This window comes from Streptomyces sp. NPDC041200 (assembly GCF_055591805.1).
The window spans coordinates 170,370-367,414 of sequence record NZ_JBVIZF010000005.1 but is presented as its reverse complement, the minus strand read 5'-3'; the positions used below and the strand labels follow the sequence as shown (position 1 = coordinate 367,414).

Below are 197,045 nucleotides of genomic sequence, written 5' to 3'. Positions count from 1 at the left end.
GGCACGCGCCGCGCGGGCCATGCCGGCGAGGGGCTCGACCGCACTTGCCGTTCCAGGGCTGAGGCCCGACCGACACCTGATGCAAACGAAGAGACTGGGGTGCCCCGAGGTTTCCGGACAGGTACTACAGCCGGAGATCTTGAGGGTCGGCGATCGGCGGGATCGGTCGGTGGTGCGCCCAGGGCTGTAGGCGGAGCGGAAGTGGGTCGCCGCGTCGTCGGTAGTGGCTGACCTGGGCTCGGGTCTGGTGTCGAAGCCGAGTTCCACGGCCCACTCGGCGAGGGTGTCTGCCCACCGCCGCACCTTGCCGACGAGCCCCGGTCCGTCCCCGCGGTCGCCGATCACGCCGGTCACGTTGTAGACGCCGGAGCGTCCTCGGGTCGCGGCCTGCGCCGGCGGCCGCCTCGCCGATGATCCGCTCTTAGCTAAGCCGAGAAAACAGCCAACTTCATCGCCTCATCTGACCTGAACAACACAACCGAGGAAACACTCATGCCAATGTTTCACGCCCACCTTCCGGCTCAAAAGTTCTCTAGCGAAGAGAAGCGGGCTCTGGCGGATGCCTTGAATCTCGCTCTTCATGAAGCCATGGATACACCTATGGATGACCGTTTCGTCATCATCAGTGAGCACAAGGACGATGAATTCTTCATCCATCCGACTTTTCCTGACGTGAAGAGATCCGACAAGCGCATGATCGTAACGGTGACGACCGGTACGAGCAGGACGGTGGAGCAGAAACGCAAGCTCGCGGAGTTGGTCACCCGATACGCCGTAGAAAAGGTTGGCGTCAGCCAGGACGATGTCACCCTGATGATGTATGCCATTCCCTTGGAGAACATGAGCTTCGGCGGTGGAAAGCTGGTCTCTGACATCGACCTCTCTATGCCTTGGGTAAACAAGTAAGAAGGAAGAAGCTGCCCTGTTCTTTGGATCGGGGCAGCGAAAATGACTTGAAACGGACGTCCCGATTGTTTCTCAGGTGTGGGGCTCATTAGCGGAAAAGGATTCAGGCCCCGTTCGCGACGGAGCAGCTCAAGGGCGGCGACCTGTGCGATGTCACGCGCATCGATTATCGTGAGCCCCTTGTCACGGCCTGACATCGAATAGACGTCATAACCAGTAATCGGCGCTATTTAATGCCAGCAGCGGTCATTACGCCCTTCGGTTCATTATCGCGAGCGGAGCCTGTGGGGCTCGAAAAGTCGTCGCTGCAGGTGACGTCAGGTATTCGGCCTCGGCTGAGAGCATGTCCGCGTGACCGTCTCACTGGTGTACAAGGTCGTGCGCAAGCTACTGTCCATCCCCCGGGTACTGCTGCGCAGCCAGGCCACGAAGGACGCGGAGTTGCTCGTGTTGCGGCACGAGAACGCGGTGTTGAGGCGTCAGATCCACGGCCGAGTCCGGTATGAGCCCTTTGACCGGTTCTGGCTGGCTGCGCTGTCCGGGCTGATACCCCGCTGCCGGTGGCGTGGGGTCTTCCCGATCACGCCCGGCACCCTGCTGGCGTGGCATCGCAGGTTCATCGCGGCGAAATGGGGCCGGGAGACCACCGACCAGGGCGGCGCTCAGGAAGCTCATACTGCGACTGGCCCGGGAAAATACGAGGTGGGGCCACAGGCGGATCCAGGGCGAGCTGGCTCGCCTGGGGCACCCGATCGCCGCATCCACCGTATGGAACATCCTGACAGCCGCGGGCATCGATCCAGCCCCACGCCGTACCGGCCCAACCTGGCGCGAGTTCCTCACGAACCAGGCCGAGGGCATCATCGCGGCAGACTTCTTCCATCTCGACACCGTGTTCGGACGCAGACTGTACGCGCTCGCCTTCCTCGAACACGGCACCCGGCGCCTCCATATCTCCAACGTCACGGCACATCCCTCCCGGGAATGGGCCGTGCAGCAGGCCCGGAACGTAGCCGCCGACCTGAACACGCGTATGGAGTCCCTGCGATTCCTGCTCCGTGACCGCGATGGCAAGTACGGACAGTCCTTCGACGCCGTCTTCGAAGCCGATGGCATGGAGGTGATCAAGAGCGCGCCACGAACGCCGCGGATGAACGCCCACTGTGAACGGGTGATCGGCAGCATCCGGCGCGAGGCCCTCGACCACATCCTGATCACGAACGAGGCACACGCCCGACAGGTCCTGGCCGCCTACCAGCGGCACTACAACACACATCGCCCTCATCGAAGCCGAGACCAGCTACCTCCTGACGCCGGGCAGCAGCCCATCACCGTGCACAACCTCAACGCACGCAGACTCCTGCGCACACGCGTCCTCGGCGGCCTCATCAACGAGTACCACTACGCCGCTTGACCAGTAGCGATGACTTTTCGAGCCCGACACGGTCACCGGCCGCACTCACCAGGCCGCCCGCGTGCTGGTGCCGTAGGTGTGCGGGTCGACGGGCTGCTCGGCCTTGGGCAGGTGGGCGACCACGAGTCGGTAGGAGTCGGTGACGAGCTCTCTGACGAGTTCCTTGTCGACGCCTTCTCCGCTCTCCAAGGTGATCCAGTGCTTCTTGTTCATGTGGTAGCCGGGGGTGATGTGGCTGTACTGCTCCCGCAGGGCGTGGGCCTCACCGGGGTCCGCCTTGAGGATCACGACGGGGCGCCCCGGGACTTCGGTCATCAGCATGAACACCTTGCCGCGCACCTTGAAGACCTCCCAGTCGTCGCCGAAGGGATGCTCCAGCTGGGCTCCGGGAAGCTCCTCGGCGCAGTCGGCGGCGGTCTGGTGCAGGGTCGTTCCGTTCATGGGGCGTTGCCTTCCTCACGGGGTGGTCGCGGCGGCACACCCCATCCTTCCTTCGAAGCCGACAAATAGGGCAGTAGGCTGCGGACACGTGATGGTCGACAAGCGACACCCCAGCCCGAGCGGACAGGCCGGACCGGCCGCGGTCCCGTTGTACGGTTTCCAGCCCCCGGTCGGCACCCCGTACGGCCTTGAGGTGAGCACCGTCGAGGACTTCTTCGCCCAGCACGACGACTGGCCGTGGAACCCGCCCCGTCCGGGCCGCGCCACCTTCCACTACCTCATCGCCGTCACCGAGGGCGAGTTGCGGCACGACGTCGACCACCTCACGCGGACCGTCGCCCCCGGCCAGTGGCTGTGGGTGCGCCCGGGGCACGCGCAGTGCTGGCATCCGCCCGGCGCCGCCCGCGGCCCGTTCATCCTGTTCGAACCGGATGTACTGCGGCCCGACCTCGCCCGCCTGCTGGCCCCGCTCACCGCACACGAGGCTCCTGCCGTACTGAGCCCGCACCCCGGCGATGCCGCCTGGCTCCAGCAGACGGCACTCCAGCTTCTGGACGAACACCGCGCACTCGGGCGCCGCCCCCTCGATGTCCATCACGCCTTGCGGCGCAGCCTGCTCGAATCGTTGCTGCTGCGCCTCACCGACGCCCCCGGGATCACCCCCGCCGACACGGGTGCCGGCAGAAGCCGTGGTGACGCCTACGGACGGTTCACAGACGCCCTGGAGCTGCACTTCCGCGAACTGCACCAAGCCGCGGACTACGCCGAGTTGCTCGGCTGCTCGGTCCGCACCCTCAGCCGCGCCGCCCGGGACGCCACCGGCAAGGGAGTGCGTGAGCTCATCGACGAGCGGCGCCTGCTCGAAGCCCGGCGCCTGCTGGGAAGCGCCCGATGGGATGCCCGGTCCGTGGCCGACCACCTTGGCTTCACCGATCCCGCGAACTTCGGCCGCTTCTTCCGCGACCGCACCGGTCTCACCCCGGCCGCCTTCGCGGCCCGCGCAGTGAGGACCGACGCGTGACGGAAACGCGGCGCAGGCCCCTTGCCCGTCAGGAGGCGATGGCTCGGCGCGGTCAGTCCGTGGTGAAGCTGGACAGCATCGCAGCGGGGTAGCGGCTGCCTGCCGAGCCGTGGGGGAGGATCTCCGTGATACGGGCCAGATCGGCGGCGGAGAGCTGGACGTCGGTGGCGCCGGCGTTCTCCTCAAGGCGCTTGGTGCTGCGGGTGCCGGGAATGGGCGCGACGTCCTCGCCCTGGGCGAGCAGCCAGGCCAGCGCGAGTTGGGCGGTAGTGATGCCCCTGGTGCCGGCCAGATCATTGAGCTGTTCGATGGCGTGCACGTTGTACGTGTAGTTCTCGCCCTGCCAGCGCTCGTCCCAGCTGCGCATGTCGTCCGCGGGGTACTCGCTGGCGGGCTTGACCTGACCGGCGAGGAAGCCGCGGCCGAGCGGGGAGTAGGGCACCAGACCGATGCCGAGTTCCCGCAGAGCGGGAAGGATGTTCTGCTCGACCTCCCGCTCGAAGAGCGAGTACTCGTACTGGAGCACGGAGACCGGGGTGACGGCGTGGGCGCGGCGGATGTACTGGGGGCCGACGTTGCTCAGGCCGAAGTACTTCACCTTGCCTTCGGTGATCAGTTCGCCGACCACGCCGGCGACCTCCTCGACCGGAACGGCGGGGTCGGAGATGTGCTGGTAGAAGAGGTCGATGTGGTCGCTCTGCAGGTAGCGCAGGCTGTTCTCGGCGACCTTGCGGATGTTCTCCGGGCGGCTGTTGAAGCCGGGGCTGTGCAGCGGGGCGGTCATGTCGAAGCCGAACTTGGTGGCGAGGACTACCTCGTCGCGGAAGTCCTTGACCGCCTCGCCCAGGAGGGTCTCGTTGCTGCCGGTACCGGCGCCGTACAGCTCGGCGGTGTCGAAGAAGTCGATCCCGAGTTCGTGGGCGCGGCGGATGGTCGCGATGCCCTCGTCGTCGTTCGAGGCGCCGTACCCCATGGACATGCCCATGATTCCCAGGCCGAGCGCCGAGACGCGCAGACCCTGAGAGCCCAGATTGCGGTGCTGCATGAGTTCACTCCCTCGGTGTTTCGCCGGCTTCACCCGCAGGTCAAACCGAACTGTTCTGTTTGACTCTACGCGCCGATCACCCGGATGCCAAACCGAACGGTTCGGTGCTTTATCCTGGGGCCATGTCCCAGTCCCGCGACTCCGGCCAGACCGCAGCGCCCGCCGCCGCCGGCGGCGGCGACACCACGCGCGAGCGCATCCTTACCGCTGCCATGGAGGAGTTCGCCCGGCACGGCATCGCCGGCGCGCGCGTGGACCGCATCGCCAAGCTCGCCAAGACCAGCAAAGAACGCGTCTACGCCTACTTCCGTGGCAAAGACGCGCTCTATGCCGCTGTCGCTGCACGGGAGTATGTCGTCATCGCTGAGGCCACCCATATAGACCCGTCCGACCTCCCTGGCTACGCGGGCCGCCTGTTCGACTACTTCGTCGCCCGTCCAGACCACCACCGCCTGATCACCTGGGGCCGCCTCGAACTGCCGGGCACCGCGACCGATACCGACGATCCCACCCAGGCAGCGATCACCCGCAAAATCGACCTCCTCCGCCAGGTGCAGCAGGCTGGACAGCTCGACCCCACCTGGGACCCGGCCGACGTCCTCGCCCTGGTCAACCAGATCGCCACGACCTGGGCGTCGCAACCCGAACTCAGCGAGGCCGCCGCCGCACACGCCGTGGACCCCACCACCGCCGCCCGCCGCGCCGCGGTGGTGACCGCAGTCGAGCGGCTTTTCCCTCGAGCACGCTGAGGTCGCCCGGACCGGCGGCAGCCTGCTCGAACATTCCCGAAACGGTGCCGGCCGCCCTTGCCGCTCACCAATGGGCGCATCCTGCCGACGAATCAGCGCTCCTGGGCCAGGGGAACAGGTGCCGGGTGGCAGGCACGGGCGCCCCTTGCGCCTCACGCGGTGTCAGGATTTCGTGCTCACCGGCGCTTACGTTGTCGGCCCTCGCGTATTGGGGGTGGTTGGTTGTCGTTTCTCAGTTGCCCAGGTCTCAGTCGTCCAGGACGACGACGTGCTTGCCCGGCGTGGTGCCGGACTCGACACCGGCATGGGCGTCACGGACCTGTTCCAGGCCGTGGTAGACCTTCGCGACCGGGACTTCGAGGCTCCCCGCGGCGATGGCCTGGAGCTGGCGGGCGAAGACTTCGGCCGGCAGGTCGGCGGCCTGACCGCCGTAGGACGTCAGCCGCACCCCGTTGGGGATCATGAACGGGTTGAAATCGGGGATCGCCCACTGGCCCGCCAGGGCTCCGGTGAAGCAGACCGTGCCGTGCCGGCGGACGGTGCGGAGGGTGTCGGCGAGGACCGAGCAGCCCACCAGCTCCAGTACGGCGTCGACGCCCTCCGGCATCAGCTCGCGCACCTCGTCGGCGATCGTGCCGCTGTCGAGGAGGGGGTGGTCGACGCCCGCGGCCCGCAGTTGCCCGGCCCTGGCCGGGCTGCGGGTGGTGGACAGCACGGTGGCTCCGATGTCCTTCGCGATCGTGGCCGCGCTCAGCCCGACGGTGGAGGTGCCGCCGCGGATCAGCAGCATCTGCCCCGCCTGCAGGCCGAGGCCGGTGGCGAGGGAGCCGTACGCGGTCTGGAACATCTCCGGCAGCGCACCGACGACCTCCCACGGCAGACTGGTCTCGAACGGGATGACCTGCTCCGCAGGGACGGTCACGTACTGGGCGTACGCGCCGTCGTATGAGCGGCCCATGCCGCCCATCATGGTCGCCACCCGCTGTCCCGGCCTCAGTTCGCTGTCCTCGTCGACCTCGTCGACCACCCCGACGCCCTCGATGCCGGGCACGCGCGGGTAGGTGACCACCGCGTCCGACTCGCCCTTGCGGGTGGTGACCTCGGACTCGTTGACGCCGAACGCCTTCACCTTGATCCGCACCCAGCCTGGCTTGCGGACGGGCACCGGCACGTCCTTGATCTCCAGTGCGTCGAGGCCGCCGGGCCGGGTGACGACGACGGCCCGCATCGTCGCCGGTGCAGCGTCGCCGACTGCTGACGGTTGGCTCATGCCGAGTTCCTTACCGTTTGTCCCCTGCGCTGTTCCCGTATCGCCCGCCGACTGTCAGGCGCGGTCGATGCCCTCCCACAGGTCGAGGGCCTGCTGGTAGTGGGCGGTGGCCTCGAAGGGAGGGATGCCGACGCTTTCCGAGGCGGGCCGGTCCGTGACGGCGGGCCACAGGCCGGTCTGCTCGCCGGTGGCGAAGTCGAGGACGATGTCGCGGATACGCGTGTCACGCTCGGCCTGTTCTGCGCTGCGGCCCGGCTGTTCCTGGCCGACCAGGGCGTACATCTCGGTGCCGTGCACGGCGGGAGCGCCCTCGGCGGGCCCGATCAGAAGGAGATGGGCGTTGCCGCCGCCGGCGGCGTGGGTCAGAGCGCCGCGGGCTGCGGGGAGCCCGAAGACGTAGTCCGTCAGGAGCGCGGCGCGGACCTCGGCAGGGGTGCGGCCGCCCTGGTCGTAAGCGTCGACGATCTTCTTGGCGCGGGAGCGGGGAATGCGCCACCCCGCGACCTCATCGACGATGCGGTCGACGGTGTGCGGGTCGAAACGGTCGAGGTCGTTCGCCACCCACCAGCCCATGTCGTCACTGGCCATGCTCAGCAGCACGTCGACATCACGGTGTGCGCCCGAGGCGAGTTCGTCCATGGGGTGGGCGTGCAGCACCGCACCGGGCTGTCCGGTGTCCAGGACGACGCCGAGACTCTTGCTGTCCATCCCGCCACGGACTCCGAGGTCCGTCGGGGTGACCTTGTGCAGAGCGGCCACCAGGGAAGCCGTGTCGAGGTCGATCAGCTTGTCGGGGTTGTCCGCGACGCCGAGTTCGGTGACGAACCGGTGGGCAAGTTCCTCGGCCCACCAGACCGGCTGGAGACGCGAGGGCCCGGCGGAGAACCCGGCCAGTCGCCGGTACAGGCCATTGGCGGAGGCGGCGCCGAGCAGGCCGAAGGTGGCATAGGCGCCGCCGCTGTGGCCGTAGACGGTGACGTTGTCGGGGTCGCCGCCGAAGTGGGCGATGTTCCGCTTGATCCAGGTCAGCGCGGCGATGACGTCCTGCAGGCAGAGGTTGCTGGCCTCGGCGAGTCGCCCGCCGTACTGCGAGAGCGAGAGGGCACCCAGCGCGCCGAGCCGGTAGTTGACCGACACGCCCACCACGCGCCCCGTCGCGGCGAGACCGGAGGCGTTCGAGGTGATCTGTGTGTTCGCGCCGTACTCGAATCCGCCGCCGTGGATGTACACGGTCACCGGCAGCGCCTTGTCGGTTGGCTGTTCGGGGGCCCACGCGTTCAGGTTCAGGCAGTCCTCGCCCGTCCCGCTGTCCGCTTCGAGCCAGTCGCCGGTGTCGGGCTGGACGGAGGCGACGCCCTTGCGGTCGTAAGGGAGGTCCGGATCGAAGTCCGCGACCACGGGACGGCGGTACCGTTCGGCGGTGGCGTACGGGATCCCCCACCAGGACCGTACCCCTGGTGCAGTCGGGGCCTTGGGCGCGGTGGAGGTCATGACATGTCCTTCCGGGGCGGTTCGGATGCTTCGCGCGGTGAGTCGGCGGCTGGTCGCTCGTGGTGACGCGTTCCCATCGTTCCCTGAGAACTGACAAAACGCCCGCCGGGCAGCGGTCACCAGATGGTCACCAAGTGACAGTTAGAAGCTGACGCTGTCGGGGATCTTGGCTTCCGCTCTGTACGTGCACTGCGCGTAGTGGGAAGTTGGAGGGCCCGCGGCGGCCGGACTGGTCCTCGGCCCCAGGTGTTCCACTCGCCCTAGATGATCAATTCCAAGGGATGCCTGCGGAGGGTGTGGGGTGGGCGGCGGCCGAAGCCACCGCGAGACGGTCAGGCGGCGGGCTGCCGGCCCTGGTTGTCGAGGTGGCAGCGGGCGGTCAGGCGCCAGGGTCGACTTCGGGGTGCGTGAACCGCACGGGCTTGCCCAGCGACCGGGCGTAGGCGATTTCGGCTCGGGTGCTGTCTCCGATGTAGTCGCCGACTAAAGCGCCTGAGTTCGCAATTTCTGAGCGCTCGGTGACTCGAACTCGGGCGGGACTTGCGTGAAGGCCAGCCCTCGTCGTCGTCCCTTCATCCAGCAAGCGGGGCGTATGTCGTGGCCGTCGCAGGCCCGATGCCATCCCTGGGTTCCCAGCTGCGGCCGTGCGTCGGCCTCGGTGCGCGGGTTCCCGAGCGTCTGCCCTCGGTACAACAGCATTCGTCGTGAACATCGCAGGCGCCACCGACGAGAGACACGTAGGGGTGTTTCCGAGAGGTCCTGACCTGCCCTGCTTCTCTGTAGATGGTGATCGTTGCCCGGTGCGGCGGTGATCGTTGCCCGATGGGTCAAGCTGGGTACACGGCGGCGATGCGGGGCAGTCGGGCGGCGATGCGTTCGTGGTCGTCGAAGTCGAAGTTCCACTCGGGGTCGAGGTGGGGGTAGCGGATCGTGAAGGTGTCGCGGGGTGGTTCGTTGCCAGTGGCGCTCTGGTAGGCGTTCCAGACGATGGTGAGGATTGCCTCGCCATCGAGGTCTCTGCCCTCGGCGGCGGCCAGTTGGATGGCGGGGAGGTCAGCCAGGCTGTCCGGGTCGTTGATGACCTGTTCGAAGGTGGTACGGCCCTGGGCGATGTCTCCGGCGGCCCCGAAAGCGGCGCCAACCGGCCAACCACGACCCTCGGCTGACCGCTGGCGCAGTTCCTGTCCCGCCTGTGCCGTTCAGCAATGCGTCGTTGCAGGTCGTAGGGGGGTCTGGTGATACTCGGGGCCGCCTGGGACGATGCCGAGGATGATCGTCTCGCTGGTGTATCAGCTAACGCGGAAGCTGCTGTCCGTCCCAGTGGTATTGCTCCGCCAACAGGCAGCCAAGGACGCAAAACTACTGGTACTCCGACACGAGAACGCGGTGCTGCGCAGACAGCTCGAGCGTCCGGTGCGCTACGAGCCGGTGGACCGAGTGTGGTTCGCCACGCTGTCCTCCCTGATACCCCGGTGGCGATGGGCGCAGGTGTTCCCAGTGACTCCAAGGACTTTGCTGGCGTGGCCCCGAAGGCTTGTCGCACGCGGCTGGGACTACAGCAAGCGTCGGAGCAAACCTGGCCGACCACGGACGGCGAAGGTGATCAGGGAGCTCGTGCTGCGGATGGCCCGAGAGAATCCGCGATGGGAGTGCCGCCGAATCCAAGGCGAACTGGCGCAGCTCGGGCATCGGATCGGTGCTTCCACGGTATGGGCGATCTTGACCGCTGCCGGCATAGGCCCTGCGCCTCGCAGAGCCGGGCCGACATGGCGTGAGTTCCTCACGATGCAGGCCGACAGCATCATCGCCTGCGACTTCCTGCACATCGATCTGGTGGATCTCCGCCGGGTCTACGCGCTGGTCTTCCTTGGGCACAGCAATCGCCGCCTGCACATTGCCGGCGTCACCGCCCACCCGACTGCGCAGTGGACGGTACAGCAAGCCCGCAACCTAGCCGTCGAGTTGGGCGTGCACTTTGAGTCGCTTCGCTTCTTGGTCCGCGACCGGGACAGCAAGTACATTGACTCGTTCGACGCGGTCTTCGAGTCCGAGAGCATCAAGGTCTTGAGGACTGCGCCGAGGTCCCCACGGATAAATGCGCATTGCGAGCGGGTCATTGGGACACTGCGACGCGAGGTCCTCGATCACGTCCTGATCTGGAACGAGACCCACGCCCGGCACATCCTCGATGTCTACACCCGGCACTATAACGGCCATCGCCCCCATCAAGCTCGAGAGCAACTGCCGCCTGACGCCAACGACCTGGTCACACCGCGGGCTGACCCGAGCACCCCGCCACGACTACTGCAGACTCGCATCCTTGGCGGCCTGATCAACGAGTACAGATATGCGGCCTGACCAGCCGCGATGAGTTTCTGAACGGCACAGGCCTTCGGCTACTGCCTGGGTTGTGAGATGTACCTGCTCATCCGCCACGGCCGAAGCGCCTGACCACGCGCGCCGGAGACCACCACCCCGCCGGGGCGATGAGGCCCGCCCGAAGCACGAGGTCACCGGGCGTCGGATCACACCGCGGTGTCCGCCTCGCGGGAGGTGAGCAGTGCGCGTACGGCCTCAATGGTGGCGCGGGTCAGGGAGGGGTCGCAGCCGCTGCGGGCCCGGGCGCTGAGGCGGACCGGGGGGACGGCGGGGAGGTCGTGGCGTGGTGTGAGGCCGTCAGGGTACGGGCTGCCGGGGATGGCGAGCAGCGCGGCGCCGAGTCCGGCGCGGGCCGCGTCCAGGACCCCGGCGAGGTATCCGGCCTCGGCGACCACGATGGCGGGTGTGTGATGGGAGGCGAGCGCGGTCAGGGCACGGCTGCGGATCACGCACGGGTCGCTGATGGCGACCAGAGGGAAGGGGGCAGGGGCGGCGGGGGGTGTCCAGCCGGGGGCGGCGTACCAGCGCAGGGGCAGTTCGCCCACAGAGGTGCCCGGGGCGTGTGCCGCCTCGGTGACGTAGACGGCGAGATCGAGTTCGCCGCGTGCGACGGCGTCCGACAGCCGTGCCGAGCGGTCTATGCGCACGCGGACCTCGGCGCCGGGCCGGGTGTCGCGTACGGCCGCGGTGAGTACGGGAAGGATCTGGTCGGCGCCGTGTTCGGTGGCGCCGATGGCGACCGGTGCCTCGTCGGGCTGATCCTCCCCCATGAGCCGGCGGAGGGCAGCGTCGTGTGCGCCGACGATCTGCTGGGCCTCTTCCAGCAGCCGGGCCCCATGGGCGGTGAACCGGGTCTTCCTGCCGTCGCGTTCGACGATGGGGCGTCCGAGTGACTTCTCCAGCCGCCGAATGTGCTGGCTGACGGTGGATTGGCTGAGGGCGAGTGCGCCGGCGGCGCGGTGGAAGCCTTCGTAGTCGGCGACGGCGATGAGGCTGCGCAACGCCACGATGTCCAGTACCGGCCGCATGTGCGCAGGCTAGCACCGATCGATCGCTGATCACGATCGATTTTGATGGCAAATCATCGTTGGACGCCCGACTCCGGGTTCGTGCATCCTGAGGTCATGCCATGCACACCGCTCGTGGCGGCCCACCGGCCGCGCACGCACCGCACCGGATCCGGGCCTTCGGCCGCCGGACCGGCGGTGTGCCGCGCCAGGTGCGCCTGGCTGACCCGGCGGCGCGTGGTCGACTTCGGCCGCACCGGCGCCATGCGCTGTCGCTGACCAACAGCTCTCCCCGGCCCTCGCCGCCGGTCTTCGTGCTCGTCAGCCGTCTCAGCCGTCGCCTGTTCGTGTCCTGGCTTCCGCGTCGGCAACGGCTTCCTGCCTTCGTCTCACCCCGTCCCGTCCGCGCCTGCGCGTCTCCGCGCCCGCGCGGCTGCTCCGCCTCGCTCGTGCGGGCGGGCGTCACTGTCGATGAATCGAGTTCTCATGTCCTCTGCTCAGCCTGTCCACTCCTGGGACGAACCAGCGGGAATCGCCCCGCGCGGCACGCTCGTGCTCCTCCCCGGGCGGGGTGAACACGGCGGTGTGTACGAGCGGTTCGGCCGCCGGATCTCCGCCGACGGCTATCGCGTCCGCGCCCTGGGGGATGCCTCGTCCGATCCGGAGGCCATCACCGAGGCGGCCACCAAGCTGTTGCGCGACGAGACGCACCCGGGCCCCCACGTACTGGTCGGCTCCGACACCGGGGCGGCCCACGCGGCGCGGCTCGCCGCCCTCGGCACCCCCGGGCTGGACGCGCTGATCCTCGCCGGACTGCCGACCGGTCCGCACCCCACCGAGGTCGCCGCCGCGGACTGGGAGGACGAGCTGGAGCAGCGCACCGCCTGCCCCACCCACCGTGGCAGGCTGACCGACGACGAGGCGTTCCGGCGCGGCGCCCTGGCGGGTCCGTCGGCGCTGGAGTCGCCGGCGCTGGACGGGATCTCCGTTCCGGTGCTCGGGCTGCACGGGGCCGAGGACACCGTCAGCCCGCTCGGTGAGGTCCGCCGCGTGTTCCGCGGCCTGCCCGGCGCGGAGCTGGTGAGCCTGGTCGGCACGCGGCACGACGTCCTCAACGACGTGACCCACCGCACCGCCGCAGCCACGGTGGTCCTCTTCCTGGAGCGGCTGCGGCTGGATTCCGGTCTCGCACCCATCGCCGTCACGGAGGGCCTCGTATGACCGCCCCCGTCCTCACCACTCCGGCCGAGCTGTACTCCCGGCTGTCCCACGGTGATCCGGCGCCCGTCGTCCTGGACGTACGGTGGCGGCTCGGCGATCCGCACGGCCGTGACCACTACCGCGCCGGACACATCCCCGGTGCGGTGTACGTCGACCTGGACACCGAACTCGCCGCTCCTCTCGCCCCGGAGAGCGGCCGCCATCCGCTGCCGGACCTTGCCGTGCTGCAGCGGGCCGCGCGCCGCTGGGGACTTGCCACCGGCCAGCCGGTAGTGGTGTACGACGACAATGGCAACACCGCAGCCGCCCGCGCCTGGTGGCTGCTGCGCTGGGCCGGGGTCGAGCGGGTCTCACTGTTGGACGGGGCGCTGGCCGCATGGCGCGCGGCCGGACTGCCGGTCGAAACGGGCGAGCCCACCCCGCCGGCCGAGGGAGATGTCGTGCTCGCCGCAGGGCGACTGCCGGTGCTGGACGCCGACGCGGCGGCCGAGGTGGCCCGTACCGGCGTCCTGCTGGACGCGCGGGCGGCCGAGCGGTACCGGGGCGAGACCGAACCGGTCGATCCGCGCGCCGGGCACATACCCGGCGCCCGGTCCGCCCCGACGGGCGACAACCTGACGCCGGATGGCACGTTCCACAGCGTGGAGGAGCTCACGCGGCGCTTCGCCGCGCTGGGCGTCGACGGCACGACCAGGGTCGGTGTCTACTGCGGCTCCGGCGTCACGGCGGCTCACACGGCCGTGGCCCTGGCCCGCGTCGGCGTCACGGCCGCGCTCTACCCCGGCTCCTGGTCCGCCTGGTCCGCCGACACCGCGCGCCCCGCGGCTGTGGGTTCGGCGCCGGGCTGATCCGCCGCCCGAACACCTCCCTGAACGCTTCCCGACCGAGAGGCCGCATCATGCCCTCCGCGCACTCCTCCGTATCCGGGGCCTCACCGCCACCGGGCACCTCCGCACCACCACCCCCCGGTGCGGCGAAGGACTCGACGCCGCCCGCCAAGCCCACCGCCGCGCGCACCCGGCCTCTGCCTCGCCTCCGGGTCCCGCGCGGGGTCCGGCGAGCCTCCGGGCCCGTCGGGCTGCTGCTGATCTGGTACCTGGCCGCCGCTACGGGCCTGCTCCCGGAGACCGTGCTGGCCTCCCCCGTCGACGTCGTACAGCGTGGGGCGGACCTCATCGGCACGGGTGAACTGACGCAGGCCATCGCCGCCTCCGGCCGCCGCGCCGCCCTCGGCTTCCTCATCGGCGCGGCCGTCGCGCTCACCCTGTCGCTCACGGCCGGGCTGTTCCGGCTGGGCGAGGACGTGATCGACGCGTCGATGGGCATGTTCCGGGCCATTCCCTGGGTGGGTCTGATCCCGCTGTTCATCGTGTGGTTCGGCATCGACGAGACCCCGAAGATCGCGCTGGTGGCGCTCGGCGTCACCTACCCGCTGTACTTCAACATCTACGGTGGCATCCGCTCCGCCGATGCCCAGCTCATCGAGGCCGGGCGGATGGTGGGCCTCGGCCGCATCGGACTGATCCGGTACGTGATCCTGCCGTCCGCGCTGCCCGGCGCGCTGGTGGGACTCCGGTACGCGCTGTCCACCGCCTGGCTGGCGCTGGTCTTCGCCGAGCAGGTCAACGCGGACGCCGGCATCGGCTATCTCATGAGCAATGCCCAGCAGTACTTCCAGACCGACGTCATCGTCCTGTGCCTCGTCGTGTACGCGGTGCTGGGGCTGCTGTGCGACTTCGCCGTGCGGCTGCTGTCCCGGCGGCTCCTGGACTGGCGGGCCTCGTTCCAAGGAGAGGGAGCATGACCGCGGTGAACGGCACGAACAGCGTGGAGGTCCGCGGGCTGACTCGCGCCTTCGGCGACAAGACGGTGCTCGACCGGCTCGATCTCACCATCCGCGGGGGCGAGTTCGTGGCCCTGCTCGGCCAGAGCGGCTGCGGAAAGTCGACGCTGCTGAGGATCCTCGCCGGGCTGGACAGCGAGACCGAGGGCGAAATGGCCGTCCCGCGGCGGCGGTCGGTGGCCTTCCAGTCGCCCCGGCTGATGCCATGGCTGCGAGTGTGGCACAACGTCGTGCTCGGTCTGGCGGGCGGGGACCGCGCGCTCGCCGAACGCTATCTGGCCGAGGTCGGCATCAAGGAGTACGCGGGCGCCTGGCCGCGGACCCTTTCCGGCGGTCAGGCCCAGCGCGTCTCCCTGGCCCGCGCACTGGTGCACGAACCCGAACTGCTGCTGCTGGACGAGCCGTTCGGCGCGCTCGACGCCCTCACCCGCGGCAAGGCGCAGCGGCTGGTGGCCGACCTGTGGCAGCGGCACGGCTGCTCGATCCTGCTGGTCACGCACGACGTCGAGGAGGCGCTCCTGCTGGCCGACCGGGTGCTGGTGATGGACGACGGGCGCATCGCCTACGAGGCGGAGGTGGGCCTCGACCGCCCGCGCGAGCTCGGCTCCCCCGACTTCGTGGATTTGCGCGGCGAACTCCTGCGACGGCTGGGGGTCGACGACGCCTCGGCGCTTTCGCACCACCGAGAAGAGGTAACCGCATGAACCGCAGGACCACGGTCGCGGCGCGCGCGATCGGCGCCGCGCTGTCGCTCACCGCCCTCCTCGCCACCAGCGCGTGCGCGGGCGGCAGCCGGGCGGCGTCCGAGACCGATCCGTCGAAGGTGACGCTGACCCTGGGCGACCAGGCCAAGAACCTGAAGACGCTGTTCGACGCCTCCGGTGCCCTCAAGGGAACGCCGTACAAGGTGAAGTGGGCCGAGTTCGAGGGTGCCGCGCCGCTGTTCCAGGCCGTGCAGGCCGGGGCCGCCGACACCTCGTACGCCGCCGATCTGCCCACGCTCCAGGCGCTCGCCGGCGGGGTACGCGTCAAGGCCGTGGGAGCGCTGCACAACGACGGCACCCACACCGGGATCGTGGTCCGTAAGAACTCGCCGGTGAAGAGCGTCAAGGACCTCAAGGGGAAGAAAGTCGTCGTGTCCTCGGCCAAGGGGTCCATCGCCGAATATCTTTTGGCGCACGCGCTACAGCAGGCGGGGTTGAGCTACTCGGACGTCCATGTGCAGTATCTGCTGCCCACCGACGCCCAGGCCGCCTTCACCTCCGGCAAGATCGAGGCCTGGGCCACGTTCGGCGTGTACAAGACGGTGGCCGAGCAGCACGGGGGCCGTCTCCTGGTCAACGGCGCGAACGGGCGGGTGAGCGGCTACGGCTTCATCGGGGCCTCCGAGAAGGCCCTTGACGTCCCGGCGAAGAAGAAGGCCATCACCGACTATCTGCGCCGCCTCGACAAGGCGCTGGCCTGGTCCCGCCGGCACCCCGCCGAGTATGCCAAGGCCATCCAACACAACAACGGAGCCTCGGCCACGGTTGCCAAGGATTTGGTCGACCAGGCCAACAGCGAACTGCTGCCGGTGGCCAAGCCGGTGATCCGGTCCGTGCAGAAGGTCGGCGACACCATGCACGACATCGGGGTGCTCACCCCCAGCCCGACCCTCGCCGACCACGTCGACACCAGCCTCGTCAAGGAGTGACCGCAGCCATGCCCGTCGAGTTCATCAGCGCCGTGCACCCCAACCCCGCCACCGAGGGCGACCCCACCGCGGGTTCCGGAATCGATGTGGACTACGCCCGCCGCTACGCCCGCGCCCTGGACGACTCAGGCTTCGACTACACCCTGGTCACCTACCACTCGGCCGCGCCGGACGCGCTCCAGCTGGCCCAGTTCGTCACCCATCACACCGAGCGCATCAAACCGGTCCTCGCCCACCGCCCCGGGGTGGTGTTCCCCACCCACGCGGCCCGCGCACTGGCCACGCTGGACCAGATCAGCGCCGGACGGCTGGTGGTGCACATCATCTCCGGCGGCAACGACGAGGAGCAGCACCGCGAAGGCGACTATCTGGGCAAGAGCGAGCGGTACGCCCGCTCGGACGAGTACATCCGGATCCTGCGCAGGGTATGGGAGGCCGACGGGCCGATCTCCCACGAGGGCCCGTACTACCGCTTCGAGGGCTTCCGCTCCGATGTCGCCCCGTACAACGGCACCATCCCCATCTCGGTGGGCGGTTCGTCGAGCGACGCGTACCGGGTGGGCGGGCAGCTAGGCGACATCTTCGGGCTGTGGGGCGAGCCGCTGAAGGAGACCGCCGAGCAGATCGCCTCGGTGAACGCGTACGCGGACGCCGCGGGCCGGCCCCGGCCGCGCATCTGGGTGTCCTTCCGGCCGATCATCGCCCCCACCGACGAGCTGGCCTGGGAGAAGGCCCACCGCACCCTGGGCTCGGTCAAGGCCAACCACGCCGAGCGGGCCAAGCGCCGGCACTACCCGGCGGTCGGCCAGGCCACCCCGTCCAACGTCGGATCGCAGCGGCTGCTGGCCGTCGCCGAGCGCGGCGAGGTGCACGACCGCTGCCTGTGGACCGCACCCGCCGCGGCCACCAACGCCGCCGGTGCCTCCACGGCCCTGGTCGGCTCCCCGGAGACGGTCGCCAAGGCGTTGCTCGACTACGTCGACATCGGCTGCGAGCTGCTGTCCATCCGCGGCTACGACCCGCTCAACGACGCCATCGACTACGGGCGCCACGTACTGCCGCTGGTCCGTCAGGAGCTGGCCCACCGCGCCGCCACCTCGGCCGCCTGACATCCCCTCCCCCTCCGTTCCCCTCATGAAAGGCATCACCCGCATGCCCAGGCCACCGGCCCGCTCCCGTCCCCGGCGCGCCCGCGCCCGTACCGCTCTCGCCGTCGTCGTGGCGCTGGCCGCTGGTGCGCTGAGCGCCTGTGGCGGCTCCGCGGGAGCGGACGGGGGCGGGAAGGGGCACTCCGTCACCCTCCGGGTCGGTGCGACCGGCTGGAAGGAGGAGGAGGCGCTGCTGAAGTTCGCGCATCTGGACGACACTCCGTACGAGGTGAAGTGGAGCCTGTTCCAGGGCGGCGACCGGCAACTGGAGGCGGTGCGCGCCGGTGCGCTGGACGTGGCGAGTTCCAGCGAGATCCCGCCGGTCTTCGCGGCGGCCGACGGAAAGCCGAACTTCAAGGTCGTCGCCGTGCGGCGGGGCAACACCCTCAACCAGGAGGTCGTGGCCCCCAAGGGGTCCACGATCACCTCGATGTCGCAACTGCGGGGCAAGAAGGTCGGCTACGTCAAGAACACCACCGCCCACTACTTCCTCTACGAACTCCTGAAGCGTGCCGGACTCGGCTGGGACGACATCGAGGCCGCCCCGCTGGATCCCGACAAGGGGATCGCCGCGTTGAACGGCGGTTCCATCGACGCGTTCGCCGGATACGGCAACGCGGTCATCACCGCCCATCAGCGGGGCGCCCACACCATCGGTTCCGGCAAGGACATCCTCTCCGGCAACTTCCTGTGGACGGCCTCGGACGACACCCTCGGCGGCGCGGCCGAGCGCAAGGCGCTGACGGACCTGCTGGCCCGTATCGACAAGGCGTACGCCTATGTGCGCGCCGGGCGCCAGAAGGAGTACGCGAAGCTCATGGCCGCCGCCACCCACCAGCCAGTGGATCAGGCGCTGGAGGAGTTCACGGCCGGAGAGGCCCAGCGCAGGACTGGGATCCAGCCGGTGAGTGCCGGGGCCACCGCCTCCGAGCAGAAGGTCGCCGACGCCTTCGGTGACCTCGGGGCGGTGAAGCGCAAGCTGATGGTGAGCGAATTCTGGAGCGACCGGCTGAGCGCGCGGCTTCGGAAGGACCTCGCCTCATGATCACTGACCTATCGCTGCCCATTCCGAATCTCTCCTCGCTCTCCTCCGTGACGCGACAGCTCGCCACGACCGCGGCCGCGTACGACCGCGACGGCACGTTCCCGGCCGAGGGGATCCGCGCCGCGCACGAGGCCGGGCTACTCACCGCCACCGTCGGCGAGCGGTACGGGGGTCCCGCCCTCGGGGTGGCGGACACCGCGCGCATCCTGCACGCGCTCGGCGAAGGCGATCCGTCGGTGGCACTGATCGCCGCCATGAGCCTCTCCGTCCACCGCCGCCAAGCCGTGCGGCCACACTGGCCGGAAGAGCTCTACGGGCAGGTGCTGGCCGAGGCCGCTTCGCGGCCGGTGCTGCTCAACCACATCCGTGTCGAGCCCGAACTCGGCTCGCCCGCGCGAGGAGGGCTGCCCTCGACGGTGGCCCGGCGCACATCGGACGGCTGGTCGCTCAGCGGCCACAAGCGCTTCGCGACCGGTGTGGAAGGGCTGGACTGGCTGCTGGTGTGGGCCACCACCGACGAGCCCACGCCACGGGTTGGCACCTTCGTGGTGCCCGGCACCGCCCCCGGAATCGAGATCACCCACCGCTGGAACCATCTGGGGCTGCGCGCCAGCGGAAGCCATGACATCGCGCTGCACGACGTCGAGATCCCCGAGGGCAATGTCATCGACCTCACCGGGCACGGCGCCGCGGCGGAACAGGACAACCGCGCGGGCGCGGCCCTCCACCTGCCGCTCGCCGCCCTCTACCTGGGCGTGGCGCGCGCCGCCCAGGGTTACGTCCACCGCTTCGCCCACGAACGGACCCCCGCCAACCTCGGCCATCCGGTGGCCCGTACCGAGCGCTTCCGGCGCGTGGCCGGTGAGATCGCGCTGCGGCTGGACTCCGCCGAACAGCTGGTGTTCGCCGGTGCGGAGCGGGTCGACGGCGCCGACGGCTCGTACACCCCCGAACACGCGCTGGGCGCCCGAGTCCTGGCCGACCGGCACGCCACCGAGGCGGTCGCCCTGGGGCTACGGCTGCTGGGAAATCCGGGGCTGTCCCGCGACAACCCCCTGGAGCGCCACTTCCGGGACGTCCAGTGCGCCCCGGTGCACGCCCCGCAGGAAGACACGGCGCTGCTCGCCATCGGCGCGGCCGCGCTCGGCACACGAAGTGAGAGGCCGACATGACCGTCCCACTGTCCGGTCCGGATACGGCCGACCGCACGGGCTCCGCACCCGCGCACGCCACCGGTACGGATGCCGCCGCCGCACTGCTGACGGCCCTGCGCCGCGACCTGCCCGACGGGACGCTCGGCACCGGTCCCGAGGCCACCGGCCCGTACGCCATCGACCGCTCCGGCAGCACGCCGGACGGCGTCCCGCTCGCGGTCGTCCACGCCACGCACACCGAACACGTCCAGACGGCACTGCGGCACGCCCACGACCTGCGGATACCGGTCGTGCCACGCGGGGCGGGAACCGGGCTGTCCGGAGGGGCGAGCGCGGGCGCGGGCAGTGTCGTCCTCGACCTGTCCCGCATGAACCGCGTCCTGGAGCTGACCCCCGAGGAACAGATCGCCGTCGTCGAGCCGGGTGTCATCACCGCCGAACTGGACCGCGCGGCGGGCGAGTTCGGGCTGCGCTACGCGCCCGACCCGGCGAGCGCGGCGATCTCGACCATCGGCGGGAACATCGCGACCAACGCGGGCGGGCTCCGCTGCGCCAAGTACGGAGTCACCAGGGATGCGCTCCTGGGCCTGGACGCGGTGCTCGCGGACGGGACGCTCGTACGGACCGGGCGGCGCACGGTCAAGGGCGTGACCGGCTACGACCTGACCGGCCTGCTCACCGGCTCCGAAGGCACCCTCGGGGTGATCACCTCGGCCACCCTGCGGCTGCGCCCGGTACCGGAGGAGACCGTCACGGTCGCCGCGTACTTCGCCACGTTCGCCCAGGGCGCCGAGGCCGTCTCCGCGCTCACCGCCGCCCGGGTCGAACCCGCCATGGCCGAGCTGCTCGACGGCCCGGTCCTGGGCGCGGTGGACGACGCCCAGGGCACGGACCTGCGGTCGCGCGGGGGCGCCCTGCTGCTCCTGCAGTGCGATGGGCGGGGCGCGGCCGCCGAAGCCGACGCGGCCGTACGGTGCTTGCGCGGACACGCGACGTCGGTCGAGGTCACCGGGGACCCCGCCGAGGCGGATCGGCTGCTCGCCGCACGGCGGCTCGCGCTGCCCTCGCTGGAGCGGCTGGGCCGGGTCCTGATCGAGGACATCGCCGTACCCCGGAGCCGACTGGCCGCCGCCGTACGCGAGATCGACGCAGCGGCCGACCGCCACGGGGTGCGGATCTTCACCTTCGCCCATGCCGCCGACGGCAACCTCCACCCCATTCTCGTCCTCGACCCGGCCCTCACCGGCATCCCGGACGCCGCCTGGCAGGCCGCGGGCGACATCTTCAGCGCCGCCCTCCGCCTCGGCGGCACGCTCACCGGCGAACACGGCGTGGGCACCCTCAAACAACGCTGGCTCGCCGACGAGCTCGGACCGGCTCAGCACCGACTCCAGCGGCGCATCAAGGCGGCCTTCGATCCACACGGCATCCTCAACCCGGGCAAGGCGCTCTGACGTCGTCCCGCGGCCACCGGCCGCCGTGCCCCGTACCGACGATTTCGAGGTGACCCTCCATGTCCACCGTCCTGTCCGTCTCCGGAAGCCCATCCCCCACCTCCCGCACCGCCCGTCTCCTGCGCAAGCTGGACGCCCGGCTCGCCGCACAGGGACACCAGGTGATCCCGCTGGACATCCGCACGCTCCCGGCTGAGGCCCTGCTGCACGCGGACTTCGGACACCCGGAGATCGTCCGCGCCACGCAGCTCGTCGCGCGGGCCGACGCCCTCGTCATCGGCACCCCGGTCTACAAGGCCGCGTACTCGGGGCTGCTGAAGGCGCTGCTCGACCTGCTGCCGCAGTACGCACTGGAGGGCAAGACCGTGCTGCCACTGGCAACCGGCGGCAGCACCGCTCATGTGCTGGCCATCGACTACGGGCTGCGTCCAGTGCTCGCCTCCATGGGGGCCGCACACATCACACCGGGCTGGTTCGTGCTGGACAAGCACATCGAAGCGCGGGACGACGAGGATCTCGTGGTGGATCCCGCCGCACGGGAAGGGCTCGAACGGGTCGTCGACCAGTTCTCAGCAGTGCTGAGCAGCCCGGGTTCCGCCGACGCGGTCGCCGCGTGACCGACTCGGATCAGTCGCGTTGCCACTCCTCGGCGAGCAGTTTTACTGGTAAGCCGGGGCTCTTACTCGTTGTCGGAGGGGTTGGCAGCATAGGGGTGGGCGGGGCAGTCAGGGCTGAAGGGTCGAGGGTGGCCTCGGTGGTCTGATTCTGTGACCCCCTTGGCCAAGTCATCAAGGTTCGATCCAGGGAACCCACCCGCCTCGTGAACGGGTACGTACAGCTCGCCACAGAGCAGGATCGGGGCGTATCGCGACCGCTGAGGCGCAAAAAGCCATCGCCAACAACTCTCGTACTGTTCTGTTTACGTGGAACCAACGGGAGACATACGCCGCTTACCTGGCGGCGGCCACCGCCGGAATCCAAGCGCAAGGTGACAATTCCTTCGGGCAAGAAGCTGCTCCGTCGCGCAGAACACACCTACAGGCTGTCTCACGTGGTGGTGCTTCAGCTACTCGACCGCGCTCGTGAGAAACGTGTGGGGCTCGGCGGCGAGGTTTCGCATCTCCTCGCCGGCCGCGTGCACAGTGGTGGTCTCGAAATGACTGCCCTGCCGGAAACCTCATCCGTCCTGGTGGGAGCCAGTGCATCGGGCTTCCCCGAAATCTGGCCGCGGTCACTTGAGTCGGCGCTCTCGCGCAGCTGCCGTCAGCGCGTCATGATGATCGATCGTGCTGCTGCGACTGGCTTACCTGGGTGTGACGAACGCGTTCGCGATGCTTCGCCTGCTGCCGATGACCGACCGGGACAAGGACACGGAGATCCTCGCCCTGTGCCACCAGATCACCGTGCTGGAACGCCAACTCGGCAAGGGCAAGGTCCGGTTCACGCCCAGCGACCGGGCGTACCTGTCGGCGCTGCTGCACCGGCTGCCACTGCACGTCCTGCGAACACTACGGCTACTCGCCCGCCCCGACACGGTACTGCGTTGGCACCGCAACCTCGTCGCACACCGCCATGCCGCCTCCTGCCGCCCCAAACGCCCAGGACGACCACGCACCGTGCGCTGCATCCTGTGCCGCTCGAAAAGTCCTCGCGGCTGATCAGGCGGCATAACGGTACTCGTTGATGAGACCGCCGAAGATCCGGGTACGCACGACTTTGTGAGTATTGAGGTCATGCACCGCAGCAGGTTGTTCAGGGGCGTCGGGTGGTAACTGATTGCGCCCTTGATGAGGGCGGTGCTCGTTGTAGTGCCGCTCGTAGGCCGCGAGGACGTGGCGGGCGTGGGCCTCGTTCATGATGAGGACGTGGTCAAGGGCTTCGCGTCGGATGCTGCCGATGATGCGTTCGCAGTGCGCGTTCATACGGGGAGCCTGTGGCGCACTCTTGAGGATCTTCATCTCCTCGGCCCGAAAGACGGCGTCGAAAGCCTCGCCGTACTTGCCATCGCGGTCGCACAGCAGGAAGCGCAGAGTCTGGATGTGTATGCCCAGGTCGGTGGTGAGATTCCGCGCCTGCTGCACCGTCCAGTCCCGTGTGAGGCGGGCGGTGACCCCGGTGATGTGCAGTCGCCGGGTGGCGTGCTCGAGGAACACCAGTGCGTACAACCGCCTGCCGAGGGCGGTGTCGATGTGGAAGAAGTCTGCCGCGATGATGCCCTCGGCTTGCGCGGTCAGAAACGCGCGCCAAGTGGGGCCTGAGCAACGTGGCGCGGGGTCGATGCCGGCCGCGTTGAGGATCTCCCAGACCGTCGAAGCAGCGATCCGATGCCCAAGTCGGGTCAGCTCCCCTTGGACCCGCGGTGTCCCCAACTCGGATTCTCCCTGGCCAACCGCAGGACGAGCTTCTTGACCGCTGCGGGGGTGGGCGGACGGCCGGGGCACCGGCACGCGGTGTACTCCCACTTCGCGGCGATGAACCTGCGGCGCCAGGCAAGCAGGGTGCCGGGGGTGACAGGGAAGACCTCGCGCCAGTGGCGCCGGGGTATCAGCCCGGACAGGGCGGCGAACCAGAACCGGTCGGCAGGCTCGTAGCGGACCGGTCCGGTCAACTGGCGGCGCAGGACCGCGTTCTCGTGCCGCAGCACCAGCAGTTCCGCGTCCTTTACCGTCCCGCGACGGAGGAGTATCGACGGAACAGTGAGCAGCTTCCGGGTCACCTTGTACAGCAAGGACACGATCACGGAAGGCATCATCCCAGCGAACTGCCCCGCTCACCTGCGGCGATGACTTTTCGAGCGGCACAGGCCTGAAACTGCACCTGGTGTGCACCCTGGCCGGGCTGCCCGTCACCTGAGCCCTGGCCGACCCCAAAATCGACGAACGACAGGTACTGGCAACCCTCATCGACAACGAACCACACCTGGCCGCCGCCCGGCCCGAACTGCTGATCCTGGCCGACAAGGGCTACATCGCCGCCGAACTCGACAGCTTCCTCGCTGCTCGCGGTATCCAGATGCTACGGCCTTCCTACCGCAACCGCGGCACGCCCAGGCCGGGAGAAGCCCTGCTCAAGACGGTGCGACAGCTGATCGAGTCCGTCAACGACACCCTCAAGGGTCAGCTCGACCTCGAACAGCACAGCGGCCGCACCATCGAGGGCGTCGGCGTCCGCGTGGCCCAGCGGATCCTGGCCATGACCTGCGCGATCTGGCGCAACCGCACCATCAGCGCACCCATCACCAGGTCGCTCATCGCCTACGACCACTGAGCCACATCGGAACTACTCGTCTAATGCGCACCGAGGGACAGAGCAATGCCCGTGCAACGACAGGGAGTTGAGGGACCGCACAACAGACCCCCGAAACGCAACCCGAACCCGACCCGGAGTCGGCCCGAAACTCAGACAGTCCCGGGTATCACAAGCCCCGACTCGTACGCCACGATCACCAGCTGTGCCCGGTCCCGCGCCCCCAACTTGCCCATGATCCGGCTGACATGGGTCTTCGCGGTCAGCGGGCTGAGTCCCAACGCGTCGGCGATCTCGGAGTTGTTGAGACCGCGGGCGACCAGCGCGAGCACCTGCCGTTCCCGTTCGGACAGCCCGCTCGGCCCGCCCACCGCGGATGTCGTCGCGGTGTCCGGCGCGCGCAGAAAGCGGGCGATCAGCCGCGAGGTAGGACCGGGCGAGAGGAGGGACTCCCCCGCGGCCACCGTCCGGATGGCGTCGAGGAGTTCGGCCGGCCTGATGTCCTTCACGAGGAAGCCGGACGCCCCGGCCCGCAGTGCCTCGACGATGTGCTCGTCGGTCTCGTACGTCGTCAGGACGAGCACCTTCACCCCCGCGAGATCCTCGTCGGCGGCGATGAGCCGGGTCGCCTCGATCCCATCGAGGTCGGGCATGCGGATGTCCATCACGATGAGCTCGGCCCGCGCTGACCGGGCCAGCGCCACGGCCTCCCGCCCGGTGCCCGCCTCGGCGACGACCTCCATGTCCCCGGCCGACGAAACGAGCATCGCGAAGGAAGCCCGTACGAGGTTCTGGTCGTCGGCCAGCAGTACGCGGATGGTCATCGAACCTCGTCCTCCCGGGACAGCGGCAGTGTGGCGGTCACCTCGTAGCCCTCGGCGGGCGCCGGACCGGCGTCCAGTGTGCCGCCCACGCTACGGGCCCGCTCCCGCATTCCGACGAGCCCGAACCCCGGCGTGCCGTCGGACGGGCCCACCCCGACGCCCGAGCCGGCGTCCCCGCCCGTCCCGTCGTCCCTGACACTCACCCGCAGTGCGCCGTCCGCGGTCCACAGACCCACCCGCACGGTGAGGTCCTCGCGGCCACCGTGCCGTACGGCGTTGGTGAGCGCCTCCTGCACGATCCGGTAGGCGGCGGCGCCCACGGAGGGCGGTATGCCGTCCGCGCGGACGGACAGTTCGACCTTGGCCCCGGCCACCCGGCCGGACTCCGCGAGACCGGCCAGTCCGTCGATCCCGGGCAGCGGCCCCCGCATGTCCTCGGCCCCGGAAACAGCACCGGACACGGAACCGGCCCCCGCTCCCAGATCCGCGCCCACTCCCATGACCGTGTCATGCGCCCGCAGCACCTCCAGCGTCGTACGCAGTTCCCCCCGGGCGGTCCGGCAGGTCCCCGCGATGTCGTCCAGTGCCTGGGCGACGGCTTTGCGGTCGAGGCGCTCGGGGTCGGCGGTGAGGACGTGGGCCGCCACGGACGTCTGCACGCCGATGAGCGTGATGCTGTGGGCGAGCAGGTCGTGCAGGTCACGGGCGATCCGCAGCCGTTCCTCGGCGACGCGGCGCCTGGCCTCCTCCTCCCGGGTGCGTTCGGCCCGTTCGGCCCGCTCGACGATGGAGGCGACGTACCGGCGGTAGTAGCGGACGTCGATACCGATGAACAGGACCGCGATGATCCAGCCGGAGATCTCCAGGGACTCCAGCGCCCCCTTCGGGTTGGTGAGGCCGTCGATGATCACTGTCGGGCCGAGGACGGCGACACCGGTGAGCAGCGTGCGGCGTACGGCGCCGGTCGCCGCGACGGTGTAGAGCGCCAGGATGGTCGCGGGGATGGGCAGGGTGGGGTTGTAATCGAGGGCGTAGTACGGAGCCACGCAGGCCACCACCCCGAGCAGGGCCACCACCGGACGGCGGCGCCGCCATACGAGGGGCACGTGCCCGGCGAGCAGCAGCTTCCAGCCGAGATGGTCGGGCCGGATCCCTTCGCCGCCCATCAGGGCGATGGCTACGGCGAGCACGGCGACGCCCAGCGCGAGGACCGCGTCGTTGCGGGTGCGGCGCGGCGCGGTCAGCGGTTCGCGGTTGATGGCGGACATGATGCGCTCGACGCGACGGGACCGCCCGCCGCCACCGGCCGCCGTCTCCGCCGCCGACCGGTCGCGTACCCCTGTGGTCGTTCCCCGTTCTTCCACGGCTCCATCTTCCGGTACTCGTGCGGGAACCCGGGCGCCCCTCCGGAAGGAGAGGCACCCGGGCGGGCCCGCCGGATCAAGGTGCACGATCAGCGTGCTCGATCGAGACGTTCGATCAGCGTGCTCAGGGTGCTCAGGGTGCGCCGACGGTTTCCGGCTGCCGTGGCGGCTCGGTCGGTCCGGCCGGTCCGGTCCGTTCGGCCGGCTCGGGCTCCCGTGAGAGCCCTCCCGGCCACCACACCTTCCGGCGCAGGGCGACGCTGGCGCTGGTCACCAGGTACGTCCGTACGAGGAAGGTGTCGAGCAGGACGCCGACGGCGATCACGAAGCCGAGCTGGACCAGCTGCACCAGGCCCATGTTCATCAGCACGGCGAAGGTCGCGGCGAGGACCAGTCCGGCGGAGGCGATGACGCCGCCGGTGGTGCGCAGTGCGGTGAGTGCCGCCGCGGCCGGTTCCGCTCCCGCCAGGGACTCCTCCCTCATCCGGTGCATGAGGAAGATGCCGTAATCGACGCCGAGGGCGACCAGGAACACGAAGGACAGCAGTCCGAGCCCCGGATCGGTGCCCTCGAAGCCGAGGATCGATTCGAAGACCAGTCCGCCGATCCCGAGGGAGGCGCCCCACACCGCGACGACCGCGACCACCAGGAGCAGCGGTGCGACCAGACTCCGCAGCAGCCCGATCAGGATGAGCATCACGGAGACGAGGACGAGCGGCACGATGATCTTCGTGTCCCGGGCGCTGGTGTCCTCCAGGTCGATCTGCTGGGCGCTGTCCCCGCCGACGTAGGAGCCCTTCAGTTCGTCCCGCAGGGACTTGATGGTGGCGGTCTCCCCCGCCGACTGGGGTGCGCTCTTCGCGAAGACGGAGATCTCGGTCCAGCCGTCTCCCGTACGCCCCTTCTCCGCGCTGCCGACTCCCGGGGTGCCGCGGACGGCCGCGAGAGTCTCGTCGGCGCGGCCCTGCGGGGTGATCACGTCGATGGGCTGGCTGCCGTGCTCGGGATAGGCCTTGGCAAGGGTCTTCATCGCGACGACGGACTCCGGCTTTTCGACGAAGGAGTCCTCCTGCTTGACCGGTCCCGGCAGGTTGAGCGAGCCCAGGGCGAGGGCGCCGAGCAGTACGGCACCGCTCGCGAGTACGGTCAGCGGCCTGCGTCCGGCAGAGCTGCCCATCGCCGAGAACAGGCTCCGCCGCTGCTTGGGCGTGCTCCCGAAGGCGGGCACGAGCGGCCAGAACACACGCCGTCCGAGCAGTACGAGGATGGCGGGGAGCAGGGTGATCATCGCGATCAGCGCGCACAGCACGCCGACGGTGCCGAGCGGGCCCATGCCCCGGCTGCTGTTGAGGTCGGCGGCGAGCAGGCACAGCAGTCCGGCCGCGACGGTGCCGGAGGAGGCGAGCACGGCGGGCCCGCAGCCGCGCAGGGCGGCGACCATGGCCTCGTACGGTCGCTCGATGCGCCGCAGCTCCTCCCGGTAGCGCGAGACGAGCAGCAGCGCGTAGTCCGTGCCCGCCCCGAACACGAGGATCGTCATCACAGCCGAACTCTGCCCCGAGACGGTCGTGCCGAAGGCCTGGTTGAGGCCGTAGGCGACACCCATCGACATGTAGTCGGCGATCCCGGCGACGACGAGGGGCACGAGCCACAGCACGGGGCTGCGGTAGATCAGGATCAGCAGCACGGCGACGACGGCGATGGTGGTGTAGAGCAGTGGTCCGCCGAGCGAGTCGTAGACCGCGCCGGAGTCGGTGGCCAGCGCGCCGGTGCCGCCCACGTCGACGCTCAACCCGCCTTCGCCCTGGGCGACTTCGCGGACGTCGTTGACGAGCTTGTCCCGCTGCTCCTCGTTCGCCCCGGGCTCGTTGCTGGCGACCGGGTACATCAGGGTCGTGCCGTCCTTGGACGGAATCCCCTTGGGAGCACCGCCGATCAGCTCGTGCTGCCGGGTGATCTCCGCGACCTGCCCGGCCGCGGTCTCCCGGTCGGCGGCGCTGAGCCCGCCGTCCCGGTGGTAGACGAGCACCATCTCCGTGGTCTCGCCCCCGGGCAACTTCTCCTGGATCTTCGCCGCTTGCGTCGAGTCCGCGCTCGCCGGCAGGTAGTCGGTGACCCGGTCCTGCTGCACGTCGGCGAGCTTCAACGCGAACGGCCCGACGAGCGCGAGCACGGCAATCCACAGCCCGAGCACCGCCCATGGAACGGCTCGCCCGCGTCCCGTCCTCGTCGTGGTTGTCTCTTCGGCCCCCATTGGCCGATCTCCCTCCGGGTGACGTCTGCTTCGGTCCCCAGACTTCCGGTGAGAACCACGGCTTTCGTCGGGCGGGAGGGCGAGGTGACGCGTACTGCCGGGGGCGACGGCGGGTGCGGATTACTCCCCGGGGAGTAGTCGGCGGACGGCGCGCCGCCCCGGACGAGGCGCGGGGAAGTTGCGACCAGCCCTCACCGACCCGCAGCAGAAATCAATCCCCCGCCGGGAGGGCACGAGGGGCCCGGGCCCACCCGGGGCTCACGACGGCGTCCGCGCCGCCGTGAGCAATCGCGTCACATCATCCGCACAGATCGTCAGCGCAGCGCCCACCGTAGCGAGGGTCTCCCGTTCGGCAGGCGTGTACGGCGCGTCGGCGAGAGCGATACGGGCGCCCTGGAGGAGGATGGCCTCCCGGCCGGCGGGGGCCAGGTGGGGCGCCAGCGGGTCCAGGGCTCGTGGAGCTCTATGGCCAGCCCGGCCCGCAGGGTTCGCCGATGTCCATCTCGACGAACAGGTTGCCCTTGCCGGAAACCTCATCCGCCCTGGTGGGGGCGGTTCTTCGGGTGTCCCGAAATCTTGGCCGCGTCCGCTCGAGCTGACGCTCTCGCACAGTTGCCATCACGGCGTCATGATGATCGATCGTGCTGCTGCGACTGGCTTACCTGGGTGTGACGAACGCGTTCGCGATGCTTCGCCTGCTGCCGATGACCGACCGGGACAAGGACACGGAGATCCTCGCCCTGCGCCATCAGATCACCGTGCTGGAACGCCAACTCGGCAAGGACAAGATTCGGTTCACGCCGAGCGATCGGGCGTTCCTTGCGGCGCTGTTGCACCGGCTGCCACTGCGCGTCCTGCGAAGATTACGGCTGCTCGTACGCCCCGACACGGTGCTGCATTGGCACCGCGACCTCGTCGCTCGCCGCCATGCCGCCTCTTGCCGGCCCAAACGCCCGGGACGACCGCGTACCGTGCGCTCGATCCGCATCCTGGTGCTGCGCCTGGCGAAGGAGAACCCCAGCTGGGGGTACAGGCGCCTGCACGGCGAGCTGCTTGTGCTGGGGGTGAAGGTGGGCGCGTCCACCGTCTGGGAGATCCTGGAGGAGGCAGGCATTGACCCAGCGCCCGAGTCGTGCTCAGCGGCATCCAGATGCCAAGAATGAACTCGATCATGGAGCGCTGGATACAGACCTGTCGCCGCGAGCTCCTGGATCGGACATTGATCTGGAACCAGCGACATCTCCTCCACACCCTGCGCGAATTCGAACAGTTCTACAACGGACACCGGCCACACCAGGGCATCACAAACGCCAGACCGCTGCACCCCTTGCCCCCACCGATCGACGATCCCGACACGATAGCCCGCCTCGACATACACCGACACGATCGCCTCGGCGGCATCCTCCACGAATACCAACATGCGGCATGACCTGCACGGATGAGGTTTCCGGCAAGGGCAGTGCGCGGGCGTCGGCGACGTCTGTTGCTGGACCCGGCTGATGACGGTCTTCTCGTAACCCGGGCCGCTAATGGCCGGGCCGACGCGGCCGGCTGGCCGACGCTGCCCGTGTTGTTCCACCTGTTGTGGAGGCGGGAGTTGACCGCCGAGGTGATGGCGGTCGAGCTGCTGGGGTAGCGCACGGTCGTGCGCCTGGCCGGTGGGGGGTATCGGATGACGGAGGACCGGCGACGGGCGACGGGTTCCACCGACTGCCCGGATCGCAGAGTCCCCAAGAAGGCCGCTGGCCAGGCTCGTTGGCCGACGGGCCATATCCGGGAGGTGCTGCCGGGCTTTCCGCCGGATACTCCCTCGACCTCGCCCTCAGCGTCCTCGGTGAGCTACTGGGCGGACGGCGTGAGGATCAGGCAGACATCCCAGCCGTGCAGTTGGGCCGCACGCATCGCTTCCCGGAAGAGGCCCTGGCGCACCGCCCTACGTACCCGTGGACCGCAACAGGGGGCAGGGCCGTCGTGCATCACCCCCGTAACAGAATGATCCACTTCCTTGTGCGACCCGCGTCCACGCCTGTGAAGTGGGCTAATGCGCTTTCCGACGGCAGGCGGTCCTTTCTTCCGCCACCTGCGCGTGTGGCACGCCGTGGTGGCCTCTCTCGTCGTGGTGGCGGTTGTGGCGTTCCTTGTCCATCTCCCGTCCGACGACGGCGTGCGCCCGGTACCCGGCAGTCCCTGCCGACCGGTCGATTCCGCGCGTGAGGACACGCCCGCGACCCCCGACCTCGATGGGGACGGCTCCGTCGATTTGGTGCACGAGATCTCCCGGTCGTTGAAGGTCGACGTGGTCGTCGTGCCCGGCTCCGAGCGCGGTCCGGATCACGACCGCACGACCGTTCTCACCCAGGACGACCTCGGTGTGCCGGACGACATCCAGGTGGGCGACGACCCGTTCCAGCCCACGGTTGCCGACCTGGATGAGGACGGCCACGCCGACCTCGTCGTCAGCGGCGCCGCCCAGGTCCTGTGGGGAGGCCGCAAGGGCCCGCGGGCCGACGGGCCGCACGGGCGCGTCCCGCTGCCGGGCAGCGGCTACCACACCGCGCCGATCGCCGGCGACTTCGACGGGGACGGCCACACCGACCTCGCGGTCTTCAAGGACTCGGGCGAGGAGCAGGGCGAACTCGTCGTCCTCAAAGGACCGTTCAAGCGCTCGGGTGCCCCCGCCCGGACCGTGAAGATCCCCAGCCCCGTCCACAAGGGCGCGACTCCCGTGCTGGTCGCCGGGGACGCGAACGACGACCGCGCCACCGATCTCGCGCTCTACGACTCCCCGTGGGATCCGCCCCTGCTGTTCATCGGCGGCGCCCATACCGCCGACGGCCTGAGCAAGGAGCCCGAGCGGCTACCGGAGGGCGAGAACGTCGTCTTCGGCGACTTCGACGGCGACGGCCGGCAGGACGTCGCCGTCGGCCGGAGCTTCGTCGCCAGCTACGACGAGGACGACACGCCTCACCGGCGCGGTCAGGTCAGCGTCCGCTACGGGAAGGAGCCGGGGAAGTGGATCACCATGGAAGGCGGCGACTTCAAGGAGGGCTTCGGCAGCAAGCTCGCCGCCGCAGACTTCAACGGAGATGGCTGCGACGACCTGGCCGTCCAGCTCACCAAGAAGAAAGAGAAGGGGGACGCTCGGATCGAGGTGCTGCGGGGCGGCTCTGAGCACGGGCTCGGGTCGAAGCCCTGGCGCGCCACCAAGCGCTCCGTGCCGGGTGACGACGGCTCCAGCGACGGCATGCTCTTCGACGCCCACGACTGGGACGGCGACGGCCGCGCAGAACTGGCACTCTTCGGCGGGGACAGATGGTGGATCACCGACGGCACGGACCGCGACGAGGCATCCTTCCCGCTCACCCCCAGCAAGAACCAAGGTTCGTAGACACCTGCTTGTTGTCCCAGACCGTGAAACAGCTGGCCCTGGGGTGCCGGCCGGGACCTGCACTTGGACGGAGGTTCAGGGGGCTGGCGCTCCTGCCAGTGCCGCCCGCACGCGATCACCCTGACCGCCGGACAGGACTCCGGCAGTCCTCCGTTCATCCCCGTCCTGGAGAAGATCCGGGACCGCGACCCGATCGGACGCCCACGTTCTCACCCCGACGCGGTCGCCGACGACAAGTCCTACCCCTCCCACGGCAATCGCGCCTACCCCAGGACGCGGCCCGCGCCGGGGGCGCTCAGCCGACTGCGAACTGGTCTCCGGCGGTGCCGATCAGCCAAGTTGGGGTGCGGCCCAGGCCGCACCCTAACAGCAATTCCGCAGAACGTGCGGCCATCGCGGGTCCAGCCCCGAGTGGCGTGCATCGTGAAGTTGCAGGTCGCGGGTCTGGTATGAATGAAGAGTGGGTACTCACGCCGGTCGGCGGCCGATGGCCTTGGTGTAGATCATCGGGCGGGTCCGGTTCCGGCGGGATGCCGGGTTGAGGCGGGCGACGACTCCCCCGGTGATCCCGCGGCGATCGCCCGGCACCGTGGAGCCGAGCCAGATCGTTACCCATGCGCATCACGCGCCGGTGATCGTCGGGGCAGCGGTGAACTGGACGGGCGGGTCCAGATACTGCCGTCCCCTGCGGTGGCACGAGACTTCCCCGAGGCGTGCGAAAGCCCGACCACAGGGACGAAGGCGGCCGGGCTGGTTCGCGCTGGCGATCAGCCCTGCTTGACGACCGCCTTCTTCAGCGCGACGACCAGCTCGGTGCGCCGCTCTTTGCTCGTGAACTTCTGAGCGCGCGCGGTCCAGGCGAGCGTGAACCTGTCGACCTGCCGGCAATCCCCGTTGGCCTTCATGGTCTTGACCCAGTGCGCCGCCGTCTGCGGCGTCTTGTACTCGTAGATGTGGAACTCCCCAGCGAGCCGCACCGCCCCCTCGACCGGGTCTGGCCCCCTTCGCGAGCAGACCACGACATGCCGACGACCGTGTTCCACGAATTCACTTCGGATGTCTGTGGCAATGTGGGAGGCATGATCACTGCACACCACCCGATACGTCCAACTCGAGTCAACGGGGGCGCCATATGAGCTATGCAGGACCTCCCGGCCCCATGAAGCCCTTTCAGACGGACGACGCCGACAAAGCGAGGCGCGGCGCGAGCGGCTGTGTCGTCATCATGTTCGCCTCCGTGATCGCGATTGCCGCTATGGGCGTCGCGAACTGGCTGTGGCACATGCCTTTGCTGACCATCACGGTCGGGCTCGCAGCACTGGTCGGCAGCTACCGGCTCGGCGGCCGGCTCCGGCCGCTCATAGCGCGCCACATGCCCGACCCGTACCCCGAGGACAACAAGGACGACGACCAGGCGTGAGACCTGTGCCGTTCAGAAATGCGTCGCTGCAGGTCGTAGGCGGTCTGGCGGGATCAGCGGGCGTGCTGGGCCCATGTCCAGGTGATCGTGTCACTGGTGTATCAGGTCACGAGGAAGCTTCTCTCAGTCCCTGCGGTGCTGCTGCATCGGCAGACGTCCAGAGACGCTGCGTTGCTCGTGCTCCGGCATGAGAACGCGGTGCTGCGCAGGCAACTTGCGAGGCCGGTGCGGTATCAGTGGCCGGACCGGTTGTGGTTCGCGGCATTGTCTTCGCTGATACCTCGGCGTCGCTGGGCGCAGGTGTTCCCTGTGACACCGGGAACCTTGCTCGGCTGGCATTGGCGGCTTGTTGCACGCAGGTGGGACTATAGCGAGTGTCGGAGCAGTGCGGGTGCCGATAAATCATCCACGCGGGTCGGCAGACTGATCACGGATCTTCGGTTCTCCTCGGCGTTCACCCCGGGGTCTTCACCTGCGCGGGCGCCGGCGGCATCATGCTCTGTCGTGCTGCTGCGTCTGGCCTACCTCGCCGCGACCAACGCCCTGGCGTTCCTACGGCTCCTGCCGATGAGCGACAGAGAAAAGGACGTCGAGATTCTGGTACTCCGGCACCAACTGCTGGTCCTGCAACGCCGGGTCGGCAAGCCGACCTTCACCGACACAGACCGCGCCATCCTCGTCAGCCTGCTCCACCACCTCCCCAAAGACAGACTGCGGCACCTTCTGCTGCTGGTCCGGCCCGACACGGTCCTGCGCTGGCATCGTGACCTGCTCAGGCGGCGCCACGCCGCGACCTGCGTACCCAGACGACGCGGACGCCCACGCACGATCCGATCGATCCGCGCCCTGGTCCTGCGTCTGGCCAAGGAGAACACCTCATGGGGCTTGAAGGGTGTCAATATTCCGATCAGGCTGCTGAGCTGGGCGTTCCCTGTCGATGGTGAGGCAATCGGAGTGGCGTGGTGTGGTACTCGTTGAGCAGTCCACCGAGTACCTGGCGGCACCTGATTGTGCCAGCAGCAGGTAGGGGGATGACGTTCGGGTCGTCGTCAGGGGCTCGTAGGTCCAGGCTGCGGTGGGGCCGTCCCACGTTGTAGTGCTCGGCATACGTGGTGAGGACGGTGCGCAGATGTTCGCCGGTGATCAGGAGTCGGTCAGTGCACTCGGTGCGGGCTGTGCGTATCCATCGTTCGGCGAACGCGTTTGACCGTGGGCTCTGAGGCGGTGTCGGGATGACGGCTGTGCCGTTGCCGGCGAAGACGGCGTCGAACGCGGCGGTGAACTTGCTGTCCCGGTCACGGACGAGGAACCGGAAACACCCAGCCCTGTCGCCGAGGTCCATGAGCACGTTGCGGGCGAGTTGGGTGACCCATGCGCCGGTCGGGCGTGCGCTGACGCCCAGGACATGGACACGCCGGGTGGTGATCTCCACGACGAAGAAGACGTAGAGACGCTTGAGGAAGACGGTCTCCACGTGCATGAAATCGCAGGCGAGCAGCGTGTGGGCCTGTGAGCGCAGGAACGAGCGCCAAGTCTGCTGGGAGGCGCGCTGCGGTGCGGGCGGTAGGCCGGAGCGGCGCAGGACGCGCCGGATCGTGGCGGCGGCGACCCGATGCCCGAGCCGTCGGAGCACGCCTTGGATTCTGACGTACCCCCAGGTCGGGTTCTCCCTTGCCAGGCGCTGGATGAGCGCAACTGTCTCTTTCGGCAATGGTGGACGACCGGGGCCGACCGCCGTCTGGCGCCACTTCCAGCGCACCAGACGGCGGTGCCAGGCCAGCAGCGTGCCCGGGGTGACCAGCCGATGGCGGCGTAATGCGGGTGGCAGGCGCCGTGCGAGAGCGGAGAGCACGGCACGATCAGTCCATGAGAGCCGCGGGCGCTCGATCTGCCGGCGCAGCACAACGACCTCATGACGAAGCACGAGGATCTCAGCATTGTTCGCGGCGGTCGATCGGCCCAGCAAGAGTAAGCAGCCCAGTAGTCGAGAGAAGATCAGGTAGAGCAGTCGCAGACCCACAATCATTGATCACGCCCACACGTAGACGACTGCAAAGCCGTAGGTCAACCACCGTACGGCAATAAAGACACCCTTCAGGCACGCAGGGCATCGATGATGAGCGCGTACTGCTCTGCTGCCTTCGGGAACCGCTGCGCGCGGTGGTGTGCCTCCTCCAGCGCCTTCCCCGTCGGCGTTGCGCCGCGAGCGAGCAGATGCTGCACCATCTGCACCTGTCCGAAGGCGGCCGCCCACTCCAGTGCCGTCCTGTTCTTCATCACCGCATCGATGTCCGCCCCATGATTCAAGAGCAGGTCTACAGTCTGCGGGTGTCCGTGGTCTTCGGAGGTCGCTGCCAGCACTATCGGTACGTAACCCATTCTGCCCTGGGCACAGATCGGGGCACCGCCACCTAGAAGAACCCTCACCGCCTCTGTGTGCCCGTGCATCGCTGCCTGGCACAGAGGCGTCGTCTCGTCGTACTCGCCTGTTTGCTGTTGCGGGTCCGCCCCCGCCGCGAGCAGCAACCGGACGGTCCCGGCATGTCCCTGCCTCGCCGCGAGATCCAGTGCGGTGCGCCGAGCCGCGTTCGGTGTGTCCACCCCGGCACCCTCGCTCAACAATCGTGCCACCACAGCCGCGTCGCCATCCTTGGCCGCCCGCACCAACTGCTCCGCTTGGTTCATGTCGTGATCATGCCTGGCCGTCCAACTTCACTGGCAAACGGTCCAGGTTCGATGTCAGAGGACACCGGGTGCCGCAGGGCCACCGCGGCGCGGCTGGGGAGCTGGCCCTTCCTGCGCAGGGTATGGCTGCGGACGCCGCACCAGAGGAGCACGGTACGCAGTGAGTGGCCACCGGCTCGGGCTGGTGACTCCGCCGCGGCCAAGCGGCAGGTCACCAGCCCGTTTTGTGCGGGGTCACGCGCCAATCGTGCCCCGGGATGTCCCCGGATTGAGTGTCATCAGCAATTCAGGGCTCGAACTCAGGAGTGCCGTTGCACAGCGCTCCATGAGCTACGGGTTCCATCGTGGGCTGATTTAGCTAAATCCGTGCGCCACGAAGCTGGACAGTATGCGAGCCAATCCCGGCCCCGCTACAGAAGCCACAGGTCAAGGCATCGAGACGGCGGCCTAGGCCAATTTGGACGGATCCTGAGCCAATGGTTCGGCCGTTCGGGGCGCTGGCCGCATTCCTGGGATCGTTATACGTGGCGGTCCCCAGGTCGTCCCTAACGGACTGTACGCCAGCAGCCCGTGACCACAAGGACCACCGGAACCCACGGTCGCATTCCAGGTCGGCACGCCAAGCCGTACTGCGGTCCCCCGGGTTCGACTCCATGTCATCAGCATGGGGGCGACGGACCTCGACGGCCCGTCGCCCCCGGAATCAGGGGTTCTCATGACCCTGTAGGTGCCAGAAACTCTATCCGTCCTGGTCATGACGGTGAGCGCTGCGGTGGGCCCGCCGGTCAACTGACGGCAGAGGACGCCCTTGATTGCCGACTCAGCCTTTCCCACGCCAGCATGGTGGTACCTGACCTTGACGAGCATGTTCACCCTGATGCGGCTCCTGCCGAAGAGTGAGCGCGACAAAGAGACCGAGATCCTGGCGCTACGCCACCAACTCGCCGTGCTGCAGCGACAGACCGACAAACCGAAGCTCACCTGGCCAGACCGCGCGCTGCTGGCCGCCCTCCTACATCGCCTCCCCCGGGTACGCCTTCGCCAACTACCGCTGATCGTCACACCCGACACGGTGCTCCGATGGCACCGTGACCTGCTACGCCGCCGCCACGCGAAAGCATCACGCCCCAAGCGCCCGGGACGACCCCGCACGGTTCGTTCCATCCGCGCCCTGGTGTTACGGCTGGCACGAGAAAACTCCAGCTGGGGCTACCGGCGTATCCACGGCGAACTCGCCTCCCTCGGCATCAAGGTCGCCGCCGGCACCGTGTGGAACATCCTCAAGGAGCACGGCATAGACCCAGCACCCGAACGCGACCACACCACATGGGCAACCTTTCTGCGCTCCCAGGCCCAGGCCATCCTCGCCGCCGACTTCTTCGAGACCAAAACTCTGAACGGAGCGACGCTATACGTCCTCGCGGTGATCGAGCACGCCACCCGCCACGTGCGCATCCTCGGCGCGACCGCACATCCCACCGCCGCCTGGGTCACCCAACTCGCCCGCAACATGGTCATGGACCTCCACAACGCAGGCATCAATGCGAAGTTCCTGATCCGGGACCGAGACGGCCGGTACCCGGCATCCTTCGACACCGTCCTGCAAGCCGAAGGCGTCAAAGTCGTCCAGACCGGCGTCCGCATGCCACGCATGAACGCGATCATGGAACGCTGGGTGCGCTCATGCCGAGCTGAACTCCTCGACCGCACGCTCATCTGGAACCAGAACCATCTCCTCCACGCGCTGCGCGAGTACGAGGCGTTCTACAACGAGCACAGACCCCACCGCACTCTCGCAAGCGCTGCACCACTCCGCCCACTACCCGACCCGATCACCGACCCCGACCAGCTTGCCCATCTCGGCATCCATCGACGCGATCACCTCGGCGGCCTCCTGCACGAGTACCAGCATGCCGCGTGACCAGCATGGACGCAGTTCTTGGCACCTACAACCACCTGGGCGGACTTCCTCCGCAGCCAGGCCCAAGCTCTACTCGCCTGCGATCTCTTCGAAGTCCGCACTCTGACGGGGGCGCGCCTGTACGCCTTCGCTGTCATTGAGCACACCACCAGGCGCATCCGGATCCTCGGCGCCACCGCACACCCCAGCGCGGAGTGGATCGTGCAGCTCGGTCGCAACCTCCTCATGGACCTCGAGGATGCGGGCAGCAAGGCGAAGTTCCTGATCCGAGACCGCGACTCGAAGTTCACAGCCGCCTTCGACGCCCTGATGACCGATGCCAGCGTGAAGGTCGTCACCACCGGCATTCGAGTACCGCGGATGAACTCGCTCATGGAGCGCTGGATACAGACCTGCCGCGTCGAACTCCTGGACCGGACCTTGATCTGGAACCAGAGCCACCTCCTCCACTCCCTGCGCGAGTACGAGTCCTTCTACAACGAACACCGCCCGCACAGGGCACTCGAGCAAGCCGCCCCATGCCGCCCGCTACCCGCACCCATCGCCAAACAAGCCCAGCTCGCCCACATGGAAATCGACCGACGAGACCGACTCGGCGGAGCGCTCCACGAGTACCAGCACGCAGCCTGAGCTGCGTGGATGATTTATCGGCACCCGCAACGCTGCACGACGACCTGGCCCTGCTGTACCCGGCCCTCGAGGCGCAGTTCGCCGCGCAACTGGCCGGCTGAACCACCGCAATGCCAGCCGCTCTGACGCCCCGCCACCAACAACCTCAAGGAACCACGCATGCTCGACACCCTGTGGACCCCGACCGTCGCCGGAAAGATCTCCCTGCCGCACCGTCTGGCGATGTCCCCCCTGACCCGCAGCAGGGCGACCCCGGACAGCGCACCGATCTCAACGCCGAGTACTACGCCCAGCGCGCCTCGCACGCCCTCATCATCACCGAGGGCACCCAGCCGCCGACCGCACCGGCATCCGGCTCTCCCCCGGCACCCCCTTCCAGCTCGGCGACCTCGCGGAGGACGACCCCCACGAGCTCTACCCCCACCTCGTGCGCGCCCTCGCCCCCCTCGACCTCGCCTACCTGCACCTCGCTCACGGTGGCGACGAGGAACTCCTGGGCACGCTGCGCGAGCTGTGGCCCAACACGCTGATCCTCAACCGCGCCGGCACCGACATCGCCACCCGGGCCAAGGACATCGAGAACGGCATCGCCGACGTCATCACGGTGGGCTCGATGGCACTCGCCAACCCCGACCTGGTCAAGCGCGTACGTGCAGGCGCACCCCTGAACACCCCCGACCCCACCACCTTCTACGGCGGCGGCGCGGCCGGCTACACCGACTACCCCACCCTCACCGCCTGACCGGAACGCCCGACGCCCGCGGCAATCGCCTTCCTCGGGCGCTTCGGCGTACGCGTGGCGCGGCCAGGCAGCGGTGCACATACCGCTCGCTCCCGCCCCCCGCGGGCCGGACCGTGGGGCAGGCGCGCCAGCTGGGGCGCAGGCGGCGGGTGATTCCCCGCCGTTCAGCAGCTCCCCCGACGCGACGGGCCCCTCACGGTTCGCGGCCGCACAGCCCCATCACCTTGCGCCACGTCCGAATGGATGATCGACATATAACCCGGCCGGCAGTCGATGGTCAGCAGATGCGCCGCGCTTGCCTTCACTGCGCAACGATTCTGGCCAGCCACCCCGATCGAACCAGGTCGCCGAGTGCCCCGGGCCGGCAAGCAGAGGACGTGGGCCACCAGCCGGTGCCGAAGCTCCCGCAGGAATCCGGGCCTGCGTGGTCAGGGCTGATCACCGATGGCTCGGTAGGCCGCGATGAACAGGGTATGGCACACGTCGATCAGTTCCTCGACGGTGGCGTTCTGGTGGCCGAGCGTCCAGTCCACGAGGAGTTCGTTGACTCCGCCGACCAGACTCATCGCGGTCATGGTGAGCCTCCTGGAGGCTTCCGGGCCAGGCAGCGGTCCGACGACGGCGGCGACCATCGCGGCGAATTCGTGCAGGACCTCACGGCGGCGCACTTCGAGGCGGGGGCTGGCGCCCACGACCTCGATGAGCACCAGGCGGGCCATGCGGGCGTCGCCGGCCAGTGCGCGGATGAACACCTCGAGGGCGGCGCGCAGTTGGGCGTCGACATCGGGTGCTGCAGCGGCTGCTGCCTGCGCGGTTTCGGCGCTGATCGTAGTGATCAGGTCGTTGTAGACCCCGGCGAGAAGGTCTTCGCGGTCGCGGAAGGACTCGTAGAAGTAGCGCTCGGTCAGTCCGGCGTGCGAGCACACCTGCTTGACGGAGGCTGAGGCATATCCGGCCGTGCCGAACAGGTCGAGGCCCGCCTGGATGAGGCGGGTGCGGCGCTCCTGCTGCCGTTGCGCCGCGTCGCGTCCGCCGTAGCGCCGCCCGGCGGTCTGTGTGCCGGTCATGTTTTCCCTTCGCAGGGATGTTGACATCGGTGTGGTCTGAACTGACACTCTAGCTTGTCAGTTCATCTGACATGGAATCGTGTCAGATATGCCGCCGATTGCCGCTCGGGGTTCCGCTTCTGCTCAGGGCAAGAAAGGGGCTAGACCGTGGCAGCACCGCCCAAGGACCCGTACACGTTCAGCCGAAGAGACCGCGACAGGCTCCCCCGCACACAACCGCTGACCGGCCAAGTGATTGCGGTCACCGGGGCGGGCCGCGGAATCGGGCGTGCCGTCGCGGCCCGGCTCGCCGCAGCCGGAGCCGCCGTGGCGATCGGCGATCTCGACGCGGAGCTTGCCGTGGAGGCGGCTGGTGCCATCGGCGCGCATCACGGTGGCCCGCTGCTCGGGCTGTCTCTCGACGTCGCCGACACACCTTCCTTCGAAGGCTTCCTGCACTCCGTGGAGACCCAGCTGGGGCCGATCGACGTACTGATCAACAACGCCGGAATCATGTGGGTGGGCCCCTTCGAGGAGGAACCGGAGGCATCTGCCCTGCGCCAGTTCGACGTCAACGTCCACGGCGTACTGCGTGGGATGAAACTCGTGATCCCGCAGATGCGGAAACGCGGTCGCGGCCACGTCGTGAACATCGCCTCCGCCGCCAGCAAGGTCGCCCCGGCCGGCGAGGCGACCTACGCGGCGACGAAGCACGCCGTCCACGGCTACAGCACCGCCGTCCGCGCCGAACTGCGCGGCACCGGCGTGCACGTGTCCTTGGTGATGCCCGGCGTCGTGGACACCGAGCTGGCCGTGGGCACCGCGACCGGCCCCACCCGACGCCTGACGACAGATCAGGTCGCCGACGCGGTGCTCGACGTCGTGCTGCGCCCGCGGTTCGAGGTCTTCGTTCCGCGCCGGGTAGCCGCCCTGACCCGGTTGGCCGCGCTGCTGCCGGGCCGTGCCCGCGACGCCCTGCATCACTTCCTTGTCCCCGACCAGCTCGCCGCCCTGTCCGACCGGTCGGCCCGCGCGGCCTACGAGCAGCGCACCCGGACCGCCCGCCATCGCGAAAGTTGAGCCCGTGACCACCACGCCCAAGCCGGCGCCCGGCGCGGAGAAGGCCCAGGACGCCACCGCTCCGCGTCCCATCCCCGAATTCGAAGGTGTCCACGACGCATGGCCCCGCGGTGAACGGCTGCGCGCCGTGCGCCGCGCCGCGGCCGCCTACCGTGAGCGGTTCGTCCAGCAGGGCCGCATCCACGCCGTCCGCAGTTTCGACATTGCCGCCGCCCCGTACCCGACCCGGTTCGGCTTCCACGGTGCCGCGCTCGCCGTCAACCCGTTCGTGAGCATCGTCAACCGAATGCTCGTCGTGCAGTTCGACGGCTTCGACGGTGAGCTGAAAACACTGGTGTGGGAGCCGACCGTCGCCGCCGGAACGGCTCAAGCGCCGTTCTACGCCCAGCTCAAGCGTCTGGCGGGGGACTTTCTCACCGAGCACGTCTTCGCCCGCTACTACCAGGACCCGGACACCGTCCTGCCCTCCTGCGGTCTGCGACCCGAGGACGTGGACTTCGTCAGCTTCGACCACCTGCACGTCCAGGACGTGCGCATGATCATGGGAAGTACCAGCACGATTCCCGGTGAACGGGCGCCCCGTGAAGCGCTGTTCCCGCGCGCCCGGTTGCTGGTGCACCGCAGGGAGCTAAGTACTTTCGCATCGACGCATCCGATGCAGTGGGCCTGGTACGTCGACGGAGGCATGGACGGGGTACCGCCCGAGCGCGTCACCGCCTTCGACGGCGATGTCGAACTCGGCGGCGGCGTCAGCCTGCTGTGGACCCCCGGCCATACGGACGGCAACCACTCCCTGGTGCTGAACACCCCCGATGGGGTGTGGGTCTCCTCCGAGAACGGCATTTCGGCCGACAACTGGCAGCCCGAGCTCTCCCGCATCCCCGGGGTGCGCCGCCACGCCGCGTTTTACGGCCATGAGGTGGTGCCCAACGCCAACACCCTGGAGGACTCTCTCGACCAGTACGACTCCATGGTCAAGGAGAAGACCCTCGCCGACCCCAGCCGACGCGATCCACGCTGGTTGCAGATCCTGCCCTCCTCGGAGCTGGCTCCCTTCAAGCGGCACTGGCCGGTGCTGCCCAGCTTCGTCCACGGCGGTCTGAACTACGGCGAACTGACCCCTGCCGGTGGTGGCCGATGACCGGCCCGACCGCCCGCCGGATCGCCACGAACGGCGTGGAGTTGGCCGCCTACCAATGGGGAGCGTCCACGGCTCCTGCGGTGGTGCTGGTCCACGGCTATCCGGACAGCAGCGCCGTGTGGCGCCCGGTCGCCGAGCGCCTTGCCGACCGCTTCCACGTCACCGCTTTCGACGTGCGGGGAGCCGGTGCCTCCCACCGGCCCAGGGGTCTGCGCGCCTACCGGATGTCCCGCCTGGAAGCCGACCTGGAGGCGGTTCTCGACGCGGTGAGCCCCGACCGTCCGGTGCACCTGGTCGGACACGACTGGGGATCGATCCACTCCTGGGAGTCGGTCACCGGCACCCGCCTGGCCGGGCGGATCGCCTCGTTCACCTCCATCTCCGGACCCTGCCTGGACCACGTTGGACACTTGATCCGTGCCCGCCTTCGGCCGCGGCATCCGGATCTGCCGAAAATGCTGCGGCAGGCCGCACGGTCCTGGTACGTCGCCTACTTCCACCTTCCGCTCCTGCCCGCCCTGACCTGGAGGGCACTCGGACACCGCTGGCACGCCTTCCTCACCGGCTCCCAAGGCGTGCCCGGAGACACCCCCTACCCCGCGCCGACGCTGGCCCGCGACGCCGTGTCCGGCACCGCGCTCTACCGCGCCAACATGTTCCCCCGCCTGCTGCGTCCCCGGGACCGGCCGACCACCGTCCCGGTTCAGCTCATCATCCCCACGCGCGACTTCTGCGTCACGCCGGTGCTGTCGTACGGAGTGGAGCACTGGACGCGCCAGATACAACGGCGCCCGATCGACGCCGGGCACTGGGTACAGCTCAGCCACCCCGAGGAGATCGCGTCCCGGATCGCGGAATTCGCCCACCGCATCGAAGACGGCTCCCGCCGCAGTCCGGACCACACCGCACACCCGAACTGACAGACCAGCAGTACTGGACGACTGCCTGACCGCCCATTCCCACACACCCATCGCTGACGGAGGAGGAACCTGTCATGTTCCGAGCCGCACATGCCCACTGGGAGCGTCCGTCCGAGCCCATCGACCACCACGACCTGGTGCTGCACCCCCGGGACGTCACCTTCGACTGGAGCACCACCCCGCTGCAATGGCTGCCGGGTGAGCCCTTCGCGACCCACACCATCGACGTGCTCCACCTCATGCTCCCCGAACTCGAACGCTGGTTCGTGCGCACCTTCGAGCAGGCACTGCCGCTGATCACCGACGACAGGCTGCGCGAGGACGTACGCGGCTTCATCGGCCAGGAAGCGATGCACGCCGAGGCGCACCAAGAGGTCCTGGAGCACCTGCTCACCAAGGGACTGGACCCGGCTCCGTACACCCTGCAGTCCGAATGGATCTTCCGAAGGGTGCTCGGAGACCGGCCGGAGCTGACGCCGGCCGCCACACACGCGCACCTCCTCCAACGGCTCGCCCTCATAGCAGCCTTCGAGCACTTCACCGCGTACATGGGTCACTGGATTCTCAACAACGGGCACCTGGACCAAGCCGGCGCGGACGCCACGATGCTCGATCTGTTCCGCTGGCACGGCGCGGAGGAGGTCGAACACCGTTCGGTCGCGTTCGACCTGCTGGTGCACCTCGATCCCCGGTACCGGCGCCGCGTGGTCGGCATGCTCGTCACCGCTCCGGTACTGACCCGGCTGTGGATCCGCGGAGTCCGCTTCCTGATGAGCGCCGACCCCGAACTCGACGATCGGGTCAAGGTCCGCTTCCGCGACTACCAGGCCGCGGCCCGCAAGGACCTGTTGCCCAGGCCAGGCGCGTTCGCCCGCTCGGTGCTGCGCTACTTCCGCCCCGGCTACCACCCGACCCAGGAGGGCTCGACTCAGCAGGCGGTCGCCTACCTGGCGGCGTCCCCTGCAGCCCGAGCGGCTGCCCGATGACCCAGCAACCAGTGAGGCATCCCATGAACATCAGCACACCCGTCACCCGGCCGCCGGACCTGTACGGCAGACCGCGCAGCGACTCCTTCATGCGGAAGCTGGCGGCTTTCAGCGACAACGCGGTCAGGGGCCTCGCGCGGCGCGGCACTCCTCCTGGGCGCCCGCCGGCCACCGAGGTGCCCGTGATCCGGGAACTGGTGGTCGCCGCCAAGCGCCAAGAGGCGGAGGATGTCGTCTCCCTGCAGCTGGCAGCACCTGACGGGGGAATACTCCCGCCCTGGCAGCCCGGCGCCCACATCGGACTGCACCTGCCCTCCGGCCGCAAGCGGCAGTACTCTCTGTGCGGCGACCCTGCCGACCGGTACCGGTACCGCATCGCGGTGCGCCGCATCGCCAACGGCGGAGGCGGTTCGGCCGAGGTACACGACGCCCTCGGAGACGGTATGCGGGTCGCCATCACCGGGCCCCGGAACGCCTTCCCCTTCGCCGCCGAAGCGTTCATCCTGCTCATCGCGGGCGGCATCGGAATCACCCCGCTCCTGCCCATGGCTCGGGAAGCCGCCCGACGCGGGCTGGACTGGAGGCTCGTGCACACCGGCCGCAGCCGCGGCTCGATGCCCTTCGCGGCAGAGCTGGCCGAACTCGCAGCCGCAGCCCCCGGCCGGGTCTCCATCCGTCCTGACGACGAGTCCGGCGTTCCCGAAGCAGCCGATCTCTTGAGCTTGAGCCCGGCGGCGGGTGCGGTGTACTGCTGCGGGCCCGCGCCCATGATCGACGGAGTTCGGCGCGCGTTCGGTGGTAGCCGCGCGTCAGCCCTGCACTTCGAGCGTTTCGCCCCGGCCCCGATCACGGACGGCCGTCCCTTCGAAGTTCAGCTGGGCGACCCCGGACGGGTTCTGCCGGTGCCGTACGACCGCTCCGCCCTGGATGTTCTCCACGATGCCCTGCCGGACATGCCGTTCTCCTGCCGTCAGGGGTTTTGCGGCACCTGCCGGGTACGGGTGGCGCATGGCCGTGTCGATCATCGTGACCGTCGGCTCACGGCCACCGAACGTGCGGAGGGCGCCATGCTGCCCTGCGTCTCGCGTGCACCGGAAGGAGAGCGGTTGGTGCTGGAGGTCTGAGCGATGGCCGAGCGCTCGTAGAGCGCGGCCGTCTTCGCGAGGAACCGAAGCGGCAGCGTGGGGAGTCCAGGACGTCGAAGGGGCCCCCGGGTTCGCGCGCGCTGGAGGATTTCGTCGATCACTTGTCGATGCTCGCGCCACCGAGCGCAACGCCGGGGGTGCTGTAGCGGTTGAGCATGAGGGCGACGGCTTCGTCCACGATCGCGGTGTCGGTGGGGTTGGGCGGGACGAAGTCGGTCCGTACGAGTTGGGGCCACAGGAACTGGCTGCAGATCATGCCGAGGAACTGTTCGGCCACCGCGGATGCCGACTGCGGCTGTCCGTCGGCCGAACGGAAGTCGAGTGTGCCGGCCTGTGCTTCGGCGTCCAGGTAGTCGCGGAGCCGGTCGAAGAAGGGTCCGCGGTCGATGGCGAAGCCGGTGCCGACGATGTCGGCTAGTTCCGGCATCTGGGGTAGTTCGGTGATGATGAGGCGGCACAGCGCCGCCGTGCCGGGCCGCGAGACCAGGCAGGCGTAGTCGCGGCCGATGTGGTCCAGACCGTATCGGGGATCACCGGGTGGGGGCGGTGCGGCGTACTCCACGTCCAGCTGCCACTGTTCGGAGGTGACGGCCGCGAACAGCGCGGCCTTGGACGGGTACCGCTTGAAGAGGGTGCCGGTGGAGACGCGGGCCTCCCTGGCGATCTGGGCGAGGGAGGTCTTGTCGTATCCCCGGGCGAGGAAGAGGTCACGGGCGGCGCGGATGATGCGCGCGCGGTTCTCCTCTTTGATCTGCGCGTGATACCCGGTCTGGCACGTGTCGCCATCGGTTGCCGCTCGGTCCTCCACCGACATACCTACGCCCCTCGCCCGTCTCCCGGCCGCGTCCTCGCTGTCAGAGGACGGTCTGGCCTCCGTCCAGGATAAGGTCCTGGCCCACGGCGAAGGCGGAGACATCGGAGGCCAGGTACACGACGGCTTCCGCGACCTCCTCGGGCAGACCCATGCGGCCCAGCGGGATGGCGGAGCTGATCGCCTCCAGGACCGCCGCCTGCTGCGCGGGGTCCTCGATCCCGAGCTTGGAGTACAGCGGGGTGTCCACCGGGCCGGGGCTGACCGCGTTGAACCGGATGCCGCGCGATGTGAGCAGGTCCGCGTTCCACGACCGCATCAGGGAGCTGAGAGCCGCCTTCGTGGCGGCGTAGGCGTTCGACTGCCCGTAGCCGCCGTGCACGCTGGCGGACGCGTTGAGGATGACCGAGGACGGGTTGGCCAGCACGGGCACCAGGGCCTGAGTGAGGAAGAAGACGCTCTTGACGTTGATGTCGAAGAGCCGGTCGTAGCTGTCCTCCGTGTGGTCCTCGAACGGCCGCCAGTCCGAGACGCCGGCGTTCAGGAACGCCACGTCCAGCTCCCCGAAGTGCTCACGCACCTGCTTGGCCAGGCCGCGCTGTGCATCGAGATCGCGTGCGTCGGCCCGCACCACCGGCACCTCGTCCCCGAGGATCTGCCGCGCCTTGTCGATGCTGGCCGGGGTTACGCCGGTGACCAGCACGTCGGCCCCCTCCGCGATGAAGCGCTGCGCGGTCGCCAGACCGATCCCGCTCGTGCCGCCGGTGATGAGGGCGCGCTTGCCCGCAAGACGATTCATGTTCATTGTTCCTTGCCGAGTCGTTAGGTAAGTCAATGGACTCACCTTGTGAAGCTAACTCCCGCACCACCCTGATGGCAAGTCGATCCACTTACCTTTTGCCTGGAGTGGCTCGACAACGCCGGAGAAGGTGACCCGCACCGACTCAAGAATCATGTCCTTCTTGCGGTCGACGACGAAGAGGTAGCCGTCCTCGTCCTCGCGTACCAGGTCGTCGGTCCGCAGCCGCCGTCCGGGATGGCCTCCGCCGTGCGATCCCCGGCTTCCGCAAGCCACCTCCCAGAGCGATCACAGACGTGCACCGTCGCACGTGCAGTGGTGACGGCCTTGCGGCAACAGGTCCGCTGGGGCGTCCATCTGGCCGCCTACGCCGGTGGGCACCTGACGGTCACCGATCCCGGCACGAACTCATCACTGTCCCCGACAAAGGGGTCCCCCACCAGCTCGGCGAGCTGTGCCCGGACCGGGACTGCCTCGCCGTGCCCATCCGTAACCCTGTGCCGCTCGAAAAGTCATCGCCGCAGGTGAGCGGGGTGCGTCAGTCTGCTGGGATCATGTCTCCGTGATCGTGTCCTTGCTGTACAACGTGACCCGGAAGCTGCTGAGCGTTCCATCAGTTCTCCTCCGTCGCGGGACGGCGAAGGACGCGGAACTGCTGGTGCTGCGGCACGAGAACGCGGTCCTGCGTCGCCAGTTGGCCGGGCCGGTCTGCTATGAGCCTGCCGACCGGTTCTGGTTCGCCGCCCTGTCCGGACTCATACCCCGACGCCACTGGCGCGAGGTCTTCCCTGTCGCCCCCGGCACTCTGCTGGCCTGGCATCGCAGGTTCATCGCCGCGAAGTGGGATTACACCGCGCGCCGACGTACCGGACGCCCACCCACCCGGACAGAGATCAAGCAGCTCGTCCTACGGCTGGCCAGGGAGAACCCGAGGTGGGGACACCGGCGGATCCAAGGGGAGTTGACCCGACTCGGGTATCGGATCACCGCCTCGACGGTGTGGGAGATCCTCAACGCGGCCGGCATCGGCCCCGCGCCACGTCGCTCAGGCCCCACCTGGCGCGAGTTCCTGACCGCGCAAGCCGAGGGCATCATCGCGGCAGACTTCTTCCACATCGACACCGCCCTCGGCAGGCGGTTGTACGCGCTGGCGTTCCTCGAGCACGGCACCCGGCGGCTGCACACCACCGGGGTCACCGCCCACCCGACCCGGCACTGGGCGGTGCAGCAGGCGCGGAATCTCACCGCCGACCTGGGCATACGCATCGAGACCCTGCACTTCTTGTTACGCGACCGCGATGGCAAGTACGGCGAGGTGTTCGACGCCGTCTTCCAGGCCGAGGAGATGGAGATCCTCAACAGTGCGCCACAGGCTCCCCGTATGAACGCGCACTGCGAACGCATCATGGGCAGCATCCGACGCGAAGCCCTCGACCACATCCTCATCATGAACGAGGCCCACGCCCGCCACATCCTCGCGGCCTACGAGCGGCACTACAACGAACACCGACCCCACCAGGCCCGCAACCAGCTACCCCCCGACGCCCACGAACAACCCGCCGCGACGCCTGGCCTCAGCACCGGCAAAGTCCTGCGCACCCGGATCCTCGGCGGCCTCATCAACGAGTACAGACATGCAGCGATGACTTTTCGAGCGGCACACCTTGGCGGCCTGATCAACGAGTACAGATATGCGGCCTAACCAGCCGCGATGGGTTTCTGAACGGCACAGGCTACATCGACGGCGTGCACATCCGGAACTTCACCGGGCAGGGCGTGGAGCGCGACATCGCGTTCGTGAACATGAACTACAACGGTGGCGAGGGCGGGACACTGCCGGTGTCCGTGCGGAACATCACCATGAACCGCATGGAGATCGACGGCGCCCGCGCCGTGCTGCAACTGGTCGGCCTGGAGGCCGACCAGTTGCGGGGCGTCCGCCTCTCCCGCTCCACGTTCACCGGCATTCTCAACCCCGACAGCATCGCCTACACCGACGCACTGACCTTCCGACGGGTCTTTGTCAACGGCCAAGAAGTGTTCTACCCCTGATCGACGCGCGGACGAGGAGCGTCAGCCGACGTGGACCGCGGCGACGCCTTCGGGGGGCAGGGTGAGGGTGAACCGGGCGACACCGGTCCCGCGGTCGGACTTGAGCTCCAGGGGCCGGTCCTCGACCTCGCTCGCTTTCTCGATGTCGTGCAGCTGCCGACGGGTCGGATACTCCGGCGAGCCGAGCTCCACCCACTCCCGGTAGGGGTTGGTGTGGTCCTCGTCGATCCGCCGGACTCGTGCCCGGGCCCCGGCCCGCACGCCGCGCAGGGTGACGGTGAGGGTCGCGGGCCGCGCCGGGACGGAGGCGCTGCCGTCGCCGGTGGCGAGGGCGTGGTTGTACAGCAGGACGTCGACACCGCCGCGCACGCCGCCGGTGACCGCGAGCCCGCCCACCGTGTCCGGGGCGCCCGCCAGGGTCAGTGGCACGCGGTGCTCGCCCACCGTGTGCAGGATCTGCAGCAGGCGGTAGGCGGGCTTCTTGACGCCGTGGATGGTCCGCAGACCGAACCCACCGTGGAACGGCTTGTCGGCCTGACCCATCTCCTCGTAGATGTCGGTGAACGACCAGTAGGCCAGCGCGTCGACGACTCCGACGGTCTCGGCGATCGTGCGCAGGAAGCTCGCCGCCGCGTCGGACCGGTCCAGGACGGGGTTTCCGATGTCGGAGGTGACATTGGTCTCGGAGATGTAGAGCGGAAGGCCGGACGGCGTGTCGGCGCGGTTCTGCTTGAAGAACGACGCCGGGCCCTGGGGCCCCGTTCCCGTGTCGCTCTCGTAGCCGTGGGCGCTACCGAAGTCGACCGGGACATCCTTGGCGGTGGCCCACTGCATGAACTCCCGGTAGTACCGCACACCCGGCGAACGGGGCGGCCCGAAGCTCAGCTGTCCGGCCGAGGTGGCCGGGCCACCGACCCGGAGGCTCGCGTCGACGTTCTTGATGGCCTCCGCGGCGTACTGGTAGAGCCTGAAATAGGCTTGCTGGTCCCCGTTGAAGAACACGGACAGGTTCGGCTCGTTCCACACCTCGAACGGCCACTTGCGGACCTCACGGAGGCCGTACCGGTCCACCATGTGCCGCGCGAAGTCGCCGACGACCTTGCCCCAGAGCGCGTAGTCCTTCGGCTCCATCTGGTTGAAGTCGTACAGCATGAGGCTGAACGGCGGGGCGGACGCCTGAAGACTGGCAGGCATGCTACTCAGCTCGACGAACGGGTGCATGCCGCGATCCACGAGAGCGTCGTAGATCTGGTCGACGTTGAAGAACGAGTAGTCGTCGTTCGAGAACGCCGGATTCCTCGGCCGTCCGTTCACGGTCGGGAAGTAGGTGCTCATCGAAGTGTTGAGGACACCGTGGAAGCGGAGTGACTCGAAGCCCAGCTCGTCGTGGCAGTCGAACAGCTGGTCCTGGTAGTCGCGTCTCAGCGCCTGCTTGGCCCAGTCACCGCTGACGACGCGCTCCCACACGTGAGGGAACGGCGACGTCGGCCGCGTGAGGTCCACGGCGGCCGAAGCGGCGGTGGACGAGGTGTCGGCCGCCGCCGCGGGGCCGGCGTCGAGCAGTTCCGAGCCCAGGGCCGTACCGGCCGCGGCCGCACCGGTGAGGAGGATCTGGCGCCGCGTGGGCCCAGTTGAGCGGGCGTGGGGTTCGGTCATGGCTCTCCTCGACGTGCACGGGGGAACGGACAGGCGGGCTCGCACTGTTCACCGGGTCTTTGGCGGCGCGTGGTCACACGGAGGAAAAGTAGACGTCTCCCCGGGGCTCCGATACAACGAGTCGGCCATTGCGGTTCGGATTAATATTCGCGGAATCGGCTGTAAAGCCATACGGTGCGACCGTGACGGTGAATCACGGCCCGGCGGGCCCACGCGGTGCCGAGCGGAGTGTCGTCGAGCTGCTCGGCCAGCACGAGGCTCTCACCCGCTCCCAGCTCGCCCGGCTCGCACAACTGCCGCTCTCCACTGTCGTCGGGGCAACGGCCCGGCTCCTGGCGCGCGGACTGCTTCAGGAGGCACCCGGCCCTGCGGCAAAGGAGGCGCGCGGGCGAGGCCGCCCCGCCGCCAGGCTACGGCTGGCCAGGCACGCCTCCCTCGTCGGCGCGGTCGTCATCACGCACCGCGTCGCCCGCGCCGGGCTCGTGTCCACCGAAGGCCAGGTGCTCGGGCGGGTCGAGACGCCGTACGACTGGATGCAGTGCCCCGACATCGTCGCCGAATCCGTCCGATTGCTGGCCAGGGCCCGCGACGACGCACGCAGTACGGCGCCCATGAGTGGCGTGGTGCTCGGTCTGCCGGTGCCCTACCGGCAGGGGGCCGGACTGTCGATGCTCGCGCCGGCATCCGACCCGGTACCCGCGGACCGCCCGCCCATGTCCGCGTGGCTGTTCAGGGATGTGGCACCGGATCTGACCAGGGCCTTCGGCGTACCCGCGAGCGTCGACAACGTGTGCAACCTCGCCGCCCTCGGCGAGCTGGCGTTCGGCGCGGCACGAGGGCGTCGGCACGTGATCCACCTGCATCTGGTCACCGGAATGGGCGCGGGGCTCATCGTCAACGGGCAGCTCGTGCGCGGAGCGAACGGCCTGGCCGGCGAACTGTCCCATCTCCACGTCGACTCCGTCGGCCCCATGTGCCGCTGCGGTGCCCGCGGATGCCTCGGTGTGGTCGCCACCACCGATCACCTCCTCGAAGCCGCCCGCCCGCTGTTCGGCCCCGACGTGAGCATCTACGACGTCCTCGGGCTCGCCGCACAGGGCGAGGCGACCGTCCGCCGTGTCCTTGACGACTTCGGCCGCCTCGTCGGAAGTCACCTCGCCCCCGCCTGCGTGATGCTCAACCCCGAGATGATCGTCGTGGACGGCACGCTCGGACCCGCCGCCGCTCCCGTCATCGAGGGTCTCCACGACGGGCTGCGCAGACACATGCCCGCCGGCGCCTACCGCGCACTGACCCTCACCCTCGGCCGGCTCGCCGACGACGCCGAGCTCCTCGGAGCCGCGCACCTGGCACGAACCACGAATGCGGCCGCCCGCGGGCTCATGCTCCCGTAGCGCCGGCCCCCAGCGGGAAGTGGCACAGGCCCGGCAACCGGGCCAGCCGTCACCCGGACTCCGGAGGCCCGCCTGTACTGGGTGCAGGCAGATGAAGATCACGAGGTGACCGAGGAAGCGCTGCCATGCCGGTTGCTTCACGGAGCGACGTGATGCGCGGTTCACCCCCTTTGGGCTGGCTGGCGGGTGGCGAGGTAGTCGGACCAGTTGTCGCCCGCGAGCCTGGCCCAGCGGGCGGCAGTGACGGGGCTGATGCCGACGAGATCTGAGATAACGATGGGTGGAAGGTCGGTGAGCGCTTCCATCATGGCGGTGTTGCGCGCTGCCCGGGCCGGCAGGCTGTGGCGCTTCATCGTGTCTCCGAGGCTCACAGGATTGCGGGGCCGACCAGGGATCTGCCCGGGGAGGAGGAACCTCTCCGTGTCCTGTGGTTGTCGATGCAGTGTGGTGGTTTCGCGGAGGCGGACTTCGATGAGGCGGGCCAGTTTCGGTGGGAGCACCACCGGGTGCCGGTTGATCGTCAGGTAAGCGTTCTCGTCGTCAGCGCGATGGAATTGGTCTGCGGTGAGTTCGACGATCCGGGTGAGGGGGAGGGCGTAGAGACGGATCAGGGCGCCGGTGATGCGCACCTCCAGGGGAAGCGAGGTGTCGTTGAAGCATCGGCGGAGTTCCTCCTGGTGGACGTCCTCCACTTGGAAAGAGCCCGGGAGCTGGCTGGATGGGTGGTCGGTGATCAGGTCGGCGATCAGACGTCGCGCGGTTGCCCAGCGGATGAAGGGGATGGAGCGGGTGCGCACCCCGGGCCTGTTGATCGACCAGGTGTCGAGGTGGCCCTGTTCGAGCGTTGCAAGCGTCAGCCGGCGGGTGTCCAGCCAGGCCAGGAACTGGATGGCGGCGCGGATGTTGCCGCAGTCGCCCTTGTAAGCGTTGAAGGAGTAGCGGCCCCGTGCGGAGCGCCGTCGGGCATCGCGGATTACGTGCCATTCGGCGAATGGGCGGATGAGTGTGACGTGGTGGGAAGGGATGCCGGTAAGGGTCCGTGCAAGCCAGTTCGTGAGGAGGGCGAGGTTTTCGTCGCGCTTCGGAAGGATGCCCGCGGTTACTCAGGTTGAAGTCGTGATGTCCGGCTGTCTGAGCGGGTGGTGATCCATGATCAGGCCGGTGGGCGGGAGGCAGCCGTCGACCAGATGGGGCCTGTACTGGATCTTCTTCAGTTTCCGTTTGATGACGCGGGTCAGGTGGGCGAGGTCTGCGGCGGCGAAGTAGCACGCGGGAAGGGCCCCCGGACCCATGCAGCTCACCTTCTCCCGCTCCATCGACCCCATCAGCCCGCTCGAGGCCGGCATCACCCGTGTCACCCCGAACAAGCCCGAGGACCTGGCCAAGGGCAAGGTCACCGAGATGGGCAACAAACGCTACGTCCCCTACGGGCTCTACCGCGGCCACGGCTTCTACTCCGGAGCCCTCGGCGCCAAGGCCAAAGTCACCCCGGAAGACCTCGCCGCCTACTGGCAGGCCCTGACCATGATGTTCGACCACGACCGGGCATCCTCCCGCGGCGAAATGGCCATCCGCGGCCTGTACGTCTTCTCCCACGACGACGCCTACGGACGAGCCCCCGCCCACAAGCTCTTCGACCTGATCCGCATCAAGCAGCTCGGCCACAGCGAGGCACGCTCCTGGGACGACTACGCCAACCGCATCACCATCGACGAAGACAGCGTGCCCGCCGGGGTGACCCTGACCCGGCTCATCGACTGAACGCCTTCCGGGACAGTCGAGGATCGCAACTGGTCGTACTGGTCCCGGCAGTACACGATCGCGTCGTGTGGCGGTTGCCCTCTGCAGCGGCCGGGGGCGCAACACCCACGGGGTGCCCGCCTCGGTCGGGCTATCCTGGGGTGGTGGTCGCCCTCCGGGGCGGCCGGGAATCGCAACCGCGTCCGGCCCACCATCGCCACCACCAAGGGACCCTTGGTGGTCGCCGAGGAGCGCAATACATCTCTCCTTCCCGGAGGCGGGGGTATTCGTGTGCGAGGACACCCAGAGAGCGTGCAGCGGATAGATACCCCGCAGGGGGATACAGATCCTCTTTGAGACCGCTCGCGGCGCTAGCCGAGTCACCACGTCGATCAATCGTCGGTTCTCATGATCAAGGCCATCTGCGGGCCAGTTCACCGCCATCCGGTCCCACGCCCGAGCCGAGCGCCACCCTGCCGATGACAGCCTGACGTCGTGGCCTCTCAGCGCACGGCGCGACTTGGTCTCGGTGCGCATGGTCGCCGAGGCCGAACAGGCTGCGGCTTGTAGCAGGAGCGTCTACTCACCGACTGGCCGGACTTTGGCGCGCTTGGCACACTATTTCCCGCTCACTACACCTGCGGCAGATCTCCGCACTTGTCGCCACGACAAGGGGAATCTCCAGGTCAGCCCCCTGTAGGGCATGAGGTGGTCGCATGGTGTGTCCCTGGGCGGAGACTGGGGGTGTCGGCACCTCGGACCACTCCCAGGAGGCGATCACCATGCGCTTCTCCGCCGACCGTGGACGCGTCTACCGCCGTTGCGGCTGCCGCGACGCCCACCGCCATCAGCTCGGGACCCACTGCCTGCGACTGACCACCGACAGTGACCACGGGAGTTGGGCCTTCGCCGTCGACCTCCCCTCCCCCGACCACCACCGCACCACCATCCGTCGCGGCGGCTTCCCTACCCAGGACGCCGCCCGGTCCGCTCTACGGCGCATGCTCGAAGGCGAAGCCGGCGGGTTCACCGCCGACCCCAACCAGACCGTCGCCGACTATTTGACCACCTGGCTGGAGGCGAAGGCGTACGTACTCAAGCCGACGACCGTGGCCCGGTACCGCGACTATGTCACCCACGACCTGATCCCCGCGCTCGGTGCACTCAAGCTGGACGAGCTCGGTCACCGTCACATCGCCGCATACGCCCACACCCAACTGGAGTCCGGCCGCGGCCCGGTCACGGTCCACCGCTGTCTGGCGACCCTGTCCAGCGCCCTGGGCGACGCCGTTCGGCAACACCGCCTGGCTCACAACCCCGCACGGCCCGCTGTCATCTCCCGCCCCGCCGCACCCGAACGACGCGTCTGGACACCCCAGGAAGCGGTCCGCTTCCTGGATTACTGCCACGACGCCGACCCGCTCATCGCCGACCTGTGCGAACTCCTCATCGGTACCGGCATGCGCAAAGGAGAAGCGCTCGGCCTGCACTGGGCCGACGTCCATCTTCCGGAGCAGGTGCTCTACGTCCGCTACGCCCTCTCGCCGTCAACAACACCCGCCTGGTCATCACCGCGCCCAAAACCCGCGCCAGCAAAAACTGGGTCGCCCTCTCACCCCGCGTCATCAAAGCCCTCGAACACCATGCGGCAACTACTCGCATCCATGCCGGCGACCCGTCAGGCGTGTTCACCGGTCTGGTCTTCTGCCGACCCGACGGACAACCGCTCCGGCCCCAGACCGTCCTGGACCGATTCCGCAAACGCGCCAAAGAAGCTGGAGTCCCACGCATCACCCTGCACGACCTGCGTCACCTCGCCGCCACCCTCACCCTTACCGCAGGCATCCCCCTCACCATCGTCTCCAAGACCCTGCGCCACTCCACCCTCTCCACCACCGCCAACATCTACAGCCACCTCACCCACCAAGCCGCACGCGACGCCGTCAACGCCATCGACACCACCCTCACCCAAGCCGACGCCCGCAGCAGCCGTCATCCACACTGGCCCGCCTGGCTGCGACCACACCGCGACCACACCAACCAGCACCACAGCCCGTTCAAAGCGCTCTACTCCCCCACCCTGGCACCCACTTCACCCTCCGCGTCCCAGCCCCAGGGAACGCATGCGACCACCATGCGACCACCACGCCGAAACACACGGAAAAAGGCCGCCTCCGCTACCCGCGGAAACGGCCTCCGACCTGCGAAAACGCTGGTCGGGACGACAGGATTTGAACCTGCGACCCCTTGACCCCCACGCCGGCGGCCGGGCAGTCAGTCCAGAGTGGTTGCCTCTGGAGAGGGGACTCGAGAGGGGAAGCGATAGATTCGGCAGCGAGAGATCCCCGAGTGGTCACTATGGGCGGGGATGGGGAATGGGCTGGCGGAGGCTTGCCCGGACTGCGGATGCAGCCAGGCGGTACCTCCCGCAGTCTCGTCGCCGTTGAGGCGGCGCTCCGCTGTCCAGCCCTCCGGACCGTAGCGCCCCTCGGTGACGGATTCGAGACCGATCTGCCATCCTGGATCCGTGGTCGTGAAGCGGATGCGGAAACCTCGGCCGACCGCGAGAAGGACGTCCTCCTCTTCCGCCACGATGATGCCGTAACCGTGTGTGCCCGCGGGGTCGATACCGATGGGGGCCGACCGGGTCACCGTCAGGACGATCTGGCCAATGGTCAGCTCGACGCGCGGAGTAGTGTCGTCGAGGTGGAAACCTCTGGTGACGGCTGGTGCGCCGTCAGCGCGGGTCAGCGCGGACTCGGCCTGGTGGATCAGGTCGTAGACGTCGGAAAGTGCGGCGAGCTCGGGGAGGTCGGCCGAGTCCGTGCCGAACGGGGAGACACCCAGGGCGTGGTACTCGCCGATCGCGAGTAGCCCATGCCCGACACCCGCTGCGTCACGGCGCATCTCGGGTATGAACAGACCGTCCGACATGGTCAGGAAGTCGCCGAAGACCGTGTCGGGGTGGCCGAAGTAGAAGTCGGGGGCGAACAGATCGACCGTGGGCGCGGTCGTTCGCCAGACGCCGGCCACGCGCGGGAGCGGCCCTCCGCTGGGATAGGTGCCCGGGACCTGGCCCCCGGCGACAGCGAAGCCCGGGATGTCGAGGTCGATCTCGCTGTCCAGCCAGGCGTTGGTGAAGAAGGGTACGGGGGAGACAGCCCGGCCCGCCCGCGCCAGCTTCTCGATGTGGCTCGCGAATGCCCAGGCCATGAACGCCTCGTCGCGTGCTGAGGGATCGCCTGGCAGGTCGCTCCAGCACAGGTCCGCGGGTGCGGTGGCCGCGTCCTGCGAGGACAGCACAACATTGCGGAGGTTCTCGGGGACGGGCTGAGCGAAGGCCTTCTGCGCCTCCCGGGACCGGTCGCGAGAGGCGCCGAGCAGTCCGACCTCGTTCTCGATCTGGACCATGAGCACGGTGCGGTGTTCGGCGTCGATCTCCTCGATGTACTCCATCAGGCGGCGGAACGCGGCCAGGTCGAGGTCGCTGTGTGCGAACGGGGTCAGGGTTTCGGTCACGCTCCCGTCGTCGAGGACACAGCGGGGAAACCGGTCCCAGTCGCGCTTCACCCACGCCGGTGCGTAGCTGGACGAAGCGTTCTTCCATACGCCGAACCACAGCAGGATCACCCGCAATCCGGCAGCCCGAGCCTCCTCGATGACGGATCGGACCGAGTCGAGGACGAAGCGCCCCTCCACGGGTTCGGTCTCTTCCCAAGTGACGCTTGCCAGCACGGTGTTGGCGTTCGCAGCGGTCGCGGACCGCAGACCCGTGGCCAGCGAGCCGGGTGCTGAAGGGGAGGAGTTGTGCAGTTCGACGCCGCGCACGAGAAACGGGTTTCCGTCGACGAGGAGCCGGGCCGGTCCGTGCGATCTGTCGAGCCGCGGCGGCGGGCAGCCACCTGCCCGCCGCATGCCGATCGCCGAAGTGGTCACTGCGCGATTCACGGAGCCTCCTGGTCAAGAATGTCTGCGAAACTGTAGCGGTTGAGCTGTTTTCGTGGCTAGCATCTCGCGCACCCTCTCTCACAGCGCTGCAAAGGAGCAGGCCAGTGACGCCAGTGCCCCCTTCCGCGAAACCGGAGACGCCACCGAGAGACCACGTTCCGAGTTGGGCTCCCGCCCGGCTCGGCAGGCTCGGGCCGTTGCTGTTCCTCGCTCACGCGGGCTGGATGCTCCCGTTCTCCGCTGCCGGCACGCTCGTCCCGGCGATCATGACGGAGATCGATCCCGACCGGAAAGTGGCGCTTTACGGCACCCTCGCCACCATCGGCTCGCTGGCGAGCATGATCGCCACGATCGTCATCGGCGCACTGTCCGATCGCACCCGTTCACGCCTGGGCAAGCGCAACCCGTGGATCGCCAGTGGTGGCGTCGTCCTCGCCATCGCGGCCACCGCCATGTCGTTCACCAGCGACTTCCTCTTGCTCGTCGCGCTCTGGATCATCCTCCAGGTCGGCCTGGCAGTGGTCCTCGCCCCGTTGTTCGCCGTATTGCCGGACCGGGTGGCCCCCGGCAACCTGGGGAAGGCCTCCGCTGTCGTCGGGTTCGGCCAGCTGGTCGCTCAGAGCCTGGGCGGCGTCGTGGCCGGCGCTCTCATCACGGTCCCCCGGGAGGGCCTGCGCTGGCTGCCCTGGCTGATCGCCGTCACCGCGATACTCTTCGTTCTCCTGGCCCCGGAGCCGGACAATCGGGACGAGCCGCGCGAGGCAGGGTCCGCGCGAGCACTGCTGCGCAGCTTCGTGCCCCCGGGTGACCGTGACTTCCTTCTCGCGCTCGTCGGCCGCTTCCTGCTGCTGATGTCCTTCATGAGTGTGCTGCTCTACCAGCTCTTTGTGCTCACCGACTACATCGGGCTCGGCGTCGAGGAAGCGGGCCGTGTCATCGCCACCGGTGGCGTCGTCATGGCGGTCAGCTCGGGTGCGGCAACGGTGCTCTCCGGTCCCCTCTCCGACCGCCTGGGCAGGCGCAAGCCCATCGTGATCAGCGCCTCGCTTATCTTTGCCGCGGCCGAGGTGCCACTGGCCCTGTCCGATTCACTGGCGGCGTTCTACACATTCCTGGGCGTCGGCGGGTTCGCCTACGGGATCTACATCGCCGTCGACCAGGCACTCTTGGCGGAGGTCCTGCCCAACAGCGACGACCGTGCGAAGGACATGGGGATCCTCAACATAGCCAACACCGGACCTCAGATACTCGCACCGATCGTCTCTGGTCTCGTGGTGACCGTCATCGGCTACCGCAGTGTCTTCGTCATCGCGATCGCGCTGGCGATGGTGTCAGCCCTGGTGCTCCTGCCCCTGCGGCGCGTGCGGTGAAACGCGCCGCAGGCCGTCGTTGCGCAGTGCCTATACTCGAATCATGGGTGACCTTGCAGCGACAGCCGGGCGGCGTGGCCCGTACGCGAACACTGCACGGCGCAAGGCCGAGATCGTCGACGCCGCCGAGCGGGCCTTCGCCGTCACCGGCTACCACGGAGGGTCACTGAGGGAGATCGCCCGCGACCTCGATCTGAGCTTCACCAGCCTGCGGCATCACTTTCCCAAAAAGGAGGAGCTGCTGATCGCGGTGCTCGAGAACGCGGACAACCGCGAACGAGCAACCTTCGAAAGGGACTTGCTGCACGACGGTCTTATCGAGGCAGTCGTCGCCCTGGCCGAGCGCAATCTCGCGAAACCGGAGTCGCTGCGACTGCTGGCGGTCATGTCGGCCGAGGCGTCGTCCACCTCTCATCCTGCCCATGTCTGGTTCGTCGAACGGTATGACCGAGTCCGGGCCCTCGTTGAGACGGGCATCCGATCCGACATTGCCCAGGGGCGCCTTCCGGCAGACATCAAGGCTGCCGAGGCTGCCTACGCATTCGTCGCGCTCTGGGACGGACTGCAGCTGCAGTGGCTGATCGATCCGAATTTCGACCTCGTCACCGCCTTGAGGAAGGGCCTCCGTGCTCAGCTCACACAAACCCCGTGAACGCCGTACTTCAGCGTGATCTTGCAGGAACCCAACCTTTACTGATCTTTTCGTAAGTTCAGTGGGTGTGGTGGGTGGATGGTCAGGCCGGTGTGGGCGAGGAATGACCATGGCAGTCGGGGGGTGGCGTTGATGCGGTGGATGCCTTGTTCGGTGGCGTCGGCGACATCGGCGAAGTGGTCGCCGGCGAGGTTGGCGAGTTCACGCTTCTTGAGCGAGGACCACAGCAGTTCCACCGGGTTCAGCTCGGGAGCGTAGGCGGGTAATCGCTCCAGAGTGAGCCAGTCCTGTTCGGCGCCCCAGGCCCGCATCGCCCGGCTCCAGTGGGCAGACAGGCCTGAAGGGTTATTGCCGTACGGTGGTTGACCTGGGGCTTTGCGATCGCCCGAGTATGGGCATGATCAGTGATCGTGGGTCTGCGACTGCTCTACCTGATCTTCTGCCGACTACTGAGCTGCCTCCTCCTGGTGGGCCGCTCGACCGCCGCGAAGAACGCCGAGATCCTTGCCCTTCGTCATGAGGTCGCTGTGCTGCGCCGGCAGGTCCAGCGGCCGCGGCTCTCATGGGCTGATCGTGCCGTGCTCACCGCTCTCGCCAAGCACCTGCCACCCGTCTTACGTCGCCATCGCCTGGTCACCCCGGGCACCCTGCTGACCTGGCACCGCCGTCTCGTGCGCTGGAAGTGGCGGCAGACGGCGGTCAGATCCGGTCGGCCACCGTTACCGGAAGAGACAGTCGCGCTCATCCAGCGCCTGGCGAGAGAGAACCCCACCTGGGGATACGTCAGAATCCAAGGCGAACTGCGACGCTTGGCCATCGGGTCGCCGCCGCCACCATCCGGCGCGTCCTGCGCCGCTCCGGCCTGCCGCCCGCACCGCAACGCGCATCCCAGCAGACCTGGCGCTCCTTCCTTCGCTCCCAGGCCCACACGCTGCTGGCCTGCGACTTCATGCACGTGGAAACTGTCTTCCTCAAGCGTCTCTACGTGTTCTTCGTCATGGAGATTGCCACCCGGCGCGTCCATGTCCTGGGCGTCACCGCCCACCCGACCGGTGCATGGGTCACGCAACTCGCCCGCAACCTGCTCATGGACCTCGGCGACAGGGCTGGGTGCTTCCGGTTCCTCATCCGTGACCGGGACAGCAAGTTCACCGCCGCATTCGACGCCGTCTTCGCCGGCAACGGCACAGCCGTCATCCCGACTCCGCCACAAAGCCCACGGTCCAACGCGTTCGCCGAACGTTGGATACGCACAGCCCGCGCCGAATGCACCAACCGACTCCTCATCACCGGTGAACAACACCTGCGTACGGTCCTCGACCAGTACGCCGAGCACTACAACGCCGGACGAGCCCACCGCAGCCTCGACCTACGTGCCCCAGACGACGACCCGAACGTCATCCCCCTGCCCGCAGCCACGGTCAGCCGCCGCCAAGTGCTCGGCGGACTGCTCAACGAGTACCACCCGACGCCACCCCGGCCGCCTTACCGTCCGCAGGAAACACCCAGCTCAGCGGCCTGATCGGAATATTGACACCCTTCAGGGGCCACCGTCGTCGATGTTCTTGAGCACGGTGCCCTCACCTCGGACAGCCGCCGACCTGCACGGTCGGGGCGTCCAGGCGCTGCTGCACGCCCTGGACGAGGAGGACACGGGCATCGACACGTCCACGATGATGACCGGATACGCGCGCGTCACAGGGCTCCTTCAGAGTGCCGACACCACGTCCCCGTGCTTGTGGCGAGCCCGCTCGTTGTGGAGTATGCGGCGGCCATCGCTGAGCAGCGTCTTGCGTAAGGGCGTGGCGACGCCGCTAGGTGGGCTGTCCTGGCACGTTGGTGACGGGCGACGCGCCCTGAGGGGCACTTGAACGAGGCGAGCGCCTCTGTGTTCGGTGGGACATCGTGGAAAGTTCCTTCGCCGCGGGCATCGGCCGCAGTCTCATCGACGAGGGGTTCTCGATGGACTGGGCGACGCTACAGCTCACGGACAAGCGCCGTCGCCGCTCGGTCACCGGAGTCACCGACGCACTGATCGGATTCCAGCACGGCCGCTGCCTCATCTGCGCTCAACCCATCACGTCAGGTGACAGCACCGCTGTCGACCATGTCTTCCCCTACTCCCTGATGCAGCGCTTCGGCGGCGTATCCGGCTGGGACGGACCGGACTTGGACGTCATCTGGAACCTCGCGCCCGCACACCAAGCGTGCAACAGCGCGAAGAGCGACCGGCTCCCCACCCCCGAAGAACTCCACCGGCTCGCCCAGCGCAACGAGGCGATCATGCACTCCCCCCACCCGCTCAGGAAAACCCTCCAGCTCAGCCTCCGCAGCATGCGGCACAGCGCCAACCCACCGGAGCACTGGCCGCACTTCCTGCGCCAGGTCCAAACCGCCTGCTGAGCACCGCCAGTGCCCGTCAAACCAACCCACGGGTCAGATGCCGCCCAGGCTGTCCGGCCTCCCGTGCCACCCAGGCCGGATACATCAACGACAAGAGCACCGCACTCGAGCGGCACGCAGGTAAGCCGTGCTCGTCGACCACCACGCCAAGCGCACACACAGCGGGGACATTATTCTCGCTCGCTTGGCACACTTTTTCCTCCGGCCAGGCCTCCGCAAACAGTCTTCCTACGGAGCTCCAGAGCCGGATACAGCGCTCACGCCCTGGGAGTGCCCTATCTGCCGGCAGACGCCAAGGGGCTTTACCGCCCCTTGGCGCAGGCCCCTGCGGCAGCCAAAGGCCCCACGTACGGACTGCCTGCGGAAACCTGCCCACAAGGATCACCGACAGCCTCTCTGCGCCTGTCGCATGGGGAGCACGACGCCGTGCTCCCACCCCGAAAGGGGGTCGGGAGCCGACAAGGGGTCCTTATGCCTCTCGATGCAGAGAGCATCCGGATCGATGGGGTGATCTCAGAGGCCTACGGTTGACGACGGCGCACAGTGGCGCCGCACCGCGCGGCAGATCGACCGGATCGGGTGACGGACGAATCGGACACCATTGACACGTCTGCGAGTTGGGAGCACGAGGGCTCCCAGAGGGCTCCCACTTGCTCCCAGCCCGGAAATGGTTAAGGCCGTCTCCGCTACCCGCGGAAACGGCCTCCGACCTGCGAAAACGCTGGTCGGGACGACAGGATTTGAACCTGCGACCCCTTGACCCCCAGCCGTGCGACCACTCTCCGCACATATCCGTAGCGCACCGTAGCTACCCACTCAGAGCCGTACACGTCGATTCGCGGCTTCACCAGACCGCAACACGCCCCTCGTCGCCGCTCCCCCACCGGGCAGGCTCAGGCGTCCGCACAAGTTGTCGCTGACACAATCCTCCACTCGGCGGGAAGCAAACAGCGATACTCCGCCCTTCCAGAGACCAACGCGACCACGCCTCCCCGCTCGGCAGTGCACGTATACACGAGTCAGTACCGTGGAGTGAAGCCAGTGCCGACGCTCGCCACAACACCGTATGCTGACCACCAGGATTCCACGACACCACCGGCGGAGGTAACAGTGACCACACCTGACGCAGGTCTTCCTGCCTACCCCCCGGCCCGCCCTCGCCTGTCCGTCGAGGAGCTCCTGGCGGCCAAGAACACCCAGCCGATCCGTTCCCTGGACGACCTCGTGGCGGACACCTTCGAGTCCGATCAGGAACTGGATGAGTTCCTTGCCTTCACCCACGCCGAGCGCCACCGCGACGTCGCCTGACAGCCACCACAATGCAACCAGTCATCCTCGACACCGATGTCGCGTCCCTGAGCCACAAGCGCAAGCTGAGTGGGCCATTGGCCACCCGGCTGATCGGCCGCAAGCCGCTGATCACCTTCGTCACTTTGGGGGAACTGACCAAGTGGACCGAAGTCCGGCACTGGGGCGCCCGCAGCCGCCAGGCACTGGCTGACTGGCTCTCCGACATCCCCGTCCTCCCTGGCGATGAACCTGTAGCCGCGACCTGGGGCCGCCTGTCAGCCGCCGGCATCCAGCGGGGGCGCCCACGCCCGGTCAATGACATGTGGATCGCGGCCTGCTGCCTCACCTACGACCTGCCACTCGCCACGTTGAACCTCAAGGACTACGAAGACTTCAAAGAGCACCACGGCCTGCGAATCCTTGGCGCCGAATAACGGACTCTGCCGGGCCGAGGCTGCTGGCCGGTGCTGCACGTGGCGGTGAGCCGAGTGACCCTGTCAGCCCTGGTGATGGCTTTGTCCTTGCCAGAAACCTCACGCCTTGGCGGCATCCTCCACGAATACAGACACGCCGCGTGACCTGCACGGATGAGGTATTCGGCAAGCACAGGGCCACCCAGCCTTCGAAGATGGCGAGCCCTCGATGACCGAGCATCTGCTGGTGGTCAATGGGATGACAGGGCTGCGGCGTGAGCGGCCCGCAACGAGGGCTTGTCGATCTTGCCGACAGCGTTCTTGGGGATGGCGTCGACCACGAGGAACGACGTCGGCCGCTTGTAGCCGCTGAGGTGTTGCGCAGTCAGCGCTTCCAGAGCCGCGGGGTGGACAGTCATACCAGGTCGCGGCTGGACGTAGGCGACTACCACCTCTCCCCACTTGTCGTCAGGCACACCGATGACGGCGGCCTCGAGGACAGACGGGTCAGCCGTGAGGACGTCCTCGATCTCCTTGGGGTAGATGTTTTCGCCACCACGGATGATCATGTCTTTCGATCGCCCGACCAGGGTCAGGTAGCCGTCCGCGTCCAGGTGGCCTACGTCGCCTGTGTACAGCCAGCCGTCCACGATCGTCTTCGCCGTGTCTTCCGGCCGACCGAGATAACCACGCATGACGTTGGGGCCGCGCACGATGAGCTCACCATTCATGCCGGTCGCCAGCTCGTTACCCTGCTCGTCGACGATCCGGAGCTCCTGCCCCGGGACGGCAACCCCCACGGTGCCTGCGCGGCGCGGACCCGCGACGGGGTTGACGGTGGAGAAGCAGGTTCCTTCGGACAGCCCGTAACCCTCGATGATGGGGAAGCCGTACCGAGCCTCGAATCGGATCGGCAACTCGGCGGAGGCGGGTGCTGCGCCGCACGTGCCGTAACGCAGCGAGGACGTGTCGGGTCGAACGTCGGCCGGCAGCGCCTCGAGCATGTTGTAGATCGTGGGCACGGCACTGAAGTAGGTGGGTCGCTCCCGCTCGACGAGATCGAAGAAGGTCTTGGGGTCGAACCGGTCGGTGATGAAGACACTGCCGCCTGCGACCAGCGGCATGAGCACGCTGATCACGATGGCGTTGACATGGAAGAGCGGCAGGATCAGCAAGCAGCGGTCGGTCGACCCGGACTCGATCGCCTGGCACCCCATCGTCGCCATCGCGTCGATGTTGGAGTGGTCGAGCATCACGCCCTTCGGTACGCCCGTCGTTCCGCTGGTGTAGATCAGGAGTGCCGGCGCGGTCGAGTCCAGTTGCGGCGTCGGACCCGACCCCATCGCCTCTCCGTACAGGTCGTCGACGGCCAGCGTGGCGACGCCTGCGGCGGTCGTGCCGTCCTCGACAACCAGCACGCGTGCGCCCGAGTCGTGGAGCTGCCGTGCGACCTCACCCTCGGTCAGGCTCGGATTGACCGGGGTGACAGTCGCCCCGAGCCGCCAGGCCGCGAACAGCAGAAGCACGAACTCGACGCGGTTCGTCAGCTTGAGCGCCACGACATCGCCAGTACCGATCCCAAGGTCCTGAAGGTGACGAGCAGCAGCCCGGACACGGGTCAGGAACTGGGCATTGGTGAGCGACTGACGCCCGTCGGCAACCGCGGGCCCATCCGGAGTGGATGCGGCGCGACGGTCGGGCAGAGAGGCGAAATTCATGGTGAGGTCACCTATCGTGGTGTGGCGCGTTTCAACGCGAAGGCAACAGCGCGGGCTTCGGGTGACAGGCTCGGTCACTCAGCAGCATCGCGCTTCGCGATCGCCTCGCCGGCGGAGAACTGGAGCGTCCAGACGTTGCCGTGGTGCGGGTACTTCGCCACCATGGTGGCCACCAGCTCTTCGACGTCCTTCGCGACCTCGGAGGCAGCCGCGAAGTCCTGGATGTAGGCGCGGGTCTGGGCGATCATGGTCTCGACCGCGTAGTCGTCGCCGTCGGGCCTGCGGTGTCCGGACACGATCATGCGCGGGCGGAGGCTCTCCACGGTGTCGACGGTCTCGAGCCAGTCCTGCCACTCATCGGGCGTCGACAGGCCGAGCATCGGGTGGATCTCGTTGTAGATGGAGTCACCGGCCACGACGACGTCGATCTCGGGGATGTGCACGATGCTGGTGGGGTGGATGTCGGCCTGCTTCACCTCGATGATGTGCAGGGGAGATCCGTCGACGTACAGCGTGCCGCCTTCGAGCGGCTCCGGAAGCGGCCCCGCCATGATGCAGGTGTCGCCGAACAGCATGCGCCACTGCTCGATCTGATGCTGCATGCTCTGCTTCATGGACTCGACCACGTGGGGCAGCGCCACGGCCTTCGCCTCCGGGAACCGCTCCAGGAGCGGTCCGAAGCCCAGGTAGTGATCAGCGTGATCGTGGGTGATGTAGATCGTCGTGAGCTTCTTGCCGGTGCGCTCGATCAGGTCACCGAGGTCGCGGACGTCGTCCTTGAGGTAGAGCGCGTCGATCAGGACCACCTCGGTGGCGCCGCTCACGAGCGTGGCCGTGGTGGGCGAGAAGGTGCCGTTCGGTACGCCGGGAAACTCCTCGGCGGGGACATTCGGCCAGCGACCGACGAAGACCGTGGCGCGGATGGGTGCGGCCGGCGAGGAGTGGGTGTCAGTGGTCACGAGGTACCTCCGGTTGCGGTGTTGTCGGCCGACGCGGCATTGCGCGCGTCGGCGGGCGAAGTCAGGTTATGAACGCACGCTCGGTGACTCATAGAACGAGTGCGCCGAGCGCTGGTATGCGAGCGCCACGTTGCTCTGAAGCACCACCGTGGCTGCTGGAGCGGTTGATACGGCTCACTGCAGGACAAGCAACCCCGCGGAGACAGCGGCAGCGCAGAGTGCCAGAGTGATCGCGACGGTCGGCGCGACGCGCCGTTCGCTCGGCAGGGAGCGGAAAAGTCTGGACAGCGTGATCATCGCTGCGACCGGTGGTGCGGCTCGCCAGAAATCGCGCAGGGCCCCGCGACCGGCAGCGGCGAGCGCGGTATCCGCATACGCCGTCATCCGCGTCAGTGCGCGTGTCGTCTGCCCCACATTCGTAGGCGAGGGTGCTCGGCCCGCGACGACGGCACGCAGCGCCTCCTCGAGCGGCTCCAGTCTGTTCGACCAATGTGCCCGGAACACGATGGTGCCTGAGGGGTCGATGATGTACGCCGAGCTGGGGCGCGTGCCGAACGCGCGGTGCACCGTGCCGTCGATGCCGTCGACGGCGATCTCGAAGCCGAAGCCGTGGTGGCCCTTGAGAGCGCGCGTTACGCATCTTCTCGTCGATCATGCGTGGCTGCGGAGTGTCGGCGCCAGGGTGTGCCTCACGAACGTTCACCACCACGAATCGGATCGCGTCACCGTACGTGCGATACAGGTCGAGCAGCCCCCGCCCCGCGCTCTCGGTTACCGGGCAGGTCAGTGAACCGAAGACGAGCAGGACGGGACGGCCGTCCGCGGCGATACTTTCGCTGCTGAAGCGGCCTGCGTCAGTTGTCGGCAGGTCGATGTGGGGAATCCTGTCCCCGGCTCCTAGGTCGCCCCCGGGATCCGCAGATCGCGCATGATGTCCGCGAAGGTCGGCCGGTCGATGCGGTAGCGGGTGCCCTCGCCGCGGGTGGTACGCGCTGTGGTCATCATGGGCTCCTCAGACGGATCCTCCGGAGATGGATGAGGTCCCGGGGCCCGCACGGTGGACAGGACCCCCACGGTGCCTCGGGACCTCGGTCAGGGGATCAGCCGGCCAGCTGCTCGTAGGGGACGGGCCGGTTCTCCTTGGCCCAGAGCTTCTCCATGTCCGACTCCGGCGGCGGAGGCACGAGACCCTGCGTGCGCCAGAGGTCCATGGGGGTCTCGTCGATGTGGACCTCCCAGTCGTAGCCGCGCTCCTTGACGAAGGGCGCGAGCTTCTCCTCGGCCACCGTCATCATCAGTGCGCGAACCTCTGCGGTGTCCATCTGCCGGGCGATGTGGTCCACGCGGATCCGTATGAAGTTGTTGTTCGCCTTACCACCGACGTACATGGTGTTCGCCGGCATTTCCTTGAACAGGACGACCACGTAGAACCGAGGCAGGTTCACGTAGTCCACGTATATCGAGGTGATCCTCTCGGACAGTTGTTCCTTGTCCTCCGGGGTGAAGGCGCTCTCGGGGGTGAAGATCTCCCAATACGGCATTGCGGCTCCTTGATGGATGGATCGGTGACGGAAGGTGCGGCTCGTCGATGCGGCTCAGGAGAGGGGGCTCAGCCCCGGAGGTGCTTGACGAAGTGGTCCCGTGCGGCTGCGGAGAGCTCGTCGAAGCCGGGGCCGCTGTAGAAGTCGAAGTGGCCGCCCTGCTTGACGATGATCTGCTTCGGCTCCCGGGCCTCCTCGTACGCGTCGAGGGCCAACTCGAACGGTGCCACCCTGTCGTTGTCAGCCACGATCATCAGGAGCGGGGTCGGCGCGATGCGGCTGATGAAGGTACCCGGGGCGTACTCGGTCACCATTTCCATGCTTCGAGCCGTCAGTTCGTTCTTCCAGTTGGGCGCCCGGTTCGCCGACGTCTTGCTGAACCACTCGTAGGCGTCGGCCGCGGGCATCACGGCCTGCGCCGTAGGGTCGGCCGCGACGACCGGGACCACAGCGGGCTCTCCGCCGGTGAACCGGTTGAGTCGGTCGCCCTCCTGGATCGCACGGAAGACTGGGATGAAGTCCGGCCGGATCGCCCGGCTCAGGGTGCGCGGACCCGTGATGAACGGCACCTGGGAGACGACGGCCTTCACCCTCTTGTCGATCGCCGCGACCATGAGGACGTGTCCACCGGAGAAGCTGGAGCCCCAGATGCCGATCTTCGACGCGTCCACCTCGGGGCGGGTGGTGGCGTAGGTGATCGCGTTCCGGAAATCCCGGTACTGCAGGACCGGGTCGACCTCCTGGCGGGGAGTTCCCTCACTGTCGCCGAAGTTCCGGTGATCGTAGGCAAGCACGTTGAGGCCGGCTTCGGAGAAGACCACGGCATAGTCGTCGAGGTGCATCTCCTTGACGCATGACAGCCCGTGCGCCAGTACCACGACCGGTGCCGGCGTGCTGGTGTTCCTGGCCGGATAGAACCAGCCCCGGAGGGTGACGCCGCCCTCGCCCTTGAACTCGATGTCTTCTCGATTCATGTGATCTTCCGATTCGCTTGCGATGGTCCGTCGGTCGTGTGGAGGTTCACTCGGAGTGATCCGACACTCGCGAGTAGTGGTGTCGGGCCCAGAATCCACGAATGCCTGTGAGGGCTCATAGAACGATCGCGCCGCGGGGTGGTACGCATGTGTCACGGCCTACGAGGAGACGGTCAGGCGCATCCGTGGGCTTCCCGGTAGTCGCCGGGCGACAGCGAGAACTCTCGACGGAACTCCCGTCCGAAGTGGCTGGCATCGCAGAAGCCCCACCGGTGCGCGATCGCGGCAATGCAGAGGTTCGTGTTCACCAGGTCGCCTCTGGCCGCTGCCAGGCGGTGCATGCGGATGACCGCCCCGACGGTGTCCCCAGTCGACGCGAAGGCCCGGTGGACCGTCCTCGGAGAAACGCTGTGGGCGGCAGCGAGGTCGGCGACTCTGATCGGTCCACCGGCGAGATGGTCGATGATCCAGTCTTCCAGCCGCCGTCGGAACAACTGCAGGAACTCGTCGTCGCCGACGTGGGGTCGACTCGCACGGATCATGCCGGCGATGAGGACCAGGAGGGCGTTGCGCGCTCCCTCGACCTCCGCCGCGGACATCTGCCCGATGTGACGGTCCATGCTCATGAGGAAGCCGTGGAGGAGGTTGGCCAAAGGGTTCTGAGCCGTGTCCAGGAGCAGGCAACCGGGTGCACCGCCCCCCGCGTCGAACGGGGACAGGGCGCTCATGGGCACCCGGACCGTTCGTTTGGCCAGGTGATCCGGGATGACGAACCGCCCGGTGGTGCGGGTGCTCATGATGAGAACCGTTCCTGGTCGCAGGATGACGGTTTCGTCAGAAGTCTCAATGATCTGTTGGCCGGCGTTGGCGGCGAGGAGCAGCAGCGCGTCATCGTCCTGACGCACTGTGTTTCTGCCTCGGGTCCCTTCGACCTGCGGGCACACCCAGTCGGTGATGCGAAGGTCTCCGAGGTCCAGCTCCTCAGCAGATCCGAAGCGCTTGCCCGGGCCTGTGAGCCGCAGGTCCATGGAGGCAAGGCGGTCGCGGACGGCGAGCCTCCAGCGCACGTCCAACTCTTCGGGTGTCAGCAGGCCGGCGGGGCCTAGCATGGATGGGGCGACAGTCACTTCGGCTCCAGCTCGATAGAAGCTGTCCTCTCGGTCGTGACTCGTAGTTTGCTTCGTCGAAACATTCCGGTACTTGCCCTGAGGCGACAAGGATTTGTCCTTGCGTGACACCGATCTTCCTGTCCGGTGCTCTGCCCTGCAGGGGCTGTCCGCGCTCGTCACCGAGATCGGCGGCTCGGGCCCCGAACTCCTCGCGGCATATGGCTTCGACGGGGCGAGGATCGCCGAGGGCAACTCGTTCGTCAGTCTCCGACTGGCCGAGCGCGTTCTCGAGGAAACGGCCGGCCGCTTCGCGCTTCCGGACCTCGGGTTGAGGATGGCGGCGCAGCAGGATCTGCATGTGCTGGGACCGCTGGCGATCGCCATGGAGAACTCACGCACGATCGGCGAGGCCGTCGAGTGCGCGAGCCGGTACCTGTTCGTCTACAGCCCGGCCCTCTCACTCGAGGAAACCGACGATCCGCTGGGGTGTCCCGGTGTGGTCGGCCTTCGCTACACAACCACGGGCATCAACGCATCACCACAGGCGATCGACTACGGCATCGGGATCGTCCACCGAGTCCTGACGCTGATCCACGGCGACGCACCCTACGGACTTCGTTCGGTCCTGCTTCCACACGCTCGCCTGGCACAGGAAAGCTCCTACCGGAAGTACTTCGGGGCCGAGGTCAGATTCGACTGTCCGAGCGCGGTCCTGCGCATCCCGAGCCAACTGTTCTCGACACCGGTCAGCGGCGGCGATGACCTGCTTCACGACATCGCGATGGACCATCTCGAAACGCACTTCGGCCACCAGCACCTGCCGATGTCGGACCTGGTCGCATCGATTCTCAGCGAACAGCTCGGATCCAGCGGTCCGGACCTGTCGAAAGTCGCGCGCCTGCTGAGTCTCCACCCGCGTTCACTGCAGCGGTCCCTGTCCAAGGAGGGCACGACCTTCTCCGGCGTCGTCGATCGTGTACGCAGGAGTCAGGCCCTGGACTTGATCACGACGACCGACCTGTCCTTCTCGCAGATCGCGGCCAGCCTGGGGATGCAGGAACAGTCCAGCCTCACTCGTGCGGTACGTCGGTGGTTCGACACGTCACCTTCCAGACTGCGACGCGAAGGACAGGAGCCGAAAGGTCAGTCCGCCCTCATCGACTGAGCGTGCTCCGCGAGCCCCGAGCCGTGCGGGTGCCGAAAAGTCCATCCGCGCAGGTGAAAGAACGGATCACGTTGTCTTGCCGATGGCGGGTGGGCGGTGTTCCGGCGCGTCGGCGTTGACCGACATAATGATCAGTTGTGTTACTGCGCCTGGCCTATCTGACGGTAACGAACGCCTTCGCCGCGCTACGGCTGCTGCCGCTGAGCGACCGGGACAAGGACGTGGAGATCCTGGCGCTGCGGCACCAACTCGCCGTGCTGGAGCGGCAGCTCGGCCCCCGGTTCGCGCCCGAGGACCGCACTTTCCTCGCTGCCTTGCTCCATCGCCTTCCCAAGCAGCGCCTCCGTCGGCTTCGACTGCTGGTGACGCCGGACACCGTACTTCGCTGGCACCGTGACCTGCTGCGCCGCAGGCACGCCGTGCGTTCACGCCCAAATCGCACGGGTCGGCCGCGAACGGTCCGGTCCATCCGGCTACTCGTGATCCGGCTGGCGAAGGAGAACCCGACCTGGGGGTATCGCCGGATACACGGCGAGCTCACAGGGCTCGGGATCAAGGTCGCAGCCTCGACGGTCTGGGAGATCCTGCGCGCCGCAGGAATCGACCCGGCGCCGCAGCGCACGGACGCGACATGGGCCGCTTTCTTGCGCTCACAGGCCGATGCCCTGCTGGCGTGCGACTTCTTCGAGACCGTCACCCTCACCGGCGCGAGACTATATGTGCTGACGGTGATCGAGCAGGCCAGCCGTCGCATCAGGGTCCTGGGCGCGACCGCGCACCCGACTGCGGCATGGGTTGCCCAGGCGGCGCGCAATGTGGTCATGGACCTGGAGGACGCCAGGTGCCGGGCACGGTTCCTGATCCGCGATCGGGACGGGAAGTACCCGCAGGTGTTCGACGCTATCCTCGCCGACGCGGGGATCCAGACCGTGCTCACCGGCGTAATGATGCCGCGGATGAACGCGGTGATGGAACGCTGGGTAGCGACCTGCCGACGCGAACTCCTCGACCGGACGCTGATCTGGAACCAGCGCCATCTCATCAACGTGCTACGCGAGTTCGAGATTCATTACAACACCCATCGCCCGCACCGCGCTCTCGGCCAGAGCTCACCTCTGGGATCACGGCCCACGCCGATCAACGATCCGGACCGGATCGTCCGACTGGACGTACGCCGACGCGACCGACTCCGCGGAACCCTCCACGAGTACCGACATGCAGCCTGACCAGCGTGGACATACTTTCCGGCACCCACAGGGTTTCTGAACGGCACAGGGTGCAGACCTGCAGACACGAGCTCCTGGACCGGACATTGATCTGGAACCAGCGCCACCTCCTCCATGCACTCCGGGAGTTCGAGCAGTTCTACAACACTCATCGGCCCCACCAGGGCATCGCGAACGCCCGGCCACTCCACCCGCTGCCCGCACCGATCACCGATCCGGGCCAAATCGCCGACCTCAACATACGAAGGCACGATCGCCTCGGCGGCATCCCACATGAATACCGACATGCCGCATGACCTGCATGGATGAAGTTCTCAGCAAGGACAGGGGCGGCCGATGGCCGCGGAGTCGGCCCGGTTCAGGGGCAGGGTCGGCCAGGCACGCCGTTCCTTGCGTGTCCGAAGCGCCATGCGCAGCAGCGGGAACGACCGTTCCTGCTCGGCGACGAGCAGGCCCCAGACCAGCGTGGCCTCCAGGGAGAAGGACTCCTTGCGCAGGAGCTCCAGGGTGAACGCGGATTCCGAGACCCCCGGGATGATCGCCTTCACCTGAGGCGGGAGGACGTCGCCCACCGGGTCGCGGCGCGGTGCCGGAAGGTTGTTGCTGCGCGCGTGAAGATGTACAGGAATCCTGTACATCTCGGTTGCTGGTGTGTCAGGGTGGCCGCGGTCTCATTGGCTCGCGGGTCGTGTCCGGCGGCTCGTCGGAAGGGAGTTGTCCATGCGGCGGTTAGGTTCGCGTTTGGCGAGGGCGGCGTTCGTCACGGCTGTCGTCGGGGGCCTGGTGTCTCCGGCCGGACCAGCTCAGGCCGACACGGGGTCGCAGAGCTTCAGCGGCACGCTGGCCGACGGCGCGACTTGGGTGGCCGATGTGCCGGCGAACTGGAACGGCACCATGATTCTGTACAGCCACGGATACTCCTCGATGGTGGCGCAGAACGCCCCGAACGCAGCGACCAAGAAGGACCTTCTCGCCGCGGGCTACGCGATGGTCGGGTCTTCCTACTCGGGCCCGTCGCTGTGGGCCCTGTCCTCCGCGGTGGACGACCAGTTCGGGTCCCTGGAGGCCATCGGGAAGATCGTCGGCGAGCCGCGTCGCACGATCGCGTGGGGGCAGTCGATGGGCGGCCTGGTCAGCGCGCTGGAGGCCCAGAAGGGCCACGGCCGGATCGACGGCACGCTGACCACCTGCGGCCTGGTGGCGGGAGCGCTGAACCTCAACAACTACCAACTCGCCGGCGAGTACGCGGCATCGCGTCTGTTGTCCTCGCAGCCGATCAAGCTGGTGAACTTCAAGAACGCCGACGAGGCGGGCGCAACGGTCGCTGCTCTCAACCAGGTCACCACCGACGCGCAGAAGACCGCGCAGGGGCGTGCCAGAGTCGCTCTTGCCGCCGCCCTCGTCAACATGCCGACCTGGTACACCGGCGCAGCCGCTCCCGGTCCCCGCGAATACGAGGCGCAGGAGGTTCAGCAGCAGCAGGCCCTCGTCGGCCCTGGCTGGAGCCGCTACGAGGGTGCTCGGCCGCAGATCGAGTTGGCCGCCGGCGGCAACAGCTCCTGGACCGCCGGCGTGGACTTCACCGCGGCCCTGGCGAGCAGCACGCACGCCGATCAGGTACGGGCTCTGTACCGGGCGGCGGGACTTGACCTGCGCGCGGACCTGGCGACCCTGACCCGGGACGCAGACATCCACGCCGAACCGAAGGCGGTGGCCACGCTGGCCCGCACGTCGATGGTGACAGGACACCTGGCCGTGCCCGAGCTGAACATCCACACCATCCATGACCAGTTGGTGCCGGTGGAGCAGGAGAACTGGTACGCCGGGCAGGTCAAGCGGGCCGGAAGCGGGAGTCTCCTCCGACAGGCGTACATCAACGGTACCGGCCACTGCGCGTTCCAGCCGGCCGAGACCATCGCGGCCCTGCACGCGCTGGAGCGCCGTCTGGACACCGGCCGTTGGGGCGACGTGGCGAGCCCGGCGAAACTGAACGCCGCGGCCGCCTCGCTGCACCTGGCCGACAGCACCGCCGCCCGCTACGTGCGCTTCACCGCGCCGCGTCTGGTCGGCGGACTGGGCGAGCCCGGGCGGTGACACTCCTTCCGAACCGGCCGCGGGTGGCGGGCGGACGCCAGCCCGCCCGCCACCCGTCCAGGGGCGGTCACTGCGGCGGCGTGCTGGACAGCGCGGAGCGACAGAGGGTGACGTAGCGGCGCAGATCCGTGTGTTGGTCCGTAGTGAGCGGGGAGAGCATCGCCGCCTCGACGGCCTCCACCTGCTCGCGCACCCGGTCGAGCAGCCCCTGCCCCGCGTCGGTCAGGCGCAGGACACGGCGGCGGCGGTCCTGCGGGTCGGGCACGCGGGAGACGAGGCCGCGTTCCTCGATCACGGCGACCATGTCCGCCGCGCTCTGATCGGTGACGAAGGAGTTGCGGGCGAGTTCCGCGGTGCTCAGATCCGAACGGCGCTCGAGGACGGTCAGGGCCGCGTACTGCGGCGGCGTGATCGACACCGGCCGCAGCACCTCGTCCAGCCGCGCTCGTACGGCCAGTTCCAACTGCTTGACCAGATACAGCATGGTCGGCCCCGCGGGGCCGCGGACCTCATCGGACACGGCAGACCTGTTCATGCGTCCCATCTTCCCCGAGGGAGAATCCGCCGTCGAAGTACGACGACGTTCGTAACCGCCGGTCAGGTCCACCCCGGAACAACTGCGGCCAGTCTTCACCTCAAGGAGACAGGCGCTTGGCTTGGCGCCTATCCTCGCTGAGTTCGAGGCTCCTCGATCGGTTCGGCGCGTTTGGCTGTCTTGCCGACGTCGTGGTGCCTGGCCCGCTGCTTGTTCTTCCAGCCGGCAGGCGGTCCTGACCTGGACGGTTTCGGTGCGGATGCCGGACGAGCAGGAGGCTGTCGCACAACCTCACCCTGACGGCGGTCAAGAGCGATTCCTTGTTCGGTTCCAACAGTTGTAAACGGCTTTTGCATCTTGGTTTGTGGGGCGGAACTTCCTGGTGTGCGACCTTGACCTCGATCTTGAGATGCCGCAGAACATACGGGAGTGGCTGCCACCCGTGCACTTGTGCTGGAAGGTGCTCGACGTCGTCGGAGCGCTCGATCTTTCGGCGGTCGAGGACAGTTACCGCGCCGACGGGCAAAGAGGGGCGGCCTATCCGCCGACAAGCCGCAGGTTTGCTGGGACGACGTGGGCTGCAGGGTCGTCACCGCGAACCGCCGAGTGGATCACTCCACCATCGCGCGATTCGTCCGACGTCACCGTGACGCCTTGAAGTCGCTGTTCGTGCAGGTGCTGGCGCTGTGCGGTCAGCGGAGCCTGGTTGATCTCTCGGCCGTGGCCGTGGACGGTTCGCCGATGGACGCCAACGCGTCCCGCGAAGGCAACCAGCGCCTGCACCGGCTTGAGGAGATCATCTCCTGGTGTGAAAACGAGATCAACGCGCTGATGGATGATGCGCTTGCTCACGAACGGCCCTGCAGCCAGTCGGCGAAGGTGTCCGCGGTGTGGTCGGGCAGGACGTCCACCGGACGGCGGGTGACCATGTCGATCAGGATCGTGCCGAATCGACGGCCCCGCCTGAATGCGAAATCGTTGACGCCCAGGACCTCCACCTCGGGGACCGGGGGCAGTTGCAGACGCCGGATCAGACGCAGGAGCGTGGAGCCGCTGATCGGCATGGACAAGCGGGTGGCGAGGCGTTCGCCGGCCTTCCCTCCCAGCGTCAATGGCACCTGTTCCAGGGCTTGTTAGAGTAAAATGGTCCGACGTCCGTAGCGGAAGGTGAGCCCTCTACTTGCTCGGCGAACGTCTTCTTGCCGCAGCCGCCGTTGTCGCAGAAGAAGCGACGGACTTCCAGATCAATCGCCGTCATCTGCCCGCCGATCGCCGCGTCGGCGAGTCTTCGTACGTACCGGCTGTGCACCCGTCCCGAGGACGTTCCGTACTCGGGACACCGAGTCCTCAGCGTTGTGCACCTGGCAGTGATGCGCAGTGTGCTGCTGACCCTGACCAATCGGTCGACGACCACGGTGGAGATCAACGACTTCAGAGGCCTTCCAGCAACCGGATCCGGCGGGCATAGACAGCGTCGACCGCGGCCAACGTGGCCACCGGTCGGCACCGCTCGAACATTGTGCTTGCCGAGAATGTCATCCGCCCTGGTGGGGGCGGTGCGCGCGGGGTACCGGAGGCGACCGGCGAAGTCACCAGAATAGGCGCTCTCGCGAGGCTGGCGCTCCCCGCGGCAAGATGATCGACCGTGCTGCTGCGACTGGCTTACCTCGGCGTGGCGAACGCGTTCGCGATGCTTCGCCTGCTGCCGATGACCGACCGGGGCAAGGACGCTGAGATCCTTGCCCTTCGCCACCAGATCACCCTGTTGGAACGTCAACTTGGCAAGAAACGGGTCCAGTTCAGGCCGAGCGATCGGGCGTTCCTGGCGGCGCTGTTGCACCGGCTGCCGCTGCCCGTCCTGCGACGGTTACGGCTGCTCGTACGCCCCGACACGGTGCTGCGTTGGCACCGTGACCTCGTCGCACGCCGCCATGCCGCCTCTTGCCGGCCCAAACGCCCGGGAAGACCGCGTACCGTGCGCTCGATCCGCATGCTGGTGCTGCGCCTGGCGAAGGAGAACCCGAGCTGGGGGTACAGGCGCCTGCACGGCGAGCTGCTCGTGCTGGGGTTGAAGGTTGGCGCGTCTACCGTCTGGGAGATCTTGAAGGAGGCCGGCATCAACCCGGCGCCCGAGCGGAACTCCAATACCTGGGCCGACTTCCTTCGCTCCCAGGCTGATGCGCTGCTGGCCTGCGACTTCATGGAGACAGTCACCCTGTCGGGGTTCGGATGTACGTGCTCGTGGCGATCGAACACGGCAGCCGCCGGATCCGCGTCCTGGGCACCACCGCACATCCGACCGCAAGCTGGGTAGCGCAAGCGGCGAAGAACCTCGCCATGGACCTCGAAGACCTCCGCTGCCGGGCACGATTCATGATCCGGGACCGGGACGGGAAGTTCCCCACCCTCTTCGACGCCATCCTCAAGGACGCAGGGATCGACGTCGTCCTCAGCGGCATCCAGATCCCAAGAATGAACTCGATCATCGAAAGGTGGATACAGACCTGCCGCCGCGAACTCCTGGACCGGACCTTGATCTGGAACCAGCAACATCTCCTCCACACCCTGCGCGAGTTCGAGGAGTTCTACAACGGACACCGACCACACCAAGGAATCGCCAACGCCAGACCGCTGCGCCCCCTGCCCCGCCGATCGACGATCCCGACGCGTTAGCCCGCCTCGACATACACCGACGCGATCGCCTCGGCGGCATCCTCCACGAGTACCGGAATGCGGCGTGACCTGCACGGATGAGGTTTTCGGCAAGGGCAGTGCTCTACGTCCGTTACACCCTCTCGGCCATCAACAACGCCCGCCTGGTCATCACCTCACCCAAGACCCGCAGCAGCAAGAACTGGGTCGCCATCTCCCCGCGCGTGGCAGCCGCTCTCACACGCCGTGCAGCCGAAGCCCCGCAGTCAGCATTGGCTGACCGCTCCGACGACCCGTTCACCGGACTGGTCTTCTGCCGGCCCGACGGCCGCCCGCTACGGCCTCAGACCGTCCTGGACCGCTTCCGCCGACGCGCCAAGGAAGCAGGGGTCCCCCGCATCACCCTGCACGACCTGCGACACCTCGCCGCCACCCTCTCCATCACCGCGGGCACTCCCCTCACCGTCGTCTCCAAAACCCTGCGGCACTGCACGCTCTCCACCACCGCGAACCTCTACAGCCACCTCACCCAGCAAGCCGCCCACGACGCCGTGGACGCCATCGACACCGCACTCGCCCAAGCCGACCCGGCCGCCGATTGCCATCCGCACTGGCCAGCCTGGCTGCGACCACGCCGCGACCACCCGAACAGGCCCCGGGCGCGTCTCACGCTGCCCTACTTCGCCGCCCCGACCGCCAGTTCACCGAGCGCCTCCACGCCTCAAGGCGTGCGTGCGACCACCATGCGACCACCACGCCGCACAACACGAAGAAGGCCGCCTTCCCATCTCTGGAAAAACGGCCTCCGACCTGCGAAAACGCTGGTCGGGACGACAGGATTTGAACCTGCGACCCCTTGACCCCCAGCCGCGTGGCAACTCTCCGCGACGATCCGTACCACTCTGCAGCAGTCCGTCGGGGGCCGTAAACGGCCGTACCAAGCAGGAGCGCGACGTCGTCAGTCACCACCCCCAGAGAACTCCCATACCGCCAGCACACTCCTATATTCTGGCCACTGCCGACCCTGGTACCCGAGATCACGAAGGAGGATGAGCTATGAGGCCAGCCACTGCCGCGAAGCTCCGCGCCAATGCCGCGACCATCCACCAGCTCGGGCGTCAGCACGGCTTGCACTCCTTCGCGCTCAGCACCGAACCGGGGGAACTCGTGGCAACCCTGGACGCCAACCGCTCCTATTTCGACATCACAAGCTTCGAAACAGACCTGTCCACCATCCTCGGCGCCCTCGTGCAAGTCGTCCCCCGAGGCCCCGGCGTGGACATCGACGAAACCGAACCTCTGAACGATCTGCGCGGGGCAGCGTGACCACACGCACCGATCGAGAGCGCCAGGAACTGCTACGCCTGACCGACGCAACGGCAGCGCTCGACCAGGCCCGCTCAATCATCCGCAACGGAACACCGAAGCCAGGCGACCAGAGCCTCCTCGCCCTGGCCTATTGCATGCTCACCTTCGGCGAAATGCTGAAACAGGCATCTCACGGCCTTGTCACACAGGCATACAGCGGCCCCATCGCACTGCGCGACAAACTCGCTCACCTACCGCACCGCAAGCTCAACGCAGAAGTACTCGCCGCCTCCGTCGAACGAGCCACCGCCGAGATCCTCCCCCTGATACAAGCCCGCATCCAGGACCTCAACAACACCAGCGCCTGAGAGAACCTCAGTTCACAGCTGAGCATTCAGCCGCGGGTCCCCCGTGGGCGACTCGCCACTCCTGCCGAAGCTGCCTGACCTGCGCGGATGAGGTTTTCGGCAAGGGCAGGGCGCCTCCACTGTCTGGGAGATCTTGAAGGACGCAGGCATCGACCCGGCGCCCGAGCGGAACTCCAGTACCTGGGCCAACTTCCTTCGCAACCAGGCTGATGCCCTGCTGGCCTGTGACTTCATGGAAACAGTCACCCTGTCGGGGATACAGATATACGTGCTCGTGGCGATCGAACACGGCAGTCGCCGGATCCGCGTCCTGGGCGCCACCGCGCACCCGAGCGCATCCTGGGTAGCGCAAGCGGCGAAGAACCTCGTCATGGACCTCGAAGACCTCCGCTGCCGCGCACGGTTCACGAGCCGGGACCGGGACGGCAAGTTCCCCGACCTCTTCGATGCCGTCCTCAAGGACGCAGGAATCGACGTCGTCCTCAGCGGCATCCAGATGCCACGAATGAACTCGATCACGGAGCGCTGGATACAGACCTGTCGCCGCGAGCTCCTGGACCGGACATTGATCTGGAACCAGCGACATCTCCTCAACACCCTGCGCGAGTTCGAGCAGTTCTACAACACACACCGCCCACACCAGGGCATCGCAAACGCCAGACCGCTCCACCCCTTGCCCCCACCGATCAACGATCCCGACACAATAGCCCGCCTCGACATACGCCGACGCGATCGCCTCGGCGGCACCCTCCACGCATACCAACATGCGGCGTGACCTGCACGGATGAGGTTCCCGGCAAGGGCACACCCCCGCTGGCCCGCCTGGCTGCGACCACACCGCGACCACCCGAACAGGCCCCGGGCACGCCTCACGTTGCCCTACTCGGCCGCCCCGGCCGCCAGTTCACCCGGCACCTCCAAACCCCAAGGCGTGCGTGCGAACACCATGCGACCACCACGCCGCAAAACACGAAGAAGGCCGCCTCTCCATCTCTGGAAAAACGGCCTCCGACCTGCGAAAACGCTGGTCGGGACGACAGGATTTGAACCTGCGACCCCTTGACCCAGAGCGCGGACTCTCCGCAGTGCTTCGTGCCACGCTGCAGCCGCCAGTACGATCCAGCACGGAGCGGTATACCTCCATCCGCGAGGGAAGTACCGACATCCGCGAGGGAGTACCGAACGGACGTGACAGTCACCGGCAGTAAGCCCAATAGCCAGCCGCCGTGCCCGTGTCGCCGCGAATCTGTACGGCTTCCGGTGAGGACAAGCCGGTCAGTACCCCGTGCTGAGCGGGTGGGGAAACTGCTCCGCTCGTCGGCCAGGGCCATCGCGCCACCCAGCTACATCGAGGAGCAAGTCCGCCACGCCGCTCGGTACGAGATTCCCTCCGCACAGGCTGAGGCCGCCGCCCGCGCAGCCGTACACGCGTTGCTCGACGGCAAGTGGCAGGCGCTGCCGAAGCGGGGGCGGTGGCATAGGATATGAAGACCAACCGGCTGTGGGCAGTCGTCCACAGCCTCGGCTGATCGGGCGCTGCATCTCTCCATCGAAGATCATCAGCCACACGGCATGGCAGTGGATTACCCTGCGGGATGCAACGACGACCTTCCCTTTGTGGAAAGGACGGTCGATACCCGTGGCACACATTCGTCCCGTCACGGTGGACCGGGAAGTCGTCACCACCGTACTGCGTCCCTCGTACGACTTCATCATCTGCGGCGGGGGCACCTCGGGGTCTGTCGTCGCCCGACGGCTGGCCGATGACCCCACGGTGAAGGTCCTGCTGTTGGAGGCAGGCGGCAGCGACCGGGTGCCCTCCGTCATCGACTCCACCCTCTGGCTCTCCAACATCGGCAGCGAACGCGAGTGGGGTTACCGCGCCCAGGCTTCCCCCCATCTCAACGGTCGTACGCCTCGGCTGCCGATGGGCAAGGTGCTGGGCGGCGGTTCCAGTATCAACGCTTCCGTCTGGGCGCATGGCCACCGCAACGACTTCGACTCCTGGGCCGAGGACAGTGGCGATCCCGGCTGGTCCTATGCGTCCGTCCTCGACATCTACCGCCGTATCGAGGACTGGACCGGCTCTGCCGATCCCCGGCGTGGTACTGGCGGCCCTCTGCGGATCGCCCTCCCCGAGGACCCGGTTCCGCTCGCGCCGAAGCTGGTCGAGGCGGCGTCCGCGCTCGGCATCCCGGCCGTCGCCGACATCAACGGTGACCCCATGGAATCCGACGGCGGCTGCGGCTTTCCCAATCTCCTGGTCGATCAGGGCAACGCCCGGGTCTCGATGGCCGCGACCTACCTTCATCCGGCCATGGGACGCCCCAACCTCGACATCGTGCTGTGTGCCGAGGTGACGCGGCTCGGGCTGTCCGGAAACCGGGTGACCAGCGTGGAGTTCGTCCAGCGGGGCCGCCTTCACAGCGTCTCCGCGGGTGAGGAGGTGATCGTCTCTCTCGGCGCGATCAACACACCGAAGCTGCTGATGCTCTCCGGCATCGGTGACCTGGCCGAAGTCTCAGCCCTCGGCATACCCCGCGTCGTGCATCTGCCCGGCGTCGGGAAGAACCTCCAGGACCACATCTTGCTCGGCGGCTGTATCTGGGAGTACCGGGTCCCCGAAGCCCCGCGGAGCAACGCCGCCGAGTTCGCCTTCTTCGCCAAGAGCGACCCGTCACTGCCCGGTCCCGACCTCATGCCGACGCTGGACGAATTCCCGTGCGCCAGCGAGGTGACGGCCACCCAGTACGACGTTCCCGTCGGAGTCGACTCCGCCTGGACACTGGCCCCCGGGCTCGCCCGGCCCGTCAGCCGTGGATCAGTACGGCTGGCCGACGCGGACCCTCTGGCGGCCCCGGTGATCAACGCCAATTTCCTGAGTGCCGAGGAGGACCTGAAGGCTCTCGAGTACTGCGTGGCACTGTGCCGGGAAATCGGGAACTCGTCAGTGGTGAAACCGCTTGCCAAACGCGAGGTCATGCCCGGCCCGCTCAGCGGCAACGACCTCAGGAATTTCGTCCGCAACGCGGCCGGCTCGTACTTCCACGAAACCTGCACCGCGAAGATGGGGCGCGACGAGATGTCTGTCGTCGACAGCTCCCTGCGCGTCTACGGCATTGACGGCCTGCGCATCGCGGACGGCTCGGTCATGCCGAGCATCACGAGTGGCAACACCATGGCACCATGCGTAGTCATCGCCGAACGGGCAGCGGAGCTGATCAAGACCCGCCACGGTTTGAGGTGACTTTCCACTATCGGGTCCCGAAACCGATCCTGCGCATTTCGCCGGTCGACACATGCTCCGAGACACCGGCTATATTCGGCTAAGAGGAGACGGTCGGTGTTCTGCGGTCCGTAGGGCGCCATTTCGGGAGACGGCAGGTAGCTCCATGGGTGTCCATGAACAGCACCCAAAAACCGCGAACACCGGGATCACTCGATCAGCGCGGACACGGCTTCGGCTGCTGGACTGCGCGGTCGACGACCGAAGCGGCATCGAGCCACTGCCACTCGCCCTCGCCCACGTGGTCGCCGAACTCGGCGCCCTGGGGGGCATGATCCATCTGCGTGATCCGAACTACGGCTGCCTCCGTCTGGTAGCCAGCATCGGGCTCCCCAGCTCCCTGACCATGGGGTGGGAGACGCTCACGGAAGATGACAGCGCGGCTCCCGTGGCCTGCCTGCAGTACGGAATCCATGCCCGGACACCCCCTCCGCCCGTCGCCCTGCACCAGATGTCCTCACCGTCGTCCGGCCATCCCTCCCCCGGCGCCTCCGGCGTCGGTGCCATCCCTCGTGGAAGCGGTGTGACCTCCGTACCGGTGGTCACACCCGAACGACAACCGGTGGGCTCGCTGTCCGTCCTGACGGACACAGATGGTGACCTCAGCGACGCTCAGCGCCACTTCCTTCGGACGGTCGCCGGGTGGATCGCTGAGCGCGGACAGCCCGCCCCGGCCACCGCCACGGACGCCGGACACGAAGGCGAGCCCCCCTGCGGTGACACCATCGGCAAGGCCATGTGGCGGATGAACGACGGTCTTCTCCTGCTCGACCGTCACTCACGGATCACGTTCGCCAACGTGGCGGTCCTGCATCTACTCGGTTCTTCCGCGACAGGGGAGCTGGGAACAGTGCTATGGGACCACCCGGTGATCCGTGAGACCGGGATGGCCGCCTGCCACGGGCAGGTGGCGGCCACCCGCACACCGGTCGGCTTCGACACCCAGTGGCCCGGGAGAACAGAGTGGTATCACGTACGACTCGACCCTATTCCCGACGGCCTGGTCATCCACATCTCCGACATCACCGAACGCCGGACGCAGGAAGCCGAGCGCACTGCGGCCGAGCGCACCGCGGCCGAGCGCGTCACCCTCATGGGGGAGCTCACGTCGGCGCTCGCCAAGGCACTGACCGTCCAGGACGTCGTGAAGGCCGTCGCCAACCGCATGCTTCCCCCTTTCGGCGCAACCGGCCTGATCTGCCAGCTGATCGAGAACGGGCGCGTGCGCATGGTCGGCTCTTCCGGGTATCCGGAGGAGTTCCTCAAGATCGTCCAGAAGATTCCCTTCTCGGAAATGTCCGCCATCGTCCGTGTGCTCACCACCCGCTCCCCAAGCTTCCTGTCCACTCCGCAGGAGTACGCCGAACAACACCCTGACGCTGTCGACTACCTTCACCAAAGCGGGATGAACGCCTGGGCATTTCTCCCGCTGATCGCCTCCGACCAGCAGATCGGCTACTGCGTGGTGGCCTTCAGCCGACCCCGCCACTTCTCGGAGGAGGACCGTTCCCTGCTCATCGCTCTCAGCGGGCTGGTCGCCCAGGCACTGGAGAGGGCTCGCCTCTACGACGCCGAGCACACTCGCGCCCAAGAACTGCAGCGCGGTCTTCTGCCCCGTACCCTGCCTTCCTTGATGGCCGTCACGGCCGCCGCCCGCTACCTACCCGCCAGTGGCGGCATACAGGTCGGTGGGGACTGGTACGACATCATCCCGCTGTCCGGGGAGCGGGTGGCTCTCGTCATCGGCGACGTCATGGGCCATGGACTGTCCGAGGCCGCCACGATGGGCCAGCTGCGTACGGCCGTCCACACCCTCGCGGACCTCGACCTCCCGCCCGGCGAACTCCTCACCCACCTCAATGACCTCGTCGGAGGCCTCGGAGACGATTTCTACGCCACCTGCTCGTACACGATCTACGACCCCACCACCAACATCTGCACCGTCGCCAGCGCCGGACACCCACCGCTCGCCATCGTCCGCCCCGACGGCGCGGTCCACTTCCCGCACGACGTCGCCGACCCACCGCTCGGCGCCGCCATCCCGCCCTTCGAGACCCATGAGGTCCACGTTCCCGAGGGCAGCCTCCTTGTGCTCTACACGGACGGCCTGGTCGAATCCTCCACCGTCACCATGGACGACGGCATGGCCTCCCTCGCCCGGACTCTCACCCACGCCGTTCCCGCCTCGGGCCCGCCCGGGCAGACTGCCGGATCCGGCACCACGGCCCTCCAAGATCCTGGCCCCCTGTGCGATGCCGTCATCAGCGCGCTCCTGCCGGAGCAGACCGAGACCCAGGACGACACCGCTCTGCTGATCGCCCGTACGCGGTCACTGGCCCCCGGAAGGGTCGTCTCCTGGACACTCCCGGACGGCCCCATCGCCGCCGGTGAAGCCCGCCACCTGGTCACGGAACAGCTGTCCGCGTGGCATCTCGATGAGCTCTCGATGACGACAGAACTCCTGGTCAGTGAGCTGGTCGGCAATGTCGTCCGACATGCCAAGGGGCCCATACAGCTGCGTTTGCTGCACGGCCGGGCACTGATCTGCGAGGTCTCGGACGGCAGCCTCACCACCCCTCGCATACGCCGCGCCGCCGACACCGACGAGAGCGGCCGCGGGCTGCAGCTGGTCGCGGCGCTGTCCCAACGGTGGGGCACCCGTTTCACACCGACGGGCAAGTGCATCTGGACGGAGCAGGCGCTGCCCTCGCACCTGGTGGCAGCATCGCCCTGAAGGTTTGTCAATATTCCGATCAGGCCGCTGAGCTGGGCGATTCCTGTTCATCGCTGGGTGTCTGATGGGCGTGGCCTGGTACTCGTTGAGTAGTCCTGAAGGGTTTCAATATTCCGATCAGGCTGCTGAGCTGGGTGTTTCCTGCGGACGGTGAGGCAGCCAGGGTGGCCTCGGGTAGTACTCGTTGAGCAGTCCACCGAGTACCTGGCGGCGCCTGACCGTGGCTGCCGGCAGGGGGATGACGTTCGGGGCATCGTCTGGGCCACGTAGGTCCAGGCCGCGGTGGGCTCGTCCGGCGTTGTAGTGCTCGGCGTACTGGTCGAGGACCGTACGCAGGTGTCGTTCACCGGTGATGAGGAGTCGGTCGGTGCACTCGGCGCTGGCTGTGCGTATCCATCGTTCCGCGTAGGCGTTGGACCGTGGGCTTTGTTGCGGAGTCGGGATGACGGCTGTGCCGTTGCCGACGAAGACGGCGTCGAACGGGGCGGTGAACTTTGCCCTTGCCGGAAACCTCGTCCGCCCTGGTGGGGGCGGTTCTTCGGGTGTCCCGAAATCTTGGCCGCGTCCGCTCGAGCAGGCGCTCTCGCACAGTTGCCATCACGGCGTCATGATGATCGATCGTGCTGCTGCGACTGGCTTTCCCGGGCGTGACGAACGCGTTCGCGATGCTTCGCCTGCTGCCGATGACCGACCGGGACAAGGACGCCGAGATCCTCACCCTGCGCCACCAGATCACCGTGCTGGAACGTCAACTGGGCGAGTAAAAAGTCCGGTTCATGCCGAGTGATCGAGCGTTCCTGGTGGCGCTGTTGCACCGGCTGCCGCTGCACGTTCTGCGAAGATTACGGCTGCTCGTACGCCCCGACACGGTGCTGCGTTGGCACCGCAACCTCATCGCGCGCCGCCATGCCGCCTCCTGCCGTCCCAAACGCCCGGGACGACCGCGCACAGTGCACTCGATCCGCCTCCTGGTGCTGCGGCTGGCGAAGGAGAACCCGAGCTGGGGGTACAGGCGTCTGCACGGCGAGCTGCTTGTGCTGGGGGTGAAGGTGGGCGCGTCCACCGTCTGGGAGATCTTGAAAGAGGCTGGCATCGACCCAGCACCCGAGCGTAACTCCAGTACTTGGGCCACCTTTCTTCGCTCTCAGGCTGATGCCCTGCTGGCCTGCGACTTCATGGAAACAGTCACCTTGTCGGGGGTACGGATGTACGTGCTCGTGGTGATCGAACACGGCAGTCGCCGGATCCGCGTCCTGGGCGCCACCGCGCACCCAAGCGCATCCTGGGTAGCACAAGCGGCGAAGAACCCCGTCATGGACCTCGAAGACCTCGACTGCCGCGCACGGTTCATGATCCGGGACCGGGACGGGAAATTCTCCGACCTCTTCGACGCCGTCCTCAAGGACGCGGGGATCGACGTCGTGCTCAGCGGCGTCCAGATACCGAGGATGAACTCGATCATGGAGCGCTGGATACAGACCTGTCGCCGCGAGCTGCTAGACCGGACGTTGATCTGGAACGAGCGACATCTCCTCCACGCCCTGCGCGAGTTCGAGCAGTTCTACAACGGACACCGACCACACCAGGGCATCGCGAACACCAGGGCATCGCGAACGCCAGGCCGCTGCACCCCTTGCCCTCACCGATCGACGATCCCGACACGATAGCCCGCCTCGACATACGCCGACACGATCGCCTCGGCGGCATCCTCCACGCATACCAACATGCGGCGTGACCTGCACGGATGAGGTTTCCGGCAAGGGCAGTATCCCCAGGTCGGGTTCTCTCTCGCCAGGCGCTGGATGAGCGCGACTGTCTCTTCCGGCAACGGCGGCCGGCCGGGCCTGGCTGGCGCCTGTCGCCATTTCCAGCGCACCAGACGGCGGTGCCAGGTCAGCAGGGTGCCCGGAGTGACCAGGCGATGGCGACGTAAGGCAGGTGGCAGGTGCCGGGCGAGAGCGGAGAGCACGGCACGGTCAGCCCATGAAAGCCGCGGCCGCTCGACCTGCCGACGCAGTACAGCGGCCTCATGCCGAAGGGCAAGGATCTCGGCGTTCTTCGCGGCGGCCGACCGGCCCAACAAGAGGAAGCAGCCCAGTAGTCGGCAGAAGATCAGGTAGAGCAGTCGCAGACCCACGATCACCGATCATGCCCATACTGGGACGATCGCAATGCCCCAGGTCAACGGCTGTACAGCAATAAAGACACCCTTCAGGCGCGCAATCTGGTCATGGACCTGGAGGACGCCAGGTGCCGGGCACGGTTCCTGATCCGCGATCGGGACCGGAAGTACCCGCAGGCGTTCGACGCTATCCTCGCCGACGCCGGGATCCAGACCGTGCTCACCGGCGTCATGATGCCCCGGATGAACGCGGTGATGGAACGCTGGGCAGCGACCTGCCGACGCGAACTCCTCGACCGGACGCTGATCTGGAACCAGCGCCATCTCATCAACGCGCTACGCGAGTTCGAGATTCATTACAACACCCATCGCCCGCACCGCGCCCTCGGCCAGGGCTCACCTCTGGGATCACGGCCCACGCCGATCAACGATCCGGACCAGATCGTCCAACTGGATGTACGCGACGCGACCGACTCCGCGGAACCATCCACGAGTACCGACATGCCGCCTGACCAGCGTGGACATACTTTCCGGCACCCACACCCTCCCGACCACGCAACGGCCCCCGCGGAGACCGCCACCGCCTACCAGCGCATCGTGACCACGTTCAACGAGCACCCCGGGAAGGTGTTCCGCGTCCGCGATCTGCACGAGCACCTCGGCCTGCCCACCGACGAGCCCTCGATCAACGTCACCCGCTCCCGCCTGGGACGACTCGTCCGCCAGGGACTCCTCGAACAACCCGGACGCGGCCGCTACCAGAAACGGACTTAGCGCCCTCTGACAGGCTGATCGCCCCGGACTCCAACAGACTCCGGAAGCGCCGCAATTCCAACCAACGATGCGGATCCAGGACCACCGTCGACCGCCTCCTGCCGCCTCTCACCGACCAAGCAGCAGAGTGCCGAGCAGCAGGTCTCAACGCATCAGCAACTGTCCCTTTTCATCCGTACGCGGGTGGGGACGTTCACGTGTACGCCGACACCTCGCCGAACGCCATGTTCAGCGCCATGACGTTCTCCATGCCGAGCTCCTGGAACAGAGGCTCTTTGCCCAGACGCCGGGCGGCGTCACCGGTGCACTTCTCGTCGCCGCCCAAGATCGCGAACTCACACATCGGCATGACCGTGCTTGACCGGGCAGCCGTCCGATCACCCGTGGCGGTGCTCACCATGATCAAGACCTTCCGGCGATGTGCGTGAGAGCGCTCATCAGGGCGTCCCGATGTTCCTGGGGCAGGTCGCCAAGCACGGCTTCATCCAAAGACGCCGAGCTCTTACTGATGAAGTCGACCAGCTCGGCACCCTCCTGCGTGAGCTGGAGAACCTTGCGGCGCCGGTTGTCCGGAGCGGTAAGGCGCGTGAGCTGGCCCCGTTCCTCGAGGCCACGAAGGAGGGGGGTGAGGGTGGCCAGGTCGATACCTGTCAGATCGCCCATCTGGGATTGAGTGAGGCCGGGGTTCTCGCGCAGGGTGAGCAGGACCGCGCCCTGGGCCGGAGTGAGCGCCCCGTAGAGGCGGTGCCACTCGGCCGTGTAGACCCTCAGCGCCCGCCTGAGCACGTAGAGCGGCGATTCGGCAAGGACCCGGGGAATTCTGAGCTCGCTGTTCATGACGTCGTTCGCCTCCATGAGCGTGACCGTGGCTTGCGTTCCTAGCGCAGCAGTGTATCTTCGTGTACGAAACTTCGTGTACGAAAGGTTGCTTCTCATGCGGTTGATCGTGGGTATGACCGGGGCAACGGGCGCGATCTTGGGGATCCGGCTGCTGGAGGAGTTGCGCACCCAGCCGGACGTGGAGACACACCTGGTGATGAGCCAGTGGGCCCGGGCGACTATCGAGATGGAGACCGGCTGGTCGGGCCGGGAAGTCGCCGAACTCGCCGATGTGGTGCACGGTCCGCGGGACCAGGCCGCATCCATTTCCAGCGGCTCGTTCCGTACTGACGGCATGGTGATCCTGCCGTGCAGCGCCAAGACCCTGGCCGCCATCCGGGCCGGCTACGGCAGCGACCTCGTCTCGCGCGCCGCGGACGTGGTCCTGAAGGAGCAGCGCCGCCTAGTGCTGGGAGTGCGCGAGACGCCGCTGTCGGCGATTCATCTGGAGAACATGCTCGCCATGGCACGCATGGGCGTCACGATCCTGCCGCCCATGCCGGCCTTCTACAGCAAGCCCGAAACGGTCGACGACATCGTGGATCACCTCGTCGCGAGGGTGATGGACCAGTTCGGGCTGGACAGCGGGAGGGCTGTGCGCTGGGACGGCCCGGCCACTGCGCGCGGCAACGGCCGGCGCACCGCTCCGCGGGTTCCCGGCACCCCCCTGGGCACGGCCAAAGCTGTCGGTTGACGTTGGCAAACCCAGTCACCCACTGATCGGCCTTCACGGGCGGACAATATCTACCAGAAAGGACAAATGCACCGTCATGACATATCTGAAGGATCTGCGCGAATACCTGGATGCTCTGGACAAGCTCGGAGATCTCCGGGTCATCGACCGGGAGGTCGATCCCCACCTCGAGGTCGGCGCCATCATCCGCCGCGTGTATGAGACCAAGGCGCCGGCGCCGCTGTTCAACAACCTGAAGGGCTCTGATCCCGGTTACCGACTTTTCGGCGCCCCCGGCGGTCTGAGTTCGGCACCGGGGCAACCGCTGGCCCGCATCGCGCTCTCGATCGGCCTGGAACCCGACGCGGATGCCCGGAAGGTCATCGACACTCTGGCGGAGGCCCGCACCCGCAAGCCCATCGATCCGGTCCTGGTCGGAACCGGACCGGTGAAGCAGAACATCCTGCTCGGCGACGACGCCTCACTCGACCGCTTCCCCACCCCGTTGCTCCACGACGGCGATGGCGGCCCCTACGTGAACACCTGGGGCACCATCGTCGCACGCACCCCTGACGGGAAGTTCACCAACTGGTCGATCGCCCGAATCATGATGATCGACGGAAAGACCATGACCGGCCTCGTACTGCCCGGGCAGCACATCAATCACGTATGGCAGCAGTGGGTCGACATTGGACAGCCGATGCCGTTCGCCCTGGTCCAGGGCGGCCCGCCGGTCCTGCCGATCATCTCCGGCATGCCGCTGGCCACGGGAGTGGAGGAAGCCGGCTACATCGGCGGCCTGCTCGGCGAGCCCATCGAGTTGGTCCAGTGCGAGACCGTGGACCTCCAGGTCCCGGCCACCGCGGAGATCGTGATCGAGGGGCACCTGTCGATCGAGCGGACCGCTGTCGAGGGTCCGATGGGCGAGTTCGCCGGCTACGTCCCCAGCCACACGACCATGTGTCCGGTTTACAGCATCGAAGCCATCACTCACCGCGACGACCCGATCTGGCCGACCTGTGTCGAGGGTGAGCCGGTGGACGAATTCCACACCGTCACCGGACTCGCAGCGGCCGCGGAGGGGCTTGCCGCACTGCGCGCCGCCGGACTGCCCGTCACCACCGCCTGGATGCCATTCGAAGCCGCAACTCACCTCATGGTCGTCAGTGTCGCACCGGACTGGCGCAAGCAGCTGCCTGGGGTCAGCACCGGCGAGCTGACCCAGCGCATTCACGACGTGATCTACGCCCAGCGCTTCACCGTCACCGTCCCGCGCCTCGTCGTGCTCGATGACGACGTGGACACCTCAAATGTCGCCGAGTTGATGTGGGCCCTGGCCACCCGTGTCCACCCCACCAAGCGGCGCATTCTGCAGACCGCAAACATTCTTCCGCTGCTGGCCTGCTACACCCCCGAGGAACGGCACGCCGCCAGCGCCGAGCACGTCACCTACGACGCGCTGTTCCCTGCCATCGACGAAGGCCGCGAGCCGCGCGCTTCCTTCCAGTACAACTACCCCGCCGAAATCCAGGAACGAGTCATCGCTCACTGGAACGACTGACAGATCCCTCCACCCACGACTCCTAACCGCCCGACCGCTTCCCAGAGTGATCCGCCGCAGCGCTGTTGTTGGACCGCTGTGCGGTTTCACGCCAGATACCAGTTCGAAAGGAATGCCATGCCGATTTACCAGTGCCATGTGCCGGCCGGATCGCTCAACGCCGAGCTTCGTGCCGACCTGGCGGAAGCAATCACGACCGTGCACACCTCGGTGACGGGCGCGCCCCGGGGATTCGTTAACGTCGTGTTCACTGAATACGAGCCGTCGATGTTCTTCACCGCCGGTAAGCCCAGGGAGGCGTCATATATCAGTGGAACGATCCGGGTCGGCCGGGATCGGGCGGCGCGAGCCGAACTTCTGACCCGGCTGTCCGAAGCATGGACCGCGATCACCGGCCAGGACGCCCGAAGCCTGCTGCTCGGCCTCAACGAGGCCGATCCCACGTCCTTGATGGAGGCTGGGCTGATCATGCCCGCGCCTGGTGAAGAGGCGGCCTGGATGCATCGCCACAGGCACGTTCTCGGAGACGTGCTGTCGGCCGACTAACAGCATCGGGTGGAGCCCGCCTTGCACAGGGCGGGCTCTCCCGCGGACCAGCTGATCAGCACCTCCCGCACGCCGGGGGAACCTCAGACGGCCTGCTTGAAGCAGCCCAGGGCGCGGCGCCCGCGCCGGGTGCCGACCTCGACTCGATGGCTTCTCAGGAGCCGGGCCAGGTGCTCGGCGGTAGACCGCCGGACATCGAGAACGGCGGTGTATGTAACACTGGTCGGCACGTGAGGCCCCTCGGTCGGATCTTTCTGTCGCAAGATCGTTCTTACCAGGGGTCTTAGAGGGCACTAAGTCCGTTTCTGGTAGCGTGTGCCGCTCGAAAAGTCATCGCCGCAGCTGAGCGGGGTGCGGTCAGTTCGCTGGGATCATGCCTTGCATGATCGTGTCCTTGTTGGACAAGGTGACCCGGAAGCTGCTGACGGTTCCATCGGTACTCCTTCGCCGTGGGACGGCGAAGGACGCGGAACTGTTGGTGCTGCGGCACGAGAACGCGGTCCTGCGCCGCGAGTTGACCGGACCGGTCCGCTATGAGCCCGCCGAACGGTTCTGGTTCGCCGTCCTGTCCGGGCTGATACCCCGGCGTCACTGGCATGAGGTCTTCCCTGTCACTTCCGGCACTCTGCTGGCCTGGCATCGTCGGTTCGTCGCCGCGAAGTGGGACTACACCGCGCGCCGTGGCACCGGACGCCCGCCCACCCCGGCAGCGGTCAAGAAGCAGGTCCTGCGGTTGGCCAGGGACAATCCGAGGTGGGGGCACCGGCGGATCCATGGTGAGTTGACCCGACTCGGGCATCGGATCGCCGCTTCGACGGTCTGGGAGATCCTTAACGCGGCCGGCATCGACCCTGCGCCACGTCGCTCAGGCCCCACCTGGCGCGAGTTCCTGACCGCGCAAGCCAAGGGGATCATCGCGGCAGACTTCTTCCACATCGACACCGTCCTCGGCAGGCGGTTGTACGCGCTGGTGTTCCTCGCGCACGGCACCCGGCGGCTGCACATTACCGGGGTCACCGCCTGCCCGACGCGGGACTGGGCGGTTCAGCAGGCGCGGAATCTCACCGCCGACCTGGGCATACGCCTCGAGACCCTGCGCTTCCTGCTGCGCGACCGCGATGGCAAGTACGGCGAGGCGTTCGATGCCGTCTTTCAAGCCGAGGAGATGGAGATTCTCAACAGTGCGCCACAGGCTCCCCGTATGAACGCGCACTGCGAACCCATCATCGGCAGCATCCGACGCGAAGCCCTCGACCACGTCCTCATCATGAACGAGGCCCACGCCCGCCACGTCCTCGCCGCCTACGAGCGGCACTACAACGAACACCGCCCCCACCAAGCGCGCAACCAGCTACCACCCGACGCTCACGAACAACCCGCCGCGACACATGACCTCCACATCCAAAAGGTCCTGCGTACCCGGATCCTCGGCGGCCTCAACAGCGAATACAGACATGCAGCATGACGTGCAACGATGACTTTTCGAGCGGCACAGGGCGTTCACGGACATACAAGGCCGTGAACCGCGCGGTGCGGTCACGGTCGCTCCGGGTCTTCAAGGTCCCCACACCCCCTATATGTCGTGAACCCGGTGCATCCTTACGGATCGGTGCAAAGATTCTCGGTACCCGACGTGTCGTGATCGCGACCGCCCGCCGGGGAGAGGCGGGGCCGGACGGCCCCGGCCTGCTTGCGTGTCCTGGCGGAGGCCGGGCAGACCCGTCCCGAATGCACCGACCAGCTGATTCCTGACGAGCTGGTAACGCTGCTGACCGCCGGAGGTGGCCCTGTCCGCAGGCGACCACGAGATCGTCGTCACGTACGCGGGCGACGACGAACACCGCCCGTGCCAAGCCGTCCTACGCCGTCGGGCGGTTGATCACCGCCCAGATGCACGACGGGGGCCTTCGTGAGAATCTGGTGAATAGGTGATGCGGACGGTCCAGGGCCACCCCGCCGACGGCCGACCGGCCGTCACAACAGGCCGTCGGTAAGTGCGCACCCTCAAGGTACCGGCGTGTGCCCTCAGGGAACGCCCGCTGCCCGACGGCAGCGACTCTGCATCCCGTCAGTTCCTCTACAGGCCCGCTCTACAGCGGCTCGCTGCGCCGGCCGGAAGGCCGCTCGACGCACCGTCTCACGAGGTGCAAAGGATGAATAACTTCCCGGTGACTTCTTTGGCAGCCTGCTCGTCCGAACCGGGCCGGCTCGATCTCTTCCTCGGTCTCCAGGACCGCAGCGTCTGGCACAACGTGTTCGACGGCTCGTGGAGAACCCGGCAGTTGCTCGGCCGTCCCTGGCTGACCTCGGCGTCCCCCCGCGGCGATTGGCTGTCCGCGGTGTCCCCGGCCGACGGCCGGATTGAATTGTTCGCCCTCGACGGCGGACGTCATGTGTGGCGCCAGCGCCTGGCGGACGGCTGCTGGGAGGACGAGTGGTCCTATCTGGGGCCGCTCGCCGGAGACACATCGGTCGACGGCTTCACGGTGGTGGCGGCCGAACCGGAGGATCTGCGCCTGGTCTTCGGCCGGAACGAGCGCGGCGAGGAGACGGCCGGTCTCCGGGTGACCGGCGAGGGGGCCGCGTGGCACTCGGGGCTGGGGAGCGCGCAGCGGTTGCAGGCCGTCGCCGTGGCGCCCGGCGAGTTCGACCTCTACCTGGCTGATGTCCCCGGTCAGCGGTTCCTGCGGCAGCGCTTCTCCGGCGGCCGGCCCACGGAGCGGGAGGCTCTGGGCCGGCCGCCCGAGGACGGAACCGTCTCACCCGGTTTCGCGGTGGCGGGCCGGGACTTCTTCGCCGCGGGCCAGGAGGGACTGTGGCACCGGGGGCTGGAGGAGCCGCCGGTGTGGGAGAACCTGGGCGGCGACCTCACGGCGGGCGCCGGCGCCTACCCCCAGGTCGCCGCGGTGTCCCGGGGTGACGTCACCGACGTGTTCGCCCTCTGGGCGGGTACGGCGGTGCTGCACCGTTCCCTCGGCCGTGCCCGTTCGGGGTGGCGGCTCGTCGACGTGTGGGACGCGGGCACGGACGGACACCGGGTCCTGCGCCCGCAGGACCTGGTGACCCTGACGGTGCGCGGTGTCGGCCTGGGCAAGCGCGTACGTCCGGACGGTGATGTCGAGTTGGTGGCCGGTGGCACCGGGGGGCTGCTGATCGTGGACTTCCCTCCGCAGCACATCGCCGAGTCCGCCCTCGACGCGGGGACGTCGAGCGCGGCTTTCCTGGCCGGCCCCTCGCGCCTGTGTTACGCCCTCCGCCAGGGGACGGTCGTCCTCTCCGCCGAGGGACTGCTCGACGCGATGAGGCGGCTGCCGCTGATCACCGAACCGACCTCCACCGGCCAGGAGGTGAGCAGGATCGAGCTGCCGTGGCGGCTGCTCTCGGCGCTTCAGCAAGGCACCAGGTGCGAGCACCGGACGAAGCCGGCCACGGGTGCCGGTGGTGCCACCGAACTGTGGCACAGCAGACTCACCGCGGGAGAGAGCGCCGGACGCCTGGGCCTTCGGCCCCGCGCGGCGGTCGCCGAGCCATCCGGAGGCGCCGCGGACACCCCGCTGCACGGATGGGTGGAGCAGATCGTGGCCGCCGGGGCCAGGACCCCCGGCCGGCCGGTCGAGGTCGATCAGCTGATGCTGAGCGCGTACGGCGCCTGGTTCGCCGCGTCCGGGCGCTGGCCGGAGCTGTCGTGGAGTCACGGCGCGGCGATGGGCCGGGACTACCACGTCGAGGTGGTCAAGCAAGGCACGCTGTTTCCTTTCGGGCACCGTGCCGCGTACGTGCGGCTGGTGGAACGGCGCTTCGAGCAGGGCCAGGAGCCCGTCGCGGCCCTGCGCAAACGGGAACTCCTGGTGGTCACCGAGCCGGGCCGGCCGTACGGCATCGGGGCGGGCGGCAGCCACGAGCGGGCGTTTCCGTTCCAGTACGTCACGCTCCACCCCACGCGGGTCACCGAGCTGGACACGCCGTCCTGGATCGGGGGGTGGGGCTTCTGGCCGACCCAGGAGGGCACCGAGGTCCGCTTCACGGCCATGGCCGACGCGGGGGAAGAGACCGTCTCGCTGCGGCTGCCGCTGCTGTTCGTCGGGGCCACCGGGAGCGGTGGGCCCAGCGCCGCGACGCTGGACGCCGAGTACGCGGCGGGCCCGCGGGGGGCCGGACTGCGCGCCATGGGACGTCCGACGGCGGAGGTCGGCCGGTGCATACCCCTCGCCATGCGGTCGGCGACCGAAGCGTTGCCGGGCGCGGTGCAGGAGGTGCAGTCCATGGCCTTCGGAGGCGTCGGAGTGCCGCCTGGCCCGGACGGGGTGGGCTTCCACCCGAAGGTGACACAGCTGGCAGTCGGACTGCCGGCGGTGCGGCAGCTGATCGGTCCCATGCCACCGGTTCCGGCGAAGTTCGCCGGCCCGTTCCTGGAGGCGCCGCCCGGCGCCACGCCGCCCGACGCCATGCTCGACCTGTTGGAAGCCAAGAGGCTGGACTTCGGCTCAGCGGGCGAACGCGCGGGGCTCCTGGCAGCACCGAAGATGACGGTCGATCAGGTGTCCCGGGAGCTGGGCCCCATTGTCGGCGGTCCGATCGCCGACCCGCGGGATCTGTTCGATCAGGACGCCACGCTGTTCGGGATCGTCCCGCTGCGCGAGGTCATCGCCCGGGTCACGGGCAAACCGAAGATCGTGTGGAGCCGGTCGGGCGGCACGGCGTCCGCGACGCTGACCTGGACCGAGCGACTGCGCCAGAATGCCGCGCCGTTCTACTACGGCCCGACGTCCTCGATCCTGCTGACGGTGCAGTCCCAGCTCGTCTCCGGCCGTCCTGTAGCGCACGCCACCGGGGAGATCAGCGACTTCTCCCTGGAGATTCCCTCGAGACAGTCGGCGTTGGTGAAGCTGACCTTCCGGAAGGTGCAGTTCCGGGCCGACTCCGGTGAGCGGCCGCGCCTGACGTGCGATCTCGCCGCGGCCGAACTCGGCGGGGACCTGGGGTTCCTCCAGACCATCGCGAAGGACATCCTGAAGGCCCTGGGCGGCGGCCCCAGGGTCGAGGCGTCCAGCACTCAGATCACGTCGACGTACTCCGTCTGCGTCCCGAAGGTCCCGCTGCTCGTCTTCACGGCCCAGAACCTCCTGCTCCAGTCCGGCGTCACCCTGTCGCTGACCGACAAGCCGGTGACCATCGACTTCGCGTTCGGCACCCGGGAACGTCCGTTCCTGGTGACGGTCGCCGGATTCGGCGGTGGCGGCTATCTGGAGCTCGGGGTGAGCGCCGGAGGAAGCGGCGCGGGCCTCCGGCGGTTCGTCGGCGGCATCGAGTTCGGCGCCGCCCTGGCCATGGACTTCGGCATCGCGTCGGGGGAGGTGCATGCCTTCGGCGGCGTCGTCTGCGCCATGCGGGGCGGCGCCGCGCCGGACATCACCGGCTATCTGCGGGTCGGCGGCAGCGTGCGGGTGCTCGGGCTCATCGGCGTCTCGATCGAACTGACGATGGCCCTCACCTACCACGCGGACACCAAGGAACTGAGCGGATCGGCACGGCTGGTCATCACCGTGGACCTCACCTTCTGGTCCACGTCGGTGACCCTGTCGTGCCACAAGAGCTTCAAGGCGGACCTGCTCGGTGCCGTGGCGGATACCGGCCTGTCCGGGACCGCGGACGCGCTCCCGGCCGCGGCGACCCCGGCGTCGTCGGTCGAGGCGGCGCTCGGACCGCAGGGACCGGACTACCCCTGGCGGAAGTACTGCCGGGCCTTTACAGGGGCGTGAGTCATGGCGGAGACCCTTCGGCGACAGTTCACCTGGACCGTGCTTCCGGCCGGGCGCATCAGCCCGGTCCCCGGCCAGCCGACACCGATGGCGATCTTCACGGTGTTGCTGACCCCGCGACTGCTGGGACCGTCGGGACAACGGCTCACCGTCGGGGACTTCGGCCTGCAGAGCTGGCCCGAACGCCTGGCGATCCTGGGCTTCAAGGCATTCCGCGCCGCACAGCCACTGCCCGCCGCACCACTCCGGGTGCCCCACACCACCCTCGACGGACAGCAGATCCAGTTCACGCCCGCCGACCAGCAACGTGCCTGGCAGGCACTGTTCCCGGCCGGCACCTTGGTGAAGCCCTACCGGTCCCAGTCCTACCAGGACCGCTCCCGCGTGGAGTTCCCGGCCTCCGAGGCGGGCAGCGAGATCCGCACCGTCTACACGGCGACCGCCCGCGCCCGCCTCACCTTCGGCGAGGCATCACCGGAGGCCGATGCGGAGCTCCGGCGTGCCCTGCGGCAGATCACCCAGCGATGGCAGACCGGACTGCGGTCGCCCGCCGACCTTCCGGAGACCGAACAGACCGCGCTGGAACGCGCGTACGCCTTCTACCGCCGCGACGCCTCCACGTTCACCCCCCTCAGCCCGGAACCCGCCGAAGCCGTGGAGCCCGAGTTCCACGACACCGTGGCACGGCTCGCCGACCACCCGTTCCTGCTCCGGACGCTCGGCCTGCTGATCGACATGGCGGTGCCCGAGTCCGCGCTGGCCGGCACGGCGGCCGCCGCCGAACTGAGCGTCGTACCGCAGTGGCCCGCGAACGATCCCCACCCACCTGCCCACTGGCGGGACGCCGAGCACCGGGACCTCGCGCCCAGAACGGCCTACACCATCACTGGCACGCGCTTCCTCCCGGCGTCCGGCACCGGCCCGGCATCGACCCCGTTCGCCAAGGGGCTGCTCCCGCTGGCCGGCACGAGCGTGGCACCGTCCGGCAACCCGCGGTTCGAGCTGATGTCCTTCGACGTCGACGGAGCCGCGCTGCGACTGGTCGCCGCAGCCGGAGCGGACAGTGGTGGCGACTTCGGCGACGCGGCGCCGCCCGGCGCCCTGCCCGCGCTGCGCACAGCCGGAATCACCCTCGTCGAGCGCGACCGCAAGCAGGAACACGAGAGGCAACTCCAGCGGGCGGCCCGGCGCGCGACCCCCGAGGGCCTCCTCTCGGCTCCGCTGACGGCCGACTCCCTCCTCGGCGGATACCGGGTGGAGGTCTGGGACGAGACGGCCGGACAGTGGTTCTCGCTCTGCCGGCGCAGGGTCAGCTACACGATCGGCGGAGTGCCCGTCGGGCGCGGAACCTCCGGAGACGGACCGGACGGACTGCTGGAGGAGGGCTGGGTCCGCGCCGACCCGGTCGCGACGGGCGCCGGCGCCACGGACGCCCTGTACCTGCACCAGACGGTCGCACGGTGCGACAACTGGAGCCTGGTGGCGGAACGCCCCGACAGGGTCGTCGACACCGGTGACGCGGCCCTGACCACGTCGGCCCCGCCACCGTTCAAGGCGGTCGTCGAGTGCGATCCGGGTTCGTTGCCCCGGCTGCGCTTCGGGCGTGTCTACCGGCTGCGGGTGCGGATCGCCGACCTCGCCGGCGGAGGGCTGCGCGCAGAGGAGGCCGGACCCGGCGAGCAGCGCACCGAACGCGTCACCTATCACCGGTACGAGCCGCTGCTGCCGCCCGAGATCCTGCCCACGCGCGCCTTCGCCCGCGGCGAGGGCCAGGACCGCCTGGTCATCCGCAGTGACCGGGGCATCTCGGTGGCGGACTACGCGGCCGCCCACGGCTACCGTGCCTTCGACCTCCGGCACCTCCTGGCCCCGAAGTGCTCGCTCGAACTGGCGATCCGGCATGACGGCCTGTTCGACCCGGCCATGGGCCCCGACGCCCCCGCGTCCGAGGTCGACCGGCTCTTCGGGATCGCCAAGCGGACCGACCGTGGTCTCCTGGACATTCCCCGAGCGGAGGTTGAGGGCGCCGAGGGCGGAGCCGAGCCCCCTTATGTCGTGCTCCCCGAGGCCGTACCCGTCCTCCCGTGGGCCGCGGACCCGGCAGCGGACCACATCGTCCTCAACACGCACCCCCGTCCCGTCGACCCGTACACCGGCAACCCCGGAACCGTGGACGGCGAGAACCTCCCCATCTTCGCCGAGTGGCAGGATTCCTGGCCCGCGCTCCGGCCGATCAGCCTGCGCCTGGTGGCCGCGTCGGCGGGATGCACCCTCAGCAAGTCTGCCGATGAACGCACCTTCACCGTGGCGCTGGGACCGGCCCAGCAGGTGACGATCGACGTCCCATCGTGCCCGAGGGACCGCGACGTCCGTCTGTTCGGCATCGCACGCTGGATGGACATCGATCCGGAGAACAAGGAGGACCCCGGGTTCCAGCAGATCATCAACGGGAAGAACCGCCTGATCACACCGCCGCGGACCATCACGCTCGTGCATGCCGTGCAACGGCCCCTGTCCGACCCCAGGGGCCGGCTGACGGCACAGCGGCAGCCGGGCAGCACCAACGCCCTGCTGAGGACCGGCGACCTGAAGATCGACATTCCGAGCACCGGCCGTATCGACATCAACGCCGAGTGGTCCGACCGGGGCGATGTGCCACCGGACAGCCCCGCGACCCGGCACGCCGCGCATGTGGGCTCCTACACCGTCGAGCACACCATCCCCTCCGAGGCGATTCCCCCGGTCCGGCAGGAGTTCGGGGACACGCGGCACCATCGGGTCACCTACTCCGTGACGGCCGTCTCCCGCTTCCAGGACTGCTTCCCGCGCCCCGAGGAATGCCTGGCCTCCGGCATCCTCCAGCAGCCCACCGACGTCCCCAGCACCGTGCGGCCGCCGGTACCGAAGCTGCTCTACACCGTTCCGGCCTTCCGCTGGACGGAGAGCACCGACGGGCCGTCGGTCGTCCGCTGGCGGCAGGGCGGTGTCCTGCGGGTCTTCCTCGATCCTCCCTGGTTCGACACCGGGGACGAGGAGGCACTCGCCGTGCTGACCTGGCCCACCCCCGAGCTCCCGCCTCCCGGCCTGCGCCAGCTCAGCGTGGCCGGGCGCGACCCGATCCGCGAGACCGGCGCGCCACCCGGTGTCCTCGGCGAGAACCACGTCGTCGCCCCGGTCCGTACGCGGGCGCCGCTGCCCGAACTGGGCCGCACTGTGGGTGTGGCCGCGCATCCGATCCGCTTCGACGACCAGGGCGACCGCCGGTACGCCGACATCGACCTGTCCCCAGTGGTCTCCTCCTCCTACTTCCCCTTCGTCCAGCTCGCCCTGGCCCGCTACCAGCCGTTCACCACGGCCGGTGTGCCCTCCCTGTCCCCGGTCGTCCGGACGGAACCGGTCCAGCTCCCTCCGCACCGGCGCCTGGTCGTCACCCGGACGGGTGGCCAAGCGGCCGTCCTCGTCGAAGGTCTCGGGCCGGGGGACTCCGCGCCCAATGTCATCAAGACCGAGCTGCAAATCCTCGACTCCGCCGGATCCACCGGCTGGACCACCCTGTTCCGGGCCACCTCCCGGCTCGGCCGGCAGCACGTCCTGGACATTCCCGCGGGCGTGCAGAGAAAGGCACGCGTCGTCATCCAGGAATTCGAGACGCATCCTTCCGCGGCGAACACTTCGGGCACGACGGCCGACGGTACGGGGAGGCTGGTCTACGCCGACATCGTTCCGCTGGATCAGGGATGAATTCCCGGCATCGCGCACAGGACTGATAGGACGAACGAGCCATGGCATTCGGAATGTTCCCCAAGGACCAGGAACAGATCAGGCTGTCACCGGGGGCGACGACCGGTCTTGTGGAGTTCACCGTTCCCCAGACGGCGGGCAAGATGTTCCTCCGTATCGTCGCCGTCGGGTCCGGCTCCGAACCCCTGGGCGGTACGGCGCCGACCATCCAGCTCCGGGCGGGGTCGGGCATCATCGCGACGGTTCCGGCGGCACCGGCCGAAGGAGTGTCCATCCACGACGAGAACACCGAGGCCGTCGCCCGGGCGTCCTGGGCGCGCGAGGCCAACGACATCTTCAAGGTGAGCATCGTCATCAGCAAGAAGGCGAAACGCACATGGAGGGTCAGAATAAGGAACGACGACCCCGAGGAAATGGGCTTCGTCTGGGTGACGTCGACCGACGAGGCGGAGACTCTTCAGCCGCGCATCTCGCCTGCGGGAAAGCGGAGATCGTTCGGGACGCGGGCCGCCTTCAACAAGCCGCTCCCGGTCATCACCGTGGTCGTCGCCAACATCGGCACCGGGGCACTGAGAATCACTGATCCGCCCGACATGGACATCGGGGGCGGCTTCACCCTGAAGGCGCGGCCCGACAGGATTCAGCCCAACCATACCGACTCCCTCGTCTTCAAGGCGGAACCCGTCGCACCCGGAACGCCGGAGGGAGGGCTGCGAACCCAGTACGTCATCGGCACCGCCAGCGACAGCACGGCAGCAGAGAGAACGATCGCCCTCAACCGTTCCGGGGAATCGCCGCCTCCGCCGCCTCCGCCGCCGAACCCGAAACCCGGCAAGGACACCAAGGACAGGAAGGACGCCAAGGACGACGAGATCGAGAAGGGGCCGCACTCTCCCCCGGAATACACCGGTGTCGCCGGACCGGTCGACGTGGACTCCCTGTTCGGGGACGGCGAAGAAAGCATGACACGCCAAATCGTCGAGCTGGAGAAGACGTTCACGACACTCGCCCACTTCATCCCGCCCGAACTGCGCCCGGACCTGGCCGCGAACTTCCTCGCCCGGGAGACGGAACCCGAGGCGGGACCGGGCGCAGGCGAGGCCGAGGGCAGGCAGGAGGGCCGGTGACCGCCATGTGGCTGGTACTCGGCGATCCCGCGGATCGTGCCGCGGTCTGGGCCTACGAGGGACTGCGGGAGCGCGGCCTGGCGCCGCTGGAACTCCTCACACCGGACGCGCTGATCCGCTGGGCACGGCAGGAACACCGCGTCGGGCCGGACGGCGCGAGCTTCCACATCCGCCTCGCCGACGGGCGGCCACTGCAAAGCGGTGACATACGAGGCGTACTCAACCGGATCGTTCGCGCCCCGGTCCGCCCCCCGGTGCTCGCCACGCGGGCCGACAGCGACTACGCCGTGGACGAATTGAACGCGCTGATGCTCAGCTGGCTCCTGTGTGTCGCCCCGGTCACCGTCAACCGGCCCTCGCCCGTGGGCTTCTGCGGGGCATGGCGCTCGGCGGCGGAGTGGGCGGTGCTCGCGGCGCGGGCCGGCCTGCCCGTGCCGGTCCTCGCCCTGTCCAGCCGCACCGGTGCGGCGCCGCAGGACCGACCGGCGACCCACACGGTCGTGGTGTTCAAAGAGCAGGTCTTCGGAGGTGAGCGCCTGCCGGATGCGCGGAGCCTGCCCGACGTCGTACCGGCCTGCGTCCAGCTGGCCCGGCTCGCCGGTACGCAACTGCTGGGCGTCGGCCTGCGCCACGACGGGAAGTCGGTGAGCTTCGCCGGGGCGACTCCCGTGCCCGACCTGCGGATCGGGGGCGGTGCACTCGTCGACGGGCTGCACCGGCACTTCGCCGGTGAGCCGGGGACGGCCGAATGATCGCCGTCTGTGGGATCCCCAGCGATCCACCTACCGCGCTGGTGATCGCCGCCCTCGAACGCACGAGATTCGCCCATGTCGTGCTGGACCAGCGGCGGTTCGAGGAGATGTCTGTCGACATCGAGATCTCCGGCGGAGAGATCCGGGGACTGCTGTCCGGCGACCACGGGCATCCGCACGTCGACTGCTCCGAGGTGACCGGTGTCTACACACGGCTCATGGACTGGCGCCTGCTGCCGGAGGTGCGCGACGGCTCCGACGAGACGGCACGGCGGTGTCAGGCCTGGCACGAGGTGTTGAGCAACTGGACCGAGATCGCGCCTGGTTGCGTGATGAACCGCGCCGCCGCCTCGGCCTCCAACCGGTCGAAGCCCTACCAGTCCCAGCTGATCCGCCGGGCCGGGTTCTCGGTGCCGGACACCCTGGTCACCAACGACCCGGATGTGGTGCGCGACTTCAGGGCACGGCACGGCCGGTTGATCTACAAGTCGATCAGCTCGGTGAGGTCCGTCGTCCGCGAACTCGACGACGAAGCGGCCCAAAGACTCCTCCTCATACGCGGCTGCCCGGTCCAGTTCCAGCGTTATGTCCCCGGCACCAACGTACGGGTGCACGTGGTCGCCCAGAACGTGTTCGCCACCCGGGTCGACACCGACCAGGTGGATTACCGCTACATCCAGGAGCAGGGCGGCCGAACGGAGTTCTCTGCCTGGGAGTTGCCCGGCGACTTGGCGGAGCGGTGCCGGAAGCTGGTGAGTGATCTCGGCCTTGTCCTCGCCGGTGTCGACCTGATCCTCACCGACGACGGAGAGGCGTACTGTCTGGAGGTCAACACCAGCCCCGGCTTCAGCTGCTACGAGACCCGCACCGCCCAGCCGATCTCTCACGCCGTCGCGCTGGCCCTGCGACGGGGTGGTTGATTCGGTGTGGACTACTTCTCCGCTTCATATTCGCCGAGTGGCGAATCGGCGAACTCCAGGTGCCGCCGCGCCGGGCCCTCCAAGAGGTCCAGCAACTCGTCCTCGCGGTAGATGCGTCCTGCTTCGAGGAAGCCGGGTGCGGGCGAGAGCACGATGAAGTGGTGGGCGTCTCCGTCGAGTCGACGTAGCCACAGCAGGAACGCGCTGAGCGCCCGGGATCTTCAGCATGTGTGGCTCGTACCGGCCTGACCGCACCTCGGGGACCTTGTAGGTGCCGGATATTACGTCCGTGCAGGTCGCGCTGTCGGTGAGCTTGGAGAAAGGTCAACGAGATCGCTTCTCTCCTCCCCTGGGCCAAGACCGGGTGTAGCCCATCCGCACCGACCGCGAGATGCTTGACTGTGCTGCTGCGACTCCTCTACCTCACCGTGTCGACCGTGTTCACGTTCGTACGGCTCGTGCCGATGAGCGATCACGAGAAAGATCTGGAGATCCTGGCGCTGCGACACCAAGTCGCCGTGCTGCAGCGCACGGTAGACCGCCCGCAGCTGACCTGGCCCGACCGGGCACTCCTCGCGGCCCTACTACACCGCTTCCCACGAGCACGGCTCCGCCGCCGCCACGCAAAGGCCTCCCGTCCCAAACGCCGTGGCCGACCACGTACCGTCCGCTCCATCCGGATCCTGGTTCTGCGCCTCGTACGGGAGAATCCGAGCTGGGGCTACCGGCGCGTGCACGGCGAACTCTCCGCCCTCGGCATCCCGCCCGCACCCGAGCGGGAACACACCACCTGGGCGGCCTTCTTACGCTCGCAGGCCGACGCCATCCTCGCCGCCGACTTCTTCGAAACCAAGACCCTGACCGGGGCGACGCTGTACGTCCTCGCCGTCATCGAACACGCCAGCCGACGCATCCGCATCCTCGGCGCAACCGCCCACCCGACCGCGGCATGGGTGACCCAACTCGCCCGGAACATGGTCATGGACCTCCACGACGCAAACGCCAGGGCGAAATACCTCATCCGGGACCGGGACGTCCGCTACCCAGCTGCCTTCGACGCAGTCCTGCAGGCCGAGGGCATCAAGGTCATCCAGACCGGCGTCCGGATACCCCGCATGAACGCCATCACAGAACGGTGGGTGCGGTCATGCCGGGCCGAGCTCCTCGACCGCACCCTCATAGGGAACGAAACCCACCTGCTTCACGCACTACGCGAGTACGAGCGGTTCTACAACGATCACAGACCCCACCGCACTCTCAACGGCGCCGCGCCTCTCCGCCCGCTGCCCGCGCCGGTCGTCCAACCGGACAGGCTCGCCCACCTCGACGTCCACCGACGCGACCGCCTCAGCGGCGTCCTCCACGAGTACCACCACATCGCATGACCTGCACGGACGTACTTCTCGGCACCTACAAGGTCAGCAGCGTGCCCGGGGTGACCAGCCGATGGCGGCGCAAGGCGGGTGGCAGGTTCCGGGCGAGAGCGGAGAGCACGGCACGATCAGCCCATGAAAGCCGCGGCCGCACTACTTGCCGACGCAGCACAGCGACCTCATGGCGAAGCGCGGGGATCTCGGCGTTGTTCGCGGCGGTCGACCGGCCCAGCAAAAGAAGGCAGCCCAGTAGTCGGCAGAAGATCAAATAGAGCAGTCGCAGACCCACAATCAGTGATCATGCCCACACGTGGACGATCACAAAGCCCCAGGTCAACGACCGTACGGCAATAAAGACATCTTTCAGGTCTCCCTGGACCACCTCTTCGCCCCGTACAGGCGGCGTCTGCGGTGGATGCGCAGGACCTGGCGGGCGTGTGGGAAGAGCAGGCCGTTGACGGTGACAACCTGTACGTGACGTTGCTCGTGGCGGCCGTGGGCGAGGGCGTCGTCACGGTGGATCACGGGGACCTCTTTCCAGGGCAGCCGGTGGAGTTGGCGGGCCTGGTCGCGCTGGTTGTTCTTGATCGTGAGGAGGTAGTGCGCGCCGCGTTCGCGCAGGCAGGCGGCGTGGGAGTGCTGGGCGTGGAGAGCGTCGGCGGTGATGACCGCCCCGGCGAGGTCGGCATCGTCGACTGGGCACAATGACCAACGAACCGAGTAGAAGGGCCCCACACCGTGGACCTGGACGAGATGTTCGGCGAAGGCTGGTGCGTCACCCTCGCCCCCACCCACTCACGAAAACCCTCCACCTCATGGGCGTCGCCAACCCCGTCCCCTGCCCCGAGGGCCTGAACCAAGCCGCACCCTTCCTCCAAGAGCACCAGGACGAAGGCGCCTTCATCCTCGGCCGCGAAATGCCCGGCGGCTGGACCCTCACCATCGAATTCGAAAGCTCGATCGGCGACGATGTCCTGCGCACCCTCGCCGCCGACGGCCGCACTGCACCGCCATCAGCGCCTACCGCGGCCCCGACACGAAGACGGCTAGCATCGCCCACGACGGCGCCATCCTCGGCCTCCTCGAACTGTCCGGCGGCTACTTCGGCGGCCCCTCCGGCAGCGTAGACACCACCCACCCCGTCGTCGGCTCCCTCACTGCGGCCGGCTTCGACGCCTCCGACGACTGCGAACCCACCGGCGAAGCCGACACCGAAGAGCCCGAAGGCTGCCTCATCCTCGCCGTACGCGTCCTGACCGGCATCACCCTCACCGCAGCCGACTTCGAGAACCCCTGGACCGGCGGCCTCTCCCGCACCGCCTTCTAACCCGGGGCCTAAAACCATCTTGGAATCAAGATAGAGATCGGGCAAGCTCAGCGCGTCTGTTAGCCCTCTGGCAGGGCCTGGAAAACTTCCTGCTCGAGCACGCCGAGAACTTCGACCGCAAGCTGACCGTCTTCACCGGGCCGGTGCTCGAGGACTCCGACCCGCCCTACCGGGGCATCCAGGTACCGGTCCAGTTCTGGAAGGTCGCAGCTTTCATGCAGGACGGAGACTTGGCTGCCACCGCCTACGTGCTCGGCCAGAGCCCCGACCTCACCAAAGGCGCCGCAGCCCAAGCCATGGCGGAAGCCGCGCGAGCAGGCACCCCTCCCCCGCTCGGCGCCTTCCGCACCTTCCAGGTGCCTGTGTCCGATATCGCCCAGCTCACCGGCCTGGACCTGGGACCGCTGCCGGCCGCCGACCAGCTGCCCACCGGAGTGCGCGCAGCACGGCCCTGGCCCCTCCTGAAGTCCTACGACGAGACGGCGGCTGCCGAGTCCGTCAGCTTGCGCACCGGCGCCTGCGCGGCGACTGAATGCACCAGCCACGCGCCAGAGGCCGCTTCCTGCGGATCGAGCGGACCTAGCCCTGGGCAACGGCAGCACCACCAGCTGGGCCAGGATCACCAGTCTCCCGGCCCGCTGACGAATCGAGGTCAGATGTGGATGCTGGCGTGGAAGGGCCCCCCAGTCAACGGACAGGGGGATGAAGCGACCGGGCGGCACGATGAAGTGCAGGCTGGACGGCCCTGCCGGTCGCCCTTGTATCGAGGGCGAGCCGACTACGCTCTCCGCGATGTGTTGCGGCTGCAGGTCGACCATCAGGCGGCCTTCGCCTGTGGCGACCCATTGACGCTCGCGGGCTCCGGGACTTGCGAGCGATGCAGCACGCCGAGCCGCGCCAGGCGCCAGACTGGCTCCGGCGGCGAGCCGTCCTGCCAGAACTGGACCGGGACGGCCGTGTCCGGGTCCGACGCCTCCAGGGCCAGGAAGAACTGATAGAGATCAACCCCTTGGTACTGCCCACCGGGCGCCCCGCCGATAATCTCGACCAGGGCCATGTGCAGGTGGGGGGGCACCCCCGTGCGCTGGTACACGGTACCCAGGAAGTCGCCGCGCGAGACCCGTGCCCCGACGAAGACCGAGCCTGGCACGTCGGTCAGGTGGGTATAGAAGGCACCCATCATGTCGTTCTCGGAACGCATGAAGATCTCGGCTCCGTACACCTTCTGCGTGTCCTGCGCCGGATCGTGCGGCTTGAGCTTGGTGACGTGGCCGTCGAACGAGGCGTACACCGGCGTGCCCTGGGTGCCGCCGATGTCCATCCCATAGCGGATGTACCAGTTCGAGCCGACATGGCCGCCCTGGCCGGGGCCGCCGTGGCCCTGGGTGAACCCCGAGGGGTCGACCGGGGCCGAGATATCGATCGTGAAGGCGCCGCCAGCCTGCACGAGGGCGCGAGGGCGACCGACGTTCCACCCCCCTCCCGGCAGCAGGTCCGAGATCTCGACAGGGATCTCGTCGGAGTTCCACGTCAGGCTCGCGCCGGGGATGGCGCCCTCGACCTCCTGGATCTTGTTCTGCATGACGGCCATCTGGGAGTCGTCGAGGTCGCCGACCCTGGTCGACACCGAGATGCCCAGGGCTGCCGCCACGGAGTTCGCATAGGCGACGGGATTGTTTCCGTCTGACTCGGGCGCGTACTTCTTGAACGCGTCGAGAATAGACAGGCTCTTGTAGAGATTGCTCCGCAGGAGCTTGGCAATCGCGTACCAGCCGTCGGCCCACGTCGGGAAGATCAGGAAGTTGTGCCAGTTGAACTTGCCTGGATACTGTCCGAAATCAGGACCGCCGGGTCGCCCGGTGATATTACCGGGATTGTTGTTCAGCCAGGCGAAGCTGCCCTCGTAGTTGCGCATGTGCGGTCGTCCGCGGGCGATCTCATCCGCATGGACGACGAAGTTGTAGATCTCCTTGCCGTGCCCTTGATAGTCGTTCGGGTCGCTCGGATTCGAGCCTGGGAACCAATCCGTTCGCGGGATGTTCAGGTCGAAGGAGATCTTGTGGTTCCAGTACCACACGTGGTCGCCGAGTTCGAGTGCCATCCTTGTCTCCAGTGTCGAGATGCAAAATGCTTGTTGAATTGCAGAAAGCCAACAAAACTTTAGCGGTTCATACCTCGACAACTGTGCGCCCGATACAGCCTCGATTCTCCTCCGCTCTGCTCTCAGCGGCAAGTTGGACTACCTGAGGGTCGGCACACCTCAGGATGAACGTACAGAGGAAAAGCCTCTAGAAGCGGCGCGGTTGGCACCCTCGAAACGAGAACTCTCTGGTGGCCTCGCTCATTGCTTGATGTCAGTTACCCCCAGTTACCGCCAGGCTAAGTTCCGAACTCGCACAGCACCGTGCCTGAAGGGTGTCAATATTCGATCAGGCGGCTGAGCTGGGCGTTTCCTGTGGATGATGAGGCACTCGGGGTGACATGGCGTGGTACTCGTTGAGCAGTCCGCCAAGTACCTGGCGGCGCCTGACCGTGGCAGCGGGAAGAGGAATGACGTTCGGGTCGTCGTCAGGTGCACGTAGGCCGAGGCTGCGGTGGGCCCGCCCCGCGTTGTAGTGCTCGGCGTACTGGTTGAGGACAGTACGCAGGTGCCGTTCACCGGTGATCAGGATGCGGTCGGTGCACTCGGTACGGACTGTGCGTATCCATCGTTCGGCGAACGCGTTTGGCCGGGGATTTTCCGGCGGAGTCGGGATGACGGCTGTGCCGTTGTCAGCGAAGACGGCGTCGAATGCGGCGGTGAACTTGCTGTCCCGGTCGCGGATGAGGAACCAGAAGCGCCCGGCTCTGTCCTCGAGGTCCATGAGCAGGTTGCGGGCGAGTTGGGTGACCCCTGTGCCGGTCGGGTGGGCGGTGACGCCCAGGACATGGACGCGCCGGGTGGCGATCTCCACGACGAAGAAGACATAGAGGCGCTTGAGGAAGACGGTCTCTACGTGCATGAAGTCGCAGGCGAGCAGCGTGTGGGCCTGTGAGCGCAGGAAAGAACGCCAGGTCTGCTGGGAGGCGCGCTGCGGTGCGGGCGGTAGACCGAGGCGGCGCAGGACGCGCCGGATCGTGGCGGCCGCAGCCCGATGGCCGAGCCGCCGCAGCTCACCTTGAATCCTGACGTACCCCCAGGTCGGGTTCTCTCGCGCCAAGCGCTGGATGAGCGCGACCGTCTCTTCCGGCAACGGTGGCCGACCGGGTCCGACCGCCGCCTGGCGCCACTTCCAGCGCGCCAAACGCCGGTGCCAGGTCAGCAGCGTGCCCAGGGTGACCAGCCGATGGCGACGTAAGACGGAGGGAAGGTGCCGCGCGAGAGCGGAGAGCACGGCACGATCAGCCCACGAAAACCGCGGCCGCTCGACCTGCCGGCGAAGCACAGCGACCTCATGACAAAGCACGAGGATCTCAGCATTGTTCGCGGCGGTCGATCGGGCCGGCGGAGATGGCCGTGATGCGTTTGCCCGCGCACTTGTGCACCAAATCCGAGGCATGAGGGTGCCCCGATTTGTCTTTGCCGGCACCGACGACTGCGGATCTCCTCCGCATTGGCGGGGGGCTCAAGGCGCCCTGGCGTCATTTCGCGATTGACTTCACCCGTCCGGCCCAGCTCCTTCCGGCCCTGGGCCAGGCTGGCGACCGGGCGACCCCTCCGCTGAAGCGTCCGGCCGCATCCCGTCTCCTCGTGGGTGGGGCGTTTCGCGAGAGGTCTTCCCCTCCCCGGAGCGGTGATGGTTTACAGCGGGCCGTACAGCCAGTTGCCGCGGGCTTCGACGTCCTCGCTCGTGAAGTACTCGGTTACGGCGGTGCGGATCTCCTCCGGGCCAAGGGTGCCGTCGCCGTCGAGGTCGAGTTTGGCGAAGGCGGTCGCCATGTCCTCGGTGGTACCGCCGCTTACGGCCTGGCCGAGCAGGGTGTACTCGTCGAGGGTGATCAGGCCGTCGTTGTCCGTGTCACAGATGTCCAGGCAGGCGGAGACCACGTGGTGGAGTGCGGAGATCAGCGCGGACTCGTGGGAGGCAATGGCTCCACGGACGCCGCGCTCGTACTCGGCAGAGCTGATCAGCCCGTTGCCGTCGTCGTCCATGTGCCGCAGGTGCTGGTCCCAGATGACAGCGAGGGCGTCCCTCAGCCGCTGGACCTTCTCCGGCTGGGTGGGGACGGAGTCGGCCAGGCGATCGGCGATGGCCGTCAGGTCCTGCTCGGTGAGGGAACCGTCCTGGTCGGTGTCGAGGAAGGTGAACATCCGGTGGAGCTTGGTGCTCAGTACTGGGCTGTCGACGGTGGTCATGGCTTGCTGTCTCCGCTCTTCGAAAGCGTTGGGCCCGGCATACGCCGGGCAAGTGCAAAGAAGTTGACGGATCGTCAGCGTCATCGGCTCCAGGCAGCTGCCTACCCATCGGCAGGGAGGAGTCTGTCGCCCGAATGAAGATTCATCCGTATGAGTGAATCGCTGGTACGTGTGGCGTAGCGGTGGGCATCGCCGGGGCACGGTCCGGGGGAACCGGCGGCTTCGTGCCAGGGCCGCCCCACCAGTGCGAGCACGCGCCGGAAACCCTGGTCGAGCATGCTCCAGCGTGTGTGAGGAATATCCATGACGCCCATACCGCCGGTCTGCGATCCGGCCTCCGTGTTCGTCGTCCCCTCGATCGCTTTGCCGTTCGAGCCGCCGCCATCCCGTCCGGACGCGGGCACCTTGCGGGGCGCCGCCATCGGCTGGGCCGAGCGACACGGCCTGATCGGGTTGAGAGGCCGGGCCAGACTGGAGGAGTCGGCCCTGCTGGGCCTGGGGGTGGCCCTGGCCGGTCCGGCGCCACTGCCCGGTGCGGCGGTGCTGATGGACTGGTTCCTGTGGGCGCTGGTGCTCGACGACCGGGTCGACGACGGCCCCTGGGGCGAGGGTGGGGCGTTGGAGCGTTTCTCCGCCGAGGTCGAATCGATCGTGGGTCCGGGCGGCGACACGGGCAGCCGCGATCCGATGCTGCACGTTCTGGCCACCGACCTGTGGCCACGCACCCGGAGCCTCGGCGACACGGCGTGGCAGGCGCGATTGCGCCGCAATCTCCTCCACCATTTGCGCGCGCAGCAGGCATTGGTGCGGATGCGAGAGCGCGGCGCGACCTTCACCGTGGCCGAATACACCGAGCTGCGGCGCGACGCGTTCGGCGCGTTGCTGTTCTTCGACCTGATCGAAGCCGCGGACGGCGCCGTCCAGTCCACTGACCCGTGCGGCGAGGGGTGTTGGCGCGACCTGCGCGCTCTCGCAGCGGATGTAATTGCCTGGACCAACGACATTCACTCCGTCGCGAAGGACCTCGTCCACGACGAGCCCTTCAACCTGGTCATGCTTCTCGCTGGGGAACATCGCACCCCTTGGCAGGAAACCCTGGACGCGACTCGCGACATGATCGTCGCGACCGCGGACGGCTTCACCGCCCGCAAACTCCGCCACCTCGCCCACCTGCCACCGTCCGGTCCTCGTGCTGCGGCGCAGGCAGCGCAGATCGGACGGCTCGAACAGGCGATGCGTGCCTCCGCCGACTGGCACGCGGACGTTTCCCGCTACCACCTGCAAGCCACTGCCGGCCCGCACGCCCGCGCCGGCGCGGGCGCCGTGGACACCTCGCTGACGCCACCCACACTGAAGTCACGGGCTTTTGAGACCGACCCCTACCCGCTGTACCGGCGGCTGCGCGACACCATGCCGATCGCCTACGACGAACCCACCGATACCTGGTTGCTGAGTCGGCACGCGGATGTACGCGCAGCCTTGATCGATCCGAGGTTCAGCAACGAGAACTACACCTGGCAGATCGCCCCGCTGCTCGGCCACAGCATCGTGTCCATGGACGGCCAGGAGCATGCCGTGCACCGCGCGCTGCTCACGCCCGCCTTCCGCGGCCGGGCCCTGGCCATCCTCCAGAACTCCATCACCGAAGTCACCAGAGACCTGGTGGCACGGCTCCGCGACCGTGACCAGGTTGACCTGGTGTCCGAGTTCACCGCCCCCCTGCCGATTCAGGTGATGGCCCGCGCGCTGGGCCTGCCCGCCGACACACCCGAGCAGGTCGCCCGGTTGAAACGCTGGTGCACCGTGGGCTTCTCCTACATGGGCAACTACCGTCAGGACCCGGGGCTGTTGACACACGGCCTCGCCAACCGGGACGACTTCTACGACTATCTCCAGCCCCACCTGGACGCCCGGCGCGCTCGCCCCGGCAACGACCTGATCTCCGCCCTGCTGACCTCCACAGTCGACGGCCGACCGCTTTCGGAGCAGTACGTCCGCGGGTGCTGCGCGGTCCTGATGACCGCGGGCAGCGAGACCAGCCACGGCACCCTCGCCAACCTGATAGCCAACGTCCTGGAGGTCCCGGGCCTGCTGAACGCGATACGTACCGACCCGGCGGCGATCGACCTCGCGCTCGCCGAGACCCTGCGCCGCGACCCCGCCCTGCAGTTGGTGCTCCGCCAGACCCGCGAAGCGATCGACCTGCCCTCTGGGGCCGTACCGGCGGGTGTCACCGTCGCCTGCCTTATCGGCTCGGCCAACCGCGACCCTCGCCGCTTCCCGGACCCGGACGCCTTCGCACTGCACCGCGCCGACGACGGTCTCGACCGGGAGTACGGCGGCGCGGCCAGCCACTTCGCATTCGGCGCGGGCCGGCATTTCTGTCTCGGATCGCACCTGGCCCGTGCCGAGATCACCACCGGCCTGCGGTTACTGGTCGGCGAGTACCCCCGCCTTCGCTGGGCGCGCGGTTTCCGGCCCGTACCGACCGGTTTCCTCAACCGCTGCCCCGGCCGACTGGAGGTCACCCTGTGACCGGCGCTGAGCAGGCGGCGACCGAGGGCTACGCGAGCAGCTACGTCGCCCACCACGTCCCTGGCGAACATGCCCGGCTGCGCACCTTGGAGGTCGCGTTCGACCCGGCGACCTTCCGCGTGCTCGGCCGTCTCGACCTGCCCGCGGATGCGCACTGTCTCGACTTGGGTGCCGGAGCCGGGTCGGTCGCCGCCTGGCTGGCCGCTCACCATCCGCTCGGGCAGGTCACCGCCACCGACACGGAGACCCGGTTCCTGCGCTTCCCGCCCTCCACGCGGGTTCGTGTGCTCCAGCACGACGCCGTACGCGAAGACTTCCCGCCCGAGACGTTCGACCTCGTTCACGCCCGCGCCCTGCTGTGCCACCTGCCCCAGCGTGAGGAGCTGCTTCAGCGGGTCGCCGGCTGGGTGCGTCCCGGCGGCTGGCTGGTCGTCGAGGACCTCTCCGTCCGCCCCGCGGATGCCTCCCCGCACCCTCTGTTCAGGAAGATCACACGCGCTGGCGAAAACCTTCTCGCCACGACGGTCGGATCCGACCTGCGCTGGGCCGACACGCTTGCCGACCGATTCATCGAGCTCGGCCTGGACAAGGTCGAGTCCTCCATCACCCCGGGCACCGTAGGCAATCGGAGTGCGACCGATGCCTTCTGGACGGCGACATTCGACCAAGCCGTCCCCGCCTTACTGGACAAGGGGTTTCTCACCCGCCCGGACATCGAGAACATGCGTGCGCTCCATCGCACCCCCTCCTTCACCGACACCGGCATCAGTCTGATCTCGGTCCGTGGCCGCAGGGGCACGCGGGGCCGGGTTCGTCAGTGACCTGCGACCCCAGCAGCGGCGCCCACCGCTCCAAAAAGGTTCGGGCCTGGCTCACTGACGTTTGCCTTCGTGCAGGTAGCGGTAGCCGGTGGCCTGGGAGACGCCCTCTCAATTCGCTTTCGTCCAGCGACATCGAAGACTGTAGAGGCAAGCACTGACAACGGCCTCTGGCCTGTACATTCATGCCCTGTGCCAGCTTCCGGCCGGGGCTTGTCGCTTCGCGCGGATCCGCTTGAAGCTCCCCACTATCCGAAGGACCTCGGCCTCCTGCCCACCGATTCGGGGTGTGGATCGGCGGGGGTTTTGCCGATAGACAGTGCGCTTGCCGAAAATGTCATCCGCCCTGGTGGGAGGCGGTGCGCGCGGTGTACCGGAGGTCGACCGGCGAAGTTGCCAGAACTGGCGCTCTCGTGAGGCTGGCGCTCACCGCGGCAAGATGATCGACCGTGCTGCTGCGACTGGCTTACCTGGGTGTGACGAACGCGTTCGCGATGCTTCGCCTGCTGCCGATGACCGACCGGGACAAGGACGCGGAGATCCTCGCCCTGCGCCACCAGATCACCGTTTTGGAACGTCAACTCGGCAAGGGCAAAGTCCGGTTCACGCCCAGCGATCGGGCATTCCTGGCGGCGCTGCTGCACCGGCTGCCAGCGCACGTCCTGCGAAGATTACGGCTGCTTGTACGCCCTGACACGGTGCTGCGTTGGCACCGCACCTCATCGCGCGCCGCCATGCCGCCTCCTGCCGCCCAAGCGTCCGGGACGGCCACGCACGGTGCGCTCGATCCGCGTCCTGGTCTGCGGCTGGCGAAGGAGAACCCGAGCTGGGGGTACAGGCGTCTACACGGCGAGCTGCGTGTGCTGGGGGTGAAAGTAGGCGCGTCCACCGTCTGGGAAATCCTGAAGGAGGCCGGTATCGACCCAGCACCCGAGCAGAACTCCAGTACCTGGGCCACCTTCCTCCGCGCTCAGGCTGATGCCCTGCTGGCCTGCGACTTCATGGAAACAGTCACCCTGTCGGGGATACGGATGTACGTGCTCGTGGTGATCGAGCACGGCAGTCGCCGGATCCGCGTCCTGGGCTGAAGGGTGTCAATATTCCGATCAGGCTGCTGAGCTGGGCTTTCCCTGCGGATGATGAGGCAACCGGGGTGACGTGGTGCGGTACTCGTTGAGCAGCCCGCCGAGTACCTGGCGGCGCCTGACCATGGCAGCCGGAAGAGGAATGACGTTCGGGTCGTCGTCAGGGGCACGCAGGCCGAGGCTGCGGTGAGCCCGCCCCGAGTTGTAATGCTCGGCGTACTGGTTGAGGACAGTACGCAGGTGCCGTTCACCGGTGATCAGGAGTCGGTCGGTGCACTCGGTACGGACTGTGCGTATCCATCGTTCGGCGAACGCGTTTGACCGGGGACTTTGCGGCGGAGTCAGGACGACGGCTGTGCCGTTGTCAGCCAAGACGGCATCGAATGCGGCGGTAAACTTACTGTCTCGGTCACGGATGAGGAACCGGAAGCGCCCGGCTCTGTCCTCGAGGTCCATGAGCAGATTGCGGGCGAGTTGGGTGACCCATGTGCCGGTCGGGTGGGCGGTGACGCCAAGGACATGGACGCGCCGAGTGGCAATCTCCATGACGAAGAAGACATAGAGACGCTTAAGGAAGACGGTCTCCACGTGCATGAAATCGCAAGCCAGCAGCGTGTGGGCCTGGGAGCGCAGGAAGGAGCGCCAAGTCTGCCGGGAGGCGCGCTGCGGTGCGGGCGGTAGACCGGAGCGGCGCAGAACGCGCCGGATCGTGGCGGCGGCAATCCTATGCCCGAGCCGTCGGAGCTCGCCTTGGATTCTGACGTATCCCCAGGCTGGATTCTCTCGCGCCAGGCGCTGGATGAGCGCGACCGTCTCCTCCGCCAGTGGTGGCCGGCCGGGTCCGGCTGGAGTTTGGCGCCATTTCCAGCGCACCAGACGGCGGTGCCAGGTCAGCAGTGTGCCTGGGGTGACGAGCCGATGGCGGCGTAATGCGGGTGGCAGGTGCCGTGCGAGAGCGGAGAGCACGGCGCGATCAGCCCATGAGACCTGCGGGCGCTCGATCTGCCGGCGCAGCACAGTGACCTCATGGCGGAGAGCGAGGATCTCGGCGTTGTTCGCGGCGGCCGACCGGCCCAGCAAGAGGAGACAGCCCAGCAGTCGGCAGAAGATCAGGTAGAGCAGTCGCATACCCACGATCACCGATCATGCCCACACTCGAGCGGTCGCAAAGCCCCTGGTCAGTCGCCGTACGGCAATAAAGACACCCTTCAGGCGGTAGCCGTCGGCGGTGACGAGTCCGCGCTACCCATGGCCAATAAGGAGGAACCATCACAGAGAGTCCCGTAACACCTAAACCGCACTGGATGGTGAAAATCACTATCGATGCCGGATCGGCGGGCGGACTTCTCCCAGGTCAACGAGTACCGGCGCAGCACCTGTCGGCGAACGAGCTTGGGACCCGCCCGTGGGGTTGCGGTGGGAGCATCATCGAGACCGGAACCGACGCCCACCGGCTCGCACAGACCCGGGCCCAGCAGCAAGCCTCCGGCTGACGCGCGCCCGGGATCAGTTGCAGGTTCAGTCCTTGCGCCCGGTCACGGCGATGGTGACACCGAGACCGATCATGGTCAGCCCGCCGACACCGCCGACCAGGGAGAGCCGCTGCGGTGAGCGGGCGAACCAGTCCCGCGCGGTGGAGGCGGCCAGCCCCCACACGGTGTCAGAGGCAACGGCGATGATGTTGAAGACCAGACCGAGCACCAGCATCTGACCCACGACATGCCCCTGCTCACGGTCCACGAACTGCGGCAGCACGGCGGCGAAGAATACGATGGTCTTCGGATTGGTCACGCCGACCGCGAACCCCTCCCCAAACGTCCGCAGACCGCTCTGCGCATCCCCCACCCCTGTCACCGCGGCATGCAGCGAACCACGTTCCCTCCATGCCTTGACACCGAGAAACACCAGATATGCGGCCCCCGCCAGCTTCAGCACGGTGAAGACGAGAATCGAACGTTCCACGACCGCCCCGATCCCGAACGCCACGGCCACGATGAGCACATAGGCGCCGACGGTGTTCCCCACGACCGTGGTCAGCGCAGCCCGGCGTCCTTGCGCCAACGCCCGCCCGATCACAAACAGCACACTGGGCCCTGGGACCACGATCAACAGGAACGACATCGCTGCGAAGGCGAGCAAACGGTCGGCAGACACCATGACGCTCATGCAAGCACGAGGACAGCTCCCGGTTCCAGCCCAATGGGGGCCACTTCACATGCCTGCGGCCACCGTGGGGAGTCCTGATCGCGGGGTTGGGGAATTACGTGACGCTGATCATGCAGATCGTGGGGAATTACGTGACCGCCGACAGCCGGAGAGCTACTCGAATCGGCGGACGCTGACCTGCTACGCCACACCGGTTACGGGAAGCGGTCATGCTTTGCCTCCGGCCCTGCCTTGTGATGCCCTAACGTGCAGGTAGACGAAGGTACTGGTGTGGTTGGGATGGGAAGGGCGTACGGGGATGCAGCCGCGAGTGCCGAGTGCTGCAGGCTACGGGGTGGACGCTGAGGAGATTGCCCGCCGGTACGAGGGGGTGGCGTTCGAGGTCGTGCATGAGGAGTTCCTGCCGTGGTTGCCGCCCGTTCCGGGGAGGGTCGTTGACATCGGTGCTGGCAGCGGGCGTGACGCTGCCGCACTGGCTGCCCGTGGGCATCAGGTCGTGGCCGTGGAGCCCACACCGCAGCTGCGGCGGATCGGGCAGCGCCTTCACGCGGACGCGGCGATCGACTGGATCGACGATGCCCTTCCCTCGCTGACCGGGCTCCGCGGGACTTTCGACTTCGTGCTGCTCTCCGCGGTGTGGATGCACCTGGACGAGCCAGAGCGTGTCGATGCCATGCGGCGGCTGGCCGAGCTGGTGGCACCGGGAGGGCACGTGGCTCTGTCGCTTCGGCACGGTCCGGTTCCCACGGGACGCCGTATGTTCGCGGTCTCCGCGGGCGAGACCGTGGCGCTGGCAGAGCGGTTCGGGCTGTCCGCAGTACACCGCGGGCAGGGATCAGATTGCCTCAGCCGGGAGGACGTGGGCTGGAGCACGCTGGTCTTCCGCCCGGAGCCGCCCACGATCGCGGGGGTGAGCCGATGACCGTGGACTTCTACCGGAGCGAGCCGAGCGCCCGTACGTCCTGGCGGCTGGCCATCTTGCTGGGCGCCAACTCCCGTACCTACAAATTCGCCCTCGGAGCAGCGCTGCTGGAGTTCGCCGCGCAGGACAGGACTGAGGTGACGCTGGAGGAACTCGCCGTTCCGTACGCCATGGGCCTGGTGGCGCACCTGGCCGAAGCCCCTCAGGCACCGTCAGGGCTCCAGGTCCAGGAGTCGGACTTCCTGGCCGTGGCTGAGCGTGAGGCCAAGGAGTCCTCCGCGCTCGGCCACCCCACCGACCGGCTCCTGCACGCCGCGGTGCGGTCCATGCCAGGAATGGTGATGCAGAAGTTCCACAACTTGCGCGGTAACACCCGGACAGCGCACCGCTTCTACGAGCTGACCGGCAACTCGCACCAGCGGATCGTGCGCCTGACTGCCGAGCTGCGCACCGTTGCCCAGGGCGAGCAGGCTCCGGGGCTGCGTGCCGAGTTGGGCGCTCGGTGGGACATCGTGGAAAGCTCCTTCGCCGCGGGCATCGGCCGCAGCCTCATCGACGAGGGATTCTCGCTGGACTGGACGACGCTGCAGCTCACGGACAAGCGTCGCCGCCGCTCGGTCACCGGAGTCACCGACGCACTGATCGGATTCCAGCACGGCCGCTGCCTCATCTGCGCTCAACCCATCGCGCCAGGTGACAGCACCGCCGTCGACCACGTCTTCCCCTACTCCCTGATGCAGCGCTTCGGCGGCGTATCCGGCTGGGACGGACCGGACTTGGACCTCATCTGGAACCTCGCGCCCGCACACCAAGCGTGCAACAGCGCGAAGAGCGACCGGCTCCCCACCCCCGAAGAACTCCACCGGCTCGCCCAGCGCAACGAGGCGATCATGCACTCCCCCCACCCGCTCAGGAAAACCCTCCAGCTCAGCCTCCGCAGCATGCGGCACAGCGCCAACCCACCGGAGCACTGGCCGCACTTCCTGCGCCAGGTCCAAACCGCCTGCGATTGAGCACCGCCAGTGCCCGTCAAACCAACTCACGGGCCAGATGCCGCCCAGGCCGTCCGGCCTCCCGTGCCACCCAGGCCGGATACATCAACGACAAGAGCGCCGCACTCGTGCGACACGCAGGTAAGCAGCGCTCGTCGCTCCCACGCCAAGCGACACACACAGCGGGGGCATCATTCTTGCTCGCTTGGCACACTTTTTCTTCCGGCCAGGCCTCCGCAAACAGTCTCCCTACGGCGCTTCAGAGCCGGGTACAGCGCTCACGCCCTGGGAGTGCCCTATCTGCCGGCAGACGCCAAGGGGCTTTACCGCCTCTTGACGCAGGCCCCTACGGTAACCAAAAGCCCCCACGTACGGACTGCCTGCGGAAACCTGCCCATAAGGATGGCCCACAGCCTCTCTGCTCCTGTCGCATGGGGAGCGCGGGACCGCGCTCCCACCCGAAAAGGAGGTCGGGAGCCGACAAGGGGTCCTTATGCCTCTCGATGCACAGAGCATCCGAATCGATGGGGTGACCCCCGGGGCCTATTGGTTGACGACGGCGCGCAGGGGCGCGGTACGGCACTGTAGGTGTACCGGATCGGGTGACGGACGAATCGGACGTCGTTGACAGGTCTGCGAGTTGGGAGCACGAGGGCTCCCAGAGGGCTCCCACTTGCTCCCAGCCCGGAAACGGTTAAGGCCGCCTCCGCTACTCGCGGAAACGGCCTCCGACCTGCGAAAACGCTGGTCGGGACGACAGGATTTGAACCTGCGACCCCTTGACCCCCAGTCAAGTGCGCTACCAAACTGCGCCACGTCCCGGTGCTTGTCCGGCTCGGGGTTTCCCCCTTGCCGGGCGCGCATGAAGAACAATACCGCACTTCAGGGGGTGCTCGCCTCCACCCCTGGGCAGGGCTTCGGGGCGAGCCGGGGTTACAGGGTGTTCGCGGGCTGTCGCGGTTTGTCGTTGAGGAGGGGGCGGGCGCCGGGGCACTGGCCGAGGGGAGCGATCGCGTACGGGGCGACGTCGAGCTGGAGCGGCCGCATGCGGCCGCTCCAGCTCGACGATCCCCGGCTGGGCGTCGTCGTGGGGTAGATCGGTAAGGCCCGGTGCGCCCGCCCTGGCCGGGTGATCAACGTCGGCGTCGGCGGTGGGCTGGCGCTGACCGGGACGCGGCCGGTCCCGCGAATGTTCTACGGCGTGCTCTCGGCCGTCCGGGGGGGTGGACGTGACCGTGCTGTGAGCCATGATCGTGCGCCCCCTCGGCGGGGGGGCGCCGTGGCCGCCGCCGGGGCGCGTGGCGCCGGTGTGGATGGGGTGCTCGTGGAGCCGGATCTGGCGGGTACGCCGACGGCGGCCTCGTCGGCGTTCCGCGCCGTGCGCTGGGGCCCTGCGGCCGCGCCCAGGGAGAGGTGGGCGCGGCCCGTGCGGTCGCTCAGCGACAGGTCCAGACGGTCGGCTCGTCGCGGCCTCCGGGAATCTTCCAGCTCCGGCCGGCGATCGTGCCGTCGTCGCTGGATACAGAGAGTTCAAGCCCGCGGTCGGGGGCGTAGCTCAGTGTGGAACCGAGCGTCGTCAGCTTCCATACGCCGAATTCGTGCCAGCTGGAATCATCGGTGCGGCCGACGATCTGGCCGTCGCGGTTGATGTCCTCGACATCTCCGCCCCGCGCCACAACGCGCGGCTTGCCGTCGCGGTCCCACAGCACGCTTCGGGTCTCGTTGTCCGCCTCGTAGGAGACCTGGCCGATGACGCGGCCGTTCGATATTCCGCGCACGATGACGTCATAGGCCCCATCGGGGAGGGGAAGTTGGCGCGCCTCGCCGTCCGTCCACAGATAGGGCACCCGGCTGTAGCCATCGTCCACCTCGACCAGCACGGTGCCGTCCTGGTCGACACCGGTGGCGGTAGCCGACATCTCGGGCAAGCCGGTCATTTCCATCACTGTGCCGGGCTTGTCGGCGGGCCAGATGACCGGGTGCCAGCGCGGCTCGTCGTCGACCGCCAGCTCGACGGCACCGACGATGTCTCCGTGGTCGTTGATGCCCTCCGCCGTCGAAGCGTAGGTACCGGGCAGTTCGGGCAGGCGCTCCATCGTGCCGTTGCGCGAGCGGATGGCGGCGGGGAATCCGTCGTCTCGCCGGTAGGCGCTTCCGACGACCGTCCCGGCGTCGTTCACGCCTGAGACGCTGAGCCAGTTCTGGTATTCGGGATCGGCCAGGTTGCCGTAGTCGGTGACCTTTCCGTTCTTCCACAGCGCAGCGCGGCCGCCCTGTTCGGAATTCGCGCCATAGGAAATTGTGCCCGCGTAGCCACCACTGCCGTCGGCCGCGATCACGTCGCCGGTCAGCGCGCCGGTGGGCAGCGGCAGGGTGGCCGGTGTCCACGCGCAGGCAGCTGACTCGGCGGCAGTGGCGGTGGGTGCCACGGCGCCGACCATCATCGCCGTCATCACCGTTGACACCAGGACGCGAGCGACACCATGCGTACGTCTCATAATTCTCCCCAGTTTGTGTCGATCCAGTTCGTGTCGATGTGCGGAGTGCGGAATCGCGGTCGCAATGTGTTTCGCTCCCGTCTGGACAGCTCAGGGGATGTGCTTCTCCAGCCACTCCAGGAGGTCCTGCTGGACCTCGTCGCGGTTGGTTTCGTTGAGGATCTCGTGCCGGGCGCCCTGGTAGCCCTTCCAGCTCAGGTTCCGGGTGCCGCCGTAGCGGAAGTCTTCGAGGAGTTCGTAGACCAGGGTCATCCGCTGGTTGCAGGGGTCCTCGGTGCCCACCGCCAGGAGGACCGGCAGCTCGGCCGGGATACGGGCCTGGTGGCGCGGGTCGTTGATCTTGCGGACGGCGCGCAGCCAGGCCAGGGAGAGGCCGGTGCTGAAGGGGAAGCCGCAGTGGTCGTCGGCCGCGTAGGCGGCGACCTCGGCCTGGTCCCGGGAGAGCCATTCGAAGCCCGTCCCGAACTCGTACGGGTCGTTGAAGGAGGCGAAGAGCGTGGGGACGAAGGTGGACAGCGCGGTGGGGCCGCGCTCCGCGATCTCCCGTTCGATGGCCGCCACCGCGCCCTCGATCTCCGCCCCCGGGAGGGAGCGGAAGGTGCCGGAGAGGATCAACCCGGCCAGTTCCCCGCCGTACTCCTGAGCGCAGTCGCGGGCCAGCATGGAGCCCATGCTGTGGCCGAGCAGGACCAGCGGCGCTCCGGGGTGGTCGGCGCGGGCCCGGTCGCCGATGGCGCGCAGGTCCGCGACGATGGCCCGCCAGGCGTCGCCCTCATCGCCAACGGAAGCGATGACCCCGAGGCCGCCGGTGTACTCCGCGGTCGCCCCGTGGCCGCGGTGGTCCGAGGCGACGACCGCGTAGCCGTGCCCGGCCAGGAAGCGGGCGAACCGGTCGTAGCGGCGGGCGTGTTCGGCGGCGCCATGGGCGATCTGGACGACCGCGCGCACGGGGCCCGCCTCCGGCTGCCACGTGTACGTCGCGACGCGCGCGCCGTCCGGGGCGGTGAGGTGGTCCGTGCGGTGGGTGATGCCGCCAGCTGGCATGCGTATCCGTCTCCTGGGCCGATGGGATGAGGCGGAGACCCACTCTTCCCTCGCCGGGCCGCCAAGCCAAGGGCATGGACACGGGTTGCTTGAGGCACGGGTTGTCTGAGGCACGGGTTGCTTGAGGCACGTGTGGCTGGAGGGATGACGGAGTGTCGATGGAGTGCTGACGGGGTGTTGACCGGGGACGCGGGCGGTGTGTCACGATCAAGCGCTTCCGTACCACGTGCGACTCCTGAAACGTGCAACTCCCCGCCCCAGGAGGACTGTTGGCAACATTCGAAGCATCTGACGTGTCGCCGGAAAGTTCTGTCCCCTCCGCTCTCTCCCGGCGGCGCCTTCTGCGGGCCGCCGCCGCGGGCACCGCCGTCGCCGCCACAGTCGCGCTGCCCGCCGACGCGGTGGCCCGGGCCACGGCCCGGGCGCAGGCGGAGGCGCGGCGGGTCTCGCTCTCCTTCACCGCCGCCACCAACGGCGCCGCGTCCCTCTCCCCCTCCGGCGACCGGCTGATCGCCGAGGTCCAGAACGTGCTGTGGTCCGTCCCCCGCAAGGGTGGTGACGCCCTCGCGCTCACCCCGCCCGATCTGGAGCCGACCCGTCCGGTCCACTCCCCCGACGGCAAGCTGCTGGCCGTATGCGCGTACCGGGGCGGCGGCTTCCACATCTGGACGCTGCGCCCGGACGGCTCCGGTCTGCGGCAGCGCACCGACGGGCCGTGGGACGACCGCGGTCCGGCCTGGTCCCCCGACGGCACCCGGATCGCCTTCGCCTCCGAGCGCGGCGGCGACCCGGTGGCGGGCAGCCCGTACCGGGTGTGGGTGCTGGACGTGGCCAGCGGCGAGCTGACCCGGCTGACCGGGCTGACCGGCCAGGACGGGCCACTCCAGGACGGCGCCTGGGAGGACTTCGACCCCGCCTGGTCCCCGGACGGCGAGCGCGTGGTGTTCGTCCGCGGCGCACGCGCCGGGAGCGCGCTGGACGCCCGTACGGTGGCCTCCGTACGGGCGGACGGCACCGGGCCGGTGACCGCCTGGCGCGCCGACGCGACCACCGGCGCCCAGGTGATGACGCCGTCCGTGTCGGCGGGCGGCAGGCTCGCCTATCTGCGCACCACGCCCGCACCGGCGGCATCCTGCACGCTGGTCGTGGACGGCGCGCCGGTCGCGGTCGAGGGCGATGTGCAGCCGGTGCCGCCGCGGTGGGTCTCGCGCGAGGAGCTGCTGCTGACGGTGGACGGGCAGTTCCGGCTGGTGCGCCCGGACGCCCCGGCGAAGGGCGAGCGGATCCCGTTCGCCGCCACCCTGCCGGTCGACCGTCCCCGGTACACCGTCAAGCGGTACGACTTCGAGGGCGGCGGGGCGCGTCCGGTGCGCGGACTGCATCTGCCCGCGCTGTCGCCGGACGGCCGCAGGGTGGCCTTCGCCGCCCTCAACTCGCTCTGGGTCGCGGACGTTTCCGGCGGCCGGGCCCCGCGCCGGATCGTACGGGCGGACGCCACCCGGTATCTGCTCGCCCCCTCCTGGACGCGCGACGGGCGTGCTCTGGTGTACGCCGACGACCGGGACGGACTCCTCGCCGTGCGCCGCCGGGACCTCGCCTCCGGCAAGGAGACGGTGCTCGCGTCGGGCGGCCGGGTGCACCCCGCCCTCTCCCCCGACGGCGAACGGCTCGCCTGTGTCGACATGTCGGGAAACCTCGTCGTACGGGACCTCGGCGCCGGTACGGAACGGGTGCTGGCCGCGCCGCTCGGGGCGGGCGGGCTGCCCGGGCGGCCGACGTGGTCGCCGGACGGCCGGTACGTCGCCCTGTGCGACCGCAACCGGCTGAACCAGAGATTCCGCGAGGGCTACAACCTCATCCGGGTCATCGACACGAAAAGCGGCGCCGCGAGACCGCACGCCGTCGCGGAGCACGCCTCGCTGACCGACCGCTATGACTCCGGCCCGGTCTGGTCCCCGGACGGCCGTCACATGGCGGTCATCGTCGAGTCCGCCCTGTGGCTGCTGCCGGTCCGGCCGGACGGCAGCCCGGACGGCGCCCCGCGCCGGGTGACCGACGAGGCGGCCGACCATCCGTCCTGGTCGGCGGACTCGGGCAGCGTCCTGTACCTGTCGGCGGGCAAGCTGCGGCTGCTGGACGTCGCGAGCGGCGACGCCCGTACGGTACGGATCTCCCTCGACCACCGGCGGCCGCGCCCGGCCGACACCGTGGTGCACGCCGGGAGGTTCTGGGACGGCACGGGCGGCGGGGGCACGGTCCGCGAGGACGTCGACATCGTGGTGCGCGGCGGCCGGATCGCCGCCGTCGAGGCGCACCGCGGCGGGCGGCCCGCGAAGCGCCGGATCGACGCCTCGGCCCGTACCGTCGTCCCCGGGCTGTGGGACGCGCACACCCATCCCTGGCAGTACACGTACGGCGGCCGCCAGACCGCGCTGCAGCTCGCGTACGGCATCACCACCGCCGTCTCGTTCGGCGGCTTCGCGTACGAGCAGGCGCGGCTGCGGGAGGCCGTCGCGGCGGGCGCGCTGGCCGGGCCGCGGCTGCTGGCCACCGGCGAGCTGCTGGACGGGCCGCGGGTGGCGTACAGCATGGGCCGGGCGCACCGCACCCGCGAGGGTCTGCGGCGCTCACTGGACCGCGCCGCGGCGCTCGACTGGGACTTCGTCAAGACGTACGTCCGCGCCCCGGGCTGGATCATGGAGGAGGCCGCCCGCTTCGCACACGAGCAGCTCGGGGTGCGCTCCGGCAGCCATCTGTGTACGCCCGGCTTCCAGCTCGGACAGGACCTGACGACCCATCTCCAGGCCACCCAGCGGCTGGAGTTCGGGCATGCGACGACGGCGACCGGGCGGGCCTTCCAAGACCTGGAGGAGATCTACACGGCCTCCGACTTCCGCTTGGTCGCCACCCCGTTCACCGCCCAGCCGCTGGTCGGCGCGGACCCCGCGCTCGCCGAGGACGAGCGGGTCACCCGGCTGATGCCGCCGTGGGACACCGCCCTGGTGCGGCAGCTCGCCGGGGCGCCGCCGACCGGCGCGCAGCTGGCGACCCTGCGCACCGAGATCGGCATATACCGGCGGATCCTGGCCGGTGGCGGGGTGGTCGCCCTGGGGACGGACCAGCCGCTGGTGCCGGTGGGGCTCCATCTGCACGTGGCGCTGCGGGCGCTGCACCGGTTCGGGCTGTCGCCCGCGGAGGCGCTGCGCACGGTGACCGTCCTCCCGGCGCGGGCGTTCGGCGCCGAACGGGATCTGGGCACCCTGGAGGTCGGCAAGCTGGCGGACCTGACGGTCGTGGACGGCGATCCCTTCGCCGACTTCGACGCGATGGTCCGGACGGTCTCGGTGCTGCGGGGCGGGGTGCCGTACGAGCAGCGGCGGCTGGTCGAGGCGTTCCCCGCACCCGCCGGTGCCAGGGCGGCGCACGGGCGGTCGGCGGACCACTGGCTGGAGGTGGGACGGCAGCTGCGGCGCGACGGGTGCTGCGAGCAGCACCTCTGAACGCCTCGCTCAGGGCCCCGGCTCAGCCGGTGGGGGCGGGGCCGGGCCCGGCCGGGCCCGGCTCAGGCGGCGGGGGCCGGGTCAGGCCGAGCAGGTCGCGGGCCGGTCCGGTGGGGTGGGGGCCGGACGGCCAGACGGCGCGCAGATCGCGGCGCAGGGGGATGTCCGGGACCGCGATCTCCACCAGGCGGCGGGCCGCCACTTCCTCGCGGACGGCCAGCCGGCTGAGCACCGCGGGCCCCGCGCCGCTCACCGCCGCCGCCTTGACGGCGGTCGTGGAGGCCAGTTCCAGCAGCGGCGCGGCCAGGCCGCCGTGGGCGGCGAGGGCGGCGTCCAGCACCTGCCGGGTGCCGGAGCCGCGCTCCCGGAGGATGAGCGGGGTGGTGGCCAGTTCGGCGGCGGCCGGTGGGGTACGGCGGCGGGCCCAGGGGTGGCCGGGGGCGGTGACCACCGTGAGGCGGTCATGACCGATGACCGCGCCGTCCAGCCCGCTCGGGACCTCCAGGCCCTCGACGAAACCGATGTCCGCCTCGCCGTCCAGCAGCCGCCCGGCGACGGCCGCCGTGTTCCCGGCCAGGAGCGAGACGGCGGTGTCGGGACGCAGGGCGCGCAGCGCGATCAGCCAGCCGGGCAGCAGATACTCGGCGATCGTCATGCTGGCGGCGACCCGCAGCCGGGAGTCGCGGCGGTCGCGCAGCGCGTGGACGCCCGCGTCGAACGCCTCGGCCGCCTCCACCACGCGCCGCGCCCAGTCCGTGACGAGCGCCCCGGGCGCGGTGAGCCGGGAGCCGCGCGGCGAGCGGTCCACGAGCGCGACGCCCAGCCGCCGTTCCATCGCCCGGATCCGGCTGCTCGCGGCGGGCTGGGTGATGCCCAGTTCCCGGGCGGCCCGGCCGAGGCTGCCGAGCCGGGCGACGGCGAGCAGCAGCTCCAGCGCGCCGAGGTCGGGAACGCGGTGAGCGAGCGGGGTCGGCGTCAGAGCGCCGTCGCCGCCCGGCGTAATGCCCTTCCGCTCACTCATAAAGTCAGCTTATGCCCTCATAGGAGAAAGGGGCCTGGTGGGGGACGCGGCGGCGGGCGAGGGTGCGTTCATGGTCACCGCCGCACCCGCCTCACCCGCACCCGCCGCAGCCCCTGCCCTCCCCGCTGCCTCCGCCGTCCCGGGCCGCCCCCGGCCGTCCGTACGCCGCCTCGGCCCCAACTGGTACGCCACGGTGATGGGCACCGCGATCGTGGCGACCGCGGGCGCCGGGCTGCCGGTGCACATCCCGGGGCTGCGCGGCGTCTGCCGGGTGGTGTGGGTGCTGTCGGCGCTGCTGCTCGCCGCCGTGCTGACCGCCCGCGCGGCGCACTGGGCGCGCCATCGCGACCGGGCGCGCGCCGATCTCCTCGACCCGGCGGTCGCGCCCTTCCACGGCTGCCTCCCCATGGCGCTGTCGGCGGTCGGCGCGGCGACGCTGTCCGTGGGCGCGGAGCTGATCGGCGTACGGGCGGCGGTGGCCGTGGACGCGGTCCTGTGGACGGCCGGAACGCTCACCGCGCTGCTCACGGCGGCCGGGATCCCGGTGCTGATGGTCGTACGGCACCGGATCGGCACCGGGGACGCCTCCCCGGTGTGGCTGCTGCCGGTGGTGGCGCCGATGGTGTCGGCGGCGACCGGTCCGGCGCTGGTGCCGCATCTGCCGCCCGGGCAGGTGCGGGAGGCGCTGCTGCTGGGGTGCGTGGCACTGGCCGGGGCGAGCCTGCTGGGGACGTTCCTGATGCTGCCGCTGATCTTCGACCGGCTGGTCCGCCACGGTCCGCTCCCGGCCGCGCTGACGCCCGCGCTCTTCCTGGTGCTGGGTCCCCTCGGGCAGTCCACCACGGCCGCGGGCGGGATGGCCGACGCCGCGGCCTACACGGCGGGGGTGCCGGAGGCCGCCGCCCGGTTCGCCTCGGTGGTGTACGGGGTGCCGGTGATGGGGTTCGCGCTGCTGTGGCTGGCGTCGGCGGGGGCGCTGGTGGTGCGGGCGGCGCTGCGCGGAATGCCGTTCGCGATGACCTGGTGGGGGTTCACCTTCCCCGTGGGCACGTGCGTCACGGCGGCGGCGGCGCTGTCCCGGCACACCGGTCTGCACGCGTTCGGCTGGCTGGCGGTGGTGCTGTACAGCGCCCTGGTGGCGGCGTGGGCGCTGGTCGCGGCGCGCACGGCGCTCGGTCTGGCGCGCGGCACGCTGCTCACGCCCTAACAGCGCTGCTCACGCCCGAGCGGTGCTCCCCCGGCACGCTGCTCACGCCCTCACCGTGTCAGCGCGCCGCCGCCAGCGCCGCGCCGAGGACCGCGGGCGCCTCCGCCAGTGAGGGGCCGTACCAGGTCAGATGGCGGCCGCTGACCAGCGCGGCGGGCAGCCCGGGGAACGCCTCGGGACCGTCGTCGGCCGTGAAGCGGTACGGCTCGTCCGGCAGCACCACCAGCTCCGCGCCGCACCCCGTCAGCTCGTCGAGGGGGACGCGCGGGTAGCGCTCGGGGTGCTCCGCGTACAGGTGCCGTACGCCCAGCCGGGCCAGCAGATCCCCGGCGAACGTGTTCCGGCCCAGCACCATCCACGGCCGCCGCCACACCGGCACCACCGCGCGCCGCCGCGCCCCGGCGGCCCGTACGTCCGCCCAGGCGGCCTCGGCCTCGTCCAGCCAGCCGGGCCGCGGCAGCCCGCAGCCGCGCACCAGGACCCGCTCCAGCTCGGCGAACGCCTGCTCCAGCGTCCGTACCTCGGTCACCATCACCTCGAGCCCGGCGGCGCGCAGCGCGGCGAGGTCGGGGGCGCGGTTCTCCTCCTCGTTGGCGAGGACGAGGTCCGGGGCGAGGGCCGCGATCCGGGCGGTGTCCGGGTTCTTGGTGCCGCCGACGCGCTCCGCGCGCAGCCCGGGCGGATGGCTGCACCAGTCGGTCACCCCGGTCAGCAGACCGGGCGCGGTGGCGGCGACGGACTCGGTGAGCGAGGGCACCAGGGACACCACGCTCCGTACGGGGGCGGAAGGCCTCATCGCCCCACCCTACGGCCACTCTCGCCCGCACAAACGGCCGCCGCCGCGGTCCGGTTCCGGACCGCGGCGGCGGGTGTCACCACTCTGGGGCTGAGGTCAGGGGTTGACCGGCGCCATCTTGTCGACGATGCCGGGGTTGGCGTCGATCCACTTCTGGACGCCCTCCTCCTCGTTGCCCTTGCCCGCGTCCTGCACGGCCTGTTCGAGTGTCGCCAGCTCCTTCTCGGTCATGTGCCACTTCTTCAGCCACCCGTTGAACTCCGGGTACTTGCTGGGGAAGGACTTGTTGGCGAGCGTGTGGAGCTGGTTGTTGGCCCCGAAGGCCTTGTCCGGATCCGCCAGCTTGGTGAGCTTGTACTTGCTGTACGCCCAGTGCGGGGTCCACAGGACGACGGCCACCGGTTCCTTCTTGGCGTAGCTGCGCTCCAGCTGCGCCAGCATCGCCGGGGAGGAGCCGTCGGAGACCGTGTACTCCTTGTCCAGGCCGTACTGCTTCAGCACCTTGCTCTTGAGGATCTTCATCTCGCCGGTGCCCGGTTCGATGCCGACGATCTTGCCCTTGAAGAGGTCGGCCTTCCCCTTGAGGTCGGCCAGGGACTTCACGTCCTTGACGTACGACGGGACGGCGATCTCAAGCGAGGTCTTGTCGTACCACGGACCGACGTCGACCAGGTTCTTCTTGTATCTGTCCCAGTACTGCTTCTGGGCGACCGGCAGCCAGCCGTCGAACTCGACGTCGATCTGCCCGGTGCTCATCCCGGTGAACATGGAGCCGACGTCGTACTGCTTGATCGACGGCTTGTAGCCGCGCTTCTCCAGGACGTTCTTCCACAGGTACGTGGTGGCGATGTCCTCGTCCCACGGGAAGTAGCCGATCTTCGGCGCGGCGCCCGCGTCCTTGCCCTTCTGGTCGGCGCCGCCGGGCGCCGGGGCGAGCTTGTTCGCGATGCCCGGGTTGTCCTTCAGCCAGGCGCGCACACCCTGCTGCTCCTTGCCCTTACCGGCGTCCTGGATGGCCGCCTCCAGGCTGGTGAGCTGCTTCTCGCTCAGCTTGAAGTTCTTCATCCACTTGGCGATCTGCGGGTTCTTCTTCGAGAAGCCCTTGCGCGCGATCGTGTCGATGTGGTCGCCCTCGCCGAAGGCGCCCTTGGGGTCCTTCAGCTTGGTGAGCTTGTACTTGTCGTACGCCCAGTGCGGGGACCACAGGGTGACCGCGATCGGCTCCTTCTTGGCGTAGGAGCGCTCCAGCTGGGAGAGCATCGCCGCGGTGGAGCCCTTGACCAGCTGGTAGTCCTTGTCCAGGCCGTAGCCCGGCATGACCTTGTCCTGCATCAGCTTCATCTCACCGGCGCCGGGCTCGATGCCGATGATCTTCTTCTGGAAGGTGCCGGACTTGGACTTGAGGTCGTCGAGGGACTTCACGCCCTTGACGTACGAGGGGACCGCGACCTCCAGGGAGGTCTTGTCGTACCAGGAGCCGAGGTTCTCCAGCTTGTCCTTGTACTTCGCCCAGTACGAGGCGTGGGTGGCCGGGAGCCAGGCGTCGGTCTGCAGGTCGATGTTGCCCGAGGCCATGCCGGTCCACAGGGCGCCGACGTCGTACGACTGCACCTTGGGCTTGAAGCCGCGCTCCTCCAGCAGCTCCTTCCACAGGAAGGTGGAGGCGATGCCCTCGTCCCAGTTGATGTAGCCGAGGTTGACCGACTGGCCCTTGCCGACGTTGGCGGAGACGGTGGGGCCGGTGTCGTCGCTGGCGAACATCTTCATGCCACCGGCGACCAGGGCCAGGACGACCACGCCGACCATGGCGACCGAGGTCGCGGGCCGCCAGTGGAGCACCCGCGAACCGCTGAGCGCCTTGGCCCGCTCCTTGGCCAGCGCGCGGCGGGCGAGCGGGGAGACGCGCTGATTGAGCGCGCTGGTCATCCGGTCCAGGTACATGGCCAGGATGACGACCGCGATACCGCCTTCGAAGCCCATGGCCACGTCGACGGAGCTGATCGCCTGGAAGACCGTGGACCCCAGGCCCTCGGCGCCGACCATACCGGCGATGACCACCATGGACAGCGCCAGCATGATCACCTGGTTGATGCCCGCCATGATGGTGGGCAGGGCCAGCGGCAGCTGGACGCGCATCAGGGTGCGGCGCGGATGGGTGCCGAAGGCGTCGGCCGCCTCGACCAGCTCCGCGTCGACCTGGCGGATGCCCAGCTCCGTCATGCGGACGCCCGGGGGCATCGAGAAGATGACGGTCGCGACGACACCGGGGACGACCCCGAGGCCGAAGAAGAAGATGCCGGGGATCAGGTAGACGAAGGCGGGCATCGTCTGCATGAAGTCCAGCACCGGGCGGATCGCCGCGCTCACGGCGCGGTTGCGGGACGCCCAGATGCCGAGCGGCACCGCGAACACGATGGTGATCACACCGGCGACCAGCACGAGCGCGAGGGTGTTCATCGCCTCGCCCCACAGCTCGATCGAATCGATGAGCGCGAAGCCGAGGAACGCGAGGACGGCGGGCAGCAGCCCGCGCAGCCACCAGGCGAGCACCGCGAGGATGCCCGCGAACAGCAGCGGCTCGGGCGCGCTGAGCACCGAGTTCACCCCGTCGTACATGCCCTGCACGACGGAGGAGATGAAGTCGAAGAGCCAGCTCAGGTTGTCACGGAGCCAGTTGACGCCGGAATTGATCCAGTCGCCGAGTTCGAGCCTAGGCACCGGTGATCACCTTCTTCGCGGACTCGGGTGCGTCCGGAGTACCCGGGGACGGCGGTGTCGCGCCGTCGCCACCGGTATCCCCGTCGCCGAGGACGGCGAGCAGCCGCCCTCGCGCGACGACGCCGACGAGGGCGCCGTCACCGTTGGTCACCGCGACCGCGGTGCCGCTGCGCGAGCAGGGGGTGAACAGCTCGGCGATCGGGGTGTTGGTGCCGACGGTGGCGGGGGCGGCGTCCAGCACGTCCTGCTCGGTGCGCAGCGGCGTGCCGTCGTCGGCGGTGGTGCCCAGCACCTCGGCCGGATCGGACATGATCGCCCCGGCGGTGAGCACCCGGGACCGGTCGACGTCCTGGGTGAACGAGGCGACGTAGTCATTGGCCGGGGTGACCAGGATGTCCTCGGCGGTGCCGATCTGGACGATCCGGCCGTCGCGCATGACGGCGATGCGGTCGCCGAGGCGCATGGCCTCGTTGAGGTCGTGGGTGATGAAGACGATGGTCTTCTTGAGCCGCTTCTGCAGCTGGACCAGCTGGTCCTGCATATCGCGGCGGATCAGCGGGTCGAGCGCGCTGAAGGACTCGTCCATCAGCAGCACGTCGGCGTCGGTGGCCAGGGCGCGGGCGAGGCCGACGCGCTGCTGCATACCGCCGGACAGCTCGTCGGGCCAGGACTTCTCCCAGCCGGCCAGCCCGACCATCTCCAGCGCCTCGGTGGCGCGCTTCACGCGCTCCTCGGCCGGTATGCCCTGGACCTCCAGGCCGTACCCGGCGTTCTCCAGCACAGTGCGGTGCGGGAAGAGGGCGAAGTGCTGGAAGACCATGCTGATCTTGTGGGAGCGCACCTGGCGCAGATCGCGCGGACTGAGCGCGGTGAGGTCGTCGTCGTCGAAGAGGACGCGTCCGGCGGTCGGCTCCAGCAGCCCGTTCAGCATGCGCAGCAGCGTGGACTTCCCGGATCCGGACAGACCCATGACAACGAAGGTCTGGCCCGCCTCGACCGCGAAGGAGGCGTCGACGACCGCGGCCGTCGTACCCTCCGCACGCAGTTTCTCGCGGTCCGCACCGCCCTCGAGATCGGCTACCGCCTCATCGGGTCTTCTGCCGAACACCTTGTACAGATGCTCGACTCGCAGTTTGGACACATATACCTCTCAGATCGCACCAAAAAACGACCCGCCACCCCCGCCGGCAGGTCGTGGAACAGCACGGCACCGGACCGCATGCCCCACGCAATAGTTGACTGCGCAAGTGCTTCGCTCCGGCTGCGCGCCTGCCCCGCTCCTTATGGCGTAAACCATACGGTGATCCAGCTCACATTCCCAGTCCGGCGGTGTCACTGGAGTGCGGCATCATCGAGGCGTGACCCGACGCCTGATGCTTCTCGATACCGCTTCTCTGTACTTCCGCGCCTATTTCGGGGTGCCTGATTCGGTCAGGGCTCCGGACGGCACTCCGGTGAATGCCGTACGCGGGCTGCTCGACTTCATCGCCCGGCTCGTCCAGGACCACCGCCCGGACGATCTGGTGGCCTGTATGGACTTCGACTGGCGCCCCGCCTGGCGCGTGGAGCTGATCCCCACGTACAAGGCACACCGGGTCGCCGAGGAGGCCCCGGCGGGGGCCGAGGTGGACCAGGAGGAGGTTCCGGACACCCTCTCCCCGCAGATCCCGGTGATCGACGCGGTGCTGGACGCGATCGGTATCGCCCGGGTGGGCGCGGCGGGCTACGAGGCGGACGACGTGATCGGCACGCTCGCCGGGCGCGCGGCCGGGCCGGTCGACATCGTCACCGGCGACCGCGATCTCTTCCAGCTGGTCAGCGACGAGCGCCGGGCGCGGGTGCTCTACCCGGTCAAGGGCGTCGGCACGCTGCAGCTGGTGGACGAGGCCCTGCTGCGCGAGAAGTACGGAGTGGACGGCGGCGGGTACGCGGACCTGGCGCTGCTGCGCGGCGACCCGAGCGACGGCCTGCCGGGGGTCCCCGGGGTCGGCGAGAAGACCGCCGCCAAGCTACTGGCCGCCCACGGCGACCTGGCCGGGATCATGGCCGCGGTCGACGACCCCGGCTCCAAGCTGACCCCGACCCAGCGCAAACGGCTGGACGAGGCGCGGCCGTATCTCGCGGTCGCCCCTAAGGTGGTCCGCGTCGCCTCGGACGTCCCGCTGCCCCCGTTCGACGCCGCCGTACCGCGGGCGCCGCGCGATCCGCGCGCGGTGGACGCGCTCGCGGAGCGCTGGGGACTAGGGGGATCCTTGAGGCGACTGCTCTCCACCCTTGAGGAATAAAGTGTTAGGTTAGCTTAACCTAACTATTGTCGATCAAGGAGACCGCCATGGCGGAACGTCCGGCCCGTAAGCGTCCGCGGCCGCACCGAGCACAGGTGGTGCGCACCGACCGGCTGACCCCTCACATGGTGCGGGTCGTGCTCGGTGGTGGCGGTCTCGCCGATTTCAGCGCCGGTGAGTGGACCGATCACTACGTCAAGCTGCTGTTCCCCGCCGAGGGCGTGGCCTATCCCGAGCCGTTCGACATGGAGCGGATCCGCGAGGAGTTCCCGCGCGAGCAGTGGCCGGTCAGCCGTACGTACACGGTGCGCGCCTGGGACCCGGAGGCCCGCGAGCTGACTCTCGACTTCGTGGTCCACGGCGACGAGGGCCTGGCCGGGCCGTGGGCGGCGCGGGTGCGACCCGGCGAGGAGATCTACTTCCAGGGGCCCGGCGGCGCGTACGCCCCGCGCGAGGACGCCGACTGGCATCTGCTCGCCGGTGACGAGAGCGCGCTGCCCGCGATCGCCGCCGCGCTGGAGCGGCTGACCCACCGGCCGCAAGGCGCGGGCGGCGCTCCGGTGCACGCCTTCATCGAGGTCGAGGGCCCGGAGGAGGAGCACAAGCTGGCCGTGCCCGACGGGGCCGAGGTGGTGTGGCTGCACCGTGGTACCGCGCCGGTCGGCGAGGCGCTGGTGGCGGCCGTCCGGGGGCTGGAGTTCCCGGCCGGTCAGGTGCACGCGTTCGTGCACGGCGAGGCGGGCTTCGTGAAGGAGATCCGCCGCTATCTGCGGATGGAGCGCGAGGTGCCGCGCGAGTGGATGTCCATCTCCGGCTACTGGCGGCGCGGCCACAACGAGGACGGCTGGCAGGCGTCGAAGCGGGAGTGGAACCAGCAGGTGGAGGCCGAGCAGGAGGGCGCGCGGTCCGAGGAGGCCGCGGCGTAGGGCACCGCACAGGCACGCGTACGGCGGGTGGGTGGACGGCAGGGACGTCCACCCACCCGCCTTCGCTTCGGTGGGGGCGCACAACGGCAGAAAAAGTCTATTAACAGGCTTTAACCCTACTTACACATGAATTCCTGGTTGCTCCAGTTCCACCTTCCGCCCCCTTCACCCGATGGCTTAAATCGGAAGCAGCGAGATTGACGGCGCCCCTCGAACGCGGCGCCGAGTCGCTTCATCCCGACGGGTCTTTCACCCGCCCTTCCCGCCCACCGGGACGTCCTCCGCGGCCGCGGAGCGCGTCCGCCGTCGGCCTGCTCTCCGCGCCCCCGGCGAGGCGGCACATCGAAGGAGAAGGATCATGGCAACCATCACTTCGCTGGTGGACACGACGACCACCACCAACCAAGGCAAACCCGGGGACACCGTCCAGATCAACGGCACCGCGATGGCCACCACCACCCGCGTGAACTTCGGGTCGACGGCGGTCGCCCCGACCGGCGTCACCGCCACCCAGGTCACCTTCGTCGTGCCCTCCACGGCGCCGTGCTCCGGCCAGGTCGCCGTCAGCGTGGCCAGCAACACCGGCGCCACCAGCAACGCGCTGCCGTTCTTCGTCATCGCCACGCCCACGACCACCGGGATGAGCGTCACCTGTCTCCCGGCCGCCACGGGTGGCGCGGCGACGCTGTTCGGCACCAACTTCCTGACCGGGACGCAGGTCGCCGTGGGCACCGTCGGCAACGTCGCGGTCACCCCCACCCAGACCAACCAGGTCACGTTCACCGCACCGGCCAACCCGGGGCAGGTCGCCGATGTGTCGACCCAGGCGGTGACCATCACCACCGCGGGCGGCAGCAGCACCTCGGGCACCACCATGGTCGACTACTACCTCGCGCCGGTCATCACCTCCGTGGCACCCACGTCGGGCACGGCCGGCGACAGCGTCGTCGTCAACGGAACGTCCTTCGTCGGCGTCGACACCGTCACGTTCACCGACAGCGCCGCCGCCACCGCCCTCGCGGTCTTCACTCCCATCAGCGACGACCAGCTCGTGGCCACCGTGCCCGGCGGACTCGCCACCGGCGCCGGGACCATCACGGTCCACACCTGCGGCGGAAACTCCAACGCCCAGGCCTTCACCATCACCTGACGGCCGGGGACAACCTCGCGCGGACAGCGTCACCGCACAGTCGCCCCCGCGCCCTGGCCGACAGCTGCCGGCCAGGGCGCTGCCGTGGAGGTACGGAGAGGAGAAACAGCGTCATGGCCCCCATCGTGACCAGCGTCAGCCCCGTCCAAGGTGTCCCGGCGGGAGGAACACCCGTCACCGTCACCGGCTCCGGCTTCACCGGCGCCACCGCGGTCAGGTTCGGCCCCAGCCTGGCCACGAACGTGGTCGTCGTGAACAGCACGCAGATCACGGCCAGGACGCCCGCGGGGACCGGCACGGTCAAGGTCACGGTCACCGGGCCGTCGGGGACCAGCACCCAGAACGTGTTCTTCACCTACACCACCGTCGCGGTCCCCGTCCTCACCAGCCTCAGCCCGGCCTCGGGACCGACCTCCGGCGGCAACACCGTCACCCTCGTCGGCACCAACCTCACCGGCGCGACCACGGTCATGTTCGGCCCCAGCCCCGCCGCCATCCTCACCAACACCGCCACCCAGATCACCGTCACCGCCCCACCGGGCACCGGCAGCGTCGGAGTCACCGTCACCACCCCCGGCGGCACCAGCAACGCCCTCGGCTACACCTACGCCGCCACCCCCGCTCCCACCCTCACCAGCCTCAGCCCGACCTCAGGACCGACCTCCGGCGGCAACACCGTCACCCTCGTCGGCACCAACCTCACCGGCGCGACCACGGTCATGTTCGGGATCAACGCGGCGGCCATCCTCACCAACACCGCCACCCAGATCACCGTCACCGCGCCCGCCGGGCCGCCGTCCGTGGTCAACGTCAGCGTCACCACGCCGGGCGGCACCAGCAATCCGCTGCCGTACTTCTACATCACCGCGCCGGTCGTCACCGATCTGTCCGCCCACCTCGGCCCGGCCACCGGCGGCAACACCGTCACCGTCTTCGGCAGCAGTCTGACCCTCACCACCGCCGTCGACTTCGGGGGGACCCCGGCCACCGCCGTCAACGTGATCTCCGACAGCCAGCTGACCGTCACCGCCCCGGCCGGGACCGGTACGGTCCAGGTCACCGTCACCACGCCCGGCGGCACCAGCTCGCCGGGGACCGGGAACCCGCACTACACGTATCTCGGCGCCCCGGTCCTCACCAGCCTCAACCCGGCGAACGGCCTGGACACCGGGGGCGAGTCGGTGGTGCTCGTCGGCGCCAACCTCACGTACACCGACTCGGTGACCTTCGGCGGCGTCCCCGCCTCGTTCTTCGCGGTCTCGGACACCCAGGTCGTCGCCACCACCCCGGGCGGGCCGCCCGGGGTGGTGAGCGTCGTGGCCCACACCCCGGCCGGAGACAGCAACGCCCTGCCGTTCACCTACGATCCGTCGTGATGCGCTGGCTGAGGCGGACCGGATCCGCCTCAGCCCACGGAGGAGTACGCCACGACCCCGCGCAGCAGCCCGTCGACCGCCTTGCGGGCGTTGCGCGCCACGGCGCCGTCCGGGGCCGCCGCCGCGATCTGGCCCAGCACGTCGATCAGCTGCTTGCACCAGCGCACGAAGTCACCGGCGGGCATGTCCACTTCCCGCAGCAGCTCGTCCAGCCCGTGGCCGGAGGCCCAGCGGTAGGCGGCCCAGGCGAAGCCCAGGTCCGGCTCGCGCTGGCCGACCCCCTCCGCCTGGTTGATCTTGTGCTCCTCCTCCAGGGCGTCCAGTCGGCCCCAGATACGGACCATCTCGCCCAGCGCCTCCTTGGCGGCGCCGGTGGGCAGCTTGGGCGGCAGCGCGTCGTCCGCCGACCGGGACTCGTACACCAGCGCCGAGGCGCACGCCGCCAGCTCGGCGGGCTTCAGCCCCTCCCACACTCCGTCCCGCAGGCATTCGCTGGCCAGCAGGTCCAGCTCGCCGTAGAGCCGGGCCAGCCGCTTGCCGACGTCCGTGACCTCGTCACCGCGCAGATAGTCCAGCTCGGTCAGCAGGGCGCAGATCCGGTCGAAGGTGCGGGCGATGGTGTTCGTCCGCCCCTCGATGCGCCGCTCCAGCTGGCGGGTGTCGCGCAGCAGGCGGTGGTAGCGCTCGCCCCAGCGGGCGTGGTCCTCGCGGTCGGAGCAGCCGTGGCAGGGGTGGGCGCGGATGGCGGTGCGCAGCCGGGCGATCTCGGTGTCGTCGGCCGCGCGCGAGCGCTCCTTGCGGTGCCGCCGCGCCTCGTGGTGCCCGGCCTTGGTGCGCAGCGCGGAGGCGAGGTCCCGGCGGGACTGCGGGCTGCGCGGGTTGAACGACTTGGGGATCCGCATCCGGTCCAGCGGCTCGACCGGCACCGGAAAGTCGATCGAGGCGAGCCGCTTGACCTGGCGCTCGGCGGTGAGCACCAGCGGGCGCGGCCCGTCCTGGTGCTCGAAGCCGCGGTGGCCGTTGGAACGCCCGGCGGCCAGCCCCGGGTCCAGCACCAGGGCGAGCCCGGCGAACTTGCCGGTGGGCACATGGATGACATCGCCCGGGCGCAGCTTCTCCAGCGCCACCGCGGCGGCCGCTCGGCGCTGCGCGGCGCCCTGCCGGGCGATCTCGGTCTCGCGGTCCTTCAGATCGCGGCGCAGCCGCGCGTACTCGTCGAAGTCGCCGAGGTGGCAGGTCATGGAGGCGCGGTAGCCCTCCAACCCCTCCTCGTTGCGCTGCACCTGACGGGAGATCCCGACAACCGCCTTGTCCGCCTGGAACTGGGCGAACGAGGTCTCCAGCAGCTCGCGCGAGCGGTGCCGCCCGAACTGGGAGACCAGGTTGACGGCCATGTTGTACGAGGGCTTGAAGGACGAGCGCAGCGGATACGTGCGCGTCCCGGCCAGGCCCGCGAGGGCGGCCGGGTCCATGGCGCGCTGCCACAGCACCACCGCGTGGCCCTCGACGTCGATGCCGCGCCGCCCGGCGCGCCCGGTCAGCTGGGTGTACTCGCCGGGGGTGATGTCGGCGTGCTGCTCCCCGTTCCACTTGACGAGCTTCTCCAACACCACCGAGCGGGCGGGCATGTTGATGCCCAGCGCCAGGGTCTCGGTGGCGAAGACCGCCTTGACCAGGCCGCGGACGAACAGCTCCTCGACGACCTCCTTGAAGGTGGGCAGCATCCCGGCGTGATGGGCCGCGATGCCCCGCTCCAGCCCCTCCAGCCACTCGAAATACCCGAGCACGTGCAGGTCTTCGTCGGGGATGCCCGCGGTGCGCTCCTCGACTATCGACCGCACCTGGGCGCGCGCCGCGTCGTCGTTGAGCCGCAGCCCCGCGTACAGGCACTGCTGGACGGCCGATTCGCACCCGGCCCGGCTGAAGATGAAGGTGATGGCGGGCAACAGGCCCTCGGCGTCGAGCCGGTCGATGACCTCGGCTCTGCCCGGGGTCCAGATCCGGCTGCGCTGGCGGCGCTCGCGCTCCCGGTCGGCCTCCCGCATGTTGTTCCGCCCCCGGCGCTTGTCGCGGCCGAAGGCGGGGCGGCTGTTCTCCATCCGGGCCAGCCGGACCAGATCGGGATTGACCTCGCGGCGACCGGCCTGGTCACCGTCACGCCCGGTCTTCTCCTCGAAGAGGTCGTACATCCGGCGCCCCGCCAGCACGTGCTGCCACAGCGGCACCGGGCGGTGCTCGGAGACGATCACCTCGGTGTCGCCGCGCACGGTGTCCAGCCAGTCGCCGAACTCCTCGGCGTTGGAGACCGTCGCGGACAGTGATACGAGCGTCACCGACTCGGGGAGGTGGATGATGACCTCTTCCCAGACGGCGCCGCGGAAGCGGTCGGAGAGGTAGTGCACCTCGTCCATCACCACATAGCCGAGGCCGAGCAGCGACTGGGAGCCCGCGTAGAGCATGTTGCGCAGCACCTCGGTGGTCATGACGACCACCGGGGCTTCGGAATTGACGCTGTTGTCGCCGGTGAGCAGGCCGACCTTGTCGGCGCCGTAACGCTTGACGAGGTCGGCGTACTTCTGGTTCGACAGCGCCTTGATGGGCGTGGTGTAGAAGCACTTGCGGCCCTGGGTGAGCGCCAGGTGGACGGCGAACTCGCCCACGATGGTCTTGCCCGAACCGGTGGGGGCGGCGACCAGCACGCCCTTGCCTGCTTCGAGGGCCTGGCACGCCTCGATCTGGAACGGGTCCAGCGCGAAGGCGTACATCTCGCGGAAGGGGGCCAGCGCGGTGGCCTGCTCGGCGGCCCGGACTCGGGCGGCCGCATAGCGCTCGGCGGGAGTCAGCTCGTCGGTCATCGTATGTACGAGACTACCGGCCACCTCCGACAACGCACGCGATCTTTACGGCGGGATGGGGACCGGGACCCCGGCGGGCCCCGGTCATCCGTCGCCGGTGGCCCGCCTACGTGACGTCGTCGTAGCCGTTGCGCCGCACGGGGTCGTCCGCCGAGGGCAGCTCGCCGGCGGCGACGCGCTCGGTCCCCTCGACGGCCTCCGGCGTCAGGTCCAGGCTCGACGCCTCGTCGTCGTCCAGGCCGAAGTCGGGGTCGGCGGCCCGGCGCCGCGCCCTGCGCCGGTCGTTGACGAGGGCGATGGCGACCGCGCCGAAGTAGAGCACGGTGACCGGCCCGGCCAGGGCGAACATGCCGATCGGGTCGGTGCTGGGGGTGGCCACGGCGCCGAAGACCGTGATGCCCATGATCATGGCCCGCCACCAGCCGAACATCCGGCGCCCGCTGAGGATGCCGGTGAAGTTCAGCAGGATCAGCAGCAGCGGCAGCTCGAAAGCCAGACCGAAGACGACGATCATGCGGGTGAGCAGATCGAGGAAGTCGTCCAGCGGGAGGAGGTTGCTGGCCCCGCCCGGCGTGAAGTCGAGGAGGACCTTGGCGCTCGTCGGGAGGATCTTGTACGCGAAGAAGGCACCGCCGACGAACAGCGGCACGCCGAGGCCGACGAAGAAGAGCGAGTACTTCTTCTCGCTGCGGTGCAGACCGGGCGCGAGGAACGCCCACAGCTGGTACAGCCAGACCGGGGTGGCGAGCACCAGGCCGGTGGTGAAGGAGACCTTGAGCATGATCGTGAACGGCGACAGCAGACCGTTCACGGTGAACTCCGCGCACCGCTTTCCGACGTTCTCGACGTGCTCGCTGTTCTGGGAGAGCTGGGACATTCGCGTCCCGCCCGGACAGCCGACGGAATCCAGGACCGGCTTCATCAGGAAATCGATGATGTCCTGATAGACGAACATCGCCACGATGGTGATCACGCAGATCGCCAAGACCGATTTCAACAACCGGTTGCGCAACTCGCGCAGGTGGTCCGCGAGGGGCATCCGCCCCTCAGGGTCCTTCTCCTTCTTGTTGCGGGCAGACTTGAGCAACCCACGTCCTCATCTCGTGCGTCGGACGGCGGCCGTCGGCCCCGCCCTCAAGTGGCCCCGGGTCAGCGCTTGGTGGTGTCGCTCGGCTCGGCGACCGGACGGGAGCTGGAGACATCGCCCGGAGCCGCCTGGATGGTGCGGTGCGCGCCCTGGTCCTGGCCCGGGTTCGGCGGGTCGGCCGGGGCGTTCTCGTCCTGCTTACCGTCCGACTTCATCGCCTTGGCCTCGCTCTTGAGGATGCGGGCAGACTTACCCAGCGAGCGCGCCATGTCGGGGAGCTTCTTCGCGCCGAACAGCAGCAGAACGACGATCAGGATGAGGATGATCTCGGTAGCGCCGAGCCTTCCGAACATATTCGTCTACCTTCTCACCGAGGCGGCTGGGGTGGGGCTGCCGACCGTTCGGACAAAAGTCCGGCAGCCGTGCTGTCAGCGATCGTAGCGCGCAGGGGTAAATGCAGGGCAATCCCCATGCAGACGCCTGGTTGCGGCCCTCCGCCTCGATTCCAGGGCCACGACCAGCCAGCGTACCCCGCTTCTCTGTGACACAGCAGGGCGCCGTCGATCAGTGGTCACGGGCCCCGCGCTCGTCCCGGCGCACCGCCCCCACCTGCGCACTCAGCGGTTCCGTGGCCCGCTCCAGGTCCTCTGCGGCCCGGGTGATCCGCGCGGAGCTGTCCGACACCTGCCGGGCCAGTCTGCGCACCTCCGCGAAGACCCGTACGGAGAGCACGGCGAGGACGGCGATTCCGCAGAAAGCGAGGGCGAGGGCGAGCATCGGCCAGAGCATGGGACGAGCCTATCGGGGCCCCCGCGGCGCCTGTCCGCGGCGGTCGGACGTCCGCCGCCGGGCGGCCCGGACGCGGGGCGTCAGACCGTGGAGTGCAGCCGCAGGGTGCGCACCCCGCCGCCGGTGAGCAGCTCCACGATCCGCTCCCCCGCGGGCTTGCGCACCGCGCTGCCGCAGTCGGGACAGGTGAACGAGTAGAAGGTGGTGCGGTCACTGGCCCCGATCGCCAGCCGCAGCGCACCGGCTGCCAGCTCGAACCGGCCCCGGCACTCCGGGCAGGCGGCCTTGAAGATCACCGAGGTGGGATTCCCCCCAGCGGTCACTGCGCGCGTCCCTTCACTCACCGTAGGCCGTCACTCACCGTAGGCCGCGAGCGCTTGCCGCGCCGCGTCCCGCGCGCTGTCCGCGAGCCCCTGCGGCGCGACGATCCGGCCGTCCCGGCCGAGCCGCAACGCCAGCCGCCGCAAGCTACCGGGCTCGGGGGCGCGCAGCGTGATCCGCAGGGCCCCGTCGGGCAGCTCCTCCGCGCTGTCATGCGGGTAGTACTCGGCGACCCAGCGCCCGCCGGGGCCGACCTCGACGACCACCTCGGGGTCCTCGGCGCCGGTCTGCACCAGCCCGGTGGACGGATCGGAGAGGTCACGCAGCTCGATCGGGGGCGGGTCGGACGCCTCGTCCAGCAGCTTGATCTCCACGACCCGGTCGAGCCGGAAGGTGCGGCGGGCCTCCGACAACCGGCACCACGCCTCCATATACGTGTGGCCGACGGCGAACAGCCGGATCGGGTCGACCTCACGCTCGGTGACCTCGTCGCGCGCGGGCGAGTAGTAGCGCAGCCACAGCCTGCGACGCTCGGAGATGGCCCGGTCGACGTCGGCGAAGACACCGCCCTCGGATTCGAAGGTCACCGAGAGGCGGGAGCTGGCGCCCGCCACCTCGCCCGCCGCGGCCTCCAGCTTGGCGGTGGCCCGCAGCAGCGCCTCCCGGTCGCTCTCGCGCAGCCCGGGCAGGGTGGCGACGGCGCGGGCGGCGACGAGCAGCGCGGTGGCCTCGTCGGCGGCCAGCCGCAGCGGCTCGGCGACGTCGTCGGGGTTGTGCCACCAGATGCGCTCGCCGTCGGTGTCGATGTCCAGCAGGTCGCCGCCGCGGAAGCTGGTGCCGCACAGCGGCAGCACATCGAGGTCGGCGATCAGCTCGTCCTCGCTGATGCCGAAGGCGCGGGCGACCTCGGCGACGCGCGCGCCCGGGCGCTCCCGCAGATACGTCACCAGCGACAGCATCCGGCGGGTCTGGTCAATAGCGTTTCCGGCCATGATGAAGTCGTTCCGTCCCCTCAGCCCTTGGCCACGGCGCGCAGCCGCTCGACGACGTCCGCCCGCAGCTCGCCGGGCCCCATGACGACCACATCCGGGCCGAATTCCACCAGCCAGGCGTCCAGTCCGTGCCCGTACGGGATCTCCAGCTCGTCCCAGCCGTCGTCCCCGGTGCGGGTGGTGAGCGCCTTCGCCCGCAGCGGATAGCCGTGCCCGGCGCGCACCCTGATCCGAGCGGTGCCGGTGGCGGTCTCCCCCGCCCAGGCCTCCACGGTCTCCCGCACGGTGGAGTGGTCGGGCACCTCGGCGGTGTACGCGCCGGAGCGCAGCCGCACCCGGCCGGTGATCCGGGAGAGCCGGAAGACACGCTCGGCGGACCGCTCGCGGTCCCACCCGGCGAGATACCAGTGGCCGCGCCAGCACTCCAGCGTCCAGGGCTCGACCTGGCGCTGTTCGGGGCGGGTGGCGTTGGACTTGCGGTAGTCGAAGACGACCGGGCGGCGGTCGCGGCAGGCGAGCATCAGCGGCTCGAAGGCGGCCTCGTGGACCGGAATGTGCGGCTGCAGCGCGCTCTGCGGCTGGGTGTCGTACGGGTCCTCGGCGACCGGCATCCCGGCGGCCCGCAGCTTCTGCAGCGCGCCGCTCGCGGCGCCCGCGAGCCGGGCCTGCTGCCAGACCTTGGCGGCGAGGCCGAGCGCGGCGGCCTCCGCGGCGTCCAGGGTGATCGGGGGGAGGCGGTTGCTGTCCCGGCGGGCCATATAGCCGACTTCGCCCTCGATGCCTTCCACCGTCTCGATGACCAGGCCGAGTTCGCGCAGATCGTCCTTGTCGCGCTCGAACATGCGATTGAACGCCTCGTCATGGGCGGCGTCGGACTGGAGGTACGCCTCTATGGAGCCCCGCAACTCACGCTTGGTCAGCGGACGCCGGGTTCCCAGCAGGCACAGCGCCAGATTCATCAGCCGCTCGGCCTTGGCAATCGCCATCGACGCCCTTTCTTCTTGACCTTACGACCGTGACCGTACCGCTCCGGGCAGCCACCGCAAAAGCCGAGGGTCCCCGCCTGTGGACGGGGACCCTCGGCACACGCCGCGCGCGAGTCTCAGGCGGAGACCAGGTCGCAGACGAAGATCAGCGACTCGCCCGGCTTGATCCGGCCACCGCCGGCGCCACGGTCGCCGTAGGCCAGGTGCGGCGGGATGATCAGCTGGCGGCGTCCGCCGACCTTCATGCCCTGCAGGCCCTGGTCCCAGCCGGGGATGACCTGGCCGACGCCGAGCTTGATGCGCAGCGGGGTGCCGCGGTTGTAGCTCGCGTCGAACTCCTCACCGGTGGAGAAGGCCACGCCCACGTAGTGGACGGCGACGTCGCTCCCGGCCTGGGCCGCGGGACCGTCGCCCTCCCAGATGTCCTTGATCTCCAGGTCCGCCGGCGGCTCGCCGCCCGGGAAGTCGACCTCGGGCTTGTCGATGCTCACGAAATTGCTCCTCGTTACGTTGTGGGCAACCCGCACACCCTACAGAACGGCCAGGATGTCCACGGTGAAGACCAGGGTGGAGTTGGCGGGGATGCCCTTCTGGGCCTTCTTCCCGTAGCCCAGGTCCGGGGGAACCACGATCAGCACCCGGCTGCCGGCCTTCTTGCCGGCGAGCCCCTGCGACCAGCCCTTGACGACCTGCTGCAGCGAGAACTGGGCCAGCTCACCGCGCTTGTACGTGGAGTCGAACTCCTTGCCGCCGTCCCACAGCACGCCCTTGTACTGGACGAGCAGCGCGTCCTTCGCCGTGGCCTCGGGGCCGTCGCCCTCGATGACGTACTCGGAGACGAGCTTCTTCGGCGCGTCCTTCTTGGGGATGGTGATGGTGGGCGCCTTGCCGTCGGTGTTGTCGGACACCTTCGGCATGTCGATGTTGCTCTGTGCCACCTTCTTGCCCTTGGCCGAGCTCTTGGCGTTGAAGGCGCCCTCGAGGTCGATGACGAACACCAGGGTGTCCGTGCCCTTGATACCCGCCTGCGGCTGGCCCTGCTTGCCGTACGCGTACGCCGGGGGGACGGCCAGCTCCAGCCGGCTGCCGGCGGTGCGGCCCACCAGCCCCTGGTCCCAGCCCGGGAGCACCTGGCCCTTGCCGATCGGGAAGGCGGCGGTCTGCTTCTTGTCGTAGGTGTTGTCCACGACCTTGCCGGTGTTCCAGATCTGGGCGAGGTAGTTCACCTGGACGTAGTCGCCCTTGGCCGTCTTCGCCCCATCGCCCTTGATCACCGTCTTGACCGCGAGGTCGGAGGACGGCTTCCCGCTCCCCTTGGCGACCTTCGGCTTCTCGCCGAACTTCTTGCCACCGGTGATCTCCGGCACCGGTCCGCTCACGATCTTCCCGCTGGGTGCCGGTGAGGGCCCGGTCGGCTCCTGGGAGGGCTTGGCCTTGTCGGATCCTGACTTGTCGTCACCGCAGCCCGCGAGCGTGAGCAGGCCCGCGGGCACGGCAAGGAGTACGGAGCGTCGGCGCACGGAGTCCTCGTTAGGTAGATCTTGCGATGGCCAATGCGCGCCACTTTACGGCGTGACGCGGGCCCCGTCCGAGAAACGCACGGGGCCCGCGTCATACATAAGGCGTACGCCGACTCAGCCAAGCGGCCTACACAGCCGCCTACATACCGGCGATGAGTTTCTCCACCCGGTCATCGACCGAACGGAACGGGTCCTTGCACAGCACGGTGCGCTGCGCCTGGTCATTGAGCTTGAGGTGCACCCAGTCCACGGTGAAGTCGCGGCGCTGCTCCTGGGCACGGCGGATGAAGTCACCGCGCAGCCGGGCGCGAGTGGTCTGCGGGGGCACCGACTTGCCCTCGAAGATCTTCAGGTCGTTGCACACCCGGGCCGCCTGGCCACGCTTCTCCAGCAGGTAGTACAGCCCCCGGCGGCGGTGGATGTCGTGATAGGCGAGGTCCATCTGGGCGATGCGCGGATGGGACATGGTGATGTTGTTCTTCGCCCGGTACCGCTCGATGAGCCGGTACTTCATCACCCAGTCGATCTCGGTGCCGATCCGGTCCAGCTCCTCGGTGCGGATCGCGTCCAGGGTGCGGCCCCACAGCTCCAGCACCCGCTCGACGGTGCCGGTGCGGATGCCCCGGCGCTCACAGAAGTCGACGGCCTTCTCGTAGTACTCCTGCTGCACCTCCAGGGCGGACGCCTCGCGCCCGCTGGCGAGCCGCACCTTGCGCTGCCCGGTGATGTCGTGGCTGACCTCGCGGATCGCCCGGATCGGGTTCTCCAGGGTCAGGTCGCGCATCACGGTGCCCGCCTCGATCATGCGGAGCACCAGGTCGGTGGCGCCGACCTTGAGCAGCATCGTGGTCTCGGACATGTTGGAGTCGCCCACGATGACGTGCAGCCGCCGGTAGCGCTCGGCGTCGGCGTGCGGTTCGTCGCGGGTGTTGATGATCGGCCGGGAGCGGGTCGTCGCGGAGCTGACGCCCTCCCAGATGTGCTCGGCGCGCTGGCTGACGCAGTAGACCGCGCCACGCGGGGTCTGCAGCACCTTGCCCGCCCCGCACAGCAGCTGCCGCGTCACCAGGAACGGGATGAGAATGTCGGCGAGCCGGGAGAACTCCCCGTGCCGGGCCACCAGATAGTTCTCGTGGCAGCCGTAGGAGTTGCCCGCCGAGTCGGTGTTGTTCTTGAAGAGATAGACGTCGCCCGCGATTCCCTCCTCGTGCAGGCGGCGCTCGGCGTCGACGAGCAGACCTTCGAGAATGCGCTCGCCGGACTTGTCGTGGGTGACCAGCTCGGTCACGTTGTCGCACTCGGGTGTGGCGTATTCCGGGTGCGAACCCACGTCGAGATAGAGGCGGGCGCCGTTGCGCAGGAAGACATTGCTGCTGCGGCCCCACGAGACGACACGGCGGAAGAGGTACCGCGCCACTTCGTCAGGAGACAACCGGCGCTGTCCCCTGAATGTGCACGTGACGCCGTACTCGTTCTCCAGCCCGAAAATGCGGCGGTCCATGCCTGAACATTACGCCTGATGGCCTGCTCTGAAACCGGGTTCGGCGGCATGGCTGCGATCATTTTCCGGATGGCGGCCATCCGGGGTTCGCCGAGGTGCCTCCTTCAGGTACCTCCGGGCGGCCAGCAGGACGGCCAGGGCGGCCGCTCCGGCGGCTCCCGGGACGGCGAATCCCAGGGCCACGCCACCCAGCTCCACGGCGGGTCCGGCGGCGGCCGCGCCGACCGAGCTGCCCACCCCGAAGGTGGTCACCAGCCAGGAGAACGCCTCGGTGACCGTACCCGCCGGGGCGTGCCGGTCGATGACGACGAAGGCACACGCGAGCGCCGGGGCCAGGAACACCCCCGCCACGCCCGCGAGGGCCGTCATCGCGGGGACGCCCGGCACCAGGACGAGCGGCAGATAGCCGGCCGCGAGGGCGGCCACCAGCAGCCGCAGCCGCCGTTCGGGCGGACCCGCCCACGGGCGGGCACCGTAGACCACGCCGCCGACCAGCGCGCCCGCGCCGAGCGCGGAGAGCAGATAGCTGGAGACCAGGCCGCCGCCGTGCTCGTCGGCGTACGCGACGGCGGCCACGGCGATCGCGCCGAGCGCGGTGCCGACGAAGAAGAACGAGCCGATCAGCACCAGCATCCCGGAGGAGCGCAGCGCGCCCAGCCAGTGCGCCTCGCGCGGCGCGGAGCGCCACCGCCGGGACGGCGGGGACACCACGACGGACAGCGCGCCCAGGACCCCCATCGCGTTGATGACCAGCAGGGCGGCCGCCTCGGACCATCCGGCGACCAGCAGGGTGACCAACAGCGGGCCGACGGCGAACATCACCTCCTGGGCCACGGCGTCCAGCGCGTACGCCGTGTGCACCTGGTCCGGGCGGCGCAGCACGTCCGGCCACAGGGCCCGCAGTCCACCCTCCAGCGGGGGTGTGAACAGCCCCGCGACGAGCATCGCGGCGTACGCCACCGGCAGCGGGTCGACGCCCACGACGGCGAACAGGGCCATCCCGAGCGCGGACACCACGGCGGCCGGGAGCATCACCCGCGGCTGGCCCCAGTGGTCCACGGCCCGGCCCAGCAGCGGCTGCCCGACGGCGGTGGCCACCCCGTAGACGGCCGAGAGCGCCCCGGCCAGCGCGTAACTTCCGCCCTCGGCGCGGGCGAAGAGCACCACGGCGAGCGCGGCGGTGGCGTTCGGGAGCCTGCCGATCAGCGTGCCGGTGAGCAGCCGCGCCGCGTGGCGGGTGCGCAGCAGTTCCCCGTAACCGGCCGCCATGGCTGCCCCTCCTGGTGGATCACGCATCGTGGGTCATGGATCGAGTTTTACGTATAACGACGCGTCGTTATACGTACCATGGCGGCCAGTCCCAGGTCCACCCGTGGCGGGCGGACTGACCGCGGGGACGCATGGAGCGGAGGCGATGTGGCACAGGGGACCGGACCGCCCGCGGCGGCGGCGCGGGTCACCAGCCGGGACGTGGCACGGCGCGCCGGGGTGTCCCAGGCGACCGTCTCCCTCGTGCTGGGCGACAAGTGGCGCGGACGGGTGTCGGAGCGCACCGCGGGCGCCGTGCGGGCCGCGGCGAGCGAGCTGGGCTACCGGCCGAACCTGGCGGCGCGCAGCCTGCGGCTGGGCCGCACCCGGACCGTACTGCTCGTCGTCCCGGCCCTGACCAACGAGTTCTTCGCGCAGGTCTACACCGGCGCCGCCCGGGTCGCCGCAGACCACGGCTTCGGCGTGGTGCTCTACCCGTCCCCCGAGGGCGTCGGCCCGGCCCGGGACCCCTTCGACTCGGCGCGGGCCTCGCTGGACGGCGTGATCGCCTCCTCGATGGCCGCCGACGCGCTGGCCGCGGTGCGCGGCGGCGGGCTGCCACTGGTGATGCTCGACAGCGACCCCGACGACCCGGCCGCCGCCGCGGTGGCCACGGTCAACCTGGACATCGGCGACGGCATGCGGCGGGCGGCGGAGCATCTGCTGGGCCTGGGGCACCGCAGGATCGCCCATGTGGCGGCGGCGGTGGACTCCTGGACATTCCGGGTGCGCGCCCGGGCGCTGGCCGGGGCGGTGCGCGCGGTGCCCGGCACCGCGCTGCGCACCGAGTCCGCGGCGCTGAGCGTCGAGGAGGGGCGGCGGGCTGCGCTGCGGGCGCTCACCGGCCCGGGACCCCGGCCCACGGCGCTGGTGTGCGACGACGACGTCCTCGCCGCGGGCGCGTGCAAGGCCGTCCGGCGGCTGGGGCTGCGGGTGCCGGAGGACGTGTCGGTCACCGGCTTCGACGACCTGGCGCTGGCCACGGCGGTCGAGCCGGAGCTGACGACCGTGCGGCTACCCGCGCAGGAGGTCGGGGCGGAGGGGATGCGGGCGCTGATGGCGGTCCTGGCCGGGGAACCGGCCGGGGACACGACGCTGCCGGTGGAACTGGTCGTACGGGACTCCAGCGCCCTCGCCCCACCGGCTGGATGAGGCCGCCGGTGCCTGGTGCGGGTGGCCCCTGCCGGGCCACCCGCACCAGACCGGTGGCTACTCCTCGCCCGACTCCGCGGAGTCGCCGGACTCGTCGGACTCCGACTCGGCGTCGGCCTCCGCCGCGGCCCCGGAACCCTCCAGGAGACGGGCCAGCTGGTTGCCCAGGACGCGCTTGAACTTCCGGGCCTGAGGCCGCTTGCGGTCCAGGACCGCGACCTCCAGCTGCTCGGCGGTGAGGCTGCGCTCACCGCCGTTGTTGTCCCGGGCCAGCGAGTCGACGGCCAGCTTGAGGGCTTCGGCCAGCGTCATGCCGTCCCGGTGGCGCTGGTCGAGATAGGTGCTGATCTGGTCGGCGTTGCCACCGACGGCGACCGAGCCGTGCTCGTCCACGATGGATCCGTCGTGCGGCAGCCGGTAGATCTGGTCGTCGGCGGGGCTTTCCCCGGTCTCGGCGACGATCAGCTCGACCTCGTACGGCTTCTCGGCGGCGCTGGAGAAGATCGTGCCCAGCGTCTGCGCGTAGACGTTGGCGAGCCCCCGGGCGGTGACATCGTCACGGTCGTAGGTATAGCCGCGCAGATCGGCGTACCGGACGCCGCCGATGCGCAGGTTCTCGAATTCGTTGTACTTGCCGACCGCCGCGAAGGCGATCCGGTCATAGATCTCGCTGACCTTGTGCAGGGCGCGGGACGGATTCTCGGCGACGAAGAGGATGCCGTCGGAATACTGCAGCACTACCACGCTGCGGCCGCGCGCGATGCCCTTGCGGGCGTATTCCGCGCGGTCGGCCATGGCCTGCTGGGGCGATACATAGAACGGCGTCGTCACCGGCTACCCGTCCTTTTCTGTCATTGGCGAATGCATTCCGGGTCGACCGTCCCCTCAGAGCAGGGCGGCGCGCGGGCCGTCCGGCTCTTCGAGCCGCCGCTCATGGACGGCGCGGACGATGTCGGCCACCTCGTCCTCGGTGAACCTCTTGAAACCGTCCTCGGTGATGACCGTGACGATGGGATAAATGCGCCGGGCCAGATCGGGGCCGCCGGTCGCGGAGTCGTCGTCCGCGGCGTCGTACAGCGCCTGGATGACGGCGGTGGCGGCCTGCTCCTCTGTCAAGCCCTCGCGGTAGAGCTTCTTGAGCGCGCCGCGGGCGAACGTCGAGCCGGAGCCGGTGGCCGCGAAGCCGCGCTCCTCCGAGCGCCCGCCGGTCACGTCGTAGGAGAAGATGCGGCCCTTCTCGCGGTCGACGTCGTAGCCCGCGAAGAGCGGGACGACGGCGAGGCCCTGCATCGCCATGCCGAGATTGCCGCGGATCATGGTCGAGAGCCGGTTGGCCTTGCCCTCAAGCGAGAGGACGGTGCCCTCGACCTTCTCGAAGTGCTCCAGCTCCAGCTGGAACAGCTTGACCATCTCCACGGCGATACCGGCCGTGCCCGCGATACCGACGGCCGAGTACTCGTCCGCCGGGAAGACCTTCTCGATGTCGCGCTGCGCGATGACGTTCCCCATGGTCGCGCGCCGGTCACCGGCGAGCGCCACCCCACCGGCGAACGTCGCCGCCACGATCGTCGTGCCGTGCGGTGCCTCGATGGCACCCTGCACCGGGGGAAGCGGGCGGTTCCCCGGCAGCAGCTCGGGCTGATGGGCGCCGAGGAAGTCCATGAAGGAGGCTGAGCCCGGCGTCAGGAAGGCAGCTGGTAGACGCCCGGTGCTACGAGTGTTGGCTTCCACACGTTTCCTTCCAGATATGCGGCGGCACGCCATATGGCATCCGCTCGGTCCTTGAACTGCCCCGGTGCCGCATTGCAGCTGAGGCAGAGTACGCCACGGACCCTACCCGTCCCGTGGTCGTGATCCACATGTGCTGCGGGGGCTTCCGCCCTGCATACCCTGCACCGGGCCGCGAGACCGTCCGGAGCGCGGAGCTTCCGATACCAACGGTTTTCCCCAGGGCCTCGCGACGGCGCCGGTAGCGAGCGGCACGGTATTCCGCCGCGCACTCCCGGCACCGCGCCTGGAGGCCATCACGCCGATTTCTGTCCGCGGCGAAAGAAGCGTGCGGAAGAACTCGATCGCGCCCTCTGCACAATTTCCCTTCTGGGAAATCGGACATTTACGGTCACTCTCCGCCTTTTTGGACGAAGCTTCGCACGAAATCCTCGGCGTTCTCTTCGAGCACGTCGTCGATTTCGTCGAGAACCGAATCGACGTCGTCCGAGAGCTTTTCCTGCCGCTCCTTGAGATCCTCCGCGGCCTGCGCGTCCTGCGTCTGCTCCTCGACCTCCTCGGTCGTGCGCGACGCCTTCTGCTGACCGCCGCCGGTGTCCTTGGTCGCCATGTCCCTCACCCCGCTCGGTTCGCCCGCTGATTCGATCGGTCTCAAGATCAGACCCTACAAGCAGGGTCCGACATCGGCCTCCCACTCGCTACAACGCGTGGAGGCCACCACCATGATTCCCGGTCGGAGCCCATTTCAGCCCCCGGACAGCACCCGGACCAGGTCCTCCGCTGTGCGGCAGCGGTCCAGCAGCTCCTTGACGTGGTTGCGGGTGCCCCGCAGGGGCTCCAGCGTGGGGACCCGCTGCAGAGAGTCACGGCCCGGGAGGTCGAAGATCACCGAGTCCCAGGAGGCCGCGGCCACGTCGTCCGCGTACTGCTCCAGGCAGCGGCCGCGGAAGTAGGCGCGGGTGTCCTCCGGGGGCTTGTTCTGGGCCCGTGCCACGTCGGAGTCGTCCAGCAGCCGCTTCATCTTGCCGCGCGCCGCCAGCCGGTTGTACAGGCCCTTCTCGGGCCGCACGTCGGCGTACTGCAGGTCGACCAGATGGAGCCGGGCGGCGTCCCACTCCAGGCTGTCGCGCCTGCGGTAGCCCTCCAGCAGCTCGCGCTTGGCCACCCAGTCCAGCTCACCGGACAGGGACATCGGATCGCGCTCCAGCCGGTTGAGCACGTCCTCCCAGCGGGTCAGCACGTCCCGGGTCTGATCGTCGGCCTCGGCGCCGAAGCGGTCCTCGACGTACTTGCGGGCCAGCTCGAAGTACTCCATCTGGAGCTGTACGGCGGTCAGCGTACGGCCGCTGCGCAGCGTGATCAGACGCTGCAGGGTCGGGTCGTGAGAGACCTGGTGCAGCGTGCGGACCGGCTGGTCGACGGCCAGGTCCACGGCGATGAAGCCGTCCTCGATCATCGACAGCACCAGCGCGGTGGTGCCGAGCTTGAGGTAGGTCGACAGCTCGGAGAGGTTGGCGTCGCCGATGATCACGTGCAGCCGGCGGTACTTCTCGGCGTCGGCGTGCGGCTCGTCGCGGGTGTTGATGATGGGCCGCTTGAGGGTGGTCTCCAGCCCGACCTCGACCTCGAAGTAATCGGCCCGCTGGCTGATCTGGAAGCCGTGCTCGTGCCCGTCCTGGCCGATGCCCACGCGGCCCGCGCCGGTGACGACCTGGCGGGAGACGAAGAACGGCGTCAGATGGCGCACGATGTCCGAGAAGGGGGTCTCCCGCTTCATCAGGTAGTTCTCGTGCGTGCCGTAGGACGCGCCCTTGTTGTCGGTGTTGTTCTTGTACAGGTGGATCGGCTGGGCGCCGGGCAGCTCGGCGGCGCGCATCGCGGCCTCGGCCATGATGCGCTCGCCCGCCTTGTCCCAGAGCACCGCGTCCCGCGGGTTGGTGACCTCGGGGGCGGAGTACTCGGGGTGGGCGTGGTCGACGTAGAGCCGCGCGCCGTTGGTGAGGATGACGTTGGCCAGGCCGATGTCCTCGTCCGTGAGCTGGCTGGCGTCCGCGGACTCACGCGCGAGGTCGAAGCCGCGGGCGTCCCGCAGCGGGTTCTCCTCCTCGAAGTCCCAGCGGGCGCGGCGCGCCCGGTGCATCGCCGCCGCGTAGGCGTTGACGACCTGGGATGAGGTGAGCATGGCATTGGCGTTCGGGTGCCCCGGGACGGAGATCCCGTACTCCGTCTCGATGCCCATTACGCGCCGTACGGTCATGCGGCCCTCCTTGCCCGGCGCGACCCCAGGCCGGGGCCTGCGCTCAAGTACCGCTGCGCTTCCGGTCCGTATGTGGCCCCCGAGCCGCCGCGCCGCGGGACCGCGGCGGTACCGATGAGCCGGATACGGCTGTGCGGTGCTGCGGAGATCATGACAGTCATTGCTCCGGTGGGGCTCGTAGGACTCATACGATGAATGCCGTCCGAAAAGCGCATCCGGCTGCGGATGCCCCGTCCAGGACATCCGCAGCCGGACAGCGGTGTTACAGGTACTGACCGGTGTTGGCCACCGTGTCGATGGAGCGTCCCGTGTCCGCGCCCTGCTTTCCGGTGACCAGGGTGCGGATGAAGACGATCCGCTCGCCCTTCTTACCGGAGATACGGGCCCAGTCATCCGGGTTCGTGGTGTTGGGCAGGTCCTCGTTCTCCTTGAACTCGTCCACGCACGCGGCGAGCAGATGGGAGACCCTGAGGCCCTTCTGGTTGTGGTCGAGGAATGCCTTGATGGCCATCTTCTTCGCCCGGTCCACAATGTTCTGGATCATGGCGCCGGAGTTGAAGTCCTTGAAGTAGAGGACTTCCTTGTCACCATTGGCGTAGGTGACCTCCAGGAAGCGGTTCTCCTCGGATTCCGCGTACATCTGCTCGACGACCGACTGAATCATGCCGGCGACGGCGGCCTTCGCGGAGCCGCTGTGCTCGGCGAGGTCGTCCGTGTGGACCGGCAGGGTGGCGGTCAGGTACTTCGAGAAGATGTCCTTGGCGGCCTCGGCGTCCGGACGCTCGATCTTGATCTTCACATCGAGGCGGCCGGGGCGCAGGATGGCCGGGTCGATCATGTCCTCGCGGTTCGAGGCGCCGATGACGATGACGTTCTCCAGGCCCTCGACACCGTCGATCTCGGAGAGCAGCTGGGGGACGATGGTGTTCTCCACGTCCGAGCTGACTCCGGAGCCGCGGGTGCGGAACAGGGAGTCCATCTCGTCGAAGAAGACGATGACCGGAGTGCCCTCGCTGGCCTTCTCGCGGGCCCGCTGGAAGACCAGCCGGATGTGCCGCTCCGTCTCACCGACGTACTTGTTGAGCAGCTCGGGACCCTTGATGTTGAGGAAGAAGCTCTTCCCCGCAGGCTTGCCGGTGACTTCGGCGACCTTCTTGGCAAGGGAGTTGGCGACGGCCTTCGCGATCAGCGTCTTGCCGCAGCCGGGCGGGCCGTACAGCAGCACGCCCTTGGGCGGCCGCAGTTCGTGCTCCTTGAACAGGTCGGGGTAGAGGTACGGAAGCTCGACCGCGTCCCGGATCAGCTCGATCTGGTTCCCCAGGCCGCCGATCTTGGTGTAGTCGATGTCCGGAACCTCTTCGAGGACGAGTTCCTCGACCTCGCTCTTCGGCACGACCTCGTAGACGTAGCCGGACCGGGGCTCCAGCAGCAGGGCGTCACCGGGACGGATGGTGGTTTCCAGCAGCGGCTCGGCGAGCCGCACCACGCGCTCCTCGTCGGTGTGCCCGATCACCAGGGCCCGCTCGCCGTCCTCAAGGACCTCCTTGAGGGTGACGATGTCCCCGGCGCGCTCGAACTCCATGGCCTCGACCACGTTGAGCGCCTCGTTGAGCATGACCTCCTGGCCCCGCCTGAGGTCATCGAGCTCGACGCTTGGGCTGACATTCACGCGGAGTTTACGACCTCCGGTGAAGATGTCGGCTGTGCCGTCCTCGTTCGCCTGCAGAAAGGCACCGAAACCGGCCGGCGGCTGGGCGAGCCGGTCGACCTCCTCCTTGAGGGCCACGATCTGGTCGCGGGCCTCACGGAGGGTGTTCGCGAGCCGCTCGTTCTGGGCGGAGACTCCCGCCAGATTGGTCTGCAGCTCGACGATCCGCTCTTCGAGAATCCTCGTGTGACGCGGAGAGTCGGCGAGCTTGCGGCGCAGGACGGCGATTTCCTGCTCGAGATAGGCAACCTGACCGGCGGGGTCATCAGACCCCCGCCCCGGCCGGATGCCGCGGTTGATGTCGTCGTCGTGGGCTGCCACGGTCCTCACCTCCTCCAAGGGGAGCTGGACGCTTCCTGACCCTACCTGGGCCGGTGCGGGTTGAAACCCCTAGATCACAAACCCGGTCGGCGTGTGTCCGATCTTCACCCTTGCGCACTCCCTCACGCCAGGTGAATACCCACCCAACAACATCGGAAAGCGAGCGGTTGTATCGTCGACCCGGTCAACACCCGCCAGTGCTGGCGATATTTAGTCAATGTTGAATCGCGTATCGAGGGAACGGCAGGGGACGCACCGTGCGGAACGAGGAGCTCGGCGATCTTGAAGTCTGGATTGACCAGGACCTGTGCACGGGGGATGGGATCTGTGCCCAGTACGCGCCCGAGGTCTTCGAACTCGACATCGACGGTCTAGCCTACGTCAAGAGCGCCGACGACGAGCTTCTGCAGGACAAGGGCGCGACGACCAAGGTGCCGCTGCCGCTGCTCACCGAGGTGGTGGATTCGGCCAAGGAGTGCCCGGGCGACTGCATCCATGTGCGGCGCGCCGCGGACCAGGTCGAGGTGTACGGCCCGGACGCCGAGTAGCGTCCGGGCGCCGCGCGGCGAGAGGACGCCCGCGGGACGCTGCGTGAGCGGTCAGACACTCCCCGGCACGGGCAGTGCCTTCAGCACGAACTCGCCGTCCCGCCACTGCCAGTTGACCTTGCGCTGCAGATCGGGACAGCACCGCGGGACCTTCGTCGACGAGTAGCCCAGCAAAGTGGCCGAAACCTTCGTTCCGCGCACCGCGAAATCCTGGACGCTCATCCCCTCTTTCGGGTCGACGAAGGTCGCCACGATCTGGGGGGCCGCACCCGGGCGGGACGGCTGCGCGAGCACGTAGACGCCGCTGGGCGGGTTTCCGGCCGCGGTCTCGCAGCGCACCACGGCGACCGTTTCCGGCCGCCCGTCGCCGTCCAGGTCGCCCGAGGCCCGGTCCACGACGCCGGGCACGGCCCGGCCGCAGTCCATCGGATAGTGCGCGGCGCGCGGGTCGGGGGCCTTGGCCTTCGCGAGCGGCAGTTCGCCGCTGGGGGCGGAGAGGGTGGTGGGGGCCGCGGTGGCCTTGGCGTCGGCGGGCTGGAAGGCCGACGCTCCGGCCACGACGGCGGCCACGGCGGCCGCGGTCGCGATCCAGTGCACCAGACGGGGGCGGGTGTGCGCGAGATCCGGGCCCAGAGACTGCACGCGGGATGACTCCATGAGATGGCTGCGGCGGAGGGGGTGCTCCGCATCGTGCCACATCTCACACCGGCGCGGCCACCGCCCCGCAGGGGGAAGTCGGTGGCCGCGCCGAGTCGTTGATACGAAGGGCGTCAGCCGCGGTCGGCCGCGGAGTCCTGGCCGCCGGAAGCGCCCCGCTTGCCGTCCGGGGCGCCGCTGTCCTTCCCGCTGCCGTAGCCCGGGTAGTCGTCGCCGTACGCGCCCTTGGCGGGACGGCGGCGGCGCAGCGGCGGCTCCACGCCGTCCGCGAGGCGGCGGGCGGTGAGCAGGAAGCCGGTGTGACCGATCATCCGGTGGTCGGGGCGGACCGCCAGGCCTTCGACGTGCCAGGTGCGGACCATGGTCTCCCAGGCCGACGGCTCGTTGAAGGTGCCGTGCTCGCGGATGGACTCCACGGTGCGGGCGAGCTGGGTGGTGGTGGCGACGTAGGCGCACAGGATGCCGCCGGGCACGAGCGCCTTGGACACCGCCTCCAGGCACTCCCAGGGGGCGAGCATGTCCAGGATGACGCGGTCGACGTCGGTGTCGGACAGGTTGTCCTGGAGGTCGCCGACGGTCAGCTGCCAGGCGGGGTGCGGGGCGCCGAAGTAGCGCTCGACGTTCTGCGAGGCGATGTCGGCGAAGTCGGCCCGGCGCTCGTAGGAGTGCAGCATGCCCTGGTCGCCGATGGCCCGCAGCAGGAAGGTGGAGAGCGACCCGGAGCCGACGCCCGCCTCGACGACACGGGCGCCGGGGAAGATGTCGGCCATCGCCAGGATCTGCCCCGCGTCCTTGGGGTAGACCACGGCGGCACCGCGTGGCATGGACAGGACATAGTCGGGGAGCAGGGGACGCAGCGCGAGATACGCGACGTTTCCCGTGGTGCGCACGACAGTTCCCTCGGGGGCGCCGATCAGCTCGTCATGGGGGAAGGAACCCTTGTGGGTGTGGAAATTCTTCCCGGCTTCGAGCGTGAACGTGTAGTGGCGTCCCTTGGGGTCGGTGAGCTGGACCTGGTCCCCGACTTGGAAGGGCCCGCGACGGCGGGCGGCACCGGTCGGTTCGGACATGTGAACAGCCTACCGGGACCGGGAGCGTGCCCGGGACGGCGGGCCTCGGCGGCCCGCCCGTGGCCCCCGGGTCAGGCCGTCGGGGTGCGGGCCATGGCGTTGACGAAGGCGCGCTCGACATCGGCCGTGGAGAGCACGCCGTAGATCTCGCCCGTCTCCTCCACCACCAGGTACTCGGTCGCGGGGGTGGCGCGCAGGGTGTCCAGCAGCTCCTCGCCGGTCAGCTCGGCGGAGACCCGCATGCCGTCCTTGAGGTCCTGGGCGAGGCCGCTGACCGCGACCCAGGGGCGCCGGTGCTCCGGAACGCCGACGATGGCCGCCTCCCGCACCACGGCGGTCGGGGCGCCGTGGCCGTCCACCACGACCAGGGCGCGCGCCCCCGCCTCGTTGGCCCGCCGCAGCGCCTCGGACAGCGGGGTGTCGGCCGCGACGGGCACGGCGCGCCGGGTGAGCGTACGGGCGCGCAGGTCCGGCAGGCGCTCCCGCAGCCGGGCCATGCGCAGGCTGTTGCCCGCCCCGGTCCAGATGATCGCGGCCAGTATGGCGGCGAGCAGCGCGTCGGTGAGCGAGTCGACGCTGCCGAAGTCCTTGGGCTCCCCGCCGAGGCCGCCCGCCTGGGTGAGCAGCGGCAGGCCGACCAGGACGGCGACGGCGAGCGCGCGGCCGGTCCAGGCGGCGGCGACGGTTCCGGCCATGGGCTTGCCGCTGATCTTCCAGACGACGGCGCGCAGCATCCGCCCGCCGTCCAGCGGAAGGCCGGGCAGCAGGTTGAAGGCGGCCACGATGAGATTGGAGATCATCAGCCCGGCGAGCAGCACCCCGGGCACCGAGTCCGGCCGCACGACCAGCATCCCGAGGTAGAAGACGCCGGAGAGGACCAGGGAGAGCAGTGGCCCCACGAAGGCGAGGACGAACTCCCGGCCGGGGGTCTCGGACTCCTTCTCGATCTCCGATACGCCGCCGAAGAACTGCAGCTGGATCCGGCGCACCGGCAGCTTGAAGCGCAGGGCGGCCACGGTGTGTGCCAGCTCGTGCACCAGGACGGAGGCGTAGAAGGCGACCGCGAAGAAGAGCGACACCAGATAGCGGGCGGCGCCCAGCTCCGGCAGCACCCGCTCCAGCTGGCCGCCGAAGACCCAGGTGATGAGGGCCGCCACGAGGAACCAGCTGGGCGAGACGTAGACGGGTACGCCGAAGGGGCGCCCCATCAGAATGCCGCCGCCCACCTCGCGTGGGCGGCGCGGCTTGTCCGCCTCGGGCTCGGTCGTGCGGTCCGCTCCCCCGTCGCCGGACTGCCGCTGCCCGCTGTTGTCCACGGTGTCCCCTCGTCGGATGCGTCCGTCGCACCCTGTTTTGATACGGTCCCCACGATCATGCAGTGCTAGGGGCTCGGACGTCGATGGTATGCGTCCGGCTGTCGGTGGCGGGTCGTAGGGTCTTCGCCATGGGAATCACCTCAGGGCAGCCCGAACAGGCGGATGGGGCACCGCAGTCCGGCCGCGCCGCGTCGCTCTCGCCGTCCCGTGCGGCGGACTTCATGCGGTGCCCCTTGCTGTACCGCTTCCGGGTGATCGACAAACTGCCGGAGAAGCCCAGCGCCGCCGCCACCCGGGGCACGGTGGTGCACGCGGTGCTGGAGCGGTTGTTCGACGCGCCCGCCGCCGAGCGCACCGCGCCGCGCGCCCGGGCGATGGTGCCGGGCGAGTGGGAGCGGCTGCTGGCGGCCAAGCCGGAGCTGGCGGAGCTGTTCCGGGAGGAGGACGGCGCGGAGTCCCCGGAGCGGCTGGCGGAGTGGCTGGCGGGGGCCGAGCGGCTGGTCGAGGGGTGGTTCTCGCTGGAGGACCCGACCCGTCTTGAGCCCGCCGAGCGGGAGCTGTTCGTGGAGACCGCCCTGGAGTCGGGGCTGACGCTGCGCGGGATCATCGACCGGGTGGACATCGCGCCGACCGGCGAGGTGCGGATCGTCGACTACAAGACGGGCAAGGCACCCGCGCCGCAGTACTCGGGCGAGGCGCTCTTCCAGATGAAGTTCTACGCCCTGGTGCTGTGGCGGCTGCGCGGCACGGTGCCGCGGCGGCTGCAGCTGGTCTATCTGGGCAGCGGCGATGTGCTGACCTACGACCCGGTGGAGCGGGATCTGCTCGGGGTGGAGCGCAAGGTGCTGGCCCTGTGGGAGGCGATCCGGCTGGCCACGGAGTCGGGGGACTTCCTGCCGCGCCGCACCAAGCTGTGCGGCTGGTGCGACCACCAGGAGCACTGTCCGGAATTCGGTGGTACTCCCCCGCCGTACCCGCTGCCCGTCATCCCGGCCCAGTCTCCGGCTCAGTCCCCCGCTCCCTCCGGGGGCGACGGCTCCGGCAGAATGGACGCGGTCTAGCGAAGGAGATCACGTGGCGATCCGCGTCCTATTGGTCGATGACCAGCCGCTGCTGCGCACCGGCTTCCGGATGATTTTGGAGGCGGAGCAGGATCTGGCGGTCGTCGGCGAGGCCGGGGACGGTCTGCAGGCCCTCGACCAGGTGCGGGCGCTCCAGCCCGACGTGGTGCTGATGGACATCCGGATGCCGCGGATGGACGGGGTGGAGGCGACCCGGCAGATCACCGGTCCCGGGCGGGACGGCCCGGCGAAGGTGCTGGTGCTGACCACCTTCGACCTCGACGAGTACGTGGTGGAGGCGCTGCGCGCCGGGGCCAGCGGCTTTCTGCTGAAGGACGCGCCGGCCACCGAGCTGGTGCAGGCCATCCGGGTGGTGGCTGCGGGCGAGGCCATGCTGGCGCCGAGCATCACGCGGCGGCTGCTCGACAAGTACGCGGGGCATCTGCCGTCGGGTGAGGAGCCGGTTCCGGACACTCTGCACACGCTCACCGAGCGCGAGGTGGAGGTGCTCAAGCTGGTGGCCCGGGGGCTGTCGAACGCGGAGATCGCGGCGGATCTGTTCGTCAGCGAGACGACGGTCAAGACGCATGTGGGCCATGTGCTGACCAAGCTGGGGCTGCGGGACCGGGTACAGGCCGCGGTGTACGCGTACGAGAGCGGGCTGGTCCGCCCCGGCGCGCAGTAGCCAGGAGGCGCGCGCCGGAGCGGTTACGGGCGTCAGTCCGTAGTCGCCAGCCCGAGGGGCTTCAGCCCGTGGGGCGTCAGTCCGTGGGTGACTTCTTGATCTCCCAGAAGCGGAAGACCGTCGAGGCGTCCAGGGTCCACTGCAGTCCGGAGATGGACTCCTGGGCCACCGCGTACTGCTTGCCCTGCCACAGCGGCAGCATCGGCACGTCGTCGGCGACCAGGTCCTGGATCTTCTTGAAGTCGCCGACCGTGGCCGCGCGGCTGGGCTGGCCCGCGGTGGCCGGGATGAGCTGCCCGGTGAGCTGGGCCTGGGTGTAGTTGTTCTCCAGGACGTTGCCGGCGCCGAAGAACGGGGCGACGAAGTTGTCCGGGTCCGGGTAGTCGGGCACCCAGCCCTTGATGTAGACGGGGTAGTCGCCCGCGGCCACGCCCTTCTCGTAGGTGGCGACATCGGTGCTCTTGACGTCCACGTCGAACAGCCCGCTGGCGTTGAGCTGCTTGGCGATCTCGTTCAGGCCCGGCATGGTGCCGGGGCCGTAGCGGATCGGGGTGCCCCACAGGGTCAGCTTGACCTTGTCGGTGATGCCCTCGTCGCGCAGCGCCTGCTCGGCCTTCCCGGGCTGCGGCCGGTCGCCGTACTTGTCGAAGAAGGCCGTGTTGTGGCCGGTGATCCCGGCGGGGACGACCGAGTACAGCGGCTCGGCGGTGCGCTTGTAGACGTCCCGGACCAGGGTGGAGCGGTCGAGGAGGTACGCCATGGCCTTGCGGACGCCGAGCTTTCCGGCCACCGGGTCCTTCATGTTGAAGACCAGGTGCTGGACCTCGGCGCCGGTTCCCTCGACGACGTTCAGGTTCTTGCCGCCGCTGAGGGACTCGGCCTGGAGGTCGGCCAGGTCCTTCATGGCCAGTCCGCGGTACGCCAGGTCGACGTCGCCGTTCTGGACGGCGTCCTTCAGCTCCTGCTGGCGGCCCTCGAAGAACTTCAGGGTCATCCCGGTGTTCTGGGCCTCGGCGGGGCCCTTGTACGAGCCGTTGACCGAGAAGTCCGCCTCCTTCTTGCTGAAGGAGTCCAGCTTGTAGACGCCGGAGCCGACCGCCGTGTTGTCGGTGCGCAGCTTGTTCGCCGGGTATTCGGCGTGGTCCACGATGGACCCGGCGCCTGAGGCGATCTTCTGCGGGAACGTGGCGTCCGGGGTCTTCAGGTTGAAGACGACGGTCCGCTCGTCCGGGGTCTTGATGCCCCCGATGCCGGTGAGCATCACCGCCGGGCCGTTCTCGTCGTTGATCCGCAGGGTGCGCTCGAACGAGAACTTGACGTCCTCGGAGGTCAGCGGGTGTCCGTTGGAGAACTTCAGGTCGTTCCGCAGGGTGCAGGTGAAGACCTGACTGGAGTTGTCCTTGAAGCCGCACTTCTCCGCCGCCTCCGGCTGCGGGGTGGTGCCGCCCTTGGGAAAGCTCAGCAGCGACTGGAACACGTTGTTGAACAACAGCCAGGAGCCCGGGTCGTAGCCGGATGCGGGGTCAGTGGCCAGGACCTCGTCCGACATGCCCATGACCACGTGCTCACCGCTGCCCGCGGTGTCCCCGTCCTCGCTCCCACAGCCGGTGAGCAGGGCGGCGGCAATTCCAGCTCCAAGGGGAGCTGCCAGCCACTGATCACGTTTCCTCACGGGTGGTTTCCTCACAGTTTCGTCGTCTCTTATCCGGCCCCCGTCTGGCGTTGCGTCAGCTGCCGGCGCCTCGGCCCAGCTCCCAAAGCTGCAGCATGGTCGAGGAGTCGAACGCGTATTCGGCCCCGGTGATGTTCTCTCGGGCCGCCACATAGGTGTTCCCCTGCCACAGCGGCAGATAGGGCACATCGTCGGCGACGGTGTTCTGGATGGTCTGGAAGTCTCCGGCCGTGCGGGTGCGCTGGCTCTCCTGCCGGGTCCGCGGGATCAGCTCGTCCTGCACGGTGCTGTTCCGGTACGGCGAGTTGAGGAAGTTGTCCTTGGTCAGGAAGGGCGCGACGTAGTTGTCCGGGTCCGGGAAGTCCGGCAGCCACCCCATGCCGTAGGCGGCGTACGCGCGCTTGGGGAGGTTGGGGCGGAACTCGGTCCAGCGGACGCCCTTGATCTTGACCTTGAAGAGGCCGCTGCGGTTGAGCTGCCCCCGCAGCTCCTTGAACTCCTGGGCGGTTTCCGGACCGTAGTGGTCGGTCGTGTAGGTCAGGGTCAGCTTCACCGGGGTGCTGATCCCCGCGTCGCGCAGGGCGCTGCGGGCGGCGGCGGGGTCCGGGTCTCCGTACTCGTTGTAGAACGAGTTGGTGTGCGAGGCGACGTTGTTCGGGATCAGCGAGTAGAGGGGCTCGGCGGTCCGCTTGTAGACGTCGCGGACCAGCGCCTGCCGGTCCACCAGATGGGCTATCGCCTGCCGGACGGCCTTGGACTTGACCGACGGGTTGTCGGTGTCGAAGACGAGGTAGCGGATGCCCTGACCGGAGGACTCGAAGAGCCGGACGCCCTTGACCTCGCCCTTGTTGAGCCTGTCGATCTGGCCGGGCGAGAAGCCGCGGTGCACCGCGTCGATGTCGCCCTTGGTCAGCGCCTTCTCCATGGCCGACGCGGATCCGAAGAACCGCATTTCGACCTTGTCGCTGTCCGGCTTCACATCGCCCTGGTAGTTCGGGTTCCGGGTGAAGAGCACCTTCACCAGCCGGTCGCCGCGCACTTCGGTCTTCGCCTTGTACGGGCCCGAGCCCACCAGGTCGAAGCCCTTGCGCAGCGCGTTCCCCTGATAGACCTCGCTGTCCAGGATGGCCGCGGCCGGGGTGGTGAGCTTGGACGGGAAGGTCGCGTCGGGCGCGCGCAGGTGGATGACGACCTCGCGGGCGGTCGGGGTCTCGACCTTGTCCACGTTCGAGAGCAGGGAGACCGGGCCGTTGCGGTCCTTGATCCGCAGCATCCGGTCGAGGGAGAACTTGACGTCCTCGGAGGTGAGGGCGTGACCGTTGGAGAACTCCAGCCCGCTGCGCAGGGTGCAGCGGTACTGCTCGCTCTGCCGGTCCTGGAAGCCGCACTTCTGCGCGGCATCCGGTATCGGCTCGGTTCCCGAGCGGGGCAGCCGCATCAGCGTCTGGAAGCTGTTGTGCAGCACGCTCCACGAGGCGAAGTCGTATGCCTGGGCGGGGTCCAGCGGGGCGGGCGCGGCCTTCGAGGCCTCGATCCGGTCGGTGCTCCCCAGCACGATGGCGCCGCCCTTGGCGCCCGAGCCCTCGGGTCCACCGCATGCGGTGAGCGCTGACGTCAGTAGGCCCGCCACGGCCGGCAGCGCGAGCGACTTGCGCTTCATTGTCGGGAGTCTCCCTGCGATCGATCAACCACTCGCGACGAGATTAGTCCGAGGCGCCAGCCATGCTCAGACACAACGAAGTTGAGGCGATATCGCGCACCGATAACGCGAAAGGTCCGCCCGATATCCGAACGCGGTCGCGTATCGTACGGGATGTCACCAATCCGGACACAAGGGCTCGCCCACATCGCATCAAACGGGACGCGCAGCAGATACCCGCCCCACCTGTCGACGGCATATGCAGTGATAAACATCACGCCCGAAATGCCGCCGCCGCCACACAAAAATGGGGAGCGCGTTATTCAGACTGCAATTTTCAGAAATACGCTGAGTACGCGATCAGTGCATTGCTGTGACCAGTCCGCGCAGAAATGGAAGATCGACTTCTTCCAGCGATCCGACGATGGTGCGGCCCGCCGCGGGCTCGATCGGCACGACGGACGGCACCGCCACCACCCGGCACCCCGCCGCCTCGGCGGCCCGTACCCCGGTCGCCGTGTCCTCGATGACCACGCACCGGGCCGGGTCGGCGGCCAGCCCCGCGGCGGCGAACAGATACGGGTCGGGGTGCGGCTTGGTACGGCCGATCTCGTCACCCGCGACCGTCAGCGCGAAGTTCTCGGGGCCGATCGACCGCAGCAGCCGGTCCATCACCCGCCGGTGCGAGGCGGAGACCAGGGCGGTCGGCACCCCGTGCGCGCCCAGTTCGGTCAGCAGCCGGCGCGCGCCGGGCAGCATGGGCACGGTGCCGTCCAGCAGCTCGGTGAAACGGCTGTTCAGCAGGCCGGACAGCTCGGCGAGCGCGATGTCGGCGCCGGTGGCCTCGATGAGGAACGAGGCGCTGCGGGCCATCGGGCCGCCGACCACCACCTGGCGGTACTCCTCGGCGAGGGCGTGGCCCAGCTCGGCGAAGATGGACACTTCCGCGTCCCACCAGATGTCCTCGGTGTCCACCAGGGTGCCGTCCATGTCGAGCAGGACCGCCTGCAGGGCGGATCCTTCGGCCGAACGGGTGTCGACGGCGGGGATGCTGCTGGTCATCCAAACACCTCCGGATACGGGGCACGAAGGCCGGCCCCCTTCCACGATGTGGAAGACGACCGGCCTCTACCGGATCGACCAGTCTACGACGCAGCACGTCGCGGCGCCTCCTGTCGGGCGCCCACCGGTTACCGGGCGTTGAAGTACTTCGCCTCCGGGTGATGGATGACGATCGCGTCGGTCGACTGCTCGGGGTGCAGCTGGAACTCCTCGGAGAGCTTCACCCCGATCCGCTCGGGCTGCAGCAGATCGGCGATCTTCGCGCGGTCTTCCAGGTCGGGGCAGGCGCCGTAGCCGAGCGAGAAGCGGGCGCCGCGGTACTTCAGCGCGAACATGTCCTCGATGTCGCCGGGGTCCTCCCCGGCGAAGCCCAGCTCGGAGCGGACCCGGGCGTGCCAGTACTCGGCCAGCGCCTCGGCGAGCTGCACGGACAGCCCGTGCAGCTCCAGGTAGTCGCGGTAGGAGTCGGCGGCGAACAGCTCGGCGGTCGCCTCGCCGATCTTCGAGCCGACGGTGACGACCTGGAGGCCGACCACATCGGTCTCGCCGGACTCCTCGGGCCGGAAGAAGTCGGCCAGGCACAGACGGCGGCCGCGGCGCTGGCGCGGGAAGGTGAAGCGGGTCCGCTCGCTGCCGTCCTCGTTCAGCAGGACGAGGTCGTCGCCCTTGGAGACGCAGGGGAAGTAGCCGTAGACCACGGCGGCCTCCAGCAGGTTCTCCGTACGCAGCTTGTCCAGCCAGCCGCGCAGCCGCGGGCGTCCCTCGGACTCCACCAGCTCCGCGTAGCTCGGGCCGTCGCCCTTGCGGGCCTCCTTGAGCCCCCACTGCCCCTTGAACAGCGCGCCCTCGTCCAGCCAGGAGGCGTAGTCGACCTGCTGGATGCCCTTGACGACGCGGGTGCCCCAGAACGGCGGGGTGGGCAGCGGGTTGTCGGTGGCGACGTCGGAGCGGGACGGACCCTCCGGCTCCGGGTCGCTCAGCGCCGTGTCCCGCTTGGGCACCCGGCGCTGCTTGAGGGCGGGCAGCTCGGCGCCGGGGACGCCGCGCTTGACGGCGATGAGGGCGTCCATGAGGCGGAGCCCCTCGAAGGCGTCGCGGGCGTAGCGGACCTCGCCCTCGTAGATCTCGTGGAGGTCCTGTTCGACGTAGGCGCGGGTGAGGGCGGCGCCGCCGAGGATGACGGGGTAGTCGGCGGCCAGGCTGCGCTGGTTCAGCTCCTCCAGGTTCTCCTTCATGATCACCGTGGACTTCACCAGCAGGCCGGACATGCCGATGACGTCGGCGCGGTGCTCCTGGGCGGCCTCCAGGATCGCGGAGACCGGCTGCTTGATGCCGAGGTTGACCACGTTGTAGCCGTTGTTGGACAAGATGATGTCGACAAGGTTCTTGCCGATGTCGTGGACGTCGCCGCGGACGGTGGCGAGCACGATGGTGCCCTTGCCGTCGTCGTCCGTCTTCTCCATGTGCGGCTCCAGATGGGCCACCGCGGTCTTCATCACCTCGGCGGACTGGAGGACGAACGGCAGCTGCATCTGGCCGGAGCCGAAGAGTTCACCGACGACCTTCATGCCCTCCAGCAGCGTCGCGTTGACGATGTCCAGGGCGGGCCGCTCGGTGAGGGCCTCGTCGAGGTCGGCTTCCAGGCCGTTGCGCTCGCCGTCGATGATGCGCCGCTGGAGACGCTCGTCCAGCGGAAGGGCGGCCAGCTCCTCGGCCTTGCCCGCCTTCAGCGACTTCGCCGTGGCGCCCTCGAAGAGCGCCATCAGCTTCTGCAGCGGGTCGTAGCCCTCAGCGCGGCGGTCGTAGATGAGGTCGAGGGCCGTGGTGACCTGCTCGTCATCGAACCGCGCGATCGGCAGGATCTTGCTCGCGTGCACGATCGCCGAATCCAGTCCGGCCTTCACACACTCGTCCAGGAAGACCGAGTTGAGCAGGATGCGGGCGGCCGGGTTGAGGCCGAAGGAGATGTTCGACAGACCCAGCGTGGTCTGGACGTCCGGGTGACGGCGCTTCAGCTCCCGGATGGCCTCGATGGTGGCGATGCCGTCCTTGCGGGACTCCTCCTGACCGGTGCAGATGGTGAAGGTCAGCGTGTCGATGAGGATGTCCGACTCGTGGATGCCCCAGTTGCCGGTGAGGTCGGCGATGATCCGCTGAGCGATCTCCACCTTCTTCTCCGGCGTACGCGCCTGACCCTCCTCGTCGATGGTCAGCGCGATCAGCGCGGCACCGTGCTCGCGGGCGAGCTGGGTGACCTTGGCGAATCGGGACTCGGGGCCGTCGCCGTCCTCGTAGTTGACCGAGTTGATGACCGCGCGGCCGCCCAGCTTCTCCAGCCCTGCCTGGATGACGTCCACCTCGGTGGAGTCCAGCACGATCGGCAGCGTGGACGCGGTGGCGAAGCGCCCCGCCAGCTCCCGCATGTCGGCGACGCCGTCGCGGCCGACGTAGTCGACGCACAGGTCGAGGAGGTGGGCGCCCTCGCGGATCTGCTCGCGGGCCAGCTCCACGCAGTCGTCCCAGCGCCCGTCGAGCATGGCCTCGCGGAACTTCTTCGACCCGTTGGCGTTCGTCCGCTCGCCGATGGCCAGGTACGAGGTGTCCTGACGGAACGGCACCGTCTGGTACAGCGAGGCGGCGCCCGGCTCGGGGCGCGGCTCACGCGGGGTCGGGGTCAGGTCGCGGACCCGCTCGACGACCTGGCGCAGATGCTCGGGCGTGGTGCCGCAGCAGCCGCCGACCAGGGACATGCCGTACTCGCGGACGAAGGTCTCCTGGGCGTCGGCCAGCTCGCCCGGGGTGAGCGGGTAGTGGGCGCCGTCCTTGCCGAGCACCGGGAGGCCCGCGTTCGGCATGCAGGACAGGGGCACGCGCGCGTGGCGGGCGAGATAGCGCAAGTGCTCGCTCATCTCGGCGGGGCCGGTCGCGCAGTTGAGGCCGATCATGTCGATGCCGAGCGGCTCCAGGGCGGTCAGCGCCGCGCCGATCTCGGAGCCCAGCAGCATGGTGCCGGTGGTCTCGACGGTGACCGAGCAGATCACCGGGAGGTTGGTACCGGTGGCCTCCAGGGCCCGGCGGGCGCCGAGGATCGAGGCCTTGGTCTGCAGCAGGTCCTGGGTGGTCTCCACCAGGAGGGCGTCCGCGCCGCCGGCGATCATGCCCTCGGCGTTCTGCTGATACGCGTCGCGCAGCGTGGTGTACGGGGCGTGGCCGAGGGTGGGGAGCTTGGTACCGGGACCCATCGAGCCGAGCACCCAGCGCTGCTGCCCGGTCGAGGCGGTGAACTCGTCCGCCACCTCGCGGGCGATCCGGACGCCCGCCTCGGACAGCTCGAAGATCCGCTCGGGGATGTCGTACTCGCCCAGCGCCGCGTGGTTGGCGCCGAAGGTGTTCGTCTCGACGCAGTCCACGCCCGCCGCGAAGTACTCCTCGTGGACCGAGCGGACGATGTCGGGGCGGGTGATGTTCAGGATCTCGTTGCAGCCCTCGAGCTGCTGGAAGTCATCGAGCGTGGGGTCCTGCGCCTGGAGCATCGTGCCCATCGCGCCATCGGCGACCACGACGCGGGAGGCAAGTGCCTCGCGGAGGGCGTCGACTCGGGCGGCGGATGCGGACGATGACGTGTGCGAGGCCATGGATGTGCTCCCTGGAGTGCGACGGCTGTCGGCTTTGCGCCCTCACTTCAGAGGGCGCACCAGGCCAGCCTAGCTGCCGGGGGCCTCGGAGAGGTGGGTGTCCCATCAGCCGGACGGACTTCCACCGGTCGGCCGCGGCGACCTGGTGATCATTTACGTTTGGCTGTGTGTACCGCGGAGTCGACATGGACCGATAGTGTTCAGCATTGTCGAACCGTAGTCAGGAGGTTGGCGATGGCACGGAACATCCAGTCGTTGGAGCGGGCTGCCGCGATGCTACGCCTGCTCGCCGGGGGCGAGCGCCGGCTGGGTCTGTCCGACATCGCCTCCACTCTCGGACTCGCCAAGGGGACCGCCCACGGCATCCTGCGCACCCTCCAGCAGGAGGGGTTCGTCGAGCAGGACGAGAACTCGGGCCGCTATCAGCTGGGCGCCGAGCTGCTGCGGCTGGGCAACAGCTATCTGGACGTCCACGAGCTGCGCGCCCGCGCCCTGGTGTGGACGGACGACCTGGCGCGCTCCAGCGGTGAGAGCGTCTACCTTGGCGTACTGCACCAGCAGGGCGTGCTCATCGTCCACCACGTCTTCCGGCCGGACGACAGCCGTCAGGTGCTGGAGGTCGGCGCCATGCAGCCGCTGCACTCCACCGCCCTGGGCAAGGTGCTCTCCGCCTACGACCCGGTGGCGCACAGCGAGGTGACCGAGGGCGACCGGGAGCCGTTCACCAAGCGCACGGTGACCGAGGAGGACGCGTTCGAAGGTGTCCTCGCGCTCACCCGGGCGCGCGGCTGGGGCGCGGACGTGGAGGAGACCTGGGAGGGCGTCGCCTCGGTCGCCGCCCCGGTGCACGACCGGCGGCGGCTGCCGGTCGGGGCGGTGGGCATCACGGGCGCGGTGGAGCGGGTGTGCGACGACGGGGAGCTTCGCTCCGAGCTGATCGCCGCCGTACGCGACTGCGCGCGGGCGGTCTCCCGCGATCTGGGCGCCGGGCGCTTCTGACGGCCGCCGGCCCGGCCACGACCGCCGCCGCGACCCCGGACCGGACCCGGACCGGACCGCGCCCGACCTGGACTGGAGGCTGATCGTCCGCTCTGACCAGGACCTTTGGCCAGGTCTATGGTCATTCATCACGGTTTCACATCCTCCAGAGTTTTCCTCCACCCGACCCTTGACGGGGCATTCGCCGTGAAGAAAACTGCCGTTCATCGGTCGGCATTGTCGAACACCTGACGACAATATTCGCTATGGTGGACTCGCCGCGGGCCGACCAACGCCCTCCCACGAGGGCGCGGATCTCCGGCGGGACCGGGGGTTCGCCTTCCCCTGGACGAAGGACAAAGGAGTCGCGGGTGTCCAGCTCCGACATCTTCATCGGCGAGACCATCGGTACCGCCGTGCTCACCCTGCTCGGCTGTGGTGTCGTCGCAGGCGTTCTCTTGAAGCGATCCAAGGCGTTCGACGCGGGATGGCTGGCCATCACCTTCGGGTGGGGTTTCGCCGTCCTCACGGGCGCGTACATATCGGCGCCGCTCTCCGGCGCTCACCTCAACCCGGCGGTGACGCTCGGTCTCGCGATCTCGGGCAAAATCGAGTGGGCCGACGTACCCATCTACTTCCTCGCGCAGATCATCGGCGCCATCATCGGCGCGGTGCTGGTCTGGGTCGCTTACGTGGGCCACTTCAAGGCGCATCTCACCGACCGCGAGCTGGTCGGCGGTCCGGGCGCCCAGGACACGAAGAAGGCCGACGCCGCCCAGGCGGGCGACGCGGGCCCGGTGCTGGGGGTCTTCTCCACCGGCCCGGAGATCCGGAACACCGTTCAGAACCTGGCCACCGAGGTCATCGCCACCGCCGTGCTGGTCCTCGCCATCCTCACCCAGGGACTGAACGGCGAGGGCAAGGGCCTGGGCGTGATCGGCGTCCTGATCACGGCGCTGGTCGTGGTCGGCATCGGCCTCTCGCTCGGCGGCCCGACCGGCTACGCCATCAACCCGGTACGTGACCTGGGGCCGCGCATCGTGCACGCCCTCCTGCCGCTGCCCAACAAGGGCGGGTCGGACTGGGGCTACTCCTGGATCCCGGTCGTCGGCCCGCTCCTCGGCGGAGCCATCGCCGGCGGCATCTACGAGATCGCCTTCGCCTAGCCCCCACCCCATCGGACTCGCAGGAGAGCAACCCACCATGACCGACACCCACACCACGAGCGCCTCCTCCCACGGACACGGTCCGTTCATCGCCGCCATCGACCAGGGCACCACGTCCAGCCGCTGCATCGTGTTCGACCGGGACGGGCGCATCGTCTCGGTCGACCAGAAGGAGCACGAACAGATTTTCCCCAAGCCGGGCTGGGTCGAACACAACGCGACCGAGATCTGGCAGAACGTGCAAGAGGTCGTGACCGGCGCGATCACCAAGGCCGAGATCACCTCGGCCGACGTCAAGGCGATCGGCATCACCAACCAGCGCGAGACCACCCTGCTGTGGGACAAGAACACCGGTGAGCCGGTGCACAACGCGCTGGTCTGGCAGGACACCCGGACCGACGCCCTCTGCCGGGAGCTGGGCCGCAACGTCGGCCAGGACCGCTTCCGCCGCGAGACGGGTCTGCCCCTGGCGTCCTACTTCGCCGGACCCAAGATCCGCTGGCTGCTCGACAACGTCGAGGGGCTGCGCGAGCGCGCCGAGGCCGGCGAGATCCTCTTCGGCACCATGGACTCCTGGGTCATCTGGAACCTGACCGGCGGGGTCAACGGCGGGGTGCACGTCACCGACGTCACCAACGCCTCCCGCACCATGCTGATGAACCTGCACACCCTCGACTGGGATCCCAAGATCCTCACGTCGATGAACATCCCGGCCGCGCTGCTGCCGAAGATCCGTTCCTCCGCCGAGGTCTACGGGCGCAGCGCGGACGGCATCCTCCAGGGCGTGCCCGTCGCCTCCGCGCTGGGCGACCAGCAGGCGGCGCTGTTCGGCCAGACCTGTTTCGCCGAGGGCGAGGCCAAGTCCACGTACGGCACCGGCACCTTCCTGCTGATGAACACCGCCGACAAGCCGGTCAACTCCTACAACGGCCTGCTGACCACCGTCGGCTACCGGATCGGCGACGAGAAGCCGGTGTACGCCCTGGAGGGCTCCATCGCGGTCACCGGTTCGCTGGTGCAGTGGATGCGCGACCAGATGGGGCTGATCAACAGCGCCGCCGAGATCGAGACCCTGGCCAGCTCGGTGGAGGACAACGGCGGCGCGTACTTCGTGCCCGCGTTCTCCGGGCTGTTCGCCCCGTACTGGCGCGACGACGCGCGCGGCGTGATCGCGGGATTGACCCGTTACGTCACCAAGGCACACATCGCGCGGGCCGTGCTGGAGGCCACCGCCTGGCAGACCCGCGAGATCGTCGACGCGATGACCAAGGACTCCGGCGTCGAGCTGACCGCGCTCAAGGTCGACGGCGGAATGACCTCCAACAACCTGCTGATGCAGACCCTCTCGGACGCCCTCGACGCACCCGTGGTGCGCCCGATGGTCGCCGAGACCACCTGCCTCGGCGCCGCCTACGCCGCCGGTCTGGCCGTCGGCTTCTGGCCGGACACCGACGCGCTGCGCGCCAACTGGCGCCGGGCCGCCGAGTGGACCCCCCGTATGGAAGCGGACGTACGGGACCGCGAGTACAAGAACTGGCTCAAGGCCGTGCAGCGGACCATGGGCTGGATCGAGGACGAGGAGTAATCTCAATGACCCCCCTGCAGAGCGTTCCTTCCCTCGGGACGCACCCGGCTGCCGGTTCGCACCCGACCCGCGCCGAAACCCGGGAACAGCTGTCCAAGGCTTCGTACGACCTCCTGGTGATCGGCGGCGGCATCCTGGGCATCACCACTGCCTGGCACGCCGCGCAGTCCGGACTGCGGGTAGCCATGGTGGACGCCGGTGACTTCGCCGGCGCCACCTCCTCCGCTTCCTCCAAGCTGCTCCACGGCGGCCTGCGCTACCTCCAGACCGGCGCGGTCAAGCTCGTCGCCGAGAACCACTTCGAGCGGCGCGCCGTCTCGCGCAGCGTCGCGCCGCACCTGTCCAACCCGCTCACCTTCTACCTGCCGGTCTACAAGGGCGGCCCGCACGGCGCGGCCAAGCTGGGCGCGGGCGTCTTCGCGTACTCGGCGCTGTCCGCGTTCCGTGACGGCGTCGGCCATGTGATCAACGCCGAGAAGGCCGCGCGGGACGTCCCGGAGCTGCGCACCGAGGGGCTGCGGGCGGTCGCCGTGTACGGCGACGGACAGATGAACGACAGCCGCATGGCCCTGATGACGGTCCGCGGGGCGGTCGACGCGGGCGCCACCGTGCTCAACCACGCCGAGGTCACCGGGCTGCGCAAGACGGACGGCCGGGTCACCGGCGCGGACCTGAGGGACCGCACCGACGGCACCGAGTTCGGCGTGAACGCCCGGCTGGTGCTCAATGCCACCGGCCCCTGGGTGGACCACCTGCGGCGGATGGAGGACCCGGGTGCGGCGCCGTCCATCCGGCTCTCCAAGGGCGCGCACCTGGTCCTCAAGCGCACCTCCCCGTGGCGGGCGGCGCTGGCGACGCCCATCGACAAGTACCGCATCACCTTCGCCCTCCCCTGGGAGGACATGCTGCTGCTGGGCACCACCGACGAGCCGTACGAGGGCGACCCGGCGGATGTCGCGGTCAACGACGCGGACGTCACCCAGATCCTGGACGAGGCCGCCTTCTCCATCCGTGACCAGCAGCTCTCCCGCGACCTGATCACCTACTCGTTCGCGGGGCTGCGGGTGCTGCCGGGCGGTCCCGGCGACACGGCCAAGGCCAAACGGGAGACGGTCGTCACCGAGGGCAAGGGCGGCATGCTCTCCATAGCCGGCGGCAAGTGGACGACCTTCCGCCACATCGGCCGCACCGTGATGAGCAAGCTCGCCCAGCTGCCGGGGCGTCCGCTCGCGGACGACATGGAGCCCATGGGGCAGCTGCCCAAGCACATGCCGCTGCCCGGGCTCGCCAATCCGCACGCGGTCGCCCACCGGCTGCTGGTGGACGGCGGTACGCCCGGCCCGCGCATGGCCGCGGACACCGCGCGCCACCTGGCGACCCACTACGGTTCGCTCTCCTTCGACATCGCGCGGCTGGCGAGCGGTGACGCGGCGCTCGCCGAGCGGATCCACCCCGACGCGCCGGAGATCTGGGCCCAGGTCGTCTACGCCCGGGACCACGAGTGGGCGCAGACGGCGGACGACGTGCTGCGGCGCCGCACCACGCTGACGATCCGCGGCCTGGACGACGACGGCATCCGCGGGCGGGTCGAGGAGCTGCTGGCCAAGCGGGGCTGAGGCCTCCCGCTGGTCGATCGTTGACCGGTGCGCGGACGGCCGGGTGAGAAGGCACGTTTCTTCTCACCCGGCCGTCCGCATATGCCGTATGTGCCTGTTGCCGCGCGGGGCGCGACCTTACTCGTCAGTTAAAAAATCGCTGAATCACTCTTGCCTTCTTCGGTGGCACGCGTATCAATAGCTTTCCGTCCACGCGTGACGGACAGTCAGGAAGCGCGGGCGCACCCCCCACAAGCCCACCGCTCACTTCCCCCACCCGGAAGGCAGTCCCCCATGAGACGCATCAAGCTCGGGATCGGCACGGCAATGGGAGCAGCAGCACTGGCCGCCGGCGCGCTCACACTGGCGCCGAGCGCGGTCGCGGTCACCCCGACCACCGCGACGCTGACGGCCGACTGTGGAACGTTCGGTTCCGGCCTGGCGACGCTGACAGCCACGCAGAGCGGCACCGCCGCGACCATCACCCTGTCCTCGGCGGCCGTCAAGGCGCCGATCGACATTCCGGCGGGCGCGGTCAGTTCGACTCTGACGCTGTCGAAGAACGGCTCCGGCACGACGACGTTCACCGGCAACGCCAACCCGGCCATCAAGACCGGCGCCGACGTGACCACCGGCCCGCTCAAGGGCACCGTGGCCGCGGGTGACGTACTGGAGGCCAAGTCGCTGAAGCTGGTGGTCTTCGGCCTGATCACGGTGAACTGCACCGCCACCACGGCGCAGTCCCCGGGCCCCTTCACCTTCTGAGCCCCTCGGCTGAGCCCACCCGGCTGAGCCCACTGGGCGAAGGCCGATAACGGACCGGCGGCGTCCCCCGAAGACGCCGCCGGTCCGCGCGCGTCATAATGGACCCATACATCGGATGTTTGACCCGGAGGTCCATCATGGCGGTCACCGACGAGGCGATCGAAAAAATCAAGGGCATGATCGTCTCGGGTGCCCTGCGCCCGGGTGACCGGCTTCCCAAGGAGAGCGAGCTGGCCGCGGATCTGGGCCTGTCCCGCAATTCGCTGCGCGAGGCCGTCCGAGCGCTGTCCCTGATCCGCATCCTCGACGTACGGCAGGGCGACGGTACGTACGTCACCAGCCTCGACCCCCAGCTGCTGCTGGAGGCGCTGAGCTTCGTCGTGGACTTCCACCGGGACGACACCGTCCTGGAATTCCTGGCGGTACGGCGCATCCTGGAGCCCGCGGCCACGGCGCAGGCGTGCACCCGGATCAGCGATGCCCAGCTGGACGCGCTCGGCGCGCAGCTGGACGCGCTGGGGCAGACGCCGTCGGTGGAGGAGCTGGTCGCCTGCGACCTCGAATTCCACCGGGGGATCGTGCACGCGTCGGGCAACTCGGTGCTGTGCTCCCTCCTGGACGGGCTCTCCGGCCCCACGACCCGCGCCCGCGTCTGGCGCGGCCTCACCCAGGAGGACGCGGTGAGCCGCACCCTCCACGAACACCGTGCGATCCTGTCCGCCCTCCGTGACCGTGATGCGGAGGCGGCACGGTCTTGGGCGACGGTGCATGTGGCGAGCGTGGAGCAGTGGCTGCGGTCGACGCTCTGACGGGCTTCCCCACCCCGCCCCTCCCCGGACCGGGGCTCCGCCCCGGCCCCCGCTCCTCAAGCGCCGGAGGGGCTGGGTGGCGGGGCACGTCCGCCCCGGAGCGGTGGGTAGCGGCGAGCCCGCCAGGGCCCGGACTGCGCCCCGCCATGGGTCTGTGCCCCCGTGCGGCTTCGAAGCCAAGGGCCGTACGCGCCCCCAGAACCCTGGCCCGGGGCCCGGCCCCGGGCCGAGGCCGAGCGGTTTGGTGCGCTCGCTCGGCGAGCCCGGGTCGAGCCGGGGCGTCGCGCCTCGCTGTCCGGCCCGACCGCGCCGGTACCCGCCCCGGGCTCGCTGGAGGGGCGCGCCCTCAGCACGCGGCGTGAGGGGAGGCGTGATCCACGGGGTCCCTACGTCGGCAGGGCGTAGGCGCGGGTTGCCGTTCCGCCGAAGACCGACGCGCGTTCGTCGGGGGTCAGGTGTGCGGTGGCCTGGGTCGCCAGGGTGACGACGTCCTCGTACGGGGCGGCCAGTTCGCATACGGGCCAGTCCGAGCCGAAGAGGACCCGGTCCGGGCCGAACGCGTCCAGGACGTGGCGGGCGTAGGGCAGTACCTGCTCGGGCTTCCAGGAGGTCCAGTCGGCCTCGGTCACCAGGCCCGAGAGCTTGCAGTCGACGTTCGGCAGGGCGGCCAGTTCGGTCAGGAGGGCGGTCCAGGGGGCGCGGGCACCGGTCGCGATGGGTGGCTTCGCCGCGTGGTCGAGGACGAAGCGCGCCTCCGGCAGCTCCCGCGCCGCGGTGATCGCGGCGGGGAGTTGGCGCGGGGTGACCAGCAGGTCGTAGACGAGGCCCGCGACGGCCGTGGCGGTGAGGCCGCGGCGTACGTCGGGGCGGGCCAGCCAGTCCGGGTCCGGCTCGTCCTGGACCTGATGGCGCAGGCCCACCAGCCGGTCCCCGCCGGGGCCCGCGGCCAGGGCGGCGAGCACGTCGGGCAGGCCGGGGTCGGTGAGGTCGGCCCAGCCGACGACGCCCGCGACGCGGTCCGAGGCGCCCGCCAGGGCGAGGAGTTCGCGCGTCTCGTCGTACGAGGAGCTGGACTGGACGACGACGGTGGCGTCGATGCCGTGCTCGTCGAGGTGGGGGATGAGGTCCGCCGGGGTGTACGTGCGGTTGATGGGGTCGGCCCAGGGGCCGTCCATCCACGGCTGCGGCCGGCGGGACAGGTCCCACAGGTGGTGGTGGGCGTCGATGCGGCGCGGCACAGTGCTCTCCTCAGACCGGCAGCGGGATGTCTTCGTCGAGCAGGCCGCGCCTCACCAGCGCGTGCCACAGCTCGTCGGGGATGTCGTAGCCGAACATCTCGGCGTTGTCCCGCACTTCGTCCGGGCCGGCGGCGCCGACGACCGCCGACACGACGGCCGGGTGGCCGAAGGGGAAGCGGAGGGCGGCGGCCCGCAGCGGTACCCCGAACTCGGCACAGACGGCGGCGAGCCGCCGGGCCCGCTCGGCGATCTCGGGCGGCGCCTCCTCGTAGTTGTAGCGCGCGCCGGGGCGGGGGTCGGCGAGCAGCCCGGAGTTGTAGACGCCGCCGACCACGACCGAGGTGCCGCGCCGCTCGCACACCGGCAGCAGGTCGTCGTAGGCGGTGCGCTCCAGCAGGGTCCAGCGCCCGGCGCACAGGACGACGTCGACGTCGAGGTCGGCGACGAAGCGGGCGAGGATGTCGCTGTAGTTCATGCCGAAGCCGATGGCCCGGACGAGCTTCTGGTCGCGCAGTTCGGCGAGCGCCGGGAACGCCGTCTCGTACACCTCGCGGATGTGGTTCTCCGGGTCGTGGACGTAGACGATGTCGAGGGCGTCGACCCCGAGCCGTTCGAGGGAGGACTCCAGGGAGGCGCGGATGCCGTCCCGGGTGAAGTCCCACTCGCGGACGCGGTCGGGGGTGTCCGCGAAGCCGTCCGCCTGGACGGCTTCGCCGGGCGCCCGGTCCCGCAGCCGCCGCCCCACCTTGGTGGAGAGCGTGTACGAGCCGCGCTCGCGCCCGGCGAGGGCGCGCCCCAGCCGCTCCTCGGACAGTCCGACGCCGTAGTGCGGCGCGGTGTCGAGGTAGGTGCAGCCGAGTTCCAGGGCGGTGTGGACGGTCGCCAGGGCGCGTTCCTCGGGCACCGCGGCGTACAGATTGGCCAGCGGGGCGCAGCCGAGCCCGAGGGCTGGTACGTGGACGCCCGAGCGCCCCAGTTCGCGCGGCCCGCTCGGTACCTGCGCCATGACTTCTCGCCTCTGTTCCTGTTCTCGGTGCCGCGCGGTGCCGCGGCTCAGTCCTGCTTCTCGCCGCTCGCGTAGCGGGAGATGATCAGCGCGACGATGATGATGGAGCCGTTGATGAACTGGTTCCACAGTGGCGGCACGCCGCCGAGGGTCATCACATTGACGACCAATTGCAGCGTAAGCACACCCGTGAGGGCTCCGAAGAGCGTGCCGCGGCCGCCCTTGAGGCTGATGCCGCCGATGACCGCGGCGGCGAACACCTGGAAGATCCAGCCGTTGCCCTGGGTCGCGGCGACCGAGCCGTAGTGGCCGGTGTAGAGGATTCCGGCGAAGGCCGCCAGCACCCCGCCGGCGGCGAGCACGATCCAGGTGATGCGGTCGACGCGGATACCGGCGGCGCGCGCCGCCTCGGGGTTGCCGCCGATCGCGTACAGGGAGCGGCCGTGCCGCAGATAGCCCAGCGCGAGGCCGCCGAGCGCGTACAGGCCCAGGCACAGCCACACGGCGGCGGGCGCGCCCAGCCAGTCGGCCTTGCCGAGGTAGCGGAACGACTCGGGGACGTTGACGATGGACTGGCCCTCGGCGATGCCGACCTGGAGGCCGCGCAGCATGGTGAGCATGCCCAGGGTCGCGATGAAGCCGTTGACGCGCAGCTTGAGCATCAGGAAGCCGTTGGCCGCCCCGATCAGCGCGCCGACCGCCAGGCACAGCGGGATCGCGGTCCATACGGGCAGCAGCCCGAGCCCCTCGAAGCGGGCGCCGTGGGACGGCAGCACCAGCCAGAGCGCGATCACGGGCGCCACCGCGATGGTGGACTCCAGGGAGAGGTCCATCCGGCCGCTGATCAGGATCAGCGCCTCGCCCAGCACCAGCAGCCCCAGCTCGGTGGACTGCTGGACGACGCCGATCAGGTTGTCCTCGGTGAGGAAGGCGGGCGAGACGATGAAGCCGATCACGCCCAGGACGAAGATCACCGGGACCAGGGACAGATCGCGCCAGCGGGCGATGTCGATCCGCGGACGGCTCCGGGCCCCCGCCGGGCCGTCCGCCACCGCCTCGGCGGGCTGCTGCCGTGCGGTACCGATCATGTCTGTGGTCCTCCTGTGCGGTCTTCGGTTCCACCGGCTGTACCTTGCGTGGTGCCGTCCGTGCCCGGTTCCGTGATGCCCTCCATCGCGGCGACCAGCTGACGGTCGCTCCAGCCGCTGCCGAACTCGGCGACGACCCGCCCGTGGAAGAACGCCAGGACCCGGTCGCAGACCCGCAGATCGTCCAGCTCGTCGGAGACGATCAGCGCGCCGCTCCCGGCCGCCGCGACCTCCCGTACGACGCCGAGCAGCGCGTCCTTGGACTTCACGTCCACCCCGGCGGTCGGCCGGATGGCGACCAGCACGCTCGGTTCGCGCGCCAGCGCCCGCGCGATGACGACCTTCTGCTGATTGCCGCCGGACAGGCCCGAGACGGGCTGCGACGGTCCCGAGGTCTTGATGTCGAGCGAGGTGATCATGCGCTGGGCGAACGCGCGGGTCCGGGAGGGCAGCACCGTCCCGTACGGCCCGAGCTGGTCGGTGACGGTCAGCGTGGCGTTCTCGGCGACGCTGCGGCCCAGCACGAGACCCTGGTCGTGGCGGTCCTCCGGGACGTAGCCGATGCCCGCGTCGAGGGCGTGCGGCACGCTGCCGGGACGGACCGGCCTGCCCCGTACGGAGACCCGGCCGCCGCCCGGCTTGCGCAGGCCCACCAGGGTCTCGCCGATCGCCGTGTTGCCGCTGGCGGTCGCCCCGGCCAGGCCCAGCACCTCGCCCGGCCGCACCACCAGGTCCAGCGGCGCGAACTCGTCGTCCAGGGTGAGCCCTTCGGTGCGCAGCACCGGCTCGCCGCCCGGGCCGGCCGCCTTGACGGTGACGGGGGCGCGGACGGCGGCCCGGGAGTCGCCCTCGGGGGCCTCTCCGCCATCGCCCGTCATCGCCGCGACCAGGTCCTCCTTGGGGAGGTCGGCGACCGGGGCGGTCAGCACATGGCGAGCGTCGCGGAAGACGGTGACGGTGTCGCAGAGGTCGTAGACCTCCTGCAGGTGGTGCGAGATGAACAGGAACGCGACGCCCTGGCGGCGCAGTTCGAGCAGCTTGGCGAAGAGCCGGTCGATGCCGCCCGCGTCGAGCTGCGCGGTGGGCTCGTCGAGGATGATCAGCCGGGCGCCGAAGGACAGCGCGCGGGCGATCTCCACGAACTGCCGCTGCTCGACGCCGAGGTCCTTCGCCCGGGTCTGGGGGTCCACGTCCACCCCGTACTCCCCCAGCAGCGCCCGCGCGTCCTCGCGCAGCGCGCGCCAGCGGATGCGTCCGGTGCCCTGGAAGCGGCCGAGGTAGAGGTTCTCGGCGACCGTCAGATGCGGGACCACCATCGACTTCTGGTAGACGCAGGCGACCCGGCGCTGCCAGGCCGCGGTGTCGCCGTAGCCGGGGGCGGGTTCGCCGGAGAAGGTCACCTCGCCCTCGTCGGGGCGTTCCATGCCGGTGAGGACGGACACCAGCGTGGACTTGCCCGCCCCGTTGCGTCCGACGAGGGCGTGCGCCTCCCCGGGACGCACGGCCAGGTGGGCGTGGTCCAGGGCGACGGTCGGTCCGAAGCGTTTGACGATGCCCTCCGCCCGGACCACGGTGGGCTCTGCTGCCGCTGCCTCTGCCGCTGTCATGGCTACTTCTTTTCGAGCTGGTTGGCCCACAGCTTCGGGTCGTCGACGTTCTTCTTGGTGACCAGCGGCGCCGGAAGCTGGTCCTCCAGACCGTTCTCGATCTTCACGATCTCCGAGCCGTGATCGGTCGGACCGGGCTTGAACGTCTTGCCGTCAAGCGCCGCCTTGGCGTAGTTCAGCGCCCACTTGGCGTAGAGGTCGGCGGGCTGGGAGAGGGTGGCGTCGATCTTCCCGGCGCGGATCGCGTCCAGCTCCTCCGGTATGCCGTCGTTGGAGATGATGGTGATGTGCCCCGCCGAGCCCGCGGGCTTGAGCAGCTTCTTCTGCTCCAGCAGCGCCAGGGTGGACTGCAGGAAGGCGCCACCGGCCTGCATGTAGATGCCGTCGAGCTTGCGGTGCTGGGCGAGCAGGCTCTGCAGCTTCGCGGAGGCGACGTCGCCCTTCCAGTCGGTGGGCAGCTCGTGCACCTTGATGCCGGGGTACTTCTTCTTCATGCACGAGGCGAACGCCTGCGAGCGGTCCCGGCCGTTGATGGAGCTGAGGTCGCCCTGGAGTTCGGCGACCCGGCCCTTGCCGCCCAGCTGCCGGCCGAGGTATTCGCACGCCTTGGTGCCGTACGCCCGGTTGTCGGCCCGCACCACCATGTAGATCTTCCCGGCGTCGGGGCGGGTGTCCACGCTGATGACGGGGATCTTCTTCTCCTCCAGCTGCTCCAGCGTGGAGGAGACGGCCCCGGTGTCCTGGGGGGCCATGACGATCGCCTTGGCGCCCTGGTCGGTGAAGGCCTGGACGTTGGAGACGAGCTTGGAGATGTCGTTCTGCGAGTTGGACAGGGGGAGCGCGGAGACCGTGCCCTTGTCGATGCCCTTCTCCAGGTACTGCTGGTAGGAGTTCCAGAAGTCGGTGTCGGTGCGCGGCATGTCGATACCGACCTTGCCGCCTCCGGCGCCGTTGCTCTCACGGTTGCAGCCGGCCAGCCCGGCGACGGCGAGCAGCACGGCGCAGGCCGCGGCTCCGGTGGTGCGGAGTCTCGTCATCGAGTCCCGTCCTAAGTCGATTTGTGCGACGTGCGTGGTGCGGGCGTGCGGGTACGAGGTGCGGCGGTGCGGGTGCGTGGTGCGGGCGTGCCGGTGGTGCGGGCGTGCCGGTGCGTGGTGCGGCGGTACGGGTCCGGTACGCGGCGGGCGGTGCGTACGGCGTGGGGCTCAGGTGGCGGGGCGCAGGCGCAGGCCCTGCATGCCGCCGTCGACGGCCAGCGCGGTGCCGGTGACGGCCGCGGCGGCGGGACTCGCCAGATACGCGACGGCCGCGGCGACCTCCTCGGCGGACACCAGCCGCCCGGTCGGCTGACGGGCCTCCAGGGCGGCGCGCTCGGCCGCCGGGTCGGCCGCCTGGCCGAGCAGCCGCCCGACCCACGGGGTGTCGACGGTGCCGGGGTTGACGCAGTTGACGCGGATGCCCTCGCGGACGTGGTCGGCGGCCATGGCGAGGGTCAGCGACAGCACAGCGCCCTTGCTGGCGCTGTACGCGGCGCGCTGCGGCAGTCCGGCGGTGGCGGCGATGGAGCAGGTGTGGGTGATGGAGACGGCGCCGGGCCGGTCGGCCGCCGCGGCGCGCAGATGCGGCAGCGCGGCCCGCGCGGTGCGCACCAGGCCCAGCACGTTGACGTCCAGCAGCCGCTGCCACTCCTCGTCGGAGTTGTCCTCGACGGTGCCGATCGCGCCGATGCCCGCGTTGCCCACGACGGTGTGCAGGGCGCCGAATTCGGCCACCACCGCGTCCACCGCGGTCCGCACGCCCTCGTCGGAGGTGACGTCGGCCTTGACCGGCAGGGTCCCGGCCGGGGCGCCCGACGGGTCCCGGTCCAGCACGGCGACCCGCGCACCGCGGTCGCGCAGCGTGGCGGCGATGGCGGCGCCGATGCCCGAGGCGCCGCCGGTGACGAGCGCGGCCAGCCCTTCGAAGTCGCCGGTGGGGCTCAAGAGGTCTCCTCCTGTCGTGCGGACTGCGGTGCGGCGTTCTGGGGTGCGGTGTTCTGGGGTGCGGCGTTGCGGGCCTGCCATTCGGGCCCGTCGGGGTAGCGGTAGGCGGCGATCGACTCGGGGAGCATCCGGGCGGAGAAGCCCGGGGCGGCCGGTGTGCGGTACCGGCCCGCCTCGATCACCGCCGGGTCGGCGAAGTGTTCGTGGAGGTGGTCGACGTACTCGATGACCCGGTCGTCCCAGCTGCCCGAAACGGCCACGAAGTCGAACATGGCCAGATGCTGCACCAGTTCGCACAGGCCCACGCCGCCCGCGTGCGGGCACACCGGCACCCCGTGCTTGGCGGCGAGCAGCAGGATCGCCAGGTTCTCGTTGACCCCGGCGACGCGCGCGGCGTCGATCTGCACGAAGTCGACGGCTCCGGCCTGGAGCAGCTGTTTGAAGACGACGCGGTTGGCGACATGCTCACCGGTGGCGACCTTGACCGGCTGTCCGGCGCGGATGGCGGCGTGGCCGAGGACGTCGTCCGGGCTGGTCGGCTCCTCGATCCAGTGCGGGTCGTACGGCGCCAGGGCACGCATCCAGCGCAGCGCCTCCGCGACGTCCCAGCGCTGGTTGGCGTCGACGGCTATCCGGATGTCCGGGCCGACCGCCTCCCGGGCCAGCCGCATCCTTCTGAGGTCCTCGTCGAGGTCGCCGCCCACCTTGAGCTTGATCTGGCCGAAACCGTCGGCGACCGCCTCCTGGGCCAGCTTGATCATTTTCTCGTCGGAGTAGCCGAGCCAGCCCGCCGAGGTGGTGTAGGCGGGGTAGCCGCGTTCGCGCAGCCGCGCGGCGCGCTCGGCGCGGCCGGGCTCGGCGGCGCGCAGGATGGCGAGGGCCTCGTCGCGGGTGAGGGCGTCGCTGAGGTAGCGGTAGTCGACGAGGTCGGCCAGTTCCTCGGGCGGCATGTCGGCCAGGAACTGCCACAGCGGCTTGCCCGCGTGCCGGGCGGCGAGGTCCCAGGCGGCGTTGACCACCGCACCGGCCGCCATATGCATGACGCCCTTCTCGGGACCGAGCCAGCGCAGCTGCGAATCGTGGGTGAGGTCGCGGTAGAGGTCGGCAAGACCGGCCGCGGTGAGCGGGGCGGGGCGGCCGACGACCTGCGGGCGCAGGGAGTGGATGGCGGCGGCGGTCACGTCGTTGCCGCGGCCGATGGTGAAGACGAAACCGTGGCCTTCCGCCCCGGTGGTGTCATCGGCGTCCGTACGGAGCACTACATAGGCAGCGGAGTAGTCGGGGTCCGGATTCATCGCGTCCGAGCCGTCGAGCTGCTCCGAGGTGGGAAACCGGATGTCATGGACCTCGAACTCAGTGACGGTCGGGCGCAAACTCAATGGGGGCTCCCTGAACGACGCGCGATAGAACATCGGACCTTTAGCGGTGATCCGATGTATAGCGCCGACATGGGGGTCTCGTCCAGAGGTGTGCCGCAACTTTCGGGAAACAGGTCGGATGAATCGCTGTGGGTTGCTATACGGGGGCTGCGGCGGGGGCCCCTTGAAGCCGTAGGCTTGGGGCGCACGCAAAAGAACTGCAGCCGGAGGCGGTACGAACCCGTCCGCCCCGGTCGGAAGGAGGCGCTGGGTGATCGAGCTTGAGGGGGTTCCCGAGCTGATCGACCCGGTCATGATCTGTGCCTTCGAGGGCTGGAACGACGCCGGAGATGCCGCCTCCACCGCGGTCGGGCACCTGGACCGGGAGTGGAAGGGCGAGGTCTTCGCCTCTCTCGACGCCGAGGACTACTACGACTTCCAGGTGAACCGGCCCACCGTCGCGCTGGACAACGGGGTCCGAAAGATCACTTGGCCGACCACCCGGCTCTCCGTGGTCCGCGCGGAGGGCGGCGAGAAGACCCGCGACCTGGTGCTGGTGCGCGGGATCGAACCGAGCATGCGGTGGCGGTCGTTCTGCAACGAGATCCTCGGCTACGCCCATGAGTTGGGCGTCGAGATGGTCGTCGTCCTCGGGGCGCTGCTCGGCGACACCCCGCACACCCGGCCGGTGCCGGTCAGCGGTGTCACCTCCGACCCGGACCTGGCCCGCAGCCTCGACCTGGAGGAGACCCGCTACGAGGGGCCGACCGGCATCGTCGGCATCCTCCAGGAGGCCTGCACCCACGCCGGGGTCCCCGCGGTGAGCCTGTGGGCGGCCGTCCCGCACTACGTCTCCCAGCCGCCGAACCCGAAGGCGACCCTGGCCCTGCTGAACCGCCTGGAAGACCTCATCGGCGTCCGCATCCCGCTCGGCGAACTGACCGAGGACGCGCGCGCCTGGCAGCTGGGCGTGGACCAACTGGCCTCGGAGGACAGCGAGGTCGCCGAGTACGTCCAGTCGCTGGAGGAGGCCCGGGACACGGCGGAGCTGCCGGAGGCGTCGGGAGAGGCGATCGCGCGTGAATTCGAGCGCTATCTGCGGCGGCGTGACGGCTCGCCGGGTGCGCCGGGAGGCCACGCGACGGAGACGGGCACCGGCGGCGTGGCCGACGGCCCGTACCTCCGCGACCCCGGTACGGGCCATCCCCGCCCCTGGAAGCCGTCCGCGAAGGACGACGAGGGCGGCGGCGAGTCCGGCGGGAGCGGCGAGTCCGGCGAGAGCGGCGGAAGCTCCGGCGGCACCGAAAGCACCGACGCGGAGGACCGCCCGGACGACCAGGGCTGAGCCCTGGGCCCACCGGCGGACGGGCCGATTCCTCGGCCCGTCCGGGGGCGGTCCGGGTAGTCGCCCCTGAGGTTTCGCCGCCGGGCGCGGGCCGGAAACATCCAGCCGGGCCCCGAACCGGGCGGGTGCCCGGTTTCGGGGAGGGGTGGGTGGGGGCCTACAGGGCTACGCCCAGCAGGGCGTCCACCGCTCGCGACACCAGGCCCGGGGCGCCCTCGTCCTCGCCGCCGGTCGACGACTGGGCGGCCGCCCAGCGGTCGACGGCCGCGAGGGCCGTCGGGGAGTCGAGGTCGTCCGCCAGGGCCTCGCGGATCTCCTCCACCAGCGCGTCCGCCGACGGGCCGTCCGGGCGCGATACGGCGGCACGCCAGCGGGCGAGGCGGGCCTCGGCGTCCCGCAGGACGCCGTCGGTCCACTCCCAGTCGGAGCGGTAGTGGTGGGCCAGCAGGGCGAGCCGGATGGCCGCCGGGTCGACGCCGTCGCGCCGCAGCGAGGAGACGAAGACCAGGTTGCCCTTGGACTTGGACATCTTCTCGCCGTCCAGCCCGACCATCCCGGCGTGCACGTACGACTGCGCGAACGGCCGCTCGCCGGTGAGGACCTGGGCGTGCGAGGCGCCCATCTCGTGGTGCGGGAAGGCGAGATCGGAGCCGCCGCCCTGGACGTCGAAGCCCATGCCGAGGTGGTCGAGGGCGATGGCGACGCACTCGATGTGCCAGCCGGGGCGGCCGGGGCCGAGCGAGCCGCCGTCCCAACTCGGCTCGCCCTCACGGGCGGTCACCCACAGCATCGGGTCCAGCGGGTTCTTCTTGCCCGGCCGCTCCGGGTCGCCGCCGCGCTCGGCGGACAGCAGCCGCATGGCCTCGGCGTCGAGGCGGCTGACCGAGCCGAAGGCGGGGTCCGACTCCACGGAGAAGTAGATGTCGCCCTCGACCTCGTACGCCGCGCCCGCGTCCCGCAGCCGCTCCACGAGCGGCACGATCCCCGGTATGGACTCGACGGCACCGATGTAGTGGCGCGGGGGCAGCATCCGCAGGGCCGTCATGTCCTCGCGGAAGAGGGCGGTCTCGCGCTCGGCGAGGGCCGTCCAGTCGTCGCCGTTCGCCACGGCCCGCTCCAGCAGCGGATCGTCGATGTCGGTGACGTTCTGGACGTAATGGACCTGGCGCTTGGTGTCGAGCCACACGCGCTGAACGAGGTCGAACGCGTTATAGGTCGCCGCATGACCCATGTGGGTCGCGTCGTACGGCGTGATGCCGCAAACGTAGATGCGGGCGACGGGGCCGGGGGTGAGGGTGATCGGTCCCCCGGTCGCGGTGTCGTGGATCCTGAGGTCGCGGCCACTGCCAGGCAGGGCGGGAACCTCGGAAGCGGGCCAGGCATACATGCAATGAGCGTAACCGGATGCCGGTTCCGGATACGAACCGGACCGGCCCTGCTGACCGTTTGTTGGCCGGATATACGGTCTTGCGTCTTCGCCCGTGAGCTGCTTGGTCGCCCTTCCGCAGCGGCGATCGGAGCGGTCAGCGGCGATCAGCGGCGATCGGTTCAGACCGGCGGCCACGGAATGGCGGGCCACTGACCGCTGGGCACGGGGTGTACCCCGGTCCGCAACAGCGCCGCCACCCGGGCTCGCAGCGCCTCGATCTCGGCGCCGGTGATCAGCTTCGCCAGCCGGGCACGGAGCGGCCCGTCGTCGGCGAGCTGGTCCGCCAGCCCGCGCAGCACGTCCAGGACATCGTCCGGCAGGGCCTCCCCGGCCCATCCCCACAGCAGGGTGCGCAGTTTGTCCTCGGCATTGAAGGTCACACCGTGATCAATCGCATAGAGCCGACCGCCCGCGGCGGGCAGCAGATGGCCGCCCTTGCGGTCGCCGTTGTTGATCACCGCGTCGAGCACGGCCAGCCGCCGCAGCCGTACGTCATCGGCGTGCACCAGCAGCGCGGTGCGGCCCTCGCCCACCTCCGCGAAGCCGACCGCCTTCCAGCCGGGGCCCGGCTCGTCGCCCTCGACGAGCGCGAGCAGCTCGGGCTCGCCGGAGCCGTCGGAGTGATCGGAGTCGCCGGAGCCATCAGAACCGTCGTCGTCATCAGAGCCGTCGCCCGTGGCGACCTCTACCCACAGCTGGCACATGCCCTGTCCGTACGGCCCGTCGCGCAGCACGGTGGGCGGTACCAGGCCCCAGCCGGTCGCCTCGGAGATCTCGTACGCCGCGACCTCGCGCTGGGCGAGCGTGCCGTCCGGGAAGTCCCACAGCGGCCGCTCCCCGGCGACCGGCTTGTAGACGCAGGGGGCGCTGTGGCCCTCGTACTCGACCGTGCAGTACAGCACCGCGTTGGACGCCTCCCGGACCCGGCCGCGCACCGTCAGCTCGCCCAGGGCCAGCAGCTCGGACGGCTCCGGGGGCGTCAGGCTTCGCGGCGGTATCCGTTCTGGCGCGGACATACGTGTCCTTCCGGGTCGAGCGGCAGGCTGCACAGCGGGCAGGGCGGCCGGCCGGCGTTGACGACGTCCAGTGCCCGCTTGGCGAAGGCGCGGGCCTGGGTGCCGGTGAGCCGCACCCGCAGCATCGGCGGCCCGTTCACGTCGTCCTGCAGAAGCCGTTCCTCGGCCTCGGCGAGGTCCTCCTCGGACTCCGCCTCCAGCTCGACGAGCGCCTGCGCCTCGACGATCATGCGCTGTTCCTCGCCGTCCCAGGCGAGAGCCATGGTGCCGACGCGGAATTCCTCTTCCACGGGGGCGTCGAGCGGCGCGGTGTCGGAGAGTTCGGAGGGGGCGACGGCCGGTACCGGGGCGTTGCCGCCGGTGCGCCGCACCACCTCGTCGAGCAGCTCGTCTATCCGCTCGGCCAGCGCCGCGACCTGGGTCTTCTCCAGTGCCACGCTGGTGGTCCGGCCACCCGCGGACGCCTGCAGGAAAAAGGTACGGCGGCCAGGCAGCCCGACCGTACCGGCGATAAATCGGTCCGGCGGGTCATAGAGGAACACCTGACGGGACAACGTCCTGCTCCATTTGCGTCGACTGGTCGGCTGGTTGACTACTGCGGCTGGTGGTTCCGGCGGGGCTGCCGGGGTCACGACCGCTGGGTCGCGGCTGTGGCGGCGCGGCCGCGCCGCGGGACCACCCTACTGCGCGCGGAGATCATGGTGCCCCCGCGTCGCCGCCCACCGCCGCGTCCCCGCCGCGGGCGGCGGCCGGGGCGTCCTCCCGGGGCGCGAGCCCCCCGAAGTCGCCGGTGTCCCCCAGCCGTACGACGAAGGGCCGGGTGGGGGTGTAGCGGATCGCGGTGACCGAGCAGGGCTCGACCGAGATCCGCTGGAAGAGGTCGAGGTGGAGACCGAGCGCGTCCGCGACGATCGCCTTGATGATGTCGCCGTGCGAGCACATCAGATAGCTCGCGTCGGCGCCGTGCTCCGCCTCGACGCGGGCGTTCCAGTCGCGCACCGCGTCGACCGCGCGTGCCTGCATGGCGCGCATGGACTCGCCCCCGGGGAAGGCGGCGGCGGACGGATGCTGCTGGACGATGTTCATCAGTGGTTCATCGGCCAGCTCGGCGAGTTTGCGGCCCGACCAGTCGCCGTAGTGGCACTCCCCGATCCGCTCCTCGGTGTGCGACGGCAGTTCGGGGCGGGCGGCGAGCAGCGGGGCGAGGGTCTCCTGGCAGCGCTGGAGCGGGCTGGTGACGACGGCGGCGAGCGGCAGCCGGGCGAGCCGCCCGGGCAGTTCCGCGGCCTGCGCGGCGCCGCGCTCGTCGAGTGCGACACCGGGCGTCCAGCCCGCGAGGACGCCGGCCGTGTTCGCGGTGGACCGGCCGTGCCGGACGAGGATCAGCGTGGGCATGCCTGCCACCCTACGACCCCTCCGGGCCCGCTCAGGGCGGGCGTGCGCCCGTCTTCGCCCGTCTTGTGACGTCCCCCGGTGCGCTTTCTTACCCGGGCGAGGCACAATGCCCCGCGTGATCGTGGATTGTGCCATCTACCAGGACGGGTGCCGCACCGAGGGCCCCGCCGACTTCTCCGACGCCCTCGACCAGGCGCGCGCGGCCGGGGACTCCTTCCTCTGGATCGGGCTGCACGAGCCAACGGAGAAGGAGTTCGGGCTGGTCACCAGCGAGTTCGGACTGCACCCGCTGGCCGTTGAGGACGCGCTGACCGCGCACCAGCGGCCCAAGCTGGAGGTCTATGACGACTCGCTGTTCCTCGTGCTCAAGCCGGTCCAGTACGCGGAGAAGGCCGGGACCGTCACCGCCGGTGAGCTGATGGTGTTCGTCGGTGACTCCTTCGTGGTGACCGTGCGGCACGGCGAGGCCAACCCGCTGAGCGCGGTGCGGGAGCGGCTGGAGCACACCCCCGATGTGCTGGCGCACGGGCCGACGGCGGTGATGTACGCGGTCGCCGACGCGGTCGTGGACCACTACCTGGATGTCGCGGACAGGCTCCACGAGGACCTGGACAGCCTGGAGACGGAGGTCTTCGCGCCGGACGGCAACGGTGGCCAGAACACGGCGGGCCGGATCTACGCGTTCAAGCGCGAGGTGCTCGAATTCCGGCGCGCGACGGGCCCGTTGGCGGAGCCGATGACCCGGCTCGCGGGCGCCGGGGTGCCGTTCGTACACGAGGGGTCGCGGCCGTTCTTCCGTGACGTCCATGACCATCTGACCCGGGTGAACGAGCATGTGGAGGGCCTCGACCGGCTGCTGTCGGACATCCTCTCGGCCCACCTGGCGCAGATGGGGGTGCGGCAGAACGACGACATGCGGAAGATCTCGGCGTGGGCGGCGATGGCGGCGGTTCCGACGCTGATCGCCGGTATCTACGGCATGAACTTCGAGCACATGTGGGAGCTGCGCCAGCCGTGGGGCTATCCGGCCGTGGTGGGGCTGATGGCCGGAGTGATCGGGCTGCTGTACCGGATGTTCAAGCGCCGCGGCTGGCTCTGAACGGCCCGTACGCGCCGTACGGGCACGGCTCAGGCAGGGCGGGGGCAGGCGGTCAGGCGGACAGGCAGGGACTCAGGCGAACTCGGGCTCCTCGGGGGTGGCCGTCTCCGTACCGCCGCCCAGCGCGTCCCGCCGCTCGGGCATCCGCAGGGTCACCATGCGGCGCCAGCCGCCCAGCCGCTCGTACCCGTACCCGGCCTTGACGCCCGCCGTCAGCACCGCGGACTTCCGCTTCGACCAGCCGAGGATGCGCCCCATGTGCCGCGTCACGGCGAGGCTGACGCACCGGTGGACCTCCATTTCGACGAGCGCGCACTCGCGCAGCGCCCGCTGGATGGTCCGGCCGTACCCGGCGGCGGCCAGCCGCAGCAACTCCTCGTGGCAGTAGGCGAGGTGGTTCTCCTCGTCCTTGGAGATCATCGTGACTGCCCGGCCGACCTCCGGATGATCGCCGAAGCAGCGGCGCAACATGGCCATCTGCGCGGCCGCGCGCTGCTCGGTGACCCGGCTGTGGGCGAGGTAGACGACGATGTCGTGCTCGGTGAGCGGTTCGTCGCGGCGCAGCTTCTCGTGGGCGAGGCCGACGCCGCGGGCCTCCAGCAGGATGGTGTAGTCCATCGTGCGCGGCACCTCGACCGGCTCCAGGCCGCGCTTGCGGAGCAGGGCGTTGAAGATCCGGCCGTGCTTGTCCTCGTCCGCGCCATGGCGGGTGATCTTGGGCGCGAGGGCGCGCTGGGTGTCGGGTACGAGCGCGGCGATCCGGCCGTTCTCCCAGCCGCCCTGCGCCTCGCCGCTGGCGGCGATGGAGCAGAACAGCCGGAACGACTCGTCGTTGCCGAGGATCTCCTGGAAGACGCTTTTCGCCGAGAGCATCACTGCCACCTCCGGGCACGGCACGGCACGCACTCGCGCACTGAAAAGAGTCAAATGCCGGGTATCGGAAGTGGCAACAGGTGGGGCGTCCGGCTCATCCGTACGAGGGAATCACGAGCGAATACGGAGGGTCCCGCCGGGCGCGTAACCCCGTGGCACCGGAGGCGTTGTGCTCGGTGACGGCCGTGGCGGGGAAGACCCCCGAGCCCCCACCACGGCCGCGGAACCTCCGCGTCGTACGCATCTGCCGGTCGGCTACGCGAGCCCGGCGCGCTCCAGCGCCTCGACACCGGCCCGCAGCCCGGCCACCCGCTCCTCCAGCGTGAAGCCCGCCGGGGTGAGCGACAGGGTGGTGACCCCGGCCTCGGCGTACGCCTTCATGCGGTCGGCGACGCGCTCGACCGGGCCGAGCAGCGTGGTGGAGTCGATCAGCTCGTGCGGGATGGCGGCGGCGGCGCCCTGCTTGTCCCCGGCCAGGTACTTCTCCTGGATCTCGGCGGCCTCCTTCTCGTACCCCATGCGCTGCGCGAGCTTGTTGTAGAAGTTCTGCTTGGCACTGCCCATGCCGCCCACGTAGAGCGCGGTGTACGGGCGGAACTGGTCGGCGAGGGCGTGGACGTCCTCGCCCACCGCGAGCGGGACGGTGGGCACCAGGTCGAAGCCTTCGAGGGTCTTGCCCGCCTTCTCGCGGCCCGCCCGCAACGAGCCGACGGTGGTCGCCTCGGCGTGCTCGGGGGCGAAGAAGATGACCAGCGCGCCGTCGGCGATCTCGCCGGTCTGCTCCAGGTTCTTGGGGCCGATGGCCGCGATGTAGAGCGGGATGTACTCGCGCACCGGGTGCACCGTGAGCTTAAGCGGCTTGCCGGGGCCGCCGGGCAGCGGCAGGGTCCAGTTCGCGCCCTCGTGGGTCAGCCGCTCGCGGGACATCGCCTTGCGGATGATCTCCACGTACTCGCGGGTGCGGGCCAGCGGCTTGTCGAACCGCACGCCGTACCAGCCCTCCGAGACCTGCGGCCCCGAGACGCCGAGGCCGAGGCGGAAGCGGCCGCCGGAGAGGGAGTCGAGGGTGGCGGCGGTCATCGCCGTCATCGCGGGCGTACGGGCCGGGATCTGGAAGATGGCGGATCCGACGTCGATGCGCTCGGTCTGCGCGGCGACCCACGAGAGCACGGTGGCGGCATCCGATCCGTACGCCTCCGCGGCCCAGCAGACCGAGTAGCCGAGCCGGTCGGCCTCGCGCGCGACCGCGAGGTTGTCCGCGTCCATCCCGGCGCCCCAGTAGCCGAGGTTGATTCCGAGCCGCATACCCATGCCACACCTCTTACTGATCAGTAACGTCGCTGTTCCGGGGACTCTAGCGCGCGGAACCCCGGTACGTCAGGGGTGGGTCCGGGGTAGGCCGGGGGGTGGTCCGCCGGTGGCCTGCCGGTGGTCCGCCAGTGGCCTGCCGGTGGGTGATCCAGGGTTATCCACAGGCTGACACGGTCCGCTTTCCGGCCAGTAATCTCGATGTTCATGGAGCGACGTACATGGAGCTAAGGCACCTGGGCCGCACCGGCCTGCGCGTATCCCGGCTCGGGCTCGGCACGCTCACCTGGGGGCGGGACACCGGCGAACACGAGGCGGCGGACCAGCTCAAGGCGTTCTGGGAGGCAGGCGGGACGCTGATCGACACCGCCGATGTGTACGCGGACGGGGAGGCGGAGTATCTGCTGGGGCGGCTGACGGAGGGGCTGGTGCCGCGGCGCGATCTGCAGATCGCCACCAAGGCGGGCAGCGTCCCCGACCCGGACCGCCGCTTCGACGGCTCGCGCGGCCACCTCCTGGCGGCGCTCGACGCCTCGCTGGAGCGGCTCGGCACGGACCATGTCGACCTGTGGCAGGTGCACGCCTTCGACCCCGTCACCCCGCTCGAGGAGACCCTGCAGGCGCTCGACATAGCCGTCAGCAGCGGGCGGGCGCGGTATGTCGGCGTGTCTAACTTCAGCGGCTGGCAGCTCGCCAAGGCCGCCACCTGGCAGTTGGCCTCCTCCGGGGCCCACACCCGGCTCGCCAGCACCCAGATGGAGTATTCGCTGCTCCAGCGCGGCATCGAGCGTGAGGTGCTCCCGGCCGCCCTGGACCTGGGCATCGGCCTGCTGCCGTCCTCGCCGCTGGGGCGTGGCGTACTGACCGGAAAGTACCGCCACATGACGCCCTCCGACTCCCGCGGCGCCTCCGAACTCGCCGCCTTCGTCGCCCCGTACCTCGACGAGGAGGCGAGCCGGATCGTCGACGCCGTCGCCATCGCGGCGGACGGCCTGGCGACCAGCGCGCTGCACGTCGCGCTCGCCTGGGTGCGCGACCGCCCGGGCGTGACCGCGCCCATCGTGGGCGCGCGCAACGCCCGGCAGTTGCGCGCGGCGCTGTCGGTGGAGGCCCTTAGTCTTCCGGACGAGATCTGCCAGGCGCTCGACGATGTGTCGGCGCCCGTGCACCGCTATCCCGATCAGGACTGGAGCACGCTGTGACAACCGACCACCTCGCCGGCGACCCCCCGCCCGAGGAGGCCACCGAGGCGAGCGCGGACTGCGCCGCGCCCGCCGATGCCCAAGCGTCGCCGTCGGCGCCCGGGCGCCCCGCCGCCGCGCCCGACGCCGCGTCAGCGGCCGTCCGGCCGGGCGATGGGGAGGCCGCCCCACCGGCCGCGACGGGTGCCACGGCAGAACCGCACCGGTCCGGCGCCGGAGACACCGCCGGGCAGCCCCCCGGCGAGGCCGGTTCAGGGGAAGACACACCGGCCACTGCCGCGGGGAGCCCCGGGGACGCCGCGGAGCGCGCTACGGCAGAACCCGGGCAGCCCGGCGCCGGGAGTGCCACCCCCGGAACGGAGCCCGACAGCTCCGCGACCGACGCGCACGCCGGGATCGGGGCCGATGGCGAGCCGAAGGGCGCCGCCGCAGCGGGGGGCCCGGCCGCCGACGACGGCCGTGGGGCGGAGTCCGGCGGCCTGGCGGACGCGCACGCCGAGAGCGGGGACGAGGCGGAGCCGACCGGGACCGCCGTGCCGGGGCGCCCGGCCGCGGCAGACGACTCTGGGCAGACGCCCGAGTCCGTCCCCGGCGCGGAGGCCCGTGCCGACGGCGCGGCCGGGGCCGGTCGAGGGCGTGGCGAGGCAGCGCCAGCAGGCGGGGGCGGCAAGGGTGGGCGGTCGGCTGCCGCTGAGGCGTTGGCTGCCGCCGTGCGGGCCGTGGAGAGTGGCGAGCGGTCGGCGGCGTCGTTCTTCAACGAGCCCCGACCGGCCCCCGCCCGGCCGCAGCCTGCCGCCGCTCCCCCGCGTGAACCGGCCCGCACCGCCGCTCCCGTACCGCCACCGGCGCGGCCCGTGGCGGCGGGGGTGGCCGGAGTCCGGGAGGTGCTGGCGGCGGGCGGAGCGCCTGAGGCGCTGGCCGTATCGGTCGCCGAGACCCTCGGCGAGCGCGCCGCCGAGGCGCTGCGCGAGGACCCCTGGCAGCTGCTGGCCGTCCCCGGAGTGCGCCCCGACCAGGCCGATGGCTTCGCCCGCGCCCTGCTGGGCCCGGACTGCGGGCCGGGCGACGAGCGCCGCTCGCAGGCGCTCACCGGCTGGCTGCTGGAGCGTGCCGCCCTTGAGGGGCACACCGC

The 197,045-nt window shown here is 69.2% G+C and carries 165 protein-coding genes, 1 tRNA gene and 19 pseudogenes (1 of these 185 only partly in view); 92 read left to right on the top strand and 93 right to left on the bottom strand.

What is annotated here, in order from left to right; translation table 11 throughout:
• Window positions 1-492 precede the first annotated feature (492 nt).
• On the top strand, window positions 493-906 hold the full coding sequence (locus tag ACZ6CL_RS16940; RefSeq protein ID WP_075033969.1) for a tautomerase family protein: 414 nt from the start codon (window positions 493-495) through the stop codon (window positions 904-906).
• 351 nt (window positions 907-1,257) lie between these two features.
• A pseudogene (locus ACZ6CL_RS16935) lies at window positions 1,258-2,320 on the top strand (integrase core domain-containing protein).
• 45 nt (window positions 2,321-2,365) lie between these two features.
• Here the strand turns inward: ACZ6CL_RS16935 and ACZ6CL_RS16930 are convergent.
• A complete protein-coding gene (locus ACZ6CL_RS16930; RefSeq protein ID WP_468936777.1) occupies window positions 2,366-2,761 on the bottom strand; it encodes an MmcQ/YjbR family DNA-binding protein in 396 nt (131 codons plus the stop codon).
• Between the two features lie 88 nt (window positions 2,762-2,849).
• Between ACZ6CL_RS16930 and ACZ6CL_RS16925 the strand changes: the two genes are divergently transcribed.
• Window positions 2,850-3,782, top strand: coding sequence for a helix-turn-helix domain-containing protein (locus tag ACZ6CL_RS16925; RefSeq protein ID WP_468936774.1), 933 nt, complete (start codon window positions 2,850-2,852; stop codon window positions 3,780-3,782).
• Window positions 3,783-3,834: 52 nt separating this feature from the next.
• Here the strand turns inward: ACZ6CL_RS16925 and ACZ6CL_RS16920 are convergent, their stop codons facing one another.
• Window positions 3,835-4,827 (bottom strand): aldo/keto reductase, encoded by a 993-nt coding sequence (locus ACZ6CL_RS16920; protein WP_468936772.1) that lies wholly within the window; start codon window positions 4,825-4,827, stop codon window positions 3,835-3,837.
• A gap of 122 nt (window positions 4,828-4,949) precedes the next feature.
• Here ACZ6CL_RS16920 and ACZ6CL_RS16915 point away from each other — a divergent pair, with 122 nt between their 5' ends.
• Window positions 4,950-5,576, top strand: a complete 627-nt coding sequence (locus ACZ6CL_RS16915; protein WP_468936770.1) for a TetR/AcrR family transcriptional regulator — start codon at window positions 4,950-4,952, stop codon at window positions 5,574-5,576.
• A gap of 247 nt (window positions 5,577-5,823) precedes the next feature.
• On the opposite strand, the gene ACZ6CL_RS16910 is transcribed toward ACZ6CL_RS16915, so the two are convergent.
• From ACZ6CL_RS16910 to ACZ6CL_RS16900, 3 genes are all read right to left on the bottom strand, one after another.
• Window positions 5,824-6,846, bottom strand: coding sequence for an alcohol dehydrogenase catalytic domain-containing protein (locus ACZ6CL_RS16910; protein ID WP_468936767.1), 1,023 nt, complete (start codon window positions 6,844-6,846; stop codon window positions 5,824-5,826).
• Window positions 6,847-6,900: 54 nt separating this feature from the next.
• Entirely contained in the window at window positions 6,901-8,337 is a 1,437-nt protein-coding gene (locus ACZ6CL_RS16905; protein ID WP_468936765.1) for a carboxylesterase family protein, read from the bottom strand.
• 827 nt (window positions 8,338-9,164) lie between these two features.
• Entirely contained in the window at window positions 9,165-9,398 is a 234-nt protein-coding gene (locus tag ACZ6CL_RS16900; protein ID WP_468936829.1) for a hypothetical protein, read from the bottom strand.
• Between the two features lie 208 nt (window positions 9,399-9,606).
• Between ACZ6CL_RS16900 and ACZ6CL_RS16895 the strand changes: the two genes are divergently transcribed.
• On the top strand, window positions 9,607-10,695 hold the full coding sequence (locus tag ACZ6CL_RS16895; protein WP_468936762.1) for an integrase core domain-containing protein: 1,089 nt from the start codon (window positions 9,607-9,609) through the stop codon (window positions 10,693-10,695).
• A gap of 167 nt (window positions 10,696-10,862) precedes the next feature.
• Here the strand turns inward: ACZ6CL_RS16895 and ACZ6CL_RS16890 are convergent, their stop codons facing one another.
• On the bottom strand, window positions 10,863-11,744 hold the full coding sequence (locus ACZ6CL_RS16890; RefSeq protein WP_468936759.1) for a LysR family transcriptional regulator: 882 nt from the start codon (window positions 11,742-11,744) through the stop codon (window positions 10,863-10,865).
• Window positions 11,745-11,840: 96 nt separating this feature from the next.
• On the opposite strand from ACZ6CL_RS16890, the gene ACZ6CL_RS16885 reads away from it, so the two are divergent.
• The 12 genes from ACZ6CL_RS16885 (at window position 11,841) to ACZ6CL_RS16830 (ending at window position 22,939) form a co-directional block, all read left to right on the top strand.
• Window positions 11,841-12,002 carry a hypothetical protein gene (locus tag ACZ6CL_RS16885; RefSeq protein ID WP_468936756.1) on the top strand — a complete coding sequence of 54 codons (162 nt, stop codon included), beginning with the start codon at window positions 11,841-11,843 and terminating at the stop codon, window positions 12,000-12,002.
• A gap of 207 nt (window positions 12,003-12,209) precedes the next feature.
• On the top strand, window positions 12,210-12,944 hold the full coding sequence (locus ACZ6CL_RS16880) for an alpha/beta hydrolase (RefSeq protein ID WP_468936754.1): 735 nt from the start codon (window positions 12,210-12,212) through the stop codon (window positions 12,942-12,944).
• The gene (locus ACZ6CL_RS16875) at window positions 12,941-13,792 is read left to right on the top strand and encodes a sulfurtransferase (RefSeq protein WP_468936751.1); all 852 of its coding nucleotides are present in this window, start codon (window positions 12,941-12,943) and stop codon (window positions 13,790-13,792) included. The genes ACZ6CL_RS16880 and ACZ6CL_RS16875 overlap by 4 nt, the downstream gene beginning before the upstream one ends.
• 50 nt (window positions 13,793-13,842) lie before the next feature.
• Window positions 13,843-14,748: an ABC transporter permease gene (locus tag ACZ6CL_RS16870; protein ID WP_361479738.1), complete on the top strand. Its 906-nt coding sequence runs from the start codon at window positions 13,843-13,845 to the stop codon at window positions 14,746-14,748.
• Window positions 14,745-15,491 carry an ABC transporter ATP-binding protein gene (locus ACZ6CL_RS16865; RefSeq protein ID WP_468936748.1) on the top strand — a complete coding sequence of 249 codons (747 nt, stop codon included), beginning with the start codon at window positions 14,745-14,747 and terminating at the stop codon, window positions 15,489-15,491. Before ACZ6CL_RS16870 ends, ACZ6CL_RS16865 begins: the two co-directional genes overlap by 4 nt.
• Window positions 15,488-16,480 (top strand): ABC transporter substrate-binding protein, encoded by a 993-nt coding sequence (locus ACZ6CL_RS16860; RefSeq protein ID WP_468936746.1) that lies wholly within the window; start codon window positions 15,488-15,490, stop codon window positions 16,478-16,480. Before ACZ6CL_RS16865 ends, ACZ6CL_RS16860 begins: the two co-directional genes overlap by 4 nt.
• 8 nt (window positions 16,481-16,488) lie before the next feature.
• Window positions 16,489-17,589 carry an LLM class flavin-dependent oxidoreductase gene (locus ACZ6CL_RS16855; protein ID WP_468936743.1) on the top strand — a complete coding sequence of 367 codons (1,101 nt, stop codon included), beginning with the start codon at window positions 16,489-16,491 and terminating at the stop codon, window positions 17,587-17,589.
• 25 nt (window positions 17,590-17,614) lie between these two features.
• Window positions 17,615-18,673, top strand: a complete 1,059-nt coding sequence (locus ACZ6CL_RS16850) for an ABC transporter substrate-binding protein (RefSeq protein WP_468936741.1) — start codon at window positions 17,615-17,617, stop codon at window positions 18,671-18,673.
• On the top strand, window positions 18,670-19,845 hold the full coding sequence (locus ACZ6CL_RS16845; protein WP_468936739.1) for an acyl-CoA dehydrogenase family protein: 1,176 nt from the start codon (window positions 18,670-18,672) through the stop codon (window positions 19,843-19,845). Before ACZ6CL_RS16850 ends, ACZ6CL_RS16845 begins: the two co-directional genes overlap by 4 nt.
• Window positions 19,842-21,281: an FAD-binding oxidoreductase gene (locus ACZ6CL_RS16840; RefSeq protein WP_468936736.1), complete on the top strand. Its 1,440-nt coding sequence runs from the start codon at window positions 19,842-19,844 to the stop codon at window positions 21,279-21,281. The genes ACZ6CL_RS16845 and ACZ6CL_RS16840 overlap by 4 nt, the downstream gene beginning before the upstream one ends.
• A gap of 59 nt (window positions 21,282-21,340) precedes the next feature.
• Entirely contained in the window at window positions 21,341-21,898 is a 558-nt protein-coding gene (ssuE, locus tag ACZ6CL_RS16835) for an NADPH-dependent FMN reductase (protein ID WP_468936733.1), read from the top strand.
• Between the two features lie 669 nt (window positions 21,899-22,567).
• Entirely contained in the window at window positions 22,568-22,939 is a 372-nt protein-coding gene (locus ACZ6CL_RS16830; protein WP_468936730.1) for a hypothetical protein, read from the top strand.
• Here the strand turns inward: ACZ6CL_RS16830 and ACZ6CL_RS16825 are convergent.
• Window positions 22,940-24,021 (bottom strand): annotated as a pseudogene (locus tag ACZ6CL_RS16825) (integrase core domain-containing protein). It lies immediately after the preceding gene.
• A gap of 62 nt (window positions 24,022-24,083) precedes the next feature.
• Between ACZ6CL_RS16825 and ACZ6CL_RS16820 the strand changes: the two are divergent.
• Window positions 24,084-24,548 (top strand): annotated as a pseudogene (locus tag ACZ6CL_RS16820) (transposase); the annotation flags it as partial.
• A 131-nt stretch (window positions 24,549-24,679) separates the two neighbouring features.
• Here the strand turns inward: ACZ6CL_RS16820 and ACZ6CL_RS16815 are convergent.
• The 4 genes and pseudogenes from ACZ6CL_RS16815 to ACZ6CL_RS16800 form a co-directional block, all read right to left on the bottom strand.
• Window positions 24,680-25,351, bottom strand: a complete 672-nt coding sequence (locus tag ACZ6CL_RS16815; protein ID WP_468936727.1) for a response regulator — start codon at window positions 25,349-25,351, stop codon at window positions 24,680-24,682.
• Entirely contained in the window at window positions 25,348-26,715 is a 1,368-nt protein-coding gene (locus ACZ6CL_RS16810; RefSeq protein ID WP_468936724.1) for a sensor histidine kinase, read from the bottom strand. The genes ACZ6CL_RS16815 and ACZ6CL_RS16810 overlap by 4 nt, the downstream gene beginning before the upstream one ends.
• Window positions 26,716-26,848: 133 nt before the next feature.
• Entirely contained in the window at window positions 26,849-28,969 is a 2,121-nt protein-coding gene (locus tag ACZ6CL_RS16805) for an MMPL family transporter (protein WP_468936721.1), read from the bottom strand.
• A 258-nt stretch (window positions 28,970-29,227) separates the two neighbouring features.
• Window positions 29,228-29,459: pseudogene (locus ACZ6CL_RS16800) on the bottom strand (TerB family tellurite resistance protein); the annotation flags it as partial.
• Window positions 29,460-29,610: 151 nt separating this feature from the next.
• Here ACZ6CL_RS16800 and ACZ6CL_RS16795 point away from each other — a divergent pair.
• A pseudogene (locus ACZ6CL_RS16795) lies at window positions 29,611-30,398 on the top strand (integrase core domain-containing protein).
• A 612-nt stretch (window positions 30,399-31,010) separates the two neighbouring features.
• Window positions 31,011-32,357, top strand: coding sequence for an FG-GAP repeat domain-containing protein (locus tag ACZ6CL_RS16790; RefSeq protein ID WP_468936718.1), 1,347 nt, complete (start codon window positions 31,011-31,013; stop codon window positions 32,355-32,357).
• 767 nt (window positions 32,358-33,124) lie between these two features.
• Here the strand turns inward: ACZ6CL_RS16790 and ACZ6CL_RS16785 are convergent.
• Window positions 33,125-33,400 carry a hypothetical protein gene (locus ACZ6CL_RS16785; RefSeq protein WP_468936715.1) on the bottom strand — a complete coding sequence of 92 codons (276 nt, stop codon included), beginning with the start codon at window positions 33,398-33,400 and terminating at the stop codon, window positions 33,125-33,127.
• A gap of 116 nt (window positions 33,401-33,516) precedes the next feature.
• On the opposite strand from ACZ6CL_RS16785, the gene ACZ6CL_RS16780 reads away from it, so the two are divergent.
• Together ACZ6CL_RS16780 and ACZ6CL_RS16775 are read left to right on the top strand one after the other, a co-directional pair.
• On the top strand, window positions 33,517-33,777 hold the full coding sequence (locus ACZ6CL_RS16780; RefSeq protein WP_468936712.1) for a hypothetical protein: 261 nt from the start codon (window positions 33,517-33,519) through the stop codon (window positions 33,775-33,777).
• Window positions 33,778-34,281: 504 nt separating this feature from the next.
• Window positions 34,282-34,677: pseudogene (locus tag ACZ6CL_RS16775) on the top strand (integrase); the annotation flags it as partial.
• 7 nt (window positions 34,678-34,684) lie between these two features.
• Here ACZ6CL_RS16775 and ACZ6CL_RS16770 read toward each other — a convergent pair.
• On the bottom strand, window positions 34,685-35,797 hold the full coding sequence (locus ACZ6CL_RS16770; protein WP_468936827.1) for an integrase core domain-containing protein: 1,113 nt from the start codon (window positions 35,795-35,797) through the stop codon (window positions 34,685-34,687).
• Between the two features lie 74 nt (window positions 35,798-35,871).
• Window positions 35,872-36,462 carry an ankyrin repeat domain-containing protein gene (locus tag ACZ6CL_RS16765; RefSeq protein ID WP_468936710.1) on the bottom strand — a complete coding sequence of 197 codons (591 nt, stop codon included), beginning with the start codon at window positions 36,460-36,462 and terminating at the stop codon, window positions 35,872-35,874.
• Window positions 36,463-37,327: 865 nt separating this feature from the next.
• Here ACZ6CL_RS16765 and ACZ6CL_RS16760 point away from each other — a divergent pair.
• Together ACZ6CL_RS16760 and ACZ6CL_RS16755 are read left to right on the top strand one after the other, a co-directional pair.
• Complete coding sequence (locus ACZ6CL_RS16760) at window positions 37,328-38,383, top strand: integrase core domain-containing protein (protein ID WP_468936708.1); 1,056 nt, start codon at window positions 37,328-37,330, stop codon at window positions 38,381-38,383.
• Between the two features lie 27 nt (window positions 38,384-38,410).
• Window positions 38,411-39,013, top strand: a pseudogene (locus ACZ6CL_RS16755) (integrase core domain-containing protein); the annotation flags it as partial.
• A 283-nt stretch (window positions 39,014-39,296) separates the two neighbouring features.
• Here ACZ6CL_RS16755 and ACZ6CL_RS16750 read toward each other — a convergent pair.
• Entirely contained in the window at window positions 39,297-39,422 is a 126-nt protein-coding gene (locus ACZ6CL_RS16750; protein ID WP_468936706.1) for a hypothetical protein, read from the bottom strand.
• 18 nt (window positions 39,423-39,440) lie between these two features.
• On the opposite strand from ACZ6CL_RS16750, the gene ACZ6CL_RS16745 reads away from it, so the two are divergent.
• Window positions 39,441-39,755 carry a hypothetical protein gene (locus tag ACZ6CL_RS16745; RefSeq protein ID WP_468936703.1) on the top strand — a complete coding sequence of 105 codons (315 nt, stop codon included), beginning with the start codon at window positions 39,441-39,443 and terminating at the stop codon, window positions 39,753-39,755.
• Window positions 39,756-40,183: 428 nt separating this feature from the next.
• Here ACZ6CL_RS16745 and ACZ6CL_RS16740 read toward each other — a convergent pair whose 3' ends face one another.
• Entirely contained in the window at window positions 40,184-40,822 is a 639-nt protein-coding gene (locus tag ACZ6CL_RS16740) for a TetR/AcrR family transcriptional regulator (RefSeq protein ID WP_468936700.1), read from the bottom strand.
• 147 nt (window positions 40,823-40,969) lie between these two features.
• Here ACZ6CL_RS16740 and ACZ6CL_RS16735 point away from each other — a divergent pair, with 147 nt between their 5' ends.
• From ACZ6CL_RS16735 to ACZ6CL_RS16715, 5 genes are all read left to right on the top strand, one after another.
• Window positions 40,970-41,881, top strand: a complete 912-nt coding sequence (locus ACZ6CL_RS16735; RefSeq protein WP_468936698.1) for an SDR family oxidoreductase — start codon at window positions 40,970-40,972, stop codon at window positions 41,879-41,881.
• Between the two features lie 4 nt (window positions 41,882-41,885).
• Complete coding sequence (locus tag ACZ6CL_RS16730; protein ID WP_468936696.1) at window positions 41,886-43,022, top strand: MBL fold metallo-hydrolase; 1,137 nt, start codon at window positions 41,886-41,888, stop codon at window positions 43,020-43,022.
• On the top strand, window positions 43,019-43,942 hold the full coding sequence (locus ACZ6CL_RS16725; protein ID WP_468936693.1) for an alpha/beta fold hydrolase: 924 nt from the start codon (window positions 43,019-43,021) through the stop codon (window positions 43,940-43,942). The genes ACZ6CL_RS16730 and ACZ6CL_RS16725 overlap by 4 nt, the downstream gene beginning before the upstream one ends.
• 74 nt (window positions 43,943-44,016) lie before the next feature.
• A complete protein-coding gene (locus ACZ6CL_RS16720) occupies window positions 44,017-44,928 on the top strand; it encodes a metal-dependent hydrolase (protein WP_468936691.1) in 912 nt (303 codons plus the stop codon).
• Between the two features lie 23 nt (window positions 44,929-44,951).
• Complete coding sequence (locus tag ACZ6CL_RS16715; protein ID WP_468936688.1) at window positions 44,952-46,052, top strand: PDR/VanB family oxidoreductase; 1,101 nt, start codon at window positions 44,952-44,954, stop codon at window positions 46,050-46,052.
• Between the two features lie 118 nt (window positions 46,053-46,170).
• Here the strand turns inward: ACZ6CL_RS16715 and ACZ6CL_RS16710 are convergent, their stop codons facing one another.
• Window positions 46,171-46,887, bottom strand: coding sequence for a TetR/AcrR family transcriptional regulator (locus ACZ6CL_RS16710; protein ID WP_468936686.1), 717 nt, complete (start codon window positions 46,885-46,887; stop codon window positions 46,171-46,173).
• A gap of 40 nt (window positions 46,888-46,927) precedes the next feature.
• Window positions 46,928-47,683: an SDR family oxidoreductase gene (locus ACZ6CL_RS16705; protein WP_468936684.1), complete on the bottom strand. Its 756-nt coding sequence runs from the start codon at window positions 47,681-47,683 to the stop codon at window positions 46,928-46,930.
• A 562-nt stretch (window positions 47,684-48,245) separates the two neighbouring features.
• Here ACZ6CL_RS16705 and ACZ6CL_RS16700 point away from each other — a divergent pair.
• Both ACZ6CL_RS16700 and ACZ6CL_RS16695 read left to right on the top strand, forming a co-directional pair.
• Window positions 48,246-49,385 (top strand): integrase core domain-containing protein, encoded by a 1,140-nt coding sequence (locus tag ACZ6CL_RS16700; protein ID WP_468936682.1) that lies wholly within the window; start codon window positions 48,246-48,248, stop codon window positions 49,383-49,385.
• Between the two features lie 44 nt (window positions 49,386-49,429).
• On the top strand, window positions 49,430-49,735 hold the full coding sequence (locus ACZ6CL_RS16695) for a hypothetical protein (RefSeq protein ID WP_468936679.1): 306 nt from the start codon (window positions 49,430-49,432) through the stop codon (window positions 49,733-49,735).
• A gap of 21 nt (window positions 49,736-49,756) precedes the next feature.
• On the opposite strand, the gene ACZ6CL_RS16690 is transcribed toward ACZ6CL_RS16695, so the two are convergent.
• Window positions 49,757-51,391 (bottom strand): GH39 family glycosyl hydrolase, encoded by a 1,635-nt coding sequence (locus ACZ6CL_RS16690; RefSeq protein WP_468936677.1) that lies wholly within the window; start codon window positions 51,389-51,391, stop codon window positions 49,757-49,759.
• A gap of 182 nt (window positions 51,392-51,573) precedes the next feature.
• Here ACZ6CL_RS16690 and ACZ6CL_RS16685 point away from each other — a divergent pair, with 182 nt between their 5' ends.
• Window positions 51,574-52,785: an ROK family transcriptional regulator gene (locus ACZ6CL_RS16685; protein WP_468936674.1), complete on the top strand. Its 1,212-nt coding sequence runs from the start codon at window positions 51,574-51,576 to the stop codon at window positions 52,783-52,785.
• 161 nt (window positions 52,786-52,946) lie between these two features.
• Here ACZ6CL_RS16685 and ACZ6CL_RS16680 read toward each other — a convergent pair whose 3' ends face one another.
• Together ACZ6CL_RS16680 and ACZ6CL_RS16675 are read right to left on the bottom strand one after the other, a co-directional pair.
• On the bottom strand, window positions 52,947-53,582 hold the full coding sequence (locus tag ACZ6CL_RS16680) for a hypothetical protein (RefSeq protein ID WP_468936672.1): 636 nt from the start codon (window positions 53,580-53,582) through the stop codon (window positions 52,947-52,949).
• 306 nt (window positions 53,583-53,888) lie between these two features.
• Window positions 53,889-54,047: pseudogene (locus ACZ6CL_RS16675) on the bottom strand (IS630 family transposase); the annotation flags it as partial.
• 28 nt (window positions 54,048-54,075) lie between these two features.
• Here ACZ6CL_RS16675 and ACZ6CL_RS16670 point away from each other — a divergent pair.
• From ACZ6CL_RS16670 to ACZ6CL_RS16660, 3 genes and pseudogenes are all read left to right on the top strand, one after another.
• On the top strand, window positions 54,076-54,546 hold the full coding sequence (locus tag ACZ6CL_RS16670) for a type I CRISPR-associated protein Cas7 (protein ID WP_468936669.1): 471 nt from the start codon (window positions 54,076-54,078) through the stop codon (window positions 54,544-54,546).
• 695 nt (window positions 54,547-55,241) lie between these two features.
• Window positions 55,242-55,670 (top strand): annotated as a pseudogene (locus ACZ6CL_RS16665) (hypothetical protein); the annotation flags it as partial.
• A gap of 290 nt (window positions 55,671-55,960) precedes the next feature.
• On the top strand, window positions 55,961-56,776 hold the full coding sequence (locus tag ACZ6CL_RS16660; protein ID WP_468936667.1) for a tyrosine-type recombinase/integrase: 816 nt from the start codon (window positions 55,961-55,963) through the stop codon (window positions 56,774-56,776).
• A 23-nt stretch (window positions 56,777-56,799) separates the two neighbouring features.
• Here ACZ6CL_RS16660 and ACZ6CL_RS16655 read toward each other — a convergent pair whose 3' ends face one another.
• On the bottom strand, window positions 56,800-58,473 hold the full coding sequence (locus ACZ6CL_RS16655; RefSeq protein WP_468936664.1) for a DUF5597 domain-containing protein: 1,674 nt from the start codon (window positions 58,471-58,473) through the stop codon (window positions 56,800-56,802).
• 104 nt (window positions 58,474-58,577) lie between these two features.
• Here ACZ6CL_RS16655 and ACZ6CL_RS16650 point away from each other — a divergent pair, with 104 nt between their 5' ends.
• Window positions 58,578-59,843, top strand: coding sequence for an MFS transporter (locus tag ACZ6CL_RS16650; RefSeq protein ID WP_468936661.1), 1,266 nt, complete (start codon window positions 58,578-58,580; stop codon window positions 59,841-59,843).
• Window positions 59,844-59,886: 43 nt separating this feature from the next.
• Window positions 59,887-60,495: a TetR/AcrR family transcriptional regulator gene (locus ACZ6CL_RS16645; RefSeq protein ID WP_468936659.1), complete on the top strand. Its 609-nt coding sequence runs from the start codon at window positions 59,887-59,889 to the stop codon at window positions 60,493-60,495.
• A gap of 38 nt (window positions 60,496-60,533) precedes the next feature.
• Here ACZ6CL_RS16645 and ACZ6CL_RS16640 read toward each other — a convergent pair whose 3' ends face one another.
• Entirely contained in the window at window positions 60,534-60,806 is a 273-nt protein-coding gene (locus ACZ6CL_RS16640; RefSeq protein WP_468936656.1) for a transposase, read from the bottom strand.
• Between the two features lie 99 nt (window positions 60,807-60,905).
• On the opposite strand from ACZ6CL_RS16640, the pseudogene ACZ6CL_RS16635 reads away from it, so the two are divergent.
• From ACZ6CL_RS16635 to ACZ6CL_RS16620, 4 genes and pseudogenes are all read left to right on the top strand, one after another.
• A pseudogene (locus ACZ6CL_RS16635) lies at window positions 60,906-62,017 on the top strand (transposase).
• A 383-nt stretch (window positions 62,018-62,400) separates the two neighbouring features.
• A complete protein-coding gene (locus ACZ6CL_RS16630) occupies window positions 62,401-62,898 on the top strand; it encodes an HNH endonuclease (RefSeq protein ID WP_468936654.1) in 498 nt (165 codons plus the stop codon).
• A gap of 1,110 nt (window positions 62,899-64,008) precedes the next feature.
• Entirely contained in the window at window positions 64,009-64,206 is a 198-nt protein-coding gene (locus ACZ6CL_RS16625; protein ID WP_468936651.1) for a hypothetical protein, read from the top strand.
• 11 nt (window positions 64,207-64,217) lie between these two features.
• Complete coding sequence (locus ACZ6CL_RS16620) at window positions 64,218-64,622, top strand: PIN domain-containing protein (RefSeq protein ID WP_468936648.1); 405 nt, start codon at window positions 64,218-64,220, stop codon at window positions 64,620-64,622.
• A gap of 230 nt (window positions 64,623-64,852) precedes the next feature.
• On the opposite strand, the gene ACZ6CL_RS16615 is transcribed toward ACZ6CL_RS16620, so the two are convergent.
• The 6 genes from ACZ6CL_RS16615 to ACZ6CL_RS16590 form a co-directional block, all read right to left on the bottom strand.
• Window positions 64,853-66,319: a class I adenylate-forming enzyme family protein gene (locus ACZ6CL_RS16615; RefSeq protein ID WP_468936645.1), complete on the bottom strand. Its 1,467-nt coding sequence runs from the start codon at window positions 66,317-66,319 to the stop codon at window positions 64,853-64,855.
• 74 nt (window positions 66,320-66,393) lie between these two features.
• Entirely contained in the window at window positions 66,394-67,278 is an 885-nt protein-coding gene (locus ACZ6CL_RS16610; RefSeq protein WP_468936643.1) for an MBL fold metallo-hydrolase, read from the bottom strand.
• 174 nt (window positions 67,279-67,452) lie between these two features.
• Window positions 67,453-67,845 (bottom strand): hypothetical protein, encoded by a 393-nt coding sequence (locus ACZ6CL_RS16605; RefSeq protein ID WP_274245463.1) that lies wholly within the window; start codon window positions 67,843-67,845, stop codon window positions 67,453-67,455.
• 533 nt (window positions 67,846-68,378) lie between these two features.
• The gene (locus ACZ6CL_RS16600) at window positions 68,379-68,819 is read right to left on the bottom strand and encodes a tautomerase family protein (protein WP_468936639.1); all 441 of its coding nucleotides are present in this window, start codon (window positions 68,817-68,819) and stop codon (window positions 68,379-68,381) included.
• Window positions 68,820-68,887: 68 nt separating this feature from the next.
• Complete coding sequence (locus ACZ6CL_RS16595) at window positions 68,888-69,793, bottom strand: alpha/beta hydrolase (protein WP_468936636.1); 906 nt, start codon at window positions 69,791-69,793, stop codon at window positions 68,888-68,890.
• Window positions 69,794-69,966: 173 nt separating this feature from the next.
• Window positions 69,967-70,920: an AraC family transcriptional regulator gene (locus ACZ6CL_RS16590; protein WP_468936634.1), complete on the bottom strand. Its 954-nt coding sequence runs from the start codon at window positions 70,918-70,920 to the stop codon at window positions 69,967-69,969.
• A gap of 100 nt (window positions 70,921-71,020) precedes the next feature.
• Here ACZ6CL_RS16590 and ACZ6CL_RS16585 point away from each other — a divergent pair, with 100 nt between their 5' ends.
• The 3 genes and pseudogenes from ACZ6CL_RS16585 to ACZ6CL_RS16575 all read left to right on the top strand — a co-directional run.
• Window positions 71,021-72,067, top strand: a complete 1,047-nt coding sequence (locus ACZ6CL_RS16585) for an AraC family transcriptional regulator (RefSeq protein WP_468936631.1) — start codon at window positions 71,021-71,023, stop codon at window positions 72,065-72,067.
• A 137-nt stretch (window positions 72,068-72,204) separates the two neighbouring features.
• Window positions 72,205-73,293 (top strand): integrase core domain-containing protein, encoded by a 1,089-nt coding sequence (locus ACZ6CL_RS16580; RefSeq protein WP_468936629.1) that lies wholly within the window; start codon window positions 72,205-72,207, stop codon window positions 73,291-73,293.
• 50 nt (window positions 73,294-73,343) lie between these two features.
• A pseudogene (locus ACZ6CL_RS16575) lies at window positions 73,344-73,589 on the top strand (integrase core domain-containing protein); the annotation flags it as partial.
• An 18-nt stretch (window positions 73,590-73,607) separates the two neighbouring features.
• Here ACZ6CL_RS16575 and ACZ6CL_RS16570 read toward each other — a convergent pair.
• Window positions 73,608-73,931 (bottom strand): hypothetical protein, encoded by a 324-nt coding sequence (locus ACZ6CL_RS16570; protein WP_468936627.1) that lies wholly within the window; start codon window positions 73,929-73,931, stop codon window positions 73,608-73,610.
• A gap of 82 nt (window positions 73,932-74,013) precedes the next feature.
• Between ACZ6CL_RS16570 and ACZ6CL_RS16565 the strand changes: the two genes are divergently transcribed.
• The gene (locus tag ACZ6CL_RS16565) at window positions 74,014-75,387 is read left to right on the top strand and encodes an alpha/beta hydrolase family protein (RefSeq protein ID WP_468936625.1); all 1,374 of its coding nucleotides are present in this window, start codon (window positions 74,014-74,016) and stop codon (window positions 75,385-75,387) included.
• A gap of 67 nt (window positions 75,388-75,454) precedes the next feature.
• Here the strand turns inward: ACZ6CL_RS16565 and ACZ6CL_RS16560 are convergent, their stop codons facing one another.
• The 4 genes from ACZ6CL_RS16560 to ACZ6CL_RS16545 form a co-directional block, all read right to left on the bottom strand.
• Entirely contained in the window at window positions 75,455-75,922 is a 468-nt protein-coding gene (locus ACZ6CL_RS16560) for a MarR family winged helix-turn-helix transcriptional regulator (RefSeq protein ID WP_468936622.1), read from the bottom strand.
• A 537-nt stretch (window positions 75,923-76,459) separates the two neighbouring features.
• Window positions 76,460-76,774, bottom strand: a complete 315-nt coding sequence (locus tag ACZ6CL_RS16555) for a hypothetical protein (protein WP_468936620.1) — start codon at window positions 76,772-76,774, stop codon at window positions 76,460-76,462.
• Window positions 76,771-76,986: a hypothetical protein gene (locus tag ACZ6CL_RS16550; RefSeq protein ID WP_468936618.1), complete on the bottom strand. Its 216-nt coding sequence runs from the start codon at window positions 76,984-76,986 to the stop codon at window positions 76,771-76,773. Before ACZ6CL_RS16550 ends, ACZ6CL_RS16555 begins: the two co-directional genes overlap by 4 nt.
• Before the next feature lie 44 nt (window positions 76,987-77,030).
• On the bottom strand, window positions 77,031-77,336 hold the full coding sequence (locus tag ACZ6CL_RS16545) for a transposase family protein (RefSeq protein ID WP_468936825.1): 306 nt from the start codon (window positions 77,334-77,336) through the stop codon (window positions 77,031-77,033).
• Window positions 77,337-77,567: 231 nt separating this feature from the next.
• Between ACZ6CL_RS16545 and ACZ6CL_RS16540 the strand changes: the two are divergent.
• From ACZ6CL_RS16540 to ACZ6CL_RS16515, 6 genes and pseudogenes are all read left to right on the top strand, one after another.
• A pseudogene (locus ACZ6CL_RS16540) lies at window positions 77,568-78,663 on the top strand (integrase core domain-containing protein).
• Window positions 78,664-78,693: 30 nt separating this feature from the next.
• Window positions 78,694-79,434, top strand: coding sequence for a tyrosine-type recombinase/integrase (locus ACZ6CL_RS16535; RefSeq protein ID WP_468936615.1), 741 nt, complete (start codon window positions 78,694-78,696; stop codon window positions 79,432-79,434).
• Window positions 79,435-79,630: 196 nt separating this feature from the next.
• Window positions 79,631-79,900: a hypothetical protein gene (locus tag ACZ6CL_RS16530; RefSeq protein ID WP_468936613.1), complete on the top strand. Its 270-nt coding sequence runs from the start codon at window positions 79,631-79,633 to the stop codon at window positions 79,898-79,900.
• Window positions 79,897-80,250 (top strand): hypothetical protein, encoded by a 354-nt coding sequence (locus ACZ6CL_RS16525; RefSeq protein WP_468936610.1) that lies wholly within the window; start codon window positions 79,897-79,899, stop codon window positions 80,248-80,250. Before ACZ6CL_RS16530 ends, ACZ6CL_RS16525 begins: the two co-directional genes overlap by 4 nt.
• Window positions 80,251-80,362: 112 nt before the next feature.
• Window positions 80,363-81,025, top strand: a pseudogene (locus ACZ6CL_RS16520) (integrase core domain-containing protein); the annotation flags it as partial.
• Window positions 81,026-81,889: 864 nt separating this feature from the next.
• A complete protein-coding gene (locus ACZ6CL_RS16515; RefSeq protein ID WP_468936607.1) occupies window positions 81,890-83,497 on the top strand; it encodes a GMC family oxidoreductase in 1,608 nt (535 codons plus the stop codon).
• A 196-nt stretch (window positions 83,498-83,693) separates the two neighbouring features.
• Here ACZ6CL_RS16515 and ACZ6CL_RS16510 read toward each other — a convergent pair whose 3' ends face one another.
• On the bottom strand, window positions 83,694-83,816 hold the full coding sequence (locus tag ACZ6CL_RS16510) for a hypothetical protein (protein WP_468936605.1): 123 nt from the start codon (window positions 83,814-83,816) through the stop codon (window positions 83,694-83,696).
• Between the two features lie 243 nt (window positions 83,817-84,059).
• On the opposite strand from ACZ6CL_RS16510, the gene ACZ6CL_RS16505 reads away from it, so the two are divergent.
• Window positions 84,060-86,270 carry an ATP-binding SpoIIE family protein phosphatase gene (locus ACZ6CL_RS16505; protein WP_468936603.1) on the top strand — a complete coding sequence of 737 codons (2,211 nt, stop codon included), beginning with the start codon at window positions 84,060-84,062 and terminating at the stop codon, window positions 86,268-86,270.
• Between the two features lie 117 nt (window positions 86,271-86,387).
• Here ACZ6CL_RS16505 and ACZ6CL_RS16500 read toward each other — a convergent pair whose 3' ends face one another.
• Window positions 86,388-86,714: an integrase core domain-containing protein gene (locus tag ACZ6CL_RS16500; RefSeq protein ID WP_468936823.1), complete on the bottom strand. Its 327-nt coding sequence runs from the start codon at window positions 86,712-86,714 to the stop codon at window positions 86,388-86,390.
• A gap of 176 nt (window positions 86,715-86,890) precedes the next feature.
• Between ACZ6CL_RS16500 and ACZ6CL_RS16495 the strand changes: the two genes are divergently transcribed.
• A complete protein-coding gene (locus tag ACZ6CL_RS16495) occupies window positions 86,891-87,034 on the top strand; it encodes a hypothetical protein (RefSeq protein ID WP_468936601.1) in 144 nt (47 codons plus the stop codon).
• Window positions 87,035-87,046: 12 nt separating this feature from the next.
• Window positions 87,047-88,005 (top strand): annotated as a pseudogene (locus ACZ6CL_RS16490) (integrase core domain-containing protein).
• Here the strand turns inward: ACZ6CL_RS16490 and ACZ6CL_RS16485 are convergent.
• Window positions 87,910-88,407 carry a helix-turn-helix domain-containing protein gene (locus ACZ6CL_RS16485; RefSeq protein WP_468936833.1) on the bottom strand — a complete coding sequence of 166 codons (498 nt, stop codon included), beginning with the start codon at window positions 88,405-88,407 and terminating at the stop codon, window positions 87,910-87,912. The pseudogene ACZ6CL_RS16490 and the gene ACZ6CL_RS16485 sit on opposite strands and share 96 nt — an antisense overlap.
• Before the next feature lie 93 nt (window positions 88,408-88,500).
• On the opposite strand from ACZ6CL_RS16485, the gene ACZ6CL_RS16480 reads away from it, so the two are divergent.
• Entirely contained in the window at window positions 88,501-89,166 is a 666-nt protein-coding gene (locus tag ACZ6CL_RS16480) for an integrase core domain-containing protein (protein ID WP_468936598.1), read from the top strand.
• Between the two features lie 193 nt (window positions 89,167-89,359).
• On the opposite strand, the gene ACZ6CL_RS16475 is transcribed toward ACZ6CL_RS16480, so the two are convergent.
• Together ACZ6CL_RS16475 and ACZ6CL_RS16470 are read right to left on the bottom strand one after the other, a co-directional pair.
• A complete protein-coding gene (locus ACZ6CL_RS16475) occupies window positions 89,360-89,566 on the bottom strand; it encodes a hypothetical protein (RefSeq protein ID WP_468936831.1) in 207 nt (68 codons plus the stop codon).
• A 2-nt stretch (window positions 89,567-89,568) separates the two neighbouring features.
• Window positions 89,569-90,021 carry a MarR family winged helix-turn-helix transcriptional regulator gene (locus tag ACZ6CL_RS16470; protein ID WP_468936596.1) on the bottom strand — a complete coding sequence of 151 codons (453 nt, stop codon included), beginning with the start codon at window positions 90,019-90,021 and terminating at the stop codon, window positions 89,569-89,571.
• Between the two features lie 79 nt (window positions 90,022-90,100).
• Between ACZ6CL_RS16470 and ACZ6CL_RS16465 the strand changes: the two genes are divergently transcribed.
• The 3 genes from ACZ6CL_RS16465 to ACZ6CL_RS16455 all read left to right on the top strand — a co-directional run bounded on the left by ACZ6CL_RS16465 (window position 90,101) and on the right by ACZ6CL_RS16455 (window position 92,825).
• On the top strand, window positions 90,101-90,739 hold the full coding sequence (locus tag ACZ6CL_RS16465; RefSeq protein ID WP_468936594.1) for a UbiX family flavin prenyltransferase: 639 nt from the start codon (window positions 90,101-90,103) through the stop codon (window positions 90,737-90,739).
• A 76-nt stretch (window positions 90,740-90,815) separates the two neighbouring features.
• Window positions 90,816-92,279, top strand: coding sequence for a UbiD family decarboxylase (locus tag ACZ6CL_RS16460; RefSeq protein WP_468936591.1), 1,464 nt, complete (start codon window positions 90,816-90,818; stop codon window positions 92,277-92,279).
• 117 nt (window positions 92,280-92,396) lie between these two features.
• Complete coding sequence (locus ACZ6CL_RS16455) at window positions 92,397-92,825, top strand: tautomerase family protein (protein WP_468936589.1); 429 nt, start codon at window positions 92,397-92,399, stop codon at window positions 92,823-92,825.
• Between the two features lie 86 nt (window positions 92,826-92,911).
• On the opposite strand, the pseudogene ACZ6CL_RS16450 reads toward ACZ6CL_RS16455, so the two are convergent.
• Window positions 92,912-93,055: pseudogene (locus ACZ6CL_RS16450) on the bottom strand (IS5/IS1182 family transposase); the annotation flags it as partial.
• A 152-nt stretch (window positions 93,056-93,207) separates the two neighbouring features.
• Between ACZ6CL_RS16450 and ACZ6CL_RS16445 the strand changes: the two are divergent.
• The 6 genes from ACZ6CL_RS16445 to ACZ6CL_RS16420 all read left to right on the top strand — a co-directional run bounded on the left by ACZ6CL_RS16445 (window position 93,208) and on the right by ACZ6CL_RS16420 (window position 105,124).
• A complete protein-coding gene (locus ACZ6CL_RS16445) occupies window positions 93,208-94,290 on the top strand; it encodes an integrase core domain-containing protein (protein ID WP_468936586.1) in 1,083 nt (360 codons plus the stop codon).
• A gap of 703 nt (window positions 94,291-94,993) precedes the next feature.
• Window positions 94,994-98,584: a hypothetical protein gene (locus tag ACZ6CL_RS16440; RefSeq protein ID WP_468936584.1), complete on the top strand. Its 3,591-nt coding sequence runs from the start codon at window positions 94,994-94,996 to the stop codon at window positions 98,582-98,584.
• 3 nt (window positions 98,585-98,587) lie between these two features.
• Entirely contained in the window at window positions 98,588-102,325 is a 3,738-nt protein-coding gene (locus tag ACZ6CL_RS16435; protein WP_468936580.1) for a hypothetical protein, read from the top strand.
• Window positions 102,326-102,366: 41 nt separating this feature from the next.
• A complete protein-coding gene (locus ACZ6CL_RS16430) occupies window positions 102,367-103,452 on the top strand; it encodes a hypothetical protein (protein ID WP_468936577.1) in 1,086 nt (361 codons plus the stop codon).
• Between the two features lie 5 nt (window positions 103,453-103,457).
• The gene (locus tag ACZ6CL_RS16425; RefSeq protein WP_468936821.1) at window positions 103,458-104,204 is read left to right on the top strand and encodes a hypothetical protein; all 747 of its coding nucleotides are present in this window, start codon (window positions 103,458-103,460) and stop codon (window positions 104,202-104,204) included.
• The gene (locus ACZ6CL_RS16420; protein WP_468936575.1) at window positions 104,201-105,124 is read left to right on the top strand and encodes an ATP-grasp domain-containing protein; all 924 of its coding nucleotides are present in this window, start codon (window positions 104,201-104,203) and stop codon (window positions 105,122-105,124) included. Before ACZ6CL_RS16425 ends, ACZ6CL_RS16420 begins: the two co-directional genes overlap by 4 nt.
• Before the next feature lie 11 nt (window positions 105,125-105,135).
• Here ACZ6CL_RS16420 and ACZ6CL_RS16415 read toward each other — a convergent pair whose 3' ends face one another.
• Window positions 105,136-105,276, bottom strand: a complete 141-nt coding sequence (locus ACZ6CL_RS16415) for a hypothetical protein (RefSeq protein WP_468936572.1) — start codon at window positions 105,274-105,276, stop codon at window positions 105,136-105,138.
• 249 nt (window positions 105,277-105,525) lie between these two features.
• Here ACZ6CL_RS16415 and ACZ6CL_RS16410 point away from each other — a divergent pair, with 249 nt between their 5' ends.
• Window positions 105,526-106,509 (top strand): integrase core domain-containing protein, encoded by a 984-nt coding sequence (locus ACZ6CL_RS16410; RefSeq protein ID WP_468936570.1) that lies wholly within the window; start codon window positions 105,526-105,528, stop codon window positions 106,507-106,509.
• A 31-nt stretch (window positions 106,510-106,540) separates the two neighbouring features.
• Here ACZ6CL_RS16410 and ACZ6CL_RS16405 read toward each other — a convergent pair.
• The 3 genes and pseudogenes from ACZ6CL_RS16405 to ACZ6CL_RS16395 form a co-directional block, all read right to left on the bottom strand.
• Window positions 106,541-106,786: pseudogene (locus tag ACZ6CL_RS16405) on the bottom strand (integrase); the annotation flags it as partial.
• Between the two features lie 77 nt (window positions 106,787-106,863).
• Window positions 106,864-107,193 (bottom strand): annotated as a pseudogene (locus ACZ6CL_RS16400) (ISAs1 family transposase); the annotation flags it as partial.
• Between the two features lie 79 nt (window positions 107,194-107,272).
• Window positions 107,273-107,869: a hypothetical protein gene (locus ACZ6CL_RS16395; protein ID WP_468936568.1), complete on the bottom strand. Its 597-nt coding sequence runs from the start codon at window positions 107,867-107,869 to the stop codon at window positions 107,273-107,275.
• Between ACZ6CL_RS16395 and ACZ6CL_RS16390 the strand changes: the two are divergent.
• Window positions 107,791-108,213, top strand: a pseudogene (locus ACZ6CL_RS16390) (DNA/RNA non-specific endonuclease); the annotation flags it as partial. The gene ACZ6CL_RS16395 and the pseudogene ACZ6CL_RS16390 overlap by 79 nt on opposite strands.
• Window positions 108,214-108,641: 428 nt before the next feature.
• Here the strand turns inward: ACZ6CL_RS16390 and ACZ6CL_RS16385 are convergent.
• The 3 genes from ACZ6CL_RS16385 to ACZ6CL_RS16375 all read right to left on the bottom strand — a co-directional run bounded on the left by ACZ6CL_RS16385 (window position 108,642) and on the right by ACZ6CL_RS16375 (window position 112,160).
• On the bottom strand, window positions 108,642-109,925 hold the full coding sequence (locus ACZ6CL_RS16385; RefSeq protein ID WP_468936566.1) for a peptidoglycan DD-metalloendopeptidase family protein: 1,284 nt from the start codon (window positions 109,923-109,925) through the stop codon (window positions 108,642-108,644).
• A 328-nt stretch (window positions 109,926-110,253) separates the two neighbouring features.
• Window positions 110,254-111,198: an integrase core domain-containing protein gene (locus ACZ6CL_RS16380; RefSeq protein WP_468936818.1), complete on the bottom strand. Its 945-nt coding sequence runs from the start codon at window positions 111,196-111,198 to the stop codon at window positions 110,254-110,256.
• 407 nt (window positions 111,199-111,605) lie between these two features.
• The gene (locus ACZ6CL_RS16375) at window positions 111,606-112,160 is read right to left on the bottom strand and encodes an EF-hand domain-containing protein (RefSeq protein WP_468936563.1); all 555 of its coding nucleotides are present in this window, start codon (window positions 112,158-112,160) and stop codon (window positions 111,606-111,608) included.
• Between the two features lie 303 nt (window positions 112,161-112,463).
• Here ACZ6CL_RS16375 and ACZ6CL_RS16370 point away from each other — a divergent pair, with 303 nt between their 5' ends.
• The 3 genes and pseudogenes from ACZ6CL_RS16370 to ACZ6CL_RS16360 form a co-directional block, all read left to right on the top strand.
• The gene (locus ACZ6CL_RS16370; protein ID WP_468936561.1) at window positions 112,464-114,695 is read left to right on the top strand and encodes a cytochrome P450; all 2,232 of its coding nucleotides are present in this window, start codon (window positions 112,464-112,466) and stop codon (window positions 114,693-114,695) included.
• Window positions 114,692-115,516, top strand: a complete 825-nt coding sequence (locus ACZ6CL_RS16365; protein WP_468936558.1) for a class I SAM-dependent methyltransferase — start codon at window positions 114,692-114,694, stop codon at window positions 115,514-115,516. Before ACZ6CL_RS16370 ends, ACZ6CL_RS16365 begins: the two co-directional genes overlap by 4 nt.
• Window positions 115,517-115,962: 446 nt before the next feature.
• Window positions 115,963-116,598: pseudogene (locus ACZ6CL_RS16360) on the top strand (integrase); the annotation flags it as partial.
• 21 nt (window positions 116,599-116,619) lie between these two features.
• Here the strand turns inward: ACZ6CL_RS16360 and ACZ6CL_RS16355 are convergent.
• Window positions 116,620-117,732, bottom strand: coding sequence for a transposase (locus tag ACZ6CL_RS16355; protein ID WP_468936556.1), 1,113 nt, complete (start codon window positions 117,730-117,732; stop codon window positions 116,620-116,622).
• A gap of 384 nt (window positions 117,733-118,116) precedes the next feature.
• Window positions 118,117-118,755 carry a LysE family translocator gene (locus ACZ6CL_RS16350; RefSeq protein WP_468936816.1) on the bottom strand — a complete coding sequence of 213 codons (639 nt, stop codon included), beginning with the start codon at window positions 118,753-118,755 and terminating at the stop codon, window positions 118,117-118,119.
• Between the two features lie 343 nt (window positions 118,756-119,098).
• Here ACZ6CL_RS16350 and ACZ6CL_RS16345 point away from each other — a divergent pair, with 343 nt between their 5' ends.
• A complete protein-coding gene (locus tag ACZ6CL_RS16345; protein WP_468936553.1) occupies window positions 119,099-119,686 on the top strand; it encodes a class I SAM-dependent methyltransferase in 588 nt (195 codons plus the stop codon).
• Window positions 119,683-120,699: an HNH endonuclease gene (locus tag ACZ6CL_RS16340; RefSeq protein ID WP_468936550.1), complete on the top strand. Its 1,017-nt coding sequence runs from the start codon at window positions 119,683-119,685 to the stop codon at window positions 120,697-120,699. The genes ACZ6CL_RS16345 and ACZ6CL_RS16340 overlap by 4 nt, the downstream gene beginning before the upstream one ends.
• 724 nt (window positions 120,700-121,423) lie before the next feature.
• Here the strand turns inward: ACZ6CL_RS16340 and ACZ6CL_RS16335 are convergent.
• From ACZ6CL_RS16335 to ACZ6CL_RS16325, 3 genes are all read right to left on the bottom strand, one after another.
• A tRNA-Pro gene (locus ACZ6CL_RS16335) sits at window positions 121,424-121,500 on the bottom strand.
• A gap of 614 nt (window positions 121,501-122,114) precedes the next feature.
• A complete protein-coding gene (locus tag ACZ6CL_RS16330; RefSeq protein ID WP_468936548.1) occupies window positions 122,115-123,131 on the bottom strand; it encodes a hypothetical protein in 1,017 nt (338 codons plus the stop codon).
• Window positions 123,132-123,266: 135 nt separating this feature from the next.
• Window positions 123,267-124,220, bottom strand: a complete 954-nt coding sequence (locus ACZ6CL_RS16325; protein WP_468936545.1) for an alpha/beta fold hydrolase — start codon at window positions 124,218-124,220, stop codon at window positions 123,267-123,269.
• Between the two features lie 269 nt (window positions 124,221-124,489).
• On the opposite strand from ACZ6CL_RS16325, the gene ACZ6CL_RS16320 reads away from it, so the two are divergent.
• Entirely contained in the window at window positions 124,490-127,720 is a 3,231-nt protein-coding gene (locus ACZ6CL_RS16320) for an amidohydrolase family protein (protein ID WP_468936542.1), read from the top strand.
• A gap of 22 nt (window positions 127,721-127,742) precedes the next feature.
• Here ACZ6CL_RS16320 and ACZ6CL_RS16315 read toward each other — a convergent pair whose 3' ends face one another.
• On the bottom strand, window positions 127,743-128,741 hold the full coding sequence (locus tag ACZ6CL_RS16315) for a LysR family transcriptional regulator (protein ID WP_468936539.1): 999 nt from the start codon (window positions 128,739-128,741) through the stop codon (window positions 127,743-127,745).
• A gap of 70 nt (window positions 128,742-128,811) precedes the next feature.
• Between ACZ6CL_RS16315 and ACZ6CL_RS16310 the strand changes: the two genes are divergently transcribed.
• Window positions 128,812-129,948: a TDT family transporter gene (locus tag ACZ6CL_RS16310; protein WP_468936813.1), complete on the top strand. Its 1,137-nt coding sequence runs from the start codon at window positions 128,812-128,814 to the stop codon at window positions 129,946-129,948.
• Between the two features lie 58 nt (window positions 129,949-130,006).
• Here ACZ6CL_RS16310 and ACZ6CL_RS16305 read toward each other — a convergent pair whose 3' ends face one another.
• The 3 genes from ACZ6CL_RS16305 to ACZ6CL_RS16295 form a co-directional block, all read right to left on the bottom strand.
• On the bottom strand, window positions 130,007-130,744 hold the full coding sequence (locus ACZ6CL_RS16305) for a helical backbone metal receptor (protein WP_468936536.1): 738 nt from the start codon (window positions 130,742-130,744) through the stop codon (window positions 130,007-130,009).
• A gap of 96 nt (window positions 130,745-130,840) precedes the next feature.
• On the bottom strand, window positions 130,841-133,462 hold the full coding sequence (locus ACZ6CL_RS16300) for an ABC transporter permease/substrate binding protein (protein ID WP_468936533.1): 2,622 nt from the start codon (window positions 133,460-133,462) through the stop codon (window positions 130,841-130,843).
• Window positions 133,455-134,603, bottom strand: coding sequence for a quaternary amine ABC transporter ATP-binding protein (locus tag ACZ6CL_RS16295; protein ID WP_468936531.1), 1,149 nt, complete (start codon window positions 134,601-134,603; stop codon window positions 133,455-133,457). The genes ACZ6CL_RS16300 and ACZ6CL_RS16295 overlap by 8 nt, the downstream gene beginning before the upstream one ends.
• A 232-nt stretch (window positions 134,604-134,835) precedes the next feature.
• Between ACZ6CL_RS16295 and ACZ6CL_RS16290 the strand changes: the two genes are divergently transcribed.
• The 4 genes from ACZ6CL_RS16290 (at window position 134,836) to ACZ6CL_RS16275 (ending at window position 139,199) form a co-directional block, all read left to right on the top strand.
• Complete coding sequence (locus ACZ6CL_RS16290) at window positions 134,836-135,747, top strand: 5'-3' exonuclease (protein WP_468936810.1); 912 nt, start codon at window positions 134,836-134,838, stop codon at window positions 135,745-135,747.
• Between the two features lie 47 nt (window positions 135,748-135,794).
• The gene (locus ACZ6CL_RS16285) at window positions 135,795-136,673 is read left to right on the top strand and encodes a siderophore-interacting protein (protein WP_468936528.1); all 879 of its coding nucleotides are present in this window, start codon (window positions 135,795-135,797) and stop codon (window positions 136,671-136,673) included.
• A gap of 358 nt (window positions 136,674-137,031) precedes the next feature.
• A complete protein-coding gene (locus ACZ6CL_RS16280) occupies window positions 137,032-137,823 on the top strand; it encodes an IPT/TIG domain-containing protein (RefSeq protein WP_468936526.1) in 792 nt (263 codons plus the stop codon).
• A 113-nt stretch (window positions 137,824-137,936) separates the two neighbouring features.
• Window positions 137,937-139,199: an IPT/TIG domain-containing protein gene (locus tag ACZ6CL_RS16275; RefSeq protein WP_468936523.1), complete on the top strand. Its 1,263-nt coding sequence runs from the start codon at window positions 137,937-137,939 to the stop codon at window positions 139,197-139,199.
• Window positions 139,200-139,228: 29 nt separating this feature from the next.
• On the opposite strand, the gene ACZ6CL_RS16270 is transcribed toward ACZ6CL_RS16275, so the two are convergent.
• From ACZ6CL_RS16270 to ACZ6CL_RS16220, 11 genes are all read right to left on the bottom strand, one after another.
• The gene (locus ACZ6CL_RS16270; RefSeq protein ID WP_468936521.1) at window positions 139,229-142,054 is read right to left on the bottom strand and encodes a DEAD/DEAH box helicase; all 2,826 of its coding nucleotides are present in this window, start codon (window positions 142,052-142,054) and stop codon (window positions 139,229-139,231) included.
• A gap of 106 nt (window positions 142,055-142,160) precedes the next feature.
• Window positions 142,161-143,141 carry a twin-arginine translocase subunit TatC gene (gene tatC / locus ACZ6CL_RS16265; protein WP_468936519.1) on the bottom strand — a complete coding sequence of 327 codons (981 nt, stop codon included), beginning with the start codon at window positions 143,139-143,141 and terminating at the stop codon, window positions 142,161-142,163.
• Between the two features lie 62 nt (window positions 143,142-143,203).
• Window positions 143,204-143,494: a Sec-independent protein translocase subunit TatA gene (tatA, locus tag ACZ6CL_RS16260; protein WP_468936516.1), complete on the bottom strand. Its 291-nt coding sequence runs from the start codon at window positions 143,492-143,494 to the stop codon at window positions 143,204-143,206.
• A gap of 211 nt (window positions 143,495-143,705) precedes the next feature.
• Entirely contained in the window at window positions 143,706-143,930 is a 225-nt protein-coding gene (locus ACZ6CL_RS16255; RefSeq protein WP_468936514.1) for a hypothetical protein, read from the bottom strand.
• A gap of 80 nt (window positions 143,931-144,010) precedes the next feature.
• Window positions 144,011-144,253, bottom strand: coding sequence for a hypothetical protein (locus ACZ6CL_RS16250; RefSeq protein ID WP_039939485.1), 243 nt, complete (start codon window positions 144,251-144,253; stop codon window positions 144,011-144,013).
• A gap of 30 nt (window positions 144,254-144,283) precedes the next feature.
• On the bottom strand, window positions 144,284-145,243 hold the full coding sequence (locus ACZ6CL_RS16245) for a helix-turn-helix transcriptional regulator (RefSeq protein ID WP_468936512.1): 960 nt from the start codon (window positions 145,241-145,243) through the stop codon (window positions 144,284-144,286).
• A 20-nt stretch (window positions 145,244-145,263) separates the two neighbouring features.
• The gene (locus ACZ6CL_RS16240) at window positions 145,264-146,229 is read right to left on the bottom strand and encodes a helix-turn-helix transcriptional regulator (RefSeq protein ID WP_468936510.1); all 966 of its coding nucleotides are present in this window, start codon (window positions 146,227-146,229) and stop codon (window positions 145,264-145,266) included.
• Between the two features lie 116 nt (window positions 146,230-146,345).
• Window positions 146,346-146,720, bottom strand: a complete 375-nt coding sequence (locus ACZ6CL_RS16235) for an FKBP-type peptidyl-prolyl cis-trans isomerase (protein WP_468936507.1) — start codon at window positions 146,718-146,720, stop codon at window positions 146,346-146,348.
• A gap of 39 nt (window positions 146,721-146,759) precedes the next feature.
• Window positions 146,760-147,749 carry an FKBP-type peptidyl-prolyl cis-trans isomerase gene (locus ACZ6CL_RS16230; RefSeq protein WP_468936505.1) on the bottom strand — a complete coding sequence of 330 codons (990 nt, stop codon included), beginning with the start codon at window positions 147,747-147,749 and terminating at the stop codon, window positions 146,760-146,762.
• A gap of 139 nt (window positions 147,750-147,888) precedes the next feature.
• On the bottom strand, window positions 147,889-149,250 hold the full coding sequence (gene pafA, locus ACZ6CL_RS16225) for a Pup--protein ligase (protein WP_468050550.1): 1,362 nt from the start codon (window positions 149,248-149,250) through the stop codon (window positions 147,889-147,891).
• 9 nt (window positions 149,251-149,259) lie between these two features.
• Window positions 149,260-150,519, bottom strand: coding sequence for an MFS transporter (locus tag ACZ6CL_RS16220; RefSeq protein WP_468936503.1), 1,260 nt, complete (start codon window positions 150,517-150,519; stop codon window positions 149,260-149,262).
• 147 nt (window positions 150,520-150,666) lie between these two features.
• Between ACZ6CL_RS16220 and ACZ6CL_RS16215 the strand changes: the two genes are divergently transcribed.
• Window positions 150,667-151,710: a LacI family DNA-binding transcriptional regulator gene (locus tag ACZ6CL_RS16215; protein WP_468936501.1), complete on the top strand. Its 1,044-nt coding sequence runs from the start codon at window positions 150,667-150,669 to the stop codon at window positions 151,708-151,710.
• 57 nt (window positions 151,711-151,767) lie between these two features.
• On the opposite strand, the gene prcA is transcribed toward ACZ6CL_RS16215, so the two are convergent.
• From prcA to arc, 6 genes are all read right to left on the bottom strand, one after another.
• Complete coding sequence (gene prcA / locus ACZ6CL_RS16210; protein ID WP_468936498.1) at window positions 151,768-152,541, bottom strand: proteasome subunit alpha; 774 nt, start codon at window positions 152,539-152,541, stop codon at window positions 151,768-151,770.
• A gap of 54 nt (window positions 152,542-152,595) precedes the next feature.
• The gene (gene prcB, locus ACZ6CL_RS16205; protein ID WP_468936496.1) at window positions 152,596-153,441 is read right to left on the bottom strand and encodes a proteasome subunit beta; all 846 of its coding nucleotides are present in this window, start codon (window positions 153,439-153,441) and stop codon (window positions 152,596-152,598) included.
• Entirely contained in the window at window positions 153,393-153,569 is a 177-nt protein-coding gene (locus tag ACZ6CL_RS16200) for an endonuclease domain-containing protein (protein ID WP_468936493.1), read from the bottom strand. Before ACZ6CL_RS16200 ends, prcB begins: the two co-directional genes overlap by 49 nt.
• A 260-nt stretch (window positions 153,570-153,829) precedes the next feature.
• The gene (locus tag ACZ6CL_RS16195; protein WP_468936491.1) at window positions 153,830-154,048 is read right to left on the bottom strand and encodes a ubiquitin-like protein Pup; all 219 of its coding nucleotides are present in this window, start codon (window positions 154,046-154,048) and stop codon (window positions 153,830-153,832) included.
• Window positions 154,049-154,183: 135 nt separating this feature from the next.
• Window positions 154,184-155,695: a depupylase/deamidase Dop gene (gene dop / locus ACZ6CL_RS16190; RefSeq protein ID WP_468936489.1), complete on the bottom strand. Its 1,512-nt coding sequence runs from the start codon at window positions 155,693-155,695 to the stop codon at window positions 154,184-154,186.
• Between the two features lie 262 nt (window positions 155,696-155,957).
• A complete protein-coding gene (arc, locus tag ACZ6CL_RS16185) occupies window positions 155,958-157,724 on the bottom strand; it encodes a proteasome ATPase (protein ID WP_468936486.1) in 1,767 nt (588 codons plus the stop codon).
• A 257-nt stretch (window positions 157,725-157,981) separates the two neighbouring features.
• Between arc and ACZ6CL_RS16180 the strand changes: the two genes are divergently transcribed.
• Entirely contained in the window at window positions 157,982-158,272 is a 291-nt protein-coding gene (locus tag ACZ6CL_RS16180) for a ferredoxin (RefSeq protein ID WP_009719184.1), read from the top strand.
• Window positions 158,273-158,323: 51 nt separating this feature from the next.
• Here ACZ6CL_RS16180 and ACZ6CL_RS16175 read toward each other — a convergent pair whose 3' ends face one another.
• From ACZ6CL_RS16175 to ACZ6CL_RS16165, 3 genes are all read right to left on the bottom strand, one after another.
• Window positions 158,324-158,929, bottom strand: coding sequence for a hypothetical protein (locus tag ACZ6CL_RS16175; protein WP_468936484.1), 606 nt, complete (start codon window positions 158,927-158,929; stop codon window positions 158,324-158,326).
• Window positions 158,930-159,042: 113 nt separating this feature from the next.
• On the bottom strand, window positions 159,043-159,999 hold the full coding sequence (locus tag ACZ6CL_RS16170) for a tRNA (adenine-N1)-methyltransferase (protein ID WP_468936481.1): 957 nt from the start codon (window positions 159,997-159,999) through the stop codon (window positions 159,043-159,045).
• 71 nt (window positions 160,000-160,070) lie between these two features.
• The gene (locus tag ACZ6CL_RS16165; protein ID WP_468936478.1) at window positions 160,071-161,315 is read right to left on the bottom strand and encodes a site-2 protease family protein; all 1,245 of its coding nucleotides are present in this window, start codon (window positions 161,313-161,315) and stop codon (window positions 160,071-160,073) included.
• A gap of 128 nt (window positions 161,316-161,443) precedes the next feature.
• Between ACZ6CL_RS16165 and ACZ6CL_RS16160 the strand changes: the two genes are divergently transcribed.
• Entirely contained in the window at window positions 161,444-162,376 is a 933-nt protein-coding gene (locus tag ACZ6CL_RS16160; protein WP_468936475.1) for a RecB family exonuclease, read from the top strand.
• Between the two features lie 13 nt (window positions 162,377-162,389).
• Complete coding sequence (locus ACZ6CL_RS16155) at window positions 162,390-163,061, top strand: response regulator (RefSeq protein WP_009719179.1); 672 nt, start codon at window positions 162,390-162,392, stop codon at window positions 163,059-163,061.
• Window positions 163,062-163,137: 76 nt separating this feature from the next.
• On the opposite strand, the gene ACZ6CL_RS16150 is transcribed toward ACZ6CL_RS16155, so the two are convergent.
• The 4 genes from ACZ6CL_RS16150 to metH form a co-directional block, all read right to left on the bottom strand.
• On the bottom strand, window positions 163,138-164,733 hold the full coding sequence (locus tag ACZ6CL_RS16150) for an ABC transporter substrate-binding protein (RefSeq protein WP_468936472.1): 1,596 nt from the start codon (window positions 164,731-164,733) through the stop codon (window positions 163,138-163,140).
• A gap of 55 nt (window positions 164,734-164,788) precedes the next feature.
• Complete coding sequence (locus ACZ6CL_RS16145) at window positions 164,789-166,393, bottom strand: ABC transporter substrate-binding protein (protein ID WP_468936469.1); 1,605 nt, start codon at window positions 166,391-166,393, stop codon at window positions 164,789-164,791.
• Between the two features lie 339 nt (window positions 166,394-166,732).
• Window positions 166,733-167,434, bottom strand: a complete 702-nt coding sequence (locus ACZ6CL_RS16140; protein ID WP_468936467.1) for an HAD family hydrolase — start codon at window positions 167,432-167,434, stop codon at window positions 166,733-166,735.
• A gap of 128 nt (window positions 167,435-167,562) precedes the next feature.
• The gene (gene metH / locus ACZ6CL_RS16135; protein WP_468936464.1) at window positions 167,563-171,069 is read right to left on the bottom strand and encodes a methionine synthase; all 3,507 of its coding nucleotides are present in this window, start codon (window positions 171,067-171,069) and stop codon (window positions 167,563-167,565) included.
• 234 nt (window positions 171,070-171,303) lie between these two features.
• Here metH and ACZ6CL_RS16130 point away from each other — a divergent pair, with 234 nt between their 5' ends.
• From ACZ6CL_RS16130 to ACZ6CL_RS16105, 6 genes are all read left to right on the top strand, one after another.
• A complete protein-coding gene (locus ACZ6CL_RS16130) occupies window positions 171,304-172,068 on the top strand; it encodes an IclR family transcriptional regulator (protein ID WP_468936462.1) in 765 nt (254 codons plus the stop codon).
• Window positions 172,069-172,418: 350 nt separating this feature from the next.
• Window positions 172,419-173,213, top strand: coding sequence for an MIP/aquaporin family protein (locus ACZ6CL_RS16125; RefSeq protein WP_468936460.1), 795 nt, complete (start codon window positions 172,419-172,421; stop codon window positions 173,211-173,213).
• Window positions 173,214-173,250: 37 nt separating this feature from the next.
• On the top strand, window positions 173,251-174,798 hold the full coding sequence (glpK, locus tag ACZ6CL_RS16120) for a glycerol kinase GlpK (protein WP_468936457.1): 1,548 nt from the start codon (window positions 173,251-173,253) through the stop codon (window positions 174,796-174,798).
• A 5-nt stretch (window positions 174,799-174,803) separates the two neighbouring features.
• Window positions 174,804-176,414 (top strand): glycerol-3-phosphate dehydrogenase/oxidase, encoded by a 1,611-nt coding sequence (locus tag ACZ6CL_RS16115; protein WP_468936454.1) that lies wholly within the window; start codon window positions 174,804-174,806, stop codon window positions 176,412-176,414.
• Between the two features lie 273 nt (window positions 176,415-176,687).
• The gene (locus tag ACZ6CL_RS16110; RefSeq protein WP_468936452.1) at window positions 176,688-177,158 is read left to right on the top strand and encodes a hypothetical protein; all 471 of its coding nucleotides are present in this window, start codon (window positions 176,688-176,690) and stop codon (window positions 177,156-177,158) included.
• Between the two features lie 137 nt (window positions 177,159-177,295).
• Window positions 177,296-177,967, top strand: coding sequence for a FadR/GntR family transcriptional regulator (locus ACZ6CL_RS16105; RefSeq protein WP_468936449.1), 672 nt, complete (start codon window positions 177,296-177,298; stop codon window positions 177,965-177,967).
• Window positions 177,968-178,353: 386 nt separating this feature from the next.
• Here ACZ6CL_RS16105 and ACZ6CL_RS16100 read toward each other — a convergent pair whose 3' ends face one another.
• The 7 genes from ACZ6CL_RS16100 to ACZ6CL_RS16070 form a co-directional block, all read right to left on the bottom strand.
• On the bottom strand, window positions 178,354-179,205 hold the full coding sequence (locus tag ACZ6CL_RS16100) for an amidohydrolase family protein (protein ID WP_468936446.1): 852 nt from the start codon (window positions 179,203-179,205) through the stop codon (window positions 178,354-178,356).
• A 10-nt stretch (window positions 179,206-179,215) separates the two neighbouring features.
• Window positions 179,216-180,211, bottom strand: coding sequence for an aldo/keto reductase (locus ACZ6CL_RS16095; protein ID WP_468936443.1), 996 nt, complete (start codon window positions 180,209-180,211; stop codon window positions 179,216-179,218).
• A gap of 47 nt (window positions 180,212-180,258) precedes the next feature.
• A complete protein-coding gene (locus ACZ6CL_RS16090) occupies window positions 180,259-181,299 on the bottom strand; it encodes an ABC transporter permease (protein ID WP_468936441.1) in 1,041 nt (346 codons plus the stop codon).
• Window positions 181,296-182,906 carry a sugar ABC transporter ATP-binding protein gene (locus tag ACZ6CL_RS16085; protein WP_468936439.1) on the bottom strand — a complete coding sequence of 537 codons (1,611 nt, stop codon included), beginning with the start codon at window positions 182,904-182,906 and terminating at the stop codon, window positions 181,296-181,298. Before ACZ6CL_RS16085 ends, ACZ6CL_RS16090 begins: the two co-directional genes overlap by 4 nt.
• Before the next feature lie 2 nt (window positions 182,907-182,908).
• A complete protein-coding gene (locus ACZ6CL_RS16080) occupies window positions 182,909-183,943 on the bottom strand; it encodes a sugar ABC transporter substrate-binding protein (protein WP_468936437.1) in 1,035 nt (344 codons plus the stop codon).
• A gap of 168 nt (window positions 183,944-184,111) precedes the next feature.
• A complete protein-coding gene (locus tag ACZ6CL_RS16075; RefSeq protein WP_468936435.1) occupies window positions 184,112-184,888 on the bottom strand; it encodes an SDR family NAD(P)-dependent oxidoreductase in 777 nt (258 codons plus the stop codon).
• A complete protein-coding gene (locus tag ACZ6CL_RS16070) occupies window positions 184,885-186,261 on the bottom strand; it encodes an enolase C-terminal domain-like protein (protein ID WP_468936808.1) in 1,377 nt (458 codons plus the stop codon). Before ACZ6CL_RS16070 ends, ACZ6CL_RS16075 begins: the two co-directional genes overlap by 4 nt.
• A 256-nt stretch (window positions 186,262-186,517) precedes the next feature.
• Between ACZ6CL_RS16070 and ACZ6CL_RS16065 the strand changes: the two genes are divergently transcribed.
• Window positions 186,518-187,591: a PAC2 family protein gene (locus ACZ6CL_RS16065; protein WP_468936432.1), complete on the top strand. Its 1,074-nt coding sequence runs from the start codon at window positions 186,518-186,520 to the stop codon at window positions 187,589-187,591.
• A 157-nt stretch (window positions 187,592-187,748) separates the two neighbouring features.
• On the opposite strand, the gene mshC is transcribed toward ACZ6CL_RS16065, so the two are convergent.
• From mshC to ACZ6CL_RS16045, 4 genes are all read right to left on the bottom strand, one after another.
• Entirely contained in the window at window positions 187,749-188,978 is a 1,230-nt protein-coding gene (gene mshC, locus ACZ6CL_RS16060) for a cysteine--1-D-myo-inosityl 2-amino-2-deoxy-alpha-D-glucopyranoside ligase (protein WP_468936430.1), read from the bottom strand.
• 161 nt (window positions 188,979-189,139) lie between these two features.
• Window positions 189,140-190,036: an SCO1664 family protein gene (locus ACZ6CL_RS16055; RefSeq protein WP_468936428.1), complete on the bottom strand. Its 897-nt coding sequence runs from the start codon at window positions 190,034-190,036 to the stop codon at window positions 189,140-189,142.
• Window positions 190,000-190,590 (bottom strand): DUF3090 domain-containing protein, encoded by a 591-nt coding sequence (locus ACZ6CL_RS16050; RefSeq protein ID WP_468936426.1) that lies wholly within the window; start codon window positions 190,588-190,590, stop codon window positions 190,000-190,002. Before ACZ6CL_RS16050 ends, ACZ6CL_RS16055 begins: the two co-directional genes overlap by 37 nt.
• Window positions 190,591-190,732: 142 nt before the next feature.
• The gene (locus tag ACZ6CL_RS16045) at window positions 190,733-191,431 is read right to left on the bottom strand and encodes a histidine phosphatase family protein (protein ID WP_468936423.1); all 699 of its coding nucleotides are present in this window, start codon (window positions 191,429-191,431) and stop codon (window positions 190,733-190,735) included.
• Between the two features lie 106 nt (window positions 191,432-191,537).
• On the opposite strand from ACZ6CL_RS16045, the gene ACZ6CL_RS16040 reads away from it, so the two are divergent.
• A complete protein-coding gene (locus ACZ6CL_RS16040; RefSeq protein WP_468936420.1) occupies window positions 191,538-192,530 on the top strand; it encodes a magnesium and cobalt transport protein CorA in 993 nt (330 codons plus the stop codon).
• 72 nt (window positions 192,531-192,602) lie between these two features.
• Here the strand turns inward: ACZ6CL_RS16040 and ACZ6CL_RS16035 are convergent, their stop codons facing one another.
• Together ACZ6CL_RS16035 and ACZ6CL_RS16030 are read right to left on the bottom strand one after the other, a co-directional pair.
• The gene (locus ACZ6CL_RS16035; protein ID WP_468936417.1) at window positions 192,603-193,403 is read right to left on the bottom strand and encodes a ferritin-like domain-containing protein; all 801 of its coding nucleotides are present in this window, start codon (window positions 193,401-193,403) and stop codon (window positions 192,603-192,605) included.
• A gap of 255 nt (window positions 193,404-193,658) precedes the next feature.
• On the bottom strand, window positions 193,659-194,708 hold the full coding sequence (locus ACZ6CL_RS16030; RefSeq protein ID WP_468936806.1) for an LLM class F420-dependent oxidoreductase: 1,050 nt from the start codon (window positions 194,706-194,708) through the stop codon (window positions 193,659-193,661).
• 224 nt (window positions 194,709-194,932) lie between these two features.
• Between ACZ6CL_RS16030 and ACZ6CL_RS16025 the strand changes: the two genes are divergently transcribed.
• Together ACZ6CL_RS16025 and ACZ6CL_RS16020 are read left to right on the top strand one after the other, a co-directional pair.
• The gene (locus ACZ6CL_RS16025) at window positions 194,933-195,913 is read left to right on the top strand and encodes an aldo/keto reductase (protein ID WP_468936414.1); all 981 of its coding nucleotides are present in this window, start codon (window positions 194,933-194,935) and stop codon (window positions 195,911-195,913) included.
• Window positions 195,910-197,045, top strand: partial view of a helix-hairpin-helix domain-containing protein gene (locus ACZ6CL_RS16020; RefSeq protein WP_468936411.1) — the 5' portion only. It continues 1,465 nt past the right edge of the window; 1,136 of the gene's 2,601 nt are visible here — the first part of the coding sequence; its start codon is at window positions 195,910-195,912; its stop codon lies beyond the right edge, outside the window. The genes ACZ6CL_RS16025 and ACZ6CL_RS16020 overlap by 4 nt, the downstream gene beginning before the upstream one ends.

Bases quoted from the DNA above. Each gene is read 5' to 3' on its own strand.
- ACZ6CL_RS16325 (WP_468936545.1), bottom strand. From the start codon at position 124,220: ATGCCAGCTGGCGGCATCACCCACCGCACGGACCACCTCACCGCCCCG.
- ACZ6CL_RS16030 (WP_468936806.1), bottom strand. From the start codon at position 194,708: ATGCGGCTCGGAATCAACCTCGGCTACTGGGGCGCCGGGATGGACGCG.
- dop (WP_468936489.1), bottom strand. From the start codon at position 155,695: ATGACCGTACGGCGCGTAATGGGCATCGAGACGGAGTACGGGATCTCC.
- ACZ6CL_RS16315 (WP_468936539.1), bottom strand. From the start codon at position 128,741: ATGAGTGAGCGGAAGGGCATTACGCCGGGCGGCGACGGCGCTCTGACG.
- ACZ6CL_RS16095 (WP_468936443.1), bottom strand. From the start codon at position 180,211: ATGGCGCAGGTACCGAGCGGGCCGCGCGAACTGGGGCGCTCGGGCGTC.
- ACZ6CL_RS16220 (WP_468936503.1), bottom strand. From the start codon at position 150,519: ATGGCGGCCGGTTACGGGGAACTGCTGCGCACCCGCCACGCGGCGCGG.
- ACZ6CL_RS16025 (WP_468936414.1), top strand. From the start codon at position 194,933: ATGGAGCTAAGGCACCTGGGCCGCACCGGCCTGCGCGTATCCCGGCTC.
- ACZ6CL_RS16780 (WP_468936712.1), top strand. From the start codon at position 33,517: ATGAAGCCCTTTCAGACGGACGACGCCGACAAAGCGAGGCGCGGCGCG.
- ACZ6CL_RS16370 (WP_468936561.1), top strand. From the start codon at position 112,464: ATGACGCCCATACCGCCGGTCTGCGATCCGGCCTCCGTGTTCGTCGTC.
- ACZ6CL_RS16455 (WP_468936589.1), top strand. From the start codon at position 92,397: ATGCCGATTTACCAGTGCCATGTGCCGGCCGGATCGCTCAACGCCGAG.
- ACZ6CL_RS16530 (WP_468936613.1), top strand. From the start codon at position 79,631: ATGAGGCCAGCCACTGCCGCGAAGCTCCGCGCCAATGCCGCGACCATC.
- ACZ6CL_RS16175 (WP_468936484.1), bottom strand. From the start codon at position 158,929: ATGGAGTCATCCCGCGTGCAGTCTCTGGGCCCGGATCTCGCGCACACC.
- ACZ6CL_RS16460 (WP_468936591.1), top strand. From the start codon at position 90,816: ATGACATATCTGAAGGATCTGCGCGAATACCTGGATGCTCTGGACAAG.
- ACZ6CL_RS16140 (WP_468936467.1), bottom strand. From the start codon at position 167,434: ATGACCAGCAGCATCCCCGCCGTCGACACCCGTTCGGCCGAAGGATCC.
- ACZ6CL_RS16740 (WP_468936700.1), bottom strand. From the start codon at position 40,822: ATGACCGGCACACAGACCGCCGGGCGGCGCTACGGCGGACGCGACGCG.
- ACZ6CL_RS16480 (WP_468936598.1), top strand. From the start codon at position 88,501: ATGGACCTGGAGGACGCCAGGTGCCGGGCACGGTTCCTGATCCGCGAT.
- ACZ6CL_RS16285 (WP_468936528.1), top strand. From the start codon at position 135,795: ATGGCGGAACGTCCGGCCCGTAAGCGTCCGCGGCCGCACCGAGCACAG.
- ACZ6CL_RS16805 (WP_468936721.1), bottom strand. From the start codon at position 28,969: ATGGGGGCCGAAGAGACAACCACGACGAGGACGGGACGCGGGCGAGCC.
- ACZ6CL_RS16110 (WP_468936452.1), top strand. From the start codon at position 176,688: ATGAGACGCATCAAGCTCGGGATCGGCACGGCAATGGGAGCAGCAGCA.
- ACZ6CL_RS16570 (WP_468936627.1), bottom strand. From the start codon at position 73,931: ATGTACAGGATTCCTGTACATCTTCACGCGCGCAGCAACAACCTTCCG.
- ACZ6CL_RS16160 (WP_468936475.1), top strand. From the start codon at position 161,444: ATGGGAATCACCTCAGGGCAGCCCGAACAGGCGGATGGGGCACCGCAG.
- ACZ6CL_RS16550 (WP_468936618.1), bottom strand. From the start codon at position 76,986: ATGCCGATCAGCGGCTCCACGCTCCTGCGTCTGATCCGGCGTCTGCAA.
- ACZ6CL_RS16595 (WP_468936636.1), bottom strand. From the start codon at position 69,793: ATGAATCGAGAAGACATCGAGTTCAAGGGCGAGGGCGGCGTCACCCTC.
- ACZ6CL_RS16710 (WP_468936686.1), bottom strand. From the start codon at position 46,887: ATGTCGGTGGAGGACCGAGCGGCAACCGATGGCGACACGTGCCAGACC.
- ACZ6CL_RS16245 (WP_468936512.1), bottom strand. From the start codon at position 145,243: ATGGCCGGAAACGCTATTGACCAGACCCGCCGGATGCTGTCGCTGGTG.
- ACZ6CL_RS16640 (WP_468936656.1), bottom strand. From the start codon at position 60,806: ATGCGGGCCTGGGGCGCCGAACAGGACTGGCTCACTCTGGAGCGATTA.
- tatA (WP_468936516.1), bottom strand. From the start codon at position 143,494: ATGTTCGGAAGGCTCGGCGCTACCGAGATCATCCTCATCCTGATCGTC.
- ACZ6CL_RS16035 (WP_468936417.1), bottom strand. From the start codon at position 193,403: ATGCTCTCGGCGAAAAGCGTCTTCCAGGAGATCCTCGGCAACGACGAG.
- ACZ6CL_RS16670 (WP_468936669.1), top strand. From the start codon at position 54,076: ATGCAGCTCACCTTCTCCCGCTCCATCGACCCCATCAGCCCGCTCGAG.
- ACZ6CL_RS16330 (WP_468936548.1), bottom strand. From the start codon at position 123,131: ATGACGGCGATGATGGTCGGCGCCGTGGCACCCACCGCCACTGCCGCC.
- ACZ6CL_RS16085 (WP_468936439.1), bottom strand. From the start codon at position 182,906: ATGACAGCGGCAGAGGCAGCGGCAGCAGAGCCCACCGTGGTCCGGGCG.
- ssuE (WP_468936733.1), top strand. From the start codon at position 21,341: ATGTCCACCGTCCTGTCCGTCTCCGGAAGCCCATCCCCCACCTCCCGC.
- ACZ6CL_RS16290 (WP_468936810.1), top strand. From the start codon at position 134,836: ATGCTTCTCGATACCGCTTCTCTGTACTTCCGCGCCTATTTCGGGGTG.
- ACZ6CL_RS16765 (WP_468936710.1), bottom strand. From the start codon at position 36,462: ATGAACCAAGCGGAGCAGTTGGTGCGGGCGGCCAAGGATGGCGACGCG.
- glpK (WP_468936457.1), top strand. From the start codon at position 173,251: ATGACCGACACCCACACCACGAGCGCCTCCTCCCACGGACACGGTCCG.
- ACZ6CL_RS16310 (WP_468936813.1), top strand. From the start codon at position 128,812: ATGGTCACCGCCGCACCCGCCTCACCCGCACCCGCCGCAGCCCCTGCC.
- ACZ6CL_RS16720 (WP_468936691.1), top strand. From the start codon at position 44,017: ATGTTCCGAGCCGCACATGCCCACTGGGAGCGTCCGTCCGAGCCCATC.
- ACZ6CL_RS16845 (WP_468936739.1), top strand. From the start codon at position 18,670: ATGATCACTGACCTATCGCTGCCCATTCCGAATCTCTCCTCGCTCTCC.
- ACZ6CL_RS16760 (WP_468936708.1), top strand. From the start codon at position 37,328: ATGTTCACCCTGATGCGGCTCCTGCCGAAGAGTGAGCGCGACAAAGAG.
- ACZ6CL_RS16115 (WP_468936454.1), top strand. From the start codon at position 174,804: ATGACCCCCCTGCAGAGCGTTCCTTCCCTCGGGACGCACCCGGCTGCC.
- ACZ6CL_RS16565 (WP_468936625.1), top strand. From the start codon at position 74,014: ATGCGGCGGTTAGGTTCGCGTTTGGCGAGGGCGGCGTTCGTCACGGCT.
- ACZ6CL_RS16860 (WP_468936746.1), top strand. From the start codon at position 15,488: ATGAACCGCAGGACCACGGTCGCGGCGCGCGCGATCGGCGCCGCGCTG.
- ACZ6CL_RS16880 (WP_468936754.1), top strand. From the start codon at position 12,210: ATGTCCTCTGCTCAGCCTGTCCACTCCTGGGACGAACCAGCGGGAATC.
- mshC (WP_468936430.1), bottom strand. From the start codon at position 188,978: ATGTATGCCTGGCCCGCTTCCGAGGTTCCCGCCCTGCCTGGCAGTGGC.
- ACZ6CL_RS16920 (WP_468936772.1), bottom strand. From the start codon at position 4,827: ATGCAGCACCGCAATCTGGGCTCTCAGGGTCTGCGCGTCTCGGCGCTC.
- ACZ6CL_RS16790 (WP_468936718.1), top strand. From the start codon at position 31,011: ATGCGCTTTCCGACGGCAGGCGGTCCTTTCTTCCGCCACCTGCGCGTG.
- ACZ6CL_RS16305 (WP_468936536.1), bottom strand. From the start codon at position 130,744: ATGAGGCCTTCCGCCCCCGTACGGAGCGTGGTGTCCCTGGTGCCCTCG.
- pafA (WP_468050550.1), bottom strand. From the start codon at position 149,250: ATGGACCGCCGCATTTTCGGGCTGGAGAACGAGTACGGCGTCACGTGC.
- ACZ6CL_RS16890 (WP_468936759.1), bottom strand. From the start codon at position 11,744: ATGCGGCCGGTACTGGACATCGTGGCGTTGCGCAGCCTCATCGCCGTC.
- ACZ6CL_RS16645 (WP_468936659.1), top strand. From the start codon at position 59,887: ATGGGTGACCTTGCAGCGACAGCCGGGCGGCGTGGCCCGTACGCGAAC.
- ACZ6CL_RS16430 (WP_468936577.1), top strand. From the start codon at position 102,367: ATGGCATTCGGAATGTTCCCCAAGGACCAGGAACAGATCAGGCTGTCA.
- ACZ6CL_RS16280 (WP_468936526.1), top strand. From the start codon at position 137,032: ATGGCAACCATCACTTCGCTGGTGGACACGACGACCACCACCAACCAA.
- ACZ6CL_RS16275 (WP_468936523.1), top strand. From the start codon at position 137,937: ATGGCCCCCATCGTGACCAGCGTCAGCCCCGTCCAAGGTGTCCCGGCG.
- ACZ6CL_RS16465 (WP_468936594.1), top strand. From the start codon at position 90,101: ATGCGGTTGATCGTGGGTATGACCGGGGCAACGGGCGCGATCTTGGGG.
- ACZ6CL_RS16715 (WP_468936688.1), top strand. From the start codon at position 44,952: ATGAACATCAGCACACCCGTCACCCGGCCGCCGGACCTGTACGGCAGA.
- ACZ6CL_RS16385 (WP_468936566.1), bottom strand. From the start codon at position 109,925: ATGGCACTCGAACTCGGCGACCACGTGTGGTACTGGAACCACAAGATC.
- ACZ6CL_RS16885 (WP_468936756.1), top strand. From the start codon at position 11,841: ATGCCATGCACACCGCTCGTGGCGGCCCACCGGCCGCGCACGCACCGC.
- ACZ6CL_RS16910 (WP_468936767.1), bottom strand. From the start codon at position 6,846: ATGAGCCAACCGTCAGCAGTCGGCGACGCTGCACCGGCGACGATGCGG.
- ACZ6CL_RS16045 (WP_468936423.1), bottom strand. From the start codon at position 191,431: ATGCCCACGCTGATCCTCGTCCGGCACGGCCGGTCCACCGCGAACACG.
- ACZ6CL_RS16170 (WP_468936481.1), bottom strand. From the start codon at position 159,999: ATGTCCGAACCGACCGGTGCCGCCCGCCGTCGCGGGCCCTTCCAAGTC.
- ACZ6CL_RS16475 (WP_468936831.1), bottom strand. From the start codon at position 89,566: ATGGTGAGCACCGCCACGGGTGATCGGACGGCTGCCCGGTCAAGCACG.
- ACZ6CL_RS16940 (WP_075033969.1), top strand. From the start codon at position 493: ATGCCAATGTTTCACGCCCACCTTCCGGCTCAAAAGTTCTCTAGCGAA.
- ACZ6CL_RS16420 (WP_468936575.1), top strand. From the start codon at position 104,201: ATGATCGCCGTCTGTGGGATCCCCAGCGATCCACCTACCGCGCTGGTG.
- ACZ6CL_RS16240 (WP_468936510.1), bottom strand. From the start codon at position 146,229: ATGGCGATTGCCAAGGCCGAGCGGCTGATGAATCTGGCGCTGTGCCTG.
- ACZ6CL_RS16865 (WP_468936748.1), top strand. From the start codon at position 14,745: ATGACCGCGGTGAACGGCACGAACAGCGTGGAGGTCCGCGGGCTGACT.
- ACZ6CL_RS16055 (WP_468936428.1), bottom strand. From the start codon at position 190,036: ATGTCCGCGCCAGAACGGATACCGCCGCGAAGCCTGACGCCCCCGGAG.
- ACZ6CL_RS16930 (WP_468936777.1), bottom strand. From the start codon at position 2,761: ATGAACGGAACGACCCTGCACCAGACCGCCGCCGACTGCGCCGAGGAG.
- metH (WP_468936464.1), bottom strand. From the start codon at position 171,069: ATGGCCTCGCACACGTCATCGTCCGCATCCGCCGCCCGAGTCGACGCC.
- ACZ6CL_RS16425 (WP_468936821.1), top strand. From the start codon at position 103,458: ATGTGGCTGGTACTCGGCGATCCCGCGGATCGTGCCGCGGTCTGGGCC.
- ACZ6CL_RS16870 (WP_361479738.1), top strand. From the start codon at position 13,843: ATGCCCTCCGCGCACTCCTCCGTATCCGGGGCCTCACCGCCACCGGGC.
- ACZ6CL_RS16255 (WP_468936514.1), bottom strand. From the start codon at position 143,930: ATGCTCTGGCCGATGCTCGCCCTCGCCCTCGCTTTCTGCGGAATCGCC.
- ACZ6CL_RS16195 (WP_468936491.1), bottom strand. From the start codon at position 154,048: ATGGCGACCAAGGACACCGGCGGCGGTCAGCAGAAGGCGTCGCGCACG.
- ACZ6CL_RS16905 (WP_468936765.1), bottom strand. From the start codon at position 8,337: ATGACCTCCACCGCGCCCAAGGCCCCGACTGCACCAGGGGTACGGTCC.
- ACZ6CL_RS16130 (WP_468936462.1), top strand. From the start codon at position 171,304: ATGGCACGGAACATCCAGTCGTTGGAGCGGGCTGCCGCGATGCTACGC.
- ACZ6CL_RS16510 (WP_468936605.1), bottom strand. From the start codon at position 83,816: ATGGATCATGCCCCCCAGGGCGCCGAGTTCGGCGACCACGTGGGCGAG.
- ACZ6CL_RS16725 (WP_468936693.1), top strand. From the start codon at position 43,019: ATGACCGGCCCGACCGCCCGCCGGATCGCCACGAACGGCGTGGAGTTG.
- ACZ6CL_RS16340 (WP_468936550.1), top strand. From the start codon at position 119,683: ATGACCGTGGACTTCTACCGGAGCGAGCCGAGCGCCCGTACGTCCTGG.
- ACZ6CL_RS16350 (WP_468936816.1), bottom strand. From the start codon at position 118,755: ATGGTGTCTGCCGACCGTTTGCTCGCCTTCGCAGCGATGTCGTTCCTG.
- ACZ6CL_RS16815 (WP_468936727.1), bottom strand. From the start codon at position 25,351: ATGACCATCCGCGTACTGCTGGCCGACGACCAGAACCTCGTACGGGCT.
- ACZ6CL_RS16620 (WP_468936648.1), top strand. From the start codon at position 64,218: ATGCAACCAGTCATCCTCGACACCGATGTCGCGTCCCTGAGCCACAAG.
- ACZ6CL_RS16690 (WP_468936677.1), bottom strand. From the start codon at position 51,391: ATGACCGAACCCCACGCCCGCTCAACTGGGCCCACGCGGCGCCAGATC.
- ACZ6CL_RS16435 (WP_468936580.1), top strand. From the start codon at position 98,588: ATGGCGGAGACCCTTCGGCGACAGTTCACCTGGACCGTGCTTCCGGCC.
- ACZ6CL_RS16145 (WP_468936469.1), bottom strand. From the start codon at position 166,393: ATGAAGCGCAAGTCGCTCGCGCTGCCGGCCGTGGCGGGCCTACTGACG.
- ACZ6CL_RS16895 (WP_468936762.1), top strand. From the start codon at position 9,607: ATGATCGTCTCGCTGGTGTATCAGCTAACGCGGAAGCTGCTGTCCGTC.
- ACZ6CL_RS16875 (WP_468936751.1), top strand. From the start codon at position 12,941: ATGACCGCCCCCGTCCTCACCACTCCGGCCGAGCTGTACTCCCGGCTG.
- ACZ6CL_RS16090 (WP_468936441.1), bottom strand. From the start codon at position 181,299: ATGATCGGTACCGCACGGCAGCAGCCCGCCGAGGCGGTGGCGGACGGC.
- ACZ6CL_RS16915 (WP_468936770.1), top strand. From the start codon at position 4,950: ATGTCCCAGTCCCGCGACTCCGGCCAGACCGCAGCGCCCGCCGCCGCC.
- ACZ6CL_RS16105 (WP_468936449.1), top strand. From the start codon at position 177,296: ATGGCGGTCACCGACGAGGCGATCGAAAAAATCAAGGGCATGATCGTC.
- ACZ6CL_RS16270 (WP_468936521.1), bottom strand. From the start codon at position 142,054: ATGACCGACGAGCTGACTCCCGCCGAGCGCTATGCGGCCGCCCGAGTC.
- ACZ6CL_RS16560 (WP_468936622.1), bottom strand. From the start codon at position 75,922: ATGAACAGGTCTGCCGTGTCCGATGAGGTCCGCGGCCCCGCGGGGCCG.
- ACZ6CL_RS16850 (WP_468936741.1), top strand. From the start codon at position 17,615: ATGAAAGGCATCACCCGCATGCCCAGGCCACCGGCCCGCTCCCGTCCC.
- ACZ6CL_RS16040 (WP_468936420.1), top strand. From the start codon at position 191,538: ATGCCCCGCGTGATCGTGGATTGTGCCATCTACCAGGACGGGTGCCGC.
- ACZ6CL_RS16445 (WP_468936586.1), top strand. From the start codon at position 93,208: ATGATCGTGTCCTTGTTGGACAAGGTGACCCGGAAGCTGCTGACGGTT.
- ACZ6CL_RS16615 (WP_468936645.1), bottom strand. From the start codon at position 66,319: ATGAATTTCGCCTCTCTGCCCGACCGTCGCGCCGCATCCACTCCGGAT.
- ACZ6CL_RS16840 (WP_468936736.1), top strand. From the start codon at position 19,842: ATGACCGTCCCACTGTCCGGTCCGGATACGGCCGACCGCACGGGCTCC.
- ACZ6CL_RS16855 (WP_468936743.1), top strand. From the start codon at position 16,489: ATGCCCGTCGAGTTCATCAGCGCCGTGCACCCCAACCCCGCCACCGAG.
- ACZ6CL_RS16080 (WP_468936437.1), bottom strand. From the start codon at position 183,943: ATGACGAGACTCCGCACCACCGGAGCCGCGGCCTGCGCCGTGCTGCTC.
- ACZ6CL_RS16600 (WP_468936639.1), bottom strand. From the start codon at position 68,819: ATGCCGTATTGGGAGATCTTCACCCCCGAGAGCGCCTTCACCCCGGAG.
- ACZ6CL_RS16705 (WP_468936684.1), bottom strand. From the start codon at position 47,683: ATGAATCGTCTTGCGGGCAAGCGCGCCCTCATCACCGGCGGCACGAGC.
- ACZ6CL_RS16470 (WP_468936596.1), bottom strand. From the start codon at position 90,021: ATGGAGGCGAACGACGTCATGAACAGCGAGCTCAGAATTCCCCGGGTC.
- ACZ6CL_RS16375 (WP_468936563.1), bottom strand. From the start codon at position 112,160: ATGACCACCGTCGACAGCCCAGTACTGAGCACCAAGCTCCACCGGATG.